Raw genomic sequence first — 173,683 nt, 5'->3', positions numbered from 1 at the left:
GCCCGGTTACATTCCGAACCCGGAAGCTAAGCCTTACAGCGCCGATGGTACTGCAGGGGGGACCCTGTGGGAGAGTAGGACGCCGCCGAACAATTCGTGGGAAAGCCCCGTGCCATTGGCACGGGGCTTTCTGCGTTTCAGGACGGCTCCACGAGTTTGGTGTCGTACGCCAGGATCACCGCCTGGATCCTGTCGCGCGAACCCGTCTTGGCGAGTACACGGCCCACGTGGGTCTTCACCGTGGACTCCGCGAGGTGCAGACGGGCGGCGATCTCGGAGTTCGTCCAGCCCTTCCCGATGACCGTGAGGATTTCGCGTTCCCGCTCCGTGAGCGTGGACAGGCGGGGGTCTACCTCCGGGATGACGTCCGCTGTGTCGCTGCCGGCGGGGAGGTGGTGGGCATAGGCGTCGAGGAGGCGGCGGGTGAGGCTGGGGGCGACGACCGCGTCCCCGGTCGCCACGGCCCGGATGCCGGAGAGGAGCTCCTCCGGCTGGGCGTCCTTGATGAGGAAGCCGGAGGCGCCCGCGCGGAGGCCCGCGTGGGCGTACTCGTCCAGGTCGAACGTGGTGAGGATGAGGACCCGGGTGCGGTCCCCGGAGGCGACGATGCGGCGGGTGGCCTCGATGCCGTCCATGCCGGGCATGCGGATGTCCATCAGCACCACGTCCGGGTGGAGTTCGGCCGTCAAGCGGATCGCTTCGCCGCCGTTCGACGCCTCGCCCAGGACGGTGAGGTCGTCCTGGCTCTCCAAGAGCATGCGGAAGCCGAAGCGCTGCAACGGCTGGTCGTCGGCGATGAGGACGGTGATCACTGCGGGGGTTCCTCCGGGAGGTGCAGGTGGACCCGCCAGCCCTGTTCGGGGCGGGGGCGTGGGCCGGCCTCAAGTGTGCCGTCGTACAGGGCTGTTCGCTCGCGCATTCCTGGCAGGCCCCGACCGTCGGACAGGGGTGCGGGCGGTGTGCCCTGTCCCGTGTCGGTGACGGTGACGGTGACGGCGCCCCCGTCGCCGTAGACGATGACGATCTCCGAGGCGGCGTCGGGGCCGGCGTGCTTGAGGGTGTTGGTGAGGGCTTCCTGGACGATCCGGTACACGGTGAGCTCCCGGCCCGGGGGGAGGGTGGCCGGCAGGCCCTCGGTGGTGAGCCGGACCGGCAGGCCCGCGGTGCGGACGCCGTCGAGGAGACGGTCCAGGTCGGTGAGGCCGGGCTGGGGGTTCCGCTCCGCGGGGAGGGCGGCCGTCTCGTCGTCGCGGAGGACGTCGAGCAGGCGGCGCAGTTCGCCGAGGGCCTGACGGCTGGTGGTGCCGATGGCGTCCAGGGCCTGCCCGGCCCGTTCCGGGGACCTGGCGGCCGCGTACTTGCCGCCGTCGGCCAGACCGGTGATGACGGACAGGTGGTGGCCGATGATGTCGTGCATCTCCCGGGCGATCCGGGCGCGTTCGGCGGCGGTCGCGATACGGGCCTGCTGGTCGCGTTCGATCTCCAGACGGCGGGCCCGGTCCTCCAGGGCCTCGGTGTAGCTCTCACGGGTGCGGATGGTGATGCCGATGAGGACCGCCACGCCGATGGACGTCAGGTACGAACCGATCTGCTGGCTCCACTCGCCCTCGCCGTAGCGGGCCGTGGAGATGATGACCGGCGTCAGTATCAGGGCCGTCGCCCACCACAGGTCGCGCAGGGGGCGGCTGAGCGCGATGTGGTAGACGACGACCAGTTGGAGCAGGGCCGCCTGGAGGGTGGCGCCGGACCAGGCGTTGACCAGGGCGAACGGGGCCATGGCGAGCATGACGGTCGCGGGACGGGTGCGACGCCACAGGAGGGGGACGGACAGGCCGAGGGACAGCACGAGGAGAAGCGGGCCGGGGGCGTCCGGGTTGTGGGTGACGTTGCGCCAGCCGCCACCGGTGAAGTCGATGAGGGCGGCCGTCGTCCAGAAGCCGGTGAAGACGGTGTCCCACAGGAGCGGGTGACGCCGGTCGAAGTCCCGGATCCACTGGTTGGCGCGTTGCACGTGCTGGGTGAGCGGCTCCGCCGTGCGGGTGCTCGCCGACGGCGCCGCCTCCTGGCCGTTCGTCACGGGGTCCATGGTGGGGGTCCGTCCGCCGGTCGGAGCCGAATCATGAGCCGATCATCGCCCGCGGAGGGAGCGGTGTGCGTCGGCCCGGAGCCGTAATCGGGCTGAGGGGTGTAGTACCCCGGTACTACCGTGGCGGCCATGAGGACAGGTGTCGTGACCTTCGAGGACTGTGTGATCCGGGCGGTGCGGGCGCAGGAGTGGGCCGCGGTGAAGGAGCTGCGGCTCGCCGCCCTGCGGGACCCGGTCGCGGATCTCGCCTTCCTGGACACCTACGACAAGGCCGTGGCCCGGCCGGACTCGTACTGGCGGGAGCGAGCGGCGAACGGGGCTCAGGAGACGGGGGGGGCACGGCAGTTCGTCGCCGAGGCGAAGGACAGGAGCTGGGTGGGCACGGTCGCCGTGCTGATCGAGGAGGCAGGGACGACCGACTGGGCGGGGATGCCCGTCGAGCGGCGGCAGGGACACCTGGTGGGTGTCTACGTGGCGCCCGGGCAGCGGGGGAGCGGGCTGACCGGGGCGCTGTTCGACGCGGCACTGCAGTGGGCGTGGGGGCGCGGCGTGGAGCGGGTGCGGCTCGTCGTGCACGCGGAGAACGCGCGGGCGCGGGGCTTCTACCGCAAGGCGGGGTTCGTGGAGAGCGGGGTCACCGTGCCGTTGGCGGACAAGCCGGACGAGCGTGAGCTGGAGATGGTGATCGGGCGGCCCGGGTCAGACCGTTAGTTCGTCGTGCGGCCAGCGGGTGCGGGCCTGCTCCCGGGAGCGGAGCAGGGCCAGCGTCGGCATGCCCCGGTCCGAGCCGGCGGCGAGGAGTTCGGGGAGCTGGGGCAGCGGGGCCACGGCCGCCACGTCGTCCAGGACGAGGGTGAGTGGTGGGTCGAGCCGACCGGAGGATGACCGTTCGGCCATGCGCCGGCCGTGCTCGACCACGTGCGAGGCGAGCGCCGTCAGCAGGGGCATCGCGCCCGGACTGGTGCGGGGATCCTCGATGGATTCGCCCACGACATAAAGCGTGCCCCCTTCGTCGATGAAGGAATCCAAGGCGAGGGCATCATTTCGGTGAGGAGTGCAGGCCTCGCGGACATGGAGGGTGGAGAGGGCGGCCAGGGCGCGGGTGGTCAACTGCTGGGCCATGTCCCGGCGGTCGGGGTGCGCGGTGAGGGCCGCTTCGAGTTCGCCGGCGGAGCCGGGGGCGGCCTTGGGGTGGGTGCGGAGGATGCGCACGGCGTCGTGCACCTGCAGGCCCTGCGCCCAGCGGTGGACGTGGCGGACGGTGCGGCCGTCGACGGCGGCGGCGTGGACGTAGCTGCGGAGCAGGGTCTCGGCGGTGTCGCTGACCGCCTGGTCGAGCCGGGAGGTGGGCCGGACGGGGGCGAGGAGCGCTGCCGCGCGGGTGGCGGCCGTCTGTTTGTCCTCGCAGCCGGCGGTGGGGGACCAGTGGAGGCGGGCCGGGGTGTCGCAGAGGTGGGTCGGGTCGTAGAGGTGGGTGGGGCCGAGTTTGGCGCGGGCGTCCTTGGTGTCGTGCCACAGGGCCGGGTTGGAGGTGAGGACGAGGGCGGGGCCCTCCGCGTCCCGTACGGCCTGGGCGGCGGTGGTGTGGCGGGTGGCCGGGGGGCCGTAGTGCAGGCCGGCGCGGCCGGGGCCGGGGAGGTCCCACCCGCCGGTCCGTGCACCGTCGGACACCTGTGGGGCGGCGGGCTCCGCGGGTTGCGTCGCTTCCCGCTCGGATGTCCTCGGGACCGGAACCTCGTGCCGGTGCTGCGGGGCCGGTTCCGGCTCCGGGGCGGGCTGCGGCTCCCTTGAAGGCTCCCTTGAAGGTTCCCGTGCCGGTTCCGTGTGCCGCTCGTGCACCGCCGCCGTCCGTTCCGCGCGCCGGCGGGCCCGTACGGCTCTCCAGCGGGCCACGGTGCCGACGACGAACACCGTCAGGACGGTCAGGATCATCAGCTGGCCGATGAACAGGCCCCAGAAGAGGCCGTATCCGGAGAGGTCGGCGGGTGGGGCGTCCGGCCAGGCGGCGGGCAGGTCGTGCGGGTCGGCGATGAGGTGGCGGACGGCCACCGGGGTGCGGGTGAAGGTGATGCCGGACGGCCAGCGGCCGTGGGCGAAGAGGCCCGCGAGTCCGGTGGCCGTCCACACCATCGTGGTCAGGCCGAGGATGAAGGCGAGGATGCCGAGGAGCAGCCCGTCGGGGATGCCGCCCTGGCCGCCGGAGCCCCGGCCGGGCCCGCGGTGATCGTCCGGTCTCACGCCTGCTCCCTCTACGCCACCGTCGATTCGGAGTCGCCGACGTGCTGTTCCACGAAGGCCGCCGCCCGCTCCTCGGCCTCCCGTTCGGCGGCGCGCAGGGCGTCGTCGTTGAAGTCGGCGGAGGACTCGGTCATCGCGCGGTCGGTGAAGACCAGCGGGCGTTCCGTCTCGGTGACCAGGTGCTTGACCACCTGGACGTTGCCGTTGACGTCCCAGACCGCGATGCCGGGCGTGAGCGTGGGGATGATCTCCACGGCCCATCTGGGCAGGCCGAGGACCCGGCCGGTGGCCCGCGCCTCGTCGGCCTTCTGGGCGTAGATGGTCCGGGTCGACGCCATCTTGAGGATGGCCGCCGCCTCCTTGGCGGCCGCGCCGTCCACCACGTCGGACAGGTGGTGGACGACCGCGACGAAGGACAGGCCGAGCCGCCGCCCGAACTTCAGCAGCCGCTGGAACAGCTGCGCCACGAAGGGGCTGTTGATGATGTGCCAGGCCTCCTCGACGAGGAAGATGCGCTTCTTCCGGTCGGGGCGGATCCAGGTGTGCTCGAGCCAGACGCCGACGATCGCCATGAGGATCGGCATGGCGATGGAGTTGCGGTCGATGTGGGACAGGTCGAAGACGATGAGCGGCGCGTCGAGGTCGATGCCGACGGTCGTCGGGCCGTCGAACATGCCGCGCAGGTCACCGTCGACGAGCCGGTCCAGGACCAGGGCGACGTCCAGGCCCCACGCCCGTACGTCGTCTATGGCGACGTTCATCGCCTCCGCGGACTCCGGTTCGGGGTGGCGCAGGCGCTCGACGATGTCGGAGAGGACCGGCTGGCGTTCGAGAATCGTCTCGTTGACGTAGGCGTGCGCGACCTTGAGGGCGAAGCCGGACCGCTCGTCCAGGCCGTGGCCCATCGCGACCTCGATGATCGTCCGCAGCAGCGCGAGCTGCCCGGTGGTGGTGATCGACGGGTCGAGGGGGTTGAGCCGGATGCCGTGGTCCAGGGCGGCCATCGGGTCGAGGCGGATGGGAGTGATGCCCATCTCCCGGGCGACGAGGTTCCACTCGCCGACGCCGTCCTCGCCCTGCGCGTCCAGGACGACGACCTGGCGGTCGCGGAAGCGCAGCTGGCGCAGGACGTAGGTCTTCTCCAGGGCCGACTTGCCGTTGCCGGACTCGCCGAGGACCAGCCAGTGCGGTGCGGGCAGCTGCTGGCCGTAGAGCTGGAAGGGGTCGTAGATGTAGCCCTTGCCGGAGTAGACCTCGCGGCCGATGATGACGCCGGAGTCGCCGAGGCCGGGCGCGGCGGTCGGCAGGTACACGGCCTGCGCCTGGCCCGTGGAGGTGCGCACCGGCAGCCGTGTCGTCTCGACCTTCCCGAACAGGAAGGACGTGAAGGCGTCGGTGACGACGGACAGCGGATCCCGCATCAGAACTCAGCCCCTACCTTCGAATGCCGGTGGCGAACGGGAGTGTGTTCACGAACGCGCGGTGGTGCTCGCGGTCGCACCACTCCAGCTTCAGGTACGACTTTCCGGCCGATGCCCGTATGGTCCGCTTGTCGCGCGCCAGGGCCTCGGGTGTGCGGGAGGAGACGGTGATGTAGCCGACGAGGTTGACGCCCGCGGCGCCGCTGGCGAGGTCCTCGCCGCGCTGGTCGAGCCTGCTGTGGGCGGCGAGGTCGCGCGGGTCGACGGTGCGGTTCATCTTGGCGGCGCGGGAGGCCTCCGCCACGTCGTTGGTCTTCTCGGTCAGCATCCGCTCGATGGCGACCTCGGTGGGTTCGAGGTCCATGGTGACGGCGACCGTGCGGATCACGTCCGGGGTGTGGACGAGCAGCGGGGCGAGGAAGTTGACGCCCACCGGGGTCATCGGCCACTCCTTGACCCAGGCCGTGGCGTGGCACCAGGGGGCGCGGGTCGCGGACTCGCGGGTCTTGGCCTGGAGGTAGGTGGGCTCCATGGCGTCCAGCTCGGCCGGCCAGGCGTTGCGCTGGGTCATCGCCTGGATGTGGTCGATGGGGTGGTCCGGGTCGTACATGGAGTGCACCAGCGAGGACAGGCGGCTCTGGCCGAGCGGCTGCCGTACGCGGATGTCGGCCTCCTGGAGCCGGGAGCAGATGTCGGTCAGCTCACGGGCCATGACGACGGCGAGCCCCGCGTCCCGGTCGACCTTGCCGCCGCCCTGGCTGCGCATCGCGCGGGCCATGGTGTTGGCCTCGGAGGCCAGCTCGCGGGTGTAGTGCATGCAGGCGACCAGGTAGGCGCGGTGCTGTTCGCTGCTGGTCGACACCATCGACTGGAGCTGCTCGTAGGACTGCTGGAGCCACGGCGGTGACGTGTCGTCGCCGCGCAGGGAGACGTCCTTGGCGTGCGCGTCGGGGTCGGCGGGCAGGGTGCGGGCCAGCATCTGGATGCGGGTGACGAAGCCGTCGCCGTTGGCGACGTGCTTGAGCAGGGTGCCGAAGCGGTCGACGAGGGCTTCCTGGTCCTCGGAGTCGCGCAGGCCGACGCCGGGGCCCTCGATCTCGATGGCGGCGGTGACGGTCTTACGGTCCGCGTGGAGCAGTACGGCGATCTCGTCCGGGCCGAACGGTGCGGCGAGCCAGGTGATGCGCCCGATCCCGGGCGGCGGTCCGACCTCGATCTCGCGCCCGTCGAGGCGGGTGCCCGCCTCGACGGCGCCGGAGCGGTAGGTGGTGCCGCGGCGCACGGTGCGCTTGTAGCTGCGGTTGATCTCGAACCACTTGTAGAAGGTGCGGCCCTTGTAGGGCACGTAGACCGCGGCCAGGGCGATCATGGGCAGTCCGGCGAGGAGCACGATCCGCACGCTCAGGACGGGGACGAGGAGCCCGCACATCATGCCGAGGAACGCGCCGACGACGATCAGCGCGATCTCACCGGTCTCGCGATTGCGGCCGACGATCGCGTTCGGCCGGGCGCGGCCGATCAGATACGTACGGCGGGGCGTGACCGGATGGGACAGGTGGGTCTCGGTCGTCAACGCCCTTCACCTCCCGTGCGGTTGTTGCTGCTGTTGCGGGTGCTGCTGGCGTGGGGGGTGTTCACCGGGCTGCTCGAGCGGGGTGCGGGGGCGGCGCCGCCGCCGCTGTTCGGGGTGCGCGAGCTGTGCGCGGCGACTCCGCCGGAGGCGGGGTTGGAGGAGCGGGCGCCGGAGGACTGGCCTGCGCCGCCGCTGTTGTTGTCGGCGCGGGTGCTGTGGGTCTTGATGCCCTGCGCGACCAGGGACGCCGGGGAGCTGATGACGGCGGCGGCCTTGCCCTCGGCGCCCTGCATGAGGCGGTTGTTGCGGGAGCCGGCGATCTCGTCGCCGAAGCCGGGGACGAAGCGGTAGATCATCGCGGAGGCGAAGATGGCGAGCAGGATGATCGCCAGACCGGAGACCACGGCGGAGAAGGCGTCGGGGCCCTCCTCGGCGGAGAGCGCCCCGGCGAGGCCGAGGACTATCACGATGACGGGCTTCACGAGGATCACCGCGATCATGATGCCCGCCCAGCGGCGGACGTGGCCCCACAGGTTCTTGTCGACCAGGCCCGCGTAGACGACGGTGCCGAGGAGGGCGCCGACGTAGAGCAGGGCGGCGCGGATGACGAGCTCCAGCCAGAGGATGCCGGCGGCGAGGATGGAGACCAGGGAGACGACGATCAGCATGATCGGGCCGCCGCCGATGTCGTCGCCCTTCTCGAGCGCGCCGGCGAACGTGCCGAAGAACGTGTCCGTCTGGTCGCCGGTCGCCTTGGCGAGCACGTCGGTGACGCTGTCGGTGGCCGAGACGACGGTGTAGAGGATCAGCGGGGTGAAGGCGGAGGCGAGGACGGTCAGCCAGAGGAAGCCGATCGCCTCGGAGATCGCGGTGGTGAGGGGGACGCCCCGCACCGCGCGCTTGGCGACCGCCAGCAGCCACAGCAGGAGGGTGAGGATCGTCGACGCGGCGAAGACGACGGCGTACTGCTGGAGGAACGTGTCGTTGGTGAAGTCGACGTCCGCGGTGTCCTCGACGGCCCCGCTGAGCTGCTTGATGGTCCAGGAGGCGGCGTCGGCGCAGCCCTGCGCGAGGGAGGCGAGGGGGTCGAGGGTGGCGGAGGGGTCGTCGAGGGTGGTGGCACCCTCGCCGTTCTCATTCGCCTGTCCGCGCTCGCAGTACTCCTTGGCAGGGCCGGCGATCAGGGCGCAGGGGTCGTTGCTCTCAGTCGGCGTCGGCGTCGGCGTCGGCGTCGGGGAGGGCGAGGGATCAGCGGCGGCCCGCGTGGCCGACAGGATGGCGGTCGCTTGAACGGCGGCGACAAAGCCGGTGAGCTTGAAGATGCGGCGTCGGCTACCGGGCATAGGTGAAGCCTCCGAAATCCTGGACCGCCTTGCTGATCTCATCGGCTCCGGAGACGGGATTGTCTCCGGGGACGGGGGTGGGGCCAGACTTCTGGCGGGTCTCGACGACCTTCCAGTCGCCACCGCTCCAGCTGAGTTTCATGGTCACCGTGAACCAACTGCTGGTGACGGGGTTGGTCGACTTCTCGCCGGCGAGCCCGAACAGGCCATGGCACCAGACCGCGACAGTTGCCGCGTCGTCGCTGTAGGCCGTGACCTTGGTGCCTGTGGGAACCGTACGGTTGACGAAGGTGCTGCCGTCAGGAGCTTTGCCGTCCTTGTCGAGCCCGAGGGTTTTGAGGAAATCGGCGGAGTAGTCCGCGTCGAAGCCCGACTGAAGGTCGTCAACGGAACCCGAGTCTGCCAGGGCCTGCACGATCTCGTGCCGGCGGTCCGGGCGAAACATGCCGTCGGAGCCGAGCGCCACCGCGTAGTTCGCCGCCGCGCTCTCCGCGCCTTGCCGGTCGTGGGCGAAGCCCGACGGGATGCCTGCCGTCTTCGCGTCCACCGGCTTCTTGCCCGAAGGGGCCGTCGCCGCCGCTTTGGGGGAGTCGGCGGAGCCGCTCTCCTCCGCTGCGGAATCGTCTCCTCCGCGGTTCGCGAAGGCGATCGCGGCGATCAGGACGACCACCACACCGACGACGGTGACGAGGCTGCGGGAGGACGAACGGGCGCCTCTGCGCGCGCCGCCGTACGGGTCGCCGCCCCCTTCGGGCAGGCGGGTGCGGGTCTGACCGGTGTCGTCTTCGAGACTCATGCCGCGTACGCCCCCTCAGCGTCGTGCGGAAACACCTCGTACTCCGTGTACTTCACGTACGACGGTAGCCGGGCCGGCTCCCGTTCGGGTGCGGTGTGGTGACTGGACATCAGGGAAACGCAACCTCAGCCGGTGGGCACGACGGACGGGTGGGATGGGAGGGGGCCGGGCGTGCCCGGTCGGGAGCGGTGGCGCGGGTCTATACGGCCATGCCGTACACGATGGTGAAGAGGGTGCCGAGCGATCCGATGATGAAGACGCCCGTGAGCCCCGCGATGATGAGGCCCTTGCCCTGTTCGGCGCTGAAGGTGTCCCGCAGCGCGGTGGCACCGATGCGCTGTTTGGCCGCCCCCCAGATGGCGATGCCCAGGCAGATGAGGATGGCGACCGCCATGACCACTTCGATCATGATCTTGGCCTCGTTGCCCAGGCTGCCGAAGGGGCCCCAGTCGGGAGCGATCCCGCCGATGATGGTGTTGATGTCTCCCTCGTCGGCCGCGAAGAACATGTAAGTCACCGCCCTGGTATGGGTAGTTCCGCTTCCTCTGCGGGAGTGCAGAGTTCAGGCCTCATTGTCGCCGACGATGACGCCCGTGTATGTCGACTTGGCGTCATCAGCTGGCGGGTTTCGTAGGAATAGCTTGCCACCGGCGCGCGCCGGACCCCGGCAGAGGCGCGTTCCGGAGAGTGAAGAGTCGTATCGTCACTCTGTGTATCACGGTGTGTCACGCCGGGCAACGAGGCTGGTCGACGGGGTTTCTGACAGGTGTTCGGGTGACTGTGCGCAGGGTTCTACGCTACGAAGTGGTCGAACTCACCGGCCCGGACGCCTCGTACGAAGGCGTCCCAGCGGGGGTGGTCGGTGGTGACGGTGGCGGTGCCGCCGGGGGCGTGGAGGCGGACGGTGGCGTCGCTGCCGACGGTCACGTGGGCACGGGGGTGAGGGTCCTCCTTGAGGGCGCGGAGGAGGCCGCGGAAGGCGTCGGGGGTGGTGGTGAGGACGGCGCCGGTGGGGTCGGCCGACTCCGTTATGTGGATGGCGCGCGGGGTCGCGGCTACGTGTACGCAGGAGTCGCCCTGGGCGCAGTAGGAGGACTTCTGCCAGACGGGCTGCTTCATGCCTACCTTTCTTACAGTTCCCGCGCGATCTTGTGAATGAGGTCCCGCGACCTGGCGGGCGGGAGTGCCTCGGCCTCCATGCGGCCGAGGAGAGTCCGGTACTTCGCCAGTTGGGCTTCGGAGTCGAGGAAGACAGGGCCGTGGGACTGGTCGAGGTGGACGGTGTCGAGCGGCGGGACGGGGCCGGTGGAGTAGTAGAAGGACTGGCCCGAGCCGGGCAGGACCCCGGCGTCGAAAGTGAGCACTCGCACGGTGATGTGCTCCCGCTCGCTCATGTCCAGCAGGTGCCGCAGCTGGGCGCCCGCGACGGTGGGGCCGCCGAGCTGCATGCGCAGGGCGGCCTCGTGGATCACCGCCAGGTGAGGGGTCGGGTTCTCGCGGTAGATCGCCGCCTGGCGTTTGATGCGGAACGAGACTCGGTGCTCGACGTCGGGTGGCGACATCTCGGGTACGTCCTGGCGAAAGATCTCGCGGGCGTGCTCCGCGGTCTGGAGCAGGCCGGGGATGTGCAGTGCCACGGCTGCGTGAAGGCGCTCGGCGTGATGTTCCACCTCGGCCAGGTCCAGAAGTGCGGCAGGCAGCAGCTCCCGGTACTCCTCCCACCACCCCCGGGTGCGTTCGGCCGCCATGGCGCAGAGGGCGTCGACGAGGGCCCGGTCGCCGCATTCGTAGTGGCACGCGAGGGTGCGGACACGCTCGGGGCTCACTCCCGCCCGTCCCGCCTCGACGTTGCTGATCTGGTTCTGCTGCACGCCGAGGAGGCGGCTGGCCTGTGTTGAGGACAGGCCGGCTCGCTCGCGTAGTTTTCGCAGCTCAGCACCCAAACGGAGTTGCCGTCCCGTCGGGTTGCTTCTCACCTTGCTCCTGCCTTCCTGTTCACCCGCACGAGTGCAATATCAGTTCTTATCTAGCCGCATCTAAGAACTTTCCCTACGTTACGAGTGGCGCCCCGCTCAGAAGCGCACCGATCGACGGTTCGGCATGCCACTGGGCACCAGTTCGTGTTTACGCCCAACTGACCCCCCCGCTCGGAGACTTCCATGCCCACCGTATCCCCGGCCTGGTCCTACACCCTCCACCTCTCGCGTGATCCACGCTCACCGGGCATCGCCCGTTCCACCCTGCGCTCCGTCCTGGCCGCCTACGAACTCGGCGAACTCGCCCCCACGGCCGAGCTGCTCGCGTCGGAGCTGCTGACCAACGCCCATCTGCACACCGACGGCCCGTACGCGCTGCACATCCGTCCGCTGGAATCCGGCCAGCTCCGGCTCGGGGTGTGGGACGGGGATCCGACCGTCCCGTCCGGTCTCGGCGCCGGCTTCGTCCACGGCGCCATGCCGCACGGAACCTCGGAGGGCGGACGGGGTCTGGCCCTGGTGCGGACGTACGCCGACTCCTGGGGCGCCTCGCTGCTGAGCGAGCAAAAGGGGCCTGCCGGGGGGAAGGTGCTGTGGGCGGAGTGCGGCTGGGGCGGTCCGTGATCCCATCTCTACCGCACATCCACCGAACCGTGTGGCAAGGTCGGTTCCGTGGATGCACTGAAGGCTCAAGACCCCGCGCAGATAGGCGCGTACATGCTGCTGGCCCGCCTTGGTGCGGGCGGTATGGGGCAGGTGTATCTCGGGCGGTCGCCCGGCGGTCGGCTGGTGGCGATCAAGGTGATCCGTGACGAGATCGCGGATCACCCCGAGGCGCTCGCCCGGTTCAGGCGCGAGGTGGAGACCGTGCGCCTGGTCCGGAGCGCGTACACCGCGAATCTGATCGACGCGTCGCTGGACTCGTCCCCTTACTGGCTGGCGACCGAGTACGTGTCGGGCCCGACGCTGAGCAAGGCCGTGGGGGCGCGGGGGCCGATGCCGGCCGACACCTGCCGACGTCTGTTCGCGGCACTGGCGGAAGGGCTCGCGGCCGTGCACGAACAGGGGGTCACGCACCGGGACCTCAAGCCGCAGAACGTGCTCCTCGCCGCACAGGGGCCACAGCTCATCGACTTCGGTATCGCCCGGGGAGCCGGGCAGACGGCACTCACCGAGGCGGGTTTCGCGCCGGGCACGCCTGGCTACACCGCGCCCGAGGTGCTGATGCGCAATGAGGTCGGCCCTGCCGCCGACGTGTTCGCTCTCGGGGCGACGATCGCGTACGCGGCGACGGGCAGGCCTCCCTTCGGCATCGGTGAGGCGGCCACCGTGAGTTATCGCGCGGTGCACGAGCCGATCGATCTGGTGGGCGTGGAACCCGAACTGGCGGGTCTGATCCAGCACTGTGTGGCCAAGGACCCGGCGGCACGCCCGCAGCTCGCCGAGGTGATCGTGCGGTGCCGGGTGGCGGCGGCCCTCGTCGAGGACTCGTTCTACACGGGACTGGCCACCCTGGCCGAGGAGCTGCCGGCGGCGGCTCAGGCCGGTTCACCGCCCATGGCTCCGTCACCGGCGGTGGGGTTGCACGAACTGCCGACGTCGGCGCCTCAGTACGGGCCGGGGTATACGCCCACATACGTAAGCCCATCTGCCCCACCCGCTCGGCGCCGCCCCGCGCCGTGGCTTGTCGCCGTGGCGGCCGGGTTGGTGATCGGGGTGGCGGCGGCAGCGTTCGTACTGTCCGATCAGGGCGACGGTGACCGGGGGGTGGACGGGAAGGAGACGACCGGAGCCGCACGTCCTGGCGCCACATCGAAGGCTCCCACCACCCAGGGGGGCGAGCAGCCGAAGGTGCAGCCGCCGGCGTACGTGGAGCAGACGAATCCGTCACGGGACTTCTGGACGGCGGACACGGCTTCGCAGTATGGGGAAGGTGCCTGTCAGCTGCCCGCCGAGGAGCGCAACGAGCACTTCCAGTTCGCGGTCTCCGCAGCAGAATCCGATGCGCCCTACACCTCGGGGCAGGGACGTATCGGAGTCCGCTTGAAGTACGCCGATCCGAAGGCCGGGGAGTCGTACTACGTGGCGGTCTCCGTCAAGCCGCCGCATGAGATCGATCCGGACACGGGCCGGCCGTACGAGGGCGCGTTGCAGCAGAACCTGGACCTCGGCTACACCAGCAAGCCGGTGGACATGTACCAGGGCTACAGCAGCAACGAGACCGCCCCGTGGGTGGAGCTGACGTACCCCGATGACTTCCAGAAGTTCGTGCGTGGGAAGAAGCACAGCGACGCCATCCCGATCGGAAACGACCCCGGCGACTGGACAGTGCTCTTCCTTCATGTCCGTGGGCCGAACGAGTACGCAAGCATCGCCTGCCACGGGTTTGTCGCGAAGTAGCTCACACAGGCGCCCTTCAGGCTGGTAAATGACCCATAAACCGGAGCGCGGTAGGGGAGAGTTGGAGCGTGCGGAAGGTATGGGTGGCCGGTGGTGCCGCCATCGGGCTGGGGCTGAGCTTCGTCATGCTGCTCGTCGTGGGCGTCTACGTCGTCGCCGGGAACCTCGTCAACGGCGTGGGCGGTGCGGGCAAGGCACTCGCCAAGGGGTCGGTGCCCGCCGCGTACCAGACGCTCGTTCAGAAGTGGGGCAACCTCTGCCCGTCCATCAACCCGGCGCTGCTCGCCGCGCAGCTCTATCAGGAGAGCGGGTGGGACCCTGACGTCGTCAGTCACGCCGACGCACGCGGTATCGCCCAGTTCATCCCGGGCACCTGGGCCGCCCACGGCATCGACGGTGACGGCGACGGCGACCGTGACATCTGGGACCCGAATGACGCGATTCCATCGGCCGCTTCGTACGACTGCGAACTCGCGAAGTACGTGAAGGACGTACCGGGGGACGTAACGAACAACATGCTCGCCGCCTACAACGCGGGGGCATACCGGGTCATCAAGTCCGGCGGGGTGCCCGCGATCACCGAGACTCAGAACTACGTCAAGCGGATCCGCGCCCTGGAGAAGAGCTTCGCCGCGCCCGTCGGGCGGGTCGACCCGTCGAGGCAGGCCGCCGGCGCCATCGCCTACGCGCAGAAGAAGCTCGGGACGTTGTACCTGTGGGGCGGCAACGGCACTCCTGAGCACGGCGGACGGTTCGACTGTTCGGGGCTGACGAAGGCGGCGTACGAGAGTGTGGGGATCACGCTGCCGCGTGTGGCGAACGACCAGTACAACGCGGGTCCGCATCCGAAGCGGGACGAACTGCTGCCCGGCGATCTGGTGTTCTTCTCGGACGACCTCACCGATTCGCGGGCCATCCGGCATGTGGGCATCTATGTCGGCGGCGGGTACATGATCGACGCACCCAGGACGGGTGCCGTGATCCGATTCGACCCGATCGACACTCCTGACTACTTTGGTGCCACCCGGGTCACCGAGGATGGCGCGAAAGCACTCCCCACAACGGTGTGAGCGGAGCGCCTGCCCTCCCCCTGAGCTGCGGAGATGCATCTCTCTTCGATAAAGTCTGCGTGATCATTCGGTGGAGCGTGGAACGTATCAGCGGGGGCCGTGCGTTCCTGTTGTCGTAGCCGAGCCGATGAGCGGATCTACGCACCACGGGGGTGGTTGCAGACGGCGTGCGCACCGCGCGCCGGGAGATATGGACGAAGGGGCCGCAGCACCATGGCTGGACTCGCCGATTCCGGGTCGAACCCCGACGTCGACCTGCTCTATGACATCAACGGCCTCGCCAAGGCCGCGCCGCCGTGGTTCGACCGGGTCATGGAGTTCGTGGGCGAGTACGGCATCCTGTTCGCCCTGTTGGGGATGCTGGTGTGGTGCTGGTGGGGCGTCAGACGGCGGGGCGGCGAGGACGCGGCACCGACCGTGGCGGCCCTGGTGTGGGCCCCGCTCGCGGCGGGCGTCGCGGTCCTGGTGAACGTCCCGATACGCGGGTTCGTCGAACGGCCCCGGCCCTTCAACGACCACGAGGGACTCGAGGTCCTGGTCGCCGGCAAGACCGACTACTCGTTCGTCAGCGACCACGCGACGCTCTGCATGGCCCTGGCGGTAGGGCTGTTCCTGGCCAACCGGCGGCTCGGGATCGTCGGCCTGGTGCTCGGACTGATGGGCGGCTTCATCCGCGTCTACATGGGTGTGCACTACCCGACGGACGTCGTGGGCGGGCTCGCCCTCGGCACGTCCGTCGCGCTGCTGCTCTCACCGCCCGCCATGGCGATGCTGACGCCGCTGATGCGGGCGATCGAGCGGTCGCCGAGGGGCGGATGGCTGATCAGTGCGCGCGGGCACGGGGCGCGGACGGCCCCGGAGGAGAACCGGCCGTCCGAGCCGGGGCAGCGCGACCTGGCGGCCTGAGCCGTCCCCGGCGCCGCCCGTGGGCCGGGGGACGGCTCCCGGTCACTCCTGGGTGTGGTTCCTGGCGTCCGTGCGGGCCAGGCTTCTCGCTCTTCTCGCGGGGCCGCGCCAGCCGCACGTGCAGGAGGCGACGCAGAAGGGCCCCCGCTCCGAGGTGGTTGTCCGGTGGTCCTGAAGGGTTGCCGCGACATCCTGCTCTTCCACCTCACCACCGTACCGCTGCGGATGTGTCCGCGTGACGGCCTCGACCACCGGTCGTTAACCGGGGAAAGACGGCCCGTGTCGGACACAGCGGGGGTAGGCGGCCATGGCAGGACGAGAACCGCGACGCCGGCGGACCGGTGGTTCCGCCGCCGCTCTCGCAGCCGCCGGGTGTCTGGCGCTCGGTGCCCTCGCGGGGTGCGGCAGCAGCGGGGCCGCGACCGGCGGTCCGACCGGTGGCCCGGCGGCCGTGGCGGTGGTGCGCGAGGCGGCGGACGCGCTCGTCGAGGCGGGCAGCTCCAAGGCGCGCACGTCCCTGGAGATGGCCACCGGGGGGACCCGGGTCACCATCAGGGGCGAGGGGGTCTACGACTACCGCAACCGGCTCGGCCGGCTGAAGGTGCTGCTGCCGCAGGACCCGTCGGGGGAGACCGTGCGGCGGCCGATCACCGAGCTGCTCGCCCCCGGGGCCCTGTTCATGAAGAACCGGGGGGCCGGAGTGCCCGCCGACAAGTGGGTGAGGGTGGACACCGGGACACTCACCGACGGGAACCTCGTCACCGGCGGTGCCACCGATCCGTTCACCGCAGCCGAGGTGCTGCGCGGGACGCGGTCGGTGACGTTCGTCGGGCGGACCGAGGTCGCGGGGGCGAAGGTGCGCCACTACCGGGGGACCGCCGACCTGGAGGAGGCCTCGCGGGTGGCCTCCGAGGCGAACCGGGGGACGCTGGGCGCGGCGGCGAAAGGGTTCGCCACCGCGCGGGTGCCGTTCGACGTGTACCTCGACGACCAGGGGCGGATCCGCAAGGTCCGGCACCGGTTCAGCTTCGTCAACGGACGTCAGGCCGAGCCCGTCGCGGTCGCCTCGACGACCCTGCTGTACGACTTCGGGATCCCCACCGACGTACGGCTCCCGGAGGCCGGGGACATCTACGCCGGCCGGATCGCGGAGGAGTGAGCGGTCCGGAGTGACCGGCGCGAACTAGCCCTTCCGTGCCATGCGCGGTGCGTGGGGCCCTCCCTACTCTAGGAAGTCGGTGACGACTGAGGAGAGGTGAGGCGCGTGGCTCCGCTCGGGGGCGGGACGGTGCAGGACCACGTGGCGCTCGCCGAGATCGAACTGTGCGGGGAGCTGATCATCGCCGCCTCCGCCGCCGAGGACCGGCTCAGCCTGGAGAGCATCGACGAGGTGCTGCGGGTGGGCGAGACCCGCGCGGAGCCCGGCCACGACTGACCACGCGGTCAGGTGCGGAGCATGCGGGCGATGGCCTGGGTGGCCTCCTTGACCTTCGCGTCGATCTCGTCCCCGCCCTTGACGGCCGCGTCCGCGACACAGTGGCGCAGGTGCTCCTCCAGCAGTTGCAGCGCGAACGACTGCAGGGCCTTGGTGGAGGCGGACACCTGGGTGAGTATGTCGATGCAGTAGACGTCCTCGTCGACCATGCGCTGGAGCCCGCGGATCTGGCCCTCGATACGGCGCAGCCGCTTGAGGTGTTCCTGCTTCTGGTCGTGATAGCCGTGAATTCCCCGGTCGTGATCGGTCACGATCTCGGGGGTGGAGGCCGCGTCCGCGCCGGTTCCGGTGGTCGTCATCGCGTCCTCCTGTGGTGATGATGGCCGAGATATACCCCTGGTGGGTATATGGTACCGAACTTTCCCGGGTAGGGGCCTGGTGGCCGATGACAGGCGCTGCGGCCGGATACGGGCCTCGGACCGCCCCTGTGCTCATCACTGTGCCTGATGGGCGACACTGGAGGGCGGCCCGTTACACGTGGCCGGATGATGCGCCTAGCATCAGCCTGACCGACACCGATGCAGACCGAGGACCCCACGTGCGCTTTCGTCTGACCCCCAGGGAGACGAGCTTCTACGACATGTTCGCCGCGTCCGCGGACAACATTGTCACGGGCTCCAAGCTCCTGATGGAACTGCTCGGGGCGGACACCTCCGCCCGGGCCGAGATCGCAGAGCGTATGCGGGCCGCGGAACACGCCGGTGACGACGCCACACACGCGATCTTCCACCAGCTGAACTCCTCGTTCATCACGCCCTTCGACCGCGAGGACATCTACGCCCTCGCGTCGTCCCTCGACGACATCATGGACTTCATGGAGGAGGCCGTCGACCTCGTCGTCCTCTACAACGTCGAGGAACTGCCCAAAGGCGTCGAGCAGCAGATCGAGGTGCTGGCGCGCGCCGCGGAGCTCACCGCGGAGGCCATGCCGCACCTGCGCACCATGGAGAACCTCACCGAGTACTGGATCGAGGTCAACCGCCTGGAGAACCAGGCAGACCAGATCCACCGCAAGCTGCTGGCCCACCTCTTCAACGGCAAGTACGACGCCATCGAGGTGCTGAAGCTCAAGCAGATCGTGGACGTACTGGAGGAGGCGGCGGACGCCTTCGAGCACGTGGCGAACACGGTGGAGACCATCGCCGTCAAGGAGTCCTGAGCTCTACATGGACACCTTCGCACTGGTCGTGACCATCGGGGTCGCGCTCTTCTTCACGTACACCAACGGATTCCACGACTCGGCGAACGCGATCGCCACGTCCGTCTCCACGCGCGCGCTGACGCCTCGGGTCGCGCTCGCGATGGCGGCCGTGATGAACCTGGCCGGCGCCTTCATGGGGTCCGGGGTCGCCAAGACCGTCAGCGAGGGGGTGATCCAGACACCCGAAGGGTCCACGGGGATGGGGATCCTCTTCGCCGCGCTGGTCGGGGCGATCGTCTGGAACCTGATCACCTGGTACTTCGGGCTGCCCTCGTCCTCGTCCCACGCACTGTTCGGCGGCATGGTGGGCGCGGCGCTCGCCGGTGGCACGACGGTGTACTGGAACGGGGTGCTCGACAAGATCGTCATTCCGATGTTCGTGTCGCCGGTCGTGGGTCTGATCGCCGGGTATCTGGTGATGACCGCGATCATGTGGATCTTCCGGCGGTCGAACCCGCACAAGGCGAAGCGGGGCTTCCGTATCGCGCAGACGGTGTCCGCGGCGGGAATGGCGCTGGGGCACGGTCTTCAGGACGCGCAGAAGACGATGGGCATCGTGGTGATGGCGCTGGTCATCGCGGATGTCGAGGAATACGGCGATCCGATTCCGGTGTGGGTGAAGATCGCCTGTGCGGTGATGCTGTCCGCGGGGACGTACGCGGGCGGCTGGCGCATCATGCGGACGCTGGGGCGGAAGATCATCGAGCTGGATCCGCCGCAGGGGTTCGCGGCGGAGACGACGGGTGCGTCGATCATGTTCGGGTCGGCGTTCCTGTTCCACGCGCCGATCTCCACCACGCATGTGATCACTTCGGCGATCATGGGTGTGGGGGCGACGAAGCGGGTCAACGCGGTGCGGTGGGGGGTGGCCAAGAACATCGTTCTCGGGTGGTTCATCACGATGCCTGCGGCTGGTGCTGTCGCCGCGTTGTGCTACGGGGTCGTGTACCTGGTGTTCTTGTAGCGGGGCCGGTTCGCTGCCCGGTGTTGTGGCTGGGCGGGGGGTGTTGCGCGGCCCGGCGTTCGCGGGGTGCCGTCGCGCCCACCCGTGCCGCCCTGCGGCACGATTGCCCGCGGAGAGCGGTGGTGCGGTTGCCCGCGGAGAGCGGTGGCACGATTGCCCGCGGAGAGCGGTGGTGCGGTTGCCCGCGGGAGAGCGGTGGCACGGATGCCCGCGGGAGAGCGGTGGCACGGATGCCCGCGGGAGAGCGGTGGTGCGGTTGCCCGCGGGAGAGCGGTGGTGCGGTTGCCCGCGGAGAGCGGTGGTGCGGTTGCCCGTGGAGGGCGCGATACGTGGAAGGGCCCGCCCCCGGTAGGGGGCGGGCCCTTCGGCCTCGCGGTGGCACCGCCATGCAGCACCGCGAGGGGATCGGTCAGCCGAAGCGGCCGGAGATGTAGTCCTCGGTGGCCTGGACCGACGGGTTGGAGAAGATGCGCTCCGTGTCGTCGAGCTCGATCAGCTTGCCGGGCTGGCCGACCGCGGCCAGGTTGAAGAACGCGGTGCGGTCGGAGACGCGGGCCGCCTGCTGCATGTTGTGCGTCACGATGACGATCGTGAACTGCTCCTTCAGCTCGCCGATCAGGTCCTCGATGGCGAGGGTGGAGATCGGGTCCAGGGCGGAGCAGGGCTCGTCCATCAGCAGCACGTTCGGCTCGACGGCGATGGCGCGGGCGATGCACAGCCGCTGCTGCTGACCGCCGGAGAGGCCCGAGCCGGGCTTGTTGAGGCGGTCCTTCACCTCGTTCCAGAGGTTGGCGCCCCGCAGTGACTTCTCGACGACGTCGTCCAGCTCGGACTTCTTGTACTTGCCGTTCAGACGCAGGCCCGCCGCCACGTTGTCGTACACCGACATGGTGGGGAAGGGATTCGGGCGCTGGAAGACCATGCCGACCTCGCGCCGCACGGCCACCGGGTCGATGCCGGGGCCGTACAGGTTCTCGTCGTCGAGCATGACCTTGCCGTCGACCCGGCCGCCGGGCGTCACCTCGTGCATGCGGTTCAGGGTGCGCAGGAAGGTGGACTTGCCGCAGCCGGAGGGGCCGATGAAGGCCGTCACGGAGCGGGGCTCCACGGTCATCGAGATGTCCTCGATGGCGAGGAAGGAGCCGTAGTAGGCGTTGAGACCGCTGACGTCGATGCGCTTGGCCATGGGTATCACTTCTTCTTTCGGTTCGGGGGAGGCCTCAGCGACCGGTCTTCGGGGCCTTCCAGCGGGCGATGCCGCGGGCCACCAGGTTGAGGATCATGATGAACGCGATGAGCGTCAGGGCCGCCGCCCAGGCACGGTCGTAGGCCGCGCCGGAGCCGCCGCTGTTGGCGTACTGGAGGTAGATGTACATCGGCAGCGACGCCTGCGGGTCGGAGAACGGGTTGGTGTTGATGAAGTTCGTGACCCAGACCAGCAGCAGGACGGGGGCGGTCTCACCGGTGATGCGGGCGATCGCGAGCATCACGCCGGTGGTGATGCCGCCGATGGAGGTCGGCAGGACCACCTTCAGGATCGTGCGCCACTTCGGCACGCCGAGGGCGAGGGACGCCTCGCGCAGCTCGTTCGGGACGAGCTTGAGCATCTCCTCCGTGGAGCGGACGACCACCGGGATCATCAGGATGGACAGGGCCATCGAGCCGGCGAAGCCGGACGGGCCCATGTCCAGCATCAGGATCCACACACTGAGGACGAACAGACCGGCGACGATGGACGGGATGCCCGTCATGACGTCGACGAAGAAGGTGACGGACTTGGCGAGCCGGCCGCGGCCGTACTCGACGAGGTAGATGGCGGTGAGCACACCGATCGGCACGGAGATCAGGGTGGCGAGGCCGACCTGCTCCAGGGTGCCGACGATGGCGTGGTAGATGCCGCCGCCCGGCTCGGTGTCGGCGACCACGCCCATCGAGTGGGTGAGGAAGTAGCCGTCGAGGACCTTCACGCCGCGCTTGACCGTCTCCCAGATGAGGGAGATCAGCGGGACGAGGGCGAGGAGGAAGGCGACCCAGACCAGGCTGGTCGCGGTGCGGTCCCTGGCCTGACGGCGGCCCTCGACCTTCGCGGAGATGGCGTACGAGCCGGCGACGAACAGCACGGCCGCGATGAGCGCCCACTGGATGTCGCTGTCCAGGCCGGCCGCGGTGCTGATGCCGAGGCCCAGGACGACGGAGCCCGCGGCGACCGCCCAGGCGAACCACTTCGGCAGCGTCGCGCCGCGCAGCGAACCGGGCTTCGGGGTGAGGGTTGCGTGGCTCATGCGTTGGCCCCCGAGTACTCCTTGCGGCGGGCGATGATCAGCCGGGCCGCGCCGTTGACCAGCAGCGTGATGACGAACAGGACGAGACCGGAGGCGATCAGGGCGTCGCGGCCCATCTCGGTGGCCTCGTTGAACTTGCTGGCGATGTTCTGGGCGAAGGTGCCGCCGCCGGTGTCGAGCAGGCTGGCGTTGATGTCGAAGCTGGAGGAGAGCACCATGGCCACGGCCATCGTCTCGCCGAGCGCGCGGCCGAGGCCCAGCATCGAGGCGGAGATGACGCCGGAGCGGCCGAAGGGCAGCACCGACATGCGGATGACCTCCCAGCGCGTCGCGCCGAGCGCCAGGGCCGCCTCCTCGTGCATCCGGGGAACCTGCCGGAAGACCTCGCGGCTCACGTTGGTGATGATCGGCAGGATCATGATGGCGAGCAGGATGCCGACGGTGAACAGCGAGCGCGGGGCGCCGTCGTTCCACTCGAAGACGCCGGTCCAGCCGAGGTAGTCGTCCAGCCAGCCGTAGAGGCCCTCCAGGTGCGGGACGAGGAAGAGGGCGCCCCACAGGCCGTAGACGATGGAGGGGACGGCGGCGAGCAGGTCGATCACGTACCCGATGAGGCCGCCGAGGCGGCGCGGCGCGTAGTGCGTGATGAACAGGGCGATGCCCACCGAGACGGGGACCGCGATGACCATGGCGATGATCGACGACACGACGGTGCCGAACGCCAGGACGGCGATGCCGAACTCCGGCGGGATGCCGCTGGGGTTCCAGTCGAACGAGGTGAAGAAGTTCGCCTCGTTCTTGCTGATGGCTATGGAGGCGCGGTAGGTCAGGAAGGCCGCGATGGCGGCCATGAGGACCAGGACGAAGATGCCGGATCCGCGGGAGAGCCCGAGGAAGATCCGGTCACCGGGGCGGGTGGCCCCGCGTGCGGCGCGCTTGTCCACGGGCGCGGCCGGCCCGGGTGCGACGGGGGGTGCGGCTGGTTTCTGTGTCGTGATGTCCATCGGGTTCTCCGGTCTGCGGAGCCGTCGGGGCCGGCGGCTCGGTGGAGCCGTCCGGGGTCCGGGGGCTCCTGATGGCGGTGCACCGGACGGTGCGGACCGGCTCCGTGGTCGGGGCCGGTCCGCACTCTCGGGTCAGGCGAGGTTCGAGATGGTCTCGCGGACCTTGGTGATGATCTCCTCGGGCATCGGGGCGTAGCCCGCGTCGGCCAGCAGCGACTGACCGTCCTCGGAAGCCATGTAGTTCAGGAAGGACTTGGTGGTGGGCAGGGTCTCCGCCTTGTTGCCCTTGTCGCAGACGATCTCGTACGTCACCAGGACGATCGGGTAGGCGCCCTCGGCGGACGGGGTGTAGTCGAGCTCCAGCGCGAGGTCCTTGCCGGTGCCGACGACCTTCGCGGCGCCGATGGCGGCGGTCGCGTTCTCGACGGTGGCGGCGACCGGCTCGGTGGCCTCGGTCTTGATGGAGACGGTCTTCATGCCGTCCTTGGCGTAGGACAGCTCCATGTAGGAGATGGCGCCGGGGGTCTGCTTGACCTGCTGGGCGACACCGGAGGAGCCCTGCGCGGACTGGCCGCCCTTGGCCTCCCAGGACTTGCTGGGCTCGTACGTCCACTCCTTGGGCGCGGCGGCCTGGAGGTAGGTGGTGAAGTTGTCCGTGGTGCCGGACTCGTCCGAGCGGTGGAAGGCCTGGATCTTCTGGTCGGGGAGCTTGGCGTCGGGGTTGAGCTTGGCGATCGCCGCGTCGTTCCAGTTGGTGATCTTGCTGTCGAAGATCTTGGCGAGGGTCGGCGCGTCCAGGACGAGCTCGTCGACGCCGTCGACGTTGTAGCCGACGGCGATCGGGCCGCCGACCATGGGCAGGTCGATGGCCTGGCCGTCCTTGCAGATCTGCTGGGACTGCTTGATCTCCTCGGCGTCCATCGCGGAGTCCGAGCCGGCGAAGGCGGTCTGGCCCTGGAGGAACGCGGTGATGCCGGCGCCCGAACCGGTCGGGTTGTAGTTGACCTGCACGCCCTTGCAGGCCGCGGAGTACTGCTTCACCCAGGCGTCGATGGCGTTCTTCTGCGCGGAGGAGCCGGAGGCCGCGAGCTGGCCCTTGGCGTCACCGCAGTCGATGTTGCCGGCCTGCGTGGTGGCGGAAGCACCGTCGCCGCTCGCGTTGCCACCGGTGTCGTCGGAGCCGCACGCCGTGAGGGCCAGGGCGCCGGAGACGGCGAGAGCACCGAGAGCGAGGGCCCGCCGGTTCTTGCGCTGAAGCTTCACTTGAGTTCCTTCCAGTGGCCGCCGTCCTGAATTCGGCGGCGTGCGAAGCGGTTGATGTGGTCGCCCCTCTCTTCCTCGGGCGATCCGCATCCGGTAAGGCCGAAATTAGGCAGAACAGGTGAAGCCGCCGATGGCCGTAAATGAACGAGGGGTGAACCCCTGAGGTCGGTGCGGTGAGGTCACGGAACGCTCACGTCGAGGACACGGGGTGATACCGGACGGTCAGTGTCCCGGGCGGAGCGTGGCGAGGAGGGCGTCCACGAGGTCGGCGTCACCGGGGCGGGTGAGGTGAACGCGGGCGGCGTCCGGGGGGAGCCAGAGGAGGCGGTCGACCTCGTCGTTCGGGGTGAAGCCGCCGGATACGGCCTCGGCCGCCCAGTAGCGGACCTGTTTGGGGCGGCCGCCGGCGAGGTAGTGCGCGGTGGGCAGTTCGGCGGTGGGGACGGCGGTGTGGCCCGTCTCCTCCGCGACCTCGCGCAGCGCGCCGGCCAGCGGGTCCTCGCCGCGCTTGAGCTTGCCCTTGGGCCAGGACCAGTCGTCGTACTTGGGCCGGTGGACGAGGCACAGTTCGAGGGTGCCGGTCACGGGCGAGCGGCGCCACAGGACGCAGCCGGCGGCGCGGACGACGAGGGTGCGGTGTTTGCCGGGGGTGCCCACCGGGTGCCTCCCTAGGACGTGCCGAGGGCTTCCTTCTGCCAGGTGCGCTGGAACGCGTACCGCGCGGCCTCCACCTCATGCCGCTGGTCGGCGTGGAGCACGCCCAGCGCGTACGCCGTGGCGGGGGCGATGCGCGGGGTGCGGGCCGCCTGCGCGGCGGCGGCGGCCGCCTCGGAGGCGTCGCGGTGCCGGTCGAGCGCCTCGCCGGCGGTGAGCAGACGCGGGTCCGCGGCGGCGCCCAGCACCTCGCGGGCGTAGCGGTGCAGCCGCAGCAGGAGCCGCACCTGGTGCCAGGCGGCGTCCTGCGGGTGCGGGGAGGGGTCCGGGGAGAGCCCGTGGATCAACGCCTCCGCGTTGTACGGGCTGCCCGCGGTGAGCAGGGGCAGCGCGGTGACGGCGTCGGCGAGCCGCTCGCGGGCGGCGTCGGCCATCGGACGCAGGTCGGCGCCGTCCGCGGCGGGGGACAGCGGCACCTCGCTGGCGAGTAAGGCGACCTTGTCGGCGATCCCGTGGAACCGGGACGAACCGAGCGCCTGGAGTGCGGTGGAGTGCGCCCGGGTCCGGGCCAGGGTCAGCTGCCGGTCCAGCAGGGCACCGGCCTTGGCGGCGCCGACGGTGAGGTTTCCCCGGTCCGGGGCGGGCACGGACCGCACGGTGGGCCGGTCGGTGGCGGGGCTGGTGGCGGAGGCGGGGTCCGGCGCGGTGACGGTGACGGTCGTGACGCGCCCGGCCCGGCCGGTGGGCCCGCCCGGTGCCTCGCGTGTCCCGGCGGACGGATGGCCGGCCGGGACCGGTGCGCGGGTGGCCGTCGGCCGGGCCGGAGCCGGGAACGGGGCCGCTCCGGACAGCCGGTGCAGGGCCAGGAGGAGCTGGTTCAGGCGGGCGGTGTGGGCGTGCTCCTGGGCCAGGGTGCCGGAGACCCAGGCCAGTTCGGGCCGCAGCGCCTCCGCCCAGCCGGGGTCGAGGACCGGCTGGAAGGTGTGCAGGCCGGCGCTGATGCGGCGGGCCGCGCGGCGCAGCGCGCGGGCCGCCTCGGCGGAGTCCTCCGACGCGGCCGCGCCCGCACCGGTCTCCCGGTGCAGGCGCAGCGCGCGGAGGAACTCGGTCGCCCGGTCCCGCAGATAGCCGGCCAGGGCGTCCGCCGGGACGGGGCCGGCCGTCGGATCAGGGTGTCGCATTGCCACGCCGGCGCCTCCGGGCGTCTATGAGCATCTCCTGGACGTTGCGCAGGGGCTGGCCGTCCGCGTCCGTCGCGTGCCGGGTCCACTCACCGTCCGGGCCGAGGTGCCAGGACGCGGTGGTGTCGGACATGCCGGTCTCCAGCAGCCGGTTCAGCGCGGCACGGTGGGCGGGGTCGGTGACCCGGACCAGCGCCTCTATCCGGCGGTCGAGGTTGCGGTGCATCATGTCCGCGCTGCCCAGCCACACCTCGGGCTCCCCGCCGTTGCCGAAGGCGAAGACGCGGGAGTGTTCGAGGAAGCGGCCGAGGACGGACCGGACCCGGACGTTCTCCGACAGCCCCTCCACGCCGGGCCGGATCGCGCAGATGCCCCGCACCCAGATGTCGACCGGCACGCCCGCCTGGGACGCCCGGTAGCAGGCGTCGATGACGGCCTCGTCGACCATCGAGTTGACCTTGATGCGCACGAACGCGGGCCGCCCGGCCCGGTGGTGCTGGGCCTCCTTGTCGATCCGTGAGACCAGCCCGTCCCGCAGGGACTTGGGGGCGACGAGCAGGCGCCGGTAGGTCTCGCGGCGGGAGTAGCCGGAGAGGCGGTTGAACAGGTCGGAGAGGTCCGCGCCGACCTGCGGGTCGGCGGTGAGCACGCCGAGGTCCTCGTACAGCCGGGCCGTCTTCGGGTGGTAGTTGCCGGTGCCGACGTGGCTGTAGCGCCGTAGCGTCTCGCCTTCCTGACGGACCACCAGGGACAGCTTGCAGTGGGTCTTCAGACCGACCAGGCCATAGACGACGTGGCAGCCCGACTCCTCCAGCTTGCGCGCCCACTTGATGTTGGCGTGCTCGTCGAAGCGGGCCTTGATCTCGACCAGGACCAGGACCTGCTTGCCGGACTCGGCGGCGTCGATGAGCGCGTCGACTATCGGGGAGTCGCCGGACGTGCGGTACAGGGTCTGCTTGATGGCCAGCACGTCCGGGTCGGCCGCCGCCTGCTCCAGGAACGCCTGCACGGACGTCGAGAAGGAGTCGTAGGGGTGGTGCAGCAGCACGTCCCGGCTGCGCAGCGCGGCGAAGATGTCCGGCGGGGACGCCGACTCCACCTCCGCCAGGTCGCGGTGGGTGCCCGCGACGAACTTCGGGTACTTCAGCTCGGGCCGGTCCAGGCCGTGGATGCGGAAGAGGCCGGTGAGGTCGAGCGGGCCGGGCAGCGGGTACACCTCCGCCTCGCCGACCTTCAGCTCGCGCACCAGCAGGTCCAGCACCTCGCGGTCGATGGACTCCTCCACCTCCAGCCGCACCGGCGGCCCGAAGCGGCGCCGCATGAGCTCCTTCTCCAGCGCCTGGAGCAGGTTCTCCGCGTCGTCCTCCTCCACTTCGAGGTCCTCGTTGCGGGTGAGCCGGAACGCGTGGTGCTGGAGCACCTCCATGCCCGGGAACAGCTCCTCCAGGTGGGCCGCGATCACGTCCTCGACGGGCACGTAGCGGCCGGGGGAGCTCTCCAGGAAGCGGGACAGCAGCGGCGGCACCTTCACCCGGGCGAAGTGCCGGTGGCCGGTGACCGGGTTGCGCACCACGACGGCCAGGTTCAGCGACAGGCCGGAGATGTAGGGGAAGGGGTGCGCCGGGTCGACCGCGAGGGGGGTCAGGACGGGGAAGATCTGGTGCCGGAACAGGGTGAAGAGCCTGGCCTGCTCCTTCTCCGTCAGCTCGTTCCAGCGGACCAGGTGGATGCCCTCCTCCGCGAGTGCGGGGGCGACGTCCTCGTGGTAGCAGGCGGCGTGCCGGGCCATCAGCTCGCGGGAGCGGGCCCAGATCATCTCCAGCACCTCGCGCGGCTGGAGGCCGGAGGCGGAGCGGGTGGCGACCCCGGTGGCGATGCGGCGCTTGAGGCCGGCCACGCGCACCATGAAGAACTCGTCCAGGTTGCTGGCGAAGATCGCGAGGAAGTTCGCCCGCTCCAGGAGCGGGGTGGCGGGGTCCTCTGCCAGTTCCAGCACGCGTTCGTTGAAGGCGAGCCAGCTGCGTTCCCGGTCGAGGAAGCGGCCCTGGGGGAGCGGGGCGCCGTCGTTCGGCGCCTCCTCGTAACCGTCGAGGTCCGCGTCGATGTCGGGTTCCAGGTCGGAGACCACTCCGGCCACGGTGTGCGGGCGGTGGGCGGCGATGGAGCCCACGGAGGGCTGCGGGTGCTGTACCTGTGCCTGGGCGTTGGGCTGGCTCATGACCCCATTCTTCCGCGCCGGGGGCATCACGGGCGCGTCGGAACGCGCGGGTGGGAGCGGTGGTGGCCCTGAGGCGTCCCCGTTCCCTCCGTTCACCCGTCGGGGCGGTGCGGGCTCTGGCACGGCGGGATGCATTGGCTGAGCGTCGCAAGTCTGTCTGAATCAGCGGTTACGGAGACATGACGTGCGGGATGCCGGGCGGCGGCTCGCGGGGGTGCGGTGGGGTGGGGCGGCGTGCTTGGCGGGTGTGGCCGGTGTGGCGTGGGGTGGGGCGTGCCCGTCGGGTGGGGCGTGCGTGCCAGGTGGGGTACGTGAAGCGGCCCCGACCCGGGGGGCGGGTGGGGGCCGTGGGAGGTGGAGGGGTGGTCAGGGGGTGCGGTGGCGCAGGAGGCGGAAGGCCGCGTAGGCCAGGAGTGCGGCGAGGGCGAGGACGATGCCGGAGGCGACCAGCTGGAGCGGCCAGTAGTGGGCGGCGGGGTGGACGTCGCGGTAGAAGCTGACGGCGCCCATGTCGGACAGTGTCCTCTCGCACCCGGGCAGCATGTCGGTGAGGCAGGGGGCGGCCAGCCGGTCGCCGTCGGCGGTCAGCACGCCCTGTCCGACCCAGATGCCCTCCCCGGTCGGGCCGTCCCGCAGGCTGCTCACCCTGGTGGTCGCGGGCCACAGGTGCGGGAGGGCGGTGTGGACGGCCGCCCACAGCGCCCCGAGCGCGGCCGTGGCCACGGCGAGCGCGGCGACGGCGCGGCGCAGCACCAGCCCCGCGAGGACGCCGATGGCCAGTCCGGCCAGGGCGAGGGCCACGGGGACCGTGCCGGTGGCGTAGAAGGTGGGGTAGTGGTCCCACACCAGGGCCGTGTCGATGCGGTCCCCGGTCCCGGTCCAGGCCAGGCGGTGCAGCAGGGTGAGCAGGCCGGTCGCCGCGAGGGTCAGTACGGCCGGGAAGGCGAGCCGGGAGGCCAGCCAGCGGGCCGGGGAGACGCCCTGCGTCCAGGCGAGGCGGGCCGTGCCGGACTCCATCTCACGGCCCGTGAGCGAGCCGCCGGCCCACGCGGCGACCAGGAACGGCACGGCGAGCACGGTGTAGGTCGTGTAGGTGTACACGTCCTTGAAGCGGACGATGGCGTCCTGGTCGTACGAGCAGCGCTCGTCGAAGCCGCAGGCGTTGTACTGCTTCCAGGCCGCCGCCGAGGCGTCGGCGAGCGGACCGCCGAGCCACAGCAGCCCCGCACCGGTCAGCAGCACGAGTGCCGCGCCGGCGAGGAGGGCCGGACGGTGCAGCCGCAGGAGCCAGCGCAGCTGGCGGGGCGCGGGGGCGGGGCCGGTGGTGGTGGTCCCGGCCGGGACACTGGTCAGGGTGGCGTTCACGCGGCGGTCTCCGTGGTGTCGGGCGCCGGGGCGGGGGCGAGGGCGCCGGGGTTGCGCAGGTAGGACAGGACGAGCTCCTCCAGGGACGGCGTCCCGGTGCGCCAGTCGCCGGGCAGCGGTCCGGCCGGGCGGAGCAGCGCGCTGAGCCGGCGGCCGGTGGTGCGGGACTCCACGACCGCGTGCGGGGCCAGGTCGGTCCCCGCCGGGGCGGACACCCGGGCGTGGGCGGCCAGCAGGTCGTCGGTCTCACCGGCAAGGCGGACCCGGCCGCCGCCGATCAGCAGCAGGTGGTCGCAGGAGTCCTCCAGCTCGGCGACGACGTGCGAGGACATCACGATCGTCGTGCCGTGCTCGGCGGCCTGCCCCATCAGGACGCCCGTCAGCTCGTGCCGGGCGAGGGGGTCGAGGTCGGCCATCGGCTCGTCGAGGAGCAGCAGTTCGGGCCGTTTGCCCAGGGCCAGGGCGAGGGCGACCCGGGTGCGCTGGCCGCCGGAGAGCGAGCGGATCCGCGCCCGCGGGTCCAGGTCGCCGCCGGCCACGACCCGGTCGGCGGTGTCCGCGTCCCAGTGGCCCGGGTTGAGGTCGGCGCCCATGCGCAGCGTCTCGGCGACGGTGAGCTGCGGGTACAGGGGCTTGCCCTGGTCGACGTAGCCGACCCGGGGGCGGGCCGTCGCGGGGTCGGTGCCGAGGACGGTGACGGTGCCCTCGGTGGGGGCGAGCAGTCCGGCGGCGAGGGCGAGCAGCGTGGACTTGCCCACGCCGTTGGGGCCGACGACGGCGCAGACGCGGCCCGCGGGCAGCCGGAAGGAACAGTCGCGCAGCGCCCAGGCGGCGCGTCGGCCGAAGCGCTTGCCGAGCGCGTCCGCCTCGATGGCCGGGACGGTCATGAAGGGTCTCCCTCAGAGGTCTTCGCGGGTGCGGGGTCCGGCGTGCGCGCCGGGTAGTGCGAGGCGAGTACGGCGGTGAAGAGCGCGGCCACGTCCTCCCGCTCCAGCCCGGCGTCGCGGGCCCGGGACGCCCACTCCTCCAGTTCCGCGCGGAGCGGGGAGTCGGCGGGGGCGGCGCCCAGGGAGCGCCGTACGAAGGTGCCGAGCCCGCGCCGGGCCTCGACCAGCCCTTCGCGCTCCAGTTCGCGGTAGGCCTTCAGCACGGTGTTGGGGTTGATGGCGGTGGCTTCGACGACCTCGCGGGCCGTGGGCAGCTTGTCGCCCGGCTCCAGCAGGCCCAGGCGCAGGGCCTGCTTGGTCTGCTGCACGATCTGGACGTAGGTGGCCACGCCGGTGTGCCGGTCGATGCGGTAGTCGATCACCCGTCAACCACCCTTTCACTAATTAAGTAGTGAAAGGGTGGTGCAGGGGTGACCGGAAAGTCAAGCGATGGTCCCGAGCCCGGCGTGAACCGATCGGTGGGGCCCGCCCGATGAGGAGGCGTGAGCGGAGAGAGAAGCGACGGGGGACTGCTGCGCGCCGTCGCGGCGGACGGCGGCCGGCCCGCCTTCGAGGAGCTGTACCGGCGCTACGCGCCGTGGCTGACTGCCCGGATGCGCGGCCGGTACGCGGACACGGGCCTCGTCGACGACGTCGTGCAGGAGACCTTCCTGGCGGTGTGGCGCGGCACGGCCCGCTACCGGGAGGAGACGGCGGGCGCGGGCGCCGCCGGATGGCTGTGGCGGATCGCCTCGCGCCGGCCGGTCGACGCCCTGCGCGGCGCAGGGGCACGCGGCCGGCTGCGGCTGCGGGCGGAGGTCGTGGACGACGAGGGCTCCCTCTCCGGAGGCGGCGCCGACAGGCGTTCAGTGACCGTGCGTCAGTGGATCGAGGCGCGCTACGGCCTCGAGAGGGACGCGGCGCTCGCCGCGTCCCCCCGCCCGGCCGTGGTGACCGTCGGCACCTCCTGGGGCGGCAACCGGACCCCGGAGTTCGCCGTCGCCGTGGTCCTGGTCACCGCCGTCCTGGTCACCGCCGTCCTGGTCACCGCCGTCCTGGTCCCGCTGCTGTGCCCCGAGGAACTGCGCTGTCCCCGTCGCGGGCGCGGCGCGGCCGGGACCGACGCCGCGCCGGAGCTGCCCCGCCCACGGGCCCTGTTCGCGGTCCCGAGAAACGAGCGGTGGCCGGCCGCCCACGACCGCTGGACGGTGCTGCTGGGCGTCCTGCTCCTGGCGGGCGCGCTCTGCCTCACCGAGCCGCTCGGGCGCCGTGCGCCGCGGGGACGGCTCAGGTCTCCGTCCGGTACATCAGGTCCGTCTCGTGGGTGACGAACCCCAGCCGCTCGTAGACGGACACGGCGGCCTTGTTGTCGGCGTCGACGTACAGCATCGCCGTCGGCAGGCCCCTGCCCGCCAGGTGCCGCAGACCGATCGTGGTGAGGGACCTGCCGAGGCCGCCGCCCTGGGCGTCGGGGCTCACCCCGAGGACGTACACCTCGCCGAGCTGTTCCGCCTCGTGCACCTTCGTCCAGTGGAAGCCGACGAGCCGGCTCTCCCCGCCTGCGTCACCGTGTTCGGCGAGGAAGAACCCCTCCGGGTCGAACCACGGTTCGGCCTTGCGGTCGTCGAGGTCGCGCTGGGTGAGTGAGCCCTGCTCGGGGTGGTGGGCGAAGGCGGCGGCGTTCACCGCGAGCCAGGCGGCGTCGTCCCGGCCGGGCTCGAACGTCCGGACGCGCACGCCCTGCGGCAGCACCGGGTCCGGCAGGTCGAGCCCGGTCAAGGGCCGCCGCATCTGGCGCAGTTCCCGGAACAGGGTCAGCCCGAGCACCTGCGCCAGGTGCCGGGCGGCGGAATGACCGCCGTGCGCCCACACCCGCAGCCGTTTGCCGGAGGCGGCGAGCAGCGCGGCCCCGAGGGCCCGCCCGTGCCCGTTGCCCCGGTGGGACGGGTGCACGACCAGTTCGGCGGCCGGCGGCTCCACCGGATCGGTGTCCTCCAACTGGGCGTACCCGACGAGGTCGTCGCCCACGGACAGCAGCAGGTGCGACACCCCGTCGCGCTCCCCGCCGCGCAGTTGCAGCCGCCCTTGTTCGGACACCGCCTGCTGACCGTCCGCCCGGGCGGCCTCCGCGAGCAGGGCGAGGACCGCCTCCGTGTGCCCGGGGGAGAGCGCGGTGTACGTCCGGAGCGAGCGGGAGCGGCCGGGCCGTGCGAAGTCGTCGCTGGTCATGCCTACGAGGGTAAGGGGACGGTGCGGAAGGGGGCCGCACGACGGACGGCAACGGGGTCAGCGAAAGCTAAACCAGCTCGTAACCCTGAAGACCCTGTCGCGCTACGCGCGTTGACTCTAGGCTGCGCCGGTACCCACTCGGACCCTCAGGGGGGCGTATGCCAGCCACATCCCCGGCGCACCGACCGCGCCGAAGCCGCCGTACCAACCGTCTTCTCGCGACCGCCGCCGGTGTGCTCACCGTCGGCGCGCTGGCCGCCGCCGCCCTGCCCGGGTCGGCGAACGCGGGCGAGAGCCAGGGGAACAAGGCCAAGCCGCAGGGCCACTCCGGCCGCTACCAGGACGTCCAGCTCCTGTCCTTCAACGACCTGCACGGCAACCTGGAGCCCCCGGCGGGGTCCTCCGGCCGGGTCACCGAGCTTCAGCCGGACGGCACGACGAAGACCGTCGACGCGGGCGGCGTCGAGTACCTGGCCACGCACCTGCGCCAGGCCCGCAAGGGCAACCGGTACTCCGTGACCGCCGCCGGCGGTGACATGGTCGGCGCGTCCCCCCTCCTGTCGGGCCTCTTCCACGACGAGCCCACCATCGAGGCGCTCAACAAGCTCGACCTGGACGTCTCCTCGGTCGGCAACCACGAGTTCGACGAGGGCGCGCGCGAACTGGCCCGCCTGCAGAACGGCGGCTGCCACCCGGTCGACGGCTGCTATACGGACAAGAAGTTCAAGGGCGCCGACTTCCCCTACCTGGCGGCCAACGTCCTGGACGAGAAGACGAACAAGCCCCTCCTCAAGCCCTACTGGGTGTGGGAGAAGAACGGCGTCAAGGTCGGCTTCATCGGTGTGACCCTGGAGGGCACCCCGGACATCGTCTCCGCCGAGGGCGTGCAGGGCCTGTCCTTCAAGGACGAGGTCGAGACGATCAACACGTACGCCACGGAGCTCCAGCGCCAGGGCGTGAAGTCGATCGTGGCCCTCATCCACGAGGGCGGCTTCCCGGCCTCGTCCTCCTACAACTATGACTGCGACTCCCCGGGCGCCGGCGACGGCATCTCCGGCCCGATCGCGGACATCGCCAGGAACGTCTCCCCGCAGGTGGACGCGCTGGTCACCGGCCATACCCACGCGGCGTACGCCTGCACCATCCCCGACCCGGCGGGCAAGCCCCGTACGGTCACCTCGGCCGCGTCCTTCGGCCGCCTCTACACGGACACCACGCTGACGTACGACCGCTGGACGGGTGACATCGCCCGTACGGCCGTGAAGTCCGCGAACCACGTCGTCACCCGGGACGTCCGCAGGGCGCGCGACATGACGCGCCTGATCAAGAAGTGGAACACCCTCGCCGCCCCCATCGGCAACCGCCCGATCGGCTACATCTCCGGCGACATCGTCAAGGACGGCACGGAATCCCCGCTGGGCGACCTCATCGCCGACGCCCAACTCGCCTACGGCAGGACGCTGGACGCGGAGACCGACCTGGCCCTGATGAACCCCGGCGGCATCCGCGCCCCCCTCACCCACGCGGCGAGCGGCGGCGAGGGCGACGGCGTGGTCACCTTCGCCGAGGCCTTCACCGTCCAGCCGTTCGCCAACACGGTCAACCTCCAGGACCTCACCGGCGCCCAGCTGATCCAGGTCCTGAAGGAGCAGGTCAGCGGCCCGAACGCGGCGGCCCCGAAGATCCTCCAGATCTCCTCGGGCCTGACCTACACCCTGGACCTGACCAAGTCGGGCGCGGACCGCGTCGTCACGGACTCGATCCTGCTCAACGGCTCACCCATCGACCCGTCCGCCACCTACCGCGTCGCGACCAACAGCTTCCTCGCGGGAGGCGGCGACGGCTTCGCCACCCTGGGCGAGGGCACCAACGACCTCGTCGGCGAGGACGACCTGACGGCCCTCGAGCAGTACCTGACGGCCAACTCCTCGGCCACCACCCCGCTCGCCCCGCCGGCGGCGGACCGCATCACCATCGTGCAGTAACCCGCACCGTGCACGGGGCCGGTGTCCACAGTCCGTGGACACCGGCCCCGCCGTGTGCTCCGGGCCGGCCGGCGCCTAGTCCGTCCAGATGACGGCCTGCGCGACGATCACCCGCTCGCCGTCGAACGTGACGGCAGGTCCTTCGTGCAGCTGGTACCCCAGCTCCAGCGCCTCGCTCACCCGGCGGCAGAACGCCGCGTCGTCGGGACCGGTCAGGACGCGGTAGACGGGCAGCCCGTCGGGTGGTGTCGACATGCGCCCACCGTGCCACAGGGGGCGCTCGGGCGGGCGGCGGGGTCAGGACGCCGTCGGGGTCCAGCCGGACAGCCAGTCGGTGATCTCCTGGTCGGCCGCCTGGGTGTCGGTCAGGTGGGGGCGGTTGCTGCTCGCCGGGCCGGAGCCGGGGCCGGTGTTGCGGTACTCGGCGAAGCGGTCGTCCTTCCAGGAGAAGCCGCTCATGTCGGTCCACGGCGTGGTGCGGATCGCGGCGCTGAGGGTGGTGTTGCGGACGGTGGTCTGCGGGTCGAGGGAGGCGTCGCCGCCGGCGTGCCAGGGGCGGCCGAGGTAGAAGCTGCGGTCGGAGACGGCGCCGTTGACGGTCGAGTTGGCGATGAGGAAGCCCTTGCGGTTCGCGGCCGTGCTCGGAGCCGTGACGTAGCCGGCGGAGGTGCCGTCCCAGCGCTTCTTCAGGGTGATGACCGAGCGGTCGATGACCGCGGTGGCCCGGCCGAAGACGAAGTCGACGTTCCCGACGACGTAGGAGTTGGTGACGTGGACCCGGCCCAGCTTGTCCTTGGCGGCCGTGTCGAGGAGGAGGGTGTCCTGGTCGCCCTCGACGATGACGCCGTCGAGGAGGATCCTGTCGGCGGCCGTGCGCAGGGCGACCGCCTGGTGGCCGGAGAGGGACTGGTGGGCGCCCTCGTCGAAGTCGTTGGAGATCGTCAGGTTGCGGGCCTGGAAGTCGTCGGCCTCGACGGCGACCGTGGCGCTGCCGGAGGTGCCGTAGGTGCCGGAGCCGTCCGGCTTGCGCGTGCCCGCCGCGTTGTCGTAGACGATGACGGTGTCCTTGCGGCTGCCGCCGGTGCCCTGGAAGGTGACGTGCGGCTTGTTGGACGGCACTTTGACCGTCTCGCGGTACGTGCCCGGCTTGATGGAGACGACCACGCGGGAGGGGTTGTCGGCGGGGATCGCGTTCACCGCCGCCTGGACCGTCCGGTGCTGGCCGGTGCCGTCCTTGGCGACGGTGAGCGTCGTGGCGGCCGCGGCCTTCGTCGACGCCGTGGCCCCGGTGGTGCCGATGGTCGTCCGCGGGCCCGTGCCCGACTTCAGCAGCGACGGCACGTCCGCCGCCCTGTCGAGCGTGTACGGGTAGTACGTCTTCGGGTCGAACGCCGTACCGCCGCTCTCGTTGCGGCCCGACGTGCCCGAGAAGACGTTCCCGCGCTGCACGATCGTCGCCGTCGCGTCCTTGATGACGGGGTTCCTCATGCCCTGGAAGTAGCTGTTCTCCAGGACCATCCGGGTGCCGCCGCGCGCGTAGTTGCCGTAGGAGGAGGTGATGCTCGTGTGCGCGACGTCCTCCAGGTGGTTGTTGTAGAGGTGCGCGTGGGCGGCGTTGTCCGTGGAGGGGTTGCGCTGCTCGGTCTCGCGGATCCAGTTGTGGTGGATCGTGATGTCCGTGGTGACGTTCTCGGTCCAGCCGATGCCGAAGGTCTTGTTGTTCTGGCTGAGCTTGTTCCAGGACACCGTGACGTAGGTGCTGTCCTTGCGGACGTCGATCAGGCCGTCCGCCATGTTCCGCAGGTCGTTGTGGTCGATCCAGACGTGGTGGGCGCCGTCCATCTGGATCGCGTCGAAGTCGTGCTCCTTGTCGTTCCAGACGCCCTGGTAGGCGTCCCGGATCGTCAGGTTGCGGATGATCACGTTGTGCACGCCCTGACCGAGGAAGAAGCCCCCGCCGACGATGTGGCCGGAGGTGCCGGAGCCCACGATCGTCTTGTCGGAGGCGACCTTGATCTCCTTGCCGACCGGGTTCATGGTGATCGTCCCGGCGACGACGATGACGTACGGCTCGGCGGCGGTGGCGTACCTCTCCAGCTCCGCCTGCGTCCGCACGGTGACGGTCCGCCCGTCCCGGCCGCCGTTGGTGCCGTTCTGGCCGAGCGCGTCGACGGAGGCGAAGCCGTCGGCGGTGGCGGTGGCCCAGGCGGGGGCCGCGGCGGCGGGCGCGGCGGTCGCCTGCGGGGAGAGGAGGCCGGTGCCGTACATCGTGACTCCTGCGCCGGCCAGGGCCAGGGGCAGGCCGACGGCCAGGAGCTTGGCGGGCCTGCGGTGCCGGGCCCTGCTGCGGTGCTCGCTCATGCGGCGATCCGTTCCGTGTGGGGGAGGGGACGACGTTCGGTCGCCGCCCGGCACGGAAAGGTTGCCGTCCGGCCGCTAGGGCATCTCCGGGGGCGGGTCGGGGGCGCCCGGGAGGCGGATGGTGGCCGTGGTGCCGCCGTCCTCGGCCTGGGTCAGCGTCACCTCGCCGCCCGCCTGCTGGACCGTGCGGGCGACGATGGACAGGCCGAGGCCGGAGCCGGGGAGGGCGCGCGCGGTGGGGGAGCGCCAGAACCGGTCGAAGACGTGGGGGAGTTCGTCGGCGGGGATGCCGGGGCCGTGGTCGCGGACGGTGAGGACGCCGTCGGTGAGGCGCACGTCGACGGTGCCGGCGGGCGGGCTGAACTTCACCGCGTTGTCGAGGACGTTGACCACCGCCCGTTCCAGCGCCGCCGGTTCGGCCCGTACGTACCAGGGGTGGAGGTCCGCCGTGACGGTCAGTTCCGGGCCGCGCAGCCGGGCGCGGCGCAGGGCCGACTCGACGGTGTCCTGCCACGCCACGATCTGGGTGCGGCCGGCGTGCGCGTCGGTGTCCGGGCGGGACAGTTCCTGGAGGTCCCCGATGAGTGCGGCCAGTTCCGTCATCTGCGCCTTGACCGAGGCGAGCAGCGCCTTGCGGTCCTCGGCGGGCAGGGGCCGGCCCGTGTCCTCGCTGCGGGTGAGGAGTTCGATGTTGGTGCGCAGCGAGGTGAGCGGGGTGCGCAGTTCGTGGCCGGCGTCCGCGATGAGCTGCTGCTGGAGGTCGCGGGAGCTGGCGAGGGCGGACGTCATGGAGTTGAAGGAGCGGGAGAGGCGGGCGATCTCGTCCTCGGAGTCGTCCTCCACCGGGATGCGGATGCCGAGGTCCTCGGTGCGGGCCACGTGCTCGACGGCCTCGGTGAGCCGGTCGACCGGGCGCAGGCCCGTGCGGGCGACGGCGAGTCCCGCGGCGGCGGAGCCGAGGACACCCACACCGGAGACGAGGAGCAGCAGCAGGGCCAGTTCGTTGAGCGTGGACTGGGTGTTGCCGAGCGGCAGGGCGACGACGAAGGCGTAGTCCCGCACCACGGCCCGGCTGAGCGGGCCGGTCTTGATCACGACGGCCGTCGTCAGCACCCGTACCCGTTCGCCGTCGCTGTCGGTGCCGTCGCGGACGGTGCCCTTCTCCGGGTCGGGGTGGGCGGCCACCGCCTTGTCCGCGCCGGTGACGTCGACGGCGGCCGCCGAGTAGGGCAGCACGCACACGCGGCCGTCGGCGCGCACCAGTTGGGCGTACTGATTGCTGCGCGTGCCCGTGTCGGACGGCTCCGGCACACAGGTGTTGGTGAACTGCTCGAACTGCTCCCGCTGGAGTTCGAGCACCGACGAGCGCAGATCGTCGTCGAGTTCGTCGTACAGCTTGTCCCGCACGAGGAACCAGCAGGTCACCGACACCGCCGCCACCGCGAACGCCACCGCCGCCGCCACCAGCAGCGACAGCCGCGCCCTGATGGGCAGCGCGCGGAAGCGGCGCACCGGACCCGTCACTCCGCGCCGCCCTGCCGCAGCACGTACCCCACCCCCCGCACCGTGTGCACCAGGCGCGGTTCCCCGCCGGCCTCGGTCTTGCGGCGCAGGTACATGACGTACACGTCGAGCGAGTTGGAGGAGGGCTCGAAGTCGAAGCCCCAGACCGCCTTCAGGATCTGCTCCCGGGTGAGCACCTGGCGCGGGTGCGCCATGAACATCCCCAGGAGGGTGAACTCGGTGCGGGTCAGCTCCACGTGCCGGTCGCCGCGCTCGACCTCCCGGGTGGCCAGGTTCATGCGCAGGTCGGCGAAGGTGAGGACGTCGTCGGACCCGGCGGAGGCGGCCACCGCCGCCGCGTAGGAGCTGCGGCGCAGCAGGGCGCGGATACGGGCGAACAGTTCGTCCAGCTCGAACGGTTTGACCAGGTAGTCGTCCGCCCCGGCGTCCAGTCCCGTGACCCGGTCGCCGACGGTGTCGCGGGCCGTCAGCATCAGGATGGGCGTGGTGTCGCCGGTGGCGCGGATGCGGCGGGCGGCGGTGAGGCCGTCCATGCGGGGCATCTGGATGTCGAGGACCAGCAGGTCCGGCCGGTAGGCCGCCGTCTTCTCCAGGGCGTCCGCGCCGTCGACGGCGACCTCGGTGCCGTACCCCTCGAAGGCCAGGCTGCGCCGGAGGGCTTCGCGCACGGCCGGTTCGTCGTCGACGATCAGGATGCGCTGGGGGGCACGGTCACCGTCTGCGGGGGTCATGGGGAGGCGGGGTCCTTCGGCTGCGGCGGGGATGCGGCTGGGCGGGGCCGGTCTCTGGGGTCTTCAGCGTCGCACGTTTCCCGGGCGGCGCGTCAGTTCATCGAGCCGGAGCGCAGGGCCGGCAGGTCTGCCTTGACGGTGTCGACCGGGATGGCGAAGCCCAGGCCGACACTGCCGGCCGCGGACGAGTCCGCTCCGCTCGGCGCGTACATGGCGGAGTTGATGCCGATGACGGTGCCGTTCATGTCGATCAGCGCGCCGCCGGAGTTGCCGGGGTTCAGGGAGGCGTCGGTCTGGATCGCCTGGTACGTGGTCGTCGAGCCGCCGGTGTCGCCGTTGAACTGCCGGCCGCCGTACTCGAACGGCCAGCCGCCCTGCTGTTCCTGCGGCCGGCCCTGGCCCTGGTCGGTGGAGACGGTCACGTCGCGGTCGAGGGCGGAGACGATGCCGCTGGTCACCGTGCCGGTGAGGCCCTCGGGGGAGCCGATCGCCACGACCTGGTCGCCGACGCTCACGCCGCCCGAGTCGCCGAGGGTGGCGGCCTTCAGACCGGAGGCGTCCTCCAGTTTGATCAGCGCCAGGTCCTTGGAGCTGTCGGTGCCGACGACCTTCGCGGTGTAGGTCGTGCCGTCGTCGGTGCGCACCTTCACCGAGGAGGCCCCGGCGATGACGTGGTTGTTGGTGATGATCTCACCGTCGTCGGTGATGATCACACCGGATCCGGTGGAGGAGCCGCTGCCGGAGGCCGCGCTGATCTCGACGATGCTCGGGCTGACCGCCCGGGCGACGCCGGAGACGGTGCCCTTCTGGCTGGACGGTACGACGGGGGTGCCGGCCGCACCGGCCGAGGCGACCGTGTCGGTGCCGGTCAGCTCCTGGATGCCGTAGGCGGTGCCGCCGCCGACGGCCGCCGCGACGATCGCCACGGCGGCGAGCAGGCCGGCGGGTCCGCGGCTGCGCTTCCGCCGCCGCACGGGGGCCGCCGCCGGGTCCGGATCCGAGGGGTGCGCGGGCGTCGGAGCGTACGCCGGCGGGGGCGGCCACTCGGGGTTCACCTGGTGGGGGCTGCTGTCGTACGCGCCGCTCGGGCGGGGGCTCTCGGTCATGTTCATGAGCCTCGCGCCGGACGATGAGAGCATCCTGAGGGACCGCTGAGAAGTCCGACAGAAGCGCGTATGCCCGATATAAAGACCCGTCGTGGTGTGTGCCGCCGGGGTCGGCTACGCGCAGCCGCAGGACTGGCGCACCACCAGGCGGGACGGGAACACCTTGAGGCGTTCGCGGCGGGAGCCCGCCACCCGCACGCCGTCGTCGAGGACCAGGTCGACCGCGGCCCGGGCCATCGCCGGGCGGTCGGAGGCGACCGTGGTCAGCGGCGGATCGGCGAGCGCCGCCTCCTTGATGTCGTCGAACCCGGCGACCGCCAGCTCCCCGGGCACGTCGATACGCAGCTCGCGCGCGGCGCGCAGGATGCCGATCGCCTGGTCGTCGGTGGAGCAGAAGACGGCCGGCGGGCGGTCGGGGCCGGAGAGGATGTCCAGGCCGATGCGGTAGGCGTCGTAGCGGTTGTACGGGGCCTCGAAGAGGCGGCCCTCGGTCGGTATGCCGGCCTCCTCCATCGCGCGCCGCCAGCCCTCGACGTGGTCCGAGACCGGGTCGCCGACGGCGGGGGTCTCCGCGGTGCCGCCGACACAGGCGACGTACGCGTTCCCGTGCTCCAGCAGGTGGCGTACCGCGAGCTGGGCGCCGCCGAGGTCGTCCGTGACCACGGCCACGTCGTCGATGGCCTCCGGGCGCTCGTGCAGCAGGACGAGCCGGGCGTCCCACGCCTCGATCTCCGCGGCGGCCAGGTCGTTCAGCGCGTGGCTGACCAGGATCAGCCCGGAAACGCGCATGCCGAGGAACGCGCGCAGATAGTGGACCTCGCGCTCGCCGATGTAGTCGGAGTTCCCGACGAGCACCATTTTCCCGCGCTCGGACGCGGCCTGTTCGACCGCGTGCGCCATTTCCCCGAAGAAGGGCTGGCGCGCGTCCGGCACGATCAGGCCTATGAGATCCGTGCGTCGCGACGCCATCGCCTGGGCGACTCGGTCGGGCCGGTACCCCAGCTCCTTGATCGCGGCGAGAACGCGCTCGCGCGTGGCCGGGGCGACCGGCCGGGGTCCGTTGTTGATGACATAGCTGACGACGGCGGTCGACGTGCCCGCCAGCCGTGCCACATCATCCCTGGTTACCTTGGCCACGCGCGGAGTCTACGCGGATATATTCCGTCCGGGCAGGGAGTGAAGAGGGTTCCGAACAGCACGGAATCGGCTCGTCTGTGCGAACGCAACGCTCATGCGTGCGCCGGTCACGCCCGCGACGGCGCGTCCGCCGGCTCCCTCGCGGCCGTCTCGTCCGCATCCGCCGGGTTTCGCCGGTCGCCCCCGGCCTTCGTCTCGTCGGCCGGGCGTTCCGGCTTTTCAGGCGTAACGAATCGATAACCGACGTTCCGTACGGTGCCGATCAGCGACTCGTGCTCGGGGCCGAGCTTGGCGCGCAGGCGCCGCACGTGCACGTCGACCGTGCGGGTGCCGCCGAAGTAGTCGTACCCCCACACCTCCTGGAGCAGCTGGGCACGGGTGAAGACCCGGCCGGGGTGCTGCGCGAGGTATTTGAGGAGTTCGAATTCCTTGAAGGTCAGGTCGAGGACCCGGCCCTTGAGTTTCGCGGAGTAGGTCGCCTCGTCGACGGACAGGTCCCCGTTGCGGATCTCCATCGGGGAGTCGTCGTTGACGATCTGCTGGCGGCCCATGGCCAGGCGCAGCCGGGCCTCGACCTCGGCCGGACCCGCGGTGTCCAGCAGCACGTCGTCGATGCCCCAGTCGGCGGTGACGGCCGCGAGGCCGCCCTCCGTCACCACCAGGACCAGCGGGCAGCCGGGGCCGGTGGACCGCAGCAGCTGGCACAGGCTGCGGACCTGCGGGAGGTCGCGGCGGCCGTCGACGAGGATGACGTCCGCGCCGGGGGTGTCGACCAGGGCCGGGCCCTCCGCGGGCGCCACGCGCACGGTGTGCAGGAGCAGGCCGAGGGCGGGGAGCACCTCCGTCGACGGCTGGAGTGCGTTGGTCAGGAGCAGCAGTGAACTCATCGTGTCTCCTCACCTGCCGGGATCGTCCGGGGTGCCCGGTCCGGGGCCGTCCTGCTGTCGTGCACGGTTCGCTCGCCCATAACGTCTGGTTCCTCCTCGGTCCCTGCGAGGACGTTTACGGCATTGCCGCGTGCGTTCGACGGCCCGTACACACGGCGGTTTCCCGCGTTCGTATACAACGCTCCCGAAAGCACAAAAGGACCCGGGGGCTTCGCTGCCCGAGTCCTCTTCGCAGCACAATAGCCGACATGAGCACCGGTGGGGCAGGTCATGTGGCGCGATCCACGGCTCGATCCGCAATTCGTCCGTATTCCGGGACGGCCGGCGTAACCCGGGGCGGCGCGTCATTGCGGACGTTCCTGCGCACGGCGGACGGCGTGGCCATCGATTCCGTATACGAACCGGGAAGCGACTCTTCCCGCGATCTTGTTTTCGTGATCGCGCACGGGTTCACCGGGGACGCGGACCGGCCCCACGTGCGGCGGGCGGCGCGGGCGTTCTCCCGACACGGGAGCGTCATCACGTTCTCCTTCCGCGGACACGGGGCCTCCGGCGGGCGGTCGACCGTGGGCGACCGGGAGGTGCTCGACCTCGCGGCGGTCGTGCGGTGGGCGCGCGCACTGGGGTACGCGCGGGTGGCCACCGTCGGCTTCTCCATGGGGGGTTCCGTGGTGCTGCGGCACGCCGCGATCAGCCGGGAGGCGGGCGTGGACGCCGTGGTGTCGGTGAGCGCGCCCGCGCGCTGGTTCTACCGGGGGACCGCGCCCATGCGGCGCCTGCACTGGCTGGTGACCCGGCCGTCCGGGAGGCTGGTCGGCCGGTACGGCCTGCGCACGCGGATCCACCACCGGCAGTGGGACCCGGTCCCGCTGTCGCCGGTCGAGGCGGTGCCGCGGATCGCGCCCACGCCGCTGCTGATCGTGCACGGGGACCAGGACGGGTACTTCCCGCTCGACCACCCGCGGATGCTGGCGGCCGCCGCCGGGGAGCACGGGGAGCTGTGGGTCGAGGGCGGCATGGGCCACGCGGAGAACGCGGCGCCGGAGCCGTTGCTCGGGCGGATCGGGGACTGGGTGGTCGCCCGGGCGGGCTAGCCTGACGGTGTTCACCGTCAAACCGATTTCCGATTGAGGAACCAGCAGATGGCAAAGGTCACGGTGCGGTACTGGGCCGCCGCCAAGGCCGCGGCCGGGGTGGCCGAGGAGGCGTACGAGGCGGTCACGCTCGCCGACGCGCTCGACTCCGTGCGCGAGCGGCACACCGGCGAACTGACGCGCGTGCTGCTGCGCTGCTCGTTCCTCGTCGACGGTGATCCCGTGGGCAAACGCCCGCACGACGCGGTACGGCTGGCCGACGGCGGCACGGTCGAGGTGCTTCCGCCGTTCGCAGGAGGGTGTCGATGACGAACCAGCCGTACGGGGGCTACGACCCGTACCAGCAGCCGTATCAGCCCCAGCAGCCGTACCAGCCGCAGTCGCAGGAGCAGCAGCAGCCGTACCAGCCGCAGTCGCAGGAGCAGCAGCCGTACCAGGCACAGCCCCAGCAGCCGTATCAGCAGCCGCAGCAGCCGTATCAGCAGCCGCAGGCCTGGCCCGGGCAGCAGCAGGCGTACGACGATCCGTACGCCGACCAGCAGTACACGCAGCAGTGGCAGGGGCAGACGTGGGAGACACAGATGCAGCCGCCGGTGCCGGCGGCCGCTGAGGAGACCTCGTACCTGCCCCCGCAGCAGCCGGCGGCGCAGCCGCTGCCTCAGGCCCAGCCGGCACACCAGGCACCGGCACCGGCGCAGCCCGCGCCCCGGCAGGAGGCCGGCCCCGAGTACGGGCCCGCCACGCTGGGCGGGAACTCCCGTGTCACCGACGCGCAGCGGGCGCGGGCCGAGGGGCGTTCGCCCATCATCGACCCCGGGATGCAGCCCGCGCTGCTCACCGCGGTGCTGGGACTGCTGCTCGCGGGCGGGGCGGCGCTGGGCACGTACGCGCTGCTCGTGCCGCTGGTGGTGCTGCAGGCCGTCACGGCGGCGGGCTGGTTCCGGCTGAACGGGATGTGGCCGGCCCGGCAGGGCATCGCCCTGGGCTTCCTCGGCGCGCTGGCCGCGGACGCGGCGCTGCTGGCGTCGGACCGGTCGCCCGCGGCGATCCTCGGGACGCTGGGGGTGTGGGTGCTGCTGTCGCTGGTGCTGCAACTGCGGTCGCACGCGGACCCCGACGAGCGGATGTACGGGCTGATGGCGACGGTCGCGGCGGCGGCGCTGGCGATCGCGGCGGGCGGATACCTGGCGGCGGACGCCGACGCGGTCACCGTGGGTGCGCTCGCCGTGGCGGTGGCGATGGTGGCGCGGGCGCTGCCGTTGCCGACCGCGGTGTCCGCGGTGGCAGCACTGGCAGTGGCGGCGGGGGCCGGGTTCGCGGCCGGCGGCATGGAGGTCGCCGGTGCGGTGACGGGTGCCGGAGCGGCCGTCTGCGCGCTGATCGGCCACCGGGTCGCCGCCTACGACTACCCGTCGCGGTTCGTGCACTTCACGGCGGGTGTCGCGCTGCCGCTGGCGGCGGCCGGACCCGCGGTCTACCTGCTGGGCCGCGTGTTCGCCTGACGGGCCCGGCGGGGCTCGGCCTCCCGCGGACCCGCCCGCGCGGGTGGTGACCGCGTAGCTGTCACAAGTGATCGACAATCGGCCGGTCCTGCCGCACCTGCGCGTTACCCTCGCGCAGGACGGCCTGCCGGTCGTCGGCAACGCCGTCGTCACCAGCACAGGTGGGGGAAACACCGCATGCGCGCACTGCGAATACTGCTCATCGTCGTCGTGATACTGGGCGGGATCTTCGTGATCGTGGACCGTGTCGCGGTCAACTTCGCCGAGGGCGAGGCCGCGGACCGCCTGAAGGCGAACGAGAACCTCGCGTCCACCCCCGACGTGTCCATCGAGGGCTTCCCCTTCCTGACGCAGGTCGTCGGCGGCACCCTCGACGAGGTGCGGGTGGGCATCGAGGGCTACGAGGCCGGCACCGGTGACGGCGGCCAGAAGATCCGCATCGGCGACCTGCGGGCCGACATGAGGGGCGTCGACTTCTCCAGCGACTTCAGCTCCGCCGTCGCCGACAGCGCCACCGGCACCGCGACCGTCGCCTACGACGAGCTGCTGAAGAGGGCCACGTCCGAGCCCACGCAGGTGGCGCCCGGCGTCACGGCCGAGGTCGTCGGCCTCTCCGACGGCGGCAACGGGAAGATCAAGGTCGCGGTGGAGGCCACCGTGCTGGGCACCAAGCTGCCCGAGCCGGTCTCCGTGCTCAGCTCGGTGACCGTCGTGGACGGTGACACCGTGCGGGTGAAGGCCGACGCGCTGCCCGAGTTCGGCGGCGTCGCGCTCGCCGAGTCGCGGGTGCGGCGGATCACCGACTTCGAGCAGAAGATCGACGGCCTCCCCGGCGGGATCCGCCTGGACAAGGTCGAGGCGGGCCGAGGCGGCGTGGACATCGTGGTGAAGGGTTCCGACGTCCGTCTCGTCGGGTAACGGACCGGCAGGGGTTCCGGGGGCCGGGTCCGGGGGTTCTGCGGGGCCCGGCGTCCGGCAGGCGAGACGAGGGCGTCCGCACTGCAGATGTGACGGCGGCGGCGCGGGTCCCGGCGCAGGGCCCGGGGTGACTCCCGGGCGTCATCGTCTCGGTGGATGGACGATCTCGTCTCATCATGCGACACGCCGGTGACATGTCCGCCCTGTCCTCCTTACGATCGACCCCATGCGGTGTCAGACAAGCGTCCCCCAGTCGCGGGGACGGGCGGATCTCACGAAGCGGCGGGCAGTGGACCTGTGCCGTGTCGCCGCCATGCTCTGTCGCACTTTCTGAGCGGACGCGTCGGCGTCCGCATCCTCACCCGCCCGTCGAGGGCATCCGTGCGCCGGGCCGCCCTGGCCGTCGCGCACCTCTTGTCCGTACGCCCCCCGCCAACTGCCCCGGAGGAGAAAACATGAGCCGCAGCGACGTCCTGGTCGACGCCGACTGGCTCCAGGAGCACCTGGACGACCCGACCATCGCCATCGTCGAGGTGGACGAGGACACCACCGCCTACGAGAAGAACCACATCAAGAACGCCATCCGGATCGACTGGACCAAGGACCTCCAGGACCCGGTCCGCCGTGACTTCGTCGACCAGGCCGGCTTCGAGAAGCTCCTGTCGGACAAGGGCATCGGCAACGACCACACGGTCGTCCTCTACGGCGGCAACAACAACTGGTTCGCCTCGTACGCGTACTGGTACTTCAAGCTGTACGGCCACGAGAACGTCAAGCTCCTCGACGGCGGCCGCAAGAAGTGGGAGCTCGACGCCCGCGAGCTGGTCCCCGGCGACGAGGTGCCGGAGCGCCCGAAGACCGACTACAAGGCCAAGCCGCAGGACGCGTCCATCCGCGCCTTCCGCGACGACGTCGTGGCCGCGATCGGCAACCAGAACATCGTCGACGTGCGCTCGCCCGACGAGTTCTCCGGCAAGCTGCTCGCCCCGGCCCACCTGCCGCAGGAGCAGTCGCAGCGCCCCGGCCACGTGCCGTCCTCCCGCAACATCCCGTGGTCCAAGAACGCCAACGACGACGGCACCTTCAAGTCCGACGAGGAGCTCAAGGCGCTCTACGAGGACGAGCAGGTCGACCTGTCCAAGGACACCATCGCCCTGTGCCGCATCGGTGAGCGTTCCGCGCTGACCTGGTTCGTGCTGCACGAGCTGCTCGGCGTGGAGAACGTCAAGAACTACGACGGCTCCTGGACCGAGTACGGCTCCCTCGTCGGCGTGCCGATCGAGCTCGGCCCCGCCAAGTAGTCCCCCCGACCGACCTTTCCAGACCACTTCAGGAGTACGACATGTGCGGTGCGAAGGCCGGCGGCCCGGACGCCTCGACGATCAAGCCCGGTGAGACCACCATCCAGGGCCAGGTGACCCGCGACGGCGAGCCGGTGACGGGCTACGTCCGTCTGCTGGACTCGACCGGAGAGTTCACCGCGGAGGTCCCGACCTCCGCCACCGGACAGTTCCGCTTCTACGCGGCGGAGGGCACCTGGACCGTCCGCGCCCTGGTGCCCGGCGGCACCGCCGACCGCACGGTCGTCGCCCAGACGGGCGGCCTGGCCGAGGTCGCGATCGCGGTCTGAGGACACGGCGACGGCCGGAGGGCCGCATCCCACGGGTTGGACGCCCGGGATGCGGCCCTCCGGCATGTCCGCAACCGCGGACCTACGCTGGAGACATGTACGCGCGCAGGCGGCACGCCTACTTCGTCATGATGGGCACCTGCATCGGGCTGTTCGTCCTGGCGTGGGGCGTGGTGCGGCTCTGGTCGGTGCCGGCCGCCGTCGCGATGTGCCTGGTCGCCATGGTCATCCCGCCGCTCGCCGCGGTCGTCGCCAACCGGCGCGGCCCCGACGACCGCTGGTGGGACGACCCCACCGGCGACCCGAAGTCCGACGCGTGGTGGGACGAGCTGGACGGGAAGAAGGGGCCCCGGTAGGAAGGGGCCATGTGCGCTGCGAGGCTCTCCACCGTCGTGCTCGACGCGCGTGACGCGCACGAGCTGGCCCGCTTCTGGACGCGGCTCCTCGGCTACGAGGTGCGCGCGGAGGAACCCCACTGGGTGCTGATCGGGCCGCCGGACGGCGCCGCGGGCACGACGCTCGCCTTCGAGACGGAGCCGGAGTACGTGCCGCCGGTCTGGCCCACGCGGAATCCGGGCGACCAGCAGATGATGCTGCACCTCGACGTCGAGGTCGACGACCTCGGGGCCGAGACCGCCCGTGCGGTGGCGGAGGGGGCGACGCTCGCCGGGGAGCAGCCGCAGGACGACGTGCGGGTGCTGTTCGACCCCTCCGGGCATCCGTTCTGCCTGTGGGTGCGCACCGCTCAGTAGACGAGCGCCTGGGTGCCGTCCGCCATGGCCTCCTGGACGAAGACCTGCGCGCCGGCGATGCGCACGCCCTCCAGGACGTCCTTCTCCGTGATGTCGCGGCGGGCCGCGCACTGCGTGCACAGGGTGACTCGGCCGCCCGCCAGGATCGAGTCCAGCAGGTCCGGCAGCGGGGCGGAGTGCGGCAGCTCGAACTCGGCGGCACGGTCCGGCAGGGCGAACCACGCGGACTCCCCGGTGAGCCACAGGGAGACCTCGACGCCACTGGCCGCGGCCACCGCCGCCACCGTGAACGCCTGCGAGCAGCGTTCGGGGGCGTCGGTACCGGCGGTCACCTTGATCACGAGCTTTTTCGCCATGACCGAATCGTAATCACGATCGCCACAACTCCGGTCGCCGGCCGGGGGTCTCCTGTGCGCGCGTCCCTGGAACGCGCGCTTCACCTTCTGTGGGGGACGTCTTGGAACAACCTGACAAGGCCGACGATGCGCCGGACGCGCCGAGTCCGGCCGATGTGCCGGAAGCGGACCGGGCTCCGGACGCGTCCGGGGGGCGGGGGCGCGGGCGGACGGCCGCGCTGATCGGCACCGCCCTGGTACTGGGCCTGATCGCCGGCACCTGCACCGGCTACCTCGTCCAGGCCGACCGCCAGCCCACCCCGCTGCCACCGCTGTCGCAGCCGGTGCTCCCCCAGGCGACGGGCAAGGCGCCCGCCCCCTTGCCGGCCGCTCAGGACCGGCGCGTGAAGACCGACGGCGACCTGCGCGCCCTGCTGCTCGAGAAGCCGCGCGGGGCGAAGCGGACGGACTGGGCGGCCGGGATCGACGGGTGGGCGGACCTGCCCGTCTTCGCCGGGTACTACGTGGACCCCGCGGAGGCGTTCGGAGACCTGCTGACCGAGGAGTTCCGGCGGATGGCCGAGATCTCCTGGGAGGCCGACGGCTACTTCGTGGAGATCCGCCTCGCGCAGTACCGCCAGGAAAAGCAGCTGGCGGCCGCCGAATCCATCGACACCACACGGCGCTGGGCGGAGGACGAGGCCACCGGGAGCTGGGCGATACCCGGAACCGGCGACGGCCGGGTGTACATGCTGAAGCGCGCGACCGAACCCGGGTTCGAGCCCGTGTACAGGGCCCGGGCGGACGCCTGGCGGGGCGACATCGCGATGTCGATCTGGGTGAGCGGGCTCGAGCGCGTCCCCAAGAAGCTGATCATGGACCTGGCCCGGCGGCAGATGGAGCAGCTGTGAGTGAGACACCCGAGGTCCCCCGCGAGCCCGACGCCCCCGTCGCGCCCGCTCCGCCGGGCGAACCGGTCCTACGTCCCTCACGGCGTGGCCGGCGCGTCGCCGCCGTCACCGGGTCCCTGCTGCTGGCCGGTGCCGTCGTCGCCGGCGTGGCCTTCACCGCGGTGACCGTGGACGGCGCCGACCGTGACCCCGGTGCCGCCTCCTGGAAGTTCCCCGCGGCCGGGAGCCCCGGCGTGGGTGAGAAGCCCGCAACCGGGCTGTCGGCGCTGCTCCTTCCGTACGACGAGGACGGGCGGCAGCGCGGACCGGACGTCGCGGAGTTGGGCCCGGACGCGCAGCCCCGTGGCGCCCGGGCGACCGCACTCCGCAAGGAGACGCTGCCCGGACTGCCGCGCGCCCAGCTGAAGCGGCTGGAGAAGGAGGCCGACAGGCAGCGCGTCACCGGGATGGCGATCCGCAGCTACGCCAGCGGATCGGCCTCCCTCTACCAGAGCGACGACATCTACACGGCACGCATCGTGCTCGCCCGGATGGAGAGCCAGGCCGTCGCGCGTGACCAGGCGAGGCTCCTCGGGTCGCTGGACACCCTGCGCAGGGGGCCGGCGATCCAGGGACACCCGGAGGCGACCTGCTTCCTGTCGCCCAAGGGCAAGGACGAGGTCCTGGACAGCATGTTCTGCTCCGCGTCCGTCGGGAACGTCCTGGTCACCGTCACCGCGGACGGGGTGGCGCCCCTCGACTCGGCCGGTGTCGCCGCCCTGGTCCGTGAGCAGCTCGACCGCATCGACGAACCGGGGAGGACCGTATGACCGAGCAGCAGCAGGCCCTCGCCGTCGACACGACGGAGGAGCCGGCCCAGGAGCCGCCCGCGCCCAAGGACCGGAGGGTGCTGCGCGCCGCCCTGCGCTGGACGGCCGCCGTCGCCGTCTTCGCCGTGGCGGGCGCGGGAACGGCGTACGGCATCACCCGGATGGAACGCACCGACGTACCCGGCCTCGCGACACAGTCCGACGGACGATGGGACTACCCGCCGCTGACCAAACCGCCCCTGCCGTCCGGCAGCCCGGGCCCCGCGGCGGAGTCCAACCCGGCCGGCACCCACCACGCAGACCTGCGCGCCCTCCTGCTGCCGCTCCCGAAGGGCGCGAAGGAGAACGAGGCACTGCGCGGTGCGGACGGCTGGCTGCCGACAGCGGAGTTCCTGACGGAGTTCGCGGAGCGGACGGACCGCGAGGAACTGCGGCAGCGGCTCGTCGACGGCGGCCTCCGGCACATCGCGGCGCGCGGCTGGACCACGCAGGACGGCACCAGGACGCGGATCTACCTGCTGCGCTTCGACACCGCGGCCATGGTGAAGCGCCACTTCCACGGGGTGATCTTCCCCTACCACAGCCCCGTCCACCGCGTGCGGGGGACGGAGAACGTCGTCAACGACGAGGACTTCCCGGCGGCGGCGGAAGTCGCCGGTGTCCAGCCCGTCTACTACGACGAGGCCGAGCCGTACGGCGCGGAGCACGACCGGCAGGCCTACCTCGCCGCCGGCGACGTGCTCGCGGTGGTGCTGCAGTCCCGGAAGGGCACCGTGCACGCCGTGCCCTTCCAGCAGACGGTGGTGCTGCAGAGCCAGCTGCTGGGCTGAGGCGCGGCGGGGCGGACCTCGCACGACAGGGGCCGGCCCCGGCCGCGTAAGCTGGGGGCCGGCCCTGCGCACACCACAGCACCCGCTCAAGGAGCACCCCGTGATCCTCTTCTTCGAAATTCTGCTGGTCCTGGTCGCCGTCGGCGTTCTCGCCTTCGCCGGGCTGACCGTGAAGAAGCTGTACCAGGGCCAGCGCTGATCACCGACGCCAGGAAGTTCCGCTCATGATCGAGATTCCGTCCGACCTGCACAAGGACCTCGTCCCGCTCGCCTTCCTGCTCGGCAACTGGGCGGGCGCGGGCGTGCACGACTTCCCCGGCTCGCAGAAGTGCAACTTCGGCCAGGAGGTCACCTTCTCCCACGACGGCCGGGACTTCCTGGAGTACGGCTCCCGCACCTGGGTGCTGGACGGCGAGGGCAACAAGGTGCGGCCGCTGGAGTCCGAGCACGGCTTCTGGCGGATCGACGCCGACCGCAAGGTCGAGGTGACGATGACCCGCGACGACGGCGTCATCGAGATCTGGTACGGCGAGATGGCCGAGGGCAAGCCGCAGATCGACCTGGTCACGGACGCGGTGGCCCGCACCGCCGCCTCGGGCCCCTACAGCGGCGGCAAGCGGCTGTACGGCTACGTCAAGAGCGACCTGATGTGGGTCGGCGAGAAGCAGACCCCCGAGGTCGAGCTGCGCCCCTACATGTCGGCGCACCTGAAGAAGGTCGTCACCCCGGAGGAGGTCGAGCGCTGGGCCAAGGCCCTGCCCGACGACATGCCGGACGACGGGATCGCCTTCTTCAAGTAGACCGGTTCCGGCCCGGTCCCGGCCGTACCGCCTAGACTCGTGGTGTGGTGAGCACCGACTGGAAGAGCGATCTCAGGCAGCGCGGCTACCGGCTGACGCCGCAGCGCCAACTCGTGCTCGAAGCCGTGGACACCCTGGAGCACGCGACCCCCGACGACATCCTCGCCGAAGTGAGGAAGACGGCGTCGGGGGTCAACATCTCCACCGTGTACCGCACACTGGAGCTGCTGGAGGAGCTGGGCCTGGTCAGCCACGCGCACCTCGGGCACGGCGCCCCGACCTACCACCTCGCGGACCGGCACCACCACCTGCACCTGGTCTGCCGTGACTGCACGAACGTCATCGAGGCGGACGTGGAGGTGGCCGCCGAGTTCACCGCGAAACTGCGGGACACCTTCGGTTTCGACACCGACATGAAGCACTTCGCGATCTTCGGCCGGTGTGAGGACTGCGCCCGGAAGGCAGCGGCCGCCGAGTCGTAGGCTTGGCATATGAAGAGCCCTCTGCTGACCCTGCCCGGCGCCGTCCCCGCCGAGGGCGTGGACGAAGGCGTGGCCGCCCACTACGGCGACCTGTTCCGCGAGCAGCGAGCCCTCGCCGACGGCACCGGTTTCGTCGACCTGTCCCACCGCGGGGTCGTCACCGTCACCGGACCGGAGCGGCTCGGCTGGCTGCACCTGCTGCTCACCCAGCACGTCAGTGATCTGCCGCCGCACCAGGCCACCGAGGCGCTGATCCTCTCCGCCAACGGCCACATCGAGCACGCGCTGTACCTCGTCGACGACGGCGAGACGGTCTGGGCGCACGTCGAGCCCGGCACCCAGGAGGCGCTGATCGCGTACCTGGAGTCGATGAAGTTCTTCTACCGGGTCGAGGTCGCCGACCGCACCGCGGACATCGCGGTGGTGCACCTGCCGGCCGGGTCCATCGCGGAGGTGCCCGAGGGGGTCGTCGTCCGCGAGACGCCGTTCGGACGGGACCTGTTCCTGCCCCGGGGCGAGCTGGAGGCGTACGCGGAGAAGGCGGGGCCGCCCGCCGGGCTCCTCGCCTACGAGGCGCTGCGGGTCGAGCAGCAGCGGCCGCGGCTCGGGTTCGAGACCGACCACCGCACCATCCCGCACGAGCTGGGCTGGATCGGCGGCGCCGTGCACCTGCAGAAGGGCTGTTACCGGGGCCAGGAGACGGTCGCCCGGGTGCAGAACCTCGGCAAGCCGCCGCGGCGGCTGGTGTTCCTGCACCTGGACGGCAGCGAGGTCCACCTGCCCGTCGCGGGGACGGAGATCCGGCTGGCCGACGACGGGCCGGAGGGGCGGAAGATCGGGTTCGTCACGACGTCCGTGCGCCACCACGAGCTGGGGCCGGTCGCCCTGGCCCTGGTGAAGCGGAACGTGCCGGTGGACGCGCGGCTGATCGCCGGGGACACGGCGGCCGCGCAGGAGACCGTCGTCGAGCCCTGAGCCCGGTCAGATCTCCAGCAGCACGGTGAACGGGCCGTCGTTGGTCAGCGACACCCGCATCGTCGCGCCGAAGCGGCCCGTCGCCACCGTCGCGCCCAGTGCGCGCAGCTGTGTGACCACCTCGTCGACCAGCGGCTCGGCGAGGTCGCCGGGGGCGGCGGCGTTCCAGGTGGGACGCCGGCCCTTGCGAGCGTCGCCGTAAAGAGTGAACTGGCTGATCACCAGCAGCGGGGCGCCGATGTCGCTGCAGGACTTCTCGTCCGCGAGCATCCGGACCGACCACAGCTTGCGGGCGAGCCGGGCCGCGTCCTCCTTGGTGTCCTCGTGGGTGACGCCGACGAGGACGCACAGTCCCTCGCCCTCGATCGCGCCCACCGTCTCGCCGTCCACCACGACGCTCGCGCCGTCGACCCTCTGTACCACCGCTCGCATACGACCATCATGCCGGTCGGCGAACAGGTGGCCGACGGCGGCCCGCGCGGGGTCCCGGTCGGGCTATTTTTACTCCTTAGCGCCCATCTGGGGCGGATCGGGGACACTCGCTCACATAGCGGCCGGTCGGGGTGGCACGATGCTGGCACATGCCGGTCGAGGGGACGGTTGAGGCACATGAGCACACCGGGAATCGGACGGCCGGCCACGGCCGTTCCGCCCGCCGAAGCGGGCATCGGGGAGCGGGAGTTCCGCCGGCCGCCCACACAGCGCACCGACAGTCCGGTGCTGCCCGAGGAGGAGCGGGCGGCCGAGTTGCTCGTGCTGGGACTGCCGGAGCTGCGCGCGGTGCGCCGTGACGCACAGCGGGACGAGGCCGATCTCAGTTATGTGCGGCGGCTGCTCCAGGGGCGCATCGACATCCTGCGGGCGGAACTGGCCCGGCGGGTTCCGCGGGGCGTGCCGTCGGCCGTCGCGCCGGGGGGCGCCTCGGTCGTGGAGCGGCTGTCGGAGATCCTGCGGGACGGTCCGGCCCGGCACCGCTCCTCCGCCCGCCATGTGACGCTGGGGACGCCGCGGAGCGAGGAGTACCGGCGGCTGGCTGCCGAGATGCTCGGCGAGGTGGAGCTGTCCGACCTCTCCGCCCGCACGGACGGGGAGCTGACGACGGCGATGGGACGGCTCGTGCGGTACGAGCAGCAGGTGTCCCGGCGGCGGCAGCGGCTGCAGCGTACGGCCGACGAGTGCAGCGCGGAGATCGCGCGCCGCTACCGGGAGGGGGAGGCGCAGGTGGACGACCTGCTGGTGTGAGTCCCGGCGGGGCGGGCGTGGGTAAACCTCGTCGACACCCGGCGCGCGGCCGACCTACCGTGTGCCCATGACCTCCCGCCCCGCCCTTGACGTACGCACCGTCACCGAGTCCGAGTTCGCCGACTGGCAACGGGCCATGAACGTCGGCTTCCTGCGCGAACCCACCCTGACCGGGGAGAACCTGGACGCGCGCCGGGAGCAGTTCACGCCCGGCCGGTCGATCGGTGCCTTCGACGGCGGGCGCTGTGTGGCGACGTTCCGTTCCTTCGCGCAGGAACTCACCGTGGTCGGCGGGGCGACCGTCCCGGCCGACGCGGTCACCAACGTCACCGTCTCCCCCACCCACCGGCGGCGCGGGCTGCTCACCCGCATGATGGAGCGGGACCTCGCCGCGGCGAAGGAGCGCGGGGACGTCGTCGCGACCCTGATCGCCGCCGAGTACCCCATCTACGGGCGCTACGGCTTCGGTCCGGCGACCTCGGCGACCGAGTGGACGATCGACGTGCCGCGCGCCGGTCTCGACCCGCGCTGGGCCGGGCCCGAGGACGGCGGGCGGATCGACCTGGTGGACGGGGAGGACGTGCGCAAGCTCGGGCCGGAACTCCACGAGCGGCTGCGCCGGCAGCAGCCGGGCGCGGTGAACCGCGACGAGCTGTGGTGGAGGACCGCCACCGGGGCGGTGCGCTTCCACCCGACGTTCCACGAGCCGTTCCACGTGGTGTACCGCTCGGCCGGGGGCGAGGTCGAGGGTATGGCCGCCTACACGGTGGACGACACCTGGGGTGATGCGAAGCAGCCGTTGAACACGGCACGGGTGAAGTGGCTGATCGGGGTGACCCCGGCCGCGGAGCGGGCGCTGTGGCACTACCTGTGCTCGGTCGACTGGGTGGTGGCGGTGCGCAGCGGCTGGCGGGCCCCCGACGACCTGCTCCCGCACTTCCTGCCGGACCCGCGTGCCGCGGCGGTGACCACCCAGGCGGACTGGCTGTGGGTGCGGATCCTGGACGTCGTACGGGCGCTGGAGGCGCGGACGTACCAGGCGGCGGGGTCGCTGGTGCTGGAGGTGGCCGACGGGGCGGGACTGACCGGCGGACGGTTCCGGCTGGAGGCGTCGGCGGACGGTGCCCGGTCCTGTGCGCCCACCACCGAGAGTCCCGAACTGACCTTGGACGTTGCCGAGTTGGCGGCGCTGTGGCTGGGCGACGAGTCCGCGGTGCGGCTGGCGGCGCTGGGCCGGGTGCGGGAAGGACGAGCGGGCGCCGCCCGTCAGGCCGACGCCCTGCTGCGTACGTCCAGGCGACCGTGGTGCCCGGACATCTTCTGAGCGCGGTCTCCGTGCGCGCCCCTGCCGCGGTCTCCTTCCGCCGACGACGGGTGGGTGCTCATCCGTAGCGAGCTGTTCAGTTGTGGTTGTGGTTGTCGTGCGGGTGGTGCGGGTGGTGCGGGGTGGTGCTCCGCCGGCGGGTTCCCGGCTCCCCTCCGGAGGGGAAACCCGGCCGGCGGTCCGTGCGGTGCCGTCAGCCGGACTGGGCGAACAGCATCACGAGGATGACCGCGCCGATGCCGCTGATCATGGTGTTGCGTGCCTTGAGGCCCACGGTGAGGGCGACGAAGGCGATGATCCCCATCGGCCCGTACTTCCACTGGACCAGTTGTTCGAATCCAATGGCCAGGGCGGCGAGGACGATGGCGATGAGCGGCATGACGGTCCCCCTGTGTCCACGGCCCCCAATCGTCATCCCTGGTGGCCAACCTCCGTGTCGAGCGACCAGGTTGCGCGAGTTGGTGACCAACTTGTTTCTAGTTATCTCCACTTGGAAGAGTCCTATAACCATCCTTCGCTGAACTGCCGGAAGATGGCGAGAAGTTGTACTGTTTGGCTGTGGACCCGGAACATGCCCCCGTCAAGGGTCGGGAGACTCCGCAGCGGCCACGGAGAACGCATCGCGAGGTGGCCGACGAGCTGCGCGCACGGATCCGGACCGGTGCGCTGCGGCCGGGTGAGCGCATGCCCACCCAGGCCCGCCTCGCCGCCGAGTTCGGTGTGGAACGCCCCGCGATACGCCGGGCGCTGCGCATCCTGCAGTCCGAGCAGTTGCTCACCAATGTCTCCAAAGGGGCTCCGGCGACCGTCGCGGCCCGGCCCGGCAGGGCTCCGGCCGGCCCCGCCGCGCCGCCGCTGCCCACCACGGTGGGGCTCGCGCCGAGGATCGCGGCGGCCTTCGAGGCCGAGCACGTGGAGATCGACGCCGTCTGCCTGACCGCCATCTCCCTCACGCTCGCCATGGGGGAGCCGTTGCGCCGGATCCACGCGGGGCGACTGAAACCGGCCAAGGTCGACGTCCGGGTCCTGTTGCCCGGCCGGGACATCGACCTCGCCTTCCCGGTGCCGGTCGAGGGGCGTCGGGGAGCGGACGACCCGGTGCACGAGCGGTGGCTGTCGATGCGGAACGCCCAGGGCCAGGTGCTGCGCCACAGCCTCCTCGCGCTGCGCGCCACCCACGGCATCGACGTGAGCGTCTCGTTCCGGGCGCTGCCCTTCACCCCGCCGGTGAAGCTGTATCTGCTCAATCGCGCGGAGGCGCTGTTCGCCTACTACACGGTGGCCCGCAGCCGGGCGCAGATCGACCACGAGACCCTGGAGACCTACGACGCGCAGGGCATACGCTCCTTGCTCTTCGGCTTCGGACAGGGCGCCGGCCCGCGGGACACCACGTTCGTGCAGCAGTCGCACCTGTGGTTCGACGCACTGTGGGAGACGATCAGTTCGGAGCTGGTGCTCACGAGCTGACGCCCCCGCGCGGACCGGTCCCCGGCCGCTTCCTCACAGGGCGGGCCTCGACACGAGCAGGGCGAGCAGTACCGCCCCGGCGGAGCTGATCCCCGGCCTGTTGGCTCTGATGCCTATCGTGAGCAGCAGCAGGCCGACGAGGCCGGCCACGCCGAACTGCCACTCGACGAGTTGCTGGACGGTGATGACGAGAACGGCGGAGAGCAGAGCGAGCATCTGCACGGTGGTTTCCCCCTCGGTGGTGTTGCCAACTTCGAGGAGTTGGCAACCAACTCATAGGGGGTTGTGCCCACTTGGCCGCCATGCGTAAACAACTCACCAACAACTCCCCTTGGGTGAACCAAGGTTGTAGCGTTTGGTCGTGACCCAGGAGAACGTGGCAGTGAACGGCAGCAGCAGGCTCTCGCCCCAGGAGATCGCCGACATCCTGCGGGAACGCATCCGGGCCGGTGAGCTCAGGGCCGGTGACCGGCTGCCCACTCAGGCCGAACTCGCGGAGGAGTTCGGCGTGGAGCGCGGCACCGTCCGCCAGGCGCTGCGCGCACTCCAGGACGACGGTCTGCTCAGCAACGTGAGCAAGGGCAGCCCGCCGCGGATCGCGGCCCCCGCTCCCGCCCCGGCCCGTGAGGAACCGCAGCCCACGATGGTCGCGCTGGCACCACGCCTGACGAACGCCTTCGAGACGGACCGGGTGCGCATCGACGCGGTGTGCCTGACGTCGGAGAGCCTCATGCTGGCACTCGGCGAACCCCTCCGGCACATCCACGAGGGCCGGATCCGCCCGGAGTCCATCGACGTCCGTCTCCTGCTGCCCTCCAGGAGGATCAACCTGGCCTTCCCCGTCCCGGTCGAGGAGGGCAGCGACGGGGACAATCCGGTGCACGAGCGGTGGCTGGCGATGCGGAACGCCCAGGCCCGCGTCCTCCAGCACCACCTCCTCGCCCTGCGCGCCACACACGGCATCGGCGTCCACGTCTCGTTCCGCGCGCTGCCCTTCACCCCCCCGGTGAAGGTGTACCTGCTCAACGGGGAGGAAGCCCTGCTCGGCTACTACATGCTGACCCGGCGCGAGGAGGAGTGGGAGAGCCAGAACCTGGAGATGTACGACGTCCTGGGCTCGACGTCGCTGCTCTTCTCCTTCACGCGGCAGGCCGGGCAGCGGGACCGGGCGTTCGTGGAGGAATCCCAGAAGTGGTTCGACGCCCTCTGGGAAACCATCACGACGGACCTGACACTCTCCTAGTGACCTCTGAGACGACACGGACCGATGCGGTGACGGCGGAGACCGGGACGGAACCAGGAGAGCTGCGGGACCTGATCGAAGGAGCCCGGGTCGTGCTGTGGGACTTCGACGGGCCCGTATGCCGCCTCTTCGCGGGCCACTCGGCGCAGCGGGTGGCGAACGACCTGGTCTCCTGGCTCGAAGGGCGGGGCCTGCACGGTCTGCTCACCGAGTCCGAACGCGACTCCCTGGACCCGCACGTCGTGCTGCGCGCCGTCGACCGCCGGCACCCCGGCAGCGACCTGGTCGCGGAGCTGGAGGAACGCCTCACCCAGGAGGAGCTGAAGGCCACCGCCTCCGCCATGCCCACCCCGTACGCTGATCCGCTGATCCGCACCTGGACCGCGGTGGGCGCCCGCCTGGCCATCACCACCAACAACTCCCCGCGCGTGGTGCGCGAGTACCTCACCTCCCGCGGCCTGGTCCCCTGCTTCGCCCCTCACATCTACGGGCGCACCCAGCAGCTGAACCACCTGAAACCGGACCCCCACTGCATCAACCGCGCCCTGAACGCGACGGGCGCCGCCCCCACGACCGCTCTGATGATCGGCGACACCCCCTCCGACCTGTTCGCCGCACGGGCGGCCGGCGTCCCGTTCCTCGGCTACGCCCGCAACGACCGCAAGCACGAGCTCCTGCGCGACGCCGGTGCCGCGGTGGTCGTGGATTCCCTGGAGCCGGTGCTCCGGATGGCCGGGGGCCGGCGTCAGGCCTGAAGGGCCGGCGCGACGAGTGTCCGGGGGCGGCATGCGGCAGGGGTTCGACTCGGTCTGGAACCCGCTGTCGGCATGACGGCCGCGTCCGCGACGAGCGTCACCTTCCGCCGGGACCGTCGTGCAGTAGCATGCGCGCACCGATCGAGCGAGCTCTCCCCTCCGCTCGTCTCCAGGGGCACATCAGCCGAGCCGAACGGCCTTCCGCGGAGCGACCTCGGGCAGACGGGTGACGCCGTGCCCGACGCGTCCCCGCGTGCGGCACCCCGCGTGCGGGACCCGAGCCCGCGCGCCTACCTTGTTGTGACTCCCCTCGTACCTCCCGGAGCGGCCAGTGGGCGCACCACCTCTTCCCCGACCCGCCCCCGGGGGACCCGCATCGCCCGACGCCACGGTCCAGGGTCGCGACGCCCGGCTCCGCGCTCTCGTGCGCGACGCGACGTGGCACGGGGTGACCACCAGCGGCCACCACCACCAGAACCACGTGCTTCGGCTCACCGCGCGGGAGGCACGGCTGCTGGGACGTGAGGCGGGGACGTCCGTGACGGTCCGGATCCGCCGGGCCGGGGCGCTGCCCGTCGTGATCCGGACCTGGGACGACGAGGACGAGATCCTGGGCGCGGTCCAGGGGATCCTCCCGCACGTGCCGCAGTGCCTGGCCAAGGGTCCCGGCTTCGCCGTCCACAGCTATGTGGACGGCGTGCCCCTGTCCAGCGTCAGCCCGAACGGCGAACCCGTGGATCCGCTGCTCGTCAAGGCCCTGGCCGGACTCCTCGCCCGGATGGCTCAGGTGCGGCGCAGTTCGCTCCCGCCCCTGCCGCCCTGCCGGCCCCGCGACGACACCGACAGCCGGGGCTTCCTGCGTGCGCTGGCCCTCTCGGCCGACCGGCAGATCCGTCAGCCCAACTGGGAAGGCTTCGGCGGGCTGTTCGCTGCCCTGGGCATGGCGCAGGACGCACTGCTCAGGCTGGCCGACCGGACGCCCCTCATGGTGCGGCGGCCGTACAGTCTGCTCCACGCCGACCTGCACCGTGACAACCTGATCGTCCCGCACGACGGCACGCTCCCACTCGTCTGCGTCGACTGGGAACTGGCGACCTACGGCGATCCGCTCCACGACCTGGCCGTGCATCTCGTGCGCATGCGCTACCCGGACCGGCAGTGGCCGGAGGTGATCGACGCGTGGGAGGAGGCCATGCGGCGGATCCGTCCCGCCGCCGTCAACGGGCTGGCGAAGGACCTCGGCCACTACCTGGCCTTCGAGCGGGCGCAGTCCGTCTTCCCGGACGTCATACGAGCGGCACGGTCCCTGGAGGAATCCTCTTCACAAAAGGACCTGGACGACGCGACGGCGGAGGTCGGCCGGGCACTGGAGGCGGCGGCAGAACCACTCGGGCTCGGGAGCGTGCCCGGTGAACGGGAGATCGAGCGGGCGCTGTTCCGCTGGCTGATGTCCCGTTGCCGGGGACGAGGCGGCCGGGGCCTGTCCGCCCGGGCCACCGACTGGCAGCCGGACGGGCGGCTGTCGCTGCCCCCCGACTTCCCCGAGGCAGCCGTCCTGGGGGCACTGGCCGTGGAAGGGGCGGCCCCCGCGGGCCGTGTCTTCAAGGGCACGGCCCACCTCAACACCGTGGTGCGGGTTCCGGGCGTCGCGTATCCCGTCGTCGTACGACGGAGGCTGCCCGGAGCCGGGGGACAGGAGCCCTGCTTCCTCAGTGAGCACGCCGTGCTGCGCGCCATCGAGGAGGCCGCCGTCGACGTGGCGGCGCCGAGGGCGCTGGCCCTGGGATCGAGCTACCTGCACGACCCCTTCGCCATCCACACCTACGCGGGCCCGCACGACATCGACCGCCCTCCGCACCACCCCGTGCACGGTCTGCTGCCGCATGAGGCGGACGGACTCGTGGACCAGCTCCTTTCCCTGACACGGGTGGACTACCGGCCACTCGATCCGGTGGCCGGGGAACGGGGCTTCTACCGCTGGCTCAAGGACCAGCTGGTCCGCATCGTGGCGGACCTGCCCAGGACGACGCGGCAGCTCGGCCGGCAGCTGGGGCTGCCGGACGCGGAGCGGCTGGACCAGATCCTGTCGCGGGGGGACGTCGGACACCGGGAGCCGTCGCTGCTGCACGGCGACCTCAACCCCTGGAACCTCGTCCGTCGTGACGACCGGTACGCGCTGACCCTCATCGACTGGGAGATGGCCCTGGTCGGCGACCCCCTCTACGACCTGGTCCGGCACATGCACCTCACCCCCACCCGGCCGGAGATCCGGGAGAGGATGTTCCGCCGCTGGGAGGCCCGCCTGCCGTCCGAGTACACCCGTGACTGGCGCACGGACTGGCAGGTCTACCGCCGGCTGGAGATCGTGCGCTCCGCCTACATCGACCTGGACCGCATCGTCACCGGCGCGAGCCTGGACGCCCCCAACGTCCGCCGCGCGGTGGACTCCTACGCGGTCACCCTGGCCGTCGCCAGTGGTGCACTCGGCCTGCCCCTCCGCTTCCCGGCGAACCCCTATCTCGCCCCGGCATCGGTGAAGGGGGAACATGTTCCCTCCGAAAGCCGGTCCCCGCGGTCGTCCACCACGGCCCGTGGGTGACGGCGCCTGGAGGGGGTTCGGCCATGCCGGAGTGTGGGAACGGGCCGTCCGGCGACCGACGACCCCAAGGACTACGAGACCGCGGTCGCCGGCGCGCACCCGTCAGCGGCGCCCGATCAGCTCGCCCACCCGCGTGTACCCGTCCGTGCCGTGGCCCAGGGCGATGACCCGGCGGGCCTGGCCCTCGATGACGCGCATGACGCTCGCGTCGATGCCGTGGGCCTCGGAGGCGTGGACGACGTGGGCCATCGTCGACGCGGCCGAGGTGATCGGGTTCAGTTCGCCGGAGTACGTACCGGCGTCGACGTCGGCCGCGAACTCGGTGAACAGCGGCGGCAGGATCGCGGCGATGCCCTGGGCGAAGGGGGCGAGTTCGGCGCCGGTGACGCCCTCGGCCCGGGCCAGTGCGAGGGCGTGCGTGTAGCCGGCCATCGCCGTCCAGAAGATGTCGAGGAGGGCGATGTCGTACGCGGCGGCGCGGCCGGTGTCCTCGCCCAGATGGGTGTGGGTGCCGCCGAGGGCCGCCAGCACCGGCCGGTGCTCCTCGTACAGCTCTGCCGGGCCGCTGTGCAGGAACACCGCGTCGGCGGTGCCGATGGTCGGCGTCGGCGTCATGATCGCGCCGTCCAGGTAGTGGACGCCGTGCCGGGCGGCCCAGTCGGCCGTGTCCCGGGCGCGGCCGGGGGTGTCGGCGCTCAGGTTGACGACCGTGCGGCCCTTGAGGGCGGTGGCGACGGCGGTCCGGCGCAGTACGGCGTCGGAGGCGTCGTAGTTCACCACGCAGACGACGGTCAACGGGGCGGCGGCGACGGCCTCCTCGGGCGAGGCGGCCACGACCGCGCCCCGCGCGGTCAGGTCGCCGTCCCGCCCCGGGGTGCGGTTCCAGACGGTGGTGCGCACCCCCGCGTCCAGGAAGGCGGCGGCCAGGGCACGGCCCATCGGGCCGAGGCCGAGGACGGTGACGGCGGTGCTGGAGGTGGGCTCGGACATCGGACAACTCCGTTAGGGTGAAGGGTCATTGGTGAGGAAAGGGGCGCGGCGTGGTGCACCGGCGGCATGATCCGGACGTGTGCGGGGTGACCGCCGCGATCGCCGTGATCGAGGGCAAGTGGAAGACCACACTGCTGTGGCTGCTGGAGTCCGGCCCGCACCGGCCGGCCGAACTGCGCCGCAAGGTGCCGGGCCTCAGCGAGAAGGTGCTGACCGACGCGCTGCGCGAGATGGAGGCGGACGGCCTGGTGCACCGGGAGGTCTACGACGTACTGCCGCCGAAGACGGTCTACTCCCTGACCGGGTTCGGCCGTGAACTGGCCGGGGCGCTGGCGCCCCTGTCGGACTGGGGGCACCGCCGCCTGGAGAAGCTGGCCGAGGTCGTCGCCCCGGCCTCCTGACAGCCGTCCGCACCACCTCACTTCCTCCGTGCGCCCCGATCGGCGCACCACCAGGCTGGACCACCCGGGGCGGGGTGCCAAGTACGCACAAAAAGGTGGGTGTTCCGCCCGCGGGAGGGCGCGGCGGATGCGCCCGCGCCGCCCACCGCCGGCCCGGTCCGGTCGGCTCAGGGGTGGTGAGGACGCGGTGGTCCGCCTCGCACGTGCGGCACGGTCCGGGTCCCTCGGGACGGAGGGAGACCTGATACTCGGTCCGGAAGTGTGAAGTCCCCGCGGATGGGAGCCATGTGAGCGAGACCGAGGTCGTCACCGCACCGCGTCCCCTGCTACTGGCCGACGGGCGTCCGGCGGCGCGGGCCTGGTCGCTGGAGCCCGCCCTGCGCCACCTCAACCACGGCTCCTTCGGCGCCGTACCGCTGGCCGCCCAGGAGCGGCAGCGGGAACTGCGCGCGGAGATGGAGCGCGCGCCGGTGGTGTGGTTCCCGCGGCTGCCGGGCCGGCTCGCGGCGGCCCGGCGCGGCCTGGCGGCCTTCCTCGGCGCGGACCCCGGCGACCTCGCCCTGGTGCCGAACGCGAGCGCCGGGGCGAGCGTCGTGTACGCCGGTCTCGAGCGGCGCGGCGGCGGGGAGATCGTGGTCACCGACCACGGCTACGGCGCCGTCACGATGGGCGCCGAGCGGCTCGCCCGCCGCTGGGGCGGGCGGGTGCGCACGGCGAGGGTGCCGCTGGACGCGGACGAGGAGGGGGCGTACGAGGCCGTGACGGCCGAGGTGGGGGAGCGCACCGCGCTCGTCGTCGTCGACCAGATCACCTCGGCTACCGGCCGGCGGCTCCCGGTGGAGCGGATCGGTACGGAGCTGCGCGGGCGCGGCGTTCCGCTGCTCGTGGACGGCGCGCACGCCCCCGGACTGATCGACACCCCACTGGAAGGGCTGGCCTGCGACTTCTGGGCGGGGAACCTGCACAAGTGGGGCTGTGCTCCGCGCGGTACGGCCGCCCTGGTGGCACGCGGTCCGCTGCGGGAGGGCCTCCGCCCGCTGATCGACTCCTGGGGCGCCCACGACCCCTACCCCGACCGCTTCGACCAGCAGGGCACGGTCGACGCCACCCAGTACCTGGCCGCCCGGACGTCCCTCGACTTCGTCGAGTCCACCTGGGGCTGGCCCGCCGCCCGCCGGTACATGGACGACCTCGCCGGGTACGCCGAGCGGGTCGTGGGTGCCGCGTTCACCGCACTGACCGGCGAGGACGCCCAGGTCGACGTGGGCATGCCCGTGCCCGGGATGCGGCTGGTGCGGCTGCCCGACGGCCTCGCCGACAGCCGCCTCGCCGCCGACGCCCTGCGCGACCGGGCCGCCGCCGAACTGGGCGTCGAGGCCGCGTTCACCAGCTTCGACGGCATCGGCTACGTGCGGCTGTCCGCGCACGTCTACAACACCGCCGAGGACTACGAGTACTTCGCCGAGCGGTGCGTTCCCGTGCTCGGCGAGTGGGCCCGCGCGGCGCGCACAGCGGCACGGCGCCGCCCGACGCGGCCCGGGGGCGGTGGAGCGACGATCAGGGCGGCCGGACCCCACGAGGCGGGACTCCTGAGCGACCTGGCGCTGCGCTCCAAGGCGCACTGGGGGTACGAGCGGGAGTTCCTCGACCGCTGCCGGGCCGAGCTGATCCTCCGGCCGGAGGAGGTCGTGCCCCGTCGGACGGCGGTCGCGGAACGGGACGGGCGGGTGCTCGGCTTCGTGACCGTCGAGGGCGGGGCGCCGGAGGGCGAACTCGGGATGCTGTTCGTCGACCCGCCCGCCATCGGCGGCGGCATCGGCCGCCTCCTCTTCACCCACGCCCTGGCCGTCGCCCGCGGCCTGGGCTTCGCACGGCTGCGGCTGGAGGCCGACCCGTACGCGGAGCCCTTCTACCGCGCGATGGGAGCCCGCCGGATCGGCTCGGTGCCGTCGGGCTCCGCCGAGGGGCGGTCACTGCCGCTGATGACGGTCGAGGTGGGCGCCGGCTGAGGCCGGCGCCCAGGTCACGGCTTGCGGCCGGCCTCGGTGGCCGTGCGCTCCAGACGCTCCCGGTAGGACTCCCACCAGGCCGGGTCGGTGGACGGCAGGCCGGTGCCGGCGCCGTCCGTTCCCGCGGTGCCGTCCATGAGTTCGCGGAGGATGTCGGCGTGGCCGGCGTGCCGCTGGGTGTCGGCGATCACGCGGACCACGGCGTGGTGCAGCGTCACCTCGTCCTTGCCGTCCGGCCACCACGGAACCCTGCCGGGCGTGTCCAGCGGCAGGGCGTGGAGCGTGGCGTCCGCGTGCGCCCACGCCCGGCGGTACAGGTCCACCACGAACGCGCGTGACTCCCCGGCGGTGGCCCACATGTCGGCGTTGGTCCCGGCGCCGTCCGCGAGCCAGGGGAGGGGCTCGCCGGACGGACGGCCGAAGGTGTCGCCGAGGTAGCCGAGCTCGACGCCGGCCGCGTGCTTCACCAGGCCGAGGAGGTTGGTGCCGGTCGGCGTCATCGGCCGGCGGACGTCGTACTCGGAGAGGCCCTGGAGTTTCCACAGCAGTGCGTCGCGGGCCGACTGGAGGTAGTGGAGGAGGTCGGCCCTGGCGGCGTCGTCCCGCCTCGTCATGCGGTCGGTCCGCCCGCCTCCGGGCCGTGGGGCGGTGACGGCCGGTGTACCGCGAGGTCCGACAGCAGCTCGGCGGCGGGGCGCGGGTGGACGAGCCAGCGCAGGTGGCTCCCCTCCAGGGTCCGCACGTCGAAGGGGTTGCCGGGCGTGAGCGCGTCGGCTTCGCGGATCATCCGGTCCTGCACGGCGGGCGGGACGCTGGCGTCGGCGGCCAGGCGCACGTACGTCCTGGGGATCCGGCCCCAGGTGGCGGCCTGGGCCCGGTCGGCGGACGTGCCGGCGTCGAGGTTCTCGTCGGGCTGGAAGGTGTTGAGGAAGGTCCGGAACTCGTCGTCGGTGAGGTCGGCGGCGAACGCCCGCTTGAACGCGGCGAGCGCCGTCGGGTCGGAGGTGCGGAAGTTGGTGCGGAGCAGGCCGAGTTCGGCCGGGTTCCCGACGAGCGTGGCCGCGAAGGCGCCCGGGTCGACATCCGCCATCTCCGCCTGGGCGTAGTAGCCGCTCACGTCCAGACCGACGGGGCACCAGGCGGAGACGTAGACGATCCGGTCGATCAGCTCGGGCCGGGCGTTGGCGACGGCGGTGATCGTGACGCCGCCCCGGCTGTGGCCGACGAGGACCGTGGGCCCGTTCCGCCTGGCCCGTTCGAGGACCTCGATCACCCGGGCGGCGTTGTCGGCGAGCGTGACCCCCTTGATGCTCCCCGGCTCCTCGGCGAGCGCGTCGAGATCCTGGGGAGCCTGGAAGGCGGCGGGGAAGGTCGCCTCGAATCCGTGCCCCGGGAGGTCCACCGCGACCGAGCGGTGCCCGAGCAGGCCGAGCTCGGCCTGCAGCGGCGCGAACGAGAACGAATTGGCGAAGGCCCCGTGGACGAGGACGAAGGTCGGCGAATTCGGCATGCCTCAGCCTCCACCACGGTGATCGGCGCCACAAGATCACATCCCGCCACACCCCCCGCCGTCGGTGTGCGGGGTGATGTGGCCCGCGGACCCCCGGGTCGGCTTCGGCGATCTCGCGGGATCGCCGGCCGTGGGAGGAGCCTGGTGATCCGGCTCGTCCCGCCGACGGCACACTATTGCAAGCAGCTGCTTGCAATAGTTAGCGCCATCGGGCACTGTGGAGGCATGGCATCGCTCAACGTCGGCAATCTCGGTGAGTACCTGCGCGAGCAGCGGCGCAACGCGCAGTTGTCGCTGCGGCAGCTCGCCGACGCCGCCGGGGTGTCCAATCCGTACCTCAGCCAGATCGAGCGCGGACTGCGCAAGCCCAGCGCGGAGGTGCTGCAGCAGGTCGCCAAGGCGTTGCGGATCTCCGCCGAGACGCTGTACGTCCGGGCTGGCATCCTCGACGCGGAGCGCGGCCGGGACGAGGTGGAGACCCGCGCCGCGCTGCTCGCCGACCCCACGCTGACCGAACGTCAGAAACAGGTGCTGCTCCAGATCTACGAGTCCTTCCGCAAGGAGAACGGGTTTGGCGGCGCCGAGGACGGTGAGGCGACGGAGGACCCGGGGGCGGCGGAAGCGGCCGGGCTGTCCCCGGCCGTCGACGGGAGTGCCCGCGCGGTGGACGCTCCGGACGGCGATGCCGTGATACGCCGGAGCCGTACGGCCCGCGGGGGTGCGTCCGGCACGGGCCGGCCCCGCACGGCCGGCGGCAGCGACAACGACAGCGATCCGCGGCAGACGGCCGGCTAACCGGACCAGGGCACCGGCCGCCCGCCGCGGACCACATACGAACCCTCAGCCGAAAACGAGTTCCGGGAGGACCATCACCATGGCCATCACCGACGACCTGCGCAAGACCCTCAGCGACCCGACCCCGCTCTACTTCGCCGCCGGCACCGCCGACCTCGCGCTGCAGCAGGCCAAGAAGGTGCCGGCCCTGGTGGAGCAGCTGCGCGCCGAGGCCCCGGCCCGTATCGAGGCCGTGCGCAACACCGACCCCAAGGCCGTCCAGGAGCGGGCCACCGTCCGCGTCCGGGAGACGCAGGAGACCCTCCAGACGCGGGTCGGCGAGCTCATCGGCTCGCTCGACACCGACCTGAAGAAGCTCGGCGAGAACGCCCAGGACTTCGCCCTGCGCGGTGTCGGCATCGCCGCCGAGTACGCGGTCAAGGCCCGTGAGACGTACGAGAGGGTCGCCGAGCGGGGCGAGCAGACGGTGAAGACCTGGCGCGGCGAGGCGGCCGAGAGCATCGAGGACATCGCCGTGGCCGTCGAGCCGTCCCCGGAGCCCGTCACCGAGCCGAAGCCCGCGCCCCGGCCCCAGCCGGTCGAGGCCGCCACCGACAAGCCCGTCACGGCCACGAACGGGGACACCGAGGTGAAGAGGCCCGCCGCCGCCAAGAAGGCCCCGGTGCGCAAGCCCGCCGTCAAGAAGACGACGCCGCCGGCGAAGTAGGCGGCTGCCGGTGCGACGGGCCGGGCACTTACCGGATGCCCGGCCCGTTCTCCGGATAGCCGGCCCGGGTATGCGGGTACGGTGACGGCGTAGATGACGAGCCGAGTCGGGTGGTGGACGTAGTGCTGATGCAGGGCTTCGCGGGGTTCATGTGGCTGCTGAGCATGGCCCTGATCGTGTTCAGCGGTTTCGCGCTGCTCGACGCGGCCACGCGCCGTGAGGACGCCTACCGCGCGGCGGACAAGAAGACCAAGCCGTTCTGGCTGATCATCCTCGCCCTCGCCTTCGTGGTGAACCTGATCTTCAACATCCTGTCGTTCCTGCCGATCATCGGCCTGATCGCGACCATCGTCTACATGGTCGACGTCCGCCCGGCCCTGCGCGGCCTGCCCGGCGGCGGCCGTACCCGCAAGGGCGGCTCCAGCAGCGACGGCCCCTACGGCCCGTACAACGGCAACCGCTGATCCACGGCGGAGGGCCGGTTCCCGTGCCGGGTGAGGGGGCGGGGCCGGCTCACACGCCCCGGTCCAGCAGCAGCACCGCCACGTCGTCCGTCAGCTCGCCCCCGTTGAGGTCCCGGACCTCGTTCACGGCGGTCCGCAGCAGCTCCTCACCGCTCAGTCCCGCGGAGAGCTGCCGGCGGATCATCTCGACCATGCCGTCCTGGCCGAGCCGCTCGCCGGTGTCGCCGACCCGGCCCTCGATCAGACCGTCGGTGTAGAGCATCAGGCTCCACTCGGCGCCCAGCTCCACCTGTGTCCGCGGCCAGCGGGCGTGCGGCAGCAGTCCGAGCGCCGGGCCGTTGTTGTCGTACGGCAGCAGACGCGCGGGCGTGCCGGGGCGGGCGACCAGGGGTGAGGGGTGGCCGGCCAGGCACAGGCCCGCCCGGCGGCCGTCGGGCGCGATGTCGACCGTGCACAGGGTCGCGAAGATCTCGTCGTCCGAGCGCTCGTGCTCCAGCACTTCCTGGAGGGTGCCGAGCAGCTGGTCCCCGCACAGCCCCGCCAGGGTCAGCGCCCGCCAGGCGATCCGCAGCTCCACGCCGAGGGCGGCCTCGTCCGGGCCGTGTCCGCACACGTCGCCGATCATGGCGTGCACGGTGCCGTCCGGGGTGCGGACGACGTCGTAGAAGTCCCCGCCGAGCAGGGCGCGCGAGCGGCCGGGACGGTAGCGGGCGGCGAAGCGCAGCGAGGATCCGTCCAGCAGCGGGGTGGGCAGCAGGCCGCGTTCCAGCCGCCGGTTCTCCTGGGCCCGCACCCGGCCCTCGGCGAGCCGCCGCTCGGCGGAGTCGGACCGCTTGCGCTCCACCGCGTAGCGGATCGCCCGGCTCAGCAGCCGGCCGTCGAGCTCGTCGCGGACGAGATAGTCCTGCGCGCCCACCCGTACGGCCTCCGCGCCGCGCTCGGTGTCGTCGGCGCCGGTGAGGGCGAGCACCGCGTGCCGGGGCGCGAGTTCGAGGACGTGCTTGAGCACGGCGAGCTCGTCACCGTCGCCCGCGGGGCCCGGTGCGGGCAGCGCGAGGTCCAGCAGGATGCAGTGGACGTCGTCGGTCAGCAGCCGCTCGGCCTCGGTGAGGTTGCGGGCGGTGCGGACGCGGATCGGTTTGCCGGACTGGTCGAGCAGATCCGGCACGATCGGCGAGCCGCCGGGGTCGTTCTCGATCAGCAGCAGGGTGAGGTTGGTGTGGGCGGCCGTCTCGGACCTGTCCGGTGCGGTGCCGGTCCGGTCGGAGGCGCCGTTCTCGGACGTCGCGGCGGCCGTGTGCGGGGCGGCCGTCCTGGCCTCCGCGGAGTCCTGGGCGGAGCCCTTGCTGGGTGCGGCGGCCGGCGCCTGACCACCTTCCGCGGCCGGGATCGCTCTCTGCCGCGGTACGGGTGCGGGCATTGTTCCGGGTTCCTTCCCTCCCCCCGAGGGCATGACGGGGGCGACGGATTGCGGCCCTGTCCCCGGCTCTCAGCTCTGTGCGCGAGCAGGGGCTGCCCCTTCGAACGGGGACGATAGCGGTAGACGGCGGCGCAGCGGAATGCCGTGAGCCATCCGGCTCCGCCTCCGGCCGCTGTCATATGCCGCGTTTGCTACCGCAGTTGGACAGGCCGGAGGCGCCGAGCGGATGACGAACGTCACGTCCGCGCGCCGTTTGGCCGCACGATCGACGTGCTGTGCGTCACTTTGCCCCACTTCTCGGGGCGTTGAGCGGATCGGGGTGGTGCGGGCGGCGCGGTACGGTCCGCCCGCCGGCCGCGGCGCGGTCCGCCCGCCGGCCGTACGCGTCAGTTCGCGGTCGCGTCCGGTCGTACGACCCCGAGGATCGGCAGCGAGCCGGCTCCCGCGAGCGTCACCGACCGTCCGGGGCGCGGGGCGTGCACCATGACACCGTCGCCCACGTACATGCCGACATGGCTGGCGTCGTCGAAGTAGATGATGAGGTCGCCGGGCCGCATGTCCTTCACGGCGACGCGCTCGAGCTGCTGCCACTGCGCCTGGGACGTGCGCGGCATGCCCCGTCCGGCCGACACCCAGGCCTGCGAGGTCAGTCCGGAGCAGTCGTAGGTGTTGGGTCCCTCGGCGCCCCACTGGTACGGCTTCCCGATCTGCGCGGTGGCGTACGCCACGGCCTTCTTGCCCTGTTCCGTCGCCTTGCCGTCGATCTCGTCGAGGATGCCGGAGCCCAGCCAGCTCGCCTGGGCCCGCGCGGCGGCCTGCCGCTCCAGCCGGACCAGGCGCTCCCGCTGCTCCTGCTCCAGGTCGGACTCGACCTTCTCGGCCGCCTCGATCTGCTTCTCGATCTTCTTCTGCGCTTCGGCCTTGGCCTTGCGGCCCGCCTCCAGTTTCTTCCACTGGGCGTCCGCGTCCTGCTTGTACTGCACCAAGTCCCGCTGGGTGCGGGTCATTTCCCCGAGCAGTCCCTTGGTCGCGTGCTCGCCCCGCTGGACCCGGCCCGCGCCGTCGAGGAACTCCTGCGGGTCCCCGCTCAGCATGAGGCGGGCCTCGGGCGGCAGTCCGCCCCCGCGGTACTGGGCGGCGGCCGCGGCGCCCGCGCGGGCCTTCAGCCCGTCGAGCTTCTGGCCGCCCTCGACGATCTTCTCCGCCAGCCGGGCGATCCGGCCGGACTGCTCGCGCGTCTTCTCCTCGGCGGCGTTGTACTCGTCGGTGGCGAGGGCCGCCGCGCGGTAGAGCTTCTCGAGCTTCTCGCGTACGGCTTCGAGGTCCTTGTCGCTGACCACCACGGTGACGCTCGCGGTCGTGCCCGGGGGCGGCGGGGGAGTGGGCGCGGCGAACGCCGTACCCGGCGCGGCCAGCACGGTGACCGCGCAGACCACGGTCACGGCCGCCGTGAGAAACCCGCGTTTGCCCGTCCCCATGACGCCACCCCCGCCTGATTAACCGTCAGTAACAATTGGTCGCCGAGGGGATGCTGCCATGCCGGCGCGCGAAACGACAGAGGTCGCGCTTCCCGCCTGCCCCCACCCGCCATTTCCGGGCACGGCAACCGTCCCGTCAATGTGACGAACGACTCACGGAGATCGTTCCCGCGGGGCCGGGCGGGCGTCCCCGGCGCCTCTCGGCTTCCTTTCGGTCTCCGGTCCCTCCCCGAGCGGGTCAGCCGCGCGGGGCCAGCGCCTCCCACCGCACCGTGATCTCCCCCTGCCGCCAGCGCGCCGGGCCGTCCGTCACCGGCCAGTCGGCCGTGAGCGCCCGGGCCGTCCGCAGCCAGCGCTGGCGTGCGCCGTACGAGGCGTAGGGCGCGGCGGCCGCCCAGGCGCGGTCGAAGTCGCGCAGGAAGGCGTGCACCGGCTCACCGGGGACGTTGCGGTGGATGAGGGCCTTCGGGAGCCGTTCCGCCAGGTCGGAGGGGCGGTCCAGCGACCCCAGCCGGGTCGCGAAGGTCACCGTGCGCGGCCCCTCGGGCCCGAGCGCGACCCATACGTGCCGGCGCCCGATCTCGTCGCAGGTGCCCTCGACCAGCAGTCCGCCGCGGCCGCCCGTCACCGGGTCGGCCGGCGCCAGCCGCGCGCACAGCCGCTGCCACACGGCGGCCACCTCGGCCTCGTCGTACTGGCGCAGCACGTTCGCCGCACGGACGAGTACCGGCCGTCCCGGCACCGGGACCTCGAAGCCGCCGCGGACGAAGGCCAGCCCTTCGCGCTCGTACGGCCGCGCCGCCGCGACCCGCGCGGGTTCGATCTCGACGCCGACCACCCGTGTGCGGGGGGCCGCGGTGCGCAGCCGGCCGAGCAGTTCGACCGCCGTCCAGGGTGCGGCGCCGTACCCCAGGTCCACGGCGACGGGGTCCTCCGCGCGGCGCAGTTCCGCGCCGTGCGTGGCCGCGATCCAGCGGTCCATGCGGCGCAGGCGGTTGGGGTTGGTGGTGCCGCGCGTCACCGTGCCCACGACGGGGAGGGAGGCGGCGCGGACTGTCATACGCATGAGGGTAAGGGGGTAGCCGCCCGCGGCGCCGTGCCGGTGGCTGGTGGGGGGCGTGGGAGCCCTGCCGGTGGCGGGGCCGTTGGGGTCGCCGTGCCACGCCCTCACTCCTCGAACGGTTGAGCGACAACCGGTAATGATTCGGCAAAGTCCGGGACCGGTGAGCCCCGCCGGAAATGGGAACGAAGCCTTCCGGTGTTGAGGACTCCCGAGGGCCCGCACGACCCTCCGAGAGTCATGCCGCAGCGAGGAGGAACGCCACGTGAGCCAGTACATCGCGAGGCTCGGGCGGCGCTCCCCCGCCGCACCGTCGCGGCTGCGCCTGCACCGCAGGCCACGCCGCGTGGCGATGCTCTCCGTGCACACCTCCCCGCTGCACCAGCCGGGCACCGGCGACGCGGGCGGCATGAACGTCTACATCGTGGAACTCGCGCAGCGCCTCGCCGCGATCAACATCGAGGTAGAGATCTTCACCCGCGCCACCGCCGCCGCGCTCCCGCCCACCGTCGAGCTGGCCCCCGGCGTCCTCGTCCGGCACGTCGACGCGGGCCCCTACGAGGGCCTCGCCAAGGAGGACCTGCCCGCGCAGCTCTGCGCCTTCACCCACGGCGTCATGCAGGCCTGGGCCGGACACCGCCCCGGCCACTACGACCTGGTCCACTCCCACTACTGGCTCTCCGGCCACGTCGGCTGGCTCGCCGCGCAGCGCTGGGGCGTCCCCCTGGTGCACGCCATGCACACCATGGCCAAGGTCAAGAACGCCAACCTGGCCGACGGCGACACCCCCGAGCCGGCCGCCCGCGTCATCGGCGAGACGCAGATCGTCACCGCCGCCGACCGGCTGATCGCCAACACCACCGGGGAGGCCGAGGAGCTAGTGCGGCACTACGCCGCCGACCCCGGCAAGGTCGCCGTCGTCCACCCCGGAGTGAACCTGGGCCGCTTCCGCCCCGCCGACGGCCGCGCCGCCGCCCGGGCCCGCCTCGGCCTGCCCGGCGACGCCCTGATCCCCCTCTTCGCCGGACGTATACAGCCCCTCAAGGCCCCCGACGTCCTCCTGCGCGCGGTGGCCGCCCTCCTCGACGAGCGCCCCGAGCTGCGCTCCCGCATCTGCGTCCCCGTGGTCGGCGGCCCCAGCGGCAGCGGCCTCGCCAAGCCGGAGGGCCTGCAGAAACTCGCCGCCCGGCTCGGCATCGCCGACGTCGTCCGTTTCCACCCGCCCGTCGGGCAGGAGCAGCTCGCCGACTGGTTCCGTGCCGCCTCCGTGCTCGTCATGCCGTCCTACAGCGAGTCCTTCGGCCTGGTCGCCATAGAGGCGCAGGCCGCGGGCACCCCGGTCCTCGCCGCCGCGGTCGGCGGCCTCCCGGTCGCCGTACGGGACGGGCACACCGGCTTCCTCGTGCAGGGACACGACCCGCGGGCGTACGCGCGGGTGCTGCGCGACTTCGCCGACCACCCGCACCTCGCCGACCGCATGGGCGAGGCCGCCGCCCGGCACGCCCAGTTCTTCGGCTGGGACACCGCGGCCGCCGCCACCGCCGACGTCTACACGGCCGCGACCCAGGCCCACCGCCGTCACGTACGCTCGCACCATGGCTGACAAGGCAGCGGAAGCAGAGCAGCAGCGGGCGGCGCAGGTCATCGAGGGCGTCCTGAAGGACGCCGAACTCGACTGGGAGAGCCCGGCACCCGGCAGTTACGTGGTGAAACTCCCCGGCACCCGCAAGCTGTCCACGACCGTCTCCCTCATCGCCGGACGGCACACGCTCTCCCTCAACGCCTTCGTCATCCGCCACCCCGACGAGAACGAGGCCGGCGTCCACCGCTGGCTCCTCGAGCGCAACCTCAAGCTCTTCGGCGTGAGTTACGCCGTCGACCCGCTCGGCGACATCTACGTCACCGGCCGGCTCCCCCTGCCCGCCGTCACCGCGGACGAGGTCGACCGGCTCCTCGGCCAGGTCCTCGAGGCCGCCGACGGCAGCTTCAACACCCTGCTGGAGCTCGGGTTCGCCTCCGCGATCCGCAAGGAGTACGACTGGCGCGTCTCACGCGGCGAATCCACCCGCAACCTGGACGCGTTCACCCACCTGCTGGAGCGCCCCTCGCCCGGCAACGCCCCGGAGTGACGCCCACCAGCCGCCGGAAGTGCCGGGTCGGACGGGCCTGGTCGTAGAACCCGGTGGCGACCGCGACCCCGCCGGCCGGCCACCCCTCCCGCAGCGTCCGCCGCGCCCGCCCCACCCGGCGTGACATCAGGTACTGGTGCGGCGCGATGCCGTAGGCCCCGCTGAACGCCCGTAGCCAGATGGCCGGATGGTCGTGCCGCGGTCGTGGTGCAATCGCCGGATGACGAAGACCGAAGCCGACCTGATACGACGCTGGCTGAACGGCTGGACCACGGCCCGCTCCCTGCCCGAGGCCGAACCGGTCGGGTCCGCCGGGGACGGCCTGCGGTCCGAGTGCCGGCAACCCGGCCGAGAGGTCGAGGTGTTCGCGCTGCGCGCGGACGAGGAACCCGGGTCCCTGGCACGGCTGGCGGCAGCGGTCGCCGCCGCGCCGCAGGTCACCTGGCTCACCGTGCCCACGGCGCGCCCCAGCACGGTGGAAGCCGTCGTCGGCGCCGCGGGACTCGAACTGCACCGCCGGTCCGAGTGGCTCATGACGACCGACCTGACCGGACACCCGCGGCACACGCCCGCCGCGCCGTACGGGATCGAGGTGCGCACCGAGGGACCCGTCACGGGCGTCACCCTCCACGGCCCCTCCGGAGAGGTCGCGGCGCGCGGCACCGTCGCCGTGGTCGGCGGTGACGCGATCGCCGACCGTGTCGAGACGGACGCGGCGCACCGCCGGCGCGGACTGGGGCGCGCCGTGATGAGCGCCCTGGCGGAGGCCGCCGTGGCCCAGGGCGCCCGTACCGGTCTTCTCCTCGCCAGCGAGGACGGCCAACGCCTCTACTCCTCCCTCGGCTGGCACCACCAGGCCGACGTGCTGATCGCCCGGGGGTCGGCGCCGGACGCCGAGGGGGCGGCGTGACCGGCCGGGTCAGCGCGAGCAGACCACGCTGACCAGCGTGAACGAGGCGTAGAAGGGCCCCTGGGACAGCGCGGAGAACCAGGCGTGACCGCGGTCGAGGCCGATGTGCCCCCCGTCGACGGCCTTGCGCAGATTCCGGCCGAGCCCCAGGGTGTGGTCGGCCTCGCCGAAGTCGCGGAAGACGGGTGTCGTGGCGTCGACGGCCTCGACACGGAACCCTGCCTGTTCGGCGAGGCGGGCGAGGCTCCGGCCGATGGTCGCGTTCCGTACCACCTCCGCCGTGGTGAACCGGGTGAAGGCACGGCTGGTGCCGAGGTCCTCGGCGTCGACGATCAGCGTGTCCCAGTCGGGTTCGGCCAGGCCGACCAGCGCCCCGGGCCGGGTGGCGAGGCGGAGTTGCGCGAGTGCCTTCGCCGGGTCGGCGACGTGCATGAGGACACGGTCCACCTTGGCCCGGTCCATCGTCCCCGGCTCGACGGGCAGCGCGTGGACGTCCCCTTCGCGCAGTTCCACCCGGCGCAGGCCGTCCGTGCGCGCCCGGGCCCGGTCCAGCATCGCCGGGTCCCGGTCCACACCGATCACGGTGCCCCCGTCGCCGACGCGTTCCGCCAGCGCCGGCAGATCCGTACCGGGGCCGCAGCCCGCGTCCAGGACGGCGTGGCCGGCCCGGATGTCCAGCAGGTCGAGCATCCGCCGCTTGTACGCGCGCCCGGCGTCACCGGCGGCGGCCCGCAGCATGTAGGAGGCCTGGTCGGGCGTGGGCACACCGAGAGTCGTCGACATGGACGCCAGTCAAGCACTCGCGCCCGGTCCGGTTCAGGGGTTTGCGGTCAGGGGCCGGCACGCGGACACGGCAGACGAGGGCGAAGACGACGAGGGCCGCCGTCGAGCCGGGCCCGGAGGCCGGCGCGTCAGCCACGTACCGGCCGTCGTGGGGGACATCGCCGACCGGTTCCGGCGGCGCTTCCCCGCGCGCCGCAGGCCCCGCTGCTGACCGTGCGGCCCGTCCGCGCGTGCTAACCGAGGCGGGATGAGGTGGCCGGTCCGTGTCCCTCCTCGGGCGCGAAGGCGTCGTCCTCCCCGAACTCCGGGCTCTGGAAGGGGTTGGTCGCCGGAGGCGGCGATGCCGCGGCGGGACCGCTGGGCTGCGTCTCCGGAGCGGAGAACAGCGAGGTCGTTTCGATGAGGGGGCTCACTTTCGGTACAGGCCCCCGAGGGGGCCTGGTGTGCCGTGACCGGGCACAGCGGTTGCTACAGCTTGGTCATCTTGGCGTACGGGCTCAGGATCCGCAGTTGCTGCCCGGAACCGAAGTCCACGAGCACGGCGATTCCGTCCTCGATGCCGATCACCCGGCCGAGTCCGTACACGTCGTGGGTGACCTGGTCGCCCACGGCGAAGTGCTTGGGAGCCGGTGCGACCGCGGCCTTGAAGGGGCTGGTGGGCAGATGGCGCTTCGAAGCATGAGGTTTAGTCATCAACCCCAGTATGCGACCACAACGCCCCTGCCCGCTGTGGCCACCGTCTCCTCCTTCACCACCCCTCCCACCGGAACGTCCCGCTCCGCAAGGAATCCGCAGGCCGGAGGCATGATGGCGTCGTGCTGTCGTGAATCACGGTGAGCGGGGCGCTGCCTGTTCGGCCGCACCGGCCGTTGCGCGTCCCAGCCGCTGGGACCGGCATGGCCGAGTGCTCCGCTCGCTGGGGCGCTTCGGCATGATGCTGGGACCTTGTTACTTCGGGGAGGGCACCCATGGGCTCGACGGACGGCGTCATCGATCTCATCCACCTGGCCGACAGGCCCGGCACCAGCGGCCACAGTGTCACCGTACGCGTCCTGGGCCGCCATCAGCCCGGCATTTTGACCGGCCACGACCTCCTCGATTGCGAGATCGTCATCGTGGCTGAGAACTCCCTCGACGCCTCCCTCGCGGTGACCGTCTTCCCTGAGGACCTCGAGGACTGGGAGGAGTGCCTGACGAAGCTGGAAGCCCGACGGTCCGCCACGTGGCTCGACTCCGGGCGGACCCCTTCCTTGACGTTCGAGCCCCGGGGGAGCGGCGAGCTCCTGGTGTCCGTGCACGACGGGCCGTCGACCGGAATCACGGTGGCCCTCCCGTTGTCCGTACTGCCGCCGGCATGGGCCGCAGAGCAGCGCGGCCTCCTCACCCGGGTGCGTGAGGTCCATCCCTGTGAGGTGGTCGAGACGTCACCCGGTGCGTACGCATGGCGGCGTGACCGGTGCGAGAGTCCGTCGTCGCTCTGATGGGGGGAGAGCCCGCTGGGATGTTCACGCCGTGGGTCTCACTGACCGCCCGGGATCCTCACGAAGCCTCGCTCATGACCGAAGACGGCCCAGAGGTAACGAAAAGCCCCCTGCCGACGGATAACCCGCAGGCAGGGGGCTTGTTCGTGGGCGCTTACTTCTTCTTGCCCTGGTTCTTGACCGCCTCGATGGCGGCTGCCGCTGCCTCCGGGTCGAGGTACGTGCCGCCGGGGGTGACCGGCTTGAAGTCGGCGTCGAGCTCGTAGTACAGGGGGATGCCCGTCGGGATGTTGAGGCCCGCGATGTCGGCGTCCGAGATGCCGTCGAGGTGCTTGACCAGGGCGCGCAGGCTGTTGCCGTGGGCGGCGACGAGGACCGTGCGGCCGGTGAGGAGGTCGGGGACGATCGAGTCGAACCAGTACGGGAGCATCCGGACGACGACGTCCTTCAGGCACTCCGTGCGCGGGCGCAGCTCCGGCGGGAGGGTCGCGTAGCGCGGGTCGGCGAACTGGGAGTACTCGGCGTCGTCGGCGAGCGGGGGCGGCGGGGTGTCGTAGGAGCGGCGCCACAGCATGAACTGCTCCTCGCCGAACTCCGCGAGGGTCTGCGCCTTGTCCTTGCCCTGGAGGGCGCCGTAGTGACGCTCGTTCAGGCGCCAGCTGCGGTTCACCGGGATCCACAGGCGGTCGGCGGACTCCAGGGCGAGCTGCGCGGTGCGGATCGCGCGCTTCTGGAGGGAGGTGTGGAGCACGTCGGGCAGCAGGCCGGCGTCCTTGAGCAGCTCGCCGCCGCGCGTCGCCTCCTTCTCGCCCTTCGGGGTGAGGTTGACGTCCACCCAGCCGGTGAACAGGTTCTTCTCGTTCCACTCGCTCTCGCCGTGGCGGAGGAGGATCAGCTTGTACGGTGCGTCGGCCATGGGGCCGAGCGTAATCGACGCTCCTCGGGCGTCGCGCGCCCCGCCCGCTGGGCGGACGGCCGAGGGGGTCCGTTAATCGAGTGGTCATCCCGTCGGCGGTTTATGTAAGTTGTGCTGGCCGCCACGGCCGCTTACATCAGCACACCAGGGCACGCCAGGGCGCACCTGGGTTCCACGGGGGGTCACATGCCAGTCGCCGGAGTGAGACGTGCGCTGCGGGAGTCCGTCTCGGGGCTTCCCCGGGCGTTCTGGTGGCTGTGGCTCAGCACCCTCGTCAACCGGCTCGGCGCGTTCGTCGCCACCTTCATGGCGCTGTACCTGACGCTGGACCGCGGGTACTCCGCGTCGTACGCCGGTCTCGTCGCCGCGCTGCACGGGCTGGGCGGGGTGATCTCGTCGCTCGGCGCCGGGGTGATGACCGACCGGCTGGGGCGGCGGCCCACGCTGCTCGTCTCCCAGACCGCCACCGCGCTGTCCGTGGCCCTGCTCGGCTTCATGCGGGACCCCGTCGCCATCGCGGCCGTCGCCTTCCTCGTCGGCATGGCCTCCAACGCCTCCCGGCCCGCCGTGCAGGCGATGATGGCGGACATCGTGCGGCCCGAGGACCGGGTCCGGGCCTTCTCGCTCAACTACTGGGCCATCAACCTGGGCTTCGCGATCTCCTCCGCGGGCGCCGGGTTCATCGCCGAGGTCAGCTATCTCGCCGGGTTCCTGATCGAGGCGGGGATGACGCTGGTCTGCGCCGTGCTCGTCTTCGTGAAGCTGCCCGAGTCCCGGCCCGGGGAGGACGTGGCGGGTCCCTCGGGCGAGAAGGACGCCGTCTCGATGTGGACCGTGGTGCGGGACGGGCGGTACATGAGTGTCGTCGGGCTGTCGTTCCTCATCGCGCTCGTCTTCCAGCAGGGGTACCTGGGGCTGCCGGTCGCCATGGGGGAGGCGGGGTTCTCGCCCGCCGACTTCGGCATGGCCATCGCCGTCAACGGGGTGCTGATCGTCGTCCTGCAGCTTCCCGTCACCCGGTTCATCGACAAGCGGGACCCGCGGCAGCTGCTCATCGCCTCGTCCCTGCTGGCCGGGTACGGGTTCGGGCTCACCGCGTTCGCCGACTCGGTCGCCGTCTTCGCCCTCACGGTGTGCGTGTGGACGCTCGCCGAGATCGTCAACGCGCCGACCCAGACCGGGCTCGTCGTCGCGCTCTCCCCGGTGCACGGACGCGGGCGCTACCAGGGCATGTACACCATGTCCTGGGCGGTCGCCGCCCTGGTCGCCCCGCTGATGTCCGGCTTCGTCATCGACCACTGGGGCGCCGCGTGGCTGTGGGGGATGTGTGCCGTCGTCGGCACGGTCGCCGGCCTCGGGTACGCGCTGCTGATGCGCCGCATGCCGGAGGAGGGCGCGGGGACGGTCGTCCCGAGGGCCGCGGAGGCGGCGCCCGGGGTGCGGGCGTCCTGAGACGCGGCGGGGGCCCCGGCGGCCGTGTCGGCGCCGGGGCCCCCGTGACGTACCTACCGCGTCAGCCGCACTGGCACGGGTTGCCCGACTGGCACCCGCAGCCGCAGCCCGAGCCGCAGCCGCAGGCGGCGATCAGGGTGAGGTGCCTGATCTCGGCCGGCTGCTCGGTCTCGCGCTCCTGCGTGGGGTCGGGCGTCGTGCCGGGGGATTCGGCCATGGGTGCCTCCTCGGGGCTGGGGCCTGCGCACACCTTCGCCCATTGGACGCCCGCCCCACCGGGCGCATCAACGGCGCATCGAGGCTCGTACACGCCCCGGCCGAGCCGCGCACGCCGGCCCGCGCACGCCGGCCCGCGCACGCCGGCCCGGGCGGCCCAGCCCGCGCACGCCGCCCCGCGCACGCCCGTCGGGTGAGCCGCGGTCAGGCCTCCGTCGCCCCCGGCACCGTCTGGATCTCCGTCTGGAGTTCCGCCTGGATCTCGTCCGCGTGCTCGCCCGTGACCAGGTAGACGACCCGCTTGGCGACCGAGACCGCGTGGTCGGCGAAACGCTCGTAGTAGCGGCCCAGGAGCGTGACGTCGACGGCCGTCTCGATGCCGTGCTTCCAGCGGTCGTCCATCAGGTGCTGGAACAGGGTGCGGTGCAGCAGGTCCATCGCGTCGTCGTCCTGCTCCAGCTGGAGCGCCAGGTCGACGTCCTTGGTGATGATCACCTCGGCGGCCTTCGCCATCAGGCGCTGCGCGAGCTGGCCCATCTCCAGGATGGTCGCGTGCAGGTCGGCCGGGACCCCGCGGTCCGGGTAGCGCAGCCGCGCGAGCTTCGCCACGTGCTGGGCGAGGTCGCCGGAGCGCTCCAGGTCGGCCGACATCCGCAGCGAGGTGACGACGATGCGAAGGTCGGTCGCCACCGGCTGCTGGCGTGCCAGCAGGGCGATGGCCCGCGCCTCCAGTTCGTGCTGGAGCTCGTCGACCTTCTGGTCGGCCTCGATCACGTGCTCCGCAAGCTTCAGATCGGCGTCGAGGATGGCGGTCGTGGCGCGCCCGATCGCCGAGCCGACCAGCCGGGCCATCTCCACCAGACCGTCGCCGATCGAATCCAGTTCCTCGTGGTACGCGTCCCGCATCAGGCTTCCTCTCGTACGTCTGTCCGGGCTTTAGGGGCCTGGGCTCCTGCCCACGCTCCCACGTTCGGCCCCCTACGCGTCCGGTTCCGTCACCCCAAATGAACCATCCCTGGCTCCAAGGTGAACTCTGGGCGACGAGTGTTCGAGGTCGCCCGCCGACGGCTGTGGGGACCGGCCGCGCCATGCCTAACCTGGACTCATGGACGTGAACGCGGCGGTCGCCGCAGTGGCAGCGATCGCCGGAGTGCTCACCGGCGTCATCGCCATGCTCGCGGTCCGCTTCAGCGAACGCGAACAGAGGCGCCCCACGCGCACCTCCCTGCACACCGACCCGGTCCTCCCGCCGGGCGTCGACACCGTGCTGTCCGTACTGCGTTCGTCCGCGGTCGTGCTCGACGAGGCCGACGCGGTGGTCAAGGCCAGTTCCGCCGCGTACGCCCTCGGACTGGTCCGCGGCGGGAAGCTCGCCGTGGAACCCATGCTCAAGATGGCCCGCGACACGCGCCGCGACGGCGAGATACGCCAGGTCGAGCTGGACCTGCCCCGCCGGGGGACCGGACGCGGCGAGGCCCTCGCGGTGTCCGCGCGGGTGGCGCCGCTCGGCTCCCGGCTCGTCCTGCTGCTCGTCGAGGACCTCACCGAGGCCCGCCGCATCGAGGCCGTACGACGCGACTTCGTCGCCAACGTCAGCCACGAGCTCAAGACCCCCGTGGGCGCGCTCTCGCTGCTCTCCGAGGCCGTGATGGACGCCTCCGACGACCCCGAGGCCGTGGAGCGCTTCGCGGGCCGCATGCAGATCGAGGCGACCCGGCTGACGAGCCTGGTGCAGGAGCTCATCGACCTCTCCCGGGTGCAGAACGACGACCCGCTGGAGGACGCCGAACCCGTGCGCGTCGACGAGCTGGTCGCCGAGGCCGTCGACCGCTGCCGGCACGCGGCGGGCACCAAGGAGATCACCATGGCCGCGGCGGGCGCCGACGACCTGCGCATCTGGGGCAACCGGGGCCAGCTCGCCGCGGCCCTCGGCAACCTCGTCGAGAACGCGGTCAACTACTCGCCCGCCCGCACCCGTGTGGGCATCGTGGCCCGCACGGTCGCCCAGCCGGGCGGGGACCTGATCGAGATAGCCGTGACCGACCAGGGCATCGGCATCTCGGAGAAGGACAAGGAGCGCGTCTTCGAGCGCTTCTACCGCGTCGACCCCGCCCGTTCCCGCGCCACCGGCGGCACGGGACTGGGCCTCGCGATCGTGAAGCACGTGGCCGCCTCGCACGGCGGGGAAGTCACCGTGTGGAGCGCCGAGGGCCAGGGCTCCACCTTCACCCTGCGGCTGCCGGAGGGCCGTGCCGCCCGCGACCGGGCCCGCGAGACGTCCCACCGGGACGACGACACGGAAGGCCTCGACGGCGAGGCCGGACGGGCGTCCCACCCCACCCCCCACGGTTCCGACCCATCCCCCGACGGTTCCGACCCATCCCCCCGCACTTCCGATCCATCCGCGTACGCAACGCTTCCCTCCCCGGAGGTCCTTCCGTGACCCGAGTGCTCGTCGTCGAGGACGAGGAGTCCTTCTCCGACGCCCTGTCGTACATGCTCCGCAAGGAGGGTTTCGAGGTCGCCGTCGCGACCACCGGGCCCGACGGACTCGACGAGTTCGAGCGCAACGGCGCCGACCTCGTCCTCCTCGACCTGATGCTGCCCGGGCTGCCGGGCACCGAGGTGTGCCGCCAGCTGCGCGGCCGCTCCAACGTCCCCGTCATCATGGTGACCGCCAAGGACAGTGAGATCGACAAGGTCGTCGGGCTGGAGATAGGTGCCGACGACTACGTCACCAAGCCGTTCTCCTCGCGCGAGCTGGTCGCGCGGATCCGCGCGGTGCTGCGGCGCCGCGGGGAGCCGGAGGAGGTGACCCCGGCGGCCCTGGAGGCCGGACCGGTGCGCATGGACGTCGACCGGCACGTGGTCACCGTGGGCGGCACCAAGGTGGACCTGCCGCTGAAGGAGTTCGACCTGCTGGAGATGCTGCTGCGCAACGCGGGCCGGGTGCTGACCCGGATGCAGCTCATCGACCGGGTGTGGGGGGCCGACTACGTCGGTGACACCAAGACGCTCGACGTGCACGTGAAGCGGCTGCGCGCGAAGATCGAGCCGGACCCCGGGGCGCCGCGCTACCTGGTGACGGTGCGGGGACTGGGCTACAAGTTCGAGCCGTAGGCCGGCGGGAGGGCGCGACCGCCCGCGACGACACGAAGGGCGGGTCCCCGACCGGGGGCCCGCCCTTCGGCGTCGGTGCGTCGGTCAGCCGTTGGAGGGCTGGCTGGCGGAGGCCGCGTCCGTCGGGGTCTCGGAGCCGGAGGTCTCCTCGTCGGCCGGGGCGTCGCCGGACTCGTCCGTGCTGCCGTCGGCCGGCTCGTCGGAGGACTCCGCCGAGGGCTCCGGCGAGCCGCCCGGCGCGTTCGGGATGTCGCTCGGGCCCCACTCCTCGAAGAAGCTCTCGGCCGGGTAGACGATCGCCCGCAGGCTCACCTCACCGGTCTCGCTGAAGGTGAACGTGACCGGCTGCGCGTTGCCGTCGCGGACGGCCTCCCGGCTGCTGGGCAGGACGGCGGAGGCGTTGCCCTCGCCGCCGAGGATCAGCGAACCGCCGGCCGGGACGGTCAGGCTGCCGCCCTCGGCGGGGGACAGCTCGGCGGACTTGCCGGTGCCGGGAAGGGTGACCGACTCCAGCGTCTGGTCGGTGTCGCCCTCGTTGAACAGCGTGGCGGAGACGACGGCGGGGCCGGTCGACTCCAGGTCCGGCTGGGTGACGACGATGGCGTTCTGGATCTTGATGTCGCCGACGGTCGTCGCGGCGTTGTCCGGCTGGATCTGCAGGGTCTGGGCGTTGTTGCCGGCCGCGCACGCGGAGAGCGAGGCGATCGAGAACGCGATGGCGGCGGCGGCGAGTGCGCCGCGTCGAAGGCTGCTGCTCACGGGGCGGCAACTCCTTGACTCGAGCGTTTGGCGACCCGGGTAAAGCCGCCCTAAGTGTCTGTCAGCGGCCTCAGGTTACCGAGCCGTTCCGGCGGTGCCGCACCCGACCCTCCCCCAGGTGCGCGGGTTAGCCCGGGAAGCGGTGCGCGCGGCCGCTCGCGTCACTCGGTCACCGGCCGTCGCGGCGCGCCGGCCGGTGACCGCCCCGCCCTCCCGTGAACCACATGAACCACCGGCGACTCGTCGGTAAACCGCCGTCACTTCGGCCCCGGGGTGCGCGCGAGTACCGAGCCGCCACCGCTCCCGCTACCGCTTCATTCGGTCGATCGCGTATTTCCCGTGCAGGAATGAGCGGGCGGTCGCGGAATTGATCACCGGGCACCGATCGCGGACCGTGTGATCAATTCCGGAATCGGCCGGAACCCGGTCGGGTTCACCGAACGGAGTAGCGAAACTCGAGCAACTGGAACCGGACATATGTGGACGTTCGGCCGTCCGGGCGGGGGTTCGGGGGCGTGTGACGTGTCCGATTCGCTCGCGCCGAAGAGCCGCTCCGACCTGCGAATACCTGCTTCCGGTAGGCGTCCGAAGCACGTTCCTGTTGCGGTTGTCAAGCCCCGAGAATGGCCCTGACCTGCGAAAACGCCATTCAGAAGATGCCGTATCCGTGTTACCCTGGATAGCCACGGAAGGGGTACCTGTCACATGACGTTCAAGGTTGGCGACACCGTGGTCTATCCCCATCACGGGGCCGCGCTGATCGAGGCTATCGAAACTCGCCAGATCAAAGGCGTGGACAAGACCTACTTGGTGCTGAAGGTCGCCCAGGGTGACCTGACGGTACGTGTGCCAGCGGACAATGCGGAGTTCGTCGGCGTGCGTGATGTGGTCGGTCAGGACGGGCTGGACCGGGTCTTCGAGGTGCTGCGCGCACCGTATGCCGAGGAGCCCACGAACTGGTCCCGTCGCTACAAGGCAAATCTCGAGAAGCTCGCCTCGGGCGATGTCATCAAGGTCGCGGAAGTCGTGCGTGACCTGTGGCGTCGTGAGCGCGAGCGTGGACTCTCCGCCGGTGAGAAGCGCATGCTCGCCAAGGCGCGTCAGATTCTGGTCAGCGAACTCGCCCTCGCTGAGAACACCAACGAGGACAAGGCCGAGGCCCTGCTCGACGAGGTGCTCGCCTCCTGAGGCCGGCCTTCTGAGTCACGGCTTCGCTCGCTCGGCACAGCGCAGCAGCCCACACTCAGCACACCGAAATGCCGCGGTGCCCGATGACGTCATGACTGTCGCCGGGCGCTGCGGCATCTTCGTACCCGGACACCGTACGTACGCTGCTCCTGCGCCGTGGTGAGGTAGGTGTCGTCACTCACGCCCCCACCCCCGGCGTGCCGGGCCCGGGCGGTCGACTCGACCAGAGTCACGGAAGGGGCTGGTCAAGGCGCACGCCCGGCACTCCCCCCGCTCCGGGAGCAGGGGGTACGCCCAGGCCATACCCACGTAGGCCGAGCACACAAACCTGACAGGAACCGATGTCTGCCGATCCGCTCCCCCCGCCGTCCCCGACCCCCGCGCCCGGCCGCACGGCCACCCGTACGGCGGCCGTGATCCCGGCCGCCGGCCGCGGTGTGCGCCTCGGCCCCGGCGCCCCCAAGGCGCTGCGCGCCCTCGGCGGCACGCCCATGCTCATCCACGCGATCCGCGCCATGGCCGACTCACGTGCCGTCTCCCTGGTCGTCGTCGTGGCCCCGCCCGACGGCGCCGCCGAGGTCAGGACGCTGCTCGACGCGCACGCCCTGCCCGAGCGCACCGACTTCGTCGTCGTCCCCGGCGGCGACAGCCGCCAGGAGTCCGTGAAGCTCGGCCTGGACGCGCTGCCGCCCGGCTACGACATCGTGCTCGTGCACGACGCGGCCCGCCCCCTCGTCCCCGTGGACACCGTCGACGCCGTCGTCGAGGCCGTCCGCGACGGCGCGCCCGCCGTCGTCCCGGCGCTGCCCCTCGCCGACACCGTCAAGCAGGTCGCACCCGCCCCCGGCCCCGGCGAGCCGGAACCCGTGGTCGCCACCCCCGACCGGTCCCTGCTGCGGGCGGTGCAGACACCGCAGGGCTTCGACCGGGCCACCCTCGTGCGCGCGCACGAGACGGTGAAGGACGACGTCACCGACGACGCGAGCATGGTCGAACAGCTCGGCCTCACCGTCGTCACCGTCCCCGGACACGAGGAGGCCTTCAAGGTCACCCGCCCCCTCGACCTCGTCCTCGCCGAGGCGGTCCTCGCCCGCAGGAGGCTCAACGATGGCTTCTGAGCCCCACCCCCTGCCCCGGGTCGGCATCGGCACCGACATCCACGCCTTCGAGGACGGCCGCGACCTGTGGTGCGCCGGCCTGAAGTGGGAGGACCAGGGGCCCGGCCTGGCCGGCCACTCCGACGCGGACGTCGTCGCCCACGCCGCCTGCAACGCCCTCTTCTCCGCCGCCGGCCTCGGCGACCTGGGACAGCACTTCGGCACCGGCCGCCCCGAGTGGTCCGGCGCGTCGGGCGTCACCCTGCTGACCGAGGCCGCCCGCATCGTCCGCGCGGCCGGCTTCCGCATCGGCAACATCGCCGTACAGGTCGTCGGCCCCCGCCCGAAGATCGGCAAACGCAGGGAAGAGGCCCAGAAGATCCTGACGGAGGCGGCGGGCGCCCCGGTCTCCGTCTCGGGCGCCACCACCGACGGCCTCGGCTTCCCGGGCAGGGACGAGGGCCTCATGGCGGTGGCGACGGCGCTCGTCGTGCACGAGGGGTGACCCCGTCGTACGCGAGGGGTGACCGGACCCACCTCACGGGGGCGCGGGACCGTGCCGGCACGCGGCTCCGGTGCGGCGGTGTGAGCGGCCCGCACCGGGCCCGCGCCTGACATACGCCGTCGAAACCGCCGCAGGCGCACCGCACGCGTCCGCGCCTACTACCCTGGTCCCGTGACTATTCGCCTGTACGACACCAGCGCCCGGCAGATCCGTGACTTCACCCCGCTCCAGCCGGGTCGCGTCTCGATCTACCTGTGTGGTGCCACCGTGCAGGCGGCACCCCACATCGGGCACATCCGCTCGGGGCTGAACTTCGACATCATGCGCCGCTGGCTGGAGTACCGCGGCCTGGAGGTGACGTTCGTCCGGAACGTCACCGACATCGACGACAAGATCATCGCCAAGTCCGCCGAGCAGGGCCGCCCCTGGTGGTCCATCGGCTACGAGAACGAGCGCGCCTTCACCGACGGCTACCGGGCCCTCGGCTGCCTGCCGCCCACCTACGAGCCCCGCGCGACCGGCCACATCACCGAGATGGTCGAGATGATGCGCGGCCTCATCGAGCGCGGACACGCCTACGAGGCCGACGGCAACGTGTACTTCGCCGTCACCTCGTACCCCGAGTACCTGAGGCTGTCCAACCAGGAGCTCGACAACCTGCTCCAGCCGTCGGGCGAGGGCGAGACCGGCAAGCGGGACCCGCGCGACTTCGCGATGTGGAAGAGCGCCAAGCCCGGCGAGCCGAGCTGGGAGACGCCGTGGGGCCGCGGACGCCCCGGCTGGCACCTGGAGTGCTCGGCCATGGCGCACAAGTACCTCGGCAGCGCCTTCGACATCCACGGCGGCGGCCTCGACCTGATCTTCCCGCACCACGAGAACGAGATCGCCCAGGCCAAGGCCTACGGCGACGAGTTCGCCCGCTACTGGGTGCACAACGCCTGGGTCACCATGAGCGGCGAGAAGATGTCGAAGTCGCTCGGCAACTCGGTGCTCGTCAGCGAGATGGTCAAGCACTGGCGGCCCATCGTGCTGCGCTACTACCTCGGCACCCCGCACTACCGGTCGATGATCGAGTACAGCGAGGAGGCCCTGCGCGAGGCGGAGTCCGCGTTCGCGCGGATCGAGGGCTTCGTGCAGCGCGTGGTGGAGAAGGCCGGGGGAGTGGTCGAGCCCTCCGGCGAGGTGCCGCCCGCGTTCGCCGAGGCGATGGACGACGACCTGGGCGTCCCGCAGGCGCTCGCCGTCGTGCACACCACCGTCCGCCAGGGCAACAGCGCGCTGGCCGCCGACGACAAGGAAGCGGCCGTCGCCCGGCTCGCCGAGGTGCGCGCCATGCTCGGGGTGCTCGGCCTCGACCCGCTGGACGCCCCGTGGGCCGGCGAGAGCGACCGCGGCCAGGACCTCCACGGCGTGGTCGACACGCTGGTCCGCATGGTCCTCGACCAGCGCGAGGCCGCCCGGGCCCGCAAGGACTGGCCCACCGCGGACGCCATCCGTGACCAGCTCGGCCAGTCCGGCCTGGTGATCGAGGACGGCCCGCAGGGGCCGCGCTGGAGCCTCGGCCCGCGCTGAGGACCGGGCACCGCCGGCCTCGGCGTCCGAAGATCGATTGTGCCGTCCGGGCCTCCGGGCGGCACACTTCACAGACGTACGCACATACGCACCACCCACGATTCGACGAAAGACGGATACCTCATGGCCGCGAACAACCGCCGCATGTCCGGCAAGAAGGGCGCGCAGGTCGGCAGTGGCGGCCAGCGACGCCGGGGCCTCGAAGGCAAGGGGCCGACGCCGCCCGCCGAGATGCGCAAGGGGCACGCCAAGCAGCGCGCCGCCCAGGCCAAGGCGCGCCGCGCCACCGGCCGCGCCCCGCAGCGACGCGGCGGGGGCCGCTCAACCTCCGAGCTCGTCGTCGGCCGCAACCCGGTCGTCGAGGCGCTGCGCGAGGGCGTTCCCGCGTCCACCCTGTACGTGCAGCAGTTCATCGACAACGACGAGCGGGTGCGCGAGGCGCTCCAGCTCGTGGCCGAGCGCGGCGGCATCAACCTCATGGAGGCCCCCCGCCCCGAGCTCGACCGCATGACCAACGGCCTGAACCACCAGGGTCTGGTCCTCCAGGTCCCGCCATACGAGTACGCGCACCCCGAGGACCTCGTCGCGAACGCCCACGACGAGGGGCAGGACCCGCTGATCGTCGCCCTCGACGGGGTCACCGACCCGCGCAACCTCGGCGCGGTCGTCCGGTCCGTCTCCGCCTTCGGCGGCCACGGCGTCGTCGTGCCCGAGCGGCGGGCCGCCGGGATGACCGCCGGTGCCTGGAAGACGTCCGCCGGTGCGGCCGCCCGTACGCCCGTCGCCCGCGCCACCAATCTGACGCGTGCGCTGGAGGCGTACAAGAAGGCCGGGATCGCGGTCGTCGGCCTGGCCGCCGACGGCGAGGCCGAAGTCGGCGCGCTGGCCGCGCTGGACGGCCCGGTCGTCATCGTGGTCGGCAGCGAGGGCAAGGGTCTCTCCCGGCTGGTCGGCGAGACCTGCGACGTCCGCGTGCGGATCCCGATGCCGGGCGGCGCGGAGTCGCTCAACGCCGGTGTGGCGGCCGGGATCGTGCTGTACGAGGCGGCCCGCCGACGGGGCTGAGCGCACACCGCGAGGCGGGGGAACGGGTGTGCGGATTTGTCACCCGGATGGGGGATTCCGGGTGGTGCGGGCGAGCTTGACGCGGTCCGGACACATCCGGGCGGTCAAGGCAGTGTCCTAACGCCATGTCACTCGGTTAGATGAGTGTGGACACCAGAACACCCCGCACACCCACGGGGGACCGCTCGTCCGGCCTCGACGACGCTCCCGCGCTGAGCATGGTGAAGGTGCCGAGCGATCCGGCGCAGGTCATCGTCAATCACGCCAGCTTCCGCGTGCAGCTGGGCGTCTCGGCGCGGCGCGCCCCCTCGCCGCGGATCGTCCGGTACGCGAGTGCCGTCGAGGACACCACCCGCATCCCCGTCGTCACCACCATGGGCGCGACGGGGCAGCCCGCCGCCCGCCGCCGCCCCGTCGTCTGGAGCGGCCGGTCCGCCCCCGACGACACCGGCGCCCACCGGCTGCTCCAGGCCGTGCGGCAGCACGAAGGCGTCCGCCACGCCGACGACCTGTTCACCGACTCCGGAGCCACCCGGGTCCTGCCCCACACAGGCACCGGGTACGACCACGACGACGGCCCCGACACCCAGCCCATCGAGATCCCGTTCGTCGGCGCCCAGCGCCGCCACGGCGACGGGCCCCTGCTGCCCCCGATGCGCCAGGTCGGCAGCGCCTACGACGAACCCGCCTACGACCACCCCCACGACGGCCACCCGGACTACGACGAACCCGACCACGACGACGCGTTCGCGCCCGCCGGCCGCCGCGCCAGGCGACACGGCGACGACCCGGCCACCGCCCGGCACGCCTACTACCCCGGCCGCCGGATGAACCTCGGCGTCGTCCTCCTCCCGCTGCGCGTCTTCCTCGGCGGCATCTCCGTCTACGCCGGGATGAGCAAACTCTGCGACCCCCTCTACTTCGAGGGCGGCAGACGCGGCTCCATGGTCAAGTGGCTGCACACCCTGCACCCCTGGGAAGTCGCCGAGCCACTGCGCCAGTTCGCCCTCGAGCACCCCATCGGCTCCGGGCTCGCCATCGCCTTCGCCCAGATCGTCGTCGGTGTCCTCACCGTCCTCGGCTGCTGGCAGCGCCTGGCCGCCGTCGTCGGGGCGACACTCTCGGCGGCGCTGCTCGTCACCGTCAGCTGGAAGAGCGTCCCCGTCTACGAGACGCCCGACATCATCTACCTCGCCGCCTGGTCGCCGCTCATCATCGCGGGCGCCCCCGTCTACTCCGTCGACGGCCGCCTCGCGGGCGGGGCCTGGCGCCGGCTCGGCCCCCGCGCGGACATCTGGGACCTGCGGAGCTACGTCCTGCGGCGCGGCGTCCTCATCACCTTCATGGTCTGCGGGCTGACCATGCTCGTCGGCTCCCTCCTCGGCGGAGCGGTCCGCGACGCCGACCGGGTCGTCGTCCCCGGCCCCGGCGAGGCCCCGCGCAACGAACTCCCGGGATCGCCGCTGCCGGAGGACTCCGGCGAGCGCCGGGAGGAGGAGCGGACCCCGTCCGCCTCCACCTCGCCCACCCGGGGCGCCACGGGCTCCGCGAGCCCGTCCGCCGGCACCACCAGCCCCGGCGCGACCCAGGGCGCCGGTGCCGCCACCGGCGCGCCCAGCCAGAGCCAGGGCAGCAGCGGTGAGGCCCCGCCGCAGCAGTCCTCCCCGGCCGACCAGGCCCCGAGCACCACGTCCGGCCCGACCTCGGGCGGCGGCGACGGCTCCGGAGGCAGCGGCGGCGGCGCCCCGAGCGGCGACGACGGCGACTCCTCCAGGCGGCCCGGCCTGGTGGGCGGCCTCCTGGGCTGACACCCCGGCACCCTCGGGCGCGTACGACGAAGGGGTCCCGCACGGAGGCACCGTGCGGGACCCCTTCGTCGTCCGACGTCGCCCGCGAGGGCCGGCCGGCGCGCTCCGCCAGGCCGGTGGTCAGCGGACCTGGGCCGCCAGTTCCTTCGCCGCCTCCGTCAGGTCCTTCGCGGTGTCGATCGCCCGCCAGTAGGAGCCCTGGGGGATGGGGAACCCGGCGAGACTGCGCTCGCGCGCGAGACGCGGGAACGTGGTGCGCTCGTGGTCGCCGCGCTCCGGGAGCAGATCGGCGAACCCGGCGGAGAACACGTACACACCCGCGTTGATCTCGAACGTCGACGGCGGGGCCTCGATGAAGTCGGTGATGTGACCGAAGCCGTCGGTGCGCACCGCGCCCCACGGGATGCGCGGGCGGGCCAGGGCGAGGGTCGCCACGGCGTCCCGCTCGGTGTGGAAGTCGGCCATGTCGCGCAGCGAGAACCGGGTCCAGATGTCGCCGTTCGTGGCGTACCAGGGCCGGTCCGGGTGGGGGAGGTGGGCGGCCGCGTACTTCAGGCCGCCGCCGCGGCCGAGGGGCTCCGTCTCGACGACGGTGGTGACGGAGACGGGCAGCTCGGTGGTCTCCAGCCACTTCTGCAGCACCTCGGCGAGGTGGCCGCAGGAGACGACGACGTCGGTGACGCCCTCCTCGGCGAGCCAGGTGAGCTGATGGCCGATGATCGGGGTTCCCGTGCCGGGGATCTCGACCATCGGCTTGGGCCGGTCGTCGGTGTACGGGCGGAGCCGGGAGCCCTGGCCGCCGGCCAGGATGACGGCTTGAACGGGGCGGGAGACGGCACGCGGGTCGGTCATGACCGGAACTTTACGCGGCGCCGGGCTGCGGGTTGCCGGGGTGTTGCCGGTGCCTGGCAGGTGCCGTGTGCCGAGGCGGGCGGGGGGTCTCGCGCAGCCCGGGGCTCACTGGATGCCTCCCCCACTCTCGGGCCCGGTCGAGCGGGAGCTGCCCCCACCCGCCCGCCCGTGCCGCCCCGGGGGCACCTGCCGGGCCCTCAGGGCGCTGGGGAGGCGCGATGGCCCGCGGCAGGGCGGTTGGGCGGCGCGGCCGGTGGCTCGGCGGGGAGGAGGGCGGCACGGCGGGCGGTCGCGGCTGGGTGACCGCGGCGAGGCGGGCAGCCGCGGCCGGGTGCGGGACGGGGCGTCAGCGGGCGGCCCTGACCACTCCCGTGGCGAAGGAGGTGTCGCAGACCGGGCGGGCGTAGGACTGGGCCTGGGTCGGGCCGTAGACGCGGACCGCCGCCCTGCCCAGGGAACGGGCGATCGAGGCGCAGTGCTTCGCCAGCGACGGCCGGTCGTTCACCGCCTGCTGGAGCTGGGTGAGCGCCACACCCGGGTTCTCCTCCTGCAACTCGACCAGCAGCCGGTCGCGCAGCACCTCGTGCGGGGCGCGGGCGTCCGACCGGGAGGAGGCCCCGGAGGCGGCGGTGTCCGCGACGGGGAGCACCGGGCTCGAGGGGGTCCCCGACCAGTTGACCCCCGCGACCGCGAGAGTCCCGGAGAGCACCAGGACGACGGGCAGGACGAGGGCGAGGGAACGGCCGATCCGGCGGGCAGGGCCCCGGCCGCGTCGCGTCTGAGGGTTGATGGAGTGCGTCACGCGAGTGAGGGTAGCGCCCGGTAGCGGCGATGAAACATTCCGTCACCGTTACGGGGGACGAGGAACTCCCGATTCCGGGCGCCGTGTTGACGTACGTGCTCGAAATGCGTGCTTTGCCGGGGTATTTGTCGACAACGTGAAGGGCCCCGCGGTGTTCCGCGGGGCCCTTCACGTCACTGCGGTGGCGCTCAGTCGGACAGGCGCGCGCCGGTCGACGTCGAGAACACGTGGGTCTCGCCCGCGCGCGGCACGACGTGCAGCTCGCTGCCCTTCTCCGGGACCTCACGGCCGCCGACGCGGACCACGATGTCCTTGGTCTCGCCGCCGACCTGCGCGGTGCCGTACACGAACGCGTCGGAGCCCAGCTCCTCCACGACGTTCACGGTGACCGCGACACCCAGGTCGGAGTCGGAGCCGGCCACGTCGAAGTGCTCGGGGCGCACGCCCACGGTGACGGTCTTGTCGCTGGTCGCGGACAGCGCGTCACGCTGCACCGGCACCACCGAGTTGCCGAACTTCACACCGCCGTCGGTGACGGGGACCTCGATCAGGTTCATGGCCGGGGAGCCGATGAAGCCGGCGACGAAGAGGTTCGCGGGCTTGTCGTACATGTTGCGCGGGGTGTCGACCTGCTGGAGCAGACCGTCCTTGAGGACCGCGACACGGTCGCCCATGGTGAGGGCCTCGACCTGGTCGTGGGTGACGTAGACGGTGGTGATGCCCAGACGGCGCTGGAGCGACGCGATCTGCGTACGGGTCGACACACGGAGCTTGGCGTCCAGGTTGGACAGCGGCTCGTCCATGAGGAACACCTGCGGCTCACGCACGATGGCGCGGCCCATGGCGACACGCTGGCGCTGACCGCCGGAGAGCGCCTTCGGCTTGCGGTCCAGGTACTCGGTGAGGTCGAGGATCTTCGCGGCCTCCTCGACCTTCTGCCGGATCTCCGCCTTGTTGACGCCGGCGATCTTGAGCGCGAAGCCCATGTTGTCGGCGACCGACATGTGCGGGTAGAGCGCGTAGTTCTGGAACACCATGGCGATGTCCCGGTCCTTCGGCGGCAGGTGGGTGACGTCGCGGTCGCCGATGCGGATGGCGCCGCCGTTGACGTCCTCGAGCCCCGCGAGCATGCGGAGCGAGGTGGACTTGCCGCAGCCGGACGGGCCGACCAGGACGAGGAACTCGCCGTCCGCGATCTCGATGTCCAGGGCGTCGACGGCGGGCTTGGTGGAACCCGGGTAGATCCGGGTCGCCTTGTCGAACGTGACAGTGGCCATGGTGAATGGTCCCCTTCTACCGGCAGGAACGTGCCGGACGATCCGAGTAGGAAGGTGATGCCACGACGGGTGTTCCGTTGTGGTGAGGTCCACATGGGTGAACTGGCACAGGACGGTACCTGGCGTTCACCTGGTTGTCAGCAGTTCCAGGGCCGTGAATTTCGCGGAAACTTTCGATCACGGGTGTGACGGCGCGGTTTCGTGAGGGGGTGGATCGCCCGCGTACCGGTCCGCCAGTACCGCCACCGCCGTCGCGACGGCCCGGCGCAGCCCGCTCGGCCCGAGCACCTCCGCCTCGACACCGAGCCGCAGCAGATCGCCCGTCGCCACCGACTCCGACTCCACGGACAGTTCCACCTCCACCCAGCCCTCCGCGTCCGGCGGCCCCGCGTCCGCGAGCGCCCGCACTCCCAGCGCCCCGAACTGCATCGGCAGCAGCTTCCGTCCGCGCGGCGACAACCGCAGCCGGGCCGTGCCCTGCCGCGTCGCGGCCTCCATCCGCCGGGAGGACTCCGTCCAGTAGGCGGCCAGGTCGAACCCGGCGGGCCGGGTGAACTCCTCGCCCGTCTCCGCCACCGTCCGGAACCTCGACACCCGGTAGGTGCGCACCGCGTCCTCCGCCCGCGCCACCAGGTACCAGATGCCGCCCTTCAGCACGAGCCCCAGCGGCCCCAATTCCCGGTCCACCTCGCCGCGCCAGCGCTGGTAACGGGTCCGGAGCACCCTGCGGTCCCACACCGCCCGCGCGATCGGCTCCAGGAACGGCACCGGATCGGCGTCCCGGAACCAGGCCGGCGCGTCCAAATGGAACCGCTTGCGCACCCGCCGCGCCCGCTCGGCCGGCTCCCCCGGCAGGGCCGCCTCCATCTTCAGCTGGGCGCTCGCCAGTACGGGGCCGAGCCCCAGGTCGCCGGCCGGTCCCGGCAGCCCCGCCAGGACCAGCGAACCCGCCTCTGCCTCCGTCAGCCCGGTCAGCCGGGTGCGGTAGCCCTCCAGCAGACGGTAGCCGCCCTCGGGCCCGCGTTCGGCCTGTACGGGAACCCCTGCGGCGCCCAGCGCCTCGATGTCCCGGTAGACGGTGCGCACCGACACCTCCAGTTCGGCCGCCAGCCGGGGCGCGGTCATCCGGCCGCGGTTCTGCAGCAGCAGGAGCAGGGATAGGAGGCGGTCGGCACGCATGGCGCTCATTGTCCCGGCGTACCTGACAGAAGGTGTCAGGTACGCCGGGAAGGGTGGGGACGCAGGGACGGCCACCGGGCACGTCCGTCACCTCGGAAGGGACACCCATGCCGACCACCCAGGTCACCGGTTACTTCACCTTCGCCGACTGGAAGGAGCAGCCCGTCACCCCGGAGGACACCGTCCCCCGGCTCGCGCACGCCACGGTCACCAACGCCTTCTCGGGCGGCATCGAGGCCGAGGCCACCACCTGCGACTACTCGATCACCTACCTGACCGCGACGACCGGCGCCTTCGCGGGCATGGAACTCCTCACCGGCCGCGTCGACGGCCGCGAGGGCACCTTCTCCCTCGAGGAACGGGGCCGCTTCACGAGTGACGGCACCGTGCACTGCACCATGGAGGTCGTCGAGGGATCGGGCACCGGGGAGCTGACGGGCCTGCGCGGCACGGGCGGCTTCACCTACCGGCACGGCGAGTCGAAGGTGGCGTACACCTTCGACTACGAGGTGGACTGAGCGGACGGGGCACTCCCCCCAAGTGCGTGGCCCGGCGAAAGCGCCACTGTGTACAGTGGACCAGCCTTCGCGCGCGACGCCTCCTTAGCTCAGATGGCCAGAGCAACGCACTTGTAATGCGTAGGTCGTCGGTTCGAATCCGACAGGGGGCTCCGGAAAGGTCCAGCTCGGTGTTCCTGAGCTGGACCGTTTCATTCAGTGGATGCGCCGGCGGCGTAGGGAGCGGGCCGCGCGGGTGCCGACGCGGTGCGCACCACCCGCCGGCCGCGTCCCCACGCTCCCGCGCCTGTACGTCCGGCCCTGCCGGAACCTGGCCCGACAGGACGATCACCGAGTCCTCTCGCCTCCGTCGTGCAGGGTGTTGGATACCTCGGAGATGTTCCAGAGCTGTAGTGCGTTTCCTGCCGCAGTGGCCAGCAGGCTCTCGTCCGGGCAGAAATCCAGGTCCACGATGGGAGACCCGTTCCCGCGGATGATGCTCAGCAGTCTTCCGTCCAGGGAATCCCGTAAATAGGCCAGATTCGAAGCGCATACGGCGAGGAATCGCCCACTCGGGCTGTATCGTACTTTGCTCACGGCGTGTTCTTCGTTGGTGGTCAGGACGATCGACCAGTTCGACGTTTCCCACACTCGGACTTTCTTGTCCTCGCCTGCGGTCGCGAGGTGTTGACCGGTCGAGTCGAAGGCCAAGTCCCGAATCGGCTTCCTCTGTCTGGTCAGGCTGTGCACCAGCCGGCCGGAACCCACGTCCCACATCCTCACGACCTTGTCCTGGCCGTTACTGGCCAGCAATCGGCCGTCAGGGCTGAAGGCGACTCGGTTGCCCCCCAGATCCAGCCGGTGCAGCAGGATGCCGGTGCCTTGCTCCCACAGATTGATTCCTGATGATCCGTTCGCTGCGGCGGCGATGAGCCGGCCGTCGGGGCTGAACGAGACGGAGTCGTAATTGGTGAAGAGAGAGGGGCCCTGCTTCAGCGTACGTACCGCTTCACCCTCCGGTATTCCCCAGAGGCGTACGGTGGCATCGAATCCGGCGCTGGCCAGGAGACCCTTACCTCGGCTCAGAGCGAGATCTCGAACGCCGCGCTTCCAGAACCCGGGCGCGTGCCCGACCAGGCTGCGCAAGTGCTTTCGGTCGTTCGTGGACCACATTTTGATCAGGCTGTCCTCACCGCCACTGACGAGGGTCGCCCCGTCCCAGAACCGTACGGTGTAGACGCCTCCGTCGTGGCAGTGCCAGCCGGCGATCGGTGATGCCTCCGCGGGGGTTGCCTCAGATGCGCCGGGTGCCGGGACCCGGGGCGCACCCTGTCCCTTCTCCGCTCCGGTGAGGTCGACACAACCGAGCGAGGCAGCGATGTCCGCCAGTGCGGAGCGGGCCGCTTCGGCACTTCCCAGACGCTGATCAGGGTCGCTCGCCAGCAGTGCGGACAGCAACTCGTCAACGGCCCCCGGAACCTCGGGGTTCCCCGCACTCGGTGGCGCCAGAGGTGTGAGCAAGTAGGGGGATCTTCCGGTGAGCAGCTCGTAGAGCACGCATCCGAGTGAGTAGAGATCCGTTTTGGGGTCGATGCGCTTACTGGTGAAACGCTCAGGAGCCATGTATGGCTCCGTGCCGACCCAATGTCCTTCTGCGGTCAAATCCGCTGCCAGTATGCGGCTCTTGGCGATCCCGAAGTCCAGCAGCTTGAGCTGTCGGCCATTCTTGAGCACATGAATGTTCGACGGTTTCACGTCGCGGTGGATGACCCCGTTCTCGTGGGCTGCTTCGAGGGCGGCGGCAATCTGAATGCCCCACCTGATAGCCTCGGCTACGCCTGGCCTCCTCGTCGCCAGGACTCGAGTGAGCGGCTGTCCTTCCAGTAATTCCATCACCAGGAAGGTGATGTAGCGATTTTCTCCGCTATGCCATTCTCCACCGAAGTCGTGAATGGTGACGATGTTCGGGTGGGACAGGCTGCCTGTGATGATCGCCTCGTTCCAGAAGCGTTCCTCCATCTTCGCGGAAGTGGGGGCGTTCTCGGAAATCACCTTGATGGCGATGAAGCGGCGCATTCTTTCATCGAATGCCTTCCAGACTGTCCCGAACCCTCCGGCGCCGATCTGGCTGATCAGCCTGTAGCGCCCGGTCAAAACATCGTCGTTCTTCATGTCTCCGCGCCTTGCAAGGAGTGGATGGAGAGCAACCGGTGAAGTCCGGTCGTCCAGGGGGACGCCGCGTTCGCGCGGAGTGGTTCCTGCTTCCGTCGGTTCCTGAGGATGCCGCGCCGAGGGGAGTGCGCCGGCTTGTGTCCCGTGCAAGATCGACGATCTGCACTGCTTAGCTCGTCGGTTCGAATCCGACAGGGGTCCCCGTTCGAATTCAAGGCGGTACCGCGTCCGGCCTGGATGCGTCATGTCCGGTGGTCGCGCAGGCGGCGGGCGATCTCCAGGTCGCGGTCGTCGAGGGGGCGGCCCCCCTCGGTCTCCCAGAGGCAGTTCTGCAGCACCCGTCCGTACGTCCACGCGGCCGCGCGTGTCCGGTCCAGGGCGAGGACGTCGGTCATGGCGTCGAAGCGCCAGAGGACGTCGTCGGGGTCGAAGTTGTTGGCGAGGGCGGGCCAGAGGTCGAAGCCCGGGTCGCCCGCCAGGGGTTTGGGGTCGATGGCGAGCCAGGGGGCGCGGTCGGCGGCGAGGACGTTCTCGTCGTGGAGGTCCCAGTGCAGGAGGCGGTCGCCGGGTTCGCCGGCGACCTCGCGCACGGCGGCGGCGCAGTCGGCGACGAGGCGGCGGGCGGCCGGGTCGGGGATGCGGGTGAGGACGGCGGTGGTCCGGTCGAGCATGGCCGGTGCGATGTCGCGGAGGTGGCGCATGCCGTCGGGGGCCGGGGTGGTGTGGAGGTGGGCGAGGAGGCGGGCGATGACCAGGACGCCTTCGTGGACGTCCGGCTGGTGGGCGAGCATGCGGGAGGCGTCGAGGCGCTCCAGGAGCATGGTGCCGGTGGGTTCGTCGTGGTCGAGGAGTCGGACGGCTCCGTCGCCGTTCCACAGGCGCAGGGCGGTCGGTTCGCCCTCGCTTTCGTGGTCGCGGATCTGGAGCTTCAGGACGGCCGGTGTGCCGTCCGCGCGGTGGACCGGGAGGACCAGGGCGCTCACGCCGTGCATGGCTGTGCCGGTGACGCGCAGGTCCCAGCGGTCCAGGAAGGCGGCGGTGAGGCCCGGGAGGGCGGCGATGAAGGCGCGGCCGGCTTCCTTGTTGTACTTCTCCTGGGCGGCGGCGAGTTCCGGGGGGATGTCGATCACGTCGGCACCGTAGCCCGGTCGGACGGCCGGAGGGGTGTGTTCTTTCAGGGTTCCAGGACGACCTTTCCGGTGGTGTGTCTGTTCTGCAGGGCCCGGTGGGCGGCGGCGGCCTCGCGGAGGGGGAAGCGGTGGACGGCGGGGGTGAGTCGGCCGTCGGCGGCCTGGGCGAGGGCGCGGAGTTCGAGGGTGCGGACGGGGTTGGCGCCGCCGGCCCGGCGCAGCATCTCGGGGCCGAGGACGTTGGTGGAGAGGCCTTCGACGAGGTAGGGGGTGTCGCTGGTGATGCCCTGGGAGGACCAGCCGAAGACGATGTGCCGGCCGTGGGGGGCGAGGAGGGTGACCGCGGTGCGGGCGATGTCGCCGCCCACGCCGTCGTAGAGGAGGGTGATCTTGCCGTGGTGGGTGTCGAGCAGCCGGGGCCAGTCCGGGTGCGTGTAGTCGACGGCGAGGTCGGCTCCGGCGGCTTGGACGCGGGCCGTCTTGGCGGGGCCGCCGGCGAGGCCGATGACGGTGGCGCCGGCGTTCTTGGCGTACTGCGTGAGGAGGGTGCCGATGCCGCCGGCCGCGGCCGGGACGAGGACGACGTCGGTGGGGCCGGGCTCGGCGGACTGCACGATGCCCATGGCTGTGCGGCCGGTGCCGATCATGGCGACGGCCTGGGCGAAGTCGAGGTGCGGCGGGATCTCGTGGAGGCGGTCGGTGTCGGTGACGGCGAGTTCGGCGTAGCCGCCGGGGTGGAAGCCGAGGTGGGCGACGACGCGGCGGCCGAGCAGATCGGCGGGGGTGCCTTCGCCGAGTGCGTCGACGACTCCGGCGATCTCGCGGCCGGGGACGGTCGGCAGGGTGGCCGGGGCGGGGCCGGGGCCCCGCACGCCTTCGCGCAGGGCGGTGTCGAGGAGGTGGACGCCGGCCGCGTGGACGGTGACGCGGACCTGTCCCGGTCCGGGTCTGGGGTCTTCCACTTCCTCGTAGGTGAGGTTGTCGGCCGGGCCGAAGGTGTGCAGTCGGATGGCGTGCATGGGGGAGCCCCTCGGGGGTCGGTCGGTGCGTCGTCGGGTTCCCACGGTGCGACCTCACGTGTGCTTGAGGTCAAGCGTGGTGCGGCCGAGGGCGAGGGAGACGGCCGTCAGGGCGCTGTTGAAGGACACTTCGGAGAGCACGCCGGGTGCGGCGACCTGGTCGCCGGCGAGGTGGACGCCGTCGCCGCGGTCGACGGCGGGCCGGTCGCGCCAGCTGGTGCCGGGCGGGTCGACGGCGCCGGTGCGGCCGTGCGCGATGGCCTCGCGCCGCCAGGTGACCCGCTCCCGCCAGTCGGGGAAGGCCAGGTCGAGGAGTGTCTCCGCGCGGGCGGTGCCGTGCGCTCTGGTCTCGTGCGGGGCGATGGGGATCTGGCCCTGGAGGAGTTGTTCGCCGGCGGGGGCGAGGGTGCGGTCCTGGGCGGTGAAGCGTTCCAGCCAGCCGGGTGCGTCGAGGTCGGAGACGGCGAAGGCGTCGCCGCGCCGGGTGCGTAGGGCGAGGTCGATCAGGACGGTGCGGCCGCTCGGCCAGGTGAGGGAAGTGTCGCCGAGGAGGCGGCGGGCGGAGTGCAGCGAGGTGGCGACGACGACCGGGGTGCCGGTGGGCGGGGTGTCGACGCGGGAGAGCGTCTCGATGCGGACGCCGAGGTTCCATGCGCGGGCGGCCATGCGGTCGATGAGGCCGCCCCAGCCGCCGCGCGGGTAGTGGGCCTCCGGGGGGATCCGGGTGGCGCGGCGCAGGCGTTCCTGGACGAAGGCGGCGGACAGCGACCCGGGGTCGTGGTGGAAGAGGGCGACCGCCGCGTAGTGGGCGGCGGCCCGTGCGCCGTCCTCGCCGGTGATGCGGGCGGCCCAGGTGTGGAAGTCGGTGTCGACGGGGGCCCGGCCGGCGGGGTGGCGGAGGAGTCTCAGCAGGGCGAGTGGCGGGGTGCGGCGCAGGGTGTTCCGGTGGCGGAAGCGCAGGCGGGTCGCTTCCAGGGGTGGTACGGGGGCGAGCGGGCCGATGAGGCCGCGTCGGCGGAGCCAGGTCCAGTGGGGGCCGCCGTTGTAGAGGGCGTGGGGTCCTTCGTTGGTGCGGTAGGGGCCTTCGGCGGTGCGGGCGCGGCCGCCGAGGGTGTGGTGGGCTTCGTGGACGGTGACCTTGGCGCCCGCCTCCGCGGCGGAGATGGCGGCGGTGAGTCCGGCGAAGCCGCCGCCGATGACGGTGATGCGGTGCATGGCTGGGGTCTCCCTCGTTCGGGTCGTCTTCCGGCTGTGCCGTGGAGACGGAACGAGGGGCCCTGGATGTGACATGCGTGGCGTTTTCGCAGGTGGGGCGGTTTGTCAGTGGTGAGGTGGAGTATGGGCGCGTGGTGAGGCGAGCGGCGGGTGGTTCCCAGGTGAAGGCGGCGCGGCGTCCGCAGGTGCGGCTGCCGGAGCCGGTGCGGTTCGAGGGGGGTGGGCTGGAGCCGGACGGGGATTACGACGGCGTGGAGTTCCTGGGGGAGGATTTCGCCGGGCAGGACGGCGGCGGGGCGCGGTTCATGGACTGCGCGCTGCGGGGGTGCGGGCTGGACGGGGTGCGGTTGTCGCGGGCGCGGGTGCTGGATTCGGTGCTGGCGGGGGTCCGGGGGGTGGGGACCGATCTCGCGGAGGCCTCGTTGCGGGACGTCGAGGTGACGGATGCGCGGCTCGGGGGGACGCAGTTGCACGGGGCGGTGCTGGAGCGGGTGCTGATCCGCGGCGGGAAGATCGATTTCCTGAATCTGCGGGGGGCGCGGCTCAAGGACGTGGTCTTCGAGGGGTGTGTCCTGGTCGAGCCGGACTTCGGCGGGGCGCGGCTGGAGCGCGTGGAGTTCGTGGACTGTGCGCTGAAGGCCGTCGACCTGTCGGGTGCCACTCTGTCGGACGTGGATCTGAGGGGTGCCGCTTCGCTGGAGATCGCGAGGGGGGTGGACCGGCTGTCGGGGGCGGTGATCAGCACGGCCCAGTTGCTGGATCTGGCGCCGGTGCTGGCGGGGGAGTTGGGGATCAGGGTGGAGGGGTGAGCGGCGGGGTGAGGGTCACTTCAGGCGGGGGTAGCGGGCCTGGAGGGTCCAGATGGCCGGGTTCTCGGCGAGGTCGTCGTGGAGGTCGGTGAGGTCGGCGACGAGGTCGTGGAGGAAGTCGCGGGCCTCGCGGCGCAGTGCGGAGTGGGAGAAGGTCAGCGGGGGTTCGGAGGCGGGCAGCCATTCCGCTTCGATGTCCACCCAGCCGAAGCGGCGCTCGAAGAGGAGACGGTCGGTGGACTCGGTGAAGTCCAGTTCCGCGTACTGGGGGCGGGAGGCGCGGGAGCCGGCCGGGTCCTGGTCGATGCGCTCGACGATGTCGCACAGGGCCCACGCGAAGTCGAGGACCGGCACCCATCCCCAGGCTGTGGACAGTTCGCGGTCCGTCTCGGTGTCGGCGAGGTAGACGTCGCCGCAGAACAGGTCGTGGCGCAGGGCGTGGACGTCCGCGCGGCGGTAGTCGGTCTGCGGGGGGTCGGGGAAGCGGTGGGAGAGGGCGTAGCCGATGTCGAGCACGTGGGTGATGGTGTCACGGCCGGGCGTACCGGCCCTCATAGGATCCGGGAGTGCGCTCCTACCGCCCCCGTTCCGGTCCCCGCAGTGTCGCCGCCGTGCTGCTCGCGGTGTCGCTGGCGGCGTGCGGGAGCGGTGCGGGGAGCGGTGCCGAGGGTGCGGGCGGCTCCGGGGCGGGCGATCCGTACTTCCCGCGGTCGGGCAACGGGGGCTATGACGTCCTCCATTACGACCTCGTTCTCTCCTACGATCCGGAGGCCCGCCACCTCACCGGTGCCGCGACGGTCACCGCCCGCGCGACGCGGGACCTCACGGCGTTCAACCTCGATCTGGAGGGTCTCGACGTCGAGGCCGTCACGGTCGGCGGCGCGCGTGCCCGGTGGAGCCGGGACGGCCAGGAGCTGACCGTCCGGCCGCGTGAGGCGCTCGACCGTGACGCGCGTTTCCGGGTCGTCGTCCGCTACTCCGGCGCGCCGGAGACGGTGACCGACCCGGACGGTTCCGAGGAGGGCTGGCTGCGTACCGCCGACGGTGCGGTGGCCCTGGGGCAGCCGGTCGGTTCGATGGCGTGGTTCCCGGGCAGTCACCACCCTTCCGACAAGGCGACGTACGGGGTGACGGTCACCGTGCCGGAGGGGCTGCGGGTGGTGTCGAACGGGGAGCCGGCCGGGGAGGAGACGAGGGAGGGCCGGACGACCTTCCGGTGGCGCACGGCCGAGCCGATGGCGAGCTACCTCGCCACCGTCGCGATCGGCAGGTACGAGATCGGGCGGACCACGACCGGGAGCGGGCTGCCCGTGTACACGGCTGTCGACCCCGGGCAGGCGGGTGCGAGCCGTGCGGTGCTGGCGCGGCTGCCGGAGGTGGTGGAGTGGGCGGAGCGGACCTTCGGGCCGTACCCGTTCTCCTCGGCCGGGGCGGTCGTGGAGCGTCCCGAGGACGTGGGGTACGCCTTGGAGGCGCAGAACCGTCCGGTCTTCCCCGGAGCACCGGACATGGCCCTGCTGGTGCACGAGATCGCCCACCAGTGGTACGGCAACTCCGTGTCCCCGCGGACCTGGCGTGACATGTGGCTGAACGAGGGTTTCGCGACGTACGCGCAGTGGCTGTGGCAGGAGGAGCACGGCGGTGGCAGCGCGCAGCAGACGTTCGACGCGCTGTACGCCGGCGGGTACTTCCCGGACGCGGGGAGCAACGAGGCGTTGTGGGCCTTCCCGCCGGCCGACCCGCCGGACGCGGCGAGCATCTCCGCCACGCCGGTGTACTGGCGTGGCGCGATGGTGCTGCACAAGGTGCGGCAGACGGTCGGTGACGAGGCGTTCGGCGCGCTGCTGAAGGGCTGGGCGCGCGAGCACCGGCACGGCAACGCGGACACCGCCGCCTTCACGGCGTACGTGGAGAGGTCCGCCCCGGGTGAGGACTTCGAGGGGATCTGGGAGGAGTGGCTGTACGGGGAGGGCAGGCCGGAGCGGCCCTGAGCCGGGTCCTGTCGTCCTGCCCGGGGTGGCCGTGTCCGCCGTGCGGGGAGGCCGCACGGCCGGAGCCCCGGCCCCGCGGGAAGCGGGGGGGCGGGGCTCCGGTGCGGGAACGGTGTCCGTCAGACGTTCACACCGAAGTCCTGGGCGATGCCGACGAGGCCGGAGGCGTAGCCCTGGCCGACGGCGCGGAACTTCCACTCCGCGCCGTTGCGGTACAGCTCGCCGAAGACCATGGCGGTCTCGGTGGCGGCGTCCTCCGACAGGTCGTAGCGGGCGATCTCGGCGCCGCCGGCCTGGTTGACGATGCGGATGTAGGCGTTGCGGACCTGGCCGAAGTTCTGCGAGCGGTTCTCGGCGTCGTAGATCGACACCGGGAAGACGATCTTGTCGATGTCGGCCGGGAGCGCGGCCAGGTTGACGTTGATCGCCTCGTCGTCGCCCTCGCCCTCGCCGGTGCGGTTGTCACCGGTGTGGACGATGGTGTTGTCCGGGGTCTGCTTGTTGTTGAAGAACACGAAGTGGGCGTCGGAGTAGACCTTGCCCTGCGTGTTGACCGCGATCGCCGAGGCGTCGAGGTCGAAGTCCGTGCCGGTGGTGGTGCGGACGTCCCAGCCGAGGCCCACGGTGACGGCGGTCAGGCCCGGAGCCTCCTTGGTGAGCGAGACGTTGCCACCCTTGGACAGGCTTACAGCCATTGTTGGGAGTCCCTTCCCTCGTTTACGTACGGCTATGAAGCTACAGCTACCACCTTGAACGCCGGAGGGGGTGCGCGAGGTTCCGGGTCTCTTTACTTTCTTTACCCGACTGCGGATATTCGGGTGACGTGGTCGGTGCGGGCGCGGGAACCTGTATGTCATGTCCGGTCCCTATGTCGTACGCGGCTCCGTCTCCCTGCCCGAGGCCGAGCTCATGTGGCGTTTCTCCAGGTCGTCCGGGCCCGGCGGACAGCACGTCAACACCAGCGACACGCAGGTCGAACTGCGGTTCGACCTCGCTCGGACCGAGGCGCTGCCCGAGGTGTGGAAGCAGCGGGCGCTGGAGCGGCTGGCGGGGCGGCTGACCGACGGGGTGGTGACGGTGCGCGCATCGGAGCACCGGTCGCAGTGGCGCAACCGCGAGACCGCCGCGGTGCGGCTGGCGGCTCTGCTGGCCGAGGCGAGCGCGCCGCCGCCGAAGCCGCGCCGGCCGACGCGCATCCCGCGGGGGATCAACGAGCGGCGGTTGCGGGAGAAGAAGCAGCGGTCGGAGACGAAGCGGGGGCGCTCCGCGCGGGACTGGGGGTGACCCCCCAGGCTCCCCCTCGGGCGTGACCCCGGGCCTGGTCGCGTGGTGCGTGTCGGGTGGGTCACCGCTGCGGGGGGCCGGTGGGTCCCTGCGGGTTCGTCGTGGCGGGTCGCGCAGTTCCCCGCGCCCCTGGGGGCGTTGCCGCGGGCGGGTTGCGGAGGCCCGCGCCGCTTCGGGGCGCGTTCCGGAGTGTCGTGCCGCTCGGGGGAAATCCCTTTCGTGACAGGGGATGTCGGTGGCCGGGGTGGGACGGTCAGCCCAAGTGCCGGTAACGGCCCCGGAAATACGTCAGCGGGCCGCCTTCCGCGCTCGGTACGCGGGCGGTCATGACACGGCCGATCACCAGGGTGTGGTCCCCGGCCGGCACCCGCTGCTCGGTGCGGCACTCCAGGGTCGCCAGCGCGCCGCCCACCAGGGGGGCGCCGCTGTACTCGCCCCGCCGGTAGGGGATGTCCGCGAACAGCAGCCGGTCGCTGATGCGGCCCTTCATCGAGAAGCGGCCCGCGATGTGCCGCTGGCTCTCGGAGAGGACGGAGACCCCCCACACCGGCTGTTCGTCGAGGAGTTCGTCCATGCGGGAGCCCTCACGCAGGCTGACCAGCACCAGCGGGGGATCCAGGGAGACGGAGAGGAAGGCGGTCGCGGTCATGCCGACGTCCTCGCCGTCCGGCGCCCCCGGGTCGTCCGGGTCCAGCGGCGGCTCCTTCGCGGTCACCAGGACCACGCCGGCGGCCAGGCGGGACATGGCGGCACGGAACTCGTCGTTGCTCACCCCCTCAGCATGCCGGGCGGGCGGCGGAACGGTGATCGTGGCCGGGGCGGCGGGAGTGTTCAGCACACCGGGAACGCTAATCTCCGCCGCACGGGCACCGCATCGGCCCCCGGCCCGAGCCGGGACCTAGGACCAACGCCCGATCCGGGCACATCTCCTGCCCAACCGCCGTGAAAACCGTGTTCGGTGAGGCACGGGGAAACGACGGAGGGACTGCGCAATTGTTCACGTTTAGCTGTGACTTGAGTCACAAGGGGCAGATATTGTTGACCCTGTGTACCGAGTGGGCAGCGCGCTGTGATTCAGTGGCGGGGAAGCTGGTACGACGATACGCCGAAGAGAACCCTTGATTCGCTCCGAGGTCTCGGGGGGAGGGCGAGGATGGAGACCGAGTCGGAACCCTACGTCCGTCTTGCGGCGCTGCGGCAACTGCATCAGGCGATGGCCGACATGAACACGGCGCGCAGTCTGGCGGACACGTTGCAGACGGTCGCCGACGGAGTCGTGGGCGCCCTCGGGTACGAGCTGGCGGCCGTCAACCTCGTACGGCCCGACGGTGACCTCGTGGTCGCCGCGCTGGCCGGGAACTCCGCCGCCGAGGCCCTCATCACGGGACGGGCCGGCTCCCGCGAGTCCTGGGACCGCCGCCTGAACATGGGCGAACGCTGGGGCGACCTGGTCTTCATACCGCACACCGAGGGCTGGGTCCTCGACGACGACGACGTCCCGCAGTGGTACACCGACGGTCCCGCGCCCCGCTTCGAGGACGAGTGGCACCCCTCCGACCGGCTCTTCGCCCCCATGTACGCTCCCGGCCCGCAGGGCGGCGGCACCTCCGGCGAACTGGTCGGCGTGCTCTCCGTGGACCGCCCGCGCAACGGCCGGCGGCCCGGCGCCTGGGGCCGCGAGGCCCTCCAGATGTACGCCTTCCAGGCCGCCATCGCGATCAGCAACGCGCGCCTGCGTGCGAACATGCAGCGCGCCCTGGTCCGCCTGGAGCGCGACCAGCAGGCGCTCAGGGCCAGCGAGGAGAGCTTCCGGCAGGCCTTCGAGTACGCGCCCTCCGGCATGGCCATCGCCGAGATGGGCGGCGACCAGCACGGACGCATCCTGCGCACCAACGACGCCCTGTGCCGCCTCCTGGGCCGCCCCGCCTCCGCGATGCGCCGCTACTCCTTCTCCGACCTCGTCCACCCCGAGGACATCGGCACCCTGCTGCGCACCTCCGCCGAGGGCGGGCGGGCCGAGCTGCGCCTCGGCCGCCGCGACGGCACCTACGTGTGGGTCTCGCTGCGCAACTCCGTCGTCGCCGACGCCGCCGACGGCCCCCGCTTCCTGCTCACCCACGTCGAGGACATCGAGGAGCGCAAGCGCCGCGAGCTCCAGCTCGCCCACCGCGCCTCCCACGACTCGCTCACCGGACTGCCCAACTCCGCCGAGCTGCGGTCGCGCCTGTCCTCGCGGCTGTGCCGGCAGCAGCCGCAGAGCGCGCTGCCGGCCGACGTCGAGTCCATGGCCCCCTACGAGTCCTTCGACTCCCACGACGCCGCCTACGGCCCGCCCGTCTTCGACCGGGGGCACGACTTCGACTTCCCGCCGGACACCGAGGGGTACGACGGATTCGACCGTCATGTGCACACCGTCGCGCCCGCCGCGGAGTTCGACGACGGCGCCAAGGGGCTCGCGGTGCTCTTCTGCGACCTCGACGGCTTCAAGTCGATCAACGACCGGTTCGGGCACAACGCGGGTGACGCGGTGCTCATCGAGGTGGCCCGCCGGCTCAGCAACGGCGTGCGGGACGGTGACACCGTCGCCCGGCTCGGCGGCGACGAGTTCGTGATCCTCGCCGACGGGCTCGGGCGGGCGGACGCCCAGGACCTCGCCGTGCGGCTGCGCAACGAGATCATCCAGCCCATCCGGGCCGAGGGACGGGCCGTGCGGGTCGGCGCCAGCTTCGGCATCGGATGGGCGCACTGCGGGATGACGGCGGACGAAGTGCTGAAGTCCGCTGACGAACGGATGTACGTCGAGAAACGATCTCGTCCCAAACAGCACAGACGTGCGGGATGATGCGCAGGTCAGTGCGTTGATGCCGTCGACGCCACCCGATCGGCTCAGGGGGACCGGGTAGGCTCGCCTTCTTCGCACACGTACCGCACCCGATCCGCAGCTAGGAGCACCAAGGGATGACGCCCGGCAACAACGGCGCGAGCACGCCCGAGGACGACGACCCGTTCGGCTACCTCTACGCCGACGGGCAGGCCAACGGGGCCCAGCCGCCGTCCGGGGGTTACGGCTACCCGAACTCGGTCAACCGGGTGCGGCCGGTCGGAACCCGTCAGTACGGCCAGCAGGCGCCCGCCCCGCAGGCACCTCCGCAGCAGGGCACCTACGGCCAGCCCAGCGCCCACTACGCCGCCCCGGAGACCCTGCCGGGCGGCGCCACCACGACCCAGTCGCACCAGCCGTCGCACGGTGGTGGCGGCCGGGGCCGCGGACCCAACACCAAGGGCCTCCTCATCGGCGCGATCGCCGTGGTCGCCGCGGTCGTCATCGGCATCGGCGTCGCCATGCTCGGCGGGGACGACGACGACAAGGGCGGCAACCAGGCCGACGCGGGCCCGACCCAGAGCCAGGACGAGGGCAGGCCGAGCCCGTCGGCGAGCCAGGGCGGGGCGGACGACGAGAAGGCCGAACTGCCCACCATCGACGCGAAGGCGCTCCGCCTGGACGGGGGAGCGGCGCTCGCCTCGGACGTCAAGGGAGCGAAGGCCGACGGCGGCGTCTACGTGACGGGCTTCAACGCGGTGGGTTCCAAGGTCACCTGGACGGTCAACGGCATCAAGGCGGACACCTACCGCTTCTACGCGCGCTACGGCATTCCCGGTGTGGACGCCGACGCCACGCTGGTCGTCAACGGCAAGCCGGCCTCCCGCCCGCTGAACATGAAGAACTTCGGCGGGACGCCCGAGGGCGACTTCGAAAAGGGCTGGCAGACCACCTGGGCCAACGTCAACCTGAGCGACGGCACCAACACCATCGAGGTCGTCTGCAACGAGGGCAACAAGTGCAACGCCAACCTCGACCAGTTCTGGCTCGAAGAGGAGCCGAACGCCTAGGGGTGCCGACACCCCCTAGGCCGCGTTCGACTCCCTGGTCACCGTGACGCCGGGCAGCAGCTCCTCGTAGGCGGACCGGTCGAACTCGCCCGCCACCGGGGAGAGGACCGTCGCCGCGGACAGGGCCACCGCGCGGGACAGCGCGGCCGGCCACGACTGCCGCTCGACCAGGGCGGACAGCAGGCCCGCGACGGCCGAGTCGCCCGCGCCGGCCGGGTTGCCGTGGAGGCGGGCCGGTGGGGCGGCGCTCCAGCGCGAGTCCGGGGTGACCGCGAGGAGGCCCTGCGCGCCCAGTGAGGCGACCACCGTGCCGGCGCCTCGGCGGCGGGCGTCCTGGGTGGCGCGCAACGGCTCGTGGGAGCCGGTGAGTTCGGCCAGTTCGTCGGCGTTGGGCTTGAGGATGTCAGGACGGCCGGCGACCCCCCGGCGCAGCGCGGCGCCACTGGTGTCCAGGAGCGTCGGGACACCGGCCGCGCGGGCGGTGCGGAGCAGGCCCGCGTACGCGCCCACCGGGACGCCCGGGGGCAGGCTGCCGCACAGGGCCACCGCCGAGGCCGACGCCAGCAGGTCCTCGTACACCTCCTGGAACGCCGACCACTCGGCGTGGTGCACGGTGGGGCCGGGCTCGTTGAGCTGGGTGGTGTCGCCGGAGCGCCCGTCGACGACGGCGACGGTGCGCCGGGTCGTGCCGGCGATCGGGACCAGCGCGTCGGTCAGGTGCGGCACCCCGGTGAGCAGGTCACGCAGGACGCGGCCCGTCGTGCCGCCCGAGAAGCCGGTCACGGTCACCTCGTGGCCGAGGGCGGCGAGTACCCGGGCCACGTTGACGCCCTTGCCGCCCGGGCGTTCCGTCACCTCGGAGACCCGGTGGGAGGAGCCCGCCCGCAAGGACGGTACGCGGTAGGTGATGTCGAGAGCGGTGTTCAGCGTGACCGTGAGGATCACCGGGCCGACCTCCCCCTCTTGCCTGCGCTTTCGCGTGTCCCGGGGCCACGATCATGCCAAACGGACGGCGGTCGGCCCACCCCTCGAACCGGCCGCCGCCCGCGCTGACTGCGGGACGATTCAGCCCAGTTGGGGATCGACCACCCATTCCCCCCGGCGCATCACGCCCACCAGGTCGAATCCGGCGTCGAGAACCACCAGGTCGGCGTCCTTCCCGGGCTCCAGGGAGCCGATCCGGTCGTCCAGGCCGAGCAGGCGCGCCGGGTTGGCGGAGATCGCCGCGACGACGTCCTCCACGGGCAGTCCGTCCACCGTCACCGCCCGCTTGAAGGCGCGGTCCAGGGTGAGCGTGGAGCCGGCGATCGAGCCGCCCTCCACCAGCCGGGCCACCCCGTCCGCGACCTCGACCTCCATCGGGCCGAGCATGTAGCGGCCGTCGCCGAAGCCGGCCGCGTCCATCGCGTCGGTGATGAACGCGACCCGGTCCCGGCCCGCGTGGTGGAAGGCCAGCTGGAGCGCGGCCGGGTGCAGGTGCGTGCCGTCGTCGATCAGCTCGACGGTGACCCGCTCGTCCTCGAGGAGCGCGGTGATCGGGCCCGGGGCGCGGTGGCCGAGCGGGGGCATCGCGTTGAACAGGTGGGTGGCGACCGTGGCGCCCGCGTCGACGGCCTGGAGCGTCTGTTCGTAGGTGGCGTCGGTGTGGCCGACGGCCGCGATCACACCGTGCTCGGCGAGCAGCCGTACGGAGTCCAGGCCGCCCGGCAGTTCGGTGGCCAGCGTCATCATCCGCGCCTGCCCGTGCGCCGCGTCGATCAGCTTGCGCACCTCGGCCGGGTCGGGGTCGCGCAGCAGCTGCTCGTCGTGCGCGCCTTTGCGGCAGGGGGAGATGAACGGTCCCTCGAAGTGGATGCCGGCGATGTCGCCCTGCTGGGCCAGCTCCGCCAGCATCCCGGCGTGCCGGGCGAGGAAGTCCAGGTCGCCGGTGACGGCGGAGGCGACCAGGGTGGTGGTGCCGTGCGCGCGGTGGGTGCGCACGCCCCGGAGGACGTCCTCGGCGGTGCCGCTCGCGAAGGACGCCCCGCCGCCGCCGTGGTTGTGGATGTCGACGAAGCCGGGGACCAGCCAGTGGCCGGAGACGTCGACCGTCTCGGCGGTGTCGGGTGCCGTGGTGGCGATCCGCGCGCCCTCGACGATCACGCGGCCGTCGTCCACGGTCCCGGTGGGCAGGACCACCCGGGCACCGGCGAGAACCTTGGTGGGGGCCATCAGGTGGTTACCTCCGACGGGTCAGTGGGGTGTGGGCTGGTGGGGTCTGGGCCGGTGGGATCGGTGGAGCCGCTGGTGTCGTCGATCAGGTCCCAGGCGAGCAGCCCCGCGCCCAGGCATCCGGCGGTGTCCCCGAGGGCCGCGGGCACCAGGGGCGGCAGCTTCTGGAAGGTGACCCGCCGCCGGACGGCCTCCCGCAGCGGCGTGAACAAGGTTTCCCCGGCCTCGGCGAGCCCGCCACCGATGATCAGTACCCGGGGGTCCAGCAGGGTGAGGGCGGTGACCAGCCCGTCGGCGAGCGCGTCCACCGCCTCCTGCCACACCTGGCGGGCCCGGGCGTCACCTGATGCGACGGCCTTCGCGCAGTCCGCCGCGTCCGCGCCCGGGTCACCGCAGGCGGCCGCCCACGCCTCGCTCACCGCCGCCGCGGACGCGAACCGCTCCAGACAGCCGCGCTGCCCGCACGGGCAGGGGGCGCCCCCCGGCCGTACGACGATGTGGCCGATCTCGCCCGCGAATCCGTGCGCGCCCGCCTCCACCCGGCCGTCGATGCCGATGGCGCCCGCGATCCCGGTGCCCAGCGGCACGAAGAGGAAGCGGTCGGCGCCCCGGCCGGCTCCGATGCGGCCCTCGGCGAGGCCGCCGGTGCGCACGTCGTGGCCGAGGGCGACGGGGACGCCGCCGAGCCGCTCGGTGAGCAGCGTCCGCAGGGGGACGTCGCGCCAGCCGAGGTTGACCGCGTGGACGGCGACGCCCTGCGCCTCGTCGACGATCCCGGGGACGGCGACACCGGCGGCGGACGCGGCCTCACCGAGCCGGTCGACGCCGTGGGCGCGCAGTTCGGCCGCGAAGTCGAGGATGCCCGCGACGACCGCGTCCGGGCCGCGTCCGCGGCCGGTGGGCCGGCGGGCCCGGTGCAGCAGCTCGCCGTCCGCCCCGACCAGGGCGGCCTTCATCCCGGTGCCGCCCACGTCGAGGGCGATGACATGTTTCACGGGGAACAGTGTGGACCGGCGACCCACAAGAGGTCTAGTCCACTTGCATGGTGTAGACCTTATTCCGATTATCGAAAAGTTTCGGGACGGCGCGGGGCGCCGGGGTAGGGGCAGGGCACGTGCAGCGGCGGGTCAGGACGAGGGCGATCGCGGCGGTGTCCGCGCTGGGACTGACGGGAGTGCTCGGCGGATGCGGAACCGGCGGCGGGTCGTCCGACGTGACGCTGACCCTCGTCGCCGCCGACTACGGCGACAGCGCGGCCAACAGCTCCAAGAAGTACTGGGCCGACCTGGTCGAGCGGTACGAGGCCGACCACCCCGGAGTGAAGATCGAGGTCAGCGTCCACTCCTGGAACGACGTCGACCGCGAGGTCAAGGAGATGGTCGACGCCGGTGACGCGCCGGACATGGCGCAGATCGGCGCGTACGCCGACTACGCGGCCGAGGGCAAGCTCTACAGGGCCGGCGACCTGCTCTCCATACCCGTACAGGCCGACTTCCTCCCCCAGCTCGCCGAGGCGGGCCAGGTCGACAGCGTCCAGTACGGCATGCCGTTCGCCGCGTCCACGCGCGTGCTGTTCTACAACAAGGACCTGTTCGCCGAGGCCGGCCTCACCCCGCCGGCCACCTGGGACGACATCGCCGAGAACGCCGCGGCGCTCGACGCGAAGGGCGTGAAGTACCCCTACGCGCTGCCGCTCGGCCCGGAGGAGGCGCAGGCCGAGACGATGCAGTGGCTGCTCAGCGGCGACGGCGGCTACACCGACCTCGGCGGCACCTACGGCATCGACTCCACGGAGAACGTGACGACCTTCACCTGGCTGCGGGACGAACTGGTCGGCAAGGGCCTCACCGGCCCCGTCGAGCCGGGCAAGCTCGACCGGGCCGACGCGTTCGAGGCGTTCGCCGCGGGCGAGGTCGGCATGCTCAACGGGCATCCCTCGCTCATGGAGACGGCCGGGAAGAAGGGCGTGAAGTACGGCATGGTGCCGACACCGGGTGTGGACGGCGTGAGCGGGTCCACGCTCGGCGTCGCCGACTGGATGACGGCCTTCGACGAGAACGGCCACCGCGACCAGGTCGGCGACTTCCTCGACTTCGTCTACAGCGAGGAGAACGTCCTGAAGTTCTCCCGCGAGTACAACCTGCTGCCGGTCACCGGGTCCGCGTCCCGGGCGATGGCCGCCGGCGGGCAGGACGAGGACCTCCAGCCGTTCCTGGACCAGTTGCCCACCTCGGAGCTCTACCCGGTCGGCAAGACCTCCTGGGCGGCGGTCAACGCGGCGGTCAAGAAGCAGATCGGCAAGGCGGTGACGCGCGGCGGCAGCCCCGCCGGGGTGCTGGGCGGGCTCCAGGCGGCGGCTTCGCGGGCGGAGAGCGTGGAGCGGGCGGAGTAGCCTGCGGGGCATGGAGCAGGGGGATGCCGAAGAGGGCGGGCTGGGCCGGCGGGAGCGGGACATCCTCGCGCTGGAGCGCCGGGGGTTCGCCGCGCCCGGGGTGAAGGAGCGGGCGATCCGGGAGGAGCTGGGGCTGGCGCCGGTGCGGTACTTCCAGCTGCTGAACGCCTTGCTGGACGATCCGCGGGCGCTGGCCCACGACCCGGTGACGGTCAATCGTCTGCGCCGGATACGGGAGCGGCGGCGCGCGGAGCGGTGAGCGCGCGTGGTTCCGGGCACCGGTGTGTTCCGCCCCCGCCGCCCTTGCCCGTTCCGTCCCTGGCGCCGCCCCCCAGACCCCCTTCGGCCCTGAGCGGGCCTCGTCCTCGAACGCCGGAGGGGCTGACCTCCAGCCCTTCCGGCCGTCGAGGAGCGGGGGCCCGGGGCAGCGGACCCGGACCCGTCAGGGCATGCGGGCCGCGAGGGCGTGCAGCAGGCGTACGACGCCGGGCGGGCCGTCGGTCACCACGTCCGCGCGTTCGCGCAGTTCGGTGACCTCCTCGCTGCCGCTGCAGACGAGGAGGCCGGGGGTGCCGGCGGCGCGGAGTTTGTCGACGGCGGTGAAGGCGGCGAGGTCGCCGAGGTCGTCCCCGGCGTAGAGGACCGCGCCGGCGCCGATCTCCCGGGCGTACTCCATGAGGGCGACACCCTTGTCCATGCCGGGCGGGCGCAGTTCCAGGACCATGCGGCCGGGCTCGACGACGAGGCCGTGCCGGGTGGCGAGGTCGGTGAGCGGCTCGCGCAGGGCCTCGAAGGCGGCCTGCGGATCGGCGGCCCTGCGGGTGTGGACGGCCACCGCCCGGCCGCCCTTCTCCTCGATCCAGGTGCCCTGCCAGGCGCCGAACCGGTCGAGCAGTCCCGGCAGTTCCGCGCGGGCGGTGGCGACGCCGGGGTGCGGGGCGGGCGCGGTGACGGTGCCCGTCACGGCGTCCCAGCGTTCGGCCCCGTAGTGGCCGAGGACGACGAGGTGTTCCAGTCCGGGGACGCCCGCGAAGCCGCCGTGGCGGACCGCGACGCCCGCGGGACGGCCGGTGACGACCGCGACCGCGGCCACCTTCGGGGCGAGCGCGGCGAGCGCGGGCACCGCGTCGGGGTGCGCGCGGGCCTGCTCCGGGTCGGGCACGATCGGCGCGAGCGTCCCGTCGAAGTCGAGCCCGATCAGCGCCTTGCCCGGGTGGGAGAGCAGCGCCTCGAGACCCTCCCGCCCGGCCGGTGTGGCGGGCGTCGGCAGGGCGCTCGGGTCCGTGGAATCCGTGTGGCTGGCCATACGCCCAACCTATCCACGGTCGCCCCCTCGCACGCCTGCCCGATCGGCCATACCGGTCAGGCGGGCGCCGGACCGTCCCGCAGCGCGTTCAGCTGGTCCAGGAACCAGCGGGCCGGGGGGAGGGCGGTCGCCGACGCGGCCAGGCGTTTGGTGCGGTCGGCGCGTTCGTCCGGGCCCATCGTCAGGGCCTCGTGCAGGGCGCGGGCGGTGTCCATCACGTCGTAGGGGTTGACCGTGATCGCGTCCTCGCCCAGTTCCTCGTGGGCGCCCGCCTCCCGCGACAGCACCAGCGCGCAGCCCGCGTCGGAGACCACCGGGACCTCCTTGGCGACCAGGTTCATGCCGTCGCGGATGGGGTTGACCAGGGCCACGTCCGCCAGCCGGTACGCGGCGAGCGAGCGGGCGAAGTCGTCCCTGACGTGGAGGACGACCGGCCGCCAGTCCGGGGTGCCGTACCGCTCGTTGATCTCCTCCGCGACCCGCTGCACCTCGGCGGTGTACTCGCGGTACACGGCGAGGTCCTGCCGGGAGGGGTAGGCGAAGGCGACGTGCACGACGCGTTCGCGCCACTCGGGACGGTCGTCCAGGAGCTGCCGGTACGCCAGCAGTCCGCGCACGATGTTCTTGGACAGCTCGGTGCGGTCGACCCGGACGATCGCCCGGCGCCCCTCGCCGATCTCGTTCCGGAGCGTGGCGATCCGCTCCTCGACGTCCGCCTCGTGGGCGCGGGCGCGCAGGAATCCGGCGTCGGCGCCCAGGCCGTGCACCCCGATCTCCGTGTCCCCGGGCCCGCCCGCGAACCGCTCGCAGCACGCGGTGAACGCGTCCGCCCAGCGGTGGGTGAGGAAGCCGAGCCGGTCGGCGCCGAGCATCCCGCGCAGCACCTGCCGCGCGATGTCGTCGGGCAGCATCGCGAAGTACTCCGGCGGCGCCCACGGGGTGTGCGAGAAGTGCCCGATGCGCAGGTCGGGGCGGAGTTCGCGGAGCATCCCGGGGACGAGGGTGAGGTGGTAGTCCTGCACCAGGACGGCCGCGCCCCGCGCCGCCTCCTCGGCCAGCGCCTCGGCGAACGCGCGGTTGAAGCTCTCGTACGACGCCCACTGGCGGCGGAACCCGGCGTCGAAGACCGGCTCCAGCGGTGTCTGGTACAGCATGTGGTGCACGAACCACAGCACCGAGTTGGCGATGCCGTTGTACGCGTCCGCGTGCACGTCCGCCGGGATGTCCAGCATCCGCACGCCGTCCTCGCCGACCCCGCGCCGCACGGCCTCGCGGTCGCCGTCGGACAGGGCCGAGCACACCCACAGCGCGCCCGCCTCGGGGCCGATCGCCGAGAGGCCGGACACCAGCCCGCCCCCGCCCCGTTTGGTCCGCAGTGACCCGTCGTCCGCGACCTCGTACGAGACCGGCCCCCGGTTGGAGGCGACCAGGACCTGAGCAGCACCGAAGCTTGAAGCCATACGCCTCAACCTAGCCAGGCCCCCGGGGCCTCAAACGTGCCGCCGCGTCACGTCGGCGGCGATGCGGTCGCGCCCCTTGTGGAGAAGTTGTGAACGGTATGAAGATGTGCGGTGCACATTTCAACTATGCGGGGGGTGGGTGCGATGCGGATACGCATGCCCGGAGACGTTCGCCGACTGACCGGTACGACGGCGATGATCGCGGCCTGTGCGCTGGCCCTGGCCGGCTGCGGCGACGGGGACAGCGGCACGGAGGGCGCGGCGCAGCCGGCCGTGGCGGCCACCACGACGGCGCAGAGCGGCAGCCCCGCCCCTGAGCCGTCCGCCACCACGCAGACGCCGACCCCGACACCGACACCCACCCCGACGCCCGTCACGCTGTCCGACCACACGGGCGGGCGCGTCGGGACGGCCGTCGCCGCGGCGGAGCAGGCCGGCCTCGGCTACACCGTCCGCCTGGAGGGCACCGGCCGCGAGGCCTCCTCCTGGGGCGCGGGCGAGAAGGTCTGCGAGCAGACCGACGCATCGGACGGCGTGACCTTCACCGTCGCGCGCGACGGCCGCGACTGCGGCGGGCGCCTGCTGCACACCCCGAAGCCCACCCCGACCCCGCAGCCGGCGCGGACCCGGGACACGGGCGGCAGCGGCGGCACCGGGGGAGGCGGCACCGCCGGCTGCGAACTCACCAGCCCGGCCGGGAACTGCTACGCCGACGGCCAGTTCTGCGCCGCCAAGCACCGGGGCCTGAGCACCCACGGCCGCGGCGGCGAGTACCTGACCTGCTCCCTCGACTCCGGCGGCAGGTGGCGCTGGTCGGACGGCGTCGCCGGCTGACGGCCGGGAGCCCGGTGCGGCGCGCTGGGCCGCCCGGCGCGCCCGGTGCCGGGTGGATCAGGCCACCCGGCGCGCCTGGTACTCGGCGATGTCCGTCATCGGCGGCCGCTCCTCGGTGTCGACGGGGTACGTCCGGGGCTCGAAGGCGGCGCCCCGGCGCTCGAACTGGGTGAGCGCCGGGCGGATCAGGTGGGCGCGGGCCAGGCGCAGCTGGGCGGTGCGGTAGATCGCGGCGGCCATCCGGCCGAGGGCCTGTCCGTCCTGGTGCCGGTGCTTGCGCACCCCGACGTCGACCTGGGCCAGCGCGTCCAGACCCACCAGGTGCAGGGCGTCGACCAGCATGCCGAGCTCGATGCCGTAGCCGACGGGGAAGGGGAGCCGCTCCAGCAGGGAGCGGCGGGCCGCGTACTCGCCGCCCAGCGGCTGGACGAAGCCCGCCAGCTGCGGCCAGTGCAGGTTCAGCAGCGGCCGGGCCATCAGTTCGGTGACCCGGCCGCCCTGGCCGGCGGCCGCGCCGAGGGGGCGGTCGTACATGGCCTTGACCAGGTGGATGTCCGGTTCGGTGAGGAGCGGGCCGACGATGCCGGTGACGAAGTCGGAGGAGAACTCCCTGAGGTCGGCGTCGACGAAGCACACGATGTCGCCGCGGGTGACCAGCAGCGACCGCCACAGCACCTCCCCCTTCCCGGGCACCGCCGGTATGCGGGGGAGTATCGCGTCCCGGTGCACCACCGTCGCGCCCGCCGCCGCCGCGACGGCGGACGTGCGGTCGGTGGATCCGGAGTCGACCACCACCACCTCGTCGACCAGCGGGCAGCGGAGCATCAGGTCGCGGCGGATCACCGACACGATGTCGCCGACCGTCGCCTCCTCGTTCAACGCGGGCAGGACCACGCTCACCGTCCGGCCCGTGGCGCGTTTCGCCGCCAGGACCCGGTGGAGCGGGCGGTCGGTCACCGACCACGAACGGTCGGTCAACCAGCGCTCGACTTCTTCCAGCACGGTTCCGGGCTCCTCACTGACCTGGTGATCCATCTCGCGGTTCGGACGACTATCTCAACCACCCAGGCCTTCGGTTACAGTCTTGAGCAACGCCGGGGGGCCTCGCATGTCGGGGCCACCGCGCGACAACTGAACACCGCTCATCCAGAGGGGCAGAGGGATACGGCCCGATGAAGCCCCGGCAACCCTCCAGTCGGTTCCTGTCACGCGGACGTGGCGAGGCTCCCGGCTAGGGAAGGTGCCAAATCCGTCTCACGGCGAGATGCGTCGTGAGGAAGATGAGGAGAAAGGGCCTCGCCTCACATGGCTGTGCAGACCGTTGCAAGCACCACCGACTCCACCACCGCGAACGCCGTCGACCTGGGCCACGCCGCCGCGCTCTCCTGCCGCGAATGCGGCCACCGCGTGCCCCTCGGCCCCGTCTTCGCCTGCGAGGAGTGTTTCGGCCCGCTGGAGATCGCCTACGACTTCTCGGCCTACGACACCGAGAAGCTGCGGAGCCGGATCGAAGCGGGACCCGCGAACATCTGGCGCTACGCGCCCCTGCTGCCCGTCCCGGCGGACGTGGCCGGCAAGCCCAACCTGAACCCGGGCTGGACCAAGCTCGTCCAGGCCGACAACCTGGCCCGCGAGCTGGGCGTCGACCCCGGCAGGCTCTTCGTCAAGGACGACTCCGGCAACCCCACGCACTCCTTCAAGGACCGTGTCGTCGCCCAGGCCCTGGAGGCCGCCCGCGCCTTCGGCTTCACCACCCTCTCCTGCTCCTCCACCGGCAACCTGGCCGGCGCGGTCGGTGCCGCCGCCGCCCGGGCGGGCCTGCGCTCCTGCGTGTTCATCCCGCACGACCTGGAGCAGGGCAAGGTCGTCATGGCCGCCGTCTACGGGGGCGAGCTGGTCGGCATCGAGGGCAACTACGACGACGTGAACCGTTTCTGCTCCGAGCTGATCGGCGACCCGGCCGGCGAGGGCTGGGGCTTCGTCAACGTCAACCTGCGGCCGTACTACGCGGAGGGGTCCAAGACCCTCGCGTACGAGATCTGCGAGCAGCTCGGATGGCGGCTGCCCGACCAGATCGTCGTCCCGATCGCCTCCGGCTCGCAGCTCACGAAGATCGACAAGGGGCTGCAGGAGCTGATCGCGCTCGGGCTCGTCGAGGACAGGCCGTACAAGATCTTCGGTGCACAGGCGGAGGGGTGCTCGCCGGTGTCCACCGCGTACAAGGCGGGCCACGACGTCGTACGGCCGCAGAAGCCGGACACCATCGCCAAGTCGCTGGCGATCGGCAACCCGGCGGACGGGCCGTACGTGCTGGACATCGCGCGGCGCACGGGCGGTGCGGTGGAGGACGTGAACGACGCGCAGGTGGTCGACGCGATCAGACTGCTGGCGCGGACCGAGGGCATCTTCGCGGAGACCGCGGGGGGCGTGACCGTCGGGGTCACCCGGAAGCTCCTGGACAGCGGGGCACTCGACCCGTCGCTGACCACCGTGGTGCTCAACACCGGGGACGGCCTGAAGACGCTGGACGCGGTCGCGGGGACGGGGCTGACCGCGACGATCCGGCCCAGCCTGGAGTCGTTCCGGGAAGCCGGACTCGTCTGAGGGCTGCTTCACCGTCGTCGTCCGCGGGTCGCTGGGGCTGGTCGCGCAGTTCCCCGCGCCCCTGGTAAGTCATCCGACCGGAGGTTTTCACGTGAGCGTCACCGTCCGTATCCCCACCATCCTGCGTACGTACACCGGCGGCAAGGCCGAGGTGAGTGCCGAGGGGGCGACCCTCGGGGAGGTCATCTCGGACCTGGAGAAGAACCACACCGGGATCGCCGCCCGGGTGCTGGACGACCAGGGCAAGCTGCGCCGGTTCGTCAACGTCTACGTCAACGACGACGACGTGCGGTTCGAGCAGGGGCTCGACACGGTCACCCCGGACGGGGCCGGCGTGTCGATCATTCCGGCGGTCGCCGGAGGCTGATCATTACCTTCGGTAATGACGGTTACCGAGCGTTTGGCTCATTGCCCCCTCCGTGAGAGATCCGGAGGGGACAATTCCATGGGATTGAGCGCGGTAGAGTTGGGGAACGCGCTCCCGATCCACTGATCGAGCACACTGAATTCCTGCCGCGGATCCGACTGGATGTAGCCAAAGTGTGGGCACTCTACGCGGCATTTGTGACCTTTGTCCGGCCCGACTTGCCCTGAAAAGGGGAGAAATCCCGCCACATTCCGGACCGGTGTCGTCCAGATTTCTCGTCCGATTGACCTGTTGCAGACGGCAGTTGGACAGATACATTCAGCCGCGGTCGACGCGTTCCGGCGCACGCCCCCAACCGTTTGGGGGGTGAGGTCTGACCCGGGTCCGCGAAGTGTGGATCTGTGCAAGGGCCAGTAATAGGGGAGTTAGGCATGGCTCAGGGCACCGTCAAGTGGTTCAACGCGGAGAAGGGGTACGGCTTCATCGCGGTCGACGGTGGTGCGGATGTTTTCGTCCACTACAGCGCGATCCAGATGGACGGCTACCGCACCCTCGAAGAAGGCCAGCGGGTCGAGTTCGAGATCTCGCAAGGTCAGAAGGGCCCGCAGGCCGACATGGTTCGTCTCAGCGCCTGAACGCGCTACCTGCCGCAAGCATCTTCTGCCGACGAAGGGCCCGTACCTCCCCTTGGGGGTGCGGGCCCTTCGCCGTGCCCGGCCTCCCCGTCGTGTTCGCGCGCGGCTGAGTACCCCCGGGTACTCCCCCCAGGCGCTTGCACTCGCATGGGTCGAGTGCTAATCATTGCGTTAGCACTCTGAAGGTGAGAGTGACAACGAAGGACCGGGTCGGTGAGGCCCGCAGGTCGCGTGGGGCAAGGAACCACGGGGCCGGCGAGCCGTCCGTCGCGGGCGCGGGCGCGGTCCGAAGGAATCACCCCCAGTCCTGGAGGGACCACTTCACATGGCCAAGATCATCGCGTTCGACGAGGAGGCGCGGCGCGGCCTCGAGCGCGGCATGAACCAGCTCGCGGACGCCGTCAAGGTGACGCTCGGCCCCAAGGGCCGCAACGTCGTCCTCGAGAAGAAGTGGGGCGCCCCCACGATCACCAACGATGGTGTGTCCATCGCCAAGGAGATCGAACTCGAGGACCCGTACGAGAAGATCGGCGCCGAGCTGGTCAAGGAAGTCGCCAAGAAGACGGACGACGTCGCCGGTGACGGTACGACCACCGCGACCGTTCTCGCCCAGGCCCTGGTCAAGGAGGGCCTGCGCAACGTAGCCGCCGGCGCCAACCCGATGGCCCTCAAGCGCGGTATCGAGAAGGCCGTCGAGGCCGTCTCCGGTGCCCTGCTGGAGCAGGCGAAGGACGTCGAGACCAAGGAGCAGATCGCCTCCACGGCCTCCATCTCCGCCGCCGACACCCAGATCGGCGAGCTCATCGCCGAGGCCATGGACAAGGTCGGCAAGGAAGGCGTCATCACCGTCGAGGAGTCCCAGACCTTCGGTCTGGAGCTGGAGCTCACCGAGGGTATGCGCTTCGACAAGGGCTACATCTCGGCGTACTTCGCCACCGACATGGAGCGTATGGAGGCCGTCCTCGACGACCCGTACATCCTGATCGCGAACTCCAAGATCTCCAACGTCAAGGACCTGCTCCCGCTGCTGGAGAAGGTCATGCAGTCGGGCAAGCCGCTGCTGATCATCGCCGAGGACGTCGAGGGCGAGGCCCTGTCGACCCTGGTGGTCAACAAGATCCGCGGCACCTTCAAGTCCGTCGCCGTCAAGGCCCCGGGCTTCGGCGACCGCCGCAAGGCCATGCTCGGCGACATCGCCATCCTCACGGGCGGCGAGGTCATCTCCGAGGAGGTCGGCCTCAAGCTGGAGAACGCGACGATCGACCTGCTGGGCAAGGCCCGCAAGGTCGTCATCACCAAGGACGAGACCACCATCGTCGACGGTGCCGGCTCGGCCGACCAGGTCCAGGGCCGCGTGAACCAGATCCGCGCCGAGATCGACAACAGCGACTCGGACTACGACCGCGAGAAGCTGCAGGAGCGCCTGGCGAAGCTCGCCGGCGGCGTCGCGGTCATCAAGGCCGGTGCCGCCACCGAGGTGGAGCTCAAGGAGCGCAAGCACCGCATCGAGGACGCCGTGCGCAACGCCAAGGCGGCCGTCGAGGAGGGCATCGTCGCCGGTGGTGGCGTGGCCCTGCTGCAGGCCTCCCAGGTCTTCGAGAAGCTGGAGCTCGAAGGTGACGAGGCGACCGGCGCCAACGCCGTGAAGCTCGCGCTGGAGGCCCCGCTGAAGCAGATCGCCGTCAACGGTGGTCTCGAGGGCGGCGTCGTCGTGGAGAAGGTCCGCAACCTCCAGGTCGGCCACGGCCTGAACGCCGCGACCGGCGAGTACGTCGACATGATCGCCGAGGGCATCATCGACCCGGCGAAGGTGACCCGCTCTGCCCTGCAGAACGCCGCCTCCATCGCCGCACTGTTCCTCACCACCGAGGCCGTCATCGCCGACAAGCCGGAGAAGAACGCGGCCCCGGCCGGCGGCGGCATGCCGGGCGGTGACATGGACTTCTGATCCTCCCGAGGATCGGATCCGTCCGTCAGTACGACCGAGGGCGGCACCCCCTGTTCCGACAGGGGGTGCCGCCCTCGGGCGTTCCGGGCGGCGGTCGCCGCTCCGCCTTCCGGCAGGGCGCGCAGGAGGTGCTCCGTGACGGAGGCCACACCTTGCCTCCGGGGGAATTCCCCCTGGGGGCCTGCTGGTTGACGCCGAACGTGCAGTGCATGCGCATGCACATACTCGTTGGTACGCGAAGCAGAGGAGCCCCACGTGACCGTCACCTCCCCGGACACCGCCGCCCGAGCCGCGGGAATGCTCTCCCGGCCCGTCGCGATCAACGGCCTCACCGTCCCCAACCGCATCGCCATGGCGCCGATGACCCGGATGTTCTCGCCGGGCGGCGTCCCCGGTGAGGACGTCGTGTCCTACTACTCCCGTCGCGCCGCCGCCGGTGTCGGGCTGATCGTCACCGAGGGCACGTACGTGGGGCACGAGTCCGCCGGGCAGAGCGACCGGGTGCCGCGGTTCCACGGGGAGGAGCAGCTGGCGGGCTGGGCGAAGGTCGCCGAGGCGGTGCACGCGGCGGGCGGCACGATCGTGCCGCAGCTCTGGCACATCGGCATGGTCCGCGAGCAGGGCCAGGCGCCCTACCCCCAGGCCCCGGCGGTCGGCCCGTCCGGGGTGCGCACGGACGGCACCGAGGGCACGGGCAAGGCGATGACGCAGGCCGACATCGACGACGTCGTCGCCGCGTTCGCGCGGGCGGCCGCGGACGCCGAGCGCATCGGCTTCGACGGCGTGGAGTTGCACGGTGCCCACGGCTACCTCATCGACCAGTTCCTGTGGTCCGGCACCAACCGTCGCACCGACTCCTACGGCGGCGACCCGGTGGCCCGCGCGAAGTTCGCCGCGGAGGTCGTGGCCGCGGTGCGCGCGGCCGTGTCGCCGGAGTTCCCCGTCATCTTCCGCTACTCGCAGTGGAAGCAGGACGCCTACGACGCCCGGCTCGCCGAGACGCCCCAGGAGCTGGAGGCGATCCTCGCCCCGCTCGCCGCGGCCGGTGTCGACGCCTTCCACGCGTCCACGCGCCGCTACTGGCTCCCGGAGTTCGAGGGCTCCGACCTCAACCTGGCCGGCTGGACGAAGAAGCTGACCGGCAAGCCCGTCCTCACCGTCGGCTCCGTCGGTCTGAACGGGGAGTTCCTCGAGGCGTTCCAGGGGCGGGGTGCCGAGCTCGGTGGCCTCGACGACCTGCTCGACCGGATGGAGCGCGACGAGTTCGACCTCGTCGCCGTCGGCCGCGCGCTGCTCCAGGACCCGAACTGGGCCGCCAAGGTGCTGGCCGGCCGCTTCGACGAGCTGGCGCCGTACGACGCGGCGTCCCTGAAGACGCTCAGCTGAGCCGAGTCGACCGTCCCCGTGGTGCGGCGCCCCCGGCGGAAGGGGGCCGGCAGCCTCAACACGCTGATGCGCTCCATCGGCACGTCCGTCTCGGGCGCCGTCGCCGGTGTCGTCCTGGCGCAGATGACCACGCGGTTCGGCCCGTACACGCTGCCCGGCGAGGACGGCTTCCGTACCGGCCGGCGCTCGGCGCGGTGGCCGCGCTGATCGGCTTCGCCATCGCCGCGTTCATCCCGCGCCGGCGTGCCGCGGCGACGCCCGCGGCCGCCGAGGACGCGTCCGGGACGGCCGCCGAGGCCTCCAGGGCGTAGATCCCGCCGCCGTGACGACGGCCGCCGTACCGGGCTTCCCGGAACGGCGGCCGTTCGTCGTCCCGCCGGACGGCGAACGACGGGTGGACGGCCCGAGCCCGCCCTCTACCTCTGGTTGGACGCGGCAATCGTCCCCCGGCCGGAGGAGACGGGGGCGGCACCGACCGTAGTGTCGATCATGTCCGGAGAGGCCGCCCCCACCCGCTTCTCCCGGCGCCTTCCCGCGCCGGGAGCCCGCCCCGACCGCCCCGCACCGTCGCCGGCCGGTCGCCGCCCGCGGGCACTCCGGCGCACCCCCTCCCGCGGATCCACCGGATCCCTCCCGCTGCCGTCCGCCGGCACCGTCCCGAGAGAGCACCGACATGAGAAGACCCGCCCTGCGCGCCGCGTCCCTGGCCGCCTTCGCGGCCGCCGCCCTCACCGTCCTGCCGGCCGGTCAGGCACACGCCATCAACAAGACCGTCTGCGGGGGCTGGCTCCCGGACCTCGACCTCACCCACGTCGTCAACGCGGACGGGCGGGACCACCACTGCTTCGCCAACGCGGGCGGCATGGACGTGGCGATCTACGACATCGACCTCGTCACGTCCGGGAACAACAAGGTGACCGTCACGTACCAGCAGAGGCTGGGCGGGGCGACGGAGACCGTGACGCTGGAGAAGTGGCAGCGGCGTGACTTCAACAGCGCGCACAAGATCTCCCGGATCCGGATCCACTGAGCCGCCCGGCCCGCCCCCTCCCGCCACGACCGCACGCAAGGAAGAAACGTGACCGTCTCCAAGGCCAAGGCCGCCCTCGTGACCGCGCTCGCCGCCGCGGCCCTCACCGCCCTGCCCGTGACCTCCGCCCACGCGATCGACAAGGTCCGCGTCGAGCACTGCGCCCTCTTCGGGCTCGAGGCGCGCCCCGACCTGGCCCGCATCGTCAACAACAACGGCTTCGACCTGCACTGCTTCGCCAACGCCGGCACGATGCAGCTGGCCGTCTACGACATCGACTACGTCTGGTCCGGGAACAACAAGGTGACCATCGGCTACCAACAGAAGCTGGGCGGCGCGAAGCAGTGGGTCACGCTCGCGAAGAACAGCCACCGGAACTTCGACAGCGCGCACAAGATCTTCGAGATCAGGATCCACTGAGCCCCGCCGGGCCGCTCAGAGGCCGCCCATCGGCTCGATGTCGACCCGCACCGGCGTACCCCACACGCGCAGCACCTCGTAGTCGGTGAACTCGTGCACGATGCGGTACGCCATGGCGGCGCGCGGCCCGCGCCGCTGCGCCGCGATGAACAGCTCGGCCTCGCGCCGGTCCCGGCGCGGGGTCCCGCACAACTGCCACGCCTGCCCGTTCCACAGCTCCGGCAGCCAGCGCTGCTGCGGCTGCGGCCGGTCCCCGCGCACCCCGTACCGGGACGGCGCGGGGTCGACGGGCGGGGCCTGCGGGGCGGGGCCGTTGAACTCGGCGCGGCGGGCGGCGCGGCGCCGGGTCTCGCAGAGGAGGCACAGGTCGGGGGCGCTCTCGTCGACCGGCCCCGTGGGGTGCTCGGCGCAGCGCGTGCTGGGCGCGGCCGTGGTGACGCTCTCCTCCAGCAGGTCCAGGGCCCGCCGCAGATCGCCCTTCACCTCGTGCAGGCGGGCGTCCGAGGTGTCGGCGGACAGTGCCTCGCCGTGCTCACCCAGGACACGCAGGGCTCGGCCCAGGACTTTGAGCTGCGCATGGTTCATGGTGGGTTCTCCGGGTGGGGGACTGCTCCAGTATCCATCCCGGCGTCGCCCGCGTCAGTCGGCCGCCGCTGCCAGCGCCGCGCGCAGGTGACCGCCGGAGGTGGTGAGGAGCCGGGCCGCGGTGGGGCCGTCCACACCGGCCAGGAGGACCAGGATCGCGGGCTTGACCTCGCCCTCCGTGGCGGCCAGGGCGCGCTCCACGGCGTCGTCGTCCGCCCCCGTCACCTGGGCGACGATCCGCCGGGAGCGGGCGCGCAGCTTCTCGTTCGAGGCGCGCACGTCGACCATCAGGTTCCCGTACGTCTTGCCCAGCCGGATCATCGTGATCGTCGACAGCATGTTCAGCACGAGCTTCTGGGCCGTCCCGGCCTTCAGGCGGGTGGAGCCGGTGAGGAACTCCGGACCCACGACCACCTCGATGCCGTGTTCGGCCGCCGCCGCCAGGGCGCTGCCGCGGTTGCAGGACAGTCCCACGGTGAGGGCGCCGCGTCCGCGGGCGTACGCGACGGCACCGATCGCGTAGGGGGTGCGGCCGGAGGCGGAGATCCCGACCACCGTGTCGTCGGCGGTCAGTTCCAGCGCGGCCAGGTCGGAGGCGGCCAGCTCCTCGGAGTCCTCGGCGCCCTCGACGGAGGTGACCATGGCGGCCGGGCCGCCCGCGATCAGGCCGACGACCTGCTCCGGGCCGGTGTTGAACGTCGGCGGGCACTCGGAGGCGTCCAGCACGCCCAGCCGTCCGGCGGTGCCCGCGCCGGCGTACACCAGCCGTCCGCCGCAGGCCATCCGCTCGGCGACGGCGTCGATGGCGGCGGCGATCGCCGGTACCTGCTCGGCCACCGCGCCGGCCACCGAGGCGTCCTCCCGGTTCATCAGCCGGGCGATGTCGAGGGTGGGCAACCGGTCGACGTCCGCCAGCTCGGGCCGGTACGCCTCGGTGGTGAGGGTCTCCAACTGGGCGCGGATGTCGTGGTGGTGGGAGGCAGGAGGCATGGGCGATCTTCCAATTCGGGAGGGGTCGGACTACCCGGCGGCGCGGGGCCGTGTCGGCAGGCGGCTCCGCCGCGCGGGCGCGAACAGCCTCGCGGACGGCCCGCGGACAGCCAGGCGGGCCCGCGGACAGCCGCGGACGGACCCCGGACAGCCACGGACGGCCCGTGCACAGCCGCGGACGGTCCGCGGTCAAGGGCGACGGCGTGGCCCTACGGCCCTCTGCGCGCCGCCCGGTGCCGGTGCGCCAGCGCCTCGTAGGACGCCGCCAGTGCCGGAGCCGCCGCGTCGTACGTCCGCTGGGCGACCCCCACGAACAGACAGTCCACGACCAGCAGCTGCCCCGTCCGGGAGGACATCGCCGCCGGACGCAGCTCGCTCTCGCGGGCCGTGGACGTGGTCAGGACGTGGTCGGCGTACTGCGTGACGGGGCTGTCCGGGCGGCCGGTGACCGCGACCGTGGTCGCCCCGTGCTCGAAGGCCACCCGGAGCGGTTCTATGACGTCTCCGGTGGTTCCCGAGTGGGTGATGGCGATCGCCACGTCTCCCGGGCGGAGCTGCACCGCGTTGGTGACGGCGAGGTGCGGGTCGCTGTGGGCGTGCGCCAGCAGGCCTATGCGCAGCAGCTTCTGGGTGAGGTCCTGGGCCACGAGCCCCGACGCGCCGACGCCGTACACATCGGTGCGGCGGGCGCCGGACAGGGCGGTCACGGCCGCGGCGAGCTGCACGGTGTCCAGTCCGGCCGCCGTGTCGGCGAGGGTCTGCTGCTCGTCGTAGGCGAGCTTGGCCACGACGTCGGCTATCGGATCGTCCACCGCGATGTCCGTGGTGATGGCCGGCGCGCGCCCGGACTGCTGCTGGGCGGCGAGACCGGCCAGCGCCAGGCGCAGGTCGCGGTAGCCGGGGTAGCCGAGCAGGCGGGCGGTGCGGACGACGGTGGCCTCACTGGTGCCGGTGAGCTCGGCCAGTCCGGTGACCGTGAGGGCCGCGCAGCCGGCCGGGTCGGCGGCGACGGCCTCGGCGACCCGCTGCATGGAACGGGTCATCGACGGCGCCAGCGTGCGCACCTTGGCCGCGAGGGCGGCGGGCGCGGGCGGCGCGGGCGCGGCGCCACCGCTCACGAAAATTTCCTTCACGTCATCGGTCACACCCTGAAAGATATTTTCGTCGCGGTCCTGTGGTCAAGAGTGCGCACAATAGGGGCATGGACCCCGAGCACCACGGCGAACCCGGCACGCGGCCGGCCGGCACTCTCGAACAAGCCTTGCACGCGGCGCGCGCCCTCGTGCTGGCCGACCTGGTCGCGCGTGAGGTCGCCGAGGCGGACGTGGTGTCCCTGGTCGAGGACTCCGTGGCGCACCGGCGCTGGTGGGTCGGGCAGTGGCCGGAGGGTGCCGGGTTCCTCGCCGGGCTGGTCGCCCAGGACGTGCAGGACGCGCTGCTGGAGCGGTACGGGCGCTGGCCGCTGTGCCCGGTGTGCGGCACGGGCGACCCGCACGCGCTGGAGGTGGAGCCGGAACTCGGCCCCGACCCGCACTGGGTGTGCCACAAGGCGGGCGTGCGGGTCGCGGCGGTCGGCGCACTGGGCGGAGCGGTCACCTCGTGACCGTGTACATCGACCCGCCCACCTGGCCGGGCCACGGCCGACTCTGGTCCCACCTGATAAGCGACGTCTCGTACGCCGAACTGCACCTGTTCGCCGACCGGCTGGGCGTTCCGCGGCGTGCCTTCGAACGGGACCACTACGACATCCCCCAGCACCGGTACGCCGACGCGGTGCGCGCGGGAGCGGTCGAGGTCGGCAGCCGCGAGGTGGTGCGGCTGCTGCACGGGGCGGGGCTTCGGCGGCGCAAGGGCACGGCCGCGGCTCAGCCGCGGAGCTCGTAGGCGATCCCTCCGGCGTCCTCGCCGACCCGGGTGAATCCGGCCCGGTCCACGACCTTCTGCGAGGGCACGTTCTCCTGCTCGACGACGGCGACCACCGTCCGCACGCCGTCCTGCGCCAGCGCCCAGTGCGACAGCGCCCGCAGCGCCTCGGTGGCGTAGCCGTGGCCGCGGGCTCCGGGGACGAGGTCGTATCCGATCTCGACCCGGCCGTCCGCGTCGGGCGCGCCGTGGAATCCCATCGCGCCCACCGCGCGGTCGTCCTCGCGCCGGACCAGCACGTACATGCCCCACTCGGGGTGGAACGCGCCGTCCTCGTACTGCTTCACCATGATCCCGGCGCCCTCACGGGTGCCCTCCGCGGCGGCCCCGCCGACCCACTCGAACCCGCCCTCGCCCGCGAGGGACAGATCGGCGGCGGTGGCCGGGGTGACGCCCTCCAGGGTGAGCCGCTCCGCGTCGAGCACGGGGTTGTTGCTCCACTTCCAGGCGGTGACCGGCTCCCGGCCGGGCAGGTCGCCGCGCCCGGTGGCCCACAGGAGGGTCGGCCAGGGAGCCTGGCCGGGCCGGACCCGGGGGAAGATCCGGGTCAGGACGAAGGAGGCCAGGCCGGCGGGTGGTTCGTAGCCGATGCCCAGCCCTTCGGCGATGTCGTGGGTGTGCAGCAGCACTTCGGCCACGCCCATCGCGGCGAAGCCCTCGCGGTTCGCGTGCCGGAAGGGGTACGGGTGGAAGGCGCGGACCGGGCGGGGGGTGGTGCGGACGGCGGCGGCGAGCAGGGCGCCGGTCGTGGTGATCACCTGGAGGGCACCGGTGTTGCCGGTGTCCTCGTCGAGTGCGAAGTCGAAGGGCGTGTACGCGTCCTGCGCCCGGCCGGCGAGCTGTGCCGCGTAGGCGATGAGATCGCTCGCGATGTGCTCCGCCGTGCGCCGGCAGTCCCACTCCAGCCGCCCGGCCTTCACCCCCTTCCAGTCCCGGTCGGTGACCGCCCCCAGTGCCGCCACGCAGTCGGCGACGGCTTCCTCCACCTGTTCCGCTCCCACAGCACGCATGCGGGGCAGGTTATGCGGGCGGGACGGGCGGGGTCGACAGCATTTCCAGCTCGCCGCGCAGGTTGTAGCGGGCGGTGGCCTCCCAGTGCTCCTGCCCGTACGGCGTACGGAACAGGCGGGGCAGGGCGAGGAGTTGGCGCAGTACGTCGGCCCGCCCCTCGCGGAACGCCTCGTTCGGCACGAAGTGGTACTCCTCGCGGACGGCGGCGGTGTAGGCGGCGTACGACGAGGGCGGCGTGGCGAGGACGGCCAGGTCGGCGTCGCACAGCACCTGGCCGTCGCGGTCGTCGGCGGCCGGGTCGTGGGTGACGGTGAGCCGCACCAGCCGGGCCACTTCGGCGGTCTTCCGCTCGGGCACCCCGGCCTCGGTCAGGGCCCGCTCGGCGAGCCGGGCGGACCGCTCCTCGTTCTCCGACCGCTCCGGCAGGTACACGGCGTCGTGGAACCAGGCGGCGAGCCGCACGACGTCCGGGTCCGTCGCGTGGTCCGCCAGTTCGTCGACGTGGTCGAGGACCGCCGTGAGGTGGGTGAGCGTGTGGTAGTGCCGCTGGGGTTCCCGCCAGCGGCCGAGCAGGTCGTCGGCGTACGGCAGCGGATCGGGGCCGCCGCCGGGCCCGCGGGCCCCTTCCAGGGCGCGGGCGAAACGGGCACGAAGGGCTTCGGTGTCGGCCATACCGTCATTCTTCCCGGTGCGTGCCCGTTCCGTGGCTCGGAGAGAGCTGCCTCAAGCTGCGAGGCCCGCATCCGGAATGGCGCGGGCGCGCAGAGTGCGGAAGACGACCTCCAGGGCGTCGATCTCGTCGTCGGTGAAGTGGTCGTCGATGACCCCGCGGCTGCTGAAGAGGTTGTTCTCGTACAGGTCGCGGATGCCGATGAGCCCGTTGGCCGCCACGTACCGGACCATGAGGCCGACGAGGTCGATCTGGTCGGCGGACAGGTCGTGGTCGGCGATGAAGCCGGCGAAGGCCTCCTGCGCCGCCTCCCGGTCCAGGCCCCCGATGCGGCGCAGGAACACGCCGAGACCGCCGTCGGCAGCGCGCTTCTGCTCCAGGTCTTCGGTGGAGGCGACCCCCTCGGTGAGGAAGACCCCCTCCAGGGTGGCCAGGTCCTCAGCCGTGACCTGCTCGTTCTCGCGCAGTTTGCGGACGGCCTCCTGCTCACGGTGGGTCTGGAGGTAGGCGCGGGCCTTCTGCTTGAAGCGCTCCTCGTCCGTGCCGACGGGCAGGCCCTTGAGCTCAACCTCCGTCAGGTCTCCGTGGTCCTCCGCTATGTCCGTGTAGACGATCTTCCGGGCGGCCGGATCGTCGACCAGGTGGGCCAGGCCGCGCACGCGGCGCCGTACGTGCTCCAGCATCGGGATGGTCACGTTCTGCCACCACGCGTCGTCCGTGATGGCCTCCAGCAGATCGGCCTGGTCCCGGACGGCGGGGATGTTGGTCTTGCCTAGGAGGTCCTCCGCGAGTTCCTTGACCTGACCGCGCAGGCGTGTGTAGTCGGAGCCGCCCTCCAGGGCCGCGAGCTGGAGACGGTAGGCGATGAGGTCGAAGCGCTTGGCCTCTTCGCCCTTGTCCTCGCCCTCCGGCCAATAGTCGGACGGCAGGCCGAGGACGTCCTCGCTCAGCGCGTGGGCCGTGTCGTCGCCGATGTGGTGCCAGGTGGCGAAGTCGCCGCCGAACACCTCGACGTGACGGCGGTGCGGTCGCACGAGGAAGTTGTCGAGGTTCATGCCCCGCACCGTCCGGTGGAGACGGTGCGCCGCCGCCCAGCGCAGGGACGCCTCGGTGTCGATCGCGTCCGGACCGCCGTCCTGAGCCGGGTCGGGGGCCTGGCGGCGGTCCAGCGTCCGGATGAGGTCGAGCTGGCGCTGCAGCAGCTTCTCGGTAAGCGTCGGGGCCTGCCGGGCGGGGGCGCGGTCGAGTTCCTGGTTGAAGAACTCCGCGTTGCCGCACAGGTCGAAGACGTTGAAACCGTCCTTGTCGCGGCCGGGCCCGTAGACGTCGGGGCGCAGACGGGTGCCGCGGCCGATCATCTGCCAGAACTTGGTCCGCGAGTAGACGGGCTTGAACAGGACGAGGTTCAGCACCTCGGGCACGTCGATGCCGGTGTCCAGCATGTCGACCGAGATGGCGATGTCCGGGGCCTTGGCCGGGTCGGAGAAGTCGTCGATGAGCTGCTGGGGGTTCTTCTCCTGGTAGGTGATGACCCGGGCGTCGTTCCCGGCGCCCTGCGGGTAGTTGAGGTTGTACTGCTTCTCGATGGCCAGGGCGTGCGTGTTGTTCTTGGCGAAGATGATCGTCTTGCCGAGCCGGTCCCCGCCCTCGACGCGCAGGCCGTGCCGCATCAGGACTTCGAGCGCCTTGTTGATGGTCGGCCGGTTGAACAGGAAGCGGTTGATCTCGTCGGCGGAGACCGCGTCGGGGACCTGCCCGTCCTCGGTCCACTCCAGGTTGTCCCAGGCCTCCTTCTGCTCCTCGGTGAGGTCGTCGTAGCGGAAGCCCCGCCGGAGGGAGTCGAAGGGCACGTCGACGACGTTCGGCTTCACCAGGAAGCCGTCCGCGGCGGCCTGGTCCAGGCTGTAGGAGTCGGTGGGGACGCCGTCCTCCAGCTGGAACAGCTGGTACGTGTTGTGGTCGACGTCGTCCTTGGGCGTGGCTGTCAGCCCCAGGAGGAGGCTGTCGAAGTACTCGAAGAGCTCGCCGTACTTGTCGTAGACCGAGCGGTGGGCCTCGTCAATGACGACCAGGTCGAAGAAGCCTGGCCCGAAGCGGCGGCGGCCGTCCTCCGTGACCTCGTTGACCAGGTTCATCATCGTTGGGTACGTCGAGACGTAGACGTGGGCGTCGGTCTTCTTCTCGGTGAGAAGGTTGACCGTCACGCTGTTCGGCAGGTGCTCCTTGAACGCCCGCACCGCCTGGTTGACGAGGGCCTGGCGGTCGGCGAGGAAGAGTACGCGCCGCGCCCAGCCCGCCCGCTGCAGCAGCTCGACGAAGGCCACGGTGGTGCGGGTCTTGCCGGTGCCGGTCGCCATGACGAGAAGGGCGCGGCGGCGCTTCTCCTTCTCGAAGCTCTCACTGACACGCTGGATGGCCTGGAGCTGGTACGGGCGGCCCGCGATGCCCTGGCTGACGTTGGAGGACTTCAGCGCGAGGCGGCCGGCGCGCTGCCGGATCATCCAGTGCAGCTCGTCCTTGGTGCGGAAGCCCTGGACCCTGCGGGGTGGGTAACCCCTGTTCTTGTCGTCCGTGCCCCTGCCCCACTGATCCCACAGGTAGGTCTCGTAGCCGTTGGTGTAGAAGATCACCGGTCGTTGGCCATAGGTGGTTTCGAGCGCGTTGGCGTAGAGCTCGGCCTGCTGGCGGCCGGCGCGTGCGTCGACCTGGGTGCGCTTGGCCTCAACGACGGCAAGGGGGCGATCGTCGTCGCCCCACAGGACATAGTCCACGTAACCTTTGCCAGACTTGCTGATCACCCCGGGCTCGCCGTCGACCGGGAACTCGCGGCCGCGCTCCTCGGTGAGGTCCCAGCCCGCCTCCTTGAGGAGGAGATCGATGAACAGGTCGCGGGTGGCGGCCTCGTCGTAGTCGTGGGTGTCGGGGCGGGCCTCGTTGGCCTTGCGGAGCGCGGTGATCCGGGCACGCAGCTCGGCCACCTCGGAGGCGAGCTGCGCTCCCTTTGCGCGCTCCTCCGCCAGTTCCTTGGCCTGCGTGTCCCAACGGGCCTGGTCCTCCTCGGCCTGCTTCTTCAGCTCGGCCTGGCGACGCAGCTTGACCTCGGTGGGGACGGGACGCGGAATGCGCTGGGTGTCGAACTGGACACCGGGGGCGGGAGCCGTGGCAGGGTCGGGCGCGTAAGTACGGGCAAACCAGTAGAAGACGTGGAACAACTCGGCGACCGTCCGCACCGCGTCTCTGGCCTGGACGGGGGCCGGGCGGTGTACGGCGTGGTTGCCCTGGCGCCGGATGAGGTCCATCTTCGCGCTGAGTGTCGGCCCGACCAGGTTCCGCATGCTCGGCTCGTGCAGCATCGCGCTCAGGTCGTTCTGGTAAGGGGGCCGCAGCGCGGAGTCGTTGTCGTACATCCAGTGCACGGCGAGCTCTAGGACACGGCGGGCGTAAAAGCAGGAGGTACGGGGGTCCGCGTGGGCGAGCCGCTCGGCGTGGCGGGCTTCGTCATAGAGAGAAGGCCATTCGGCGCGAAGGAAATGGAAGTTACTCTGAGGCTGACCGATGTTACGAGCGGCGGTGGTGTCCCGGGCTTCCTTCGGGTTGCTTTCCTCTGGGCTCTTCCCCTGCCCCTGTCCGTTGGCGCGCCGCTCTATGACCATGACCGAACTGTGTCCCTTCCCCTGTGAGCGAGCGCTGCCTCCCCTGACTGCTGCGCGCTCAGCGGCCTGTGTGACGTGATGTGACAGTCATTGGACGCCGACCGGCTGGTGAGTGGTTGCGGTGGTCGGCGACCGGTAGTGCATGGCGCGGTGACGCGCGGGCGTGTGTTAAGTCCTACGCAGCGGCTTCGTGATCCCAGGGGATGCCGGAGAAGGCGCGGTGTTGGATTGAGGCGAAGAGCTCATCGAGAGCCGCGAGATGTGTTCGGTGGGCTTCCTTCTGTTCCTCTGTGGCGGCCACGCGCCGGGAGAATTCGGTTTGGAGGCCTACTGGAGGAATCTCGCACATCAGTCCGAGAAGTTTTCTTTTGGAAATGTTGACCATCGACGCGGCGCTTCCAGAGGCGAGGCTCTGTAGGACCTTGCGTTTCTTGGGGTGTGTGAGCAGGGCATGCAGGTAGACGCCGTCAACTGGAGCGTCCTGCTTAAGGGCCAAGCGGAAGATCAGATCTGGCAGCAACAGGCGCTCGTAGGTGCTGCGGACGTAAGCAGCCGCCCCGACAAGGTCGGGCGTGTTCTTCCGGGACAGCAAGAGGTCGCCTGTTTTGACCTCATGCTGGACCTGTGGAACTTCTCCGTCTGGTAGTGCCTTGTTCTCGTCCTGGATGTACACGCACTGTGTAACTGCCCCCAGCTTCAAGACTCCCCACTCGCCCTCTCGGGCTGGACGGTCGAGGCATTTGGGGCTCCTGCCGCTGTCGATCGCCTCCAGGAAGTCTTGCATCGGCACACAGTCCCAGGCGTGCGGGTTGCTCACGGGATCGCCGAACATGTCGAGGAAGATCGACTGGGTGAGGTCCTCAAGGAGGGATATGGCCCGTCGGCGCTTCGTACGCAGAGAGTCCACGTGATCCAGCAGGTCCACCACCCTTCGCTGCTCCGGCAGCGACGGGAGTTTCAGCTCAATGTTCCGCAGCGTCTTGACGGAGAGGTGCTTGACTGTCGCGAACGGAGTGGCGTCCTCAATGCGCTTGAGCGCTGATGGGAGGAGTCGGGCGACGTAAGCGAGTTCGACATCTGGGGAAATGACGCGAGGGCTGCAAACGCGCTGATTCAGGACGGCCCGGCCGCCCCGCCACTGTGAGAGCGTGAACTCGCCGTCCATCCCGATGACGTAATCTCCGTCAGAGATGACATATTTCGGGTCGTAGATACCGTTGTAGTACGTGCTCGAGTGTCCAGGTTTTACGTCACGGATGCGAATGACGGGGATCCCGTTGCCCTCCGTGTTGAACTGTTCGGACTTGAAGGCGAATCCGGAAAGAAAGTCGACATAATCGCCGAGGCGAAACGTACGCGAGATGGTCATGCCAACATCCCCTTGAGGCGGGAAGTTCCTGTCTCGATCTCCTTGTTCAACCGCTCCAGGTCGTTCAGGATGTCCAAGGGCGGACGCGTTGCGACCTCTTCGTGGATGATCTCCTTGTAGCGAGTCAAAGAGAGTTCGTATCCCATCGCGGCGATGTCGGTTTTCGACACGCAGAAGCTCTGATCTGTACGGGCGCGGGCGGGTTCCTCGGTAGTGCGGCGCTTCCAGCGGGACAGAACGTCCGGAAGGTTGTTCTTCGCGTGCTCCTCGGCCGTGAGGTCGGTGGCGCGGGCACCCAGGCGGTCCTCCGACAGCAATGGCGTACGTTTGTCGTCCAGGCTGAAGCCGTCCGCTTGGACGTCGTAAAACCAGACCTCGTCGGTGCCGCCGGAGTCCGTCTTCGTGAAGAAGAGGATGGCGGTGGAGACGCCAGCGTATGGCTTGAAAACACCGGACGGCAGCTTCACTACCGCGTCGAGCTTCTGTTCCTCGACCAGCATGCGGCGCAATTCCTTGTGGCCCTTCGTCGAGCCGAAGAGGACGCCGTCGGGAACGATCACCGCGGCCCGGCCGCCCGGCTTGAGAAGTTTGAGGAGGAGGGCCAGGAAGAGGAGTTCGGTCTTTTTGGTCTTGACGACCTTCAGCAGGTCGGAGGAGGTCGTCTCGTAGTCGAGGCTGCCAGCGAAGGGTGGATTTGCAAGAATCAGGGAGTAGCGGTCGGACTCCTCGCCCGCGCTCTGCGAGAGTGAGTCGCGGTAGCGGATGTCCGGGCTTTCGACGCCGTGCTGAAGCATGTTCATCGAACCGATGCGGAGCATGGTCGAGTCGAAGTCGAAACCGTGGAACATGCTGTTGTTGAAGTGGCGCTGGTTGTCGGCTTCGACCAGGTCGTCTTGGTGGACGCGCTGCACGTACTCGGACGCGGCGACCAGGAAGCCGGCCGTGCCGCAGGCGGGGTCGCAGATCTCGTCGCGCGGGTTCGGCTCGGTCATCTCGACCATCAGCTGAATGATGTGCCGAGGGGTGCGGAACTGCCCGTTCTGCCCCGCTGAGGCGATCTTGCCGAGCATGTACTCGTACAGATCGCCCTTGGTGTCCTTGTCCTGCATGGGGATGCCCTCCAGGAGGAGGACGACCTTGGACAGGAGGTTGGGTGTCGGGATGGTGAAGCGGGCGTCCTTCATGTGGTGCGAGTACGTGGAGTCCTCGCCACCCAGCGCGCGCAGGTAGGGGAAGACCTCCTCGGCGACCGTCTCGTACATCGTCGCCGGCTCGGTGTCCTTGAAGTTCTGCCAGCGAAGGCCCTGCTGGTCAGGGCCGAAGAACGGGTTGGTGTCCGGGATGCCGCGCCGGGCCATCTTGTCCTTGACGGTCTGCAGCTCGTCCAGACGCCGGAGGAAGAGCAGGTAGGTGATCTGCTCCATCACTTCCAGCGGGTTGGAGATCCCGCCCGACCAGAACGCGTCTCAGACGCGGTCCACCTTGCTCTTCAGCTCGCCCGTAATCACACGAGGGATCCTACGACCCACCAATGACAACGATGGGCGGTGCGGAGGATCCGGAACACCTCGGCTCGGACCCGGACCGCTTACGTCATCACCGCACAGTCATCCGGTCACTCCGAGACTCGTGTTGATCGCGGGGATTTCGCCGCAGAGGTCCAGCTCGGCTCGTACCGTCTTGCCCGGTCCTCCCTCTTCGCGCGGTCCGACGGACAGCCGGCTCGCCAGGCAGGACACCAACCAGAGGCCACGGCCCGCCTCCGCCTCGGCATCCTGAGGAGCACAGGGCCGGATCGGCGACAAGCCATCGCCCCGGGTGTCGGTGACCTCGATGCGTACAAGGTCGCGGGCGGCCGTCAGTGTCAGGCTCAGACGGAAGTCGCGGCCCGGAACACGGCCGTGAGTCACCGCGTTGGCGCTGAGCTCGGCCACAACCAGCGTCATGGTCTCGTTCACCTCGGACTCGTACGGGAAGCCCCAGGCGTCCAAGCGGTGGGAAGCGAGCCGCCGGGCCAGGCGGGCACCTCGCGGGGTGGAGGTGAAGCACATGGAGAACTCTTCCGCATGTGCTGCGGGTTGGGTGGTGCGCTCGTTGGGGGGAGTTTCGGTCGTCATGGCAGTGAGCGTGCCGCTGTGTGCATACCGTGACCAGCATCAAAGCCCCTACACAGCGTTGCTGTAGGGAAGCCAAGAGTTCCTGTCGGTGAGGGAGAGGGGCAGCCCATGGTGCAGGTCGTGGAGCTTGCAGGGGCGGCGCGGAATGAGGACCCGGCCGATGAGTTGCTGCGTTCCTTCGGCAGGCAGGTCAAGATCCTCCGCGAGCGGTCTGGGCTCACGCAGGCCGCACTCGCACCACAGCTCGGGTACAGCGAAGCGCAGATCGCCGCTATCGAGCAGGGGCGCCGAATTCCGCGGCCGGAGACCATTGACAACCTGGACGGCCTGCTGGAGGGCGGCGGGTTGCTGCTCGCGATGAAGCGGGCCGTGGCGCTCACGCGGTACCCGGCCTTCTTCCGTGACGCGGCGCGGATCGAGGAAGAGGCCGTCGAGTTCCATGCATACGCAGTCCTGGCTGTACCCGGCCTGCTTCAGACCGAGGAGTACGCACGGACCATGTTCACCGTGTGGCGGCCCCGGCGACGCGAGGACGAGATCGAGCAGATGGTGGCGGCGCGGATGGCCCGGCAACAGATTTACGAGCGGAAGCCCGCGCCGACCCTCAGCTTCGTCATCGAGGAATCCGTGCTGGAGCGTCCGTTCGGTGGTGCGGACATCCTGCGTAGTCAGTTGGAGCACATGCTGCGCGTTGCCGAAAACCCTCACGTTGAGATCCAGGTCATGCCGACCCGGGTTGCCGATCACGCCGGGGCGGACGGTCCATTCACGATCATGACCCCAGAGGGCGGGGAGCAAGTCGCGTATGTGGAGAGCCAAGGCAACGGGCGTGTGATCGCCAAGCGGGAGAGCGTACGCGGGTTCGCCGTGCGGTATGGAATCCTGCGGGCACAGGCGCTGTCCCCTGCCGAATCCGTGCGCCATATCGAGAAGTTGCTGCAAGGAGACCTATGAACACCGAGCAGTCCCAGGCCCAGGCGCTCCACTGGTTCAAGTCCAGCTACAGCGGTGGCGCGGGCGGCGAATGCATCGAGGTCGCCACCCTCCCCGCCTCCGTCCACGTCCGCGACTCCAAGAACACAGGCCAGGGCGCCTTCACGGTGACCCCCGCCGCCTGGTCCGCTTTCGTCGCGCACGCGCGTCACGCTCACTGACCGGCAACCGACGTCATCATGGCGTGATGGTCGGCTCGACCCGCCTCCGTCGGTCTTGGCAGCATCGGCGGTAGCAGACAAAACACGGTGCATATGGCTGCACCAGGTCCTGGGGCCGCTCCTTCGGGAGCGGCCCGAGTGTTTTCCAGCTCCAGCTCCAGTTCCGGTACCAGGACCCGGCGGGCAAGTGGCGCGGCGGGATCGTGGTGTCCGACCGGCGCACCGCGCGGCCGTCGAGCCTGATGTTCGGGTCCGACAGGCGTGCTGCTCCTGTCGAGATCCCTGCGCAGCAGACGGACGGCGGGGGCCTGCCGAGTACGTTGTGGTCGGAGCGGGACGCGCGTTCTCGTCCGATCAGCGCCTCACCTTGTCGTCGCGGTTCTCGAGGGCGACGAAGGGTGGGGCGCTCCCTGCTGTGTGCGGCCGGGTCCGCGTCAGCGTCATGCCATGACCGGATCCGGGCCGGCCGCCGGAGCGGCGGCGGGAGTTAATTGCGTATCCGTAGGTAACCCCTTCCGGATAGGCGGCCGGTGAGCGGACTCGTAGGTTCCTGGCACCGGTTCACCGAGCGTTCAGCCATCGCAGCGGCCTGCGTTGTGGTCGCGTTCGGTCGGACGGGTCGTGCTTGCCCGCGTCCCCCCACCCGGCCGCCCAGCCCCAGTGCCTCACCTGGGCGGCCGGAGCGCGGGCGAGTACGGAGTGCTGATTGTCATGAGCAGAACTAACGCCGGTTCCGGACGCCCGGGCCGGCTCGCGAAAGGCCACCCCACCTTGAACGGTTCCAGACGCCTGCGCATATCCCTCCTGGCGGTGACGACGGCCGCCCTCCTGGGCTCCGGCGTGACGGCCACGGCCGCCGCACCGGGCGCGCAGCCCGCCCCGGCCGGCCCGAAGCCCGCCGCGGGCCTCCCCGCCGACGCCCCCGTCGAGCGCCTCATCATCGGGTACGAGAAGCAGGCCGCCGAGACCAGGTCCGACGCGGAAGCCAGGAAGGACGCCACCGCCAAGGGCAAGAAGGCGGGCGAGGACGTCACCTTCGAACGCCGGCTGGGCACCGGCGCCGCGCTCGTGGACCTCGGCGACGAACTCGAGGGCGGCTCCCTGAAGGACGTCATCGACACCTTCGCGGCCGACCCCGACGTCGCCTACGTCTCCCGCGACACCCGCATGTACGCGATGGCCGGCCCCGACGACACCCACTACTCCAGCCAGTGGGACCTCTTCGAGGCCACCGCCGGCATGAACGTGGGGAACGCCTGGGCCGGCGGTGCCTCCGGTCAGGGCGTCAACGTCGCCGTCATCGACACCGGCTACGTCGCGCACTCCGACCTCGCCGGGAACATCGCCCCCGGCTACGACTTCATCTCCGACGCGTGGAACGCCCGCGACAGCAACGGCCGCGACAGCAACCCGGCCGACCCGGGCGACTGGACGACCGCCAACGAGTGCTACTCCGGTTCCCAGCCGAGCACCTCCTCCTGGCACGGCACGCACGTCGCCGGGACCATCGCGGCCGTCACCGGCAACGGCAAGGGCATCGCCGGCATCGCCTACGACGCGACCGTGCAGCCCGTCCGGGTCCTCGGCAGGTGCGGCGGCAGCACCGCCGACATCGCCGACGCCATCGTCTGGGCGTCGGGCGGTTCCGTCCCCGGTGTGCCCGTCAACAGCAACCCGGCCGACGTCATCAACCTCAGCCTCGGCGGCTCCGGCGCCTGCCAGACCGTCACCCAGCAGGCCATCGACGGCGCCGTGAGCCGCGGCACGACCGTCGTGGTCGCCGCCGGCAACTCCAACGCCGACGCCTCCGGCTTCACTCCGGCGAACTGCTCCCACGTCATCAACGTCGCCGCCGGTGACCGCGAGGGCAACCGCGCGAGCTACTCCAACTACGGCACCTCCGTCGACATCACCGCCCCCGGCGGAGAGACGGCTTCCGGTCCGGCGGGCGGCATCCTCTCCACGCTGAACGGCAGCACCACCTCGCCCGGCAGCGAGACCTACAAGGCCTACCAGGGCACCAGCATGGCCACCCCGCACATCGCCGGCCTCGCCGCGCTGATGTACGAGAAGGACCCGGCCATCACCCCGAGCCGTGTCGAGTCGCTCATCAAGAACAACGCCCGTGCCCTGCCCGGCTCGTGCAGCGGCGGCTGCGGCGCCGGCCTCGCGGACGCCGCCCGCACGCTCGGCGCGCTCGGAGGCGGCACCGACCCGGACCCGGAGCCGGACCCCACGGGGAAGACCTTCACCAACTCCGAGAACTGGTCCATCCCGGACGGTGACGGCCGCTACGTCTACTCGAACGTCCAGGTGAGCGGCATCAGCGGCTACGCCCCCTCCGCCCTCGAGGTCGCGGTGGACATCAAGCACACCTACCGCGGTGACCTGAAGGTCCAGCTCGTCGCGCCCAACGGCACCCTCTTCACGCTGAAGAACTCCAGTGCCTACGACAGCGCCGACAACGTCATCGCGACGTACACGGTCAATGCCTCGTCCGTCCTGGCCGCCGGGACCTGGCAGTTGCGTGTGACCGATGTCTACAGGGGTGACACCGGTTACATCGACTCCTGGAGCCTGACCTTCTGACGAGTCGGGTTCCAGGTGAAGGAAGAGGGCTTGCCGGTGCCGGGGGGCACCGGCAAGCCCTTCCTCGCACTAGCGTGTCGGGCATGACGACTCCTGCGGATGTGCACGACGTACGAGACCCCGAACTGCCCGGGCGGCTGCTGACCGCGGAGCGGGACGCGTTGGTCCCGCTGCTGCGGAGGCGGGCCGACGCGGACTTCGCGCTGCCGGTGGCGGCGTGTCCCGGATGGACGGTGCGGGATGTGCTGGCGCACTGCTCGGCGGCACTGTCGCGCGTGGTGGAAAGCCGGTTCGAGAAGGGGGTGTTCTCGCCCGAGAGCAACGAGCGGGACATCGCGGAGCGTGCGGAGTGGACGAACGCCCGGGTCGTGGACGAGCTGGAGCGGGGGATGACCGAGGCCGGGCCGCTGATCGCCAAGGCGGGCGGACTGCTGGACGTCCTCGCGCTGGGCGAGTGGGTGCACGCCGGGGACGTACGGGTCGCGCTCGGTGAGCCGGACGCGTACGCGGGTGCGGGGCTGCCGTACGCGCTGGAGCTGCTGGCGCAGGTCACCTGTCTCCAGGGGCACCTCTCCCTGCACGCCGACCTCGACGACGCCGACGAGCCGCTGCGGCTGGGCGGCACCTCGGGGGAGCGTCCCCCGGCCCGCTACATCGGCGACGGCCCGACGCTCGTACGGCTGTACGCGGGCCGGCCCGTGGGCGGGGCCTCGTACGAGCTGGCGGGGGCGGAGGCGGTGGAGCTGAACATCTTCGGGGACTGACCGGTGGGGACCGACCGGTGGGGACGGGACGGGGCGGCCGGGAGGCAGGCGTAGGGTTGGATTGGACTAGACCTGTAGTGGACAGGTCTGTCCCGTAGCAGCCGACCGCGCCACGACCGAGCCCGAGGAATGGGGTCCCATGAGCAAGCGTGCACTCCTGGAGGTGATCGCCCTCGACGTCGAGGACGCCGTCGCCGCCCGCGCCGGAGGCGCGGACCGCCTCGAACTGGTCACGGACATGGCCGCCGACGGCCTCACGCCGGCGGCCGCGACCGTCGCGGGGATCCGGGCGGCCGTGGACCTTCCGGTGCGGGTGATGCTGCGGCTCGCCGACGGCTTCGCCGCGGGAGACGTCTCGCGGCTGGTGGCCGCGGCGGGTGACATGCGGGGGGCCGGGGCGGAGGAGTTCGTGCTCGGGTTCCTCGACGGGGACGGTGCGGTGGATCTGGGGGCGGTGGAACGGGTCGCCGGGGCGCTGGAGGGGTGCCGCTGGACGTTCCACCGGGCCGTCGACCGGGCCGCCGACCGGGGTGCGCTGCGGAAACAGCTCGCGGACTTTCCCGGGCTGGACACGTACCTGACGGCCGGGTCGGCGGCGGGGGTCGACGCGGGGCTGCCCACGCTGCTCGCGGAGGCCGGGCGCCGGGGGGAGCCGGGGTACGAGCAGCAGCTGCTGGTCGGGGGTGGGCTCCGGCTGGAGCACGTGCCGGTGTTGCTGGAGGCGGGCGTCGACGCCTTCCACATCGGCGGGGCGGCCCGGCCGGGTGGGTGGGGCCGGCCGGTGTCGGCGGAGGCGGTCGCGGAGTGGCGGCGGGTGCTGGGAGGCTGAGCGGGGCTGCCGCCGGGCGGGGGTGCGGCGCGGCCCGGCGCTTGCGGTGGGTTACGTCAGTGGGGCCGGCAGTGGGGTCGTGTGGGTGATGATCAGGCCGGACACCGCTCGGGTGAGGGTGACGTAGAGGCGGCGGAGGCCGGTGCGTTCGTCGGGTTCGGCGTCGACCACCGCGCGGGGTTCGTCGAGAAGTACGTAGTCGTACTCGAGGCCCTTCGCCAGGGAGGCCGGCACCAGGGTCAGGCGGCTGGCGTGGGTCGTCTCCTCGCCGGGGGCGACGTAGGTGATGCCCGCCGCCGTCAGGGCCCTCGCCAGGTCCGGGACGCGGGAGTCCGCCGCGATGAGGCCCACCGAGCCCTCGTTGCCGAGGAGTTCGCGGCAGGCGGCCACCACGTCGTCCGTCCCTCCGGACGGGCGGACCTCGAAGAAGCCCGGGTTCTCGCGGATCGACGCCACCGGAGCGAGGCCCGGCGCGATGTGCGGGAGGAGCCGGGAGGCGTAGGTGATGACGTCCGTCGGGACGCGGAAACCGGCCGTCAGCTCCTCGATCACGGCGTCCCGCTTGCCCAGGTGGAGCAGGGCCTCGTCCCAACTGCGCGTGGCCCACGGGGTGGTGCCCTGGGCCAGGTCGCCGAGGACCGTCACCGAACCGGTCGTGCAGCGGCGGCCCACCGCCCGGTACTGCATGGGGGACAGGTCCTGCGCCTCGTCGAGCACCACGTGCCCGAGGGAGTGGGTGCGCTGGATCAGGTCGGCCGCCTCGTCGATCAGCACCGCGTCCGCGGACGACCACGTCGCCGACTTCACCGAGCGGGCCGGCTTCGCCCACAGGATCGTCTTCTGTTCCTCCTCGTCGAGCAGGCCCTCCGCGTGTTCGGCCAGAAACTCCGGGTCGCCCAGCAGCCGCAGCACGAGTTTCGCCGGGTCGACGGGCGGCCAGACCGCCTTCACCGCCGCCTTCACCGCGGCGCTGCGCGCCACCGCGTCCTGCACCCTGTCGTCCGGTGCCTCGCCGGCCCGCTCCATCCGCACCAGCACGGAGTGCGCGATGCGCTGCGGGAGGGCCTCGCGGGCGGCGCCGTAACGGATGTCCCGATCGAGCAACTGCCTTACCAGCTCCTCCAGTTCATGCGCCGGGACGCGCCAGCGGCGTGATCCGCGCACGACCGTGACCGGTTCGGTGGGCATCGTGACGTGGGAGTAGAGGGCCCTGCGCAGGACCTGGGCCATCCGGGCGTCGCCCTTGACGACCGCGGCCGTCGCCTCGTCCTCGCCGCGCACCTCGACGTGGGCCACCAGGTCGTCCACCGTGGCCTGCGCGACCGTCAGCTCGCCGAGCGCGGGCAGCACCTGCTCGATGTAGTGCAGGAAGGACCGGTTCGGGCCGACGACCAGCGTGCCGGTGCGGGCCAGCCGCTCGCGGTGGGCGTAGAGGAGGTAGGCGACGCGGTGCAGACCGACGGCCGTCTTCCCGGTGCCGGGGCCTCCCTGCACGCACACGCTGCCGGACAGGCCGGACCGGACGATCTCGTCCTGCTCGGGCTGGATCGTGGCGACGATGTCCCGCATCGGGCCGACACGCGGACGTTCGATCTCCTGCTGGAGCAGCTTGCTGGTGGTGGCCCCCTCCGCCGGGTCGGAGAGGTGCTCGTCCTCGTACGCGGTGAGGTCGCCGCCGGTGTAGCCGAAGCGGCGGCGCAGCCCGACGTCCATCGGGTCCTTCCTGGACGCCCGGTAGAACGGCTGGGACACCGGCGCACGCCAGTCGATCACCATCGGGTCGCCGTCCGCGTCGTGCACGTGGCGGCGTCCGATGTAGAACTGCTCCCCTCGCGCTCCCTCGGCCCGCTCGGCGCCGGGGGAGTGCAGGTAGTCGAGGCGGCCGAAGAAGAGCGGGGTGTCGCTGAGGTCGGCCAGTGCCTTGACGCGGTCCTCGATCTGCCGCTGCAGGACGGCGGCGTTGACCCAGTTCGCGGTGACGTCGCTGATGTCGAGGGCCTCCACGTCCTCGCGCATGGCGCGCAGCGCGGAGCGGGACGCGGAGAGGTGGGAGCGTTCGCGGGCGAGCGGGCCGTCCTCGTGGGTGTACGGGGGCTCGTCGACGGGCGTGGGCGCGGACAAGGGGGTGCCTCCGGGGTGCCTGCTGGTGGGGTGCTGCGGAATGCCGGCCGGTTTCCGTCCGGGCGGCGGCGCTCCGTGAGGGGAGGCGGGCAAGAGCGGAGATTCTAGGACGCGCGGCCGGTGCGGTCCAAACGGTTTACGCGCCGGACGGGCGGCGGGGCGGGCACGCGCACGCCCACGGCCCGCCGGTCACTTCGCCCGGGGTGAACCGTCGGCTTTCCGCACACCGGGCGCGTCGGCTTCCCGCACACCGGGCGCGTCGGCCGGCCGTCGCGCCGGTCCCGTGGTCAGCGAGGCGAGCAGGGCGAGCCGTTCGGCGTCCTCGCTGCCCGGCTCGGCGTGGTAGACCGCGAGCATCGTCCCGTCGGGGCCGTCGACGTCGAGTTTGGACATGGTGAGGTTCAGCCGGCCGACCTGCGGATGGTCCATCCCGATCGGCCCGTCGCCCACCGGCCGCACGTCGTGGCGCGCCCACACCCGCCGGAACTCCTCGCTGGCCAGGGAGAGTTCGCCGACGATGCGGACGACCCGCGGGTCGTCGACGTCGGACCCGAGCCGGCGGCGGAAGGCGGCCACGCAGCGGGCCGCCGTCTGGGCCCAGTCCGTGTGCAGCGCCTGTTCGGCCGGGTCGAGGAAGAACGACCGGAGCCGGTTCTCCCCCACCCGCAGGCTCGGGGCCAGGGCGGTGGCGAGCGGGTTGGCCGCGATCACGTCGAGGGACCGGTCCGTCACGAAGGCCGGCAGCCCGATCGCGTCGAGCAGCTGTGCCGTGGCCGGCGGAACGGCCCGCCGCCGGGGCCGGCGGTGGGTGCGGGGGCGCGGCGCGGCGAGCTGGTGGAGGTAGCCGGCGGCCGTGTCGTCGAGCCGGAGCACCCGGGCGAGCGCGTCCAGGACCTGCACGGACGGGTTGCGGTCGCGGCCCTGCTCCAGCCGCAGGTAGTAGTCGGAGCTGATCCCGGCGAGCATGGCCACTTCCTCGCGGCGCAGCCCCGGCACCCGGCGTGTCCCGTAGGTGGGCAGTCCGATGTCCTCGGGTGTCACCAGCTCCCGGCGCGCCCGGAGGTAGTCACCGAGCAGGTTCTCCTCAGGCATGCGCCTCATGGTAGGCGCGCGGGGCCGCCCGTCCCTGTCCCTGTCACTCCCAGGATCGCCAGGGCCCTGGGCGGGCCGGCCGATGGCACGGACGGTGGGGGCATGAGTACTTCGACCACCTCCGCGCACACGTCCCTTCCCGGCGGCACCTGGACGATGGGCGACCTGACCGTCACCCGGTTCGGTTATGGCGCCATGCAGCTGACCGGTCCCGGCGTGATGGGGCCCCCGGCCGACCACGACGGCGCGCTCGCGGTGCTGCGGGAGGCCGTACGTCTCGGCATCACCCACATCGACACCGCCGACGCCTACGGCCCGCACGTCACCAACCGGCTGATCCGCGAAGCCCTGCACCCCTACCCCGACTCCGTGCACGTCGTGACCAAGGTGGGTGCGGTCCGCGACGCCCGGGGCGGCTGGCCCACGGCCCGGGAGCCCGACGACCTGCGCCGGGCCGTGCACAGCAACCTGGAGACCCTCGGCGTGGAGTCGCTGGACCTCGTCAACCTCCGGCTCGGCAACGCGGAGGGACCGCAGCCCGGCTCGCTCGCCGAGGCCTACGGGACCCTCGTGGAACTCCAGCGGGAGGGCCTGATCCGGCACCTCGGCCTGAGCAACGCCACCGCCGACCAGATCACCGAGGCGGAGATCATCGCCCCGTTCGTCTGCGTGCAGAACCTCTACAACCTCGCCCACCGTCAGGACGACGACCTCGTCGACCGGCTCGCCGAGCAGGGCATCGCCTACGTGCCCTTCTTCCCGCTGGGCGGCTTCAGCCCGTTGCAGTCCTCGGCGCTGTCCGCGGTGGCCGCCCGGCTCGGCAGCCGCCCGCTGCCGGTCGCCCTGGCCTGGCTGCTGCACCGCTCGCCCAACATCCTGCTCATCCCCGGGACCTCGTCGCCGGCGCACCTGCGGGAGAACATCACCGGCGCGGGCCTCGCGCTGTCCGAGGAGGACCTCGCCGAACTCGACGCGATCGGCCTCTGACCCCACCCCTTAGGGGACGGCCCGTCCCGCCTGGGGGTACGGGTCGTCCCGGAGGTGTACGCGGGAAGCCGGCGGATCGGTCCCTTCGACCGATGCCCGTACCGGGGCCGGAGAGCAACCATGGAGACATGAGCGCAGCGACCCTCCACCCCACCACACCGCCGGTCCGGCCGACCGGCGCGACCCCGGTCCAGGGCAGCCGTCCGCACCGTCTCGGTGACGCCCTGCATGCCGTCAAGGTGTTCCTCGGCGCCGCCTTCGACGTGGTCATCCTCGGCGAGTACGGCGAGGAAGCGGGCGTCCGCCGCAAGTAGGCGCACGGCCACTGCCCGGCTCGCCGGACCGGCCCGGGGCGGCTACCCCTGCTCCGGGCGCGCCCCCGCAGGGTCGTCCGAGTCCGTCCCGGCGCGGGAGTGGAGGATCGCACGCGCCTGTTCGGCCGCGCGGATGAGGGTCTCGGCGGTGTAGTCGAGGAAACGGGCGGCGTTCTCCAGGCGGACGGCGGCCGGTGTGCCGGGCCCCATGATCTCCACACCCTGCCGTGAGGTCTCGGCGATCTGCGCGGTGGTCCGCGCGCTCGACATCATCGACTGGTACCAGATGTCCTCGTCGAAGCCGTACCGCTCACGCCGTCCTTCGCCGCGGTGCCGGCGGACGAGGTCCTGGCTCTCCAGGTACGTGATCGCCTTGGAGATGGACGCCGGGCTGACCTGGAGGTGCCGGGCGAGTTCGGCGGCCGTGAGACTGGCGCTGTCGGTGAGGGTGAGGCACGCCATGATGCGGGCCATCATCTTGGGCGTGCCCGACGCTATGAAGGCCGTGGTGAGGGTCTCCTCGTAGGCGCGCACGGCCTCCGCGTCGCGTCCGTGGTCGTCGGGGCGCCCGGTCGCCTCCCGGGGCGCGGCGGTCCGCCTGCGCCGGTGGGCGCGGCGTTCGGTGGCGCGGTGGGCGAGGTCCGCGCGGTAGGCGGTGGGGCCGCCGTTGCGCATCACCTCGCGTGTGATCGTCGAGGTGGGGCGGTCGAGTCGTCTGGCGATCTCCGCGTACGCGAGCCCGTCGGCCAGCCCCAGGGCGATCTGCTGGCGTTCCTGCTGGGTGAGCCTGCCTCCTGGCAACGCCGTCTCCTTCGTGGTCCGTGAGGTCTCCAGCCTAGCGTTCACTCCCATTTCATTGCAACGAGCGAAGGGCTCGCTGTTGCGTTATGTTCAGAGCAATTGCAACGATATCTAGGCTTTGAGCTGCCCTAACGTCATCTCAATGCAACAAGTGTGTTGCTCAAATTATGAACGCAACGTAGCGTTTCCGGTGTCAGAAACCACCACCCCCAAGGAGCGCACGATGCAGTTCGACACCCCCACCCCGGTCTCGGTCGTCCTCGACGTGCCCGCGGGCCGTATCCGGTTCCTCGCCGCGGACCGGGCCGACACCGTGGTCGAGGTCCTGCCCGCCGACGCGACGAAGAGCCGCGACCAGAAGGCGGCGGAACAGATCCAGGTCGCCCACGACGACGGTGTGCTGCGGATCGCGGCCCCGGCGCCGAAGCGCCCGCTGCTCGGCCCGCCGTCCGGAGCCGTCGAGGTCACCGTCCGACTGCCGGCCGGTTCCCGTGTCGAGGCGACGGCGGCCGCCGCGGAGTTCCGGGGCGTCGGACGCCTCGGCGACGTCGTCTTCGAGGGCGCGCAGGGCCCGGTCGTGATCGACGAGGCCGCGAGCGTACGCCTCGCCGTCCTGGCAGGCGACGTCACGGTCGGCCGCCTCGGCGGCCCCGGTGACATCAGCACCCGGAAGGGCGACGTCCGTGTCACCGAGGCCGTGCGCGGCACGGTCACGCTGCGCACGGAGCAGGGCGACATCTCCGTCGGCGCCGCCCCCGGTGTCTCCGCCTCCCTCGACGCGGGCACCGGCTACGGCCGGGTCCACAACACGCTCAGGAACGCCGACGGCGCCGCCGCCCCCCTGGCCGTCCACGCCACCACCGCCCATGGCGACATCACCGCCCGCAGCCTGTGAACCCGCAGAGGAGAACCCCCATGACCGGCTTGGCCATCGCGGCGAACGGACTGCGCAAGTCCTACGGCGACAAGGTCGTGCTCGACGGCGTCGACCTGGCCGTCCCGGACGGCACGATCTTCTCCCTGCTCGGCCCGAACGGCGCCGGCAAGACCACCGCCGTCAAGATCCTCTCCACCCTCGTCACCGCGGACGCCGGTGACCTGCGGGTCGGCGGTCACGACCTCGCCACCGACCCCCAGGCCGTCCGGGCGGCGATCGGCGTCACCGGACAGTTCTCCGCCGTGGACGGCCTGATCACCGGCGAGGAGAACATGCTGCTGATGGCGGACCTGCACCACCTCCCCCGGCGCGAGGGGCGGCAGGTCACCGCCGCACTGCTGGAACGGTTCGACCTCACCGGGGCGGCGAGGAAACCCGCCTCCACCTACTCCGGCGGCATGAAGCGCCGCCTGGACATCGCCATGACCCTGGTCGGCAGCCCGCGGATCATCTTCCTCGACGAGCCGACCACCGGCCTCGACCCGCGCTCCCGCCACGGCATGTGGCAGATCATCCGCGAGCTGGTCTCCGGCGGCGTCACCGTCTTCCTCACCACCCAGTACCTGGAGGAGGCCGACGAACTCGCCCACCGCATCGCCGTGCTGCACGACGGCCGGATCGCCGCCGAGGGCACCGCCGACGAACTCAAGAGGCTCGTCCCCGGCGGACACGTCCGGCTCCGCTTCACCGACCCGGCCGGCTACCGGTCCGCCGCCTCCGCCCTGCGCGAGGCGACCCCGGACGACGAAGCCCTCACCCTCCAGATCCCCAGCGGCGGCAGCCAGCGCGAGCTGCGCTCCCTCCTCGACTGGCTGGACTCCGCAGGCGTCGAGGCCGACGAACTCACCGTGCACACCCCCGACCTCGACGACGTGTTCTTCGCCCTCACCGGCGGCGCCGCCGTCCCCCACCAGCCCACGGAGGCCGCCCGATGAGCACCCTCGCCCTGGCCGTACGCGACTCGTCCACGATGCTGCGCCGCAACCTCCTGCACGCGCGGCGCTACCCCTCCCTCACCCTGAACCTGCTGCTCACGCCCGTCATGCTGCTGCTGCTCTTCGTCTACGTCTTCGGGGACGTGATGAGCGCGGGCATGGGCGGAGCCGACCGCTCCGCGTACGTCGCCTACCTGGTGCCGGGCGTGCTGCTGATGACCATCGGCTCCACCACGATCGGCACCGCCGTGTCCGTCTCCATGGACATGACCGAGGGCATCGTCGCCCGCTTCCGCACGATGGCCATCCACCGGGGCTCCGTGCTCATCGGCCACGTCGTGGGCAGTGTCCTCCAGTCGGTCGCGAGCGTGATCCTCGTCGGTGCGGTGGGCGTGGCCATCGGCTTCCGCGCCACGGACGCCACGGCCCTGGAGTGGCTGGCCGCGTTCGGACTGCTGGTCCTGTTCGCCCTGGCGCTCACCTGGATCGCCGTCGGCATGGGCCTGGTCAGCCCCAACGCCGAGGCGGCCAGCAACAACGCGATGCCGCTGATCCTGCTGCCGCTCCTGTCCAGCGCCTTCGTCCCGGTCGACGGGATGCCGGGCTGGTTCCAGCCGGTCGCCGAGTACCAGCCCTTCACCCCGGCCATCGAGACCCTGCGCGGCCTGCTGCTCGGCACGGAGATCGGCCACAACGGCTGGCTGGCCGTGGCCTGGTGCCTGGCCCTGGCGGTGCTCGGCTACTTCTGGTCGGCCGCCAGGTTCGGCCAGGACCCCAGGTGACGCACCCGAGGGGAACCGCACCGCGTCCCGCCCCCGGGGCGGCGTGATCCGACACGGCGTCGGAGCACGCCGCCCCGTCGGCGTCTGAGTACGCGTACGCGCCCCGCTGAGTACCCGCGCCGGTGCGCCGCCCGCCGCCGGGCCGCTTCACTGGACGTATGAGCCACGAGCACACCGCCCACGCCTCCCCGGTCCGTCGGTACCGGGAAGAACGCGACCCGCGCGCCTGGGTGGCACCCGCCGTGGCGACCGGCCTCGGTGCGCTCCTGATGCCCGCGGCGCTCCTCTTCGCGGCGATGTCCCCCATGGCGACCGACAGCTGCGGCCCGGACGACTGCTCACGCGCCCTGACGACCACCCTCTCCGTGATCTTCGGGACCCTGCTCTGCGGCGGCCCGGTCGCGGCCGGCGCCTGGCTCGCCTCCTGGCTGCTGCCCCGGACCCGCCGCTGGTCGGTGCCGCGGGTCTGGCTGGCCGGACTCTCCCTGCTGCCCTGGCTGGTCGTCGTGGCGCTGGTGTTCCACCTGCCCGAGGGGTGACGCGCCCGCTCAGTTCCCGGTCAGCAACTCGTCCGCGTCCATGATCCGGTACGCGTACCCCTGCTCGGCGAGGAACCGCTGGCGGTGCGCCGCGAAGTCCTGGTCGATGGTGTCCCGGGCGACCACGGAGTAGAAGTGCGCCTGGTGCCCGTCCGCCTTGGGCCGCAGCACCCGGCCGAGCCGCTGCGCCTCCTCCTGCCGCGAGCCGAAGGTGCCCGACACCTGGATCGCGACCGTGGCCTCCGGCAGGTCGATCGAGAAGTTCGCGACCTTGGACACCACCAGGACGCTGATCTCGCCCTGCCGGAAGGCCTCGAACAGCTTCTCCCGCTGGGCGTTCGACGTCTCGCCCTTGATCACCGGCGCGTCCAGGTGCTCGCCCAGCTCGTCGAGCTGGTCGATGTACTGGCCGATGACGAGGATCTGCTGGCCCGCGAACCGCCGGACGATCGCCTCCGTCACCTTCTGCTTGGTCGCCGTCGTCGAGCAGAACCGGTACTTCTCCTCCTGCTCCGCCGTCGCGTACGCCAGCCGCTCGGACTCGGTGAGGCTGACCCGGACCTCCACGCAGTCGGCCGGGGCGATGTAGCCCTGCGCCTCGATCTCCTTCCACGGCGCGTCGAACCGCTTCGGGCCGATCAGCGAGAACACGTCCGACTCGCGGCCGTCCTCGCGGACCAGGGTCGCCGTCAGGCCGAGGCGCCGCCGGGCCTGGAGATCGGCGGTGAACTTGAAGACGGGCGCGGGCAGCAGGTGCACCTCGTCGTAGAGGATCAGGCCCCAGTCCCGGGAGTCGAACAGCTCCAGGTGGGGGTAGACGCCCTTCCGCTTCGTCGTCAGCACCTGGTAGGTGGCGATGGTGACGGGCCGGATCTCCTTCCTCGTCCCGCTGTACTCGCCGATCTCGTCCTCGGTCAGCGACGTCCGCTTCACCAGCTCGTGCTTCCACTGCCGGGCCGAGACGGTGTTGGTGACCAGGATCAGCGTGGTCGACTTCGCCTGCGCCATCGACCCCGCGCCGACCAGCGTCTTGCCCGCGCCGCAGGGGAGGACCACCACACCGGAGCCGCCGTGCCAGAAGTTCTCCACGGCCTGCTTCTGGTACGGGCGCAGCGCCCACCCGTCCTCGACCAGCTCGATGGGGTGCGCCTCGCCGTCCACGTACCCGGCGAGGTCCTCGGCGGGCCAGCCCAGCTTCAGCAGCGTCTGCTTGATCTGCCCGCGCTCCGAGGGGTGCACGACCACCGTGTCCGGGTCGATCCGGGCGCCGACCAGCGGCGCGATCCGCTTGGAGCGCAGCACCTCCTCCAGCACGGGCCGGTCGGTGCTGGTCAGCACGAGACCGTGCGTCGGGTGCTTGACCAGGCTGAGCCGGCCGTAGCGGTCCATGGTGTCGGCGATGTCGACGAGCAGCGCGTGCGGCACCGGGTAACGGCTGTACTGCACCAGCGCGTCCACGACCTGCTCGGCGTCGTGCCCGGCCGCCCGCGCGTTCCACAGTCCCAGCGGGGTCACCCGGTAGGTGTGGATGTGTTCGGGAGCGCGCTCCAGTTCGGCGAAGGGCGCGATGACCCGCCGGCAGTCGTCGGCCTGCTCGTGGTCGACCTCGAGGAGGAGAGTCTTGTCGGACTGGACGATGAGCGGACCATTCACGCGCGGCTGCCTTTCTGCGGCTCGGCGACGGACGCGGCCGGACACTGCACGGCCAAACGTCCAGTTTGCCTGATCGCACGCCACCCGTGTCCCGAGCGGCCCGAACCGCTTCGGCGGGGAGGGCGTGAGCTTGTTCACCAGCGGCGGCCCGGCGCGGGCCGCGCCCCGGGCGAGGTCCCGGACCCCGGCACCGCGGACCGGGTCAGCACCTCGTCGGCGCACCGTCCCTGCGCTCGTGCACCGCAGGGGGCCGGCCGGTGCCCCGTGCTCCGCACCCCCTCGCGGTGGCCGCCCCGCGGCCCGGACCGGCCGGTCCGCGCGGTCCGGCCGGTCCGAGGCCGGGCGGGTCGGTCAGGGACGGTCCCGGTCAGTCCTCCTCGTCCGCCAGTTCCGCCACGCCCGTGATCCGGTGCAGCGGATACGTACGGACCTCCTCGGCGGTGTGGTCGTACGCCGTGACGAAGCCGCCCTCGACGCGGACCGGGGCGATCACCCGCTGGCTCGCCGCGCCCTCGGCGTTGACGTAGCCGATCCACAGGGACGCGCCGGTGAGGACGGCGGCCTGCACGGTGGCGAGGGTCTCGGCGGCGGTCGTCCGCGGCAGCTCGCCGCCGCCACCGCCGGAGCGGTCGCCGGCGGCCGGTCTGCGCGGTGCGGTGGCGGCCAGGTCACCGGCGCGCACGGCCCGCACCGCCGCGTGCAGGAGCGTGTCGTCGGGGACGGGCGGCCCGTCCGGGACCGGCTCGGGGGGTGTGCGGGGCGGGGTGCGGCGGGCGTCGGCGCGGGTGATGAGCACATCGCCCTCGGCGGACTCGGCGGCCGGCGCGAAACCCATCGCCCGCAGCCCCTCCAGCAGACCGGCCGGGTCCGCCTGCGCGGCCAGCACGGTCGGGGCGAGCCGGCGCAGCCCCAGCGCGGCGGCGCGCTTGTCGGCGAGGATCTCGCCCAGCATCGCGTCGTCGTCACAGCGGACATACGCCGAGGCGGCACCGACCCGCAGGTGCCCGTGCCTGCGGGCCACGTCGTCGATCAGGTACGCGAGCGGCTGCGGGACGGGCGTACGGGAGTGCGCGGCGAGGAAGGCGTGCAGGTCGGAGGCGGTCCGTCCGGCGTCGAGGGCGCGCCGCACCGAGCCGGGCGTGAACCGGTAGACCGTCGCGCCACCCTTCGATTCCACGTCCGCCAGGACGCCCAGCGTCTCGGCGAGCGGCCGCTCCAGCGGACCCGGCGCCACCGCCGTCAGGTCGGCCTGCAGCAGCACGTGGTCCAGCGGCTCGGGCAGCAGCGGCGCGAGCAGCCGGGCGGCGGCCGCGGCGGCGGTGGCCCGATCGGCGGACGGGAGCGGGGCGGGCACGGCGGCGGGCGCCGCGGCGGCCCGGTGGTGGACGGGCAGCTTGTCACCGGGCCCGACCGGCTCCACCTCCTCCGCGCGGCGGGGCGCGGGCGCGCCGATCAGCGCCCGCCCGTGCGAGGAGAGCGCACCCCGCCCGGTGACCCCGAGCATCTCCGCCTCGGACAGCGCCCACCGCGCCAGCAGGGCCCGCAGGTCGTCCCCGCCGTCCCCGGAGGCCGGCGTGCCGCGCCCGCCGTCGCCCGGCTGTCCCCCCGCACCGCGGGCACCGGCCTCCGACGGCGAGACACCACCCCGCCCGCCCCGCGGCGGCCGTTCCCACCGCAGCCGGGCCAGTACCGACCCGGTGGCCGGGGCGGCTCCCTCCGGCAGGGCGGCCAGCAGGGCCAGCACCCTGTGCCGTACCTCCGGGGCCGCCGAGCGGTCCAGTCCCGGGCCCAGCGCCGACAGACTGTGGTCCTTCGCGTCCCGCCCGCCGACCAGCCCCGCCGACCGGGTCGCCGCCAGCCACGCCGTGGCCAGCACGGCCCACCGCTCCGCGTCGGGCCGCTCCAGCCACTCGTCGTACGCCGGCGTCGCCGCGTACCGCTCGTCGGCCTCCCCGTCGGAGGCCAGCAGCCCCGCCGCGTAGGCCAGTTCCACCCAGAACGCGGCCACCGGCTCGCTCACGTCGAGGGCCGCGGCGGTCCGCTTCAGATCGCGCACGCTCAGCCCGCCCGCCCGCAGCACCGCCGGACCGCCCTCGTGCCAGTCCTTCAGCAGTTCCTCGACCGTCGCCAGCGCCATGTGCGCCTGCCCGGCCGCCGTCGCGTCCACCACCTGCGGACGGTGCGTGGCGGCCGCCTCCACCGGCGGCGGCACCGGCTCCGGCGTCCGGTGCGCCCGCCCCGCCCGCAGCCGCAGCGCCACCTCGCGCGGCAGGACGACCGTCCCGGGCGCCGTCGGCAGCAGCAGCCCCCGGTCCAGCAGCCAGCGCAGCCGGGGCGCCGGATCGGCCGTCACCTGCCCGTACGGCGGACCCCACACCAGCCGCTCCAGCACCTCCACGGACTCCGCCGGCGCCTCGTCGAGCAGCGCCGACATCCGCGCCGGGTCGCCGAACAGGTCGGTCAGCGCGTTCACCGCGGACACCGAGTCGTGCGTGGACGGCAGTCCCGCCGTCGCCACGATCTCCTGGATCCGCCCCGGCGACATTCCCGCCGTGGCCTCCCGCACCGTCGGGCCCAGCCCGGTCGGCGACGGGTGCTGCGGCGACGGCGCCAGCAGCTCACGCGCCGTACGGACCAGCCGCAGCCGGTCGTCACCGCCCCACACCAGGGCCTGCTCGCGCAGCACACCGAGCGCCCGCGGCAACGCGGCCGGGACCGCCGGGTCGGCGTCGCCCCCGCCGCCGTCGTCCCCCGCGAGCAGCGTGAGCAGTTCGCCGTACGTCGCCGGGTCCGCGGCCACGGCCAGCGCCTGGGCGGTCTGCAGCGTGAACCGGTCCAGCCGTTCCAGGGCACGCACCACCGAGGCGCGGGTGCCGGCGCGGGTGGCGAGCTGGGTGAGATCGGTGGGCACCGGCGTGATGAGGTCCGGCCGGCTGCGCAGCAGCGCGGCCAGGGAGACGTCGTCCCGCCCCCGAAGGGCCTCGGCGAGGGATCGGGGGGCCGCCGCGGGCTTCTCCTCGGTGCTCATCCGGCTCACGTTAGCGGTTGGCCGCGTCCGCGGGGTGCCGGGAGTTGGGCCGGCCGGGGCCGCGCACGGTACCGTCGGGCGACGGTGTCCCAACGCACCCGTCCCGGAGGGGACTTCGTGGGTATCGAGAGCGACCAGGTCGTCTACGAATATCTGAGCCGCGTCGGCGACGTCGCGCAGCAGCGGCAACTGCCGTCGGCGGCCCGCATGCGGCTGGTCGCCGGGCTGCGCGACGAGATCGACCGGCGGCGGGCGAAGGCCGTGGTCGACTCACCGGCCGCGGTGCGCCGCATCATCTCCCGCATCGGGACGCCCACCGAGGTCGTCACCGCGGCGGAGGACGGCTCCGGCACGGCTCCGTCCGTCCCCGAGGCGCCCGCCGCCGTCCCGGTGCAGCGCGAGCCGGACCGCGGGCCGGAGCGCGGTGAGCGGGCGAGGAGCATGCTCCGCAAGGTGGTCCCGCGGCCCCGCCCGGCCGAACCGGCGGGCCCCGCGCCCTCCGGTGTGCCGTCCCCGCCGCACCGGGCCGGCTCCGACGAACTCGGGGACAGCGCCTCCCAGCCCGACTGGTGGCGCGTCGACAACAGCGCGTTCGGCGTCGGCGACGAGGTGCCCGGATTCGTGGGGGGCGTGGAGATCCCGGAGCTGCTGCGGCCCCCGGCGGCGAAGGAGAAGGCCGAACCGGAGCGTGCCGCCGAGCCCGCCGGCGTGGCGGTGGCCGAGGAGGCCGCGGTGCCCCGCCGCCGCCTCCTGCGGCTGCCCTCCCGCCGCTGGAGCAACCCCCTGCTGCTGCTCGCCGCCGGGCTGCTGGTCGCGGGCGCGGTGCTCGGGAGCTGGTTCGCCCTGATCCTGGGCTGGCTCATCGCGTACGCCTCGCGGCGGCTCAGCGCGGCGGAGTCCAAGTGGGCGGTCGTCATCATTCCCGGGCTCGCGCTCACGGGCGGCGTGATGTGGCTGTGGGGGAGGACGCAGGGGCGCTGGGGTACGCCGATCGCCGAGGGCCACATGAACGCCGCGATCACCGAGACGTGGCCGTGGGTCATCCGCGGCGCCGCCGTCGCCTCGGCCCTCTTCCTGATCTGGCGCTCCCAACGCCACCGCCCCTGACCCCTCCGGCGCACTCCCAGCCCGGCGCTTTTCCAGCTCCCCTGGGCCTTCTCAGCCCTTCCGGTGTACTCCCAGCAGGGCGCCTTTCCAGCTCCCCCGGCCCTTCTCGACCCTCCGGCGCACTCTCAGCGCCGGCGCTTTTCCAGCTCCCTCGGGCTTTCCACCTCCTTGGGCGCACTCCCAGCCCGGCGCCTTTCCAGCTCCCCTGGGCCTCCCAGCCCCTCCGGCGTTTGAGGAGCGGGGTCTGGGGCGGAGCCCCAGGGACGGGACGGGTAAGGGCGGCGGGGGCGATCCACTCCGGGGAACGGACGCCTGCCACGCTGACGGAGCTTGCCGGTGCCGCCCCAGCGGCAGCCGGGCAGCCGGGCGGCCCGCCCCGGCACAATGGCGGGCATGGCCTCCACGACCCCCCTCCCGCCCACCGTCGGCTTCGACCTCGACATGACGCTCATCGACTCCCGCCCCGGCATCCGTGCGTGCTACCTCGCCCTGGCCGAGCGGACGGGCACGTACATCGACGCCGACCTCGCGGTCAGCCGCCTCGGGCCGCCGCTCGCGGACGAGCTGATCCACTGGTTCCCGGCCGACCGTGTCGACGAGGTCGCGGACCTGTACCGGGCGATGTACCCGGAGTACGCCATCGCCCCCACCCCCGCCCTCCCCGGCGCCGTCGAGGCGATAGCGGCGGTACGGGAGGCGGGCGGGCGCGCGATCGTCGTCACGGCGAAGTACGAGCCCAAGCCAAGCTGCACCTGGCCCACCTCGGCATCGAGCCGGACGCCGTGATCGGCGGACTGTGGGCCGAGCAGAAGGCGCCGGCCCTGCGCGAGCACGACGCCGCCGTCTACGTCGGCGACCACGTGGGCGACGTGCGCGGCGCGCGGACCGCCGGCGCGCTGTCCGTCGCGGTGGCCGGCGGCCCCTGCGACGCGACCGAGCTGCGGGCGGCCGGCGCCGACGTGGTCCTCACCGACCTCACCGCGTTCCCGCGATGGTTTTCGGACTACCGCGCCGGTTCCCCCGCGGGCAGCTGACCGACTACCCCTCGGACACCTGACCGGCCGCCCGCGCCGTACGCCGCCCCGCCGCGGCCGAGCGCAGCACCCCTGCCCCCGCCATCAGGAACCCGACGCCCATCAGCATGCTCAGGACGAACATGTACGTCGGAAAGGGCGTCGTACCGAGGAACAGCGGGGCCACCGTGACCAGAGTGGCCACGGCGCCGACGATGAACACAAGGGCACCGGCACGAACCAGACCGTCGCCGGGCGCTGCGGAATTCGCTTGGGTTTTGTCACGCACCCGACCAGGGTAGTTCCTGCGCGAGAGGAACCGGCCGGTGACGTCTTGTCACCGGCCCGCGGACCATTAGCCTTGGTACCGGCGGGTCATCGGGCCCGCCCGAGTGCTATCACGAGCCGTTTTTCAGAAGCGGTTCCCCGACGAGTACGAGGACGAGGACAGAAGTGCCCACCGGCAAAGTCAAATGGTTCAACAGTGAGAAGGGCTTCGGCTTTCTCTCCCGTGACGACGGCGGCGACGTCTTCGTGCACTCCTCGGTCCTCCCCGCCGGAGTCGAGGCCCTCAAGCCGGGCCAGCGCGTGGAGTTCGGCGTGGTCGCCGGACAGCGCGGCGATCAGGCCCTCTCCCTGACCATCCTCGACCCGACCCCGTCGGTCGCCGCGGCCACGCGCAAGAAGCCGGACGAGCTGGCCTCCATCGTCCAGGACCTCACGACGCTGCTGGAGAACATCACGCCGTCGCTGGAGCGGGGCCGCTACCCCGAGCGGGCGGCCGGCAAGAAGATCGCCGGCCTGCTCCGCGCGGTCGCCGACCAGCTCGACGTCTAGGGACCTCACGCCGGATCCGGTCCCTATGGGAACCGCAGCGCGTCCGGGCCGAGGGGCGGTACCAGTCCCTCGGCCGCCGCGCGGGTGAGCAGTCCGCGGACGGCCGCGTAGCCGTCCTCGCCGAGGTCGGCCGTGAACTCGTTGACGTACAGCCCGATGTGCTGGTCGGCGACGGCCGGGTCCATCTCCTGCGCGTGCTCCATGACGTACGGCCGGGACGCCTCGGGGTCGTCCCAGGCGGCCCGTACGGAGGTGCGGATCGCGGCGGCGAGCCGGGTCAGCGTCTCCTCGCCCAGGGACCGCCGGGCGATGATCGCGCCCAGCGGGATGGGCAGGCCGGTGGTCCGCTCCCAGTGCTCGCCCATGTCGGCGAGCTTGTGCAGCCCGTAGTCCTGGTAGGTGAAGCGCGCCTCGTGGATGACGAGACCGGCGTCGACCTTCCCGTCCCGCACGGCGGGCATGATCTCGTGGAACGGCATCACCACGATCCGTCCGACCCCGCCGGGCACGACGTCCGCCGCCCACAGCCGGAACAGCAGGTAGGCCGTCGACCTCTCGCCCGGCACGGCCACCGTGCGCCCGGTGAGGTCCGCGCCCGCCTCCCGGGTGAGCACCAGCGGACCGCAGCCCCGCCCCAGCGCGCCCCCGCACGGCAGCAGCGCCCACTCGTCGAGGACGTACGGCAGCACCGCGTACGACACCTTCAGCACGTCCAGCTCACCGCGCTCGGCCATGCCGTTGGTGAGGTCGATGTCGGCGAAGGTGACGTCGAGGGCGGGCGCGTCCGGGACGCGGCCGTGGGCGAGGGCGTCGAAGACGAAGGTGTCGTTCGGGCAGGGGGAGTAGGCGATCCGCAGCCGCTGCCGCTCGCCGGTGTGCTCACTGGTGGTCATGCTGCATCCAACTCTCCAGGACGGGCGCGAGCTTCCCGAAGCCCTCGGTGAGGGCGGTCAGGGCGTCGCCGATGCGCCAGGCGGCGCGGTCGCGCGGGCCGACGGGGTTCGACACCGCCCGCACTTCCAGTACGGGCACGCCGTGCGCGGCGGCGGCCTCGGCGACGCCGAAGCCCTCCATCGCCTCGGCGAGGGCCCGCGGGTGTCGGGCCCGGAGGGCGTCCGCGCGGGCGGCGGTCCCGGTGACCGTCGACACGGTGAGCACGGTGCCGGTGAGCGCGCCGGACGCGGCGGCGGCCTCCCGGACCAGGGCGGCGGGCGGCCGGTGGGTGACGGTGCCGAAGCCGAGGTCGGTGACCGGCAGGAAACCGTCGGGTGTCTCGGCGCCCAGGTCGGCCGCGGTGATCTCGTCGGCGACGACGAGGGAGCCGAGGGGCGCGTGCGGCGGGAAGCCGCCGCCGATGCCGGCGGAGACGACCAGCCGGTAGGGCCGGCCGTCGAGGGCGGCGGCGGTCAGCGCCGCGGCCGTGGACGCGGCGGCGAGGGCGGGGCCGACCCCGGCGGCGAGGAGGTCGGTCGCGCCGGCGGTCCGGTGGACCGTCGCGCCGGGCAGCGCCAGCTCCTCCGCCGGGCCCGGGAACGCCCGGGCCACCGCGTCCCGCTCGGCGGGGACCGCGGTGGCCACGAGGACGCGTGCGGACGACGTGATCAGGCGTCCTTCTTCAGACGGAACGACCACAGGGCCGTGGTGTCCTTCTCGCCCTCCTTGACGGACACCAGGGTCGAGTCGCCCTGGGCGCCGTACTGGGCGTTGAAGAACACGCTGCCCGGGATGGTGCGGTAGGTCTTGGTGCTGGGGTCGGTGAGCGGCTGACCGTTCATCAGGATGGTCCAGCCCTTGTCGGCGACCTCCGGGTCGACGCCGAAGCGGACCGTCTCGTCGGGGTCGACGGTGATCTCGTCGATGCCCTTGTCCTGGAGGCACTTGTTCAGGTCGGCGGCCTTGATGGCCTCGTCCTCGCCACCACAGGTCGCCTCGGAGCTCACCGAGTCGCTGCCCACCGTGATGGTGGCCATCGACGTCGGCTTGTCACAGGCGGCCAGGACGAGCAGTCCGGCGGATACGGCGCCGGCGGCGGCGACGGCGCGGCGGCGTCGCACAGCGGATTGCAGCGTGGTCATGGCCGAAGGCTATCGGGCGGGTCGGCTCCGCTCCCCACGCGGGGTACGGCGTGGCCGGAGCGTTACGCCACTCGCGGCCGTGCCGTGTGCCCCTGGCGGGCCGAGCGGATCAGTCCGCGGACCGTGGTCAGCCAGCCCGTCGCGACGATCGCCGCGCCCACGGCGAGGCCCAGCGGCCCGATGAGCGGCATCGCGATGCCGACCGCGCCGCCCAGCACCCACGACATCTGCAGCAGCGTCTCCGAGCGGGCGAACGCCGAGGTCCGGACGAGTTCGGGGACGTCCCGCTGGATCAGCGCGTCCAGGGACAGCTTGGCCAGCGCCTGCGCGAACCCGGCGATCGCGGCGAGACACGCCACCAGGACCGCGCCGAAGAACGCCGCCGCCACGATCGCCGCGCTCACCACGCACGCCACCACCGTCACGATGATGATCTCCGGGGCGCGTGATCTGAGGCCCGCCCCGACCGCCGTGCCGAGCGCGTTGCCCGCACCGGCCGCCACGCCCACTATCGCGAGGGACACGGCGGCGCTCTGACCGGACATCGGGTGCTCGCGCAGCAGGAACGCGAGGAAGAAGATGAGGAAACCGGTGAGGCAGCGGATGGAGGCGTTGGCGGCCAGCGCGTGGGTCACGGCCGGACCGACCGTGCGCAGTCCCGGGCGCTTGTCCGTCTTGCGGTGCGGGCCGTGCAGGTGCTGCTCGTCGGCGGCGAGCAGGGCCACGGCCTCGCCCTTGCCGGAGTCCACCTTGTGGGGCAGCCGGAAGGACAGGAACATCCCCGTCACGAAGAGCGCGAACGCCCCGTACAGCGGCCAGCGCGGTCCGATCTGGTGGAGGCCCGCGCCGATCGGCGCGGCGATGCCGGTGGCCAGCAGTCCGCCGAGCGTGACCCGCGAGTTCGCCTTGACCAGGGAGAAGGAGGGGGGCAGGAGGCGTGGCACGACGGCGCTTCTGACCACCCCGTACGCCTTGGAGGCGACCAGCACGCCGAGCGCGGCCGGGTACAGCTCCAGCCCGCCGGTGACCACCGCGCCGGACAGGACGAGCGCCAGCAGTGCCCGGGCGAGCATCGCGCCGGCCATGGCGGCGCGACGGCCGTGCGGGAGCCGGTCCAGGAGCGGGCCGACCACCGGGGCGAGGAGGGTGAAGGGTGCCATGGTGATGGCGAGGTAGAGGGCGACACGCCCGCGGGCCTCGTCCGTCGGTACGGAGAAGAAGACGGTGGACGCCAGCGCGACCGTGATCATGACGTCGCCGGCGCCGTTCACGCCGTGCAGTTCGATGAGTTTGCCGAGTCCGGACTCCCCGGCGCCGTGTGCGTGGGTGGCCCGGCGGATCCCGCGGGCGGTGCCGGTCACGGGCAGGCGCAGGACGCGTCCGCACGCGCGCAGGCGGCCGCCCGCCCCGCTCGTGCCGGGGCGCCGGCCGCTTTCCTTGCCCCCTTTGAGCCCACCGGTCCCGGCGCCCTGGGGTGTCCTCGCGGTAGCCACGTCGTCATAGTGCCCCGAGATGTCGGTGTGTAGTGCCGTATCCGCCACGGAGGGCACGGGGGGTCGGCTGTACGGCGGAACCGGGGAGTCCGCTGAGGCTCTGCGCGGCATGGAAGCGACGGGGGTGGGGGCGGGGGGAAAGGCGCTGCGGGGAGCGGGTCGCCGCGCCCGGAAACCGGCGCGCGGGACTCCATAACAACCGTCGGTGTAGGCCCAGCGCACGCGAACAGGTAGCGTGCGTATCTCAGCCATCCCGCAGAATGGATGGAGGCGCGCCCGAGCACGTTGCGGCGCGGACGTCGACGCGGTCCCACTGTCCGCTCCGTCCGCCCCCCGCGCTGGGAGTGGCGCACTCGTGAGACGGCGTAGGAGAGAAGCGATACCTGTGAGCGCAGCGACAACGCGAAGCCGCACCCCCGACCGTCTGTGCGCCGAGGCCGTCGACCTCGCCCGCGCCGCAGCCGAGGAGGTTGCCGCGCCCGGGATCGTGGGCGGGCACGAGGGGCTGGTCTCCGAGGGCGACCGTGTCGTCACGCATTACTTCGGGTGCGGTGAGTCCGGCTATCGCGGCTGGCGCTGGGCCGTCACGGTCGCCCGCGCCTCCCGCGCCAAGATCGTCACGGTCGACGAGGCGGTGCTGCTGCCCGGCCCCGACGCGCTCCTCGCCCCGGAGTGGGTGCCGTGGAGCGAGCGGCTGCGCCCCGGCGACATGGGTCCCGGCGACCTCCTGCCCACCGACGCCGAGGACCTCCGCCTGGAGCCGGGTTACTCCGGCGAGGAGGAGCCGCCGCCGAACTCGGTGGTGTCCGAGGAGATGGCCGCCCTGGTGGAGGCCGAGGACGCCGAGGTCACGCCCGGCGCCCCCGCCGACCAGCCCGTCCTCCCGGCCCGCGGCACGATCGCGGCGGTCGCCGAGGAACTGGGCCTGCGCCGTGCCCGTGTCCTGTCCCGCTACGGCCTGCACTCCGCCGCGGACCGCTGGGAGGAGTCGTTCGGCGCGAAGACCCCCATGGCGCAGGCGGCCCCGGCCTCCTGCATCTCGTGCGGCTTCCTCGCCCGTATCGGCGGCTCCCTGGGCCAGGCCTTCGGTGTGTGCGCCAACGAGTTCTCCCCGGCCGACGGCCGCGTCGTCTCCCTGGCGTACGGCTGCGGCGGCCACTCGGAGGCCGCGGTCATGCCGAGGCCCCCGCAGCCGCCCCCGCCGGTCATCGACGAGACCCGCGTCGACCCCTTCCCGCTCCGCCCGTCCCCGGACTCCGGCTCCGTCCCGCCGACGGAGGACGAGTCGTCGGCGGAACTGGGGCACTCCTAGCTTCCGCGCCGGGGCGGGCCGGACCGGGCGGGTGACGGCCGGTCCGGCCTCCCCGCTCACGCGTCGTCGAAGATGTCCCCGGCTGTCGGAGGGCACGTCCCGCAGTGCGGTGGAGAGGGCCTTCAGTGGGTTCAGAAGCCCAAGTACGTGATCTGAACTACGTAGACCCGCTCGCTGCGTACCACGACCTGGTAGGTGAACATGCCGCCGGGGACGACTATGTCGTCGCCTTTCCGGTCGTCCCCGTCGTACGTGGGGCCGTGCAGGTACCGTGCCTCGGCGGCCCTCACCAGCTCGTCGGCCTTGCGTTCGACCTCGGTGAGGAATGCGGGCGGGGCCGTGCGGGCGGCTTCCTCGGCACCGAAGGCGTACTCCCAGGTCCAGCTCAAGCGCGTACTGCCTTCATGGCCTCGTCCAGAACGGCGCTCAGCTCCCGCAGGGCCTCCCGGGCGGTCGTCGCGTCCTCGTGTTCCAGGTTGTCCCTGGCGCGGGCGTGACGTGCGGTGAGGTCGGGGCGGCGGGCGATCTCGATGTCCCGCGCCCATGCCAGGACCCAGCTCCGCACGGGGCTGAGGGACTGCCATTCCACGGCCTTGGCGAAGGCCTCGTCCTTCGTCCGCTGCATCTCCGGGAGGCGCCCGGGGTCGACCACGGCGAGGGCGGCCCGTAGGGCGTCGGGGGTCTGCTCAGGGCGGGGCACCAGCTCGTGTCCGTAGTCGGCCTGCGTGCTCATGGAGTCCTCCCGGGAGTGCACTGGCCAGGGTAGTCGTCCGGGACGGCTGGGGTACCGGGGCGCGAACATCGCGTGTCCTTCCTCCGCTCAACGCCGGTGCGGGGCGGTGGTTCGGCAGGTGCGGCAGTGGGTTTCGGTTTCGGGGGCGCGGAAGGCGTGGTCGCAGCCGTCGCAGTTGCGCAGGGGGTGACGGGTCGGTGGGGGGCCGACGGGGGCGCGGTACGGGGGGAGGGGTGGGAGGTGTGCGGCCAGGCGGTGGGCGAGGAGGGCGGCCGGCCGGCGCAGGGGGTCGTCCGGGAGGCCGGCGGTGAGGGCGTGGCGGACGGCGGTGGGGGTGGCCTCGCGTTCCAGCCAGGCGGCGACTCCGGGGACGAGGTGCTCGGTGTCGGTGGCGGAGAGGAGGAGGCGGGGGTCGTGGCGGCGCAGGCCGGTCAGGACGTCGGTGGCCTGCTGGAGGAGCGCCGGGGCGGTGCAGCTCGGCTGGGGGACGGCGGGGAGTGCCTTGCGGGGGCGGGGCAGGAGCGCGCGTTCCCTGGTCTGCCGGGGCCGCGGGGCGGGGCAGTCGGTGTCGGCCGGTTCACGCCGGTGTCCCGGCTGGTTGCAGGAGGTGGTGCGGGTGATGATGCGGCCAGTGGGGGTGCGCACGCGTTCGCGGCGGAGGTAGCCGTGGGTCTCCAGTTCGCGCAGGGCGTCGCTGATGCGCTTGGTGCCCTCCTTGAAGCGGGCGGTGAGGCTCTTGATGTCCACGGGGGCGCCGGTGGGGAGCGACTGGATGTGGCAGCCGAGGCCGATCGCCAGCAGGGACAGTTCCTTGTGCTGGGTGAGGTGGTTGCCGATCACCACGAAGCGGGCGGTGTGGCGGGTGTTCTCGTGGATGACACCGCCGGTGCGGTGACGCGATCCGGGCGGATTACCGCCGTCTGCTGACTGGGCGCGCGGGGGCGCGCTAGGGTTTTGGGTATCCATCGGGGAAGGCCTTTTTCCTTGGTGGTCAGGCCCTCGCACCGGGAGTGGAGTCCCAGCGGGGGCCGAAGTCTTTTTCGGGGGTGTGCGCTGAGCGTAGAGGTGTCGAGGGTTCGAAAATCCAGCTGAGCCGGTGATGTTCACCCGCCCGAGTGACGACACGCCTCGGGCGGGAAAGGGTGGGGCTTGGTGGGGTGCTTTCTCCCGAGTTCTTGCTTGGGAAGGCGCCGAAGCCGCCGGAGCTTCAGAACTCGGGTTCCGGTTCCGTAAGCCGCAGTTCGGCCCAGACGGTTTTGCGCGGGAAGCGGCCCTCGGATACGCCCCAGCGGTCCGCGAGCGCTTCGACCAGCAGCAGGCCCCGGCCGGACTCGGAGTCGGCGGTGACCTGTTGGGGCTGGGGAAGCCGCTCGCCCCGGGTGTCGGTCACCTCGATACGGAGCGTGTCGGCCACGACGTAGAGCGTGAGCCGGAAGTCCCGTCCCGGTACGCGGCCGTGGGTCGCCGCGTTGACGGCCAGCTCCGCGATGACCTGGCGGGCTGGATCCATCGGCAGCCCCCAGGAACGGAGTTGTTCCGCACCGAGCAGCCGGGCGAGACGTGCGCCGCGTGGCGTGGGGGAGAGCAGCACGGTGAAGTTGCGGACGGGGGCGGCAGGTTCGGCGGTTTGCTGATTCACGTCACCCAGCGTGGCCGGATCTGCGTACCGTAAGAAGTGACTCAGCGCGCACGTACGGTCACTGTCCGGTGGTTGTCCGGTGCTGTCGTGGCTGTTCCGACCGTTGCTACGGGTAGGGCGCCGGGTGGCGTCACGGACGGTTTCCGAGGGAGAGGTGCGGCATGACGGCGGTCGAGGCGGAGGCGGGGCAACTCAAGACCGAGGCGGACGAACCGGGTTGGGAGGTGGACCCGGACGACGAGTGGGGCGTCGCGGTCATCACGACAGTCGGGCGGCAGCTGAAGCTGCGGCGCGATGCGGCGGGGATGCGGGCCGCCGACTTCGGCCGGATCGTCGGGTACGGCGAGGACATGGTGTACAAGATCGAGGGCGGCAAGCGGATTCCTCGCCAGGAGTTCCTGGACAAGGCGGACGAGGTCCTGGAAGCGGGCGGGCTGATCGCGGCGGCCTGGGAGGACGTGAAGAAGGTCCGGTACCCGAAGACCGTTCGGGCGCTAGGAAAGTTGGAGGCGAAGGCGGTCGAAATCGCGGTATACGAGTGCCACATCATCGCTGGGTTGTTGCAAACGCCGGACCACGCAAGGACCGTGATCGGAGCGGCGCAGCCGCCCTACTCTCCGGACGACGTGGAGCGCATGGTGGCCGCTCGCCTGGCCCGTCACTCGGTTTTCGACCGTGAGCCCGCTCCGGCCCTCAGCTTCGTCCTGGAAGAGGGGGTGCTGCGGCGCCCCATCGGGGGCAGAATGGTGTGGCGCCAGCAGCTTGAGCACCTCTTGGAGGTAGGCCGGTTGCACAACGTCGTGCTCCAGGTGATGCCTATGGACTGTGAGACGCATTCCGGCTTGGACGGCAGGCTTGAGCTGTTGAAGTTCGCTGACGGTACGGCGGTGGGACGTTCTGACGGTGCCTTCAACGGACGGCCGACCCCGGACCCCAAACATCTGCGCATCCTTGAGCTCCGGTATGGCACGATCCGGGCTCAGGCGCTCTCGCCTCGGGAGTCGCTGGCCTTCATCGATACTCTGCTGGGAGAAACATGATCCGCAACGCTTCTGCTGGAGACGCTGCCGAGCTGGCGTGGTTTAAGAGCAGCTACAGCGGCGGCAATGACGGCAATTCCTGCGTCGAACTAGCGCTCACTCCCGGCACCGTGCACGTCCGCGACTCCAAGAACACTGAGGGACCTCGCATCACGTTCACCCCGGGCGCGTGGGCGGCTTTCGTTCCGTACGCGCCCGGAGCCTGATCGCGCGGCCTGGTCCGGCTGCTTACTCCAGAAGCAGGCGGACCAGGTCGTCCAGCTCCTCGGCATCCGGCGAAGTCGCGATCGCGGAACGGACCAGCTGACGCAGCTTGACGAAGTTCTTGGTCTCGTCGAGCTCCAGGGCCGCGATGCGAGCCGCTTCTGCGGCTCCCAGCTCGGCGAGCCGCTGGTGGCCGGAGCTGGCAGGGTCGAACTCCGGGATGGGGAGCTGCCACACAGCCTTATCGATGTGCCGTTCGTCCTTACCGTAGGACATGAGGGGGCGGACAACCTCGGGTAGAGCACCTTGAGGACATCGTGCTCGACGCTCGCCCAGTCGTAGCAGGACAGGCGGCGGGCGGTGGTGCGGACGAACTCCTCGCCGCCGTCGACCTCGATCACCCAGCCGAAGAAGTCGGACTCGACGACGCCGTGGATCCCGGCCTGCTCGAAGAGCTGGCCGAGGACGAGCGTGGCCGGGGGGATCTGCCGGACGTCGTAGCCGAGGACCGAGTGCGCGATGATTCCCGCGGTGTTGACCAGGAGCGTGTGCTCGATGAACAGCTCGTCGCTGTCCTCGAACTGGGCGCCCAGCGCACTGCGCAGCACGCGTGCCCACAGCTCCCGCTTGAGCTGGACCGTGGGCAGGTCCTTGTTCTCCGCGTAGAGGGCGGACAGCGTGGTGTAGTCGATCCCGTGGGAGACACTGCCCGCACCCAGCCGGCCCTTGATCACCTCGGGGGTCGGCTTGATGCCCTCGGCGGTGGCGAGGACACCCTCGAGCCAGACCAGCAGCTCCAGCGGCGTGGTCCGGCGCGGCTTGACCTCGAAGCGGCCCGCCTGGACGAACGCCGATCCGGAGAGGGCGTACGCTCGCCAGTCGGCGCCGTCGGTGAGGATGCCGACGTACCGCTGGCCCACTTGCTCCGCGCGAGTGCGGACGTACCCTTCGAGCTGCTTCTCGGCGTCCTTGAGGATCTTCGCGCTGCGCAGGTCGCGCTTGCACTCTATGGCGGTGAAGCCGATCTCGACGTCGATGCGGCGGCCGTCACCGACCTGGGTCTCCAGGTCCACGCTCAGGTCGTTCTCGTCCAGGTTGAGGCCGCCGTCGAGCAGCAACTGCCGGACATCCGCCTGGAGGGTCGCCTCCGAGCGCATGGGCTTGCGGTCGACGAGCCGTGCGAGCAGCTTCTCCAGGCTGGTCTGCGGCGCTGTGGCCATCCACTCCCCCTTGACGAGACCGCGAACGCCGAAGCGGTGACGCGGTGGAACCGGAAACAGCGGCCATTGTGCCGCAGGGCACCGGCAACGGGGGCATGCCGGGCACCGGAGGCACAGAACATGGGGGTGTCATGGGTCCTGGCGTACCGGGGCGATGAGTCCCGGACCTGGGGCCGATGCCAGAGCCCGGCGGTGTCGGCGCAGTACCGCCGTCTCGCCGAGCAGCAGGGCGTGCGGCCGGTAGGCGGGACCGAGAAGAGCGCGCTCCAGTGCGGGGAGGTAGTTCCAGCGCACGGCAGGGTGTGCGGAGTGGGCGAAGTGGTACAGGTCGCCGTAGGGCAGCCAGGTGCTCCGGGCCAGCAGGGCGAGGAGCGGGTTACGCGGGTACAGCCGCAGGCAGCGGCCCGCCTCCACGGCGACCGGCGGTCCGGTGACCGGCTCCGGGTCGAACCAGCGGTGTTCGACGAGCAGGGACATCCAGGCGAGCTGCGGATACAGGAGCAGCCGGGGCAGTAAGAAGGCGAACACGGCCGCCTCCCAGCCGAAGGTCACGGTGAGGGCCGCCGTCACCGCGACCGGTCCTGCCGCCCGCATCCGCCCGGCACCCGCTTCCCGCCACAGGCCGGTCAGGCCGCGCACGGTGCCGTGCACACCGGCCGGGGTGAGCGGGTGGATCAGGGCGAGTGCGTACCGCGCCGCCGTGGCCCCCGGGCGCAGGCCCGCCGCGTGGAGTTCGGCCAGGTTCGGGTCGGCTCCGGTGACGGTCGCGTTCGGATGGTGCTCGCGTACGTGCCGGCGGCGGCGTACGGAGACGGGGACGAAGCCGAGCGGGATGTGGACGGCCGCCTCGGCGAGCAGGGTGTTCAGCCGGCCGCGCCGTGCCAGCACGCCGTGCACCGCGAAGTGGCTGACCTCCTGGAGATGGCGGAACTTCACCGCGCCCGCGAGGGCGGCGACCGCGCAGCCCCAGGGGCCACCGTGCACGGCCACCGCGCACCACCCGGCGAACTCCAGCCAGTGGCCCCATAACAGGAGGACCGGTGTGACGTTGTTCAGTCGTTCGCGTTGGATCGTCATCACCGACCGGAGCGAGTCCGGTCTGTGTCGTCGCCCACGCGCCGGGCTGAACCACCACCGGTCCGTCTGCCGCGCCACGATTCCGGCCATGATCGCCAACAGACCGGCCGACAGTCCCCCCACGCCATCCCCTTCCCCACGGCCCGGCATACTCGTGCGCGTGGCCAGGGCCCGGCAGGGACGGACGCCCTGAGTGGCGTCAGACCTCGGTCGGGTGGATGCCCGCCTCGTGCAGCACCTTCATGTTTTCCCGGCTGAGCTCGGCGAACGCGCTGATTTCCGCCATGTGTGCGGCACCCTCGTATGTCACCGGACCGTCCCCGAGGAGCGTCGCGGGATCGAGTTCCGCGTCGTATACGAGGGTTGCGTTGCCCTCCAGCACCGGCTGCCATGCGGTACCGACCGTCTGGAGGTAGCTCAGGGCGACGCCTCCCGGGTTGCGCACGGTCACCGGCCGCTCCGGGGCGGCGAGCCCGAGGCGGGAGAGGGTGGCCCGGGAGGCCGCGATGCCCGACCCGCACGACGGCGTCAGTCCGGCGCCTCGCTCGTAGGTGTGGATGAACACCTCGTCGTCGGACAGCGGCAGGACGAAGGAGAGGTTGGCGCCGATCGGGAAGACGCCCGGGGAACCGGCGACGCGCCGCCCCGTCTCGATCAGTTCCGCCTCGTCGTAGGCGTCGATCACCGTGATCAGGTGCGAGTTCGGCACCGCGACCGCCGTCACGTGCCGGGACGGGTGGAAGGCGGGCAGCAGCCGGTCCACGTACTCGCCGTGTGGCCCCGCCTCGGTCACGATCGGCTCGCCGGGCGCGAAGTCGACGGCGGGCAGCTCCACGGAGACCTGCCGCACGCCGTGGGAGGTACGGCCCCGGTCGCGGACGGTGAAGGAGTACGGGCCCTGCTCGACGACGACCGATTCCGCCTGGTGCCGGTCCAGCAGTATCCGGCCGGCGCACCGCATGCCGTTCCCGCAGAGCAGTGCCTCGGATCCGTCGGGGTTGTAGAACCAGGCCCGCGCCGTGCCGTCGCCGTGATCGGCCACGAAGTACACCCCGTCACCGCCCAGCCCACGCTTGCGGTCGCACAGCAGCCCGACGGCCCGGGTCAACTCGTCCGCCGAGGCGAAGTGGTCGAGCGGCGCACCGTCGACGACGAAGATGTCGTTCCGGGAGCCGTGGGCCTTGGTGAGCGAGAGAGTGGACATCACGTACTTTCCGTCGCGCTGTGGCTTGGCGCGGTCCCGCCAGGTCCGGACCGGCTGTCGTTCCATGCTAACGAAGGTCCTGGCAGGAGCCGGAGACGTGATGCTCTGCTCGGGGTTCCGGCAGCCGATCGCTGTCAGAGCCGGGCCGCCGCCTCTTGGACGGTTGCCTCGTTCCACGTTCCGGCGTCCAGCATGGGCCGCACGGTGGCCTCGTAGGACTGGAGGACGAACGGTGCCGAGTCCGAGCCGTGCCCCCAGACCGACTCGAAGCGCCCGGCCCAACGCTCGACGTGCTTGAAGTACACGGAACTGCGGCCCCGGCGGTAGTCGGTGTCGCCCTGCTCCTCTTCCAGCAGGACCGCCGCCTGGGACACCACGACGAAGTCCACGGCCTGGTCGGCCCTCAGCCGGTCACGCACGGCGAGCGCGCACTGCACACCCAGGGAGCGGTGGTGATCGACGAGCCCGAGGAGAGCGCGGGCGAAATCCTGCTTGACGAGGTCGTCCTGCCAGCAGATGAACAGCCGCTGTACCGTCCCCCCGGCCTCGATCAGGCGCCGGTTGACAGCCAGATACTCCCGCCGTTGTGTCAACAGGTTCGGATTCGTGGTGAGGTCGGCCGCCAGAACGCGCTTCGGCTCGGTGCCGGAGTCGATGAGTGCTTGGAAGAGCAGTACGGACAGTCGGGGCACCTCGGAGGCGTACACCTGGAGGTGCCCGTCGGCGATCTCCCCGAAGCCGGCGATGAGTTCGCGCTCCAACTGCTCACGGACCAGACCGAAGTACCGGGCGTCGGCCATGTGCCGATCGTTGGCTCTGCGCAACTGGATGTAGATGCGGCGTAACCACATGTGGTTGGCCACCATGAGCAACAGCAGTACGGTCTCGGCCGCCAGCAGTGCGTCCTTCAGCGCGCTCTTCTGCACAACCCACGCCGCGACGGGGATGGCGATACCGGCGATACCCACCAGTGCGTTGAGCACTTGGGAGGACAGCGCGTCCGCTACGCGAGTACTGACGTCCCGGCGAGGCTGTGTGGTCGTGGTCATGCGATCCATCCCCCTGGTGAGTGCCGATCCGCCCTCCATCTTCGAGGCTGCTGTTACACACAGGCAAGTACACTTTGCGGTCAGTGACGGTCCGCTGCGCCTGCATCGCTCAGGGGTGTTTCGGGCGCCTGTGCCGCGCGAAGCGACCCCGGGGCGGCGCGGGGCCGCTTCCCGGGGTCGTTCGGGTGCCGCTGTGTGACCGGGGCAGGGTCAGAGGTTGACGCCGTTGGCGCGCAGGAAGGTCGCGGGGTTGATCGCGGAGCCGTAGTTCGGGGTGGTGCGGATCTCGAAGTGCAGGTGGG

Annotated in this window: 173 protein-coding genes, 1 tRNA gene, 1 rRNA gene, 6 pseudogenes and 1 riboswitch; of the genes and pseudogenes, 89 read left to right on the top strand and 92 right to left on the bottom strand. The window is 71.8% G+C overall.

Features of this window, described 5'->3' with window-relative positions; all coding sequences use genetic code 11:
* Positions 1 to 91: ribosomal RNA gene (gene rrf, locus ACZ6A9_RS30805) — 5S ribosomal RNA — on the top strand; the annotation flags it as partial.
* A 46-nt stretch (positions 92 to 137) separates the two neighbouring features.
* Here the strand turns inward: rrf and ACZ6A9_RS30800 are convergent.
* Positions 138 to 812, bottom strand: coding sequence for a response regulator (locus ACZ6A9_RS30800; RefSeq protein WP_468992262.1), 675 nt, complete (start codon positions 810 to 812; stop codon positions 138 to 140).
* On the bottom strand, positions 809 to 2,086 hold the full coding sequence (locus ACZ6A9_RS30795) for a sensor histidine kinase (protein WP_468992260.1): 1,278 nt from the start codon (positions 2,084 to 2,086) through the stop codon (positions 809 to 811). Before ACZ6A9_RS30795 ends, ACZ6A9_RS30800 begins: the two co-directional genes overlap by 4 nt.
* A 129-nt stretch (positions 2,087 to 2,215) precedes the next feature.
* Between ACZ6A9_RS30795 and ACZ6A9_RS30790 the strand changes: the two genes are divergently transcribed.
* On the top strand, positions 2,216 to 2,797 hold the full coding sequence (locus ACZ6A9_RS30790) for a GNAT family N-acetyltransferase (RefSeq protein ID WP_468992257.1): 582 nt from the start codon (positions 2,216 to 2,218) through the stop codon (positions 2,795 to 2,797).
* Here ACZ6A9_RS30790 and ACZ6A9_RS30785 read toward each other — a convergent pair.
* The 8 genes from ACZ6A9_RS30785 to ACZ6A9_RS30750 form a co-directional block, all read right to left on the bottom strand.
* A complete protein-coding gene (locus tag ACZ6A9_RS30785; protein ID WP_468992254.1) occupies positions 2,786 to 4,324 on the bottom strand; it encodes a type IV secretory system conjugative DNA transfer family protein in 1,539 nt (512 codons plus the stop codon). The genes ACZ6A9_RS30790 and ACZ6A9_RS30785 overlap by 12 nt on opposite strands.
* 11 nt (positions 4,325 to 4,335) lie before the next feature.
* Complete coding sequence (locus ACZ6A9_RS30780; RefSeq protein ID WP_468992251.1) at positions 4,336 to 5,745, bottom strand: ATP-binding protein; 1,410 nt, start codon at positions 5,743 to 5,745, stop codon at positions 4,336 to 4,338.
* Positions 5,746 to 5,758: 13 nt separating this feature from the next.
* A complete protein-coding gene (locus ACZ6A9_RS30775; protein ID WP_468992249.1) occupies positions 5,759 to 7,318 on the bottom strand; it encodes an SCO6880 family protein in 1,560 nt (519 codons plus the stop codon).
* A complete protein-coding gene (locus tag ACZ6A9_RS30770; RefSeq protein WP_468992246.1) occupies positions 7,315 to 8,661 on the bottom strand; it encodes a hypothetical protein in 1,347 nt (448 codons plus the stop codon). Before ACZ6A9_RS30770 ends, ACZ6A9_RS30775 begins: the two co-directional genes overlap by 4 nt.
* Entirely contained in the window at positions 8,651 to 9,457 is an 807-nt protein-coding gene (locus ACZ6A9_RS30765) for a DUF8175 domain-containg protein (protein WP_468992243.1), read from the bottom strand. The genes ACZ6A9_RS30770 and ACZ6A9_RS30765 overlap by 11 nt, the downstream gene beginning before the upstream one ends.
* A gap of 199 nt (positions 9,458 to 9,656) precedes the next feature.
* Positions 9,657 to 9,965: a hypothetical protein gene (locus tag ACZ6A9_RS30760; protein ID WP_030829533.1), complete on the bottom strand. Its 309-nt coding sequence runs from the start codon at positions 9,963 to 9,965 to the stop codon at positions 9,657 to 9,659.
* A 284-nt stretch (positions 9,966 to 10,249) separates the two neighbouring features.
* Positions 10,250 to 10,576: a DUF397 domain-containing protein gene (locus tag ACZ6A9_RS30755; RefSeq protein WP_468992240.1), complete on the bottom strand. Its 327-nt coding sequence runs from the start codon at positions 10,574 to 10,576 to the stop codon at positions 10,250 to 10,252.
* 11 nt (positions 10,577 to 10,587) lie between these two features.
* A complete protein-coding gene (locus tag ACZ6A9_RS30750; RefSeq protein WP_468992238.1) occupies positions 10,588 to 11,433 on the bottom strand; it encodes a helix-turn-helix domain-containing protein in 846 nt (281 codons plus the stop codon).
* A 183-nt stretch (positions 11,434 to 11,616) separates the two neighbouring features.
* On the opposite strand from ACZ6A9_RS30750, the gene ACZ6A9_RS30745 reads away from it, so the two are divergent.
* The 6 genes from ACZ6A9_RS30745 (at position 11,617) to ACZ6A9_RS30720 (ending at position 17,244) form a co-directional block, all read left to right on the top strand.
* On the top strand, positions 11,617 to 12,057 hold the full coding sequence (locus ACZ6A9_RS30745) for an ATP-binding protein (protein WP_468992236.1): 441 nt from the start codon (positions 11,617 to 11,619) through the stop codon (positions 12,055 to 12,057).
* Positions 12,058 to 12,105: 48 nt separating this feature from the next.
* Positions 12,106 to 13,833 carry a serine/threonine-protein kinase gene (locus ACZ6A9_RS30740; protein ID WP_468992233.1) on the top strand — a complete coding sequence of 576 codons (1,728 nt, stop codon included), beginning with the start codon at positions 12,106 to 12,108 and terminating at the stop codon, positions 13,831 to 13,833.
* Between the two features lie 68 nt (positions 13,834 to 13,901).
* On the top strand, positions 13,902 to 14,903 hold the full coding sequence (locus ACZ6A9_RS30735) for a C40 family peptidase (protein ID WP_468992231.1): 1,002 nt from the start codon (positions 13,902 to 13,904) through the stop codon (positions 14,901 to 14,903).
* A 213-nt stretch (positions 14,904 to 15,116) separates the two neighbouring features.
* Positions 15,117 to 15,809: a phosphatase PAP2 family protein gene (locus ACZ6A9_RS30730; protein ID WP_468992229.1), complete on the top strand. Its 693-nt coding sequence runs from the start codon at positions 15,117 to 15,119 to the stop codon at positions 15,807 to 15,809.
* A gap of 307 nt (positions 15,810 to 16,116) precedes the next feature.
* Positions 16,117 to 16,968 carry an SCO4651 family lipoprotein gene (locus ACZ6A9_RS30725; RefSeq protein WP_468992226.1) on the top strand — a complete coding sequence of 284 codons (852 nt, stop codon included), beginning with the start codon at positions 16,117 to 16,119 and terminating at the stop codon, positions 16,966 to 16,968.
* A 96-nt stretch (positions 16,969 to 17,064) separates the two neighbouring features.
* Positions 17,065 to 17,244, top strand: a complete 180-nt coding sequence (locus ACZ6A9_RS30720) for a hypothetical protein (protein WP_468992224.1) — start codon at positions 17,065 to 17,067, stop codon at positions 17,242 to 17,244.
* A gap of 8 nt (positions 17,245 to 17,252) precedes the next feature.
* Here ACZ6A9_RS30720 and ACZ6A9_RS30715 read toward each other — a convergent pair whose 3' ends face one another.
* Positions 17,253 to 17,603 carry a metal-sensitive transcriptional regulator gene (locus ACZ6A9_RS30715; RefSeq protein ID WP_468992221.1) on the bottom strand — a complete coding sequence of 117 codons (351 nt, stop codon included), beginning with the start codon at positions 17,601 to 17,603 and terminating at the stop codon, positions 17,253 to 17,255.
* A 239-nt stretch (positions 17,604 to 17,842) separates the two neighbouring features.
* Here ACZ6A9_RS30715 and ACZ6A9_RS30710 point away from each other — a divergent pair, with 239 nt between their 5' ends.
* Together ACZ6A9_RS30710 and ACZ6A9_RS30705 are read left to right on the top strand one after the other, a co-directional pair.
* Positions 17,843 to 18,463: a DUF47 domain-containing protein gene (locus tag ACZ6A9_RS30710; protein ID WP_037930976.1), complete on the top strand. Its 621-nt coding sequence runs from the start codon at positions 17,843 to 17,845 to the stop codon at positions 18,461 to 18,463.
* Between the two features lie 7 nt (positions 18,464 to 18,470).
* Entirely contained in the window at positions 18,471 to 19,469 is a 999-nt protein-coding gene (locus tag ACZ6A9_RS30705; RefSeq protein WP_468992218.1) for an inorganic phosphate transporter, read from the top strand.
* Positions 19,470 to 19,878: 409 nt separating this feature from the next.
* Here the strand turns inward: ACZ6A9_RS30705 and pstB are convergent, their stop codons facing one another.
* The 10 genes from pstB to ACZ6A9_RS30655 all read right to left on the bottom strand — a co-directional run bounded on the left by pstB (position 19,879) and on the right by ACZ6A9_RS30655 (position 30,745).
* Positions 19,879 to 20,655: a phosphate ABC transporter ATP-binding protein PstB gene (gene pstB, locus ACZ6A9_RS30700; protein WP_228969749.1), complete on the bottom strand. Its 777-nt coding sequence runs from the start codon at positions 20,653 to 20,655 to the stop codon at positions 19,879 to 19,881.
* Between the two features lie 34 nt (positions 20,656 to 20,689).
* Positions 20,690 to 21,751, bottom strand: a complete 1,062-nt coding sequence (pstA, locus tag ACZ6A9_RS30695) for a phosphate ABC transporter permease PstA (protein WP_468992214.1) — start codon at positions 21,749 to 21,751, stop codon at positions 20,690 to 20,692.
* Positions 21,748 to 22,755 (bottom strand): phosphate ABC transporter permease subunit PstC, encoded by a 1,008-nt coding sequence (gene pstC, locus ACZ6A9_RS30690; RefSeq protein WP_468992211.1) that lies wholly within the window; start codon positions 22,753 to 22,755, stop codon positions 21,748 to 21,750. The genes pstA and pstC overlap by 4 nt, the downstream gene beginning before the upstream one ends.
* Before the next feature lie 132 nt (positions 22,756 to 22,887).
* The gene (gene pstS / locus ACZ6A9_RS30685) at positions 22,888 to 24,018 is read right to left on the bottom strand and encodes a phosphate ABC transporter substrate-binding protein PstS (RefSeq protein WP_468992208.1); all 1,131 of its coding nucleotides are present in this window, start codon (positions 24,016 to 24,018) and stop codon (positions 22,888 to 22,890) included.
* A 222-nt stretch (positions 24,019 to 24,240) separates the two neighbouring features.
* Positions 24,241 to 24,675 (bottom strand): NUDIX hydrolase, encoded by a 435-nt coding sequence (locus ACZ6A9_RS30680; protein WP_468992205.1) that lies wholly within the window; start codon positions 24,673 to 24,675, stop codon positions 24,241 to 24,243.
* Positions 24,676 to 24,686: 11 nt separating this feature from the next.
* Positions 24,687 to 25,859 carry a CHAD domain-containing protein gene (locus tag ACZ6A9_RS30675; RefSeq protein ID WP_468992202.1) on the bottom strand — a complete coding sequence of 391 codons (1,173 nt, stop codon included), beginning with the start codon at positions 25,857 to 25,859 and terminating at the stop codon, positions 24,687 to 24,689.
* Positions 25,840 to 28,206: an RNA degradosome polyphosphate kinase gene (locus tag ACZ6A9_RS30670; RefSeq protein WP_468992200.1), complete on the bottom strand. Its 2,367-nt coding sequence runs from the start codon at positions 28,204 to 28,206 to the stop codon at positions 25,840 to 25,842. Before ACZ6A9_RS30670 ends, ACZ6A9_RS30675 begins: the two co-directional genes overlap by 20 nt.
* Positions 28,207 to 28,437: 231 nt before the next feature.
* Positions 28,438 to 29,436, bottom strand: coding sequence for an ABC transporter permease (locus ACZ6A9_RS30665; protein WP_468992197.1), 999 nt, complete (start codon positions 29,434 to 29,436; stop codon positions 28,438 to 28,440).
* On the bottom strand, positions 29,433 to 30,323 hold the full coding sequence (locus ACZ6A9_RS30660; protein WP_468992195.1) for an ABC transporter ATP-binding protein: 891 nt from the start codon (positions 30,321 to 30,323) through the stop codon (positions 29,433 to 29,435). Before ACZ6A9_RS30660 ends, ACZ6A9_RS30665 begins: the two co-directional genes overlap by 4 nt.
* Positions 30,320 to 30,745, bottom strand: a complete 426-nt coding sequence (locus ACZ6A9_RS30655) for a GntR family transcriptional regulator (protein WP_468992192.1) — start codon at positions 30,743 to 30,745, stop codon at positions 30,320 to 30,322. Before ACZ6A9_RS30655 ends, ACZ6A9_RS30660 begins: the two co-directional genes overlap by 4 nt.
* A gap of 120 nt (positions 30,746 to 30,865) precedes the next feature.
* On the opposite strand from ACZ6A9_RS30655, the pseudogene ACZ6A9_RS30650 reads away from it, so the two are divergent.
* Positions 30,866 to 31,348, top strand: a pseudogene (locus tag ACZ6A9_RS30650) (RNA polymerase sigma factor); the annotation flags it as partial.
* A 301-nt stretch (positions 31,349 to 31,649) separates the two neighbouring features.
* Here ACZ6A9_RS30650 and mshD read toward each other — a convergent pair.
* The gene (mshD, locus tag ACZ6A9_RS30645; RefSeq protein ID WP_468992190.1) at positions 31,650 to 32,591 is read right to left on the bottom strand and encodes a mycothiol synthase; all 942 of its coding nucleotides are present in this window, start codon (positions 32,589 to 32,591) and stop codon (positions 31,650 to 31,652) included.
* Positions 32,592 to 32,749: 158 nt separating this feature from the next.
* Here mshD and ACZ6A9_RS30640 point away from each other — a divergent pair, with 158 nt between their 5' ends.
* Positions 32,750 to 34,576, top strand: coding sequence for a bifunctional metallophosphatase/5'-nucleotidase (locus tag ACZ6A9_RS30640; RefSeq protein ID WP_468992187.1), 1,827 nt, complete (start codon positions 32,750 to 32,752; stop codon positions 34,574 to 34,576).
* Between the two features lie 75 nt (positions 34,577 to 34,651).
* Here ACZ6A9_RS30640 and ACZ6A9_RS30635 read toward each other — a convergent pair whose 3' ends face one another.
* The 7 genes from ACZ6A9_RS30635 to ACZ6A9_RS30605 form a co-directional block, all read right to left on the bottom strand.
* Positions 34,652 to 34,831, bottom strand: a complete 180-nt coding sequence (locus ACZ6A9_RS30635; protein ID WP_468992183.1) for a DUF1737 domain-containing protein — start codon at positions 34,829 to 34,831, stop codon at positions 34,652 to 34,654.
* 42 nt (positions 34,832 to 34,873) lie between these two features.
* Positions 34,874 to 36,937, bottom strand: coding sequence for a pectinesterase family protein (locus ACZ6A9_RS30630; RefSeq protein ID WP_468992181.1), 2,064 nt, complete (start codon positions 36,935 to 36,937; stop codon positions 34,874 to 34,876).
* 75 nt (positions 36,938 to 37,012) lie between these two features.
* The gene (locus ACZ6A9_RS30625) at positions 37,013 to 38,461 is read right to left on the bottom strand and encodes a sensor histidine kinase (RefSeq protein WP_468992179.1); all 1,449 of its coding nucleotides are present in this window, start codon (positions 38,459 to 38,461) and stop codon (positions 37,013 to 37,015) included.
* Entirely contained in the window at positions 38,458 to 39,192 is a 735-nt protein-coding gene (locus tag ACZ6A9_RS30620) for a response regulator transcription factor (RefSeq protein WP_468992177.1), read from the bottom strand. Before ACZ6A9_RS30620 ends, ACZ6A9_RS30625 begins: the two co-directional genes overlap by 4 nt.
* 92 nt (positions 39,193 to 39,284) lie before the next feature.
* On the bottom strand, positions 39,285 to 40,298 hold the full coding sequence (locus ACZ6A9_RS30615) for a S1C family serine protease (RefSeq protein WP_468992175.1): 1,014 nt from the start codon (positions 40,296 to 40,298) through the stop codon (positions 39,285 to 39,287).
* Between the two features lie 114 nt (positions 40,299 to 40,412).
* Complete coding sequence (locus tag ACZ6A9_RS30610) at positions 40,413 to 41,435, bottom strand: LacI family DNA-binding transcriptional regulator (RefSeq protein WP_468992170.1); 1,023 nt, start codon at positions 41,433 to 41,435, stop codon at positions 40,413 to 40,415.
* Positions 41,436 to 41,542: 107 nt separating this feature from the next.
* A complete protein-coding gene (locus ACZ6A9_RS30605) occupies positions 41,543 to 42,322 on the bottom strand; it encodes a response regulator transcription factor (protein WP_468992167.1) in 780 nt (259 codons plus the stop codon).
* Positions 42,323 to 42,570: 248 nt separating this feature from the next.
* On the opposite strand from ACZ6A9_RS30605, the gene ACZ6A9_RS30600 reads away from it, so the two are divergent.
* The 9 genes from ACZ6A9_RS30600 to ACZ6A9_RS30560 all read left to right on the top strand — a co-directional run bounded on the left by ACZ6A9_RS30600 (position 42,571) and on the right by ACZ6A9_RS30560 (position 48,218).
* A complete protein-coding gene (locus ACZ6A9_RS30600; RefSeq protein ID WP_468992164.1) occupies positions 42,571 to 43,416 on the top strand; it encodes an alpha/beta hydrolase in 846 nt (281 codons plus the stop codon).
* A 48-nt stretch (positions 43,417 to 43,464) separates the two neighbouring features.
* On the top strand, positions 43,465 to 43,725 hold the full coding sequence (locus ACZ6A9_RS30595) for a MoaD/ThiS family protein (protein WP_468992158.1): 261 nt from the start codon (positions 43,465 to 43,467) through the stop codon (positions 43,723 to 43,725).
* Complete coding sequence (locus ACZ6A9_RS30590) at positions 43,722 to 44,918, top strand: hypothetical protein (RefSeq protein ID WP_468992153.1); 1,197 nt, start codon at positions 43,722 to 43,724, stop codon at positions 44,916 to 44,918. Before ACZ6A9_RS30595 ends, ACZ6A9_RS30590 begins: the two co-directional genes overlap by 4 nt.
* 177 nt (positions 44,919 to 45,095) lie before the next feature.
* Positions 45,096 to 45,836, top strand: a complete 741-nt coding sequence (locus ACZ6A9_RS30585) for an LmeA family phospholipid-binding protein (protein ID WP_468992151.1) — start codon at positions 45,096 to 45,098, stop codon at positions 45,834 to 45,836.
* Between the two features lie 226 nt (positions 45,837 to 46,062).
* Entirely contained in the window at positions 46,063 to 46,170 is a 108-nt protein-coding gene (locus ACZ6A9_RS30580; protein WP_351803474.1) for a putative leader peptide, read from the top strand.
* Positions 46,171 to 46,291: 121 nt separating this feature from the next.
* Positions 46,292 to 47,137, top strand: coding sequence for a sulfurtransferase (locus ACZ6A9_RS30575; RefSeq protein WP_468992149.1), 846 nt, complete (start codon positions 46,292 to 46,294; stop codon positions 47,135 to 47,137).
* Between the two features lie 41 nt (positions 47,138 to 47,178).
* Positions 47,179 to 47,466, top strand: a complete 288-nt coding sequence (locus tag ACZ6A9_RS30570) for a DUF1416 domain-containing protein (RefSeq protein ID WP_054232391.1) — start codon at positions 47,179 to 47,181, stop codon at positions 47,464 to 47,466.
* Positions 47,467 to 47,561: 95 nt separating this feature from the next.
* Complete coding sequence (locus ACZ6A9_RS30565; RefSeq protein WP_468992141.1) at positions 47,562 to 47,822, top strand: DUF3099 domain-containing protein; 261 nt, start codon at positions 47,562 to 47,564, stop codon at positions 47,820 to 47,822.
* A 9-nt stretch (positions 47,823 to 47,831) separates the two neighbouring features.
* Complete coding sequence (locus ACZ6A9_RS30560) at positions 47,832 to 48,218, top strand: VOC family protein (protein WP_228969774.1); 387 nt, start codon at positions 47,832 to 47,834, stop codon at positions 48,216 to 48,218.
* On the opposite strand, the gene ACZ6A9_RS30555 is transcribed toward ACZ6A9_RS30560, so the two are convergent.
* A complete protein-coding gene (locus ACZ6A9_RS30555; RefSeq protein WP_468992138.1) occupies positions 48,212 to 48,574 on the bottom strand; it encodes a DsrE family protein in 363 nt (120 codons plus the stop codon). The genes ACZ6A9_RS30560 and ACZ6A9_RS30555 overlap by 7 nt on opposite strands.
* 101 nt (positions 48,575 to 48,675) lie before the next feature.
* Between ACZ6A9_RS30555 and ACZ6A9_RS30550 the strand changes: the two genes are divergently transcribed.
* The 6 genes from ACZ6A9_RS30550 to ygfZ all read left to right on the top strand — a co-directional run bounded on the left by ACZ6A9_RS30550 (position 48,676) and on the right by ygfZ (position 53,360).
* Positions 48,676 to 49,464 carry a hypothetical protein gene (locus ACZ6A9_RS30550; RefSeq protein WP_468992134.1) on the top strand — a complete coding sequence of 263 codons (789 nt, stop codon included), beginning with the start codon at positions 48,676 to 48,678 and terminating at the stop codon, positions 49,462 to 49,464.
* Positions 49,461 to 50,273, top strand: coding sequence for a hypothetical protein (locus tag ACZ6A9_RS30545; protein ID WP_468992130.1), 813 nt, complete (start codon positions 49,461 to 49,463; stop codon positions 50,271 to 50,273). Before ACZ6A9_RS30550 ends, ACZ6A9_RS30545 begins: the two co-directional genes overlap by 4 nt.
* Positions 50,270 to 51,103, top strand: coding sequence for a hypothetical protein (locus ACZ6A9_RS30540; RefSeq protein ID WP_468992126.1), 834 nt, complete (start codon positions 50,270 to 50,272; stop codon positions 51,101 to 51,103). The genes ACZ6A9_RS30545 and ACZ6A9_RS30540 overlap by 4 nt, the downstream gene beginning before the upstream one ends.
* Positions 51,104 to 51,327: 224 nt before the next feature.
* A complete protein-coding gene (locus ACZ6A9_RS30535) occupies positions 51,328 to 51,903 on the top strand; it encodes a heme-binding beta-barrel domain-containing protein (RefSeq protein WP_468992125.1) in 576 nt (191 codons plus the stop codon).
* A gap of 44 nt (positions 51,904 to 51,947) precedes the next feature.
* Complete coding sequence (locus ACZ6A9_RS30530; protein WP_468992121.1) at positions 51,948 to 52,385, top strand: Fur family transcriptional regulator; 438 nt, start codon at positions 51,948 to 51,950, stop codon at positions 52,383 to 52,385.
* Positions 52,386 to 52,394: 9 nt separating this feature from the next.
* On the top strand, positions 52,395 to 53,360 hold the full coding sequence (gene ygfZ / locus ACZ6A9_RS30525; RefSeq protein WP_468992117.1) for a CAF17-like 4Fe-4S cluster assembly/insertion protein YgfZ: 966 nt from the start codon (positions 52,395 to 52,397) through the stop codon (positions 53,358 to 53,360).
* Positions 53,361 to 53,366: 6 nt separating this feature from the next.
* Here ygfZ and dtd read toward each other — a convergent pair whose 3' ends face one another.
* The gene (gene dtd, locus ACZ6A9_RS30520; RefSeq protein WP_468992114.1) at positions 53,367 to 53,792 is read right to left on the bottom strand and encodes a D-aminoacyl-tRNA deacylase; all 426 of its coding nucleotides are present in this window, start codon (positions 53,790 to 53,792) and stop codon (positions 53,367 to 53,369) included.
* Positions 53,793 to 53,969: 177 nt separating this feature from the next.
* Between dtd and ACZ6A9_RS30515 the strand changes: the two genes are divergently transcribed.
* Positions 53,970 to 54,602 (top strand): RsiG family protein, encoded by a 633-nt coding sequence (locus ACZ6A9_RS30515; RefSeq protein ID WP_468992109.1) that lies wholly within the window; start codon positions 53,970 to 53,972, stop codon positions 54,600 to 54,602.
* Positions 54,603 to 54,669: 67 nt separating this feature from the next.
* On the top strand, positions 54,670 to 55,926 hold the full coding sequence (locus ACZ6A9_RS30510; RefSeq protein ID WP_468992102.1) for a GNAT family N-acetyltransferase: 1,257 nt from the start codon (positions 54,670 to 54,672) through the stop codon (positions 55,924 to 55,926).
* A gap of 193 nt (positions 55,927 to 56,119) precedes the next feature.
* Here ACZ6A9_RS30510 and ACZ6A9_RS30505 read toward each other — a convergent pair whose 3' ends face one another.
* On the bottom strand, positions 56,120 to 56,305 hold the full coding sequence (locus tag ACZ6A9_RS30505; protein ID WP_468992099.1) for a hypothetical protein: 186 nt from the start codon (positions 56,303 to 56,305) through the stop codon (positions 56,120 to 56,122).
* A gap of 173 nt (positions 56,306 to 56,478) precedes the next feature.
* Between ACZ6A9_RS30505 and ACZ6A9_RS30500 the strand changes: the two genes are divergently transcribed.
* Positions 56,479 to 57,393: a winged helix-turn-helix domain-containing protein gene (locus tag ACZ6A9_RS30500; RefSeq protein WP_468992095.1), complete on the top strand. Its 915-nt coding sequence runs from the start codon at positions 56,479 to 56,481 to the stop codon at positions 57,391 to 57,393.
* 33 nt (positions 57,394 to 57,426) lie between these two features.
* On the opposite strand, the gene ACZ6A9_RS30495 is transcribed toward ACZ6A9_RS30500, so the two are convergent.
* Positions 57,427 to 57,615: a hypothetical protein gene (locus ACZ6A9_RS30495; protein WP_468992093.1), complete on the bottom strand. Its 189-nt coding sequence runs from the start codon at positions 57,613 to 57,615 to the stop codon at positions 57,427 to 57,429.
* Between the two features lie 133 nt (positions 57,616 to 57,748).
* Here ACZ6A9_RS30495 and ACZ6A9_RS30490 point away from each other — a divergent pair, with 133 nt between their 5' ends.
* The 3 genes from ACZ6A9_RS30490 to ACZ6A9_RS30480 all read left to right on the top strand — a co-directional run bounded on the left by ACZ6A9_RS30490 (position 57,749) and on the right by ACZ6A9_RS30480 (position 61,990).
* Positions 57,749 to 58,636 carry a GntR family transcriptional regulator gene (locus ACZ6A9_RS30490; protein WP_468992088.1) on the top strand — a complete coding sequence of 296 codons (888 nt, stop codon included), beginning with the start codon at positions 57,749 to 57,751 and terminating at the stop codon, positions 58,634 to 58,636.
* Entirely contained in the window at positions 58,636 to 59,391 is a 756-nt protein-coding gene (locus ACZ6A9_RS30485; protein ID WP_468992085.1) for an HAD family hydrolase, read from the top strand. The genes ACZ6A9_RS30490 and ACZ6A9_RS30485 overlap by 1 nt, the downstream gene beginning before the upstream one ends.
* A 424-nt stretch (positions 59,392 to 59,815) precedes the next feature.
* Entirely contained in the window at positions 59,816 to 61,990 is a 2,175-nt protein-coding gene (locus tag ACZ6A9_RS30480; protein WP_468992083.1) for a phosphotransferase, read from the top strand.
* Between the two features lie 102 nt (positions 61,991 to 62,092).
* On the opposite strand, the gene ACZ6A9_RS30475 is transcribed toward ACZ6A9_RS30480, so the two are convergent.
* Entirely contained in the window at positions 62,093 to 62,980 is an 888-nt protein-coding gene (locus tag ACZ6A9_RS30475; protein ID WP_468992079.1) for an NAD(P)-dependent oxidoreductase, read from the bottom strand.
* Between the two features lie 50 nt (positions 62,981 to 63,030).
* On the opposite strand from ACZ6A9_RS30475, the gene ACZ6A9_RS30470 reads away from it, so the two are divergent.
* The 3 genes and pseudogenes from ACZ6A9_RS30470 to ACZ6A9_RS30460 all read left to right on the top strand — a co-directional run bounded on the left by ACZ6A9_RS30470 (position 63,031) and on the right by ACZ6A9_RS30460 (position 65,390).
* Positions 63,031 to 63,381, top strand: a complete 351-nt coding sequence (locus ACZ6A9_RS30470) for a winged helix-turn-helix transcriptional regulator (protein WP_468992077.1) — start codon at positions 63,031 to 63,033, stop codon at positions 63,379 to 63,381.
* 287 nt (positions 63,382 to 63,668) lie between these two features.
* Positions 63,669 to 64,889: pseudogene (locus tag ACZ6A9_RS30465) on the top strand (aminotransferase class V-fold PLP-dependent enzyme); the annotation flags it as partial.
* Between the two features lie 48 nt (positions 64,890 to 64,937).
* Positions 64,938 to 65,390, top strand: coding sequence for a GNAT family N-acetyltransferase (locus tag ACZ6A9_RS30460; RefSeq protein ID WP_468992273.1), 453 nt, complete (start codon positions 64,938 to 64,940; stop codon positions 65,388 to 65,390).
* 14 nt (positions 65,391 to 65,404) lie between these two features.
* On the opposite strand, the gene ACZ6A9_RS30455 is transcribed toward ACZ6A9_RS30460, so the two are convergent.
* Positions 65,405 to 66,004, bottom strand: coding sequence for a DinB family protein (locus tag ACZ6A9_RS30455; protein WP_468992075.1), 600 nt, complete (start codon positions 66,002 to 66,004; stop codon positions 65,405 to 65,407).
* Positions 66,001 to 66,900 carry an alpha/beta fold hydrolase gene (locus tag ACZ6A9_RS30450; RefSeq protein ID WP_468992070.1) on the bottom strand — a complete coding sequence of 300 codons (900 nt, stop codon included), beginning with the start codon at positions 66,898 to 66,900 and terminating at the stop codon, positions 66,001 to 66,003. Before ACZ6A9_RS30450 ends, ACZ6A9_RS30455 begins: the two co-directional genes overlap by 4 nt.
* Positions 66,901 to 67,125: 225 nt before the next feature.
* On the opposite strand from ACZ6A9_RS30450, the gene ACZ6A9_RS30445 reads away from it, so the two are divergent.
* From ACZ6A9_RS30445 to ACZ6A9_RS30435, 3 genes are all read left to right on the top strand, one after another.
* Positions 67,126 to 67,695 (top strand): helix-turn-helix domain-containing protein, encoded by a 570-nt coding sequence (locus tag ACZ6A9_RS30445; protein ID WP_468992066.1) that lies wholly within the window; start codon positions 67,126 to 67,128, stop codon positions 67,693 to 67,695.
* 79 nt (positions 67,696 to 67,774) lie between these two features.
* On the top strand, positions 67,775 to 68,401 hold the full coding sequence (locus tag ACZ6A9_RS30440) for a hypothetical protein (RefSeq protein ID WP_468992064.1): 627 nt from the start codon (positions 67,775 to 67,777) through the stop codon (positions 68,399 to 68,401).
* Positions 68,402 to 68,529: 128 nt separating this feature from the next.
* Positions 68,530 to 68,865: a DUF2516 family protein gene (locus tag ACZ6A9_RS30435; RefSeq protein WP_190100303.1), complete on the top strand. Its 336-nt coding sequence runs from the start codon at positions 68,530 to 68,532 to the stop codon at positions 68,863 to 68,865.
* Between the two features lie 49 nt (positions 68,866 to 68,914).
* On the opposite strand, the gene ACZ6A9_RS30430 is transcribed toward ACZ6A9_RS30435, so the two are convergent.
* The 3 genes from ACZ6A9_RS30430 to ACZ6A9_RS30420 all read right to left on the bottom strand — a co-directional run bounded on the left by ACZ6A9_RS30430 (position 68,915) and on the right by ACZ6A9_RS30420 (position 72,823).
* The gene (locus tag ACZ6A9_RS30430) at positions 68,915 to 70,285 is read right to left on the bottom strand and encodes a PP2C family protein-serine/threonine phosphatase (RefSeq protein WP_468992060.1); all 1,371 of its coding nucleotides are present in this window, start codon (positions 70,283 to 70,285) and stop codon (positions 68,915 to 68,917) included.
* Positions 70,286 to 70,671: 386 nt separating this feature from the next.
* Complete coding sequence (locus tag ACZ6A9_RS30425; protein WP_468992056.1) at positions 70,672 to 71,763, bottom strand: C40 family peptidase; 1,092 nt, start codon at positions 71,761 to 71,763, stop codon at positions 70,672 to 70,674.
* A 238-nt stretch (positions 71,764 to 72,001) separates the two neighbouring features.
* Positions 72,002 to 72,823, bottom strand: a complete 822-nt coding sequence (locus ACZ6A9_RS30420) for a class I SAM-dependent methyltransferase (protein WP_468992052.1) — start codon at positions 72,821 to 72,823, stop codon at positions 72,002 to 72,004.
* A 265-nt stretch (positions 72,824 to 73,088) separates the two neighbouring features.
* Between ACZ6A9_RS30420 and mshA the strand changes: the two genes are divergently transcribed.
* A complete protein-coding gene (mshA, locus tag ACZ6A9_RS30415) occupies positions 73,089 to 74,426 on the top strand; it encodes a D-inositol-3-phosphate glycosyltransferase (RefSeq protein WP_468992049.1) in 1,338 nt (445 codons plus the stop codon).
* Positions 74,419 to 74,952, top strand: a complete 534-nt coding sequence (locus ACZ6A9_RS30410; protein WP_468992046.1) for a type III secretion system chaperone family protein — start codon at positions 74,419 to 74,421, stop codon at positions 74,950 to 74,952. The genes mshA and ACZ6A9_RS30410 overlap by 8 nt, the downstream gene beginning before the upstream one ends.
* Here ACZ6A9_RS30410 and ACZ6A9_RS30405 read toward each other — a convergent pair.
* Positions 74,906 to 75,163 (bottom strand): annotated as a pseudogene (locus ACZ6A9_RS30405) (helix-turn-helix domain-containing protein); the annotation flags it as partial. The gene ACZ6A9_RS30410 and the pseudogene ACZ6A9_RS30405 sit on opposite strands and share 47 nt — an antisense overlap.
* Before the next feature lie 9 nt (positions 75,164 to 75,172).
* Between ACZ6A9_RS30405 and ACZ6A9_RS30400 the strand changes: the two are divergent.
* Complete coding sequence (locus tag ACZ6A9_RS30400) at positions 75,173 to 75,862, top strand: GNAT family N-acetyltransferase (RefSeq protein ID WP_468992043.1); 690 nt, start codon at positions 75,173 to 75,175, stop codon at positions 75,860 to 75,862.
* Between the two features lie 9 nt (positions 75,863 to 75,871).
* Here ACZ6A9_RS30400 and ACZ6A9_RS30395 read toward each other — a convergent pair whose 3' ends face one another.
* From ACZ6A9_RS30395 to ACZ6A9_RS30385, 3 genes are all read right to left on the bottom strand, one after another.
* Entirely contained in the window at positions 75,872 to 76,645 is a 774-nt protein-coding gene (locus tag ACZ6A9_RS30395; protein ID WP_468992041.1) for a methyltransferase domain-containing protein, read from the bottom strand.
* 233 nt (positions 76,646 to 76,878) lie between these two features.
* Positions 76,879 to 77,058 (bottom strand): hypothetical protein, encoded by a 180-nt coding sequence (locus ACZ6A9_RS30390; RefSeq protein ID WP_468992038.1) that lies wholly within the window; start codon positions 77,056 to 77,058, stop codon positions 76,879 to 76,881.
* 55 nt (positions 77,059 to 77,113) lie between these two features.
* Positions 77,114 to 77,338, bottom strand: a complete 225-nt coding sequence (locus ACZ6A9_RS30385) for a hypothetical protein (RefSeq protein ID WP_228969803.1) — start codon at positions 77,336 to 77,338, stop codon at positions 77,114 to 77,116.
* Between the two features lie 275 nt (positions 77,339 to 77,613).
* Between ACZ6A9_RS30385 and ACZ6A9_RS30380 the strand changes: the two genes are divergently transcribed.
* Positions 77,614 to 78,126, top strand: a complete 513-nt coding sequence (locus tag ACZ6A9_RS30380) for a DUF5959 family protein (RefSeq protein ID WP_468992031.1) — start codon at positions 77,614 to 77,616, stop codon at positions 78,124 to 78,126.
* Positions 78,127 to 78,280: 154 nt separating this feature from the next.
* On the opposite strand, the gene ACZ6A9_RS30375 is transcribed toward ACZ6A9_RS30380, so the two are convergent.
* A complete protein-coding gene (locus tag ACZ6A9_RS30375; RefSeq protein ID WP_228969806.1) occupies positions 78,281 to 79,042 on the bottom strand; it encodes a phosphoglyceromutase in 762 nt (253 codons plus the stop codon).
* 186 nt (positions 79,043 to 79,228) lie between these two features.
* Here ACZ6A9_RS30375 and ACZ6A9_RS30370 point away from each other — a divergent pair, with 186 nt between their 5' ends.
* Entirely contained in the window at positions 79,229 to 80,494 is a 1,266-nt protein-coding gene (locus ACZ6A9_RS30370) for an MDR family MFS transporter (protein ID WP_468992026.1), read from the top strand.
* A gap of 61 nt (positions 80,495 to 80,555) precedes the next feature.
* Here ACZ6A9_RS30370 and ACZ6A9_RS30365 read toward each other — a convergent pair whose 3' ends face one another.
* Complete coding sequence (locus ACZ6A9_RS30365; RefSeq protein ID WP_189561008.1) at positions 80,556 to 80,711, bottom strand: hypothetical protein; 156 nt, start codon at positions 80,709 to 80,711, stop codon at positions 80,556 to 80,558.
* Between the two features lie 203 nt (positions 80,712 to 80,914).
* The gene (gene phoU, locus ACZ6A9_RS30360; RefSeq protein WP_468992022.1) at positions 80,915 to 81,616 is read right to left on the bottom strand and encodes a phosphate signaling complex protein PhoU; all 702 of its coding nucleotides are present in this window, start codon (positions 81,614 to 81,616) and stop codon (positions 80,915 to 80,917) included.
* Positions 81,617 to 81,815: 199 nt separating this feature from the next.
* On the opposite strand from phoU, the gene phoR reads away from it, so the two are divergent.
* Together phoR and phoP are read left to right on the top strand one after the other, a co-directional pair.
* Positions 81,816 to 83,153, top strand: a complete 1,338-nt coding sequence (gene phoR, locus ACZ6A9_RS30355) for a two-component system sensor histidine kinase PhoR (RefSeq protein ID WP_468992019.1) — start codon at positions 81,816 to 81,818, stop codon at positions 83,151 to 83,153.
* Complete coding sequence (gene phoP / locus ACZ6A9_RS30350) at positions 83,150 to 83,830, top strand: two-component system response regulator PhoP (protein ID WP_004929857.1); 681 nt, start codon at positions 83,150 to 83,152, stop codon at positions 83,828 to 83,830. Before phoR ends, phoP begins: the two co-directional genes overlap by 4 nt.
* A gap of 84 nt (positions 83,831 to 83,914) precedes the next feature.
* Here the strand turns inward: phoP and ACZ6A9_RS30345 are convergent, their stop codons facing one another.
* Entirely contained in the window at positions 83,915 to 84,589 is a 675-nt protein-coding gene (locus ACZ6A9_RS30345) for a copper chaperone PCu(A)C domain-containing protein (protein WP_468992016.1), read from the bottom strand.
* 705 nt (positions 84,590 to 85,294) lie between these two features.
* On the opposite strand from ACZ6A9_RS30345, the gene ACZ6A9_RS30340 reads away from it, so the two are divergent.
* From ACZ6A9_RS30340 to ACZ6A9_RS30315, 6 genes are all read left to right on the top strand, one after another.
* Positions 85,295 to 85,777: a CarD family transcriptional regulator gene (locus ACZ6A9_RS30340; protein ID WP_003953493.1), complete on the top strand. Its 483-nt coding sequence runs from the start codon at positions 85,295 to 85,297 to the stop codon at positions 85,775 to 85,777.
* A 341-nt stretch (positions 85,778 to 86,118) separates the two neighbouring features.
* Positions 86,119 to 86,895 carry a 2-C-methyl-D-erythritol 4-phosphate cytidylyltransferase gene (ispD, locus tag ACZ6A9_RS30335; RefSeq protein ID WP_468992013.1) on the top strand — a complete coding sequence of 259 codons (777 nt, stop codon included), beginning with the start codon at positions 86,119 to 86,121 and terminating at the stop codon, positions 86,893 to 86,895.
* The gene (ispF, locus tag ACZ6A9_RS30330; protein ID WP_468992010.1) at positions 86,885 to 87,379 is read left to right on the top strand and encodes a 2-C-methyl-D-erythritol 2,4-cyclodiphosphate synthase; all 495 of its coding nucleotides are present in this window, start codon (positions 86,885 to 86,887) and stop codon (positions 87,377 to 87,379) included. The genes ispD and ispF overlap by 11 nt, the downstream gene beginning before the upstream one ends.
* A 171-nt stretch (positions 87,380 to 87,550) precedes the next feature.
* The gene (gene cysS / locus ACZ6A9_RS30325; protein WP_468992007.1) at positions 87,551 to 88,951 is read left to right on the top strand and encodes a cysteine--tRNA ligase; all 1,401 of its coding nucleotides are present in this window, start codon (positions 87,551 to 87,553) and stop codon (positions 88,949 to 88,951) included.
* A gap of 123 nt (positions 88,952 to 89,074) precedes the next feature.
* On the top strand, positions 89,075 to 90,016 hold the full coding sequence (gene rlmB, locus ACZ6A9_RS30320; RefSeq protein ID WP_468992002.1) for a 23S rRNA (guanosine(2251)-2'-O)-methyltransferase RlmB: 942 nt from the start codon (positions 89,075 to 89,077) through the stop codon (positions 90,014 to 90,016).
* A gap of 140 nt (positions 90,017 to 90,156) precedes the next feature.
* On the top strand, positions 90,157 to 91,824 hold the full coding sequence (locus ACZ6A9_RS30315) for a DoxX family protein (RefSeq protein ID WP_468991998.1): 1,668 nt from the start codon (positions 90,157 to 90,159) through the stop codon (positions 91,822 to 91,824).
* Between the two features lie 120 nt (positions 91,825 to 91,944).
* On the opposite strand, the gene ACZ6A9_RS30310 is transcribed toward ACZ6A9_RS30315, so the two are convergent.
* From ACZ6A9_RS30310 to ACZ6A9_RS30295, 4 genes are all read right to left on the bottom strand, one after another.
* Positions 91,945 to 92,676 (bottom strand): nucleotidyltransferase family protein, encoded by a 732-nt coding sequence (locus ACZ6A9_RS30310; RefSeq protein ID WP_468991995.1) that lies wholly within the window; start codon positions 92,674 to 92,676, stop codon positions 91,945 to 91,947.
* Between the two features lie 346 nt (positions 92,677 to 93,022).
* On the bottom strand, positions 93,023 to 93,478 hold the full coding sequence (locus ACZ6A9_RS30305) for a hypothetical protein (protein WP_468991992.1): 456 nt from the start codon (positions 93,476 to 93,478) through the stop codon (positions 93,023 to 93,025).
* Positions 93,479 to 93,666: 188 nt separating this feature from the next.
* The gene (locus ACZ6A9_RS30300) at positions 93,667 to 94,755 is read right to left on the bottom strand and encodes a sn-glycerol-3-phosphate ABC transporter ATP-binding protein UgpC (RefSeq protein ID WP_228969818.1); all 1,089 of its coding nucleotides are present in this window, start codon (positions 94,753 to 94,755) and stop codon (positions 93,667 to 93,669) included.
* Positions 94,756 to 94,932: 177 nt separating this feature from the next.
* Complete coding sequence (locus tag ACZ6A9_RS30295) at positions 94,933 to 95,934, bottom strand: helix-turn-helix transcriptional regulator (protein WP_468991986.1); 1,002 nt, start codon at positions 95,932 to 95,934, stop codon at positions 94,933 to 94,935.
* 107 nt (positions 95,935 to 96,041) lie between these two features.
* On the opposite strand from ACZ6A9_RS30295, the gene ACZ6A9_RS30290 reads away from it, so the two are divergent.
* Positions 96,042 to 96,452 (top strand): DUF3224 domain-containing protein, encoded by a 411-nt coding sequence (locus tag ACZ6A9_RS30290; RefSeq protein ID WP_468991981.1) that lies wholly within the window; start codon positions 96,042 to 96,044, stop codon positions 96,450 to 96,452.
* Positions 96,453 to 96,530: 78 nt separating this feature from the next.
* Positions 96,531 to 96,604 (top strand) — tRNA-Thr (locus ACZ6A9_RS30285).
* A gap of 175 nt (positions 96,605 to 96,779) precedes the next feature.
* Here ACZ6A9_RS30285 and ACZ6A9_RS30280 read toward each other — a convergent pair.
* From ACZ6A9_RS30280 to ACZ6A9_RS30265, 4 genes are all read right to left on the bottom strand, one after another.
* Positions 96,780 to 98,603, bottom strand: a complete 1,824-nt coding sequence (locus tag ACZ6A9_RS30280) for a WD40 repeat domain-containing serine/threonine protein kinase (RefSeq protein WP_468991978.1) — start codon at positions 98,601 to 98,603, stop codon at positions 96,780 to 96,782.
* A gap of 242 nt (positions 98,604 to 98,845) precedes the next feature.
* Positions 98,846 to 99,733: an aminoglycoside phosphotransferase family protein gene (locus ACZ6A9_RS30275; protein WP_468991974.1), complete on the bottom strand. Its 888-nt coding sequence runs from the start codon at positions 99,731 to 99,733 to the stop codon at positions 98,846 to 98,848.
* Positions 99,734 to 99,777: 44 nt separating this feature from the next.
* Positions 99,778 to 100,752: a zinc-binding dehydrogenase gene (locus tag ACZ6A9_RS30270; RefSeq protein WP_468991970.1), complete on the bottom strand. Its 975-nt coding sequence runs from the start codon at positions 100,750 to 100,752 to the stop codon at positions 99,778 to 99,780.
* Positions 100,753 to 100,806: 54 nt separating this feature from the next.
* Positions 100,807 to 101,967 carry an NAD(P)-binding protein gene (locus ACZ6A9_RS30265; protein ID WP_468991965.1) on the bottom strand — a complete coding sequence of 387 codons (1,161 nt, stop codon included), beginning with the start codon at positions 101,965 to 101,967 and terminating at the stop codon, positions 100,807 to 100,809.
* A gap of 131 nt (positions 101,968 to 102,098) precedes the next feature.
* Here ACZ6A9_RS30265 and ACZ6A9_RS30260 point away from each other — a divergent pair, with 131 nt between their 5' ends.
* Entirely contained in the window at positions 102,099 to 102,776 is a 678-nt protein-coding gene (locus ACZ6A9_RS30260) for a pentapeptide repeat-containing protein (RefSeq protein ID WP_468991963.1), read from the top strand.
* A 15-nt stretch (positions 102,777 to 102,791) separates the two neighbouring features.
* Here ACZ6A9_RS30260 and ACZ6A9_RS30255 read toward each other — a convergent pair whose 3' ends face one another.
* Positions 102,792 to 103,292 (bottom strand): hypothetical protein, encoded by a 501-nt coding sequence (locus tag ACZ6A9_RS30255; RefSeq protein WP_228969824.1) that lies wholly within the window; start codon positions 103,290 to 103,292, stop codon positions 102,792 to 102,794.
* 50 nt (positions 103,293 to 103,342) lie between these two features.
* On the opposite strand from ACZ6A9_RS30255, the gene ACZ6A9_RS30250 reads away from it, so the two are divergent.
* Positions 103,343 to 104,767, top strand: coding sequence for a M1 family metallopeptidase (locus ACZ6A9_RS30250; RefSeq protein ID WP_468991959.1), 1,425 nt, complete (start codon positions 103,343 to 103,345; stop codon positions 104,765 to 104,767).
* Between the two features lie 119 nt (positions 104,768 to 104,886).
* On the opposite strand, the gene ACZ6A9_RS30245 is transcribed toward ACZ6A9_RS30250, so the two are convergent.
* Positions 104,887 to 105,462, bottom strand: coding sequence for a TerD family protein (locus tag ACZ6A9_RS30245; protein ID WP_048459028.1), 576 nt, complete (start codon positions 105,460 to 105,462; stop codon positions 104,887 to 104,889).
* Positions 105,463 to 105,622: 160 nt separating this feature from the next.
* Between ACZ6A9_RS30245 and arfB the strand changes: the two genes are divergently transcribed.
* On the top strand, positions 105,623 to 106,051 hold the full coding sequence (arfB, locus tag ACZ6A9_RS30240; protein WP_468991955.1) for an alternative ribosome rescue aminoacyl-tRNA hydrolase ArfB: 429 nt from the start codon (positions 105,623 to 105,625) through the stop codon (positions 106,049 to 106,051).
* A gap of 253 nt (positions 106,052 to 106,304) precedes the next feature.
* Here arfB and ACZ6A9_RS30235 read toward each other — a convergent pair whose 3' ends face one another.
* Positions 106,305 to 106,889, bottom strand: a complete 585-nt coding sequence (locus ACZ6A9_RS30235) for a flavin reductase family protein (protein WP_468991950.1) — start codon at positions 106,887 to 106,889, stop codon at positions 106,305 to 106,307.
* A gap of 315 nt (positions 106,890 to 107,204) precedes the next feature.
* Between ACZ6A9_RS30235 and cdgB the strand changes: the two genes are divergently transcribed.
* Together cdgB and ACZ6A9_RS30225 are read left to right on the top strand one after the other, a co-directional pair.
* Positions 107,205 to 108,893, top strand: a complete 1,689-nt coding sequence (cdgB, locus tag ACZ6A9_RS30230; protein WP_468991947.1) for a diguanylate cyclase CdgB — start codon at positions 107,205 to 107,207, stop codon at positions 108,891 to 108,893.
* Positions 108,894 to 109,009: 116 nt separating this feature from the next.
* Complete coding sequence (locus ACZ6A9_RS30225; protein WP_468991944.1) at positions 109,010 to 109,942, top strand: carbohydrate-binding protein; 933 nt, start codon at positions 109,010 to 109,012, stop codon at positions 109,940 to 109,942.
* A 15-nt stretch (positions 109,943 to 109,957) separates the two neighbouring features.
* On the opposite strand, the gene ACZ6A9_RS30220 is transcribed toward ACZ6A9_RS30225, so the two are convergent.
* From ACZ6A9_RS30220 to ACZ6A9_RS30210, 3 genes are all read right to left on the bottom strand, one after another.
* On the bottom strand, positions 109,958 to 110,887 hold the full coding sequence (locus tag ACZ6A9_RS30220; protein ID WP_468991939.1) for a 1-phosphofructokinase family hexose kinase: 930 nt from the start codon (positions 110,885 to 110,887) through the stop codon (positions 109,958 to 109,960).
* Positions 110,888 to 111,007: 120 nt separating this feature from the next.
* Entirely contained in the window at positions 111,008 to 112,153 is a 1,146-nt protein-coding gene (gene nagA / locus ACZ6A9_RS30215; RefSeq protein ID WP_468991935.1) for an N-acetylglucosamine-6-phosphate deacetylase, read from the bottom strand.
* Entirely contained in the window at positions 112,153 to 113,148 is a 996-nt protein-coding gene (locus tag ACZ6A9_RS30210; RefSeq protein WP_468991932.1) for an ROK family protein, read from the bottom strand. Before ACZ6A9_RS30210 ends, nagA begins: the two co-directional genes overlap by 1 nt.
* 119 nt (positions 113,149 to 113,267) lie before the next feature.
* Here ACZ6A9_RS30210 and ACZ6A9_RS30205 point away from each other — a divergent pair, with 119 nt between their 5' ends.
* Together ACZ6A9_RS30205 and ACZ6A9_RS30200 are read left to right on the top strand one after the other, a co-directional pair.
* A complete protein-coding gene (locus ACZ6A9_RS30205; protein ID WP_468991929.1) occupies positions 113,268 to 114,545 on the top strand; it encodes an extracellular solute-binding protein in 1,278 nt (425 codons plus the stop codon).
* 10 nt (positions 114,546 to 114,555) lie between these two features.
* Positions 114,556 to 114,804, top strand: coding sequence for a DUF3263 domain-containing protein (locus ACZ6A9_RS30200; protein ID WP_468991925.1), 249 nt, complete (start codon positions 114,556 to 114,558; stop codon positions 114,802 to 114,804).
* A gap of 183 nt (positions 114,805 to 114,987) precedes the next feature.
* Here the strand turns inward: ACZ6A9_RS30200 and otsB are convergent, their stop codons facing one another.
* Both otsB and ACZ6A9_RS30190 read right to left on the bottom strand, forming a co-directional pair.
* Complete coding sequence (gene otsB, locus ACZ6A9_RS30195) at positions 114,988 to 115,851, bottom strand: trehalose-phosphatase (protein WP_468991919.1); 864 nt, start codon at positions 115,849 to 115,851, stop codon at positions 114,988 to 114,990.
* Between the two features lie 56 nt (positions 115,852 to 115,907).
* Positions 115,908 to 117,311 (bottom strand): alpha,alpha-trehalose-phosphate synthase (UDP-forming), encoded by a 1,404-nt coding sequence (locus ACZ6A9_RS30190; protein ID WP_468991914.1) that lies wholly within the window; start codon positions 117,309 to 117,311, stop codon positions 115,908 to 115,910.
* 156 nt (positions 117,312 to 117,467) lie between these two features.
* Here ACZ6A9_RS30190 and ACZ6A9_RS30185 point away from each other — a divergent pair, with 156 nt between their 5' ends.
* Positions 117,468 to 118,145, top strand: a complete 678-nt coding sequence (locus ACZ6A9_RS30185; protein ID WP_468991907.1) for a hypothetical protein — start codon at positions 117,468 to 117,470, stop codon at positions 118,143 to 118,145.
* Between the two features lie 57 nt (positions 118,146 to 118,202).
* Here the strand turns inward: ACZ6A9_RS30185 and ACZ6A9_RS30180 are convergent, their stop codons facing one another.
* Positions 118,203 to 119,147, bottom strand: coding sequence for a glucosyl-3-phosphoglycerate synthase (locus ACZ6A9_RS30180; RefSeq protein WP_468991902.1), 945 nt, complete (start codon positions 119,145 to 119,147; stop codon positions 118,203 to 118,205).
* A 137-nt stretch (positions 119,148 to 119,284) separates the two neighbouring features.
* A riboswitch (SAM riboswitch) is annotated at positions 119,285 to 119,432 on the top strand.
* Positions 119,433 to 119,450: 18 nt separating this feature from the next.
* On the opposite strand from ACZ6A9_RS30180, the gene thrC reads away from it, so the two are divergent.
* From thrC to ACZ6A9_RS30140, 8 genes are all read left to right on the top strand, one after another.
* Positions 119,451 to 120,749: a threonine synthase gene (gene thrC / locus ACZ6A9_RS30175; RefSeq protein WP_468991898.1), complete on the top strand. Its 1,299-nt coding sequence runs from the start codon at positions 119,451 to 119,453 to the stop codon at positions 120,747 to 120,749.
* Between the two features lie 91 nt (positions 120,750 to 120,840).
* Entirely contained in the window at positions 120,841 to 121,116 is a 276-nt protein-coding gene (locus ACZ6A9_RS30170) for a MoaD/ThiS family protein (RefSeq protein ID WP_468991893.1), read from the top strand.
* 431 nt (positions 121,117 to 121,547) lie between these two features.
* Positions 121,548 to 121,751, top strand: a complete 204-nt coding sequence (locus ACZ6A9_RS30165; RefSeq protein WP_004929928.1) for a cold-shock protein — start codon at positions 121,548 to 121,550, stop codon at positions 121,749 to 121,751.
* A 325-nt stretch (positions 121,752 to 122,076) separates the two neighbouring features.
* Positions 122,077 to 123,699 carry a chaperonin GroEL gene (gene groL / locus ACZ6A9_RS30160; protein ID WP_228969840.1) on the top strand — a complete coding sequence of 541 codons (1,623 nt, stop codon included), beginning with the start codon at positions 122,077 to 122,079 and terminating at the stop codon, positions 123,697 to 123,699.
* Between the two features lie 255 nt (positions 123,700 to 123,954).
* On the top strand, positions 123,955 to 125,085 hold the full coding sequence (locus tag ACZ6A9_RS30155) for an NADH:flavin oxidoreductase (protein WP_468991888.1): 1,131 nt from the start codon (positions 123,955 to 123,957) through the stop codon (positions 125,083 to 125,085).
* A gap of 21 nt (positions 125,086 to 125,106) precedes the next feature.
* The gene (locus tag ACZ6A9_RS30150) at positions 125,107 to 125,292 is read left to right on the top strand and encodes a hypothetical protein (RefSeq protein WP_468991884.1); all 186 of its coding nucleotides are present in this window, start codon (positions 125,107 to 125,109) and stop codon (positions 125,290 to 125,292) included.
* Between the two features lie 466 nt (positions 125,293 to 125,758).
* A complete protein-coding gene (locus ACZ6A9_RS30145) occupies positions 125,759 to 126,115 on the top strand; it encodes a beta/gamma crystallin domain-containing protein (protein WP_468991881.1) in 357 nt (118 codons plus the stop codon).
* Between the two features lie 48 nt (positions 126,116 to 126,163).
* Positions 126,164 to 126,535: a beta/gamma crystallin domain-containing protein gene (locus ACZ6A9_RS30140; protein WP_468991878.1), complete on the top strand. Its 372-nt coding sequence runs from the start codon at positions 126,164 to 126,166 to the stop codon at positions 126,533 to 126,535.
* 15 nt (positions 126,536 to 126,550) lie between these two features.
* Here the strand turns inward: ACZ6A9_RS30140 and ACZ6A9_RS30135 are convergent, their stop codons facing one another.
* The 3 genes from ACZ6A9_RS30135 to ACZ6A9_RS30125 form a co-directional block, all read right to left on the bottom strand.
* Positions 126,551 to 127,120: a hypothetical protein gene (locus ACZ6A9_RS30135; RefSeq protein WP_468991876.1), complete on the bottom strand. Its 570-nt coding sequence runs from the start codon at positions 127,118 to 127,120 to the stop codon at positions 126,551 to 126,553.
* 54 nt (positions 127,121 to 127,174) lie between these two features.
* Positions 127,175 to 128,110, bottom strand: a complete 936-nt coding sequence (gene murQ / locus ACZ6A9_RS30130) for an N-acetylmuramic acid 6-phosphate etherase (protein ID WP_468991874.1) — start codon at positions 128,108 to 128,110, stop codon at positions 127,175 to 127,177.
* 209 nt (positions 128,111 to 128,319) lie between these two features.
* Entirely contained in the window at positions 128,320 to 129,255 is a 936-nt protein-coding gene (locus ACZ6A9_RS30125) for a MurR/RpiR family transcriptional regulator (RefSeq protein ID WP_468991870.1), read from the bottom strand.
* Between the two features lie 56 nt (positions 129,256 to 129,311).
* Between ACZ6A9_RS30125 and ACZ6A9_RS30120 the strand changes: the two genes are divergently transcribed.
* Positions 129,312 to 129,713, top strand: coding sequence for a hypothetical protein (locus tag ACZ6A9_RS30120; RefSeq protein WP_468991867.1), 402 nt, complete (start codon positions 129,312 to 129,314; stop codon positions 129,711 to 129,713).
* On the top strand, positions 129,710 to 129,994 hold the full coding sequence (locus ACZ6A9_RS30115; RefSeq protein WP_468991864.1) for a DUF4031 domain-containing protein: 285 nt from the start codon (positions 129,710 to 129,712) through the stop codon (positions 129,992 to 129,994). The genes ACZ6A9_RS30120 and ACZ6A9_RS30115 overlap by 4 nt, the downstream gene beginning before the upstream one ends.
* On the opposite strand, the gene ACZ6A9_RS30110 is transcribed toward ACZ6A9_RS30115, so the two are convergent.
* The 7 genes and pseudogenes from ACZ6A9_RS30110 to ACZ6A9_RS30080 form a co-directional block, all read right to left on the bottom strand.
* Complete coding sequence (locus tag ACZ6A9_RS30110) at positions 129,976 to 131,019, bottom strand: GNAT family N-acetyltransferase (RefSeq protein WP_468992270.1); 1,044 nt, start codon at positions 131,017 to 131,019, stop codon at positions 129,976 to 129,978. The genes ACZ6A9_RS30115 and ACZ6A9_RS30110 overlap by 19 nt on opposite strands.
* Positions 131,020 to 131,053: 34 nt before the next feature.
* Positions 131,054 to 131,716 (bottom strand): HD domain-containing protein, encoded by a 663-nt coding sequence (locus ACZ6A9_RS30105; RefSeq protein WP_468991859.1) that lies wholly within the window; start codon positions 131,714 to 131,716, stop codon positions 131,054 to 131,056.
* Positions 131,717 to 131,767: 51 nt separating this feature from the next.
* Positions 131,768 to 135,367, bottom strand: coding sequence for a DEAD/DEAH box helicase family protein (locus ACZ6A9_RS30100; protein ID WP_468991855.1), 3,600 nt, complete (start codon positions 135,365 to 135,367; stop codon positions 131,768 to 131,770).
* 175 nt (positions 135,368 to 135,542) lie between these two features.
* Positions 135,543 to 136,736 carry a restriction endonuclease subunit S gene (locus ACZ6A9_RS30095; RefSeq protein WP_468991849.1) on the bottom strand — a complete coding sequence of 398 codons (1,194 nt, stop codon included), beginning with the start codon at positions 136,734 to 136,736 and terminating at the stop codon, positions 135,543 to 135,545.
* Positions 136,733 to 137,845, bottom strand: coding sequence for an HsdM family class I SAM-dependent methyltransferase (locus ACZ6A9_RS30090; protein ID WP_468992267.1), 1,113 nt, complete (start codon positions 137,843 to 137,845; stop codon positions 136,733 to 136,735). The genes ACZ6A9_RS30095 and ACZ6A9_RS30090 overlap by 4 nt, the downstream gene beginning before the upstream one ends.
* Positions 137,846 to 137,878: 33 nt before the next feature.
* A pseudogene (locus ACZ6A9_RS30085) lies at positions 137,879 to 138,190 on the bottom strand (type I restriction-modification system subunit M N-terminal domain-containing protein); the annotation flags it as partial.
* A 153-nt stretch (positions 138,191 to 138,343) separates the two neighbouring features.
* Positions 138,344 to 138,853 (bottom strand): ATP-binding protein, encoded by a 510-nt coding sequence (locus tag ACZ6A9_RS30080; protein ID WP_468991846.1) that lies wholly within the window; start codon positions 138,851 to 138,853, stop codon positions 138,344 to 138,346.
* A gap of 108 nt (positions 138,854 to 138,961) precedes the next feature.
* Between ACZ6A9_RS30080 and ACZ6A9_RS30075 the strand changes: the two genes are divergently transcribed.
* From ACZ6A9_RS30075 to ACZ6A9_RS30055, 5 genes are all read left to right on the top strand, one after another.
* Complete coding sequence (locus ACZ6A9_RS30075) at positions 138,962 to 139,807, top strand: helix-turn-helix domain-containing protein (RefSeq protein ID WP_468991844.1); 846 nt, start codon at positions 138,962 to 138,964, stop codon at positions 139,805 to 139,807.
* Positions 139,804 to 140,007 (top strand): DUF397 domain-containing protein, encoded by a 204-nt coding sequence (locus ACZ6A9_RS30070; protein ID WP_468991842.1) that lies wholly within the window; start codon positions 139,804 to 139,806, stop codon positions 140,005 to 140,007. Before ACZ6A9_RS30075 ends, ACZ6A9_RS30070 begins: the two co-directional genes overlap by 4 nt.
* Before the next feature lie 711 nt (positions 140,008 to 140,718).
* Positions 140,719 to 142,596 carry a S8 family peptidase gene (locus ACZ6A9_RS30065; RefSeq protein ID WP_468991839.1) on the top strand — a complete coding sequence of 626 codons (1,878 nt, stop codon included), beginning with the start codon at positions 140,719 to 140,721 and terminating at the stop codon, positions 142,594 to 142,596.
* A gap of 83 nt (positions 142,597 to 142,679) precedes the next feature.
* Positions 142,680 to 143,360, top strand: a complete 681-nt coding sequence (locus tag ACZ6A9_RS30060) for a maleylpyruvate isomerase family mycothiol-dependent enzyme (protein ID WP_468991835.1) — start codon at positions 142,680 to 142,682, stop codon at positions 143,358 to 143,360.
* 139 nt (positions 143,361 to 143,499) lie between these two features.
* On the top strand, positions 143,500 to 144,189 hold the full coding sequence (locus tag ACZ6A9_RS30055) for a copper homeostasis protein CutC (protein ID WP_468991833.1): 690 nt from the start codon (positions 143,500 to 143,502) through the stop codon (positions 144,187 to 144,189).
* Between the two features lie 51 nt (positions 144,190 to 144,240).
* Here ACZ6A9_RS30055 and ACZ6A9_RS30050 read toward each other — a convergent pair whose 3' ends face one another.
* Positions 144,241 to 146,310, bottom strand: a complete 2,070-nt coding sequence (locus ACZ6A9_RS30050; protein WP_468991828.1) for a HelD family protein — start codon at positions 146,308 to 146,310, stop codon at positions 144,241 to 144,243.
* Positions 146,311 to 146,499: 189 nt separating this feature from the next.
* Complete coding sequence (locus tag ACZ6A9_RS30045) at positions 146,500 to 147,411, bottom strand: helix-turn-helix domain-containing protein (RefSeq protein ID WP_468991823.1); 912 nt, start codon at positions 147,409 to 147,411, stop codon at positions 146,500 to 146,502.
* Between the two features lie 93 nt (positions 147,412 to 147,504).
* On the opposite strand from ACZ6A9_RS30045, the gene ACZ6A9_RS30040 reads away from it, so the two are divergent.
* Together ACZ6A9_RS30040 and ACZ6A9_RS30035 are read left to right on the top strand one after the other, a co-directional pair.
* Positions 147,505 to 148,389 (top strand): aldo/keto reductase family oxidoreductase, encoded by an 885-nt coding sequence (locus ACZ6A9_RS30040; protein WP_468991820.1) that lies wholly within the window; start codon positions 147,505 to 147,507, stop codon positions 148,387 to 148,389.
* A gap of 128 nt (positions 148,390 to 148,517) precedes the next feature.
* Positions 148,518 to 148,703, top strand: a complete 186-nt coding sequence (locus ACZ6A9_RS30035; RefSeq protein ID WP_468991817.1) for a hypothetical protein — start codon at positions 148,518 to 148,520, stop codon at positions 148,701 to 148,703.
* A gap of 42 nt (positions 148,704 to 148,745) precedes the next feature.
* On the opposite strand, the gene ACZ6A9_RS30030 is transcribed toward ACZ6A9_RS30035, so the two are convergent.
* Positions 148,746 to 149,504: a helix-turn-helix domain-containing protein gene (locus ACZ6A9_RS30030; RefSeq protein ID WP_468991814.1), complete on the bottom strand. Its 759-nt coding sequence runs from the start codon at positions 149,502 to 149,504 to the stop codon at positions 148,746 to 148,748.
* A gap of 223 nt (positions 149,505 to 149,727) precedes the next feature.
* Between ACZ6A9_RS30030 and ACZ6A9_RS30025 the strand changes: the two genes are divergently transcribed.
* From ACZ6A9_RS30025 to ACZ6A9_RS30010, 4 genes are all read left to right on the top strand, one after another.
* Positions 149,728 to 150,399: a DUF4097 family beta strand repeat-containing protein gene (locus ACZ6A9_RS30025; protein ID WP_468991811.1), complete on the top strand. Its 672-nt coding sequence runs from the start codon at positions 149,728 to 149,730 to the stop codon at positions 150,397 to 150,399.
* 20 nt (positions 150,400 to 150,419) lie between these two features.
* A complete protein-coding gene (locus tag ACZ6A9_RS30020) occupies positions 150,420 to 151,376 on the top strand; it encodes an ATP-binding cassette domain-containing protein (RefSeq protein WP_468991809.1) in 957 nt (318 codons plus the stop codon).
* Complete coding sequence (locus tag ACZ6A9_RS30015; protein WP_468991806.1) at positions 151,373 to 152,158, top strand: ABC transporter permease; 786 nt, start codon at positions 151,373 to 151,375, stop codon at positions 152,156 to 152,158. The genes ACZ6A9_RS30020 and ACZ6A9_RS30015 overlap by 4 nt, the downstream gene beginning before the upstream one ends.
* 158 nt (positions 152,159 to 152,316) lie before the next feature.
* Entirely contained in the window at positions 152,317 to 152,697 is a 381-nt protein-coding gene (locus tag ACZ6A9_RS30010; protein ID WP_468991804.1) for a hypothetical protein, read from the top strand.
* Between the two features lie 9 nt (positions 152,698 to 152,706).
* Here ACZ6A9_RS30010 and ACZ6A9_RS30005 read toward each other — a convergent pair whose 3' ends face one another.
* Together ACZ6A9_RS30005 and ACZ6A9_RS30000 are read right to left on the bottom strand one after the other, a co-directional pair.
* Positions 152,707 to 154,350, bottom strand: coding sequence for a DNA repair helicase XPB (locus ACZ6A9_RS30005; RefSeq protein ID WP_468991801.1), 1,644 nt, complete (start codon positions 154,348 to 154,350; stop codon positions 152,707 to 152,709).
* 367 nt (positions 154,351 to 154,717) lie between these two features.
* A complete protein-coding gene (locus tag ACZ6A9_RS30000) occupies positions 154,718 to 157,378 on the bottom strand; it encodes a helicase-associated domain-containing protein (protein ID WP_468991798.1) in 2,661 nt (886 codons plus the stop codon).
* Positions 157,379 to 157,495: 117 nt separating this feature from the next.
* On the opposite strand from ACZ6A9_RS30000, the gene ACZ6A9_RS29995 reads away from it, so the two are divergent.
* Together ACZ6A9_RS29995 and ACZ6A9_RS29990 are read left to right on the top strand one after the other, a co-directional pair.
* Entirely contained in the window at positions 157,496 to 158,485 is a 990-nt protein-coding gene (locus ACZ6A9_RS29995; protein ID WP_468991795.1) for a hypothetical protein, read from the top strand.
* A gap of 393 nt (positions 158,486 to 158,878) precedes the next feature.
* Positions 158,879 to 159,519 (top strand): annotated as a pseudogene (locus ACZ6A9_RS29990) (HAD family hydrolase).
* 4 nt (positions 159,520 to 159,523) lie between these two features.
* Here the strand turns inward: ACZ6A9_RS29990 and ACZ6A9_RS29985 are convergent.
* On the bottom strand, positions 159,524 to 159,787 hold the full coding sequence (locus ACZ6A9_RS29985) for a hypothetical protein (RefSeq protein WP_228970709.1): 264 nt from the start codon (positions 159,785 to 159,787) through the stop codon (positions 159,524 to 159,526).
* A 164-nt stretch (positions 159,788 to 159,951) separates the two neighbouring features.
* Between ACZ6A9_RS29985 and ACZ6A9_RS29980 the strand changes: the two genes are divergently transcribed.
* Positions 159,952 to 160,335, top strand: a complete 384-nt coding sequence (locus tag ACZ6A9_RS29980) for a cold-shock protein (RefSeq protein ID WP_468991791.1) — start codon at positions 159,952 to 159,954, stop codon at positions 160,333 to 160,335.
* 23 nt (positions 160,336 to 160,358) lie between these two features.
* Here the strand turns inward: ACZ6A9_RS29980 and ACZ6A9_RS29975 are convergent, their stop codons facing one another.
* From ACZ6A9_RS29975 to ACZ6A9_RS29960, 4 genes are all read right to left on the bottom strand, one after another.
* The gene (locus ACZ6A9_RS29975; RefSeq protein WP_468991789.1) at positions 160,359 to 161,228 is read right to left on the bottom strand and encodes a 1,4-dihydroxy-6-naphthoate synthase; all 870 of its coding nucleotides are present in this window, start codon (positions 161,226 to 161,228) and stop codon (positions 160,359 to 160,361) included.
* Positions 161,215 to 161,967 carry a futalosine hydrolase gene (locus tag ACZ6A9_RS29970; protein WP_468991786.1) on the bottom strand — a complete coding sequence of 251 codons (753 nt, stop codon included), beginning with the start codon at positions 161,965 to 161,967 and terminating at the stop codon, positions 161,215 to 161,217. Before ACZ6A9_RS29970 ends, ACZ6A9_RS29975 begins: the two co-directional genes overlap by 14 nt.
* Positions 161,937 to 162,410 (bottom strand): DUF2771 domain-containing protein, encoded by a 474-nt coding sequence (locus ACZ6A9_RS29965; RefSeq protein ID WP_468991782.1) that lies wholly within the window; start codon positions 162,408 to 162,410, stop codon positions 161,937 to 161,939. The genes ACZ6A9_RS29970 and ACZ6A9_RS29965 overlap by 31 nt, the downstream gene beginning before the upstream one ends.
* Before the next feature lie 62 nt (positions 162,411 to 162,472).
* On the bottom strand, positions 162,473 to 163,903 hold the full coding sequence (locus tag ACZ6A9_RS29960; protein ID WP_468991779.1) for an MFS transporter: 1,431 nt from the start codon (positions 163,901 to 163,903) through the stop codon (positions 162,473 to 162,475).
* Between the two features lie 385 nt (positions 163,904 to 164,288).
* Between ACZ6A9_RS29960 and ACZ6A9_RS29955 the strand changes: the two genes are divergently transcribed.
* Positions 164,289 to 165,215, top strand: coding sequence for a DUF3027 domain-containing protein (locus ACZ6A9_RS29955; RefSeq protein WP_468991776.1), 927 nt, complete (start codon positions 164,289 to 164,291; stop codon positions 165,213 to 165,215).
* Positions 165,216 to 165,346: 131 nt separating this feature from the next.
* Here ACZ6A9_RS29955 and ACZ6A9_RS29950 read toward each other — a convergent pair whose 3' ends face one another.
* The 4 genes from ACZ6A9_RS29950 to ACZ6A9_RS29935 all read right to left on the bottom strand — a co-directional run bounded on the left by ACZ6A9_RS29950 (position 165,347) and on the right by ACZ6A9_RS29935 (position 167,587).
* Positions 165,347 to 165,604: a hypothetical protein gene (locus ACZ6A9_RS29950; RefSeq protein WP_468991773.1), complete on the bottom strand. Its 258-nt coding sequence runs from the start codon at positions 165,602 to 165,604 to the stop codon at positions 165,347 to 165,349.
* The gene (locus ACZ6A9_RS29945) at positions 165,601 to 165,948 is read right to left on the bottom strand and encodes a hypothetical protein (protein ID WP_468991771.1); all 348 of its coding nucleotides are present in this window, start codon (positions 165,946 to 165,948) and stop codon (positions 165,601 to 165,603) included. Before ACZ6A9_RS29945 ends, ACZ6A9_RS29950 begins: the two co-directional genes overlap by 4 nt.
* Positions 165,949 to 166,035: 87 nt before the next feature.
* Positions 166,036 to 166,914: a helix-turn-helix domain-containing protein gene (locus ACZ6A9_RS29940; protein WP_468991768.1), complete on the bottom strand. Its 879-nt coding sequence runs from the start codon at positions 166,912 to 166,914 to the stop codon at positions 166,036 to 166,038.
* Positions 166,915 to 167,155: 241 nt separating this feature from the next.
* Entirely contained in the window at positions 167,156 to 167,587 is a 432-nt protein-coding gene (locus ACZ6A9_RS29935) for an ATP-binding protein (protein WP_468991763.1), read from the bottom strand.
* Positions 167,588 to 167,748: 161 nt separating this feature from the next.
* Here ACZ6A9_RS29935 and ACZ6A9_RS29930 point away from each other — a divergent pair, with 161 nt between their 5' ends.
* Together ACZ6A9_RS29930 and ACZ6A9_RS29925 are read left to right on the top strand one after the other, a co-directional pair.
* Positions 167,749 to 168,627, top strand: coding sequence for a helix-turn-helix domain-containing protein (locus ACZ6A9_RS29930; RefSeq protein ID WP_468991760.1), 879 nt, complete (start codon positions 167,749 to 167,751; stop codon positions 168,625 to 168,627).
* A complete protein-coding gene (locus ACZ6A9_RS29925; RefSeq protein WP_468991757.1) occupies positions 168,624 to 168,833 on the top strand; it encodes a DUF397 domain-containing protein in 210 nt (69 codons plus the stop codon). Before ACZ6A9_RS29930 ends, ACZ6A9_RS29925 begins: the two co-directional genes overlap by 4 nt.
* A gap of 1,347 nt (positions 168,834 to 170,180) precedes the next feature.
* Here ACZ6A9_RS29925 and ACZ6A9_RS29920 read toward each other — a convergent pair.
* The 4 genes and pseudogenes from ACZ6A9_RS29920 to ACZ6A9_RS29905 all read right to left on the bottom strand — a co-directional run.
* Positions 170,181 to 171,128: a fatty acid desaturase gene (locus tag ACZ6A9_RS29920; protein ID WP_468991754.1), complete on the bottom strand. Its 948-nt coding sequence runs from the start codon at positions 171,126 to 171,128 to the stop codon at positions 170,181 to 170,183.
* A 199-nt stretch (positions 171,129 to 171,327) separates the two neighbouring features.
* Positions 171,328 to 172,398 carry a diaminopimelate epimerase gene (gene dapF, locus ACZ6A9_RS29915; protein ID WP_468991750.1) on the bottom strand — a complete coding sequence of 357 codons (1,071 nt, stop codon included), beginning with the start codon at positions 172,396 to 172,398 and terminating at the stop codon, positions 171,328 to 171,330.
* A gap of 68 nt (positions 172,399 to 172,466) precedes the next feature.
* Complete coding sequence (locus ACZ6A9_RS29910) at positions 172,467 to 173,381, bottom strand: hypothetical protein (protein ID WP_468991746.1); 915 nt, start codon at positions 173,379 to 173,381, stop codon at positions 172,467 to 172,469.
* Between the two features lie 210 nt (positions 173,382 to 173,591).
* A pseudogene (locus tag ACZ6A9_RS29905) lies at positions 173,592 to 173,683 on the bottom strand (M23 family metallopeptidase); the annotation flags it as partial.

The sequence above is a fragment of the Streptomyces sp. NPDC041124 genome (genome assembly GCF_055592385.1).
The sequence above is the reverse complement of the archived record's forward strand: the minus strand, read 5'-3'. Positions and strand labels throughout refer to the sequence as shown.

What these genes read in the sequence shown, in the direction of transcription:
- ACZ6A9_RS30400 (WP_468992043.1), top strand. Translation starts at nt 75,173, where the DNA reads ATGACGAAGACCGAAGCCGACCTGATACGACGCTGGCTGAACGGCTGG.
- ACZ6A9_RS30120 (WP_468991867.1), top strand. Translation starts at nt 129,312, where the DNA reads ATGGACCCCGAGCACCACGGCGAACCCGGCACGCGGCCGGCCGGCACT.
- mshD (WP_468992190.1), bottom strand. Translation starts at nt 32,591, where the DNA reads ATGACCAGCGACGACTTCGCACGGCCCGGCCGCTCCCGCTCGCTCCGG.
- ACZ6A9_RS30165 (WP_004929928.1), top strand. Translation starts at nt 121,548, where the DNA reads ATGGCTCAGGGCACCGTCAAGTGGTTCAACGCGGAGAAGGGGTACGGC.
- ACZ6A9_RS30020 (WP_468991809.1), top strand. Translation starts at nt 150,420, where the DNA reads ATGACCGGCTTGGCCATCGCGGCGAACGGACTGCGCAAGTCCTACGGC.
- ACZ6A9_RS30590 (WP_468992153.1), top strand. Translation starts at nt 43,722, where the DNA reads ATGACGAACCAGCCGTACGGGGGCTACGACCCGTACCAGCAGCCGTAT.
- ACZ6A9_RS30770 (WP_468992246.1), bottom strand. Translation starts at nt 8,661, where the DNA reads ATGCCCGGTAGCCGACGCCGCATCTTCAAGCTCACCGGCTTTGTCGCC.
- ACZ6A9_RS30410 (WP_468992046.1), top strand. Translation starts at nt 74,419, where the DNA reads ATGGCTGACAAGGCAGCGGAAGCAGAGCAGCAGCGGGCGGCGCAGGTC.
- ACZ6A9_RS30045 (WP_468991823.1), bottom strand. Translation starts at nt 147,411, where the DNA reads ATGAGGCGCATGCCTGAGGAGAACCTGCTCGGTGACTACCTCCGGGCG.
- ACZ6A9_RS29920 (WP_468991754.1), bottom strand. Translation starts at nt 171,128, where the DNA reads ATGACGATCCAACGCGAACGACTGAACAACGTCACACCGGTCCTCCTG.
- ACZ6A9_RS30425 (WP_468992056.1), bottom strand. Translation starts at nt 71,763, where the DNA reads ATGGGGACGGGCAAACGCGGGTTTCTCACGGCGGCCGTGACCGTGGTC.
- ACZ6A9_RS30455 (WP_468992075.1), bottom strand. Translation starts at nt 66,004, where the DNA reads ATGACGAGGCGGGACGACGCCGCCAGGGCCGACCTCCTCCACTACCTC.
- ACZ6A9_RS30300 (WP_228969818.1), bottom strand. Translation starts at nt 94,755, where the DNA reads ATGGCCACTGTCACGTTCGACAAGGCGACCCGGATCTACCCGGGTTCC.
- ACZ6A9_RS30440 (WP_468992064.1), top strand. Translation starts at nt 67,775, where the DNA reads ATGGCCATCACCGACGACCTGCGCAAGACCCTCAGCGACCCGACCCCG.
- ACZ6A9_RS30270 (WP_468991970.1), bottom strand. Translation starts at nt 100,752, where the DNA reads ATGCACGCCATCCGACTGCACACCTTCGGCCCGGCCGACAACCTCACC.
- ACZ6A9_RS30755 (WP_468992240.1), bottom strand. Translation starts at nt 10,576, where the DNA reads ATGAAGCAGCCCGTCTGGCAGAAGTCCTCCTACTGCGCCCAGGGCGAC.
- ACZ6A9_RS30795 (WP_468992260.1), bottom strand. Translation starts at nt 2,086, where the DNA reads ATGGACCCCGTGACGAACGGCCAGGAGGCGGCGCCGTCGGCGAGCACC.
- ACZ6A9_RS30035 (WP_468991817.1), top strand. Translation starts at nt 148,518, where the DNA reads ATGAGCGCAGCGACCCTCCACCCCACCACACCGCCGGTCCGGCCGACC.
- ACZ6A9_RS29930 (WP_468991760.1), top strand. Translation starts at nt 167,749, where the DNA reads ATGACGGCGGTCGAGGCGGAGGCGGGGCAACTCAAGACCGAGGCGGAC.
- ACZ6A9_RS30510 (WP_468992102.1), top strand. Translation starts at nt 54,670, where the DNA reads ATGACCTCCCGCCCCGCCCTTGACGTACGCACCGTCACCGAGTCCGAG.
- ACZ6A9_RS30340 (WP_003953493.1), top strand. Translation starts at nt 85,295, where the DNA reads ATGACGTTCAAGGTTGGCGACACCGTGGTCTATCCCCATCACGGGGCC.
- ACZ6A9_RS30145 (WP_468991881.1), top strand. Translation starts at nt 125,759, where the DNA reads ATGAGAAGACCCGCCCTGCGCGCCGCGTCCCTGGCCGCCTTCGCGGCC.
- ACZ6A9_RS30585 (WP_468992151.1), top strand. Translation starts at nt 45,096, where the DNA reads ATGCGCGCACTGCGAATACTGCTCATCGTCGTCGTGATACTGGGCGGG.
- ACZ6A9_RS30135 (WP_468991876.1), bottom strand. Translation starts at nt 127,120, where the DNA reads ATGAACCATGCGCAGCTCAAAGTCCTGGGCCGAGCCCTGCGTGTCCTG.
- ACZ6A9_RS30515 (WP_468992109.1), top strand. Translation starts at nt 53,970, where the DNA reads ATGAGCACACCGGGAATCGGACGGCCGGCCACGGCCGTTCCGCCCGCC.
- ACZ6A9_RS30570 (WP_054232391.1), top strand. Translation starts at nt 47,179, where the DNA reads ATGTGCGGTGCGAAGGCCGGCGGCCCGGACGCCTCGACGATCAAGCCC.
- ygfZ (WP_468992117.1), top strand. Translation starts at nt 52,395, where the DNA reads ATGAAGAGCCCTCTGCTGACCCTGCCCGGCGCCGTCCCCGCCGAGGGC.
- ACZ6A9_RS30745 (WP_468992236.1), top strand. Translation starts at nt 11,617, where the DNA reads ATGCCCACCGTATCCCCGGCCTGGTCCTACACCCTCCACCTCTCGCGT.
- ACZ6A9_RS29910 (WP_468991746.1), bottom strand. Translation starts at nt 173,381, where the DNA reads ATGACCACGACCACACAGCCTCGCCGGGACGTCAGTACTCGCGTAGCG.
- ACZ6A9_RS30015 (WP_468991806.1), top strand. Translation starts at nt 151,373, where the DNA reads ATGAGCACCCTCGCCCTGGCCGTACGCGACTCGTCCACGATGCTGCGC.
- ACZ6A9_RS30790 (WP_468992257.1), top strand. Translation starts at nt 2,216, where the DNA reads ATGAGGACAGGTGTCGTGACCTTCGAGGACTGTGTGATCCGGGCGGTG.
- ACZ6A9_RS30010 (WP_468991804.1), top strand. Translation starts at nt 152,317, where the DNA reads ATGAGCCACGAGCACACCGCCCACGCCTCCCCGGTCCGTCGGTACCGG.
- ACZ6A9_RS30660 (WP_468992195.1), bottom strand. Translation starts at nt 30,323, where the DNA reads ATGACCGTCCCGGCCATCGAGGCGGACGCGCTCGGCAAGCGCTTCGGC.
- ACZ6A9_RS30540 (WP_468992126.1), top strand. Translation starts at nt 50,270, where the DNA reads ATGACCGAGCAGCAGCAGGCCCTCGCCGTCGACACGACGGAGGAGCCG.
- phoR (WP_468992019.1), top strand. Translation starts at nt 81,816, where the DNA reads ATGGACGTGAACGCGGCGGTCGCCGCAGTGGCAGCGATCGCCGGAGTG.
- ACZ6A9_RS30435 (WP_190100303.1), top strand. Translation starts at nt 68,530, where the DNA reads ATGCAGGGCTTCGCGGGGTTCATGTGGCTGCTGAGCATGGCCCTGATC.
- ACZ6A9_RS30450 (WP_468992070.1), bottom strand. Translation starts at nt 66,900, where the DNA reads ATGCCGAATTCGCCGACCTTCGTCCTCGTCCACGGGGCCTTCGCCAAT.
- ACZ6A9_RS30095 (WP_468991849.1), bottom strand. Translation starts at nt 136,736, where the DNA reads ATGACCATCTCGCGTACGTTTCGCCTCGGCGATTATGTCGACTTTCTT.
- cdgB (WP_468991947.1), top strand. Translation starts at nt 107,205, where the DNA reads ATGGAGACCGAGTCGGAACCCTACGTCCGTCTTGCGGCGCTGCGGCAA.
- ACZ6A9_RS30730 (WP_468992229.1), top strand. Translation starts at nt 15,117, where the DNA reads ATGGCTGGACTCGCCGATTCCGGGTCGAACCCCGACGTCGACCTGCTC.
- dapF (WP_468991750.1), bottom strand. Translation starts at nt 172,398, where the DNA reads ATGGAACGACAGCCGGTCCGGACCTGGCGGGACCGCGCCAAGCCACAG.
- ACZ6A9_RS30535 (WP_468992125.1), top strand. Translation starts at nt 51,328, where the DNA reads ATGATCGAGATTCCGTCCGACCTGCACAAGGACCTCGTCCCGCTCGCC.
- ACZ6A9_RS30070 (WP_468991842.1), top strand. Translation starts at nt 139,804, where the DNA reads ATGAACACCGAGCAGTCCCAGGCCCAGGCGCTCCACTGGTTCAAGTCC.
- ACZ6A9_RS30245 (WP_048459028.1), bottom strand. Translation starts at nt 105,462, where the DNA reads ATGGCTGTAAGCCTGTCCAAGGGTGGCAACGTCTCGCTCACCAAGGAG.
- ACZ6A9_RS30615 (WP_468992175.1), bottom strand. Translation starts at nt 40,298, where the DNA reads ATGACCGAGAGCCCCCGCCCGAGCGGCGCGTACGACAGCAGCCCCCAC.
- ACZ6A9_RS30475 (WP_468992079.1), bottom strand. Translation starts at nt 62,980, where the DNA reads ATGTCCGAGCCCACCTCCAGCACCGCCGTCACCGTCCTCGGCCTCGGC.
- pstA (WP_468992214.1), bottom strand. Translation starts at nt 21,751, where the DNA reads ATGAGCCACGCAACCCTCACCCCGAAGCCCGGTTCGCTGCGCGGCGCG.
- ACZ6A9_RS30725 (WP_468992226.1), top strand. Translation starts at nt 16,117, where the DNA reads ATGGCAGGACGAGAACCGCGACGCCGGCGGACCGGTGGTTCCGCCGCC.
- ACZ6A9_RS30635 (WP_468992183.1), bottom strand. Translation starts at nt 34,831, where the DNA reads ATGTCGACACCACCCGACGGGCTGCCCGTCTACCGCGTCCTGACCGGT.
- ACZ6A9_RS30365 (WP_189561008.1), bottom strand. Translation starts at nt 80,711, where the DNA reads ATGGCCGAATCCCCCGGCACGACGCCCGACCCCACGCAGGAGCGCGAG.
- ACZ6A9_RS30595 (WP_468992158.1), top strand. Translation starts at nt 43,465, where the DNA reads ATGGCAAAGGTCACGGTGCGGTACTGGGCCGCCGCCAAGGCCGCGGCC.
- ACZ6A9_RS30430 (WP_468992060.1), bottom strand. Translation starts at nt 70,285, where the DNA reads ATGCCCGCACCCGTACCGCGGCAGAGAGCGATCCCGGCCGCGGAAGGT.
- ACZ6A9_RS30185 (WP_468991907.1), top strand. Translation starts at nt 117,468, where the DNA reads ATGCCCGGAGACGTTCGCCGACTGACCGGTACGACGGCGATGATCGCG.
- ACZ6A9_RS30075 (WP_468991844.1), top strand. Translation starts at nt 138,962, where the DNA reads ATGGTGCAGGTCGTGGAGCTTGCAGGGGCGGCGCGGAATGAGGACCCG.
- murQ (WP_468991874.1), bottom strand. Translation starts at nt 128,110, where the DNA reads ATGCCTCCTGCCTCCCACCACCACGACATCCGCGCCCAGTTGGAGACC.
- ACZ6A9_RS30620 (WP_468992177.1), bottom strand. Translation starts at nt 39,192, where the DNA reads ATGACCCCCGCAGACGGTGACCGTGCCCCCCAGCGCATCCTGATCGTC.
- ACZ6A9_RS30090 (WP_468992267.1), bottom strand. Translation starts at nt 137,845, where the DNA reads ATGCAGGACAAGGACACCAAGGGCGATCTGTACGAGTACATGCTCGGC.
- ACZ6A9_RS30025 (WP_468991811.1), top strand. Translation starts at nt 149,728, where the DNA reads ATGCAGTTCGACACCCCCACCCCGGTCTCGGTCGTCCTCGACGTGCCC.
- ACZ6A9_RS30280 (WP_468991978.1), bottom strand. Translation starts at nt 98,603, where the DNA reads ATGAAGAACGACGATGTTTTGACCGGGCGCTACAGGCTGATCAGCCAG.
- ACZ6A9_RS30000 (WP_468991798.1), bottom strand. Translation starts at nt 157,378, where the DNA reads ATGAGCACCGAGGAGAAGCCCGCGGCGGCCCCCCGATCCCTCGCCGAG.
- ACZ6A9_RS30760 (WP_030829533.1), bottom strand. Translation starts at nt 9,965, where the DNA reads ATGTTCTTCGCGGCCGACGAGGGAGACATCAACACCATCATCGGCGGG.
- rlmB (WP_468992002.1), top strand. Translation starts at nt 89,075, where the DNA reads ATGGCCGCGAACAACCGCCGCATGTCCGGCAAGAAGGGCGCGCAGGTC.
- arfB (WP_468991955.1), top strand. Translation starts at nt 105,623, where the DNA reads ATGTCCGGTCCCTATGTCGTACGCGGCTCCGTCTCCCTGCCCGAGGCC.
- ACZ6A9_RS30555 (WP_468992138.1), bottom strand. Translation starts at nt 48,574, where the DNA reads ATGGCGAAAAAGCTCGTGATCAAGGTGACCGCCGGTACCGACGCCCCC.
- ispD (WP_468992013.1), top strand. Translation starts at nt 86,119, where the DNA reads ATGTCTGCCGATCCGCTCCCCCCGCCGTCCCCGACCCCCGCGCCCGGC.
- ACZ6A9_RS30055 (WP_468991833.1), top strand. Translation starts at nt 143,500, where the DNA reads ATGAGCAAGCGTGCACTCCTGGAGGTGATCGCCCTCGACGTCGAGGAC.
- ACZ6A9_RS30080 (WP_468991846.1), bottom strand. Translation starts at nt 138,853, where the DNA reads ATGACGACCGAAACTCCCCCCAACGAGCGCACCACCCAACCCGCAGCA.
- ACZ6A9_RS30670 (WP_468992200.1), bottom strand. Translation starts at nt 28,206, where the DNA reads ATGCATCCCGCCGTGCCAGAGCCCGCACCGCCCCGACGGGTGAACGGA.
- ACZ6A9_RS30290 (WP_468991981.1), top strand. Translation starts at nt 96,042, where the DNA reads ATGCCGACCACCCAGGTCACCGGTTACTTCACCTTCGCCGACTGGAAG.
- phoU (WP_468992022.1), bottom strand. Translation starts at nt 81,616, where the DNA reads ATGCGGGACGCGTACCACGAGGAACTGGATTCGATCGGCGACGGTCTG.
- dtd (WP_468992114.1), bottom strand. Translation starts at nt 53,792, where the DNA reads ATGCGAGCGGTGGTACAGAGGGTCGACGGCGCGAGCGTCGTGGTGGAC.
- groL (WP_228969840.1), top strand. Translation starts at nt 122,077, where the DNA reads ATGGCCAAGATCATCGCGTTCGACGAGGAGGCGCGGCGCGGCCTCGAG.
- nagA (WP_468991935.1), bottom strand. Translation starts at nt 112,153, where the DNA reads ATGGCCCCCACCAAGGTTCTCGCCGGTGCCCGGGTGGTCCTGCCCACC.
- ispF (WP_468992010.1), top strand. Translation starts at nt 86,885, where the DNA reads ATGGCTTCTGAGCCCCACCCCCTGCCCCGGGTCGGCATCGGCACCGAC.
- ACZ6A9_RS30765 (WP_468992243.1), bottom strand. Translation starts at nt 9,457, where the DNA reads ATGAGTCTCGAAGACGACACCGGTCAGACCCGCACCCGCCTGCCCGAA.
- ACZ6A9_RS30310 (WP_468991995.1), bottom strand. Translation starts at nt 92,676, where the DNA reads ATGACCGACCCGCGTGCCGTCTCCCGCCCCGTTCAAGCCGTCATCCTG.
- ACZ6A9_RS30575 (WP_468992149.1), top strand. Translation starts at nt 46,292, where the DNA reads ATGAGCCGCAGCGACGTCCTGGTCGACGCCGACTGGCTCCAGGAGCAC.
- ACZ6A9_RS30605 (WP_468992167.1), bottom strand. Translation starts at nt 42,322, where the DNA reads ATGAGTTCACTGCTGCTCCTGACCAACGCACTCCAGCCGTCGACGGAG.
- ACZ6A9_RS30370 (WP_468992026.1), top strand. Translation starts at nt 79,229, where the DNA reads ATGCCAGTCGCCGGAGTGAGACGTGCGCTGCGGGAGTCCGTCTCGGGG.
- ACZ6A9_RS30315 (WP_468991998.1), top strand. Translation starts at nt 90,157, where the DNA reads ATGAGTGTGGACACCAGAACACCCCGCACACCCACGGGGGACCGCTCG.
- ACZ6A9_RS30705 (WP_468992218.1), top strand. Translation starts at nt 18,471, where the DNA reads ATGGACACCTTCGCACTGGTCGTGACCATCGGGGTCGCGCTCTTCTTC.
- ACZ6A9_RS30265 (WP_468991965.1), bottom strand. Translation starts at nt 101,967, where the DNA reads ATGCACCGCATCACCGTCATCGGCGGCGGCTTCGCCGGACTCACCGCC.
- ACZ6A9_RS30295 (WP_468991986.1), bottom strand. Translation starts at nt 95,934, where the DNA reads ATGCGTGCCGACCGCCTCCTATCCCTGCTCCTGCTGCTGCAGAACCGC.
- ACZ6A9_RS30580 (WP_351803474.1), top strand. Translation starts at nt 46,063, where the DNA reads ATGCGGTGTCAGACAAGCGTCCCCCAGTCGCGGGGACGGGCGGATCTC.
- ACZ6A9_RS30780 (WP_468992251.1), bottom strand. Translation starts at nt 5,745, where the DNA reads ATGCGGGATCCGCTGTCCGTCGTCACCGACGCCTTCACGTCCTTCCTG.
- ACZ6A9_RS30065 (WP_468991839.1), top strand. Translation starts at nt 140,719, where the DNA reads ATGAGCAGAACTAACGCCGGTTCCGGACGCCCGGGCCGGCTCGCGAAA.
- ACZ6A9_RS30505 (WP_468992099.1), bottom strand. Translation starts at nt 56,305, where the DNA reads ATGCCGCTCATCGCCATCGTCCTCGCCGCCCTGGCCATTGGATTCGAA.
- ACZ6A9_RS30640 (WP_468992187.1), top strand. Translation starts at nt 32,750, where the DNA reads ATGCCAGCCACATCCCCGGCGCACCGACCGCGCCGAAGCCGCCGTACC.
- otsB (WP_468991919.1), bottom strand. Translation starts at nt 115,851, where the DNA reads ATGGCCAGCCACACGGATTCCACGGACCCGAGCGCCCTGCCGACGCCC.
- ACZ6A9_RS30190 (WP_468991914.1), bottom strand. Translation starts at nt 117,311, where the DNA reads ATGGCTTCAAGCTTCGGTGCTGCTCAGGTCCTGGTCGCCTCCAACCGG.
- ACZ6A9_RS30565 (WP_468992141.1), top strand. Translation starts at nt 47,562, where the DNA reads ATGTACGCGCGCAGGCGGCACGCCTACTTCGTCATGATGGGCACCTGC.
- ACZ6A9_RS30105 (WP_468991859.1), bottom strand. Translation starts at nt 131,716, where the DNA reads ATGGCCGACACCGAAGCCCTTCGTGCCCGTTTCGCCCGCGCCCTGGAA.
- ACZ6A9_RS29945 (WP_468991771.1), bottom strand. Translation starts at nt 165,948, where the DNA reads ATGAGCACGCAGGCCGACTACGGACACGAGCTGGTGCCCCGCCCTGAG.
- ACZ6A9_RS30560 (WP_228969774.1), top strand. Translation starts at nt 47,832, where the DNA reads ATGTGCGCTGCGAGGCTCTCCACCGTCGTGCTCGACGCGCGTGACGCG.
- ACZ6A9_RS30375 (WP_228969806.1), bottom strand. Translation starts at nt 79,042, where the DNA reads ATGGCCGACGCACCGTACAAGCTGATCCTCCTCCGCCACGGCGAGAGC.
- ACZ6A9_RS29975 (WP_468991789.1), bottom strand. Translation starts at nt 161,228, where the DNA reads ATGACCACCAGTGAGCACACCGGCGAGCGGCAGCGGCTGCGGATCGCC.
- ACZ6A9_RS29940 (WP_468991768.1), bottom strand. Translation starts at nt 166,914, where the DNA reads ATGGATACCCAAAACCCTAGCGCGCCCCCGCGCGCCCAGTCAGCAGAC.
- ACZ6A9_RS30715 (WP_468992221.1), bottom strand. Translation starts at nt 17,603, where the DNA reads ATGACGACCACCGGAACCGGCGCGGACGCGGCCTCCACCCCCGAGATC.
- ACZ6A9_RS30395 (WP_468992041.1), bottom strand. Translation starts at nt 76,645, where the DNA reads ATGTCGACGACTCTCGGTGTGCCCACGCCCGACCAGGCCTCCTACATG.
- ACZ6A9_RS30600 (WP_468992164.1), top strand. Translation starts at nt 42,571, where the DNA reads ATGAGCACCGGTGGGGCAGGTCATGTGGCGCGATCCACGGCTCGATCC.
- thrC (WP_468991898.1), top strand. Translation starts at nt 119,451, where the DNA reads ATGGCTGTGCAGACCGTTGCAAGCACCACCGACTCCACCACCGCGAAC.
- ACZ6A9_RS30100 (WP_468991855.1), bottom strand. Translation starts at nt 135,367, where the DNA reads ATGGTCATAGAGCGGCGCGCCAACGGACAGGGGCAGGGGAAGAGCCCA.
- ACZ6A9_RS30380 (WP_468992031.1), top strand. Translation starts at nt 77,614, where the DNA reads ATGGGCTCGACGGACGGCGTCATCGATCTCATCCACCTGGCCGACAGG.
- ACZ6A9_RS30445 (WP_468992066.1), top strand. Translation starts at nt 67,126, where the DNA reads ATGGCATCGCTCAACGTCGGCAATCTCGGTGAGTACCTGCGCGAGCAG.
- ACZ6A9_RS30040 (WP_468991820.1), top strand. Translation starts at nt 147,505, where the DNA reads ATGAGTACTTCGACCACCTCCGCGCACACGTCCCTTCCCGGCGGCACC.
- ACZ6A9_RS30200 (WP_468991925.1), top strand. Translation starts at nt 114,556, where the DNA reads ATGGAGCAGGGGGATGCCGAAGAGGGCGGGCTGGGCCGGCGGGAGCGG.
- ACZ6A9_RS30060 (WP_468991835.1), top strand. Translation starts at nt 142,680, where the DNA reads ATGACGACTCCTGCGGATGTGCACGACGTACGAGACCCCGAACTGCCC.
- ACZ6A9_RS30225 (WP_468991944.1), top strand. Translation starts at nt 109,010, where the DNA reads ATGACGCCCGGCAACAACGGCGCGAGCACGCCCGAGGACGACGACCCG.
- ACZ6A9_RS30420 (WP_468992052.1), bottom strand. Translation starts at nt 72,823, where the DNA reads ATGACAGTCCGCGCCGCCTCCCTCCCCGTCGTGGGCACGGTGACGCGC.
- pstB (WP_228969749.1), bottom strand. Translation starts at nt 20,655, where the DNA reads ATGGCCAAGCGCATCGACGTCAGCGGTCTCAACGCCTACTACGGCTCC.
- ACZ6A9_RS29925 (WP_468991757.1), top strand. Translation starts at nt 168,624, where the DNA reads ATGATCCGCAACGCTTCTGCTGGAGACGCTGCCGAGCTGGCGTGGTTT.
- ACZ6A9_RS30385 (WP_228969803.1), bottom strand. Translation starts at nt 77,338, where the DNA reads ATGACTAAACCTCATGCTTCGAAGCGCCATCTGCCCACCAGCCCCTTC.
- pstC (WP_468992211.1), bottom strand. Translation starts at nt 22,755, where the DNA reads ATGGACATCACGACACAGAAACCAGCCGCACCCCCCGTCGCACCCGGG.
- ACZ6A9_RS29965 (WP_468991782.1), bottom strand. Translation starts at nt 162,410, where the DNA reads ATGACCACGCTGCAATCCGCTGTGCGACGCCGCCGCGCCGTCGCCGCC.
- ACZ6A9_RS30630 (WP_468992181.1), bottom strand. Translation starts at nt 36,937, where the DNA reads ATGAGCGAGCACCGCAGCAGGGCCCGGCACCGCAGGCCCGCCAAGCTC.